This window comes from Streptomyces sp. NBC_00203, from assembly GCF_045206325.1.
Classification (GTDB): domain Bacteria; phylum Actinomycetota; class Actinomycetes; order Streptomycetales; family Streptomycetaceae; genus Streptomyces; species Streptomyces lutosisoli.
In genome coordinates, this window is record NZ_CP108126.1 from 6,805,119 (window position 1) to 7,035,804 (window position 230,686).

At 70.6% G+C, this 230,686-nt stretch carries 199 protein-coding genes and 1 pseudogene; 119 read left to right on the forward strand and 81 right to left on the reverse strand.

Features of this window, described 5'->3' with window-relative positions:
• Positions 1-173: 173 nt before the first annotated feature.
• From OG975_RS30575 to OG975_RS30630, 12 genes are all read left to right on the forward strand, one after another.
• Positions 174-1,058, forward strand: coding sequence for a hypothetical protein (locus tag OG975_RS30575; RefSeq protein WP_406332583.1), 885 nt, complete (start codon positions 174-176; stop codon positions 1,056-1,058).
• An 82-nt stretch (positions 1,059-1,140) separates the two neighbouring features.
• On the forward strand, positions 1,141-1,854 hold the full coding sequence (gene cpaB, locus OG975_RS30580; protein ID WP_406332584.1) for a Flp pilus assembly protein CpaB: 714 nt from the start codon (positions 1,141-1,143) through the stop codon (positions 1,852-1,854).
• Positions 1,855-1,932: 78 nt separating this feature from the next.
• Positions 1,933-3,549: a CpaE family protein gene (locus OG975_RS30585; protein WP_406336540.1), complete on the forward strand. Its 1,617-nt coding sequence runs from the start codon at positions 1,933-1,935 to the stop codon at positions 3,547-3,549.
• Complete coding sequence (locus OG975_RS30590; protein WP_406332585.1) at positions 3,546-3,944, forward strand: TadE/TadG family type IV pilus assembly protein; 399 nt, start codon at positions 3,546-3,548, stop codon at positions 3,942-3,944. The genes OG975_RS30585 and OG975_RS30590 overlap by 4 nt, the downstream gene beginning before the upstream one ends.
• Positions 3,945-3,962: 18 nt before the next feature.
• Complete coding sequence (locus OG975_RS30595; protein ID WP_406332586.1) at positions 3,963-5,303, forward strand: CpaF family protein; 1,341 nt, start codon at positions 3,963-3,965, stop codon at positions 5,301-5,303.
• 58 nt (positions 5,304-5,361) lie between these two features.
• A complete protein-coding gene (locus OG975_RS30600; RefSeq protein ID WP_330307003.1) occupies positions 5,362-6,303 on the forward strand; it encodes a type II secretion system F family protein in 942 nt (313 codons plus the stop codon).
• A gap of 13 nt (positions 6,304-6,316) precedes the next feature.
• Positions 6,317-7,207 carry a DUF5936 domain-containing protein gene (locus OG975_RS30605; RefSeq protein WP_406332587.1) on the forward strand — a complete coding sequence of 297 codons (891 nt, stop codon included), beginning with the start codon at positions 6,317-6,319 and terminating at the stop codon, positions 7,205-7,207.
• On the forward strand, positions 7,204-8,709 hold the full coding sequence (locus OG975_RS30610; RefSeq protein WP_406332588.1) for a sensor histidine kinase: 1,506 nt from the start codon (positions 7,204-7,206) through the stop codon (positions 8,707-8,709). Before OG975_RS30605 ends, OG975_RS30610 begins: the two co-directional genes overlap by 4 nt.
• Positions 8,702-9,433: a response regulator gene (locus OG975_RS30615; RefSeq protein WP_406332589.1), complete on the forward strand. Its 732-nt coding sequence runs from the start codon at positions 8,702-8,704 to the stop codon at positions 9,431-9,433. Before OG975_RS30610 ends, OG975_RS30615 begins: the two co-directional genes overlap by 8 nt.
• Positions 9,434-9,753: 320 nt before the next feature.
• Positions 9,754-10,347 carry a pilus assembly protein TadG-related protein gene (locus tag OG975_RS30620; protein ID WP_406336541.1) on the forward strand — a complete coding sequence of 198 codons (594 nt, stop codon included), beginning with the start codon at positions 9,754-9,756 and terminating at the stop codon, positions 10,345-10,347.
• A gap of 15 nt (positions 10,348-10,362) precedes the next feature.
• The gene (locus tag OG975_RS30625) at positions 10,363-10,956 is read left to right on the forward strand and encodes a hypothetical protein (RefSeq protein WP_406332590.1); all 594 of its coding nucleotides are present in this window, start codon (positions 10,363-10,365) and stop codon (positions 10,954-10,956) included.
• A gap of 3 nt (positions 10,957-10,959) precedes the next feature.
• Complete coding sequence (locus tag OG975_RS30630; protein WP_406332591.1) at positions 10,960-11,613, forward strand: OmpA family protein; 654 nt, start codon at positions 10,960-10,962, stop codon at positions 11,611-11,613.
• 12 nt (positions 11,614-11,625) lie between these two features.
• Here OG975_RS30630 and OG975_RS30635 read toward each other — a convergent pair whose 3' ends face one another.
• Entirely contained in the window at positions 11,626-16,476 is a 4,851-nt protein-coding gene (locus tag OG975_RS30635) for a hypothetical protein (RefSeq protein WP_406332592.1), read from the reverse strand.
• 237 nt (positions 16,477-16,713) lie between these two features.
• Here OG975_RS30635 and OG975_RS30640 point away from each other — a divergent pair, with 237 nt between their 5' ends.
• The 4 genes from OG975_RS30640 to OG975_RS30655 are packed head-to-tail and all read left to right on the forward strand — an operon-like array spanning position 16,714 to position 19,402.
• Positions 16,714-17,292, forward strand: a complete 579-nt coding sequence (locus OG975_RS30640) for a dihydrofolate reductase family protein (RefSeq protein ID WP_406332593.1) — start codon at positions 16,714-16,716, stop codon at positions 17,290-17,292.
• A gap of 57 nt (positions 17,293-17,349) precedes the next feature.
• Entirely contained in the window at positions 17,350-18,222 is an 873-nt protein-coding gene (locus tag OG975_RS30645) for an LLM class flavin-dependent oxidoreductase (protein ID WP_406332594.1), read from the forward strand.
• Positions 18,223-18,269: 47 nt separating this feature from the next.
• Positions 18,270-18,743 carry a GNAT family N-acetyltransferase gene (locus tag OG975_RS30650; protein ID WP_406332595.1) on the forward strand — a complete coding sequence of 158 codons (474 nt, stop codon included), beginning with the start codon at positions 18,270-18,272 and terminating at the stop codon, positions 18,741-18,743.
• Positions 18,740-19,402: a nucleoside deaminase gene (locus OG975_RS30655; RefSeq protein ID WP_406332596.1), complete on the forward strand. Its 663-nt coding sequence runs from the start codon at positions 18,740-18,742 to the stop codon at positions 19,400-19,402. Before OG975_RS30650 ends, OG975_RS30655 begins: the two co-directional genes overlap by 4 nt.
• Here OG975_RS30655 and OG975_RS30660 read toward each other — a convergent pair.
• Complete coding sequence (locus OG975_RS30660; RefSeq protein WP_406332597.1) at positions 19,387-19,899, reverse strand: DinB family protein; 513 nt, start codon at positions 19,897-19,899, stop codon at positions 19,387-19,389. The two genes, OG975_RS30655 and OG975_RS30660, sit on opposite strands and share 16 nt — an antisense overlap.
• An 86-nt stretch (positions 19,900-19,985) precedes the next feature.
• On the opposite strand from OG975_RS30660, the gene OG975_RS30665 reads away from it, so the two are divergent.
• The gene (locus OG975_RS30665) at positions 19,986-20,759 is read left to right on the forward strand and encodes a class I SAM-dependent methyltransferase (protein WP_406332598.1); all 774 of its coding nucleotides are present in this window, start codon (positions 19,986-19,988) and stop codon (positions 20,757-20,759) included.
• 238 nt (positions 20,760-20,997) lie between these two features.
• Here the strand turns inward: OG975_RS30665 and OG975_RS30670 are convergent, their stop codons facing one another.
• Both OG975_RS30670 and mgrA read right to left on the reverse strand, forming a co-directional pair.
• A complete protein-coding gene (locus OG975_RS30670) occupies positions 20,998-21,333 on the reverse strand; it encodes a DUF192 domain-containing protein (protein WP_406332599.1) in 336 nt (111 codons plus the stop codon).
• Between the two features lie 455 nt (positions 21,334-21,788).
• Positions 21,789-22,826, reverse strand: coding sequence for an L-glyceraldehyde 3-phosphate reductase (gene mgrA, locus OG975_RS30675; protein WP_406332600.1), 1,038 nt, complete (start codon positions 22,824-22,826; stop codon positions 21,789-21,791).
• Between the two features lie 145 nt (positions 22,827-22,971).
• Between mgrA and OG975_RS30680 the strand changes: the two genes are divergently transcribed.
• The 4 genes from OG975_RS30680 (at position 22,972) to OG975_RS30695 (ending at position 28,068) form a co-directional block, all read left to right on the forward strand.
• Positions 22,972-23,745 carry an isoprenyl transferase gene (locus tag OG975_RS30680; RefSeq protein ID WP_327431351.1) on the forward strand — a complete coding sequence of 258 codons (774 nt, stop codon included), beginning with the start codon at positions 22,972-22,974 and terminating at the stop codon, positions 23,743-23,745.
• A 298-nt stretch (positions 23,746-24,043) separates the two neighbouring features.
• Positions 24,044-25,369 (forward strand): PhoH family protein, encoded by a 1,326-nt coding sequence (locus OG975_RS30685; protein WP_406332601.1) that lies wholly within the window; start codon positions 24,044-24,046, stop codon positions 25,367-25,369.
• Between the two features lie 409 nt (positions 25,370-25,778).
• Complete coding sequence (locus tag OG975_RS30690) at positions 25,779-26,492, forward strand: transglycosylase SLT domain-containing protein (RefSeq protein WP_406332602.1); 714 nt, start codon at positions 25,779-25,781, stop codon at positions 26,490-26,492.
• Between the two features lie 136 nt (positions 26,493-26,628).
• Positions 26,629-28,068, forward strand: coding sequence for an AI-2E family transporter (locus tag OG975_RS30695; protein WP_406332603.1), 1,440 nt, complete (start codon positions 26,629-26,631; stop codon positions 28,066-28,068).
• Between the two features lie 287 nt (positions 28,069-28,355).
• Here OG975_RS30695 and OG975_RS30700 read toward each other — a convergent pair whose 3' ends face one another.
• The gene (locus OG975_RS30700) at positions 28,356-28,889 is read right to left on the reverse strand and encodes an alkyl hydroperoxide reductase (RefSeq protein ID WP_406332604.1); all 534 of its coding nucleotides are present in this window, start codon (positions 28,887-28,889) and stop codon (positions 28,356-28,358) included.
• Between the two features lie 6 nt (positions 28,890-28,895).
• Positions 28,896-29,450 carry a peroxiredoxin gene (locus OG975_RS30705; RefSeq protein ID WP_330307029.1) on the reverse strand — a complete coding sequence of 185 codons (555 nt, stop codon included), beginning with the start codon at positions 29,448-29,450 and terminating at the stop codon, positions 28,896-28,898.
• Positions 29,451-29,607: 157 nt separating this feature from the next.
• Between OG975_RS30705 and OG975_RS30710 the strand changes: the two genes are divergently transcribed.
• The 4 genes from OG975_RS30710 (at position 29,608) to OG975_RS30725 (ending at position 33,012) form a co-directional block, all read left to right on the forward strand.
• Positions 29,608-30,582, forward strand: a complete 975-nt coding sequence (locus OG975_RS30710) for a LysR substrate-binding domain-containing protein (protein WP_330307030.1) — start codon at positions 29,608-29,610, stop codon at positions 30,580-30,582.
• A gap of 186 nt (positions 30,583-30,768) precedes the next feature.
• Positions 30,769-32,115: a hypothetical protein gene (locus OG975_RS30715; protein ID WP_406332605.1), complete on the forward strand. Its 1,347-nt coding sequence runs from the start codon at positions 30,769-30,771 to the stop codon at positions 32,113-32,115.
• Positions 32,116-32,198: 83 nt separating this feature from the next.
• Complete coding sequence (locus tag OG975_RS30720; RefSeq protein WP_330307032.1) at positions 32,199-32,579, forward strand: roadblock/LC7 domain-containing protein; 381 nt, start codon at positions 32,199-32,201, stop codon at positions 32,577-32,579.
• A 4-nt stretch (positions 32,580-32,583) separates the two neighbouring features.
• A complete protein-coding gene (locus tag OG975_RS30725) occupies positions 32,584-33,012 on the forward strand; it encodes a hypothetical protein (protein WP_406332606.1) in 429 nt (142 codons plus the stop codon).
• Positions 33,013-33,087: 75 nt separating this feature from the next.
• On the opposite strand, the gene OG975_RS30730 is transcribed toward OG975_RS30725, so the two are convergent.
• The 3 genes from OG975_RS30730 to OG975_RS30740 are packed head-to-tail and all read right to left on the reverse strand — an operon-like array spanning position 33,088 to position 36,643.
• Positions 33,088-35,424: an ABC transporter permease gene (locus OG975_RS30730; protein ID WP_406332607.1), complete on the reverse strand. Its 2,337-nt coding sequence runs from the start codon at positions 35,422-35,424 to the stop codon at positions 33,088-33,090.
• Entirely contained in the window at positions 35,421-36,110 is a 690-nt protein-coding gene (locus OG975_RS30735) for an ABC transporter ATP-binding protein (RefSeq protein WP_406332608.1), read from the reverse strand. The genes OG975_RS30730 and OG975_RS30735 overlap by 4 nt, the downstream gene beginning before the upstream one ends.
• Before the next feature lie 5 nt (positions 36,111-36,115).
• Entirely contained in the window at positions 36,116-36,643 is a 528-nt protein-coding gene (locus tag OG975_RS30740) for a PadR family transcriptional regulator (RefSeq protein WP_406332609.1), read from the reverse strand.
• Between the two features lie 657 nt (positions 36,644-37,300).
• On the opposite strand from OG975_RS30740, the gene OG975_RS30745 reads away from it, so the two are divergent.
• The gene (locus tag OG975_RS30745; RefSeq protein WP_406332610.1) at positions 37,301-39,658 is read left to right on the forward strand and encodes a transglycosylase domain-containing protein; all 2,358 of its coding nucleotides are present in this window, start codon (positions 37,301-37,303) and stop codon (positions 39,656-39,658) included.
• A 133-nt stretch (positions 39,659-39,791) separates the two neighbouring features.
• Here the strand turns inward: OG975_RS30745 and OG975_RS30750 are convergent, their stop codons facing one another.
• From OG975_RS30750 to OG975_RS30775, 6 genes are all read right to left on the reverse strand, one after another.
• Entirely contained in the window at positions 39,792-41,948 is a 2,157-nt protein-coding gene (locus OG975_RS30750) for a SpoIIE family protein phosphatase (protein ID WP_406332611.1), read from the reverse strand.
• 380 nt (positions 41,949-42,328) lie between these two features.
• Complete coding sequence (locus OG975_RS30755; protein ID WP_406332612.1) at positions 42,329-43,021, reverse strand: DUF402 domain-containing protein; 693 nt, start codon at positions 43,019-43,021, stop codon at positions 42,329-42,331.
• A gap of 115 nt (positions 43,022-43,136) precedes the next feature.
• Entirely contained in the window at positions 43,137-44,540 is a 1,404-nt protein-coding gene (locus tag OG975_RS30760) for a class II fumarate hydratase (RefSeq protein WP_406332613.1), read from the reverse strand.
• A 104-nt stretch (positions 44,541-44,644) separates the two neighbouring features.
• Complete coding sequence (locus OG975_RS30765; RefSeq protein ID WP_406332614.1) at positions 44,645-45,475, reverse strand: DUF2690 domain-containing protein; 831 nt, start codon at positions 45,473-45,475, stop codon at positions 44,645-44,647.
• 248 nt (positions 45,476-45,723) lie between these two features.
• Positions 45,724-46,275, reverse strand: coding sequence for an SH3 domain-containing protein (locus tag OG975_RS30770; protein ID WP_406332615.1), 552 nt, complete (start codon positions 46,273-46,275; stop codon positions 45,724-45,726).
• Positions 46,276-46,685: 410 nt separating this feature from the next.
• Positions 46,686-48,353: a fumarate hydratase gene (locus OG975_RS30775; RefSeq protein ID WP_406332616.1), complete on the reverse strand. Its 1,668-nt coding sequence runs from the start codon at positions 48,351-48,353 to the stop codon at positions 46,686-46,688.
• Positions 48,354-48,542: 189 nt separating this feature from the next.
• On the opposite strand from OG975_RS30775, the gene OG975_RS30780 reads away from it, so the two are divergent.
• Positions 48,543-49,295 (forward strand): DUF1707 domain-containing protein, encoded by a 753-nt coding sequence (locus OG975_RS30780; protein WP_406332617.1) that lies wholly within the window; start codon positions 48,543-48,545, stop codon positions 49,293-49,295.
• Between the two features lie 199 nt (positions 49,296-49,494).
• Positions 49,495-49,866, forward strand: a complete 372-nt coding sequence (locus tag OG975_RS30785; RefSeq protein WP_330307044.1) for a WhiB family transcriptional regulator — start codon at positions 49,495-49,497, stop codon at positions 49,864-49,866.
• Between the two features lie 194 nt (positions 49,867-50,060).
• On the opposite strand, the gene glpX is transcribed toward OG975_RS30785, so the two are convergent.
• Entirely contained in the window at positions 50,061-51,095 is a 1,035-nt protein-coding gene (gene glpX, locus OG975_RS30790; RefSeq protein WP_406332618.1) for a class II fructose-bisphosphatase, read from the reverse strand.
• A 127-nt stretch (positions 51,096-51,222) separates the two neighbouring features.
• Between glpX and OG975_RS30795 the strand changes: the two genes are divergently transcribed.
• Positions 51,223-51,741, forward strand: coding sequence for a DUF4245 domain-containing protein (locus OG975_RS30795; RefSeq protein WP_406332619.1), 519 nt, complete (start codon positions 51,223-51,225; stop codon positions 51,739-51,741).
• 104 nt (positions 51,742-51,845) lie between these two features.
• On the opposite strand, the gene OG975_RS30800 is transcribed toward OG975_RS30795, so the two are convergent.
• From OG975_RS30800 to OG975_RS30815, 4 genes are all read right to left on the reverse strand, one after another.
• A complete protein-coding gene (locus tag OG975_RS30800; protein WP_369261731.1) occupies positions 51,846-52,436 on the reverse strand; it encodes a malonic semialdehyde reductase in 591 nt (196 codons plus the stop codon).
• Between the two features lie 179 nt (positions 52,437-52,615).
• Positions 52,616-52,855, reverse strand: a complete 240-nt coding sequence (locus OG975_RS30805; protein WP_330307048.1) for an exodeoxyribonuclease VII small subunit — start codon at positions 52,853-52,855, stop codon at positions 52,616-52,618.
• 9 nt (positions 52,856-52,864) lie between these two features.
• Positions 52,865-54,073 (reverse strand): exodeoxyribonuclease VII large subunit, encoded by a 1,209-nt coding sequence (gene xseA, locus OG975_RS30810; RefSeq protein ID WP_406332620.1) that lies wholly within the window; start codon positions 54,071-54,073, stop codon positions 52,865-52,867.
• Between the two features lie 50 nt (positions 54,074-54,123).
• Positions 54,124-54,591 (reverse strand): MarR family winged helix-turn-helix transcriptional regulator, encoded by a 468-nt coding sequence (locus OG975_RS30815; RefSeq protein ID WP_406332621.1) that lies wholly within the window; start codon positions 54,589-54,591, stop codon positions 54,124-54,126.
• 67 nt (positions 54,592-54,658) lie between these two features.
• Between OG975_RS30815 and OG975_RS30820 the strand changes: the two genes are divergently transcribed.
• Positions 54,659-55,081, forward strand: coding sequence for a hypothetical protein (locus tag OG975_RS30820; RefSeq protein ID WP_406332622.1), 423 nt, complete (start codon positions 54,659-54,661; stop codon positions 55,079-55,081).
• Here the strand turns inward: OG975_RS30820 and OG975_RS30825 are convergent.
• Positions 55,044-56,423, reverse strand: coding sequence for an APC family permease (locus tag OG975_RS30825; RefSeq protein ID WP_406332623.1), 1,380 nt, complete (start codon positions 56,421-56,423; stop codon positions 55,044-55,046). The two genes, OG975_RS30820 and OG975_RS30825, sit on opposite strands and share 38 nt — an antisense overlap.
• A 107-nt stretch (positions 56,424-56,530) precedes the next feature.
• Here OG975_RS30825 and OG975_RS30830 point away from each other — a divergent pair, with 107 nt between their 5' ends.
• Positions 56,531-57,535, forward strand: a complete 1,005-nt coding sequence (locus tag OG975_RS30830; RefSeq protein ID WP_406332624.1) for a 4-hydroxy-3-methylbut-2-enyl diphosphate reductase — start codon at positions 56,531-56,533, stop codon at positions 57,533-57,535.
• Between the two features lie 68 nt (positions 57,536-57,603).
• Positions 57,604-58,353, forward strand: coding sequence for a polyphosphate--glucose phosphotransferase (ppgK, locus tag OG975_RS30835; protein WP_406332625.1), 750 nt, complete (start codon positions 57,604-57,606; stop codon positions 58,351-58,353).
• Between the two features lie 119 nt (positions 58,354-58,472).
• On the opposite strand, the gene OG975_RS30840 is transcribed toward ppgK, so the two are convergent.
• Positions 58,473-58,919, reverse strand: coding sequence for a DUF6542 domain-containing protein (locus OG975_RS30840; protein WP_406332626.1), 447 nt, complete (start codon positions 58,917-58,919; stop codon positions 58,473-58,475).
• A 394-nt stretch (positions 58,920-59,313) separates the two neighbouring features.
• On the opposite strand from OG975_RS30840, the gene ychF reads away from it, so the two are divergent.
• Together ychF and OG975_RS30850 are read left to right on the forward strand one after the other, a co-directional pair.
• Entirely contained in the window at positions 59,314-60,402 is a 1,089-nt protein-coding gene (gene ychF / locus OG975_RS30845) for a redox-regulated ATPase YchF (protein WP_330307056.1), read from the forward strand.
• A 258-nt stretch (positions 60,403-60,660) separates the two neighbouring features.
• Entirely contained in the window at positions 60,661-62,367 is a 1,707-nt protein-coding gene (locus tag OG975_RS30850; protein ID WP_406332627.1) for a nitrate/nitrite transporter, read from the forward strand.
• A gap of 170 nt (positions 62,368-62,537) precedes the next feature.
• On the opposite strand, the gene OG975_RS30855 is transcribed toward OG975_RS30850, so the two are convergent.
• The 14 genes from OG975_RS30855 to OG975_RS30920 all read right to left on the reverse strand — a co-directional run bounded on the left by OG975_RS30855 (position 62,538) and on the right by OG975_RS30920 (position 81,147).
• Complete coding sequence (locus tag OG975_RS30855) at positions 62,538-64,238, reverse strand: cellulase family glycosylhydrolase (protein WP_406332628.1); 1,701 nt, start codon at positions 64,236-64,238, stop codon at positions 62,538-62,540.
• A gap of 277 nt (positions 64,239-64,515) precedes the next feature.
• A complete protein-coding gene (locus OG975_RS30860; RefSeq protein ID WP_406332629.1) occupies positions 64,516-65,748 on the reverse strand; it encodes an acetyl-CoA carboxylase biotin carboxylase subunit family protein in 1,233 nt (410 codons plus the stop codon).
• Positions 65,749-65,811: 63 nt separating this feature from the next.
• On the reverse strand, positions 65,812-66,312 hold the full coding sequence (locus tag OG975_RS30865) for a flavin reductase family protein (protein ID WP_406332630.1): 501 nt from the start codon (positions 66,310-66,312) through the stop codon (positions 65,812-65,814).
• Positions 66,309-67,670: an LLM class flavin-dependent oxidoreductase gene (locus tag OG975_RS30870; RefSeq protein ID WP_406332631.1), complete on the reverse strand. Its 1,362-nt coding sequence runs from the start codon at positions 67,668-67,670 to the stop codon at positions 66,309-66,311. Before OG975_RS30870 ends, OG975_RS30865 begins: the two co-directional genes overlap by 4 nt.
• Before the next feature lie 79 nt (positions 67,671-67,749).
• Positions 67,750-68,709, reverse strand: coding sequence for a D-2-hydroxyacid dehydrogenase family protein (locus tag OG975_RS30875; RefSeq protein WP_406332632.1), 960 nt, complete (start codon positions 68,707-68,709; stop codon positions 67,750-67,752).
• Between the two features lie 11 nt (positions 68,710-68,720).
• A complete protein-coding gene (locus OG975_RS30880) occupies positions 68,721-69,761 on the reverse strand; it encodes a mandelate racemase/muconate lactonizing enzyme family protein (protein WP_406332633.1) in 1,041 nt (346 codons plus the stop codon).
• Positions 69,758-71,179, reverse strand: a complete 1,422-nt coding sequence (locus tag OG975_RS30885; RefSeq protein ID WP_406332634.1) for a DUF6025 family protein — start codon at positions 71,177-71,179, stop codon at positions 69,758-69,760. The genes OG975_RS30880 and OG975_RS30885 overlap by 4 nt, the downstream gene beginning before the upstream one ends.
• On the reverse strand, positions 71,176-73,893 hold the full coding sequence (gene acnA / locus OG975_RS30890; protein WP_406332635.1) for an aconitate hydratase AcnA: 2,718 nt from the start codon (positions 73,891-73,893) through the stop codon (positions 71,176-71,178). The genes OG975_RS30885 and acnA overlap by 4 nt, the downstream gene beginning before the upstream one ends.
• A gap of 30 nt (positions 73,894-73,923) precedes the next feature.
• Positions 73,924-75,114: an ATP-grasp domain-containing protein gene (locus OG975_RS30895; protein WP_406332636.1), complete on the reverse strand. Its 1,191-nt coding sequence runs from the start codon at positions 75,112-75,114 to the stop codon at positions 73,924-73,926.
• Positions 75,111-76,541 carry a citrate/2-methylcitrate synthase gene (locus tag OG975_RS30900; RefSeq protein WP_406332637.1) on the reverse strand — a complete coding sequence of 477 codons (1,431 nt, stop codon included), beginning with the start codon at positions 76,539-76,541 and terminating at the stop codon, positions 75,111-75,113. Before OG975_RS30900 ends, OG975_RS30895 begins: the two co-directional genes overlap by 4 nt.
• Before the next feature lie 66 nt (positions 76,542-76,607).
• Positions 76,608-78,179, reverse strand: coding sequence for an amino acid adenylation domain-containing protein (locus tag OG975_RS30905; RefSeq protein ID WP_406332638.1), 1,572 nt, complete (start codon positions 78,177-78,179; stop codon positions 76,608-76,610).
• A 149-nt stretch (positions 78,180-78,328) separates the two neighbouring features.
• Positions 78,329-79,543, reverse strand: coding sequence for an MFS transporter (locus OG975_RS30910; RefSeq protein WP_406332639.1), 1,215 nt, complete (start codon positions 79,541-79,543; stop codon positions 78,329-78,331).
• A 267-nt stretch (positions 79,544-79,810) separates the two neighbouring features.
• On the reverse strand, positions 79,811-80,503 hold the full coding sequence (locus tag OG975_RS30915; protein WP_406332640.1) for a response regulator: 693 nt from the start codon (positions 80,501-80,503) through the stop codon (positions 79,811-79,813).
• Complete coding sequence (locus tag OG975_RS30920) at positions 80,500-81,147, reverse strand: sensor histidine kinase (protein WP_406332641.1); 648 nt, start codon at positions 81,145-81,147, stop codon at positions 80,500-80,502. Before OG975_RS30920 ends, OG975_RS30915 begins: the two co-directional genes overlap by 4 nt.
• A 190-nt stretch (positions 81,148-81,337) precedes the next feature.
• Between OG975_RS30920 and OG975_RS30925 the strand changes: the two genes are divergently transcribed.
• Complete coding sequence (locus tag OG975_RS30925; protein ID WP_406332642.1) at positions 81,338-83,686, forward strand: DEAD/DEAH box helicase; 2,349 nt, start codon at positions 81,338-81,340, stop codon at positions 83,684-83,686.
• A 7-nt stretch (positions 83,687-83,693) separates the two neighbouring features.
• Here the strand turns inward: OG975_RS30925 and OG975_RS30930 are convergent, their stop codons facing one another.
• Entirely contained in the window at positions 83,694-84,683 is a 990-nt protein-coding gene (locus tag OG975_RS30930) for an SMP-30/gluconolactonase/LRE family protein (protein ID WP_406332643.1), read from the reverse strand.
• 153 nt (positions 84,684-84,836) lie between these two features.
• On the opposite strand from OG975_RS30930, the gene OG975_RS30935 reads away from it, so the two are divergent.
• Positions 84,837-85,283, forward strand: a complete 447-nt coding sequence (locus tag OG975_RS30935; RefSeq protein WP_406332644.1) for a MarR family winged helix-turn-helix transcriptional regulator — start codon at positions 84,837-84,839, stop codon at positions 85,281-85,283.
• Here OG975_RS30935 and OG975_RS30940 read toward each other — a convergent pair.
• Both OG975_RS30940 and OG975_RS30945 read right to left on the reverse strand, forming a co-directional pair.
• Positions 85,284-86,364, reverse strand: a pseudogene (locus OG975_RS30940) (glycosyl hydrolase family 65 protein); the annotation flags it as partial.
• 101 nt (positions 86,365-86,465) lie between these two features.
• Positions 86,466-87,572 (reverse strand): threonine synthase, encoded by a 1,107-nt coding sequence (locus tag OG975_RS30945; RefSeq protein WP_406332645.1) that lies wholly within the window; start codon positions 87,570-87,572, stop codon positions 86,466-86,468.
• 232 nt (positions 87,573-87,804) lie between these two features.
• On the opposite strand from OG975_RS30945, the gene OG975_RS30950 reads away from it, so the two are divergent.
• The 6 genes from OG975_RS30950 (at position 87,805) to OG975_RS30975 (ending at position 94,609) form a co-directional block, all read left to right on the forward strand.
• A complete protein-coding gene (locus OG975_RS30950; protein ID WP_406332646.1) occupies positions 87,805-89,046 on the forward strand; it encodes a DUF4190 domain-containing protein in 1,242 nt (413 codons plus the stop codon).
• Positions 89,047-89,194: 148 nt separating this feature from the next.
• Positions 89,195-89,947: a GntR family transcriptional regulator gene (locus OG975_RS30955; protein WP_327431465.1), complete on the forward strand. Its 753-nt coding sequence runs from the start codon at positions 89,195-89,197 to the stop codon at positions 89,945-89,947.
• Between the two features lie 322 nt (positions 89,948-90,269).
• A complete protein-coding gene (locus OG975_RS30960; protein ID WP_406332647.1) occupies positions 90,270-90,479 on the forward strand; it encodes an SPOR domain-containing protein in 210 nt (69 codons plus the stop codon).
• 36 nt (positions 90,480-90,515) lie between these two features.
• Entirely contained in the window at positions 90,516-90,923 is a 408-nt protein-coding gene (locus tag OG975_RS30965) for a (deoxy)nucleoside triphosphate pyrophosphohydrolase (RefSeq protein WP_406332648.1), read from the forward strand.
• Positions 90,924-91,336: 413 nt separating this feature from the next.
• Positions 91,337-91,744: an ATP-binding protein gene (locus tag OG975_RS30970; protein WP_330307081.1), complete on the forward strand. Its 408-nt coding sequence runs from the start codon at positions 91,337-91,339 to the stop codon at positions 91,742-91,744.
• 243 nt (positions 91,745-91,987) lie between these two features.
• A complete protein-coding gene (locus tag OG975_RS30975) occupies positions 91,988-94,609 on the forward strand; it encodes a SpoIIE family protein phosphatase (RefSeq protein WP_406332649.1) in 2,622 nt (873 codons plus the stop codon).
• Between the two features lie 253 nt (positions 94,610-94,862).
• Here the strand turns inward: OG975_RS30975 and OG975_RS30980 are convergent, their stop codons facing one another.
• Positions 94,863-96,458, reverse strand: a complete 1,596-nt coding sequence (locus tag OG975_RS30980) for a hypothetical protein (RefSeq protein ID WP_406332650.1) — start codon at positions 96,456-96,458, stop codon at positions 94,863-94,865.
• A gap of 423 nt (positions 96,459-96,881) precedes the next feature.
• Between OG975_RS30980 and OG975_RS30985 the strand changes: the two genes are divergently transcribed.
• The 3 genes from OG975_RS30985 to OG975_RS30995 all read left to right on the forward strand — a co-directional run bounded on the left by OG975_RS30985 (position 96,882) and on the right by OG975_RS30995 (position 98,866).
• Entirely contained in the window at positions 96,882-98,090 is a 1,209-nt protein-coding gene (locus tag OG975_RS30985; protein WP_406336542.1) for a hypothetical protein, read from the forward strand.
• A gap of 129 nt (positions 98,091-98,219) precedes the next feature.
• Positions 98,220-98,531 carry a hypothetical protein gene (locus OG975_RS30990; protein ID WP_406332651.1) on the forward strand — a complete coding sequence of 104 codons (312 nt, stop codon included), beginning with the start codon at positions 98,220-98,222 and terminating at the stop codon, positions 98,529-98,531.
• On the forward strand, positions 98,528-98,866 hold the full coding sequence (locus OG975_RS30995; protein WP_406332652.1) for a hypothetical protein: 339 nt from the start codon (positions 98,528-98,530) through the stop codon (positions 98,864-98,866). The genes OG975_RS30990 and OG975_RS30995 overlap by 4 nt, the downstream gene beginning before the upstream one ends.
• Here OG975_RS30995 and OG975_RS31000 read toward each other — a convergent pair.
• Genes OG975_RS31000 through OG975_RS31015 form a run of 4 tightly spaced genes read right to left on the reverse strand, consistent with a single transcriptional unit; the run spans position 98,841 to position 102,711 of the window.
• A complete protein-coding gene (locus OG975_RS31000) occupies positions 98,841-99,617 on the reverse strand; it encodes a succinate dehydrogenase/fumarate reductase iron-sulfur subunit (RefSeq protein WP_406332653.1) in 777 nt (258 codons plus the stop codon). The two genes, OG975_RS30995 and OG975_RS31000, sit on opposite strands and share 26 nt — an antisense overlap.
• A complete protein-coding gene (locus OG975_RS31005) occupies positions 99,614-101,557 on the reverse strand; it encodes a fumarate reductase/succinate dehydrogenase flavoprotein subunit (RefSeq protein WP_406332654.1) in 1,944 nt (647 codons plus the stop codon). Before OG975_RS31005 ends, OG975_RS31000 begins: the two co-directional genes overlap by 4 nt.
• Positions 101,558-101,574: 17 nt before the next feature.
• Positions 101,575-102,396 (reverse strand): hypothetical protein, encoded by an 822-nt coding sequence (locus OG975_RS31010; protein WP_406332655.1) that lies wholly within the window; start codon positions 102,394-102,396, stop codon positions 101,575-101,577.
• Positions 102,397-102,420: 24 nt separating this feature from the next.
• Positions 102,421-102,711: a hypothetical protein gene (locus tag OG975_RS31015; protein ID WP_406332656.1), complete on the reverse strand. Its 291-nt coding sequence runs from the start codon at positions 102,709-102,711 to the stop codon at positions 102,421-102,423.
• A gap of 395 nt (positions 102,712-103,106) precedes the next feature.
• On the opposite strand from OG975_RS31015, the gene OG975_RS31020 reads away from it, so the two are divergent.
• The 10 genes from OG975_RS31020 (at position 103,107) to OG975_RS31065 (ending at position 118,834) form a co-directional block, all read left to right on the forward strand.
• Complete coding sequence (locus tag OG975_RS31020; RefSeq protein ID WP_406332657.1) at positions 103,107-105,350, forward strand: ABC transporter family substrate-binding protein; 2,244 nt, start codon at positions 103,107-103,109, stop codon at positions 105,348-105,350.
• Between the two features lie 208 nt (positions 105,351-105,558).
• Entirely contained in the window at positions 105,559-107,472 is a 1,914-nt protein-coding gene (gene typA, locus OG975_RS31025; protein ID WP_406332658.1) for a translational GTPase TypA, read from the forward strand.
• A gap of 575 nt (positions 107,473-108,047) precedes the next feature.
• Positions 108,048-109,076 carry an ABC transporter permease gene (locus OG975_RS31030; protein ID WP_369261795.1) on the forward strand — a complete coding sequence of 343 codons (1,029 nt, stop codon included), beginning with the start codon at positions 108,048-108,050 and terminating at the stop codon, positions 109,074-109,076.
• Between the two features lie 115 nt (positions 109,077-109,191).
• Positions 109,192-110,988, forward strand: a complete 1,797-nt coding sequence (locus OG975_RS31035) for an ABC transporter substrate-binding protein (RefSeq protein ID WP_406332659.1) — start codon at positions 109,192-109,194, stop codon at positions 110,986-110,988.
• Between the two features lie 81 nt (positions 110,989-111,069).
• Positions 111,070-112,047, forward strand: coding sequence for an ABC transporter permease (locus OG975_RS31040; RefSeq protein WP_406332660.1), 978 nt, complete (start codon positions 111,070-111,072; stop codon positions 112,045-112,047).
• A gap of 19 nt (positions 112,048-112,066) precedes the next feature.
• Positions 112,067-113,131, forward strand: a complete 1,065-nt coding sequence (locus tag OG975_RS31045) for an ABC transporter ATP-binding protein (protein ID WP_327431483.1) — start codon at positions 112,067-112,069, stop codon at positions 113,129-113,131.
• 56 nt (positions 113,132-113,187) lie between these two features.
• Positions 113,188-114,273: an ABC transporter ATP-binding protein gene (locus tag OG975_RS31050; protein WP_406336543.1), complete on the forward strand. Its 1,086-nt coding sequence runs from the start codon at positions 113,188-113,190 to the stop codon at positions 114,271-114,273.
• 339 nt (positions 114,274-114,612) lie between these two features.
• The gene (locus tag OG975_RS31055) at positions 114,613-116,073 is read left to right on the forward strand and encodes a hypothetical protein (RefSeq protein WP_406332661.1); all 1,461 of its coding nucleotides are present in this window, start codon (positions 114,613-114,615) and stop codon (positions 116,071-116,073) included.
• Between the two features lie 125 nt (positions 116,074-116,198).
• Entirely contained in the window at positions 116,199-117,488 is a 1,290-nt protein-coding gene (locus OG975_RS31060) for an AAA family ATPase (protein ID WP_406332662.1), read from the forward strand.
• A gap of 68 nt (positions 117,489-117,556) precedes the next feature.
• On the forward strand, positions 117,557-118,834 hold the full coding sequence (locus tag OG975_RS31065) for a DUF2201 family putative metallopeptidase (RefSeq protein ID WP_406336545.1): 1,278 nt from the start codon (positions 117,557-117,559) through the stop codon (positions 118,832-118,834).
• Here OG975_RS31065 and OG975_RS31070 read toward each other — a convergent pair.
• A complete protein-coding gene (locus OG975_RS31070) occupies positions 118,824-119,570 on the reverse strand; it encodes a class I SAM-dependent DNA methyltransferase (protein WP_406332663.1) in 747 nt (248 codons plus the stop codon). The genes OG975_RS31065 and OG975_RS31070 overlap by 11 nt on opposite strands.
• A 220-nt stretch (positions 119,571-119,790) precedes the next feature.
• Between OG975_RS31070 and OG975_RS31075 the strand changes: the two genes are divergently transcribed.
• Both OG975_RS31075 and OG975_RS31080 read left to right on the forward strand, forming a co-directional pair.
• Positions 119,791-120,447: an HAD family hydrolase gene (locus OG975_RS31075; protein WP_406332664.1), complete on the forward strand. Its 657-nt coding sequence runs from the start codon at positions 119,791-119,793 to the stop codon at positions 120,445-120,447.
• 580 nt (positions 120,448-121,027) lie between these two features.
• Positions 121,028-121,414, forward strand: a complete 387-nt coding sequence (locus tag OG975_RS31080; RefSeq protein WP_406332665.1) for a VOC family protein — start codon at positions 121,028-121,030, stop codon at positions 121,412-121,414.
• 21 nt (positions 121,415-121,435) lie between these two features.
• Here OG975_RS31080 and OG975_RS31085 read toward each other — a convergent pair whose 3' ends face one another.
• On the reverse strand, positions 121,436-122,473 hold the full coding sequence (locus tag OG975_RS31085; protein WP_406332666.1) for an amidohydrolase family protein: 1,038 nt from the start codon (positions 122,471-122,473) through the stop codon (positions 121,436-121,438).
• Positions 122,474-122,577: 104 nt separating this feature from the next.
• On the opposite strand from OG975_RS31085, the gene OG975_RS31090 reads away from it, so the two are divergent.
• Genes OG975_RS31090 through OG975_RS31100 form a run of 3 tightly spaced genes read left to right on the forward strand, consistent with a single transcriptional unit; the run spans position 122,578 to position 123,980 of the window.
• Entirely contained in the window at positions 122,578-123,081 is a 504-nt protein-coding gene (locus OG975_RS31090; protein WP_406332667.1) for a DinB family protein, read from the forward strand.
• A gap of 3 nt (positions 123,082-123,084) precedes the next feature.
• On the forward strand, positions 123,085-123,477 hold the full coding sequence (locus tag OG975_RS31095; RefSeq protein ID WP_406332668.1) for a VOC family protein: 393 nt from the start codon (positions 123,085-123,087) through the stop codon (positions 123,475-123,477).
• On the forward strand, positions 123,477-123,980 hold the full coding sequence (locus OG975_RS31100) for a GNAT family N-acetyltransferase (protein WP_406332669.1): 504 nt from the start codon (positions 123,477-123,479) through the stop codon (positions 123,978-123,980). The genes OG975_RS31095 and OG975_RS31100 overlap by 1 nt, the downstream gene beginning before the upstream one ends.
• On the opposite strand, the gene OG975_RS31105 is transcribed toward OG975_RS31100, so the two are convergent.
• The 6 genes from OG975_RS31105 to OG975_RS31130 form a co-directional block, all read right to left on the reverse strand.
• Complete coding sequence (locus OG975_RS31105) at positions 123,920-124,174, reverse strand: hypothetical protein (protein ID WP_406332670.1); 255 nt, start codon at positions 124,172-124,174, stop codon at positions 123,920-123,922. The genes OG975_RS31100 and OG975_RS31105 overlap by 61 nt on opposite strands.
• Before the next feature lie 118 nt (positions 124,175-124,292).
• Positions 124,293-125,327: a dipeptide ABC transporter ATP-binding protein gene (locus tag OG975_RS31110; RefSeq protein ID WP_330307106.1), complete on the reverse strand. Its 1,035-nt coding sequence runs from the start codon at positions 125,325-125,327 to the stop codon at positions 124,293-124,295.
• A 26-nt stretch (positions 125,328-125,353) separates the two neighbouring features.
• Positions 125,354-126,391, reverse strand: a complete 1,038-nt coding sequence (locus tag OG975_RS31115; RefSeq protein WP_330307107.1) for an ABC transporter ATP-binding protein — start codon at positions 126,389-126,391, stop codon at positions 125,354-125,356.
• A gap of 59 nt (positions 126,392-126,450) precedes the next feature.
• Positions 126,451-127,431 (reverse strand): ABC transporter permease, encoded by a 981-nt coding sequence (locus tag OG975_RS31120; RefSeq protein WP_327431499.1) that lies wholly within the window; start codon positions 127,429-127,431, stop codon positions 126,451-126,453.
• A 103-nt stretch (positions 127,432-127,534) separates the two neighbouring features.
• Positions 127,535-129,292, reverse strand: coding sequence for an ABC transporter substrate-binding protein (locus OG975_RS31125; protein ID WP_406332671.1), 1,758 nt, complete (start codon positions 129,290-129,292; stop codon positions 127,535-127,537).
• A gap of 81 nt (positions 129,293-129,373) precedes the next feature.
• A complete protein-coding gene (locus OG975_RS31130; protein WP_327431501.1) occupies positions 129,374-130,402 on the reverse strand; it encodes an ABC transporter permease in 1,029 nt (342 codons plus the stop codon).
• Between the two features lie 458 nt (positions 130,403-130,860).
• Between OG975_RS31130 and OG975_RS31135 the strand changes: the two genes are divergently transcribed.
• The 5 genes from OG975_RS31135 (at position 130,861) to OG975_RS31155 (ending at position 136,658) form a co-directional block, all read left to right on the forward strand.
• Positions 130,861-132,495, forward strand: a complete 1,635-nt coding sequence (locus tag OG975_RS31135; protein WP_406332672.1) for an ABC transporter substrate-binding protein — start codon at positions 130,861-130,863, stop codon at positions 132,493-132,495.
• 73 nt (positions 132,496-132,568) lie between these two features.
• Positions 132,569-133,492, forward strand: a complete 924-nt coding sequence (locus tag OG975_RS31140) for an ABC transporter permease (protein ID WP_330307110.1) — start codon at positions 132,569-132,571, stop codon at positions 133,490-133,492.
• A gap of 145 nt (positions 133,493-133,637) precedes the next feature.
• The gene (locus tag OG975_RS31145) at positions 133,638-134,558 is read left to right on the forward strand and encodes an ABC transporter permease (protein WP_406332673.1); all 921 of its coding nucleotides are present in this window, start codon (positions 133,638-133,640) and stop codon (positions 134,556-134,558) included.
• Positions 134,559-134,563: 5 nt separating this feature from the next.
• The gene (locus OG975_RS31150; RefSeq protein WP_406332674.1) at positions 134,564-135,604 is read left to right on the forward strand and encodes an ABC transporter ATP-binding protein; all 1,041 of its coding nucleotides are present in this window, start codon (positions 134,564-134,566) and stop codon (positions 135,602-135,604) included.
• Complete coding sequence (locus OG975_RS31155) at positions 135,597-136,658, forward strand: ABC transporter ATP-binding protein (protein ID WP_406332675.1); 1,062 nt, start codon at positions 135,597-135,599, stop codon at positions 136,656-136,658. The genes OG975_RS31150 and OG975_RS31155 overlap by 8 nt, the downstream gene beginning before the upstream one ends.
• Positions 136,659-136,811: 153 nt before the next feature.
• On the opposite strand, the gene OG975_RS31160 is transcribed toward OG975_RS31155, so the two are convergent.
• The gene (locus OG975_RS31160; protein ID WP_406332676.1) at positions 136,812-138,941 is read right to left on the reverse strand and encodes a prolyl oligopeptidase family serine peptidase; all 2,130 of its coding nucleotides are present in this window, start codon (positions 138,939-138,941) and stop codon (positions 136,812-136,814) included.
• A gap of 188 nt (positions 138,942-139,129) precedes the next feature.
• Between OG975_RS31160 and OG975_RS31165 the strand changes: the two genes are divergently transcribed.
• The 9 genes from OG975_RS31165 (at position 139,130) to OG975_RS31205 (ending at position 147,681) form a co-directional block, all read left to right on the forward strand.
• Entirely contained in the window at positions 139,130-139,324 is a 195-nt protein-coding gene (locus OG975_RS31165) for a hypothetical protein (protein WP_030038342.1), read from the forward strand.
• A 24-nt stretch (positions 139,325-139,348) separates the two neighbouring features.
• Positions 139,349-140,230 carry an N-acetyl-1-D-myo-inositol-2-amino-2-deoxy-alpha-D-glucopyranoside deacetylase gene (mshB, locus tag OG975_RS31170; RefSeq protein WP_406332677.1) on the forward strand — a complete coding sequence of 294 codons (882 nt, stop codon included), beginning with the start codon at positions 139,349-139,351 and terminating at the stop codon, positions 140,228-140,230.
• Complete coding sequence (locus OG975_RS31175; RefSeq protein WP_406332678.1) at positions 140,230-140,646, forward strand: DUF6113 family protein; 417 nt, start codon at positions 140,230-140,232, stop codon at positions 140,644-140,646. Before mshB ends, OG975_RS31175 begins: the two co-directional genes overlap by 1 nt.
• A gap of 160 nt (positions 140,647-140,806) precedes the next feature.
• Entirely contained in the window at positions 140,807-143,095 is a 2,289-nt protein-coding gene (locus OG975_RS31180) for a hypothetical protein (RefSeq protein WP_406332679.1), read from the forward strand.
• A 133-nt stretch (positions 143,096-143,228) separates the two neighbouring features.
• Positions 143,229-144,074, forward strand: coding sequence for an ABC transporter substrate-binding protein (locus OG975_RS31185; RefSeq protein ID WP_406336547.1), 846 nt, complete (start codon positions 143,229-143,231; stop codon positions 144,072-144,074).
• A 97-nt stretch (positions 144,075-144,171) separates the two neighbouring features.
• Positions 144,172-145,113 carry an ABC transporter ATP-binding protein gene (locus OG975_RS31190; protein ID WP_406332680.1) on the forward strand — a complete coding sequence of 314 codons (942 nt, stop codon included), beginning with the start codon at positions 144,172-144,174 and terminating at the stop codon, positions 145,111-145,113.
• Positions 145,110-145,850, forward strand: a complete 741-nt coding sequence (locus tag OG975_RS31195; protein WP_406332681.1) for an ABC transporter permease — start codon at positions 145,110-145,112, stop codon at positions 145,848-145,850. Before OG975_RS31190 ends, OG975_RS31195 begins: the two co-directional genes overlap by 4 nt.
• Positions 145,851-145,855: 5 nt before the next feature.
• Positions 145,856-147,070: a histidine kinase gene (locus OG975_RS31200; RefSeq protein ID WP_406336549.1), complete on the forward strand. Its 1,215-nt coding sequence runs from the start codon at positions 145,856-145,858 to the stop codon at positions 147,068-147,070.
• Complete coding sequence (locus OG975_RS31205) at positions 147,067-147,681, forward strand: response regulator transcription factor (protein WP_327431513.1); 615 nt, start codon at positions 147,067-147,069, stop codon at positions 147,679-147,681. The genes OG975_RS31200 and OG975_RS31205 overlap by 4 nt, the downstream gene beginning before the upstream one ends.
• 238 nt (positions 147,682-147,919) lie before the next feature.
• Here OG975_RS31205 and OG975_RS31210 read toward each other — a convergent pair whose 3' ends face one another.
• Positions 147,920-148,771, reverse strand: coding sequence for a tetratricopeptide repeat protein (locus tag OG975_RS31210; protein ID WP_406332682.1), 852 nt, complete (start codon positions 148,769-148,771; stop codon positions 147,920-147,922).
• A 17-nt stretch (positions 148,772-148,788) separates the two neighbouring features.
• Positions 148,789-149,847: a GNAT family N-acetyltransferase gene (locus OG975_RS31215; RefSeq protein WP_406332683.1), complete on the reverse strand. Its 1,059-nt coding sequence runs from the start codon at positions 149,845-149,847 to the stop codon at positions 148,789-148,791.
• 141 nt (positions 149,848-149,988) lie between these two features.
• On the opposite strand from OG975_RS31215, the gene fdxA reads away from it, so the two are divergent.
• Both fdxA and OG975_RS31225 read left to right on the forward strand, forming a co-directional pair.
• Positions 149,989-150,309, forward strand: coding sequence for a ferredoxin (gene fdxA / locus OG975_RS31220; protein ID WP_018089397.1), 321 nt, complete (start codon positions 149,989-149,991; stop codon positions 150,307-150,309).
• Positions 150,310-150,424: 115 nt separating this feature from the next.
• Positions 150,425-151,519 carry a bifunctional succinyldiaminopimelate transaminase/glutamate-prephenate aminotransferase gene (locus tag OG975_RS31225; protein WP_406332684.1) on the forward strand — a complete coding sequence of 365 codons (1,095 nt, stop codon included), beginning with the start codon at positions 150,425-150,427 and terminating at the stop codon, positions 151,517-151,519.
• A gap of 150 nt (positions 151,520-151,669) precedes the next feature.
• Here the strand turns inward: OG975_RS31225 and OG975_RS31230 are convergent, their stop codons facing one another.
• Both OG975_RS31230 and OG975_RS31235 read right to left on the reverse strand, forming a co-directional pair.
• The gene (locus OG975_RS31230; protein ID WP_406332685.1) at positions 151,670-152,140 is read right to left on the reverse strand and encodes an ATP-binding protein; all 471 of its coding nucleotides are present in this window, start codon (positions 152,138-152,140) and stop codon (positions 151,670-151,672) included.
• 339 nt (positions 152,141-152,479) lie between these two features.
• Positions 152,480-153,472: a heavy metal transporter gene (locus OG975_RS31235; RefSeq protein WP_406332686.1), complete on the reverse strand. Its 993-nt coding sequence runs from the start codon at positions 153,470-153,472 to the stop codon at positions 152,480-152,482.
• A gap of 120 nt (positions 153,473-153,592) precedes the next feature.
• Between OG975_RS31235 and dapE the strand changes: the two genes are divergently transcribed.
• Entirely contained in the window at positions 153,593-154,672 is a 1,080-nt protein-coding gene (dapE, locus tag OG975_RS31240) for a succinyl-diaminopimelate desuccinylase (protein WP_406332687.1), read from the forward strand.
• 103 nt (positions 154,673-154,775) lie between these two features.
• Positions 154,776-155,534 carry a TIGR00730 family Rossman fold protein gene (locus tag OG975_RS31245; RefSeq protein WP_381258809.1) on the forward strand — a complete coding sequence of 253 codons (759 nt, stop codon included), beginning with the start codon at positions 154,776-154,778 and terminating at the stop codon, positions 155,532-155,534.
• Positions 155,535-155,876: 342 nt separating this feature from the next.
• Here the strand turns inward: OG975_RS31245 and folP are convergent, their stop codons facing one another.
• The gene (gene folP, locus OG975_RS31250; RefSeq protein WP_406332688.1) at positions 155,877-156,737 is read right to left on the reverse strand and encodes a dihydropteroate synthase; all 861 of its coding nucleotides are present in this window, start codon (positions 156,735-156,737) and stop codon (positions 155,877-155,879) included.
• Positions 156,738-156,939: 202 nt separating this feature from the next.
• Between folP and OG975_RS31255 the strand changes: the two genes are divergently transcribed.
• Complete coding sequence (locus OG975_RS31255; RefSeq protein WP_406332689.1) at positions 156,940-157,293, forward strand: DivIVA domain-containing protein; 354 nt, start codon at positions 156,940-156,942, stop codon at positions 157,291-157,293.
• The gene (locus OG975_RS31260) at positions 157,290-157,868 is read left to right on the forward strand and encodes a DNA-3-methyladenine glycosylase I (protein ID WP_406332690.1); all 579 of its coding nucleotides are present in this window, start codon (positions 157,290-157,292) and stop codon (positions 157,866-157,868) included. Before OG975_RS31255 ends, OG975_RS31260 begins: the two co-directional genes overlap by 4 nt.
• An 81-nt stretch (positions 157,869-157,949) precedes the next feature.
• Here OG975_RS31260 and OG975_RS31265 read toward each other — a convergent pair whose 3' ends face one another.
• Complete coding sequence (locus tag OG975_RS31265) at positions 157,950-158,753, reverse strand: enoyl-CoA hydratase/isomerase family protein (RefSeq protein ID WP_406332691.1); 804 nt, start codon at positions 158,751-158,753, stop codon at positions 157,950-157,952.
• 361 nt (positions 158,754-159,114) lie between these two features.
• Between OG975_RS31265 and OG975_RS31270 the strand changes: the two genes are divergently transcribed.
• Positions 159,115-159,282, forward strand: coding sequence for a DUF3117 domain-containing protein (locus OG975_RS31270; RefSeq protein WP_003966491.1), 168 nt, complete (start codon positions 159,115-159,117; stop codon positions 159,280-159,282).
• 132 nt (positions 159,283-159,414) lie between these two features.
• Here OG975_RS31270 and OG975_RS31275 read toward each other — a convergent pair whose 3' ends face one another.
• A complete protein-coding gene (locus tag OG975_RS31275) occupies positions 159,415-160,113 on the reverse strand; it encodes an O-methyltransferase (protein ID WP_327435202.1) in 699 nt (232 codons plus the stop codon).
• Positions 160,114-160,351: 238 nt separating this feature from the next.
• Between OG975_RS31275 and sigE the strand changes: the two genes are divergently transcribed.
• The 5 genes from sigE (at position 160,352) to OG975_RS31300 (ending at position 165,558) form a co-directional block, all read left to right on the forward strand.
• Entirely contained in the window at positions 160,352-161,050 is a 699-nt protein-coding gene (gene sigE, locus OG975_RS31280; protein WP_327435203.1) for an RNA polymerase sigma factor SigE, read from the forward strand.
• Positions 161,047-162,045, forward strand: a complete 999-nt coding sequence (locus OG975_RS31285) for an anti-sigma factor family protein (RefSeq protein ID WP_406332692.1) — start codon at positions 161,047-161,049, stop codon at positions 162,043-162,045. Before sigE ends, OG975_RS31285 begins: the two co-directional genes overlap by 4 nt.
• Positions 162,046-162,183: 138 nt before the next feature.
• Positions 162,184-163,989 (forward strand): trypsin-like peptidase domain-containing protein, encoded by a 1,806-nt coding sequence (locus tag OG975_RS31290; RefSeq protein WP_406332693.1) that lies wholly within the window; start codon positions 162,184-162,186, stop codon positions 163,987-163,989.
• A gap of 192 nt (positions 163,990-164,181) precedes the next feature.
• A complete protein-coding gene (locus OG975_RS31295; RefSeq protein WP_406332694.1) occupies positions 164,182-164,640 on the forward strand; it encodes a sec-independent translocase in 459 nt (152 codons plus the stop codon).
• Between the two features lie 261 nt (positions 164,641-164,901).
• Positions 164,902-165,558: a hypothetical protein gene (locus tag OG975_RS31300; RefSeq protein WP_406332695.1), complete on the forward strand. Its 657-nt coding sequence runs from the start codon at positions 164,902-164,904 to the stop codon at positions 165,556-165,558.
• Between the two features lie 155 nt (positions 165,559-165,713).
• Here OG975_RS31300 and OG975_RS31305 read toward each other — a convergent pair whose 3' ends face one another.
• From OG975_RS31305 to OG975_RS31315, 3 genes are read right to left on the reverse strand one after another with little or no spacing between them, the layout of a single operon-like run.
• Entirely contained in the window at positions 165,714-166,847 is a 1,134-nt protein-coding gene (locus tag OG975_RS31305; protein ID WP_406332696.1) for an Mrp/NBP35 family ATP-binding protein, read from the reverse strand.
• A gap of 43 nt (positions 166,848-166,890) precedes the next feature.
• Entirely contained in the window at positions 166,891-167,532 is a 642-nt protein-coding gene (locus tag OG975_RS31310; RefSeq protein WP_406332697.1) for a DUF1003 domain-containing protein, read from the reverse strand.
• Positions 167,522-168,799, reverse strand: a complete 1,278-nt coding sequence (locus OG975_RS31315; RefSeq protein WP_406332698.1) for a magnesium transporter MgtE N-terminal domain-containing protein — start codon at positions 168,797-168,799, stop codon at positions 167,522-167,524. The genes OG975_RS31310 and OG975_RS31315 overlap by 11 nt, the downstream gene beginning before the upstream one ends.
• Positions 168,800-169,039: 240 nt before the next feature.
• Between OG975_RS31315 and OG975_RS31320 the strand changes: the two genes are divergently transcribed.
• Complete coding sequence (locus tag OG975_RS31320) at positions 169,040-169,750, forward strand: hypothetical protein (RefSeq protein WP_406332699.1); 711 nt, start codon at positions 169,040-169,042, stop codon at positions 169,748-169,750.
• Between the two features lie 15 nt (positions 169,751-169,765).
• Here OG975_RS31320 and OG975_RS31325 read toward each other — a convergent pair whose 3' ends face one another.
• Positions 169,766-170,311 carry a hypothetical protein gene (locus OG975_RS31325; protein ID WP_406332700.1) on the reverse strand — a complete coding sequence of 182 codons (546 nt, stop codon included), beginning with the start codon at positions 170,309-170,311 and terminating at the stop codon, positions 169,766-169,768.
• Between the two features lie 25 nt (positions 170,312-170,336).
• Positions 170,337-171,452 (reverse strand): magnesium and cobalt transport protein CorA, encoded by a 1,116-nt coding sequence (locus OG975_RS31330; RefSeq protein WP_327431533.1) that lies wholly within the window; start codon positions 171,450-171,452, stop codon positions 170,337-170,339.
• A gap of 563 nt (positions 171,453-172,015) precedes the next feature.
• Here OG975_RS31330 and OG975_RS31335 point away from each other — a divergent pair.
• Entirely contained in the window at positions 172,016-172,600 is a 585-nt protein-coding gene (locus OG975_RS31335; protein ID WP_406332701.1) for a suppressor of fused domain protein, read from the forward strand.
• 29 nt (positions 172,601-172,629) lie between these two features.
• Here the strand turns inward: OG975_RS31335 and OG975_RS31340 are convergent, their stop codons facing one another.
• On the reverse strand, positions 172,630-173,904 hold the full coding sequence (locus OG975_RS31340; protein ID WP_406332702.1) for an MFS transporter: 1,275 nt from the start codon (positions 173,902-173,904) through the stop codon (positions 172,630-172,632).
• A 162-nt stretch (positions 173,905-174,066) separates the two neighbouring features.
• Here OG975_RS31340 and OG975_RS31345 point away from each other — a divergent pair, with 162 nt between their 5' ends.
• The 3 genes from OG975_RS31345 (at position 174,067) to OG975_RS31355 (ending at position 176,557) form a co-directional block, all read left to right on the forward strand.
• Positions 174,067-174,708, forward strand: a complete 642-nt coding sequence (locus tag OG975_RS31345) for a DUF6758 family protein (RefSeq protein WP_406332703.1) — start codon at positions 174,067-174,069, stop codon at positions 174,706-174,708.
• A 167-nt stretch (positions 174,709-174,875) separates the two neighbouring features.
• On the forward strand, positions 174,876-175,742 hold the full coding sequence (locus OG975_RS31350) for a PHP domain-containing protein (protein ID WP_406332704.1): 867 nt from the start codon (positions 174,876-174,878) through the stop codon (positions 175,740-175,742).
• Positions 175,743-175,951: 209 nt separating this feature from the next.
• Complete coding sequence (locus OG975_RS31355) at positions 175,952-176,557, forward strand: MarC family protein (RefSeq protein ID WP_330307146.1); 606 nt, start codon at positions 175,952-175,954, stop codon at positions 176,555-176,557.
• A gap of 132 nt (positions 176,558-176,689) precedes the next feature.
• Here the strand turns inward: OG975_RS31355 and OG975_RS31360 are convergent, their stop codons facing one another.
• Positions 176,690-176,842 (reverse strand): hypothetical protein, encoded by a 153-nt coding sequence (locus tag OG975_RS31360; protein ID WP_105968294.1) that lies wholly within the window; start codon positions 176,840-176,842, stop codon positions 176,690-176,692.
• A 226-nt stretch (positions 176,843-177,068) separates the two neighbouring features.
• Between OG975_RS31360 and OG975_RS31365 the strand changes: the two genes are divergently transcribed.
• The gene (locus tag OG975_RS31365) at positions 177,069-177,965 is read left to right on the forward strand and encodes an NYN domain-containing protein (protein WP_406332705.1); all 897 of its coding nucleotides are present in this window, start codon (positions 177,069-177,071) and stop codon (positions 177,963-177,965) included.
• Here the strand turns inward: OG975_RS31365 and OG975_RS31370 are convergent.
• Both OG975_RS31370 and OG975_RS31375 read right to left on the reverse strand, forming a co-directional pair.
• A complete protein-coding gene (locus OG975_RS31370; RefSeq protein WP_406332706.1) occupies positions 177,962-178,864 on the reverse strand; it encodes an alpha/beta fold hydrolase in 903 nt (300 codons plus the stop codon). The two genes, OG975_RS31365 and OG975_RS31370, sit on opposite strands and share 4 nt — an antisense overlap.
• A 396-nt stretch (positions 178,865-179,260) precedes the next feature.
• Positions 179,261-181,564 (reverse strand): DEAD/DEAH box helicase, encoded by a 2,304-nt coding sequence (locus tag OG975_RS31375; protein WP_406332707.1) that lies wholly within the window; start codon positions 181,562-181,564, stop codon positions 179,261-179,263.
• A 465-nt stretch (positions 181,565-182,029) separates the two neighbouring features.
• On the opposite strand from OG975_RS31375, the gene OG975_RS31380 reads away from it, so the two are divergent.
• Positions 182,030-182,800: a ferritin-like fold-containing protein gene (locus tag OG975_RS31380; protein ID WP_327431543.1), complete on the forward strand. Its 771-nt coding sequence runs from the start codon at positions 182,030-182,032 to the stop codon at positions 182,798-182,800.
• Positions 182,801-182,973: 173 nt separating this feature from the next.
• On the opposite strand, the gene OG975_RS31385 is transcribed toward OG975_RS31380, so the two are convergent.
• The 4 genes from OG975_RS31385 to OG975_RS31400 form a co-directional block, all read right to left on the reverse strand.
• On the reverse strand, positions 182,974-183,243 hold the full coding sequence (locus OG975_RS31385) for a hypothetical protein (protein WP_327431544.1): 270 nt from the start codon (positions 183,241-183,243) through the stop codon (positions 182,974-182,976).
• Between the two features lie 233 nt (positions 183,244-183,476).
• Positions 183,477-183,704, reverse strand: a complete 228-nt coding sequence (locus tag OG975_RS31390) for a DUF3107 domain-containing protein (RefSeq protein ID WP_028801993.1) — start codon at positions 183,702-183,704, stop codon at positions 183,477-183,479.
• Between the two features lie 190 nt (positions 183,705-183,894).
• Positions 183,895-184,536: a TetR/AcrR family transcriptional regulator gene (locus OG975_RS31395; protein ID WP_327431545.1), complete on the reverse strand. Its 642-nt coding sequence runs from the start codon at positions 184,534-184,536 to the stop codon at positions 183,895-183,897.
• Between the two features lie 233 nt (positions 184,537-184,769).
• Positions 184,770-184,988 carry a hypothetical protein gene (locus OG975_RS31400; RefSeq protein WP_330307152.1) on the reverse strand — a complete coding sequence of 73 codons (219 nt, stop codon included), beginning with the start codon at positions 184,986-184,988 and terminating at the stop codon, positions 184,770-184,772.
• A gap of 158 nt (positions 184,989-185,146) precedes the next feature.
• Here OG975_RS31400 and OG975_RS31405 point away from each other — a divergent pair, with 158 nt between their 5' ends.
• The 12 genes from OG975_RS31405 to moeZ all read left to right on the forward strand — a co-directional run bounded on the left by OG975_RS31405 (position 185,147) and on the right by moeZ (position 200,523).
• The gene (locus OG975_RS31405; RefSeq protein WP_406332708.1) at positions 185,147-186,136 is read left to right on the forward strand and encodes an alpha/beta fold hydrolase; all 990 of its coding nucleotides are present in this window, start codon (positions 185,147-185,149) and stop codon (positions 186,134-186,136) included.
• Positions 186,137-186,144: 8 nt separating this feature from the next.
• A complete protein-coding gene (locus OG975_RS31410; RefSeq protein ID WP_406332709.1) occupies positions 186,145-187,863 on the forward strand; it encodes a DUF3152 domain-containing protein in 1,719 nt (572 codons plus the stop codon).
• Between the two features lie 56 nt (positions 187,864-187,919).
• Positions 187,920-188,012: an Ms4533A family Cys-rich leader peptide gene (locus tag OG975_RS31415; RefSeq protein WP_327431549.1), complete on the forward strand. Its 93-nt coding sequence runs from the start codon at positions 187,920-187,922 to the stop codon at positions 188,010-188,012.
• Positions 188,013-188,233: 221 nt separating this feature from the next.
• Complete coding sequence (locus OG975_RS31420; protein ID WP_406332710.1) at positions 188,234-189,952, forward strand: ABC transporter substrate-binding protein; 1,719 nt, start codon at positions 188,234-188,236, stop codon at positions 189,950-189,952.
• 4 nt (positions 189,953-189,956) lie between these two features.
• Positions 189,957-190,952 carry an ABC transporter permease gene (locus OG975_RS31425; RefSeq protein ID WP_406332711.1) on the forward strand — a complete coding sequence of 332 codons (996 nt, stop codon included), beginning with the start codon at positions 189,957-189,959 and terminating at the stop codon, positions 190,950-190,952.
• A gap of 98 nt (positions 190,953-191,050) precedes the next feature.
• Positions 191,051-192,055, forward strand: coding sequence for an ABC transporter permease (locus OG975_RS31430; RefSeq protein ID WP_406336551.1), 1,005 nt, complete (start codon positions 191,051-191,053; stop codon positions 192,053-192,055).
• A complete protein-coding gene (locus OG975_RS31435; RefSeq protein ID WP_406332712.1) occupies positions 192,052-193,671 on the forward strand; it encodes a dipeptide ABC transporter ATP-binding protein in 1,620 nt (539 codons plus the stop codon). Before OG975_RS31430 ends, OG975_RS31435 begins: the two co-directional genes overlap by 4 nt.
• A gap of 214 nt (positions 193,672-193,885) precedes the next feature.
• Positions 193,886-195,619, forward strand: a complete 1,734-nt coding sequence (locus OG975_RS31440) for a DUF3492 domain-containing protein (protein WP_406332713.1) — start codon at positions 193,886-193,888, stop codon at positions 195,617-195,619.
• Positions 195,619-197,142, forward strand: a complete 1,524-nt coding sequence (locus OG975_RS31445; RefSeq protein WP_406332714.1) for a hypothetical protein — start codon at positions 195,619-195,621, stop codon at positions 197,140-197,142. The genes OG975_RS31440 and OG975_RS31445 overlap by 1 nt, the downstream gene beginning before the upstream one ends.
• A 442-nt stretch (positions 197,143-197,584) precedes the next feature.
• Positions 197,585-198,544: an NAD-dependent epimerase/dehydratase family protein gene (locus OG975_RS31450; protein WP_330307160.1), complete on the forward strand. Its 960-nt coding sequence runs from the start codon at positions 197,585-197,587 to the stop codon at positions 198,542-198,544.
• Entirely contained in the window at positions 198,532-199,281 is a 750-nt protein-coding gene (locus tag OG975_RS31455) for a spherulation-specific family 4 protein (protein WP_406332715.1), read from the forward strand. The genes OG975_RS31450 and OG975_RS31455 overlap by 13 nt, the downstream gene beginning before the upstream one ends.
• A gap of 63 nt (positions 199,282-199,344) precedes the next feature.
• Positions 199,345-200,523, forward strand: a complete 1,179-nt coding sequence (gene moeZ / locus OG975_RS31460; RefSeq protein WP_327431558.1) for an adenylyltransferase/sulfurtransferase MoeZ — start codon at positions 199,345-199,347, stop codon at positions 200,521-200,523.
• Positions 200,524-200,633: 110 nt separating this feature from the next.
• On the opposite strand, the gene OG975_RS31465 is transcribed toward moeZ, so the two are convergent.
• The 3 genes from OG975_RS31465 to OG975_RS31475 form a co-directional block, all read right to left on the reverse strand.
• Entirely contained in the window at positions 200,634-202,190 is a 1,557-nt protein-coding gene (locus tag OG975_RS31465; RefSeq protein ID WP_406332716.1) for an alpha/beta hydrolase, read from the reverse strand.
• 114 nt (positions 202,191-202,304) lie between these two features.
• Entirely contained in the window at positions 202,305-203,849 is a 1,545-nt protein-coding gene (locus OG975_RS31470; RefSeq protein ID WP_406332717.1) for an alpha/beta hydrolase, read from the reverse strand.
• 132 nt (positions 203,850-203,981) lie between these two features.
• Positions 203,982-206,792: a lysylphosphatidylglycerol synthase domain-containing protein gene (locus tag OG975_RS31475; RefSeq protein WP_406332718.1), complete on the reverse strand. Its 2,811-nt coding sequence runs from the start codon at positions 206,790-206,792 to the stop codon at positions 203,982-203,984.
• 186 nt (positions 206,793-206,978) lie between these two features.
• On the opposite strand from OG975_RS31475, the gene OG975_RS31480 reads away from it, so the two are divergent.
• The 5 genes from OG975_RS31480 (at position 206,979) to nudC (ending at position 217,302) form a co-directional block, all read left to right on the forward strand.
• Positions 206,979-207,344 carry an MGMT family protein gene (locus tag OG975_RS31480; protein WP_406332719.1) on the forward strand — a complete coding sequence of 122 codons (366 nt, stop codon included), beginning with the start codon at positions 206,979-206,981 and terminating at the stop codon, positions 207,342-207,344.
• 302 nt (positions 207,345-207,646) lie between these two features.
• Positions 207,647-211,099, forward strand: a complete 3,453-nt coding sequence (locus tag OG975_RS31485) for an ATP-dependent helicase (protein ID WP_406332720.1) — start codon at positions 207,647-207,649, stop codon at positions 211,097-211,099.
• 155 nt (positions 211,100-211,254) lie between these two features.
• Positions 211,255-214,827, forward strand: coding sequence for a UvrD-helicase domain-containing protein (locus OG975_RS31490; protein ID WP_406332721.1), 3,573 nt, complete (start codon positions 211,255-211,257; stop codon positions 214,825-214,827).
• Positions 214,828-214,837: 10 nt separating this feature from the next.
• Complete coding sequence (locus OG975_RS31495) at positions 214,838-216,250, forward strand: dipeptidase (RefSeq protein WP_406332722.1); 1,413 nt, start codon at positions 214,838-214,840, stop codon at positions 216,248-216,250.
• 107 nt (positions 216,251-216,357) lie between these two features.
• Positions 216,358-217,302: an NAD(+) diphosphatase gene (gene nudC / locus OG975_RS31500; protein WP_369261913.1), complete on the forward strand. Its 945-nt coding sequence runs from the start codon at positions 216,358-216,360 to the stop codon at positions 217,300-217,302.
• 6 nt (positions 217,303-217,308) lie between these two features.
• On the opposite strand, the gene OG975_RS31505 is transcribed toward nudC, so the two are convergent.
• Positions 217,309-217,551 carry a mycoredoxin gene (locus OG975_RS31505; RefSeq protein ID WP_081219297.1) on the reverse strand — a complete coding sequence of 81 codons (243 nt, stop codon included), beginning with the start codon at positions 217,549-217,551 and terminating at the stop codon, positions 217,309-217,311.
• 110 nt (positions 217,552-217,661) lie between these two features.
• Between OG975_RS31505 and OG975_RS31510 the strand changes: the two genes are divergently transcribed.
• From OG975_RS31510 to OG975_RS31530, 5 genes are all read left to right on the forward strand, one after another.
• Positions 217,662-219,941: an ATP-dependent DNA helicase UvrD2 gene (locus tag OG975_RS31510; RefSeq protein ID WP_406332723.1), complete on the forward strand. Its 2,280-nt coding sequence runs from the start codon at positions 217,662-217,664 to the stop codon at positions 219,939-219,941.
• Between the two features lie 163 nt (positions 219,942-220,104).
• Positions 220,105-220,428 carry a hypothetical protein gene (locus tag OG975_RS31515; RefSeq protein ID WP_330307172.1) on the forward strand — a complete coding sequence of 108 codons (324 nt, stop codon included), beginning with the start codon at positions 220,105-220,107 and terminating at the stop codon, positions 220,426-220,428.
• Between the two features lie 175 nt (positions 220,429-220,603).
• A complete protein-coding gene (locus OG975_RS31520) occupies positions 220,604-220,972 on the forward strand; it encodes a WhiB family transcriptional regulator (protein ID WP_028802016.1) in 369 nt (122 codons plus the stop codon).
• Positions 220,969-221,292 carry a hypothetical protein gene (locus tag OG975_RS31525; RefSeq protein ID WP_327431569.1) on the forward strand — a complete coding sequence of 108 codons (324 nt, stop codon included), beginning with the start codon at positions 220,969-220,971 and terminating at the stop codon, positions 221,290-221,292. The genes OG975_RS31520 and OG975_RS31525 overlap by 4 nt, the downstream gene beginning before the upstream one ends.
• A 118-nt stretch (positions 221,293-221,410) precedes the next feature.
• Complete coding sequence (locus OG975_RS31530; protein ID WP_381259039.1) at positions 221,411-221,635, forward strand: hypothetical protein; 225 nt, start codon at positions 221,411-221,413, stop codon at positions 221,633-221,635.
• 6 nt (positions 221,636-221,641) lie between these two features.
• Here OG975_RS31530 and OG975_RS31535 read toward each other — a convergent pair whose 3' ends face one another.
• Positions 221,642-223,006 (reverse strand): AarF/ABC1/UbiB kinase family protein, encoded by a 1,365-nt coding sequence (locus OG975_RS31535; protein ID WP_327431571.1) that lies wholly within the window; start codon positions 223,004-223,006, stop codon positions 221,642-221,644.
• Entirely contained in the window at positions 222,999-224,216 is a 1,218-nt protein-coding gene (locus OG975_RS31540; protein WP_406332724.1) for a TOMM precursor leader peptide-binding protein, read from the reverse strand. The genes OG975_RS31535 and OG975_RS31540 overlap by 8 nt, the downstream gene beginning before the upstream one ends.
• Positions 224,217-224,433: 217 nt before the next feature.
• On the opposite strand from OG975_RS31540, the gene OG975_RS31545 reads away from it, so the two are divergent.
• The 4 genes from OG975_RS31545 (at position 224,434) to OG975_RS31560 (ending at position 228,398) form a co-directional block, all read left to right on the forward strand.
• Positions 224,434-225,030: a M48 family metallopeptidase gene (locus tag OG975_RS31545; protein ID WP_327431573.1), complete on the forward strand. Its 597-nt coding sequence runs from the start codon at positions 224,434-224,436 to the stop codon at positions 225,028-225,030.
• 125 nt (positions 225,031-225,155) lie between these two features.
• Positions 225,156-226,934, forward strand: a complete 1,779-nt coding sequence (locus OG975_RS31550; protein ID WP_406332725.1) for a TerD family protein — start codon at positions 225,156-225,158, stop codon at positions 226,932-226,934.
• An 11-nt stretch (positions 226,935-226,945) separates the two neighbouring features.
• Complete coding sequence (locus OG975_RS31555) at positions 226,946-227,626, forward strand: AIM24 family protein (RefSeq protein ID WP_406332726.1); 681 nt, start codon at positions 226,946-226,948, stop codon at positions 227,624-227,626.
• 16 nt (positions 227,627-227,642) lie between these two features.
• Positions 227,643-228,398: an AIM24 family protein gene (locus OG975_RS31560; RefSeq protein ID WP_406332727.1), complete on the forward strand. Its 756-nt coding sequence runs from the start codon at positions 227,643-227,645 to the stop codon at positions 228,396-228,398.
• 149 nt (positions 228,399-228,547) lie between these two features.
• On the opposite strand, the gene OG975_RS31565 is transcribed toward OG975_RS31560, so the two are convergent.
• Positions 228,548-229,069 carry an NUDIX hydrolase gene (locus OG975_RS31565; RefSeq protein WP_406332728.1) on the reverse strand — a complete coding sequence of 174 codons (522 nt, stop codon included), beginning with the start codon at positions 229,067-229,069 and terminating at the stop codon, positions 228,548-228,550.
• The gene (locus OG975_RS31570) at positions 229,066-230,502 is read right to left on the reverse strand and encodes a zinc-dependent metalloprotease (protein WP_327431578.1); all 1,437 of its coding nucleotides are present in this window, start codon (positions 230,500-230,502) and stop codon (positions 229,066-229,068) included. Before OG975_RS31570 ends, OG975_RS31565 begins: the two co-directional genes overlap by 4 nt.
• Between the last annotated feature and the right edge of the window lie 184 nt (positions 230,503-230,686).

The following is a 230,686-nucleotide window of genomic DNA, read 5'->3' on the forward strand; positions in this document are numbered from 1 at the left end:
CGTGAGTTGATCTCGGAGATTCGGTGTTGAGCGGGGCATGCCGTGGATATGGTGCTGATGCAAGAGGACGTCACAGTGACGATCTGTGGCCATCTGTGACGGTCCATGGCGAAACAGGGGCGATCTGAGGCGGTGGTTGACCACCCCGCCGCAGCGAACGGGGTGTGTGCAGCGTGCCGACCGCGATAGCCGTCACCAGTCCCGACCTGGTGCTCCCACCGCATGACCGGCAGACCCCGCCGGCGGTCGTCCAGCCGCTCGACACCCTCGAAAGCTCCCTCACCGGGATGCACGCGCTCATCGAGCAGCACGGGTACGTCATCTCGCTCTATCCGTCCTCCGTCTCCGGTGACGTGACGCGGCGGCTGCACACCGTCCGCTCCGTCCTGGAGAGCGACCGCATCGCCCTGCTCGGCATCGACCTTCCGCCGCTCGGACTCGCCCTGCTCGCCCAGCAGTTGCGGCAACTGTCCGTCTGCGACTTCAGCCCCGGGGTGCTCGCGTCCTCCGCCCGGCTGCTCGCCCACTACATCTACGCCGGCGCCCTGCTCGGCTCGGTCGCCAAGCTCGACCGGGTCCCGGTGTCCCTGAAGTCCCACGCCAAGTCCTGGGTGCCGGGCGCCCAGTTCGCCGTACTGGCCAATCCGCGACCTCAGCTCATCAAGGTCGGACAGGAGGAGCTGCCCGGGCCCGAGTTCGGCACCCGGCTGCTCGTCGCCGCGGGCCAGCCGCCCTCCGACTGGGTCACCGCCGAGCTCGCGCCCGCCTGGCGGGCCCAGGGAGTTGCGACCGTCCCGCTCCCGGAGGAGTCGGCCCGCTGGTGGGGCACGTCACGGATCGCCGAGTTCGCCGCGGGGCTGTACGACGTCTCGGTCCTCTACCAGCTCGTCTCGTCCGTCCGGCGGGAGGAGTGCCACTGGTGCGGCCTCGAACTCATCGGTGACCGCTGCGGGTTCTGTGCCGCGCCCCTTCCGCCACCACCGTCGTCGAACGAGCTTCCGGCCACCGCCACCCGGGCAGTCTCCTCAGTACGCGCCCTGCCCCGAGGCGCCACATAGGTCACCTACGCACAGCTGAACAACACCAGGCACGACCGCTCGACCCCGCCGTCCCCGCCCCACGAACGAGGTTGTCCGCGTCATGAACTCACGCCAGCGCCGCGGCGTCATCCTGCTGGTCCTCTCGGCCCTGTGCGCCCTGGGCGCCTTCGCCGGAGTGCTCTCGGTGATCCGTGACGTGAACTCCAAGGTCGGCCCGGAGGTGGCGGCGTACCGCCTGAAGGGCGACATCGCGCCCTACAAGGAGCTGTCGGCCGACCAGTTCGAGAAGATCTCGATGCCCAAGCGCTGGCTGTCGTCCACCGCCGTCACCAGCCTCTCCCAGATCCGCGGCAAGATCGCGGTCACCCAGCTGGAGAAGGGCTCCCTGCTGCAGACCGACATGATCGTGGACCGGCCCGAACTGGCCGCGGGGCAGCAGGAGATCGCGATCATGATCGACGCGGCGACGGGTGTCGCGGGCAAGATCAACCCCGGTTCGCGGGTCAACATCTACGCCACCTTCAAGGCCGAGAACAACAAGGGCACCGACCAGTCCAAGGTCATCGTCGAGAACGCCCGCGTCATCGACGTCGGCAAGCTCACCGCGCTCGACCCCGGCCAGTCCAGCTCCGACCGACGCAACAGCGCCAACCAGGCCGTCCCCATCACCTTCGCGCTCGACACCGCCGACGCCCAACGCGTGGCGTACGCCGAGTCGTTCGCCGAACACGTCCGGCTCGCCCTGGTCGCGGGCGGCTCCGACACGGCCGTCGCACCCGGCGACCGTACGTACACCCTCGACGAGGACAAGTAGGAGGCCGCGCATGAGGTCCACGCCTACGGGGCGGTGCCGATGGCCGCGTACGGGGCCGACGCGTACGGGGCTGTGCCGATGACCATCCGCATCCTCCCCGCCGTCGGCGACATCGACTCGGCCCGCGCGCTCACCACCCTGCTGAGCCAGCTCGCCGACGCCGAACCGGCCCCGCCCGTCCCCGACTCGACGGCACTGCTGGACACACTGGCGAGACTGGCCGCCGAGTCCCTGGACGAGCTGCCCGAGGTGGTCCTGGTCCATGAACGCATAGGCCCGGTACCGGCGTTGGACCTGATCCGCGACCTGGTGATGCGCTTCCCGGCGGTCGGTGTCGTCCTCATCACCGCCGACACCAGCACCGGCGTCCTCACCGGCGCCATGGACTCCGGCGCCCGCGGCATCATCGGCCTGCCCCTGGGCTACGACGCCCTCGCCGAACGCGTCCAGGCCGCCGCCGCGTGGTCCCTCGGCATGCGCCGCCACCTCGGCAGCGGCACGCCCGAGCTGTACGCGGGCCCCGGCGGCACCGTCGTCACGGTGACCGGCGCGAAGGGCGGCGTCGGCGCGACGGTGACCGCGGTCCAACTCGCCCTGGCGGCAGGGGCGTCCGGCCGCTCGGTGGCACTGGTGGACCTCGACCTCCAGTCCGGGGACGTCGCGTCGTACCTCGACGTGCAGTTCCGCAGGTCCATCGCCGACCTCGCGGGCATCAGCGACATCAACCCCCGGGTGCTCCAGGACGCCGTCTACACCCACGACAGCGGCATCGGCCTGCTGCTGGCCCCCGGCGAGGGCGAACGCGGCGAGGAGGTCACCGACCGGGTGGCCCGCCAGGTCCTGGCCGCCCTGCGCTCCCGCCACGACGTGGTGGTCGTCGACTGCGGCTCCCAGATGAACTCCGCTACCGCCGCCGCCGTGGAGATGGCCGACCAGGCGCTCCTCCTCGTCACCCCGGACGTCGTCGCCGTCCGCGCCGCCAAACGCATGGTCCGCATGTGGGACCGCCTCCAGATCCGCAAGGCGGAGGAGACGACGACCGTCGTGAACCGTTTCGCACGGGGTACGGAGATCCAGCCCTCCCTCGTCGAACGCGTCACCGGCACCAAGGTCGCCCGCTCCGCGGTCCCCGCCGCCTTCAAGGAACTCCAGTCCGTCGTGGACGCGGGCCGCCTCCAGGACCTCGACACCCGCTCGACGGTGAAACAGGCGCTGTGGGCGCTGGCGGGCGAGCTGGGACTCGTGGTCGCCCCGGAAGGCGGGGGCGGCGGCCGCCGTCGTAAGGCCTCGTCGGACCGGGGAGCCCTGGCGTTGCGCCGCCGGGGAGGCGACCGGGGAGCGGTGACCCTCGAATTCGCGGGCATGTTCCCGCTGCTCCTGGTCGTGATGTCGATCCTCTGGCAGTGCGTGCTGTACGGCTACACGTACTCGTTGGCCGGAAACGCGGCGGACGAGGCGGCCCGCGCGGCCACAGCGGCGTACGCCGTCGACGGCGACGTCGCGGGCGCGTGCGCGTCGGCGGGGGACAAGCACCTGCCCGGCGCCTGGAAGGGCGCCACGATCAACTGCGGTGCCGCGGGTTCCGTGATGAAGGCCAGCGTCGAGGTGGACGTACCGCTGTTCTTCCCGGGGTTCGACGCGGGGTGGCATGTGAGTGGGGAAGCGGGGGCGGCGTTGGAGGGGGACGGCGGATGATCCTGCCGACACTCCGCCGAAGGCGGTCCAGCCAGTCGCACCGGTCCAGCCGGTCCCGCCGGCTGGACGACCGGGGCGTCTCCATCCTGGAGTTCGCCGGGTTCCTGCCCATCCTGCTGGTCATCGGAATGGCCGCGATCCAGCTCGGCCTGGTGGGCTACGGCATCAATCAGGCGGGCTCCGGAGCGCGAGCCGCCGCACGGGTCGCCTCGCAGGGCGGCGACGGCGCGACGGCCGGACAGGCGGCGGTGAGCGGCTGGCTCGACCCGGCCGTGTCGGCTCCCGAAGGCGCGGACGTCACCACCGCGACGGTCACCGTCACAGTCCCCTCCGTCATCCCCCTCTTCGGCCCCTACACCGTGACCCGCCACGCCACCATGCCCACCGACGACTGACCGGGAGGAGCCGAAGCCATGAGCCTGCGTTCCCGCATAGCCACCCCCGACGAGTCGGGCCCCGCCCGTGAGGACGGCCATCTCGTCGCCGTCTACCGCGCGAAGCTTCTCGAAGAGATCGACCTCGCCGAGATGTCCAGCCTGGCGGCAGCCGAACGCCGCGTACGCCTGGAGCGCGTCCTCGGCCACATCATCAGCCGCGAGGGCCCGGTCCTCTCCTCCGCGGAACGCTCCCAGCTGATCCGCAGGGTCGTGGACGAAGCCCTCGGGCTCGGCGTCCTCGAACCCCTCCTCGCCGACGCGTCGATCACCGAGATCATGGTCAACGGGCCGGACTCGATCTTCGTGGAGCGAGCCGGCCGCGTGGAACAGCTCCCCCTGCGCTTCGCCTCCAACGAACAGCTCATGCAGACCATCGAACGCATCGTCTCGACGGTCAACCGCCGCGTCGACGAGTCGAACCCGATGGTCGACGCCCGCCTCCCCACCGGCGAGCGCGTCAATGTCATCATCCCGCCGCTCGCGCTCACCGGCCCGACCCTCACGATCCGCCGCTTCCCCAGGGCGTACACGCTCCCCGAGCTCATCGGCCTCGGCTCCCTCGACGAGCAGATGCTCATGCTCCTCGCGGCCTTCGTACGGGCCCGCTTCAACGTCATCGTCAGCGGCGGAACGGGCTCCGGTAAGACGACGCTCCTCAACGCCCTCTCCGGGCTCATCCCGTCCCACGAACGCATCATCACCATCGAGGACTCGGCCGAACTCCAGCTCCAGCAGGAGCACGTCATCCGCCTGGAATCCCGCCCCCCGAACGTGGAGGGCAAGGGCCAGATCACCATCCGCGACCTGGTCCGCAACTCCCTGCGCATGCGCCCCGACCGCATCATCGTCGGTGAGGTCCGCGGCGGCGAGACCCTCGACATGCTCCAGGCGATGTCGACCGGCCACGACGGCTCTCTGGCCACCGTCCACTCGAACTCCGCCGAGGACGCCCTGATGCGGCTCCAGACCCTCGGCTCGATGTCCGAGGTTCAGATCCCCTTCGAGGCCCTCAAGGACCAGATCAACTCCGCGGTCGACGTGGTCGTCCAGCTCTCCCGGCACGCCGACGGCTCCCGCAAGGTCACGGAGATCGCGCTGCTCGTCTCGCACGGCCGCGAACAGTTCCGCGTCACGCCCGTCACCCGCTTCGTGCCCCGCCCCGTCGGCCCGGACCGTGTCGTCCGCGGCCACTTCGAGCACCTTCCCGTCCCACGCCAGATCGCGGAGAAGCTGTACGTCGCCAACGAGCCGCTGCCGCCCGCCTTCGGCGTCGCGGAGGCCATCGACGTACTCGACACGAGGCAGGCCATCGGATGACGTACCCGGCTACTGAGCCTCTCACCTCCGATCCCCTCACCTCAGAAGGGAGGCAGCCATGAACAACCCGGCCCTCCTCGCCCTGGGCGCCACCGTCCTCGGCGGCACACTCGCCGTCGCGGGCGTCCACGCGTACGCCTCGGGGCGTGCCCAGCGCCAGGCCCTCGTCGACCGCCTCTCCGGCGGCGGACCCCTGCGCACGGCGGCCGGCCGCGTACGCCGCTTCGCGGGCATCGACCGCCGACTTCGGCGCACCCGCCTCGGCCGCACGATCCATCTGCGGCTGTCGGCGACGGGACTCGACGTGACGGCGGGGGAGTTCTTCACCTACGTCGCGGCGGTGGTCGTGGCGCTGTGGCTGATCGCGGCCGCGACGCTGGCCCCCTTCTTCGGCCCGATCGCCGGGATCCTGGGCGTCTGGAGCGCGGCCATCTTCCTCAACTGGCAGCGCCAGAAACGCATCGAGGCGTTCATCAGCCAACTCCCGGACGTGGCCCGCCTGCTGGCGAACGCGACGGCGGCGGGACTGGCCCTGCGGACGGCCCTCGCCATGGCGGCGGAGGAGCTGGAGGCCCCGGCGGGCGAGGAACTGGCCCATGTGGCCGACCAGTTGACCCTGGGCCGCACCGTGGACGACGCCCTCGCCGAACTCTCCGAACGCCTTCCGTCCCGCGAGCTGATCGTCCTCGTCACGACCCTCGTCCTGGCCAACAAGGCGGGCGGCTCGGTGGTGAGTTCGCTCCGCAATCTCACCCAGACGCTGGAAGACCGCAAGGAGACCCGCCGCGAGGTCCGCACGATGCTCTCCGAGGTGAACGCGACGGCCTTCACGGTCCCGTTCCTGGGCATCGGCTCCCTGGTGCTGATCAACTCCTCGAACGAGGGAGCCCTGGCCCGCGTCACCGGCTCCCCGCTCGGCCAGGGCCTGGTCCTGCTGGCCCTAGGCCTCTACACCGTCGGCTTCTTCGTCATCCGCCGGCTCGGCAAGATCGAAGTATGAGGGAGGGGTTACGTTGCTGCCGTTGCTGCTCGCCGTCCTGATGGGCGCGGCTGTCGCGGGCGTCCTCCTGGGCATCCGCATGATCCGCGCCGACGCCAAACTCCCCAGCGACCTCCAGCTCGCCCTGGAGGTCGGCGGATCCCGCGTCTCCAAGGCGGACTCGGCCGTCGACCGCCTGGGCATGCGCTTCGCTCCCACGGTCCTGCGCCTGATGGGCCCCCGCAACGTGGACGCCAAACGCCGCCGCATCGACATGGCGGGCAACCCCGGCGGGCTGACGCTGAACCGCTACGCCGCCCGCCGCGCGGTGTACGGCGTCTTCGGCGTCGTACTGGCCCTGATCTTCCTCTCCAACGGCCAACTCCTCTTCTCTGCCCTGGCGTTTGCCTTCGGCCTGCTCGCCGCCGACGCCGCCATCTGGCAGGCCGTCCGGGAACGCAAGGAGGTCATCGACCGTACGCTGCCGGACTTCCTGGACGTGCTGGCGGTCGTGGTCTCGGCGGGCCTCGGCTTCCGCCAGGCCCTGGACCGGGTCGCCGAGAAGTACGAGGGCCCCTGGGCGGACGAACTGCGCATCACCCTCCGCCAGATGGACATGGGCGTCAGCCGCCGCCAGGCCTTCGACGAGCTCCGCAAGCGCAACTCCTCCGAGCAGGTGGCCCAGTTCGTGTCGGCCCTGCAACAGGGCGAGGAACTTGGCTCCCCGATCGCCGAGACCCTCATCCAACTGGCCACGGACATGCGCCGAACGGACGCCCAGAACGCCCGCCGCCGCGCCGCCAAGACCATCCCCAAGGCGACCATGGTGACCCTCGTCTTCATGCTCCCGGCCACGATGATCCTGATCGCGACGGGAATGTTCCTGGGCTCGGGGACGAACTTCGGCTCGATCCTGGGCCGATGATGATGAGGGCGTGGCGGTCGACCCAGCTGCGGGCCATCATGCGGCTGAAGCCGTCCCAGCTGTGGGCGGTCGTGCCGCTGGGGCAGCGCCCGTCCCAAAGAGAGCGGCACCCGGCAAGCGCCGGTAAGCGCACCACCCCCGAGGGCAACCACCACGCCGGGCGCCGGGAAGCAGGCGCAGGCGCGGCTTGGCCCAAGGGCAGCGGCGGCTACCTGGAGGACGACGCCCCGGCCCCGGGCGGCGTCAGGCTCCAGCTGAACGCCCTCCAGGCCCTCTGCCGCCAAGCTTTCGCCGTCCGCCTCGCCGCCGTAGCGATAGGCGCCCCCTTCGCGATGTCGAACGCGACGGACGGCCCACCCCGCTACGCGGTCCTCGCCGCGGCCGTACTCGGCGTCATGGGCTCGTACGCCATGCTCAGGGACTGGGACCGCTTCGGCCCCCGCCTCCTCGCCCACCCGACCCTGATGGCGGTGGACCTGACCTTCGGCGGGATCCTGCTCCTGACGGCGTCCCCCGCATCCCCCCTCGCCTACGCGACGGTCTGCACCCCCCTCCTCGCGGGCCTGCTGTACGGCTGGCGAGGCTCCGGAGTCTTCACCGGCATACAGCTGATCGTCCTCCTGACGGTGTTCAGGGCGTGGGCCCACCGCCCAGGGGCAGGCGCGAACACCCTCCTCATCGCGGGCTTCTGCATCGGCGCCGGCATCATCGGCGTAACCCTCCGCAACCTGATGTTCCGCTTCGGCACGGCCAGCCAGGCCCTGTCCGAGGCGAACTCCCGGCTGGCCGTCGCGGAGGCCGTGGAGTCCGAACGGGCCCGCCTGGCCCGCGAGATGCACGACTCGGTGGCGAAGACGCTGCACGGCCTGGCCCTGGCGGCGGAGGCGCTGGCCGCGTCGGCGGACGCGTCGGACCCGCACACGCTCAAACGCCAGGCGACGGTGGTGGCGGGCGCGGCGCGCAGAGCGGCAACGGAGTCCCGCGCTCTCCTCTCGGACCTACGCCGCCACACGGACCTCACCACCCCCCACGGGGATGTGCTCTCCGAACTGGCGCTCCGTGCGGCGGAGTTCGAGTCCCGCACCCACCTCCCCACGACTCTGATCCACCAGGACGACTCGCCCACACCCGCCCTCCCCCGCACCACGGCCCACCACGTCCTGGCGATCGTGTCGGAGGCCCTGGAAAACGCGCACCGCCACGCAAGTGCGACACAGGTCACGGTGGAACTGAACGTCTCCGACACCGAGTTCACGGTGCGGGTCCAGGACGACGGCGTGGGCCTCCCACCCGCGGTGACCCCGACCGAGGCGACGAAAACCGGCCACTTCGGCCTGCTGGGCATGACGGAACGAGCCGCCTCCCTGGGCGGACACATCCACCTGAACGCGTCCCCCCAAGGCGGCGCCGAGGTAGCCGTCTCGGTCCCCCTGACCCACCCCCGCGCACCCTCGGCTCCCCCCACTCCCCACACCCCCCAAGAGGAGGCCGCACATGCCTGACCAGGCACTTACCGGCCCGCCCCTGCGTGTACTCGTGGCCGACGACAACCCGGTCGTCCGGGCCGGCCTGACCGCGCTGCTCGGCGGCCACCCGGACATCGAGGTAGTCGCGGCGGCGGCGGACGGCGAGGAAGCTCTGGCCTCGGCCACCCGCCTCACCCCGGACGTCGTCCTCTTGGACGTCCGCATGCCCGGCACCGACGGCCTGACCGCACTGCCCGAACTGGCCCGCCTGGCCCCCGTGATGATGCTGACGTACAGCCGCGAACCCGAGGTCGTGGCGGAGGCGTTGCGCCGAGGTGCGTCCGGCTACCTGGTCCACGGCGAGTTCACGGCCCCCGAACTGATCACGGCGGTGCGCGCCCTGCGCCACGGGCGGCCAACTGTCATGAATTCACTCGGAGTTTCGCACGAACCGAACGAAAGTGCTTCGCATCTGCAACCATTTATGGCACAGTCGTCAAAGGCTCGACCCGTACACGCGGCGGGACTCCACCGCCGCGCCCCCAATCAGCCCGACTTCGGCCTGAGTTCAAGGGAGGTGGAGGTGATGGACCTCATCGCGGCCGGCATGAACAACCGCCAAATCGCCGCCACCTGCTTCATCAGCGAGAAGACCGTCAAGAACCACATCAACCGCATCTTCGCAAAGCTGCACAGTTCCTCACGCAGCGAAGCGATCGCCCACTGGCTGGGCACGGCCCGCGAGGGGTGGAGCTGGTGACTCCGCCTACGGGAACGAGAAGTTGGGTCCCTGGGCCCACCCGGAGTGAGGGTGTTCTCACGTACGGTGCTCGGGTTGGTGGTGGCGTCGGGTGGGAGGGCTGTGACGATGAGCGGGTTCAGTGGGTGGAGGCGGACCGTTGTCTCTCGGATGCGGGGGCGTGGGCGGGACGCGGGGGCGGGGTTCGTGGAGTATGCGGGCCTGATGATCATCATTGCGGGGATCTTCACGTTGATCGACAGCCTCGGATTGGACGGCCTGATCTCCACAGCGATCCTCAACGCGGTCCAGGACGTGATCGGCGGCTGACCTTCGTAGGACTGCGGAGCGACCGAGGGCAGACCCTCCCGATCTACATCTGGCTGACGGGGATTCTGCTCTTCGCCGCGTTCGCCTTCTTCGCGTTCGCCCAAGCAGCGTCCGCCCGCAATGGAGCTCAATCCGCGGCGGACGCTGCGGCGTTGGCGGCGGCACAGGACGCCCGTGACGAGCTGGTGGACGGCCTGCAAGTCGCCATCGGCCAGGACAACAACTGGCTGGACTGGCTCGACGGCAAGCAGGACCCCGCGGGGGCGGGGACGGCTGCCGCGGCTCAGCAGCTGGCCGCTGAGAACGACTCGACCCTCCAGGGCGTACAGCCCGTCATGAGGAACGGCTATCCCGGGTATCAGGCCGACATCCAGACCAACTACACGGTCGGCGACTCGATCATTCCCGGCACGGAGGGCATGCAGGCGAAGGCCCATGCCATAGCCGTCATCCAGCCGCGCTGTGATTTCGATCTGAACGCGGATCCCAAGAAGCCCGTCGAACTCGATTGCGACGGCGAGATCGTGAACATCGACCCCGGAGACTTCAACCCGGACGACCTTCCGGATGCGTCCGTGCTGTTCTCCGTGCATCTGGCCGAGTGAGAGGAAGCCGTACTGATGGACTTTCGGCACACCATGAAGGGCCGTAGGGCGCTGAGCGCGGTGGCGATCACGACTGGGCTGCTCCTCACGGTGGCCGGCTGCGGTGGGGGAGACGACGGGAACTCCGACAAGGGAGCATCGACTCCGTCGGCTGCCACGCAGAGCAGTAGCGATGGCGGCAAGTCGGAGTCAAAGGCGCCGGAGTCCGACACGGTGCTCGCCGAGGTCAAGGGCGAGAACGGTCTGACGCTCACGGTCACGTCCGCCAAGCGCGACGAGGGAGGCTTCGTGACCGTCGAGGGAACGGTCACGAACAACACGGACAACACCTGGATCGCGGCGAATTGGCGGGGCGATGAGCGCGAGTTGTCCAAGAACGGCGCCTCCATCGCCGGCGCCAGCCTGATCGACCAGAAGGGCAAGAAGAGGTACTTCATCCTCCGGGACACCTCGGGCCGCTGCCTGTGCACGCAGTTCACCGGCGGCGTCCGCCAGGGCGCGACCGCTCAGTGGTTCGCCCAGTTCCCAGCGCCCCCCTCCGACACCACCAAGGTCGACTTCCAAGTCGGCTCCATGCCCCCCGCCTCCATCGAAATCTCCGAGGGCTGACCCATGGCCCTACCCCGCCGCACCACCACGACAACGCTCACAGCCGTAGTCGTACTGCTCACCCTCGGCTTCCCCGGCGCCCCGGCGTACGCGGACGACGACCCGAGCGCACCCCCGGGCAGCGTGACGACATCCCCGCCCCCGGAAGTCGACGCCACCAGCCCCGGCCTCAAACTCGCCGACGGCGCCACCCTCGCCCCCGCCAAGGTCCTGGACATCAAGTCGGTGGTGGAGGACCTGGGCGGTGAGGAGCGCCGCGAGGACACCAACTCGGACGTGACGTTCGCGCTGCAAGCAGAGGTGCTTTTCCCCAAGGACAGCTCGAAGCTGAACCCGGACGCCCGTTCCCGTATCCAGGCGATCGCGGACGAGATCAAGGCCCAGAACGCGACGACCGTCCGAGTCTTCGGCTTCACCGACAACCTCGGCTCGTACGCCCATGGCCTGACCCTCTCCAAGAAGCGCGCGGAGGCGGTCCACGACCAACTGGCCTCCGCCCTCGGCTCGACGGACATCACCTTCGAGGTACGCGGCTACAGCGAGGACTACCCCATCGCCGACAACACCTCGGAACAGGGCCGCAGGAAGAACCGCCGGGTGGAGGTGACGTTCCCGCGCGGAGCGTCGAGCGGGGAGTCGTCCGGGACCCAGAGCTGAGGCCGGGCTAGCTCAGTCGCCTCGCCGAAACTTGTTGAAGGCACGGCGGCGGGGGACATCGGGCGTCACGTTCGGTGTGCCCGCGTTGTCCAGTTGGGTGCGATGGCCGGAGGCCGCGAGGGCCATGTCGAGTTCGGCCGCTTCTTGGGCGGAGCGAAGCTGCCTGACCGAGAACATGAGCCTGGACGCCCAGCCGAAATGGCCCTCCGCGCACAAGGCGAGCAGGACCTCGCGGATGACCGGCAATGTTCGCGTCGCGGCCACGAAATGCGCGTGCCGGGAGACCCAGAGGCGTGGCAGGCCAGGCGCGCCCACCTCCTTGAAGGCGGCCACCAGCTTGCTGTCGGGACATCGCTCGAGGTACCGGGTCACGGTCAGATCCGCCTCGGCCGAGAGTCCCACCACGAACAGGTCACGCGCATACCCTGGCAACCGGCCGTGATTGCCGGGAGCTTCGGCGACAGCGTTCAGGATCTTGTCGTCATACGAGAACAGTCCGCGCCGGTGCAGTTCCAGGATTACGTGGGCCGGCGTCCGTCCGACCTTGACCTCGGCCGTGGCGATTCCGGCGATGACGTGACCGATGTCTTCGCGCGCCTGCGCCGTGTCCAGCTCCTGCATCAGGGCGGCCACCGCCTGCGGTGGGTACTGGAGCCCGATGTCGGTGAGGAGGCTCTGCGCCTGCCCGGCGAGTCCCGCGGCGAGGAGCTCGTCCACCAGGCGCACTACGTCACCGGGCTGCCGGTGCTCGGCGAGCAGCTCCAGCATGCCCGGCTTCAGGTGGTACGAATTCCGTACGGCCTCCGTCAGGGCCGACACCAGCTCCTCGACGGGGCAGCGCCGCATGGCCCAGACCTGCAGCCGCAACGGGCGGCCCACCGCGTCCAGGCGCTCAGTTGAGTCCATGGCCAGCGTCCCCAGGGGCAGGTACGGGGCGGCCTGGTCCAGCGCGTTCTGGAAGTCGACCAGGGAAGCATTGGCGCGCCACTCTTCCAGCACCTGGCCCAAACGGCCGGTCTGGGCGACCCCATCCAGCAGACGCCGCGCACCCGCCTCCCACTTGCCGGACTCCGACGCCTTGAGGACTCTCGTCAGTTCCTTCGCCGGCCGCTGGGCCGCGTGCGAGAGGACCACGGAGGCGGCTTCGTCCAGACGGGCGTCGTACAGGACGTGCTCCCACTCCATGGCCACGGTCAGGGATCGACGCGACAGCACCGATTCGAATGCCTTCCACGCGGAGGCGGTCAGCTCGGAGACGGGCCCGTGTGCGGAGGCGGACCCGTGTTCGGAGGCGGACCCGCGTGCGGAGGCGGGCTCGTATTCCGAGGCGGGCCCGTTTTCCGTCATACCGAGTCTGCGGAGCAGTGCGGGCAGACCGGTGGGCGGGCGGGCGTCGAAGGCCGTGAACAGGATCCTTCTGGCGTCCTCGGCACGACCTCGTGCGAGCAGTGTCTGCACGACCTTGGCCATGGTCGCGACCGGGCTGCGCTGTGCCACGCTGTCCAGGGCCCAGCCTCGTGGAGCGCTCTCGTCGTTCAGCCGACTCAGCAGGAGGATCAGATCGGCGGCGCCACGACTGCGGGTCGCGGTGAAGAGCAATCTGTGGGCGGCGTCCTGGAGGCCGAAGCCGAACAGGACGTACAGGAGGTCCGTCACGTCGGCGATCGGCCGGAACTCGGCCGCGACGTCCGCGGCGAGCAGAGCGTCGTCACGGAGACCGGCACCGTTCAGCTTCCCCATGAGCCTGCCCAGGGAGTCCGGATCGCAGGTCTCCGCGGCGACGATGACGGTCAGCCGTGCTTCGTCGGTGAGTCCCGCTTCGCGCAGCTCCTGCATCAGCTGGCGCACCGCTCCGGCCTTCCTGGACAGGACGGCGCCGCGCAGGAGCTCCGGCATATCGTCTCTCCGGCCCTCACGCAGCGCGCGTACCGCGTCGATGGTCTGGGCCGACGGGCGCCATCTTCCGAGAGCGGCGAGCGCGCGGTCGGCGACGATGTCGAGCCCCGCCGTGCGCAAGGACGTGACCAGGGCCGCGATGTCTTCCAGTGGACGCAGTTCGACCGCGTGCAGGGCGAGGTGTTCGGCGGTCTTCGGGGTTCCGGCGGCGTTCAGTTCGCCGACGAGGGAGACCACTACGTCGACCGGGCGCTGTTCGCTCACCAGGGGGAGCAGGGCGTCCACGTCCCGGGTCTGACCGTTCCGCACCAGGGACACGACGAGGGCACTCAGCTGCCCGGCCGGAAGACTGTGGGCGGCGGCATTCCGCAGGGTCTCCGCGGCCTCGGTCGCCTCGTTCTCGTGGAGCGTGCCGATCATGGAGTGAAGGTCAGCGGAGGGCCGGCTTCCGGCTGCGATGTGGAGCAATTCCCGCGACTCCGCGGCATCCCCGGTGGCCTCCAGGGTCAGGATCAGCTCGGCCAGCTCTTCGTGGGAGCGCTTCGTCGCCACGAAGCGTCGTAGCCATTCGAGCGGCCTGTCCACCTGGCCATCGGGCACCAGTTCGCGAATGAGGTCCGCCGGGCGAGGGCGCAGCGCCCGCAGCAGCAGCGGCAGGTCGGCCGCGGGACGCCGCAGTGCGGCCGACTCCGTCACCGCGGCGCAGTCCAGACCGGCGTCGAAGACGGCCAGGAGTACGGGCACCACGTCGAAGGCCGACCGGTACGGGTCCGAGACCACGGCTGACACCGAACTGTGGATCTCGGTCCCGGCCCCGGCTTCACACAGGGCCTGGAGCACCGCGGGCAGATCGTCGTCCGGCCGTTGGCCAAGGACCAGCGCGACCAGCCGCCTCGCCTGCGAGGGCAGCTCCGCGCGACGCAGGGCCGCGAACGCGGTGGCCACCGTCCGCGGTGAACGACGTGTGGCGACCGTGGCCAGCAGATGCCCCGCCTCGACGTCGTGGCCGCTCCTGGACAACGCCGTGACCAGCGGGGGCAGTTCGTCCGGCGGGCGGAGTCTGGTCCACAGGGCGAGCGCCGTCCTGGCCTCCCGGTCCAGCCACCGGGCGGCGAGTTCGCGGACCAGCCGGACGAAGTCCGTGAACCCGCGCCGCCGGACCGCGGCTTGTAGCAGGACGAGCGAGGCGGCGGCACCGTCGGACGCGTCCTGGTGCAACAGGCGTACGAGGTCGGTCAGCCGGGGCACGGAAAGGCATCCGGCCGCGGTGTCGAGGACGAGAGCCGCGTCCGAGTCGGCGCCGCTGTCGAGCAGGGCCTGAACCAGCCGGGCCACCTCGGCCGGGCCCCGGGCCGCCGCAAGGGCCAGTACCGCGCGGGCGTCCTCGTCGCGGTCGCCGGCCCGCAGGTCCGCCAGGCAGCGCAGGAGACCGGCCGTCGGCCGGGCGGCGATCGCGGTCAACAGGCGCCCGCGATCGGCCGTGCCGCTTCCCGCGGCCTCCAGCGCGGCCGCCAGGCCGGGCAGCAGCCGCGCCGGATGGTGCAGGCCGCAGTGCGTCAGCACCCGCTCCGCACCGCGCATCAGCCCGGCCGACCGCAACGCCGCCAGCAGGGGAGGCAATGCGTCGGTCGCTTCCCGTACGACCGCGTATAGAAGCTGCCCGGCCTCATGTCCGAGGCCACGGCCATGAAGGCTCTCCACCAGCTCCACGGTGGCGCGTGCGTCGTACGTCCTTGCGACGCGGGTCAGTACGTCGTGCACGTCGTCCGAGGCCATGCCGAGAAACAGCTCGTCCGGACGACGGCTCCGCAACCCGGTCTCAAGGACGCGCTGTTCGGTTTCGGGGCGCCCGGCACGACGCAGCGCCCGCCGCAGCTCGCACCACGCGGGCCCGGACCGGAGCAGCGCGCACGCGTCCCAGATCTGTTCCCGGACCGGCGCGGGCACCACGTCCGCCAGCTGTACGACGTCACGGGCCGGACCCGTGGCGGCGAAGTCGAGCAGCGGCTCCGTCTCGTGGTGGAGCTGGAACCGGTAGAGGGCCCGGGCGAGCCGGACACCCGGTTCCACCTCGGGCTCGGCGACGGCGGACATGGTGTCGGACACCACGGCCGCGGCAGCCACGGGCCCGGCGGAGGCACCCGGCGAGGGGTGCGGCACGGGCTCGGCCCCGGCGCCGGGCAGCGGGTCGACGATCGGGAACTCGCCCTGGTCCCCGGCCGCGTACACCACCACGCGCAACTGCTGCAGATGGCTCATCTTGCCGTAGCCGCGGTGCAGATCCTCGATGCGGTCCTGGACGTTCTCCTTGAAGCCGCCCAGGTCCAGCGCGCCCGGGTGGCGCAGCAGAACGTCCCGCACCGCACGCGAGAAGAGGCTGAAGGACTCGCCGGGCCGGGTGCCGCAGTCGACTCCGTCGCGGACCTGGTCGCCCGGAGTCACGAACCGGGCCAGCTGGCCGGGGGAGCAGGCGTACACGTATGCGACCTTGCGCCGCAGCTCACGGTCGACCTTGCGGCGTCCCCAGCTCGTGAGGCCCGTGAGGCCCTGGGAGTCCCGCTCGATTCCCTCCCGGCAGGCGTCGACCAGGATCACGATGTGTTCGGCGAGCGATCTCTCCAGGTCACGCTTCCAGTCGATGGCGACACAGCCCTGCTCGAAGGGTTCTAGCTCCAGATGCGCGTCCTCGGGAACGAAGTAGTCCTGTCCCTCGGCGTGCACGCCATGGCCGCTGAGACAGGCGAGCAGTGAGTCGCCGGCCCGGGCCCTCCTGAGGAAACGGCCCATCTCGACATTGACGAAGGTGGTGCCGACCTGCCGCTTGGGTCTCGGGACGCTCACTTCGAAGCCGCGCCGTTCGAGCGCCTCGCCGAGTGCGGCCATGTCGTCCGGGATGAAGGGCAGGGGCGCGATCCCGGGCGCGTCGTAGTCGCTCGCTCCGATCAGGAGCGCTCTCTTTCGTGCCATCGGGGGCCGGACCGCGGCTACTGCCGGGAGACCAGTGGGACGGCCCGTGTGTCCGTCACGGCTGTCCCGCCGCCGGGCTCGACGTCGTGCTCGCTCAACTTTCCCCCCACGCACGGAACTTCACACGAACAGCGCAGTGGTCCCCAGCGTATCCCTTCGGCCGGTCCGCCGGATCCTGGTTGACTGGGCACACCCTTGTGTGCCCCTGCCTACGAGACGACATCGGCGAGGTCCGTCATGCGAAAGATCATCCTGATGATGTCGGTGTCCCTCGACGGATACATCGAAGGCCCGAACCGCGAGATCGACTGGCATCAGGTCGACGCCGAACTGCACGGACACTTCAACAGGGAGATCCGGAAAATGGGCGCCCTGATGCAGGGCCGGGTGACGTACGAGCTGCTGGCCGGGTACTGGCCGACGGCCGACAAGGACCCGGAGAGCACGCCCGAGGTGGTCGAGTTCGCCGAGATCTGGCGGAACATCCCCAAGGTGGTGTTCTCGCGGACGCTGCACCACGCCGATGGGCACACCACCATCGTGCGGGAGGTCGTGCCCGAGGAGATCCGGGCCCTGAAGGAGCAGCCCGGCGGGGATCTGGGGCTCGGCGGGGCCGATCTCGCCGCCGAGTTCATGCGGCACGATCTCATCGACGAGTTCTGGGTGTACGTCCATCCCGTGCTGATCGGACGTGGCAAGCCGCTCTTCCCGGAGGCGGACGCCCTGAACCGGCTCCGGCTCGTCGAGGCCCGGGTCTTCGGCAACGGTGTCGCGCAGCTGCGGTACGCGCGTGCCGACAGCGGGGCTGAGGAGTGAACGCGGCTGAGGCGTAATGGAGTTGTCCCGCGGGCGGTAGGTCGATAGGAAGGCCGTATGACTGCTCTCGGCGTTGTGTTCCGGCCCCAACTGCCTCCCGAGCGACTGCGTGCCCTCGCGCGTGCGGCGGAGGACTCAGGCCTCGAAGAGCTGTGGCTGTGGGAGGACTGCTTCCTCGAAGGGGGGATCTCCGCCGCGGCGGCCGCGCTCGCCTGGACCGAACGGCTGAAGGTCGGGGTGGGACTCCTGCCCGTTCCGCTGCGCAACGTCGCCATCACCGCGATGGAGGCCGCCACGCTGCACCGGCTGTTCCCTGGGCGGGCCGTCGTGGGCGTGGGCCACGGCGTACAGGACTGGATGGGGCAGGTCGGGGCGCGGGCCGAGTCGCCCGTGACGTTGCTGCGCGAGCACCTCGACGCGTTGCGCGCGCTGCTGCGGGGCGAGCGGGTCACCGTCAGCGGGCGGTACGTGAAGCTCGACGGCGTCGCCCTCGACTGGCCGCCGGCCGGGGCTCCCGAGGTCCTCACCGGCGCCACCGGGCCCCGTACGCTCCGGCTCTCCGGCGAAGCCGCCGACGGCACCATCCTCACCGCCTCCACCGCGCCCGAGGGGGTACGGCGGGCCCGCCGACTCATCGACGAGGGGCGGAAGGCAGCGGGCAGGGCCGACCGGCATCGCGTGGTCGTCTACCTCCACACCGCCACCGGGCCCGGCGCCGCCGCCCGGCTGCGCGCCGAGATCGAGGCCAACGGGGAGGATCCGGTCCCGGAGCACGGGGTCGCCGGTGACGCGGGCGCCGTCGCCAAGGCCGTCCAGCGCCTCGTGGACGCCGGCGCCGACACCGTCGTCCTCCAGCCCACCGCCGACGAACCGGATCCCGAGCGGTTCGTACGGTTCGTGGCTGAAGAGGTGCGTCCACTGGTCCCCTGACGCTGGTGGACGGTGAGTGTCAGTGGGCGGTGCCAGACTCGGTGAGCATGGATGAGGACGTACGTCTGAGGGATGTGGCCGAAGCCGACCTGGAGCCGTTCTACCAGCAGCAGCTGGACGCGGAGGCGGTGCGGCGTTCGAGGTTCCCCTCCCGGGAACGCGAGGCCTTCATGACCCACTGGGTCACGCGGGTCCTCGGCAACAGCACCGGCTTCGTGCAGACGGTCACCGTCGACGGCGAACCGGCCGGGAACATCGTCGCCTGGTGGGAGGACGGGCAGCGCTTCCTCGGGTACTGGTTCGGCCGCCCCTACTGGGGCCGCGGCATCGCCACCCGGGCCCTCGCCCTCTATCTGCCCGCCGAGAAGAACCGGCCCCTGTACGCCGAGGTGTTCACCGGCAACACCGCCTCGATACGCCTCCTGGAACGGCACGGCTTCGAGCGCTCGGGGACGGTGCACCATGGGGACGACGAGCACGTCATGCTCGTACTCAACCCACTCAACCCACTCCACCCATGACCACGCCTGCCCTCCCCGCCCCCTGGCGCCTCCCCTTCGACCTCGCCTGGGAGGCCTTCCGCGCCGGCAGCCGCCCCATCGGTGCCGTACTCCTCGACGGGGACGGCGAGGTCGTCGCGACCGGACGCAACCGCAGCCAGGAATCCACCGCCCCGCCCGGCCAACTGGTCGGCACCGCGATCGCCCACGCCGAGATCAACGCCCTCGCACAGCTGCCCGCCGGCCGCCGCTACGAGAACCACCGGCTCTACACCACTCTCGAACCCTGCCTGTTGTGCAGCAGCGCCCTCATCCACACCCACGTCCGCCATGTCCTGTACGCCGCCCCGGACGCGTACTGGACGGGCATCGAGGACGTCCCGCGCGTCGGAGGGCAGATCGGCGCGCGCTGGGCCCGCCGTGAGGGCCCCGCCGACGCCCCGCTCGCCGCGTTCAGCGTGCTGCTGATGAACATCTGGGCCGCGCTCCACTCCCCGCCCGAGCTCGGCAACCAGGGCGGTGACGGCTCGGCCGCGCTGGCACGGCGGTGCCTGACGGTCGACGGTCTCCTCGACGCCCCCACGGCGGAGGCCGCGTACCGCCTGGTGTTCCCGTATCTGCCCCAGCGACCCGAGCACCGGCTGCCTGGACGACCCGGACCCGATCACCCGGGCCGGTGATCCCCCGTCCCTCCGTCGATCAGCTCCCGCACGATGTCCATGTGTCCCGCGTGCCGCGCCGTCTCCTCGACCATGTGGACCAGGACCCAGCGCAGGGAGACCGTCCTGCCGTTCCACGCCGTGCCCAGGTCGTCGAGCGACAGTTCGGAGATGGTGCGGTCGGCGGCGGTGCGGGCGCGGCCGTAGAACTCGACGATCCGGGCCGTCGTCTCGCCGGGCCCCGCGCTCATGTCCTCCCCGGTGAACGGGTCGAACCACAGCGGCTCGACCTCCCTGCCGAAGGTCGAGCAGAACCAGCTGTACTCGACGGACGCGAGATGCTTCACCAGGCCCAGCAGGTTCGTGCCCGACGGGGTCATCACCCGTCGTACCTGTTCGTCGTCGAGGCCGTCCAGCTTCCACAGCACCGCGTCCCGATGCCGGTCGAGGCTCGCGTGCAGAATCTCCTTCTCGCCCCCGGTGTACGGCACCCGGACACCCCCTGGATTCGTCGTCATGGGCGGAACGTAGCAGCGGGCACCGACAGCACCCGCCGGGGGAAAACGCCTCGCCTCCCCTCGGCGTGAGTTGAGAAGATCCGCCCATGGTCACCACCCGCACCTTCGAAGACCTCGTCGCCGAAGCCGAGGCCGTGTCCGTCGACGGCTGGGACTTCTCGTGGTTCGAGGGCCGGGCCACCGAGGAGCGGCCCTCGTGGGGGTACGCGCGGGCGATGGGGGAGCGGCTGGCCCGCGCGTCCGCCGCGCTCGACATCCAGACCGGCGGCGGTGAAGTCCTCGACTCCGCCCCGCGGTTGCCTGCGCTCACCGTCGCCACCGAGGGCTGGCCGCCGAACGTCGCGAAGGCCACCGCCCTGCTCCACCCGCGCGGCGCCGTGGTCGTCGCCTCCCCGGAGGACGCGCCGCTGCCGTTCGCGGACGAGGCCTTCGACCTGGTCACCAGTCGGCACCCCGTCCACACCTACTGGGACGAGGTCGCCCGCGTGCTGCGCCCCGGCGACCGCTACTTCTCCCAGCAGGTCGGCCCGGCCAGCGTCTTCGAGCTCGTGGAGTACTTCCTGGGCCCGCAGCCGGAGGAGGCCAGGAACGGCCGCCACCCCGACCGCGCCCGCGCCGCAGCCGAAGCCGCCGGGCTCGACGTCGTCGACCTCCGCTCGGCGCGGCTCCGCATCGAGTTCCACGACATCGGAGCCGTCGTCCACTTCCTGCGCAAGGTGATCTGGATGGTCCCCGGCTTCACCGTCGACGAGTACCGTCCCCAGCTCCGCGCCCTGCACGAGCGGATCGAGGCGAAGGGCCCGTTCGTCGCCCACAGCGCCCGCTTCCTGATCGAGGCGAGCAAGCCACGGAACGATTGACCGAAAACACCCCAATGGGGCGCCCTTTGCGTGAGATGACTGTCCGCATGACGGACGTGCGCCAGGCATCACGGCACACATCTCCACAGGGTTTCCACATCGTTATCGAGAGCCACTCGCCTGGGCTGTTCGCCTCGCGTAAGTTCAGACCAAGGTAATTCGCGTGAGCAAAGCTGCGCGTGTGGCACCGCGCAGTGGAGGGGGCTGCGCGGTGCTGCGTCCGTTTTCTGACGCGGCGTCACGCGTCGTGGACTGTCACCCGCACCCCGCGCCGCACACCCCAGCGCTCCATCGCCCCGGCCTCCGCCTCCAGGACCCGGCGGGCCCGCGGGCGCGGCAGTCCCACCCGGCCCGGACGCATCGTCCGCACCGCCAGGACCCGCGACTTCCGGTCCAGATAGGCGACGTCGATCGCGAACCGCATCCCCAGGGTGTGCACCGAGCTCGCCGGTTCCAGCAGCAGCGCCCCCTCGATTCCGTCGCGGCCCAGCAGCCCGAGCCGCCGGGCGCGCGCCGAGCCGGCGACTTCCAGCGGCACCGGATCGGGCGTTCCGGGAGTGGTGAACGTGGCCATGGCTGCGAAGTTAGCGGCGGCGTCAAGCGTGCGTTCGGCGCGCGCGTCACCCGCCTGGAGTACGTCCGGGCGAGTCGGCGAGGAAAACACAATCGGGCGCAAACCCATCAGATCTCCCCGGATCCTCCGCGATTCCCTTTGAATTAGCTGTGATTCAGCCATGATCAGGCCCTGAATCGGGGCTTCCGCGCCCGTCGGGGCGTTGTCGGGTGACTCCGGAGAGTAGTTGTGGCACGCCGATGCACGCAGCATCACTTACGAAGGGTTATGGTGGAAACCCCCCCTCGGGCCGGTCCGTCTCCCCCCCACGGACCGGCCCGTTTTTTCTGCCCGCACGTGGTGGCCCGACGGGCGCCCCCGTGCGCCCCCCAGCCCCACGGGCCCCGACCGGCACCGGCCCCGGTGACTCAGCGCCGACCGGCGGCCGGTGGTCATGGCCGTGTCACCGGCGGGTCTCAGCTCCGAGCGGCCCAGATGTTCGTGCCCGGCGTCGACACCGCGAACGTGTCGATCTCCTTCAGCTCCTCGTCCGTGAGCTTCGGCGCCGCCAGCGCCGCCACGTTCTCCTCCAGCTGCGACACGCTGGACGCGCCGATGAGCGCGGAGGTCATCCGCTCGTCCCGCAGCACCCAGGTGAGCGCGAGCTGCGCGAGGGACTGGCCGCGGCGGGCCGCGATGTCGTTCAGCCCGTTCAGCCGCCGTACGACCTCGTCGCTCAGCAGGTCCGGGTCCAGCGACTTGCCCTGTGTGGCGCGCGAACCCTGCGGGATGCCCTTGAGGTACTTGCCCGTCAGCAGGCCCTGCGCGAGCGGCACGAAGGAGATGCAGCCCATGCCGGCCGCCTCCAGCGTGTCGAGCAGGGCGTCGTCCTCGGTCCAGCGGTTGATCATCGAGTACGAGGGCTGGTGGATCAGCGGACGTACACCCATCTCGGTGAGGATCCGCGCAGCCTCGGCGGTCTGCTCGCTGCTGTACGACGACACGCCCACGTACAGCGCCTTGCCCTGCTGGACGGCGGACGCGAGCGCGCCCATCGTCTCCTCCAGCGGAGTGTGCGGGTCGAAGCGGTGCGAGTAGAAGATGTCGACGTAGTCGACGCCCATCCGCTTCAGCGAGGCGTCCAGGGACGACAGCAGGTACTTGCGGGAGCCCCATTCGCCGTACGGGCCGGGGTGCATGAGGTAGCCCGCCTTGGTCGAGATGAGCAGTTCATCCCGGTACGGCGCGAAGTCCTGCTTCAGCAGCTTGCCGAAGTTGAGCTCCGCGGAGCCGGGCGGCGGGCCGTAGTTGTTCGCCAGGTCGAAGTGCGTGACGCCCAGGTCGAAGGCGCGGCGCAGGATCGCGCGCTGGGAGTCCAGGGAGCGGTCGTCGCCGAAGTTGTGCCACAGGCCGAGCGAGACGGCGGGCAGTTTGAGACCGCTGCGGCCCGTCCGCCGGTATTCCATCGAGTCGTACCGCTCCGTTGTGGCGCGGTATACAGGCATGTCGTTCATGCACACGAAACTACGACAGGCCACTGACACCCCATAGCAACGCCCCAGTTTTCCGGGGGTAGGCTTCGCCCCGGGGGGACCGCCATACGGACAGGGACTGCCCTCTGCGGCGCCTGTCTGATCCGCACGGAGGGGCTGACAACACGTGACCTTGCGCGACAACCTGCGCCGTCTGCTGGTCAGGTTCTATGCACGCAGGGTGGAAGGCCACCTCGACCACGACCAGGTGCCCAAGCACATCGGGGTCATCATGGACGGCAACCGGCGCTGGGCGAAGGCCGCGGGCTCCACCACCGTCCAGGGACACCAGGCCGGCGGCGAGAAGATCGAGGAGTTCCTCGGCTGGTGCTCCGAGACCGATGTCGAGGTCGTCACCCTGTGGCTGTTGTCCACGGACAACTTCGACCGCCCGGCGGAAGAGCTCGTCCCGCTGCTCGGCATCATCGAGGGCGTCGTCCGCACGCTCGCCGCCGACGGCCGCTGGCGGGTGCACCACGTGGGCACGCCGGACATCCTGCCCGCGCAGATGCAGACGGTCCTCAAGGAGGCCGAGGAGTCCACCGCGCACGTGGACGGGATACTCGTCAACGTCGCCATCGGCTACGGCGGCCGCCAGGAGATCGCCGACGCCGTCCGCTCGATGCTCCTCGACGCCCATGAGAAGGGCACCTCGATCGAGGACCTCGCCGACACCGTCGACGTCGACCTCATCGGCAAGCACCTCTACACCGGCGACCAGCCCGATCCCGACCTCGTGATCCGTACCAGCGGCGAGCAGCGGCTGTCCGGATTCATGCTCTGGCAGACGGCCCACTCCGAGTACTACTTCTGCGAAGTCTTCTGGCCGGCGTTCCGGAAGGTCGACTTCCTGCGTGCCCTGCGCGACTACGCGGCGCGACACCGCCGTTACGGTGGCTGATCCCACCGGCACCCCGGGACCGTACGTCATCAGGAGTTAACGAACGCGCCGTCATATGCCGTGGCATGGCGTGGCCTGTTCGAGGGCATAAGCCTTCCAGGTCGATGCCCGAACCACGGGCGTCGGATCTCAGCGGACGGCACGGGGCCGTCCGCCCGGGAGGCCCTTTGCACCAGCCCGACCGTGCGGTCAGTACGGACGAGACGGAGGGCCGGTTCTCGGCCCGCGCATTGCGGCCAGGACCGGTCCAGCTCCTCTCCGTCGCTCCCCGACCTCATCCGAGGGGGTACGTCCTTCCGTGGTGACCAGCACAAAGCGCCGTATGCCAGACCGGCGCACCTATGTTCTCGACACCAGCGTCCTGCTGGCCGACCCCAACGCCCTGAACCGCTTCGACGAGCACGAAGTAGTGCTGCCGATCGTCGTGGTCACGGAGTTGGAGGCCAAGCGGCACCATCCCGAACTCGGCTACTTCGCCCGGCAGGCACTGCGCCTGCTCGACGAATTCCGGGTGCGGTTCGGCCGCCTCGATGCCCCCATCCCGATCGGGGACCTCGGCGGGACCGTACGCGTCGAGCTCAATCACTCGGACCCCAGCGTGCTGCCCAGCGGCTACCGCCTGGGGGACAACGACTCCCGCATCCTCGCGGTCGCCCGCAACCTGCAGGCCGAGGGGTACGACGTCACAGTCGTGTCGAAGGACCTGCCGCTCAGGATCAAGGCCTCGTCGGTCGGACTCCTCGCCGAGGAGTACCGCGCCGAACTCGCCATCACGGGCTCCTCCGGCTGGACCGGAATGTCCGAACTGACCCTCTCGGGCGAGCAGGTGGACGTCCTCTTCGACGTGGGCCACGCCTATGTCCCCGAGGCGTCCGACCTGCCGGTGCACACCGGCCTGACGATCCAGTCGGAACGCGGCAAGGCGCTCGGGCGTGTGACGTCCGAGGGCAACATCCGTCTCGTACGCGGTGACCGGGAGGCCTTCGGCATCAAGGGCCGCAGCGCGGAACAGCGCATCGCGCTGGATCTGCTGCTCGACCCCGACATCGGGATCGTGTCGATGGGCGGCCGGGCCGGCACCGGCAAGTCGGCGCTCGCGCTCTGCGCGGGCCTGGAGGCCGTGCTCGAACGGCGTCAGCACCAGAAGGTGATGGTCTTCCGGCCGCTGTACGCGGTGGGCGGCCAGGAACTCGGCTATCTGCCCGGCTCCGAGTCCGAGAAGATGAGCCCCTGGGCGCAGGCGGTCTTCGACACGCTCTCCGCGGTCACCAGCCGCGAGGTCATCGAAGAGGTCACCGCGCGCGGCATGCTGGAGGTCCTGCCGCTCACCCACATCCGCGGCCGCTCCCTCCACGACGCCTTCGTGATCGTGGACGAGGCACAGTCACTGGAAAGGAATGTGCTGCTGACCGTTCTGTCCCGAATCGGCGCCAATTCACGGGTTGTTCTCACCCATGACGTGGCACAAAGGGACAATCTGCGCGTCGGCCGATATGACGGAGTCGTCGCCGTGGTGGAGAAGTTGAAGGGCCACCCGCTCTTCGCGCACGTCACCCTCAATCGGTCCGAGAGGTCCCAGATTGCCGCCCTTGTGACCGAAATGCTGGAGGACGGTCAGATCTGACCCCACTCACCCCACCTGTTCAAAGGGTGGCGGATACACGCTAGTTGGCGCCGTCCGGCAAAAGGCGAAGAGCCTAGCCGGGCGGCGTCTCGCTGCACGCTCGTTTCCGGAAAACAGCTGAGGCAAACGAGGTGTGAGCTTTCACACGTACATGAGAATTGCCTTGCGGCGCCGGGTTACGGCAGAGTCTCACTCCTGTCAGGCCCCGCATACGACACACCTGTACCCCCAGCGGTATGGCACCACAGGAACCTCAGAACTCCATAAAGCCGTCGTATGCCGCCCGAGCACCACGCGGCGCTCCCCTCGCGGGAGTTGCCCACCGGGCCCGCGCCTCCCGTGACCCCGCAGTTGGGAGGCCAGCGCCAAGGGGCACGATTGCGTCCGCGAGGGTCACCTACAGCGGGCGATGCTGGAAGGAAACCGTGTGAGCCGGATTTCGGTCCGGGGATTCGCAGTGGCCTCGGCCACCGCGGTCACCGCCGTCGGAAGTGTCGTCGGAGTTGCCTCGGGCAGCACTGCCCAGCCGAACGACGCTGAGGCGACGGCAAGTGACTCAACCCTCCTCGCGGACATACCTGCGGGCCAGCAGGCCCAGGTGCAGACCGCGTCCCTGACGCAGCAGGCCGACGCACAGGCCATCGCCGCGGACGCGAGCGCCAAGAAGGACGCGGAGGAGGCTGCCCGCAAGCAGGCGGCCGACGACGCTGTCGCGAAGCAGAAGGCCGCGGAGAAGGCCGAGAAGGAAGCCAAGGCGCGCAAGGCGGCCGAGGAAGCGGCCAGCCGCTCCGCGACGCGTGACGCCTCCAGCTTCTCCGTGCAGTCCTCGTACAGCGTCGCGCAGATCCAGGCGATGGCTCGCCAGATGGTGCCGAGCGGCCAGTTCGCCTGCTTCAGCAACATCGTGAACCACGAGTCGAGCTGGAACTACAAGGCGGTCAACGCCTCCTCCGGCGCCTATGGTCTCTTCCAGGCCCTGCCCGGCTCCAAGATGTCGTCCGTCGGCTCCGACTGGCAGACGAACCCGGCCACCCAGATCAAGTGGGGCCTCAACTACATGAACAGCCGGTACGGCAGCCCTTGTCAGGCCTGGTCGTTCTGGCAGGCCAACAGCTGGTACTGAGCCCCACGCCGTACGCCGGCCGCTCAACCTTCTGAAGCCCCTCCCCGTCCTAGGGTGAGGGGCTTCGGCCATGTACGGTCGGACCCGACGACTCCAGGGGGGAGTGGTGGGGAGCAACGGGGGAAAAGGACGGATCATGTCGCGAGTGCCAGGGTGGCTCGGCCGGCTGGGCGCCGGACTGACCGAGCTGGGGGAGCGGTTGGACGAGCGCCGCGCCGAGGTGGAGATGGAGTCGCAGGGGCCTCTCGACTCCGAGGGGACATCGATGCCGTCCGCGTCGGCGTCCGTGTCTGCCTCCGCGTCCGCGTCTGCGGTTGACGGTCATTCCGACAGTCGCCCCGACCGTCGTTCCGAAAGCCTTTCCGACCTTCGTCCCGAGAGCCGTTCCGGGAGTCTTCCCGAGGACGCGCCCACCCCTTCCGTCGCGCACGACCCCGTCCGGACGGCCGAGCGTCCCGATCCCGCCCTCGCCGTACCGTGGGGTGTGCGGGTCGCGGCCGAGGCCGGCTGGCGGCTGCTCGTACTCGCAGGCACCGTCTGGGTGTTGATGCGGGTCATCAGCGCCGTACAACTGGTGGTGCTGGCCTTCGTGGCCGCGCTGCTCATCACCGCGCTGCTGCAGCCGACGGTGGCCCGTCTGACGCGTTACGGGGTGCCGCGCGGGCTCGCCACCGCGCTCACCGCGATCCTCGGCTTCGTCATCATGGGGCTGGTCGGCTGGTTCGTGGTCTGGCAGGTCCAGGAGAATATCGACAACCTCTCCAACCAAATCCAGGACGGCATCGACGAGTTGCGCAAGTGGCTCCTCAACAGCCCGTTCCATGTGACGGACAAGCAGATCAACGAGATCGCCAAGAATCTGCGCGCCGCGATCGGCGCGAACACGGATCAGATCACGTCGGCCGGCCTGGAGGGCGTGACGGTCATCGTGGAAGCCCTGACCGGCATCCTCCTCACGATGTTCTCGACCCTCTTCCTTCTCTACGACGGCAAGCGGATCTGGGAGTGGACGCTCAAGCTCGTTCCGGCCGCTGCCCGGCAGGGGGTCGCGGGGGCGGGGCCGCGGGCGTGGCGGACGCTGACGGCGTATGTGCGGGGCACGGTGATAGTCGCTCTGATCGACGCGATCTTCATCGGCCTGGGCATCTACTTCCTCGAAGTCCCCATGGCCGTTCCGCTGGCCGTCTTCATCTTCCTCGGCGCGTTCATTCCGCTGGTGGGTGCGGTGATTTCCGGTGCGCTGGCGGTGGTGGTCGCGCTCGTCACGCAGGGCGTGTTCACGGCGGTGATGACGCTGGTCGTGGTCCTCGCGGTGCAGCAGATCGAGGGGCACATCCTGCAGCCGTTCATCCTTGGGCGTGCGGTGCGAGTGCATCCCTTGGCTGTGGTTCTGTCCGTCGCCGCGGGCGGGATGATCGCCGGGATCGGCGGTGCGGTGGTGGCGGTTCCGCTGGTCGCCGTCACCAACACGGTGGTCGTCTATCTGCGTTCCTACGCCCGCGAGGCCGGCCTCCGCCAGGCACCGGAGCCCCGCGGCGCCACGGCCCTGGACGCGTCCCCGACCCACCGTCCGTAGCCCGGGTTTCCTCGCCCCCGCCGCCCCTACCCGTCCCATCCCTGGGGGCTGCGCCCCCAGACCCCGCTAAAAGATTGCGCAGTTCCCCGCGCCCCTGAAGGCGCGGGGCTTCGCCCCGCGATCCCCCCGGCCCGCCCCGGGTGCTTTTGTCTTTTAGGGGCGCGGGGAACTGCGCAATCGTTTAGCCCAGCCCCCCACCCACCCGCACTCGACACACAACCCACGGGGTCTGGGGCGGAGCCCCAGGAACGGGATGGGACGGGTAGGGGCGGCGGGGGCGAAAACCGCTACTCGGCGAGGATCGCCTCGGCGTCCAGCGTCGTCCCGACCGCCTGGATCACCGACGCGATCTTGAACGCCTCCTGGATGGTCTCCCGGTCGACACCCGCCTTGCGCAGCACCTGCTCATGGGAGTCAAGACACTGCCCACACCCGTTCACCGCGGAAACGGCCAGCGACCACAGCTCGAAGTCGACCTTCTCCACACCCGGGTTGCCGATGACGTTCATCCGCAGACCAGCCCGCAGCGTCCCGTACTCCGGATCGGACAGCAGATGCCGCGTCCGGTAGAAGACGTTGTTCAACGCCATGATCGCGGCGGCCGACTTGGCGGCCGTGTACGCCTCGGGCGACAACTGAGCCTTCGCCTCCGGCTCCAGCTCGCGCAGCACCCGCGGAGAGCGCGAAGCGATCGCGCAGGCGAGCACCGTCCCCCACAGCTGCTGCGGCGGAAGGTCGGAGTTGCCGATGACCGAGCCCAGGTTGAGGCGCAGGTCCTTCGCGTAGTCCGGTACGGCGGACTTCAGTTCGTCGAGGGACATGGAGGGTTACTCACCCGCCAGCAGCGCGACCGGGTCGAGGGTGGTCTCGCCCTTGGTCCAGTTGCACGGGCACAGCTCGTCCGTCTGCAGGGCGTCCAGGACCCGCAGGACCTCCTTGGGGTTACGGCCGACGGAGCCGGCGGTCACCATGGAGAACTGGATCTCGTTGTTCTGGTCGACGATGAACACGGCACGCTTGGCGAAGCCGTCCTCGCCCTCGATGCCGAGGTCCCGCATGAGCTCGTGCTTCGAGTCGGCCAGCATCGGGAAGGGCAGGTCACGCAGGTCGTCGTGGTCCTTGCGCCAGGCGTGGTGCACGAACTCGGAGTCGCCGGAGAAGCCGAGCACCTGGGCGTCACGGTCGGCGAACTCGTCGTTCAGCTTGCCGAACGCCGCGATCTCGGTCGGGCACACGAAGGTGAAGTCCTTGGGCCACGCAAAGACGATCTTCCACTTGCCCTCGTAGGTCTTGTGGTTGATCTGCTCGAACTCCTTGCCCTTCTCCAGCGAGACACAGGCAGTCAGATCGAACGGGGGGAACTGGTCACCAACAGTGAGCACACGCTCTCCTTGTAGCGAGGGATCACCCTTTTTGGGGGCGTTTCCCATGGGTTGGACGCCGCTGATGTTGGCACAGGCTGCATTGATTAGGGAAATAGCTACACTCGGTCTTGTTGATCGGACTCGATTATCAGTGACTATGAGTAGAGGTGCGGCCATGGCCAGCCCCATCGGCAAGGCGAGCTCCAAGGGGAACGGCCGGCGTCAGCCCAGCCTCGCCCAGCTGCGCGCCTTCGCGGCCGTGGCCGAGCATCTGCACTTCCGTGACGCTGCCGCCGCGATCGGCATGAGCCAGCCCGCGCTGTCCGGCGCGGTCTCGACGCTGGAGGAGACCCTCGGCGTGACCCTGCTGGAGCGTACGACCCGCAAGGTGCTGCTCTCACCCGCCGGTGAGCGTCTCGCCGTACGGGCGAAGGCCGTGCTGACGGCGGTCGGCGCGCTCATGGAGGAAGCCGAAGCCGTCCGCGCGCCGTTCACCGGCGCCCTCCGCCTCGGTGTCATCCCCACCGTCGCGCCCTACCTCCTGCCCACCGTCCTCAAGCTCGTCCACGACCGCTACCCGGACCTCGACCTCCAGGTCCACGAGGAGCAGACGGCCACTCTGCTGGAGGGCCTGTCCGTCGGCCGCCTCGACCTGCTCCTCCTCGCCGTGCCGCTCGGTATGCCCGGCGTCGTCGAACTCCCGCTGTTCGACGAGGACTTCGTGCTGGTCACGCCGCTGGACCACTGGCTCGGGGGCCGGGAGGGGATTCCCCGGGAAGCCCTGCGCGAGCTCAACCTCCTCCTGCTCGACGAGGGGCACTGCCTGCGGGACCAGGCCCTGGACATCTGCCGGGAGGCCGGACGCGCGGACGCGCCCGTCACCACCACCGCCGCCGGTCTCTCCACCCTCGTCCAACTCGTCGCCGGCGGCCTCGGCGTGACCCTCCTCCCGCGTACCGCCGTCAAGGTCGAGACGACCCGCAGCAACCAGCTCCTCACCGGATACTTCGCGGATCCGGCGCCCACGCGGCGCATTGCGCTGGCGATGCGCTCCGGCGCGGCGCGCGGGGCGGAGTATGAGGAGTTGGCCGCGGCGTTGCGCGAGGCCCTGCGTCCGCTGCCCGTACGGGTGTGGGGACCCGAGGCCTGAACCGCCTCAACTGGCTTGCACAGTCGGTCATTTGGGCGACCGATGAAGCCCCTGGAATGGCGGGAGAATTCAACTTCCGTCAGGTAGTGCGACTCTCGCTGAAATATGCGCCCGGACTGATACACATACCCCCTCAGTGTGACGCATCAGGCGTCTGTACGAGGCTCCAGAGGCTCAAGGGGAGTGATGTCGACCAGTCGGGATTCCCTTGGCCGGGTCGGATACGACCTGCTGTCACGCGCGCTGGACGAGTGCCATCGCGAGAAGGTGACCGGGGGGCTGCGGATTTCCGGGAAGCCCGGGGGAGTCTTCCACTTCCGTGACGGACTGGTTGTCGCCGTCGAGAGCCCCGGTGCCCCGGGACCCGAGGCACGGATGCTGCGCACCGGCCGGATCGGCGGTGAGCAGTGGGCGGAACTGCTCCGGGAGGGCGAGGGCAAGCGCTGGCCGGAGACCGAACTGGTCGCGCACGGCTACGCGGGGGCCGCCCAGCTCAGGGTCGTCTGCATGATGGCGCTCCAGGACGCCGCCTTCGCCGTCGTCGCGGGTCGGGTGGACGACTGCGAACGGCTCGCCGTGTCCCAGCCGTTCGCGCCGATCGCCGTGGGGGAGGCGCCGGGGCGGCTGCTGCAGGAAGCGGCCCGCAAGCTGGCCGCCGTCGCCGCACTGCCGTACCCCGTACGCCCCGACCGTGAACGGCCCGCGCCCATACCCGGGTCGGACCTCCGGTGCCTCCGACTCTCCGCCGCGCAACGGGAGTTACTGGCGCACGCCGACGGCCGGCGCACCGCCCGCGACATCGCCTTCGCGACCGGCCGAGCGGTCTACACCGTGACGGTCGGCATGGCCCGCATGATCGGCGAGGGCCTCCTGGAACCGACGGACGAGACCGGTCCGAGCGCCCCGATCACTGTCCACCTCCCGCCCACGGGCGCCTTGCAGCGCCGGCCACCGTCCGCGCCCCGTCCGGCGGATCGCGGCACGGGACCGGCAGGGGAGCCGCCCGAGGCGGACGGCGCCGAGGGGCGGTCCCTCTCCAAGAGGGAGGCCGGGGAACGCGAGGAGATCGCGGAGATCGAGTTACTCGTGGAGCCCGAGGAGCCCGAGGAGCCCGGGGAGCCCGAGGAGCGCAGGGAACCCGCGGAGCCCAAGGAGGAGCCAGAGGATTCTGTCCTCCGGCCCGCAGGACGGACCCCCCGCCTGGCTCCCGAGGTGATCTCGGCGCTGGCCTCCGCGGTCGGCGCGGGGGGCGACGCCACCACGGCTGCGGCCGGCGCCGCCAAGGGCGCGGACGCGACTCTCACCCGTCGGTCCGAGGCCGAGGCCCCCACCACCGCCCGGTCCGAGGCCCCCGCCATCGCCCGGTCCGACGCCCCCACCACGCCACCACCCCCCACTCCCTCCGAGCTGCCCCGGCGTAAACCCGGGGCGAGCGGGATCACCGAAACTCTCGCCCCGGAAAGAGCCGGGGCGAGTTGGAAAGGGTTCTTCCGTCTGCGTCACCGGATCTGGACCCCGGATTCCGGTACCTGACGTTTCCGGGGAACCGCGAAGTGGATCAGCGCTCTTCTGCGCGAGAACGAACAAGTGCGATCAGGCATCAGGGAGTTCAGCACATGGATCACGAGGCACTGGCGATGGAAATGAGAGGCCTGCGGGAGCAGGTGACCGGAATTACCGACACGGCGGTGGCGGCAGCCGACGGACTGCTCATCGCGGCGGACACCGCGGACACCATCGACCCGGAGGGACTCGCCGCGATCGCCGCCGCGGGCATGGGCATCGCCCGGCGCGCGGCCGAGGCCACGGGCCGCGGCACGTTCCGGCAGACGGTGACATACGGGAGCCAGGGCTGCGCCGCCTTCTACGCGGTCGGCGACACCGCGTTGATGGTGGTCCTGGGCGACGAGGGCATCGACCTCGACCGGCTGCACGAGGAGACCCGGCCCGCGCTGGGACGCATCGGAACGATCCTCACCGCGTCCGAAGGGGCCTGACGGAATGGCGACGAAGCGGATGACACCGGGGTTCTCGGATCAGGTCCTGAGCCTGGTCAAGGCGCTGCGCACTGACGCACCGGACTGTGTGGCCTCGGGCGCGGTCGACATGGCGACCGGAATGCTGCTGGCCTACGAGACCGTGGACAACCACCCGCCCGAGGTCCTGGACCTGCTCGCGGGCGCGACCCTCGACCTGTTCCAGGGGCGTACGGTCGCGATGATCGAGGACGTCTTCAAGGAGCGCCGCGGCGTCAGCAGCGATCAGCACTTCTTCCAGGAGATCCTGGTGAACAGCGACAACCTGACCCACCTGTTCGTGCGCATGAACGACCACCAGGATGTCGTCGCGGTGGTCGTCTGTCGCAAGTCGGTGAACGTGGGCATGCTGTTCGCCCAGGTCAGGCGGGTGGCGCGGGAGTACACGGTCTGAGCGAGGCCGGGCGTGACGTGGCGGCTCCCTCCCCGCCCGGGGAAGGAGCCGCCCCACGTGTCCGGCCGGCTCCGGCTACTCGGTACGCAGTCCGTCCGGCCGCATCAGGCGGATCAGCGGCGGCAGGCTGAGCAGCGTCACCAGCACCACGACCCCCGCGCCGATGCCCGTCATCGACAGCGCGCTCGTCCAGTCCACGCTCACCGAGGTGCTGGTCATCTTCAGCAGGACCGTGCCCAGGGTCAGGCCGACGATCGACGCCAGCAGCAGGCCCAGCGCGATCGGGATCGCGGTCTGCCAGAGCACGGACAGGCTCAGCGTGCGGCGCCGGGTGCCGAAGGCGACCAGCGACGAGAGCAGCTTCTTGCGCTCGCGCAGCTGCTCCAGCTGGGAGACCAGGAGGCTCGCGCCGATGAGGATCAGGACGCAGGCCGCGCCGACGGACAGGCCGGTGCGGATGGAGGTGAAGCGCGCGGACTGCGTGGTCGCGGTCCAGGTGCTGGGGTCCGCGAGCGGGTCGACCTTCGCCGCGCTGTTGCGTACGTACTCACGCACGTCCGGCACCGACTCGTCGAGCTGGAGGAAGACGGTCCCGGTCAGGGTCGACTCGGCCTTCTCGGGCAGCGCGCCGGGTGTGAAGAGGAAGCCCCCGCGCTCGTCGCCCGACGGGTCCTCGCGCGAGTCCGCCGTCCTGATGCTCTTCGGCACCGTCCAGGCGAGTTCCTTGCCCTTGACGGAGGTGCCGTACGACGGGTCGATGTAGAGCTTGGTGCCGGGCTCGTCCATGTTCGACGTGTTCGAGTCCCACCTGGCGTTCTCCACGGCGAAGATGTCGCCGTCCTTGCAGGAGGGCAGCTTGGCCGCCTCGCGCAGGGCCGCGCAGTCGCCGACGGTCATGGTCGCCTGGCGCTCGGGCTCATTGCGCCCGTCGCCCATCTCGCCCCTGAACAGCGCCGTCGTGTGCGTGACGCCCTTCGTCCCGGACATCTGCTGGACGACCCCGCTCATCGGGACCCCGTCCGGGACCGTGACCGACATCTGCGCACGCGACAGGTCGTTCTTGCTCACCTTGGTGTAGTCGTCGTCGACCCCGGCGAACAGCATCTGCAGGGCGATCGCGCCGGCCACCGCCACCGCGATGCCGTTGACCATGCGGGCCGCGGAGCCACTGCTCAACTGGAGCCTGCGGATGGCCAGTTGCCAGGCCACTCCGCCGGAGTGCAGCCGGTTGACGACCGCCTCGACGACCCAGGGCAGCAGCGCGGTGATGCCGACGAGGAGCAGCATGACGCCGCCGATGACCAGGTACTGGTTGAAGTCCCCGTTGGTGCGCCCCTGCCCGATCATCGGGTAGAGCATCGCGAGGCCGCCCAGCGGCAGCAGCAGCCGCCACCACAGCCTGCGGCGCGAGGGCCGGGCCGTGCGGACCACCCCGAGCGGCTCGATGACGACACCGCGGAGCGCGAAGAGCGTCACGGCGACGGCGGCGGCCGGTACGGCCACGGCGACCAGGGCCGCCAGCGCGGGCGCCGGATTGAGGTCGCTGGGGAACACGCTCATCCTGAACAAGGTGATCATTCCGGCGACTTGCCGCCCGATCAGGAAGAACGCGGCGCCGAACACCAGCCCGACCACCGCTCCGGCCAGCGCCTCACCGGCCGCGATCCGCCGGGTCATCCGCCCGTCCGCGCCGACCAGCCGGAGCGCCGCCAGCCTGCGGTCGCGCCGCTCGCCGCCGAAGCGCACGGCCGCGGCGATGAAGACACCGACCGGCATCAGCAGCACCACGAAGACGATCAGCACGAGCAGGAGCAGGACGGGGTCCATCGCCTCCCCGGACTGGTTCCTGGACCCGAACGAGTCGATGCGCTCGATCCGGCCGGTCGTCTGCGTGGTCGCCTTCAGATCCTTGATGCCCGCGTAGAAGGCGAGTTCGTGCGGGTCGGTGAGGCCGGCGTCGGCGATCGTCCCGGTGACGCGGTAGGGCAGCCGCTCGCGCAGCAGCTTGCCGCCGGAGGAGTTCAGCAGCCGGTCGAGGGCGGGCGAGACCACCATCTCGCCGACCGCGGGGAACTTCTTCACCCCGGGCGGCAGGGGCGCCTGCGCGCCTTCGGGCTCCAACACCCGCCCGCGCACGTCCTGTTCGCGGTAGGTGGTGTCCGCGGTGCCGACGAGCAGCGTACGGTCCGACTTCTTGTGGACCACCGAGGTGTACGTCATGTCGTTGCGGGAGCGTTCGCGGTCGCTCCGGTTCGTCAAGGCGTTGGGTATCGCCGTGGTGAGCAGCAGCAGCGCCACCCCGAGGCCGACCCCGACGGCCGTGAGCAGGACGCGAACCCAGGCCTCACGGCCGCCGGTCACCGCGAACTTGGCACCCATGCCGAGGTCACGGGTCCACTGCCGTGCACTCATACGATCCGCTCCATGTCGCGCGACTTGCCGTCCCGTACGACGATCTCGCGGTCCGAGTACGCGGCGACCCGCGCCTCGTGCGTGACGAGCACGACGGCGGCGTTGGTCGAACGGGCCGCGTCGGTCAGCAGCTGCATCACCCGCTCGCCGTTGAGCGAGTCGAGCGCGCCGGTCGGCTCGTCCGCGAACAGCACGCGCGGGCTGGTGACCAGCGAACGGGCCACGGCCACGCGCTGCCCCTGGCCGCCGGAGACCTCACCGGGCCGCTTGCCCTTGAGATCGTCGACCTCCAGCTGCTGCATCCACGACAGGGCGGTGCGCTCGGCCTCCTTGCGCCCCTTCCCGTTCAGCCGCAGCGGCAGTGCGACATTCTCGACGCAGGTCAACTCGGGAACGAGCTGCCCGAACTGGAAGACGAACCCGAACTCGGAGCGCCGCAACGCACTGCGCTGCGCGTCGTTCATGGTCGCCATCTCACGGCCGTTGTACGTGATCGAGCCCGAGTCGGGCGTCACGATTCCGGCGAGGCAGTGCAGCAGCGTCGACTTGCCCGAGCCGGAGGGGCCCATCACGGCGACGACCTCACCGGGGTGGATGGAGAACTCGGCGCCGTCCAGGGCGCTCGTCGGCCCGTACGTCTTGCGCAGCTCACTGGCGGCGAGCAGGGAACCGGGGGGAGGAGCCATCGACGTCATCGGGCCGTCACCGCCTCGGCGAGCTTGTCGAGACGCGCGGCGGTGAGCTCCAGCCAGCGCAGGTCGGCCTCCAGGTGGAACAGGGCGTGGTCGCAGATCAGCTGGTCGGCGAGGTCGCCCTTGCGCTTGCGGTCGGTCAGGATGCGCATCATGCGGAGGTGCTCCGAGCGTTGCGTGTCGACGATCTCGCTCGCGTTGCGGTGCGTGAGCAGTGCGAGGACGACCTTCGTGTAGAGGGTCGACTGCAGATACGGTTCGGGCTTCTCCGGCGTCGCGAGCCAGCGCTGTACGTCGGTGATCCCGGCCTCGGTGATCGCGTACCGCTTGCGCTCGGGCCCGCCGCCCGCCTCTATCCCGTCGACCTCGACGAGCCCGTTCTTGAGCAGCCGCGACATCGTCGAGTAGACCTGGCCGTAGTGCAGCGGCCGATCATGACCGAACTTTTCGTCGAAGGCCCGCTTCAGGTCGTAACCGTGACGGGGCCCGGACTCCAGGAGCCCTAGGAGCGTGTGACCGATGGACATGCGGAGCACTCTACACACGGCGTATACATGGCGTGTATACCCGCTGCGCATAGGTCGGCCAGCGAGGCCGCCCTTCCGCAGGTCAACCCCGATTGTCACGGTTCTGTCACCGGGTCTTTCGCCCCCGCCGCCCCTACCCGTCCCATCCCTGGGGGCTGCGCCCCCAGACCCCCCTAAAAGATTGCGCAGTTCCCCGCGCCCCTTAAGAGAGTTCGTCTGCGGGTCGGTGGGGGTTGCTCGCGCAGTTCCCCGCGCCCCTGAAGGCGCGGGGCTTCGCCCCGCGATCCCCCGCCCGCCCCGGGTGCTTTTGTCTTTTAGGGGCGCGGGGAACTGCGCAATCTTTTGGACCAGCCCCCACCCACCCGCACCCGACACACAACCCATCCCGGGGTCGAAGGGCAGAGCCCCTGGGGATGGGACGGGTAGGGGCGGCGGGGGCGAGGAAACCCAAGCGCGATCACTTTCCGCATCCCGGCAACCTTCCACCCCTCTCGCTCGTCGGTTTCGTTGGGGCAGGTGCGCAGTGCGTGCTGATTGTCACGTCCGGAAAAGACCGGATCGGCGGCCCTTTGTCATAGCGCGCGGTGTTAGCTTTCTGAGCTGACCTGAGCGACGAACCTGTGTGCCACACGAGAGTGAAGCGGAGCGGATCGACCCATGGGACGAGCGGAAGAGAGACGAGCGCGGCAGGCGCAGGGCCGCCGCGCGGCGCCCAAGCGCTCGTCCGGAGCGGCGACTGGAGCGGCGTCCGGAGTGGCCTCCGGACCGGCGGCCGGAGCGACTGCCGGGGGCAAGAAGGCCGGCCGCCGCAGCGGTATACGCAGGTTCGTCAACTGGAAGACGATCCTCGGGACGTTCCTCGGCTGCTGCCTGCTCGGCATGGGCGCCTTCATCGTGCTCTACATGGTCGTCGACATACCCAAGGGCAACGCGGCCGCCCGGCAGCAGAGCAACATCTACCAGTACAGCGACGGCAAACTGCTCGCCCGCACCGGCACCGTCAACCGCGAGATCGTGGACCTGGACAAGGTGCCCAAGGACGTCCAGAAGACCTTCGTCGCCGCCGAGAACAAGTCGTTCTACAAGGACGCGGGCGTCGACCTCAAGGGCACGGCCCGCGGTCTGATCAACACCCTCTCCGGCAAGGGCAAGCAGGGTGGTTCGACGATCACCCAGCAGTACGTCAAGAACTACTACCTCAACCAGGACCAGACCGTCACGCGCAAGCTGAAGGAACTGGTCATCTCGTTGAAGGTGGACCGCCAGACGTCCAAGGACGACATCCTCGCGGGCTACATCAACACCAGCTACTACGGCGAGGGCGCGTACGGCATCCAGGCCGCGGCCCAGGCGTACTACCGCGTGGACGCGAGCGAACTCAGTGTCGAGCAGGGCGCGTACCTCGCCTCGCTGCTCCAGGCCCCGAGCCAGTACGACTGGGCGGTCGCCACGGACACCGGCAAGCGACTGGTCAAGGCCCGCTGGGCCTACACCCTCGACAACATGGTCGAGGAGGGCTGGCTGGACTCCGCCAAGCGCGCGGCCATGAAGTTCCCGGAGCCGAAGGCCCCCAAGGGCGCGCCCGGTATGGAGGGCCAGACCGGCTACCTGGTGAAGGCGGCCGACAGCGCACTGGCGAAGCAGCTCGTCGACCAGGGCACCGCCACCAGCCTGGACGACGCCCAGAACATGGTCGACGCGGGCGGCTGGACCATCACGCTCAACATCGACAAGAAGAAGCAGGCGCTGCTGGAGAAGACCGTCAAGGCGCAGCTGACCAGCAAGCTGGACCCGAAGAAGCGCAAGGTCGACGGCGACATCCAGGCCGGTGCCGTCTCCGTCGACCCCAAGACGGGCAAGGTCCTGGCGATGTACGGCGGTAAGAGCTACCTCGACCACTACAGGAACAACGCGACCCGCGTCGACTACCAGGTCGCGTCGACCTTCAAGCCCCTGATCTTCGCGGCGGCCCTCGACGAGCAGGCCAAGAAGCAGAGCGGCAAGACGATCACGGCGAACACGGTCTACGACGGTACGAACCGTCGTCCAGTCGTGGGCAGTGACATCGCCTTCGCGCCGCCGAACGAGGACGAGCGCAGCTACGGCAACGTCACCGTCCAGACCGCGGTGAACAAGTCCATCAACTCCGTCTTCGCGCAGATGGGCGTCGACGTCGGCATGGACGAGGTCCTCAAGGTCGCGGGCAAGCTCGGCATGGACACCGAGAAGCTGGAGTCGGTGCCCGCGCAGACCCTCGGTTCCATGGGCGCGAGCCCGCTGCAGATGGCCGGCGTGTACGCGACGCTCGACAACCATGGCAAGAAGGTCACCCCTGCCATCCTGGCGAAGGTCGAGCACAAGGACCGTAACGTCAAGATCCCGGACGCGATCGGCGACCAGGTCATCAGCGAAGAGGCGGCCGACACGGTCACCTCGGTGCTGACCGGCGTGGTCGACGACGGTACGGCCCGGGTCTCCGTGCGGGACAACCCGGCCCGCGACGGCCAGCAGGTCGCCGGTAAGACGGGTACGTCCGACAACAACAAGTCGGCCTGGTTCACCGGCTACACGCCGAACCTGGTCACGTCGGTCGGTCTGTTCGGCGAGGGTGCGGTCGGGACCAGCAAGGCGGGCCAGCAGGTGTCGATGAAGGGCGCCACGGGCCTCGTGGCGGAGAGCGGCCGTGTCAACGGTGGTGGCTTCCCGGCCCAGATCTGGGCGGAGTACACCTTCGGCGCGATGGGCAAGGTCACCAAGTTCGACCTGAACACCACGTCGGGCGCGGCGGTGCAGCCCACCACCCTGACGCCCACGCCCACGCGGACGCGGAGCAGCACCCCGACGTCGTCCCCGACCACCGAGGAACCGACCACCGAGCCGCCGACGACCTCCAGCCCGCCGACCCCGACGGACGAGCCGACGACGACCGAGCCGACCACCACGAAGCCGACGACCGCGACGGCGACGCCGACCGACGGGATCCCGGACAACCCACTGGATCCGAACAGTCAGTAGTACATGGGCAGTAGTACATGGTCAGTAGTGCACGCCAAGGGCGCCCGGTGATCCACCGGGCGCCCTTGGCGTCTGCGTCTCTGTCTTACCCATCCTCATCCATCGAGCGCGCACGGCTCGCACGGCGCCGCGCTCAGCCCCGGTTCAGCTCGAACCAGACCACCTTGCCCGTGCTCAGCCGCGTCGCGCCCCACCGTCTGGCCAGTTTGTTCACCAGATAGAGCCCGCGTCCGCCCTCGTCCGTGGCGCGCGCCTGCCGCAGCCGCGGCAGTTGCGGTACGTCGTCGCCGACCTCGCAGCGCAGGACGTCCGTGCGCAGCAGCCGCAGTGTGACCGGGCGGGACGCATAGCGGACGGCGTTCGTCACGACCTCGCTGACCAGCAGTTCCACGGAGTCGGTCATGTCCTCCAGGCCCCAGCGGGACAACGCGCGCCGGGCCAGCCGACGGGCCCGCCCGGGGGCGGCGTCCTCCGGCTCGAGGAACCAGTACGCGACATCGCTCGGCGCGATCCCGTCGAAGCGCGCGGCGAGCAGCGCGATGTCGTCGTCCCGGTCGCCCGGGCCGAGCATGTCGAGCACCTCGTCGCACAGCGCTTCGAGCGGCGGCGGATGGTCGGGTCCGGTCAGCGCGGCGGTCGCGGCGAGCTTCTCCCGCAGCTGCTCTATCCCGGTCCACACGTCGCGCAGGCGGGACTCGACGAGCCCGTCGGTGTAGAGGAGCAGGGTGGCTCCGGCGGGTGCGTCCAGTTCTACGGCCTCGAAGTCGACGCCGCCGACGCCGATGGGGGCACCCGGCGGCACCCGCAGCACCTCGGCCCGCCCGCCCAGGTGCAGCAGGACCGGCGGCGGATGCCCCGCGTTGGCGATGGTGATGCGGTGCGAGACCGGGTCGTAGACGGCGTACAGGCACGTCGCCATGCGGTCGGTGCCGAGCCGCTGCGCCTGCTCGTCGAGGTGGTGCAGCACCTCCTGCGGCGGCAGATCGAGCCCGGCGAGGGTCTGCGCGGTCGTCCGCAGCTGGCCCATGATGGCCGCCGACGTCATGGAGTGGCCCATCACGTCACCGACGACGAGGGCGACGCGGCTGCCCGGCAGCGGGATCGCGTCGTACCAGTCGCCGCCGACGCGCGCGGTCTCGGCGGCCGGAAGGTAACGGCTGGCGAGCCGCACACCCGTCGGCCGCGGCAGCGTCTCGGGCAGCATCGTGCGCTGCAACTCGTCGGCGATGTACGCCTCACGCCCGTACAGCACCGCCTTGTCGATGCCGAGCGCGCTGTGCGTGGCGAGCTGGGCGGCGACCAGCAGATCGTCGGCCTCGAAGGCGAGGCGCTCCGGGCGGCGCAGGAACAGCGCCGCGCCGATCACCCGGCGGCGGCCGCGCAGCGGCGCCAGGATCGCGCGCTGCCCGCCCGGCACGACCAGGTCGTCGCCGAGCAGCTCGGGCAGCGCGGCCCGGGCGGCGGGCGCGTCCGCGAACACCGGCCGCACACCGCGCAGCACCTCGGCGAGGGCGCCACCGGGGCGCACCTCGCACAACTCGGCCGTCATCGCCTGCAGTTCGCTGGGCTCGGGCCGCAGCGCGGGCATGAAGCCGCCGTCGGTGTCCCGGTCCTCGGGGATCCGGTCGGTGCGTCGCAGCCGCAGCACGAGGGGCCCGGTGGGCCGCTCGTCGCCGACCGGCAGCGGGTCGCGCAGATAGACGAGGATCGCGTCCGAGAAGGTGGGCACGGTGGCCCGGCACAGGCCCATCACGATCTCGTCGAGGTCGATGCCCCGGGCGATCCGCCGGGTCGCGGCGCCCACGAAGCGCAGCCGGTCGCCGTCGCGCCGCATCGGCATCGGACCGCCCTGCGGCAGCTGCCCCTGCCCGGTGCGCCGCTCCTTGCCGCCGCTCCGCGCAGGCCGGTCCTGCTCGGCGGCCGGCTGGGCCGGGATGGCCTCGGACGTGGGGCGCGGGCGGTGCGGATCGGGCTCGGCGGCCGAAGGCTGGGAGTGCTCGGGGCCGGGGGAGGCGGGCGGCGGTGTGGGCGCGCCGGTGCCGGAGGGCGAGGGCGAGCCCGCACCTGTGTCGGCGGAGCCCTTGGCGCAGGGCACGGCCGTACCCGGCCCGGCCGGGGCGTCGCCGTTGCGTGCCTGAACGGGTAACGCGGCGGTTCCCGGCGTGAGGGACGGCTGCTCCGGGGTACGCAGGAGCGCCCCGCGAGGGTCCGCGGGGGCGGGCGTCCGGCCGGCGCCGGGCTGCCGGCGCTCGTGCGAGGTGGGGTGCTCCGTCACGCGTGTCGAATCCATCCGTCCGGGGCTGCGCGCCGTGCGCACAGTTCGTCCCGCAGCCCCGATACCCGGAATGTGTGCCCCGGGAACGGAATCTGCGCGTCGTCAGGGCCGGGTACGGCTCGCGCCGACCGGAACGCCGTCGCCGTGGCGAGCCCGCGCGGCCTGCCCGGCCGTCTGCGGGCCGTACCGCCGTGGCTCTCGTACCCCTCGCTCACGTCCTGCCGCCCCTCGGTGACGTATGGTCAAGCCCGGCTCATACTGCGGGAGTTGTTGCTGCCGCGCGCCCTCCCGTCACCCGACCGCCACCCCTCAACGACGGTGCTGCGCACCGGCCTTGATTGAATTTGACGCGGAAGACGATCCTACGGTTGTACCACGGGGGCGCATCAAGGGTCTCATGAGGACACGTGCGCGGGCGTACGGTCCCAGTCATCCGGCAGAGCGGGAACCGGCCACGAAGGATCCGGGCGCCAGTGCTGCCAGCCGTCCGAGAACGGCGCGCCCCAGGCACGGACCGCGTCCACCGCCGACCATCCCGCTTCCCTTACCCGTGCGGCCAGTTGAGCATCCATCAGACCGGCCCGCTGCGCCATGGCGAACTCGTCCTCGTCGAGCCAGTGCCAAGTCCGGTCCGGGTGCACGGAGATGTCCAGGAAGTGATCCTCGGAGTCCACCCCGCCCTCCCAACGGGCCAGCGGCGCCTCAAGGTTCACGTACCAGTTCTTGAAACGCCAGCCCGGCTCCCAGAACAGCCACACCGACCAGGGATCGCCGGGCCGCGCCAACTTCAGTACACCGGTGCCGAACCAGCGGCCGTGCTGCACCGTGCGCGGCTTGGTGTAGCGCGACTCCAGCGGCTCCCCGTGCACGGGCGTACCGTCGGCGAGGACCGGCTTCACACACTCCGTGCCCGGGGCCAGCCACACCGCGAGCAGCTCGTCGTCGTCCCGTACGACGGTCACGGGGCGGCAGATGTGGACGTGCTCGCCGGCGTTCTCCCGGTACCGCCACAGGATCTGACTCCCTGGGGCCCAGCGCGCCGTCGACCCGTCCGCTTCCACTCGTCTCACCGCTCCACCGTCTGCCATGACCAGATATTAGGTGCCCCGGGCATACGACGCTGCGGCGCGCGTCACGGTTCTCGCCACCCGGCACAGGACGTTACGGGGGCGTCATCAGGCGTTTCTCGGGAGAGGGAGGGTGTTACGGATGCGTCATCCGCAGGACATCCAGCGCCTCGTCCAGCTGCTCAAGGGTCAGATCGCCCCGCTCCACGTACCCCGACTCCAGGACGACTTGGCGAATCGTCTTCCGCTCCGCCAGCGCCTTCTTGGCGACCTTGGCGGCCTCCTCGTACCCGATGTACTTGTTGAGCGGCGTCACCACGGACGGCGACGACTCGGCGTACTCGCGGGCCCGTTCGCGGTGCGCGACGATCCCGTCGACGGTGCGGTCGGCGAGCAGCCGCGAGACATTGGCGAGCAGCCGGACGGACTCCAGGACGTTCTTCGCGATGACGGGCAGCATGACGTTGAGTTCGAAGTTGCCGGCCGCTCCGGCCGTGGCGACGGTGGCGTCGTTCCCGATCACCTGGGCGGCGACCATGAGCACGGCCTCGGGGATGACCGGATTCACCTTCCCCGGCATGATCGAGGACCCCGGCTGAAGATCCGGGAGGCTGATCTCGGCCAGTCCGGTGCGCGGCCCGGAAGCCATCCACCGCAGGTCGTTCGCGATCTTCGTCAGTCCGACGGCGATGGTCCTGAGCTGCCCGCTGGTCTCGACGATGCCGTCGCGCGCTCCCTGCGCCTCGAAGTGGTCGCGGGCTTCGGTGAGCGGCAGTCCGGTGTCCCGGGCCACTTCCGCGATGACGGCGGCGGAGAACCCGGGCGGAGTGTTGATCCCGGTCCCCACGGCCGTCCCCCCGAGGGGCAGTTCGGCGAGCCGGGGCAGCGAGGCGTTCAGCCGCTCGACCCCGTACCGCACCTGGGCCGCGTACCCCCCGAACTCCTGTCCCAGCGTCACCGGCGTCGCGTCCATGAGATGCGTACGCCCGGACTTCACGACATCGGCGAACTCCTCGGACTTGCGCGCGAGCGAGGCCGCGAGGTGCTCCAGCGCGGGGACGAGATCACGGGTGACGGCGGCGGTGGCGGCGATGTGGATCGAGGAGGGGAAGACGTCGTTCGACGACTGCGACGCGTTCACATGGTCATTGGGATGTACGTCCCTGCCGAGCCGCTCGGTCGCGAGCGTGGCGATGACCTCGTTGGTGTTCATATTGGAGGACGTGCCGGATCCCGTCTGGAAGACGTCGACCGGGAAGTGCGTGTCCCAGCGCCCCTCGGCGACCTCACCGGCCGCCTCCTGGATCGCCTCCGCGACATCCTTGCCGATCACACCCAGCTCGCCGTTCACCTTCGCGGCGGCCGCCTTGATGCGGGCGAGGGCCTCGATGTGGGCGCGCTCCAGGTGCTGTCCGGAGATCGGGAAGTTCTCCACCGCCCGTTGCGTCTGGGCCCGCCACTTCGCGTCCGCGGGCACCCTGACCTCACCCATGGAGTCGTGCTCGATGCGGAACGGGACTTCAGCCTGGCCATCTGCCATGGACGACACCTCCACTGGTGACAGCATCGCCGACGGGTCCCGTGTTCCCGCGGCAGACGACGGAAACGGAGTGTCCCCGTGCGTCGGCCCGCAAGGCCCGGCGGTCAGCGCCGCGGAACGCCGAACAGGCCGGTGCACGCGGGCTTCCCGCCGACCTTGGCGCACGCCTGTGCTCCGCTCGGGTTCGACGCGGCCAGCATCGGGCTGCTGTAGCCGTCCGACTTGTCGCCCGGGTAGGTGGCGGACAGCTCGTCCTGACCCGACCTGATCGAGATCTCCCGCGCGCCGCCGGCCCGGGTGCGCACCTCGGACCAGACCGTGGCGCAGGACGGGGAGAAGCGCAGCAGCACCACTTGGGCGGCCTTGGTGACGGTGCTCTCCGTACGCGCGTCACGGCCGCAGGTCTCGGAGGTCGGGAACTCCCCCTGGCAGCTGCTGCCGTGGCAGGACGCCGCCGCCCGGGGGGCCGCCGCCTCGTCGGGGTCGATGATGTCCGCCGCGCCGGCGGTGACCGCCACCGTGGCGGCCACCGCGGCGAGGGCGACAACGGCCCGGTTCGGCTGCCGGACACGGCGCAGCCGCCGGGCGCGGACGGGTGCGGGTGCCGGGGCCGGCAGTACGGGTGCGACCGTGCTCGGCGGCTGCTGCCGCGGCGCGGTCGCCGCCCTGGCCTGGGCCCGGACCGCGGCGTCCCACAGGGAGAGCAGCGGGCCGGGGTCGGTGTCCGCGAGTCGGCCGAGCGCCTCGACCGCCTGGCGCGGCGGGAACTGGTCGCCGTTCAGATAGCGGTGCCAGGTCGACTTGCTGAACGGGGTGGCGGTGGCCAGCGCGGCCAGACTCAGCCCCGTCCGCTGCTTGAGGGTGCGCAGCCGCTCCACCAGGAGCTGCCCTGCGTCGTCCGACGAGTCGGGCAGCGGCTGCCTCTTGACCGTCACGTGGCTCTCCATCTTGCTCCCTCGCCGTGCCGGGGTGACCGCCCTGATGTGTTCCCGCGTGCGACGCCGGGCCACACCACGATCGCCGGAATATGAAGGGGAGTTGACCTGCTGTTTCGCCGCGGGGAGGCGGTGTGATCGGCTGATCGACGGGTCGTACGTCCAGTGGCGCGCCCGGTGGTGCCTCCTGACGGGGGCTGCCCCGCCCCGTCAGGAGGCACCGGGTGTCATGAGCGGCGGAGCGCTCCTCAGCACCAGCGAACGGCGCTGCGGTTCCTCACATAGCGGGCGGAGACGTAACCCTTGTGGTGGGCGAGCTTGAACCAGCGCTGGTTGCCCAGGACGCTGGAACCCTGCCTCTTGCAGGAGATGGCCACGACGCGGCCGATGGGCTGCGAGCCGATGACCCGGTAACCGGTACCCGGACCGGACCGGACGTTCAGCCGCAGGTGGTGGGTCGCCACACGACCCCAGGTGTGCGTCATCACGCGGTGCCGGGCGTGCGTGGTCACGTGGTGCCGGGCGTGGTGGCGCAGGTGGCTTGCCGAGTGGTGCCGGGTGTGGGCCTTCGCGTGGTGCCGGACGTGGGTCTTCGGCTTGCTGTGCTGCGCACCGGGCCGGCCGGGAACGGCGGACTGCGGGGCGGTCGGGTACCAGCTCGGCGTCGAGGTCTGCGGGGGCGTGGTGCTCCAGCCGGGAGCGTGCGGAGCCGGTCCGGCGGAGGCGACGGCCGCCGCCGGGAAGATGGCGACAGCCGCGATCGCGGCCACCAGGCCGTTGCGCAGTGTGCGTCGAATCATGGGACTTCCCTCCGAGTTGACCTTCGGATCACAGGCTGTGATCCAGTCAGCACGGAGCTTTTCCGGCAAAGCGCACAAAGATGCTGTCCCGCTCGTTCCTGGGACGAAGTGGGACAGCGCGGAGCCGTCCCGGGATGCGACGCCATCACCAGGTTGTTTGCCGGCTGCGGGCCGGTGGGGGCCGTTCGCGCAGTTCCCCGCGCCCCTTAAGAGCACCTGGGGCGGGCCGGCGGTTTTTTAGGGGCGCGGGGAACTGCGCGACCAGCCCCCACCGGCCCGCAGCCGACTGTTGAGGGGCGCGGGGAACTGCGCAGTCTTTTAGCGGGGGTCTGGGGGCGCAGCCCCCAGGAAGGGATGGGACGGGTAGGGGCGGCGGGGGCGAGAAACCATCCCCGGGCGCCCCGAAGGGACTACGCCAGCCCGGGCCCACGCACCGGAATCGACGTGAACGTCGGCGCCGGCGCCGGGTCCTGGAAGAAGTCGTTGCCCTTGTCGTCGACGACGACGAACGCCGGGAAGTCCTCGACCTCGATCTTCCAGACGGCCTCCATGCCGAGCTCCTCGTACTCGACGACCTCGACCTTCTTGATGCAGTCCTGGGCGAGCCGCGCGGCGGGCCCGCCGATGGAGCCGAGATAGAAGCCCCCGTGCGCGTCACACGCGTTGGTGACCTGCGCCGACCGGTTCCCCTTCGCCAGCATCACCTTGGAACCCCCCGCCGCCTGGAACTGCTCGACGTAGGAGTCCATACGGCCGGCGGTCGTCGGCCCGAAGGAACCGGACGCGTACCCCTCGGGCGTCTTCGCCGGACCGGCGTAGTACACCGGGTGGTCCTTCAGGTACTGCGGCATCTCCTCGCCCGCGTCCAGCCGCTCCTTGATCTTGGCGTGCGCGATGTCACGGGCCACGACAAGCGGGCCGGAGAGCGAGAGCCGGGTCTTGACCGGGTACTTGGTCAGCTCGGCGAGGATGTCGTCCATCGGCTGGTTGAGGTCGATGCGCACGACGTCCCCCGCCTCGTCGAGGTGCTCGTCCGTGGTGTCGGGGAGGAAGCGCGCGGGGTCGGTCTCCAGCTGCTCCAGGAACACACCCTCGGCGGTGATCTTCGCGACGGCCTGCCGGTCGGCGGAGCAGGACACGGCGATCGCGACGGGGCAGGAGGCGCCGTGCCGCGGCAGCCGGACGACCCGTACGTCGTGGCAGAAGTACTTGCCGCCGAACTGCGCGCCGATCCCGATCTTCTGGGTGAGCTCGAAGACCTTCTCCTCCAGCTCCTTGTCCCGGAAGCCGTGGCCCAGCTCGGAGCCCTCGGCCGGGATCTCGTCCAGGTAGTGCGCGGAGGCGTACTTCGCGGTCTTCAGGGCGTACTCGGCGGACGTACCGCCGACGACGATCGCCAGGTGGTACGGCGGGCAGGCGGCCGTACCGAGCGAGCGGATCTTCTCCTCCAGGAACTTCATCATGGAGGCCTCGTTCAGAACGGCCTTCGTCTCCTGGTACAGGAAGCTCTTGTTCGCGGACCCGCCGCCCTTGGCCATGAAGAGGAACTTGTAGGCGCCGCCGTCGGTCGCGTACAGCTCGATCTGCGCCGGCAGGTTCGAGCCGGTGTTCTTCTCCTCCCACATGGTGAGGGGAGCCATCTGCGAGTAGCGCAGGTTGAGGTTCTTGTAGGCGTCGTAGATGCCACGGCTCAGGGCCGACTCGTCGCCGCCCTCCGTGAGCACGTTCTGCCCGCGCTTGCCCATGACGATGGCCGTGCCGGTGTCCTGGCACATGGGGAGGACGCCCGCGGCCGCGATGTTCGCGTTCTTCAGGAGGTCCAGCGCCACGAACTTGTCGTTGCTCGACGCCTCGGGGTCGTCGATGATGCGCCGCAGCTGGGCCAGGTGGGCGGGCCGCAGATAGTGCTGGATGTCATGGATGGCCTCCGCGGCGAGCTTGCGCAGCGCCTCCGGCTCGACCTTGAGGAACGTGCGCCCGTCGGCCTCGAAGGTGGAGACACCCTCGGAGGTCACCAGCCGGTAGGGGGTGGTGTCCTCTCCCTGGGGGAGCAGATCGGTGTACGCGAACTCAGGCATCTAGCCCATTCCTCACTCGGCAGACGACGGCGTGCCTCCATTGGCAGCGTCCACCAGCGTAGAACCTGGCACGGACACCGAGCCTGTGAGGTAAGGCTCAGTTCGAACATCGGACGCACGTACGACGTGTTTTCCACAGGTCGCGAGAAGGGGTAGTCGCGATCTATCGCGTTTGGGTACGCTGCTTTCGTGGACCTTCAGAAGCGCCCCGACCCGACCGCGCCCACGTCGGCGCAGCCGACCGCCACCCTGGCGGCGGAGCCGACCGAGCTGCGCGCCTCGGACGCCGACCGTGACCGGATCGCCGACATCCTGCGCGAGGCGCTCGCCGAGGGGCGCCTCACCGCCGAGGAACACTCCGAGCGGGTGGAGGGGGTGCTGGCCACGAAGACGGTGGGCGAACTCGACCAGTTCATACGCGACCTGCCCGCCGCCCACCCGGGCCGCGCGACCTCCGCCTACACCTCCGCGCCCAACCGTCCCACCGCGGGCTCGATCCCGGTGGAGGCCGACGAGAACGTGGTGGCGGTCTTCAGCTCGGCCGCCCGCAAGGGCCGCTGGCGCGCCGGGCGCCGTATTCACGCGTACTCGGTCTTCGGCAATATCGAGATAGACCTCAGTGAGGCGATCTTCGAGTACCAGCACGTCGTGATCAAGGCGATCTCGGTCTTCGGCAACGTGGAGATCCGGGTCCCGGAGAACGTCTCGCTGCGCGGCAACGGCGGAGCGGTGCTGGGCAACTTCGAAGTGGCCACGCTGGATTCGGCCGATCCCCACGCACCGGTCGTCTACGTCGACGGACTCGCTGTACTCGGAAATGTCGAGGCGGCGCCCAAGCGCGGCAAGCTGATCGCGGACATTCTCGACCGGATGACGGGCCGCGTGACCGAGCGTGTGGCCGACCGGGTGGACCGGGGTTTGCGCAAACACCTGGACCGTTGACGCTTGTGAATTCGGCGGCGCCGCCAGCGAATTGGTCCAGTTGTACGAGCCTTGCCGCGTACGAGAATGACCGGGCTTCGGAACTCAGTGCATAGGCTCGCGCACAGCGGGTAGGCCTTGCTGCATCGTCTCTTGGAGGGCGCTGTGGAACTTTCCGCGGTGCCCGGCACGCTCGCGAAGCCGTCGTCAGGAGTAGACCGTGCTGCAACCGCCGCATCAGTCCCTGCAGGTAGCTGCCGTTCCGGCCCCGCGGGCGCCAGTGCGGGACAGGGATCAGGAAGCGCCATGGCACACGGAGGCCGTGTGCCGGCGAGACGAAGCCGGCCTGTTCTTCGCCCCTTCCAAGGAACCCACCGCGGCCCGACTCTCCCGTGAGGAGGCGGCGAAGCGCGTTTGCGCCCGCTGCCCGGTGATGGTCGAGTGCCGCGAACACGCGCTGCTGCAACCCGAGCCGTACGGAGTCTGGGGCGGCCTCACAGCCGCCGAACGCCGAGTGGTCCTCGCCAGGCGCCGCCGCCGCGACCTCGAACTCCAGAAGGCCACCCGGGGGACGATAGCGGCAGCCGGCTAACCACCCAGCACGCAAAGAGGGGCGCCCCCTCCGCACAGGGGGCGCCCCTCTTTCCGTAGCCACTCTTCAGGCAAGAGCTCCTTCAGACATGCGTCCCTTCAGGCGCCCCTTTAGGGGCGCGAGGAACTGCGCGACCAGCCACGAACTACCCGCAGCTACCCACGGCCTGCAGGCGCCCAGCGCAGCCGACGGAGTTACTTGGCCCGGTCGAAGTCAATCGCGCTATAGGCCCGCAGCTTGCTCAGCCGGTGCTCCGACGTGATCTGCCGCACCGTCCCGGACTTCGACCGCATGACGATCGACTCAGTCGTGGCGGTCTCCGCCCGATACCGCACCCCACGCAACAACTCACCATCGGTGATCCCGGTGGCGACGAAGAACACGTTGTCGCCGGAGACCAGGTCGTTCGTGGTCAGCACGCGGTCCAGATCGTGACCGGCGTCGATGGCCCGCTGCCGCTCCTCGTCGTCCTTGGGCCACAGCTTGCCCTGGATGGTGCCGCCGAGGCACTTGACCGCACAGGCCGAGATGATGCCCTCGGGCGTGCCGCCGATGCCGAGCAGCAGGTCGATGCCGGTGCCCTCGCGCAGGGCCAGGATCGAACCGGCGACATCGCCGTCGGTGATCAGCTTGATGCGCGCGCCGGTCTCCCGGATCTCCTTGATGATCCCGTCGTGACGCGGCCGGTCGAGGATGACGACCGTGACGTCCTCGGGCGTGGAGCGCTTGGCCTTGGCGACCCGCCGGATGTTCACGGAGACGGGCGCGTTGATGTCGACGAAGTCGGCGGCCTCCGGGCCGGTGACCAGCTTGTCCATGTAGAAGACCGCGGACGGGTCGAACATGGTGCCGCGGTCGGCGGCGGCGAGCACGGCGATCGCGTTGCTCATGCCCTTGGCGGTGAGCGTGGTGCCGTCGATCGGGTCGACGGCGATGTCGCACTCCGGACCGGTCCCGTCGCCCACGCGCTCACCGTTGAAGAGCATCGGGGCCTCGTCCTTCTCGCCCTCACCGATGACGACGACGCCGTTCATCGAGACGGTGGAGACGAGGGTCCGCATGGCCCGGACGGCGGCGCCGTCGGCGCCGTTCTTGTCGCCGCGGCCGACCCAGCGGCCCGCGGCCATCGCGGCGGCCTCGGTGACGCGGACCAGTTCCAGGGCCAGATTTCGGTCGGGGGCTTCCGACGGGACTTCGAGTTCGGACGGCAACTGATGATTCTCGGTCATCGAGACGCACCTTTCTGATACGACGACGGCCGGATGAGGGTGATAGTCCCGACTCTATCGTTAGGCCGACAAAATGAGCAGGGGACCCTACGGATGAGCAGGCCGGGGCACCTGCGACGATAGGTCCGTGGCAGGTACGAAAGGCAAGCAGTCGGTCCGGGACATGATCCTCTCCTTGGCCCTCATCGGGCTCATGGCGGGCATCATCTACATCTTCATCCCGCACGACGACTCGGAGCCTCCCCTCAAGCGCGTCGACTACCGGGTCGAGCTGCTCACGGCGCGCCGCGCGGCGAGTTATCCCGTGGCGGCGCCCGAGGGCCTGCCCGAGACCTGGAAGGCGACGTCGGTGCGGTACGACGGCTCGGCGTTCGACACCTGGCACCTGGGCTTCCATGCCCCGGACGGCCAGTATGTGGCGATCGAGCAGTCCACGCAGAAGCCGGCCGTGTTCATCGACACGGCCAGCCAGGGCGCCGAGGAGACGAAGGTCACCCAGCGCATCGGCGACCAGACGTGGCAGCGGTATACGGGGGGTCGCTACGACGCTCTCGTGCTCAAGAGCAAGGGCTCCACGACGGTGGTGACCGGAACGGCGTCGTTCGGCCAGCTGGCGAAGATGGCCGAGGCCTTGAAGACGTCCTGAGCTTGCAGCGGGCGTACGCCTTGGTGCGTACGTACGAGAAGGGCCCCCGGCGTCATTGCCGGGGGCCCTTCTCGTATGCGTTCGTGCTGGTCGCTCGCGCGGGATCAGACGGTGGTGACGACCTCGTCGAACGCCAGGCGCGGGGAGCGCGGGAACCAGGCGTCCTCGCCCGGCTTGCCGATGTTGACGACCATCAGCGGGGTGTGGTCGCCGTCCAGGAACTCCTTCTGGACGCCCGCGAAGTCGAGGCCGGTCATCGGGCCGGCGGCGAGGCCGGCGGCGCGGACGCCGATGATGAAGTAGGCGGCCTGGAGGGCGGCGTTCAGGGAGGCGGCACCCTCACGGGCCGGACGCTCGGAGAAGAAGAGGTCCTTGGCGGCCGGGAAGTGCGGGAAGAGGGTCGGGAGCTCCTCGTGGAACTCGTTGTCCGCGGAGAGGATCGCGACCAGCGGGGCGGTGGCGGTCTTCGGCTGGTTGCCCTCGGCCATGTGCTTCACCAGGCGCTCGCGGGCCTCGGCGGAGCGGACCAGGGTGATGCGCAGCGGCGACTGGTTGAAGGCGGTCGGGCCGTACTTGACCAGGTCGTAGATCGCCTGCACCTGCTCGTCGGTCACCGGCTCGTCGGTGAACGTGTTCGCGGTGCGGGCCTCGCGGAACAGCAGGTCCTGGGCGGTGGGGTCAAGGACGAGAGACATGAAGAACCTTCTCGGGACGAGCGGGGATCCGGGGGGATCGGCTTGAGGTCTCGACAGTACGACAGGAAGGTTTAAGCTTCAACCAAAAGTCGCGCAACGTGATCCACTTCACACGTGCTTCAACTTTCAAGAACCGGCTTGCTCGTGTCCGGCCCCGCCCGGAGCCGGCCGGCCTTGCTCTACTCGGAGCCGGCCGAGCCGCCCCCGGTCTCTTCTTCCTCTTCCGCGAGCGCCGCGTCCAGCCGCTTGCGCGCGCCCTCCAGCCACCGCCGGCACACCTTCGCCAGCTCCTCGCCCCGCTCCCAGAGTGCGAGGGACTCCTCCAGGCTCGTACCGCCCGCCTCCAGACGGCGTACGACCTCGATGAGCTCGTCCCGCGCCTGCTCGTACCCGAGCGACTCGTCCACCTTGCTGGTCATGCGCCCACCCTATGCATCGACTCGTACCGTGAATTCACCCTCGGCGACCCGCGCCCGCAACTCCTCGCCGGCCGCCACCTCGTCCGGCCCCCGGACCACGTGACCGTCGCTCTTCTGCAGCACCGCGTACCCCCGCTGGAGGGTCGCCGCGGGGGAGAGGGCCACCACGCGCGCGTGGGTGTGCGTCAGCTCCGAGTCGGCGCGGTCGAGCAGGTGCCCGAGGGTGCGCCGGCCGCGGTCCAGCAGGGCGGCGACCTGGTCCGCACGCTCGTCGACCATGCGGTGCGGATCCTCTATCGAGGGGCGGGCCAGCGCATGCGCGAGGCCGCGCTCCTCCCGCTCGATGAAGGACTGGACGCTGCGCCGCGCCCGGTCCCGCAGGAACCGCACCCGTTCGTACTCCTCGCCGACGTCCGGCACGACCTTCTTGGCGGCGTCGGTCGGTGTGGACGCGCGCAGGTCGGCCACGTGGTCGAGCAGCGGGTTGTCGGGCTCGTGCCCGATGGCCGACACGACGGGCGTACGGCACGCGGCCACGGCTCGTACGAGCTGCTCGTCGGAGAACGGCAGCAGGTCCTCCACGCTGCCGCCGCCCCGCGCCACGATGATCACGTCGACATCGTCCCGCGCGTCCAGCTCTTTCACGGCCTGCACGACCTGCGGCACCGCGTGCACGCCCTGCACGGCGACATTGCGGACCTCGAAGCGGACGGCCGGCCAGCGGTGCCGCGCGTTCTCCAGCACGTCCCGCTCGGCCGCGGACGCCCGGCCGCACACCAGCCCGATCAGCTGGGGCAGGAAGGGCAGCGGCTTCTTGCGATCGGCGGCGAACAGCCCCTCGCCGGCCAGTGACTTCTTCAACTGCTCAAGACGGGCGAGGAGTTCCCCGACCCCCACCGGCTTGATCTCGGTGGCCCGCAGCGACAGCTGACCCCGCGGTGCGTACCACTCGGGCTTGGCGTGGACGACCACGCGCGCGCCCTCGGTCACCACGTCGGCCACCGCGTCGAACACCTGCCGGTAGCAGGTCACGCTCACGGAGATGTTGTACGACGGGTCGCGCAGCGTCAGAAAGACGACGCCCGCGCCCGGGCGCCGCGACAGCTCGGTGATCTGCCCCTCGACCCACACCGCGCCGAGCCGGTCGATCCATCCCCCGATGAGCCGCGACACCTCGCCGACGGGCAGCGGAGCGTCCGCGGACGTGTTGAGAGCCATGCGCCCGAGCGTAACGGCCGCCACCGACAGCGCCCGCACTCCCGCACGGGTTACGGGAGCCCGGCGTCGCGGGCCAGTACACCCATCGCGCGGGCGAGTGCGCCGCGTTCCGCCGCGCTCAGTCCCGCCGTGAGCTCCGCGTCGAGGGCACGCGCGCGTGCCGTGCACTCGGCCAGCAGCGCGTGTCCCTCCTCGGTCAGTCCGAGCCGGTGACGGCGCCGGTCGTCCGGATCGCGTACGCGCTCGATGGCGCCCAGGCCTTCGAGCTGGTCGGCGAGTGTCACCACCAGGCTGGGCACGACGCCCATCGTCCGGGCGGCGTCCTGCTGCGACGCGGGCGCTCCGGAGCTGAGCACGGAGAGCAGCCCCACGTGCTTGGGCTTCACTCCGAGGTCCTCGACGGCTGCCGTGAAACGGGCGCCGACCAGGGCGCCGACGGTGCCGAGCCGGAAGGTGAGGGTGCCGGTCAGTGCCTCGGGGTCGGGTTCCTGGGAGGGAGAGCCCTTGACATCGTTCACGTCGAAAATGCTAACTTCTCCATATCGTTCAGAGCTCGAATGATTCGAGGAGTGCATGGAAATGCCGATGAACACGTCCCGCTCGCAGAAGTGGGTTCTCGCCGCCAACGCCGCCCTGGTCGCCACCTCGGCCATCGCCTCCCTGGTGGGCGTCGTCGATCCGACCTTGGTCCTGCCGGACGGCAGCACGGCGCAGGACGGCCTGCGGCTCTACGCCGAGGGCATCGCCGTACGTCAACTCCCGCTCACCGCCGCGGTGTTCGTCTCCCTGGGCGGCAGGCACCGACGCCACCTGGTCCCGCTGCTCGCGGTCAGCGCCGCCGCTCAGGCCGGCGACATGGTGATGGGTCTGACCTCGGGCGTGCCCGGCATGGCCATCGGGGGCGGCGTGAGCGCCGTGGTGCACCTCGCCTCCGCGGTCTGGCTGGGCCGCAGGCAGGCGTCCGCCTCGCTCACGACTGCGGCATGTCCCGCTCCCGCTGCGCGATGAGCACCGCCAGCCCCACCGCCAGCCAGATCGCGCCCACCAGCTGGGCCGTGCCCGACGCCTCGACGATCACCGCGACAGTGATCGCGGCGCCGACGACGGGGATCAGCACATGCCGCCACCACACCACCGGCCCGCCCAGCCGCCGTACCGCGAACCAGCCCACCACGCTCGCGTGCAGCAACGTGAACGCGGTCAGCGCACCGATGTCGACGACCGACACCAGCTTGTCGAGGCCGTCGTCGCGCCGCGCGGCCCACACCGCGGCGACCAGCGTGATGACAGCCGCGCACAGCAGTGCGGCCCGCGGCACCCCGGAGTCGGTCCGCGCCAGCGCCCGCGGCAGCCGCCGGTCGCGGGCCATCGCGAAGACGAGACGCCCCGCCGCGGCCTGCCCGGCGAGCGCCGCGAACGCCGCACCGATCGCCTTGCTCACCGCCACCAGGTTGTGCAGCCACGAACCGACCGAGGAGTCCACGGCGTCGTAGAAAGCCGACCCCTGCTTTCCGGGATCGGCGGCGAGTTGCGCGGACGACAGCGGCTCCAGCAGCGCCACCAGATACGTCTGGGCGACGAACAGCACACCCGCCAGCGCCAGACAGAACAGGACCGCCCGGGCCACCTTCTCCGAGCCCCCCGTGACCTCCTCCGCGAACGTGGCGATCGCGTCGAAGCCCAGATACGACAGCACGGCGACCGAGACGCCGCCGATCACCGCCGACAGCGCGAACGCGCCCTGCGTGCCGTCGCCGGACAGCGGGGACAGCCAGTCGCGGTGGGCCCCGTCGCGCGCGAGCATGACGGTCGCCGACACGATGAAGACAAGAAGGACCACGATTTCCATGGCGAGCACCAGGAAGCCGACCCGGGCGGCTGCCCGTACGCCCCAGAGGTTCAGGAGTGTCGTGATGACGACCGCGAGCGCCGTCCACACCCACCGGGAGACGTCCGGCACCAGGGAGTTCATGGCGATCCCCGAGAAGAGGTACGCCACCGCCGGGATGAGCAGATAGTCCAGCATCGCCATCCACCCGGCGACGAATCCGGCCCCTCGTCCAAGACCCACGCGCGCGTAGGCGAACACCGAACCCGCCTGAGGGACCACGCGAACCATCTGGGCGTAGCTGAAAGCGGTGAAAGCCATGGCGACCGTGGCGACGACGTAGACCAGCGCCACCGCCCCGTGCGACTTGGCGTCGAGGGTCCCGAAGACACCGACCGGCGCCATGGGGGCGATGAACAGCAGCCCGTAGACGACCAGATCCCGGAAGCCGAGGCTGCGCCGCAGTCCGTGTTCCGGGTCGGCTGTGCGGGCTGTGTCCACTGCGGGCTCCGTGCCGGACATCGTGCCTCCCGAGGGTCGCGCCTGGCCCCACCCCTCCCAGCTCCCCGCCCGGCTCCTCACAGTGTCCCCAAGGAGGCGATCTTTGACCCGCCGGGCGCGGCCTTACGATGGGGTGCATGACTGCTTCGCCTGGCCGCCGTGTCCTGCTCGCCGCCCCCCGGGGCTACTGCGCGGGCGTGGACCGTGCCGTGATCGCCGTCGAGAAGGCCCTTGAGCAGTACGGGGCCCCGATCTATGTCCGGCACGAGATCGTTCACAACAAGTACGTCGTGCAGACCCTGGAGAAGAAGGGCGCGATCTTCGTCGAGCGCACGGCGGAGGTCCCCGAGGGGTCCATCGTCATGTTCTCGGCGCACGGCGTCGCCCCGGTCGTCCACGACGAGGCCGCCGAGGGCAAGCTCGCCACCATCGACGCGACCTGCCCGCTGGTCACCAAGGTGCACAAGGAAGCGGTCCGGTTCGCGAACGAGGACTTCGACATCCTCCTGATCGGGCACGAGGGCCACGAGGAGGTCATCGGCACCTCCGGCGAGGCGCCCGACCACATCACCCTCGTGGACGGCCCCGGGGACGTCGCCAAGGTCGAGGTCCGCGACCCCTCCAGGGTCGTCTGGCTCTCCCAGACCACGCTGTCGGTCGACGAGACCATGGAGACGGTCGACGCGCTGAAGGAGAAGTTCCCGCAGCTCATCTCCCCGCCGAGCGACGACATCTGCTACGCCACGCAGAACCGTCAGCTGGCCGTGAAGCAGATGGGCGAGGAAGCGGACCTCGTCATCGTGGTCGGCTCGAAGAACTCCTCCAACTCCGTACGCCTCGTCGAGGTCGCCAAGCTCGCGGGCGCGCGCGCCGCGTTCCTCGTGGACTTCGCCGACGAGATCGAGGAGGCGTGGCTGGACGGCGTGACGACGGTCGGCGTCACCTCGGGTGCGTCCGTCCCGGAGATCCTGGTCGAGCAGGTCCTGGAGTGGCTGTCGCAGCGCGGTTTCGAGGACGTCGAGATCGTCAAGGCGGCCGAGGAGTCCATCACCTTCTCGCTGCCGAAGGAGCTGCGCCGCGATCTGCGCGCGGAGGCTGCGGCACTGGTCGCGGAGCGCACCGGCGAGAAGTGAGGTCCCGGGGGCCGTGCGGCACCCGAGCCCGAGAAGTGACTGTCAGTCGTACGACGTAACGTAGGGCCATGCAGATCTTCGGTGTGGACATCGGCGGTTCAGGGATCAAGGGCGCTCCCGTGGACCTGGACCGCGGCGACTTGGCAGAGGAGCGCTACAAAGTGCTCACCCCGCAGCCGGCGACGCCCGACGCGGTGGCCGACGGCGTGAAGGAGGTCGTCGGTCACTTCGGCTGGACGGGCCCGATCGGGATCACCTTCCCCGGTGTGGTCACCGGCGGCGCCACCATCCGTACGGCTGCCAATGTCGACAAGGCCTGGATCGACACCGACGCGCGCGCCCTGCTCGGCGAGCGGCTGGGAGGCCTCCCGGTGACCGTGCTGAACGACGCGGACGCGGCGGGCGTCGCCGAGATGCAGTTCGGTGCCGGACGCGACCGTCAGGGCACGGTCATCCTCCTCACCTTCGGCACGGGCATCGGCAGCGCCCTCTTCCACGACGGCGTCCTCGTCCCGAACACGGAACTGGGCCATCTGGAGCTGTCCGGCCACGAGGCCGAGAAGCGCGCCTCCACCAAGGCCAAGGAGGACCACGAGCTCACCTGGGAGCGCTGGGCGCACCGCGTGCAGAAGTACCTCGCCCACGTCGAGATGCTCTTCTCCCCGGAGCTCTTCATCATCGGCGGCGGAGTCAGCCGCAAGTCCGACCGATTCCTGCACCTCATCGAGGACATCAAGGCGGAGATCGTCCCGGCGCAGCTGCAGAACAACGCGGGGATCGTGGGAGCGGCGATGAGAGCGGCGAAGTCGGCGACGTAGGGCCGCGCTTCGGGAGTGGAGTGCGGGGAAGTCGCCGTCCGCCGGGTGCCCCGGCTCGCCGACCGCCGTCCCGGCTCGTCGGCTGTCGTCCCGGAGTCGGGCTGTCCGCCGGACTCGGGCTATCCGGCCGACCGGGACGCACGGCCGGGCGGGAGATCCCGCCGCGCGGCGGCGGCCTGGGCGCGTCGCTGGGCGGCCCGGCGGCTCATCAGCCGCACCTTGCGGACGGTCACGATCAGACCCGCGACCAGCGTCCCCCCGTACAACCACCCCGCCTGCAGGGCGAGCGCGGTGACCAGCCCCATCGCGCGGCCGCCGACCCCGCCCCCGCTGTCGTCGGCGACCGGCAGCAGCCCGAAGGCGAAAGCGATCGGTACGACGACGGGCGCGGTCACCAGGTCCCCCCGCCGCACCCACACCGCGGTCAGCGCGCACACCGGCAGGAACAGCACCCCGTACACCGTCGGCGAAGCCCCGAACAGCAACTGGTCGAGACAGCCGAGCGCGAACATCGACGCACCGCAGAACAGCCCGCTGCCCAGCCCGGTGAGCCGGGGGTTGGGCATCCTCCGCACCGCCTGGACCAGCGGCGGCGCGGGCCGCCGAGCCGCAGGGGCGCCCCGCCGCACATCGCCGTCCGAGCCCCGCCCGGCTTGTTCCGGAACGGGCATGCCGCGTCGCGGTCGGTACTGAGAGGGACGCGTCCTGTGTTGCTCCACTGGACCAACTTAGGTCGTTTTATGTGTCGAATAGCCCTTCAGACACGCCGAGACACGCCGATAGGCAGACCTTGGCCATGCGTTCGATACGTCGCCGGTGCGGGCCCGGGCACGCCGTAGACTGGTGGATCGGCCCGCGCATCAGCCATGCCGGTCACCGGTCATGGCAGCCATGAAGGACCCGGGCCGCGCAGCCCCAGTCCTCACATCCTCAACATCCTCACGTACGGGAAGTCGCAACGTGTCGCTCACGATCGGAATCGTCGGTCTGCCCAATGTCGGCAAGTCGACCATGTTCAACGCCCTGACCAAGAACGACGTGCTCGCGGCCAACTACCCGTTCGCCACGATCGAGCCGAACGTGGGCGTGGTCGGCGTCCCCGACGCGCGGCTGACGAAGCTGGCCGAGATCTTCGGCTCGCAGAAGATCCTCCCCGCCACCGTCGACTTCGTCGACATCGCGGGCATCGTGAAGGGCGCGTCCGAGGGCGAGGGCCTGGGCAACAAGTTCCTCGCGAACATCCGCGAGTCCGACGCCATCTGCCAGGTCATCCGTGCCTTCAAGGACGAGAACGTCGTGCACGTCGACGGCAAGGTCTCGCCCAAGGACGACATCGAGACGATCAACACCGAGCTGATCCTCGCGGACCTCCAGACGATCGAGAAGGTCCTGCCGCGCCTCCAGCGGGAATCGCGCATCAAGAAGGACATCGGCCCGAAGGTCGCGGCGGTCGAGGCGGCGCAGGCGATCCTGGAGAGGGGCGACACGCTCTTCTCCGCGGGCATCGTCCAGGGCTCCGGCAACGAGGAACTCCTGCACGACCTGCACCTGCTCACCACCAAGCCGTTCCTGTACGTCTTCAACGTGGACGAGGACGAGCTGGTCGACGACGCCTTCAAGGCCGAGCAGAGCGCCCTGGTCGCCCCCGCAGAGGCGATCTTCCTCAATGCCAAGCTGGAGGCGGACCTCGCCGAGCTCGACGAGGAGGAAGCCATGGAGCTCCTGGAGTCGGTCGGCGTCGAGGAGCCCGGCATGACGACCCTGGCCCGCGTCGGCTTCAACACCCTCGGCCTCCAGACGTACCTGACGGCCGGCCCCAAGGAATCCCGCGCCTGGACCATCAAGAAGGGCGCGACCGCCCCCGAGGCCGCCGGTGTCATCCACACCGACTTCCAGAAGGGCTTCATCAAGGCCGAGGTCATCTCCTTCGCGGACCTCGTCGAGACGGGCTCCGTCGCCGAGGCCCGCGCCAAGGGCAAGGCCCGCATGGAGGGCAAGGACTACGTCATGCAGGACGGGGACGTGGTGGAGTTCCGCTTCAACGTGTGACCGGTTCATTGCTTTGAGCTAGGTCGTTCGTCGAGTTCGTAGGTGTCAAGGGGTCGACTCTTTCGGGAGTCGGCCCCTTGCTGCTTCCCGCGCTGGGGTGGTGCCCGTCGAACGTGACCAGAAGGACCTCGTGCAGACCCCTAGGCATACCGACTAGTCGGTACTAGCCTCTGGCCACGCTCTCGGAGCCGGGCGCACTTTGTCCCCCGTCGAACCGACGCAAACACCCGGTTTCCGCGTATCCCCAGGAGGAGCCGTATGTCCGCCACTCCGACGGCGTTCGACGCCGACAGACCCGCGCCCGATGCGCCCGCCGTGGACGCCCGCACCCCGCTGACCTGGCTGTACCGCCGAGATCTGGCGGACTACCCGCCCACCGGTCGCCGTATGACGTATCTCGCGATCGTGGTCATCACCACCGTCGTCCTCTACTACATGCTGTACATCCAGTACGCGGTGGCGACGTCGATCATCACGCACTTCGACATGACGTACCGCTACTTCGTCTGGGTCTCGGTGATCGGCAACGCCATCGGGGCCTTCGCCTCGCTCGTGGCCGGTCTGGCGGATCGCTGGGGCCGGGCGAATCTGGTGGTCTACGGGTTGCTGATCGCCGCGCTGCTGGTCTTCTTCGGGCTGCCGAACGCGGCGAACAAGACCGCCTATCTGGTGCTCTTCGCGCTCGTCAGCTTCATCGAGGGCATCGTGCTGGTCGCCACCCCCGCGCTGATCAGGGACTTCTCCCCGCAGCTCGGCCGTGCCACCGCGATGGGGTACTGGACGATGGGCCCGGTCATCGGCTCTCTGGTGGTCACCACCGTCACCAGCAACACCCTCGACAGCGCCACCTGGCAGGACGAGCTGCGTTATTCGGCGATCGCCGGGTTCGTCGTCTTCGTCGTCGCGATCTTCGCGCTGCGCGAGCTGTCCCCGGCGTTGCGCGACCAGACCATGGTGTCGCTGCGGGACCGGGCGCTGGTCGAGGCGCGCGCCAAGGGGCTGGACACCGAGGCGGTGCGCCGCGGCGAGTGGCGGCAGATGATGCGCCTGGACGTGCTGGGCTCGGCCTTCGCCATCGCCGTGTTCCTGCTGCTGTACTACGCGGCGGTCGGCAACTTCGTCGTCTACTTCGCGACCACCTTCGGCTACAGCGAGCAGCGCACCAACGCGCTGGCCAACTGGTACTGGGGGGCGAACGCCATTGCCCTGGTCCTGGTCGGCCTGCTCTCGGACCGGCTGAAGGTGCGCAAACCCTTCATGATCGTCGGCGCGGTCGGCTCCGTCGTGGTGACCGCGATCTTCGCCACCCGCGCCACTCACCTGACGACCGACTACTACACCTTCGCCTGGCTGTTCATCGGCATCGGCGTCTTCAGCGGCATCGCCTACGCACCCTGGATGGCGAGCTTCACCGAGACCGTGGAGAAGCACAACCCGGCGGCGACCGCGGCGGGCCTGGCGGTGTGGGGCTGGACGGTGCGCATCGTGGTCGCCGTCTCCGCGGCCTTCATCCCGGTGCTGGTCACGTCAGTGACCCCGCTCGTGGAGCACGGCGCCGAGGTCAAGGCCGCCTCGGTGCAGGCGGCGCCCGCGCTGGCCATTGTCAACGCGCACCCTCAGCTCTTCGCCGAGCTGAACAAGTACACGCCGACCACGGTGCCGCCCGCGCTGGGCGCCCGCGCCGTCAAGGAGGTCGGCGCGGAGAACCTGGGCGTCGTGCAGAAGGCGGCGCCGCAGCTGAAGCTGCTGCAGGAGTACGGCGCCAAGGTCCAGAAGGCGTCGAAGGACGGACCCGGCGAGTGGCGCAACTGGTGGTGGATCTGCGTCGGCGGCCAGGTGCTCTTCCTGCCCTTCGTCTTCGTGATGGCGGGTCGCTGGAGCCCGAAGAGGGCGCGTGAGGACGCCGAGGCGCACCAGATCGCGGTCGACCGCGAACTGGCAGCCCTCGCCGCCGCCAAGGAGTGACCGGACGCGGAGCCGGCCGACCCGTCCACGGCCGGCCGGGCCGGCCGGCTCCGCGGTCGTGTGTGTCGATCAGCCCGAGTCGGCCGAGAACCCGCCGGAAGCGACCACCGGCGGGGCACTCGCCTCCGCCAGCCAGCCAGCCAGCCAGCCAGCCAGCCGGGTCGGCCGGATCAGGCGGTGGCGCAGGTGGCACCGCTGAGGGTGAAGGTGGTCGGGGCGGTGTTGGTGGAGCCTTTGCCGGCGATGAAGCCCACGGTGACCGAGCCGCCGGCGGGAATGGTGGAGGTGTAGGAGGCGGGGGTGACGCTGACGGTGCCGCCGCTCTGTGTGGGCGTACCTCCCCACATGTTCGTGACGGTCTGGCCGTCGGCGAAGGTGAAGGCGAGCTTCCAGCCGATGATGGCGGTGGTGCCGGTGTTGCCGATGCTGATCTCGCCTTGGAAGCCGCCCGGCCACTCGCCCACGATGCGGTAGCCGACCGAGCAGCTCCCGCTGGGAGTGCTGCCGGTGGTGACGTTCACCGTGGCCGAGCGGGCCGAGCGGTTTCCGGCGGCGTCGTGGGCGTAGACGGCGAACGTGTACGTGGTGTCGGCGGTGAGGCCGGGCACGGTGACGGTGTTGGTGGTGGAGGTGGAGGTGGCGATCTTGGTCTCGGAGCTGCCGCTGACGCGGACGATGTCGTAGCCGGTGACGCCGACGTCGTCGGTGGCGGCGGTCCAGGTGAGGGTGGCGGAGGTGGCCGTCACGGAGGAGGCGGTCGGGGTGCCGGGGGTGGTCGGGGCCTGGGTGTCGCCCGAGCTGCCGCCGGAGTAGACGGTGGCTTCCTTGGCGGTCTGGGCGATGCCGTTGGCGCCGTTGAAGACACGCTGGCCCCAGGAACTGAGCTGCGTGGGATCGAAGTTGATCGCCAGGTCGAGGATCGGGTCGGTGTTGCCGCTCCAGGACCAGGCCAGATAGCCGAGCTTGAGCTGCTGGGCCGTGGCCATCATGGTGTCCTCGTCCGGGTCGCCGTACTGGTCGGCAGGGCCTCCGAACTCGCCGATGAGGATGGGCAGTTTGGCGTTGACGAAGGCGTTCAGGTAGTCGGTGATCTCCTGGGCCGTGTCGAAGACGCTGTACATGTGGATCGAGAAGATCAGGTTGCCGGTGGGGTCGGCGTCGTACACGGACTGGGCGTTGGCGCGCATGACGCCCTGCCAGTCCTGGCCCCAGTTGGGCGCGTCCACCATGATCGTGTGCGCGAGCCCGGCGTCGCGCAGCTTCTTGACCGCGGCGATGGTGGGGGCGGTCCAGCCTTCAGGATTCGTGTTGCCCCAGGGCTCGTTGCCGATGTTGATCACGATGTAGTTCTCTTGCCCGGCCAGCACGTCCTTCAGGCCGATCCAGTAGTCGGCCGCCTCGTCGAGCGTGCCGGCCGCGGTGTCCTCGCCGTAGCCGGTGGTGTCATGCACCTCCAGCACGCAGATGAGCCGGTTGGCCTTGCACTGTGAGATGACGTTGGCCACGTCCGCCGCGCTGTTCGCGCTCCAGCGGTGGCCGTCGGCGAGGACGACGCGGACCGTGTTGGCGCCCAGCGCCTTGATGTCGGCCAGCGACTGCGTCGTCTTGCCCTGGTACCAGGTGTGGGCGTGATTGACGCCACGCATGATGAATTCGTTGCCGTTGCCTTCGAGCAGGCGGCCGTCGCTGATGTGGAGGCCGGCGGCGAGGGCGCCGGGTGACGGGGACTGCTGCGCTGACTGTGACTGTGACTGCGCCTGGGCCGGGGTCGGGCCGACGGTGCCGAGGACGATGAGTCCCAGGAGGGTGATCAGCCCGGTCAGCAGAGCGGTGACGGGGCTCGTTCGTGTCGTGCTTCTTGCTGTTCTCACTGCGCCTCCAAAGAGTGAGCGCCATGAGCGCCAAGAGACCTGAGCGTCAGAAGAAACATGGGAGCGCTCCCATGAACCCACCTTGCCAGGGGCACGTCAAGGGATCGCGCGCGCAACGGGGTCGTCGAAGGGTGCGGCGTATGTGGCGTGACGGCGACGAAGATGTTGTCGCCGACCAGCCGAGCTCCCAGTCCGGGCCGGTGCCGGAGATCCCGTATGTGTGACCGGCGTCCACCCGCCAGAACTGGGAGCATTCGTCAGCGTTCCGCTGCGACGTCTAGTCCCAGTTCGTGTGCAGGTGCCACCACTCCGTCAGGAGGGCGAGGCGCTTGCGGACCTCCTGGGGGGTGTCGGCGGTGACGAGGGCGTCGGCCGCCGAGTGGGTCGCGTACTCCAGGCCCGTGCACTCGGTGCCGGGTTCCAGGCGCACGGTGAGGTCCACGCCGGGCACCGGGCACGGTTCGGCGGGCGGGGCGAACCTGCCGTGGCCGGGCGGGAAGAGAACCCAGCCGGTGAGGGATTCGGGCCCGGCGGGCTGGTCGGTGAGGGTGAGCGCGCTGCCGCACTGGGCGCGCAGCCCCTCCTTGGCCAGGTGGACGCCGAAGGACCGCTCGTAGGCCTCGGCGATCAGAGCGCCGCCCGCCCGGCTGGCGATCTCGCACACGACGGGGCTGCCGTCGGCGCCGAGCCATGCCTCCAGGTGGAAGGCGAGCGGCTGCGCGGCGGGCGGCAACGCGGCGACGACCTCGTGGGCCAGCCCGCGCAGCAGGGGGGTACGGTCGTCGTCCGCGCCGAGCAGCACGCTGCTGAGCTGGGTCTGGCCCTGGAGGTGCTCGGCGACTCCGCTGTTGTACTGGGACGGCCAGCAGTGCAGCACCCGGCCGTCCCGCATGATGCCGTCCACGTGGAAGAAGTCGCCGTGGACGAAGCCCTCGGCCATCCACTGGCCCGGCAGGAAGGGCACCTCGGAGGTGCTCTGCCTGGCCAGGAACGCGTCCAGGTCCGCCGGGCCGCGCAGGATGCTCACGCCCTCGGCGCCGGCCCCGGTCCGCGGTTTCACGACCACGGGGCCGTCCTCGGCGTCGAGGAAGTCGAGCAGGTCCAGCGGGCCGTCGACCGCGGCGAACGACGGCACGCGCAGTCCGGCGTCCCGCAGCAGCCGCTTCATGACCACCTTGTCCCGGTAGGCGGTGGCGCCGGCGGTGTCCTGTCCCGGAACGCCCAGGCGATCACGCAGCCGGGCCGCCCGCAGTACGTCGTCCTCGCTGGTGCTCGCCACCAGCCCGACACCGTACGTCCGGGCCGCCTCCTCGGCGACGAGCTCGGTGGACCACGCGTAGTAGTCGTCCACCAGCCGGTGCTCGGGGAAGTGCTCGGCGAGCACGTCCTCCGAACCGGCCACCGCCTTGTGCGTGGTGACCAGGACGACGGTGTCGGCGGCGTTGTCCAGCCAGTGCTGAAGGGGGCGCTTGGTCAACGGCTGGCGGGAGTACAGAAGGACCTTGGGCATGTCGGGGGCATCCTTGGACGGGAGTTCCGGCCCGTGGGGCCGGCGGAGCGGTCGGGGTTTTCCTCAGGGAACGAGGGACGCGCGGGGCGCGGCCACGGGGCGTACGGCACCGCGCAGGTGCACCAGGGCGTCGCCCGGCGCCCCGGCCAGGGCGTGCTCGACGGCGGCGACCACCATGTGGTGGTCGCCGAGCCGGAGCCGTTCGCGGCGGGAGCAGACCAGCCAGGCCAGACAGTCGTCGAGCAGCGGAACGCCCTGCGGACCGGTGTGCCAGCGGGTGGGCGCCGCGAACCGGTCGGTGCCGGAGGCGGCGAACCGCTCGGCGACGTCCGCCTGTTCGGCGCTCAGCACCTGGATCCCGAACCACTCGCAGTCCTGGATCCTGGCCCAGGTGGACGAGGTCTCGGCCAGGCAGAAGGAGACGAGGGCCGGATCGGCGCTGACCGAGGTGAAGGACGTGATGGTCACTCCGGCCGGCCCCGCGGTGCCGGCGGCGGTCAGCACCGCCACCCCGGAGGCGTGCGCGCGCAGCGCCGAGCGCAGGGCCGCTCCCTCGACGGTCACGCCCGCACCTCTGCCGCACGGCGGGCGGAGGCGAAGGCGGGCCGGGGCAGGCCCAGGTTGGCGCGCAGGCTGGTGCCCTCGTACTCGGTACGGAACAGTCCGCGCCGCTGGAGCTCCGGCACCAGCAGATCGACGATGGCGTCGAGGCCGTCCGGCAGATAGTCGGGCATGATGTTGAAGCCGTCGGCGGCCTCGTTGACGAACCAGTCCTCCAGCTCGTCCGCGATGGACTCGGGAGTCCCGAGCAGGAACCGGTGGCCGCGCCCGGCCGCCACCGACAGACACAGCTCGCGGATGGTCAGCCCCTCCCGCCTGGCCTGCTCGTAGATCAGCTGCTGCTTACTGGTGGAGCCCTCCGTGGGCGGCAGTTCGGGCAGCGGGCCGTCCAGCGGGTATCCGGAGATGTCGACGTCGCCCAGCTGACCGGTCAGCAGCCCGAGCCCGACCACCGGGTCGACCAGGTCCTGCAAGACGGCGTACTTGTCCTCGGCCTCCGCCCGGGTGCGGCCGACCACGATGAACGCGCCGGGCAGGATCTTCACGTCGTCCGGGTTCCGGCCGTGCTCGGCGACCTGCTTCTTCATGCCCCGGTAGAACGTCTGCGCCTGGTCCAGCGTCTGCTGCGCCGTGAACACCACCTCGGCCCAGCGGCCGGCGAAGTCCTGGCCGTCGGCGGAGGAACCGGCCTGCACGATCACCGGGTAACCCTGCGGCGGGCGGGCGACGTTGAGCGGGCCGCGCACCGAGAAGTGCTCGCCCTTGTGGTGCAGGATGTGCAGCTTGGCCGGGTCGAAGAAGCGGCCCGACTCCTTGTCGTACGAGAACGCGTCGTCCTCCCAGCTGTCCCACAGCCCGGTGACCACGTCCATGAACTCACGGGCCCGCCGGTAGCGGGCGGCGTGGTCCGGCTGCTTGTCCAGGTTGAAGTTCTGGGCCTCGGCGTCGGTGACCGAGGTGACCACGTTCCAGCCCGAGCGGCCGGAGCTCAGGAAGTCCAGCGAGGCGAACTTCCGCGCGATGTTGAAGGGTTCGTTGTACGTCGTGGAGGCGGTGGCCGTGAGCCCTATGTGCGTGGTGTGCACGGCGAGGGCGGACAGCAGGGTCAGCGGCTCGAAGTGGACCATGCGGCCCTGCCGGCTCAGCTCCTCGGCGTCCCGGTAGGTGGTGCGTACCCCGGCGCCGTCCGAGAGGAAGACCATGTCGAACTTGCCTCGTTCGGCGGTCTGCACCAACGAGCGGTAGTAGTCGAAGTCCAGGCCTCCGTCGGGGCGTGCGTTGGGGTGCCGCCAGGCGGCGACATGGTGGCCGGGCGCGGGGAGGAAGGCGCCGAGTTTCATGAGACGGCGGTGCGCGCTCACGGTGGTGGTCTCCGATCGGACGTAGGACGGTGGGACGCGGTGGGACGGTGAGTAGCCGGGTGGGATCCGCGGCGGATCGTCAGCCGAGGATCCGTACGGGCTCGCCGGCGAGGTAGGCCTGGATGTCCTCGACGGCCTGGCCGTAGTAGCGCTCGTAGTTGGCCCGGGACACATAGCCGAGGTGCGGGGTGGCGAGCAGGCGCGGGGCGGTGCGCATCGGGTGCCCGGCGGGCAGGGGCTCTACGTCGAAGACGTCGATGCCGGCGCCGGCGATCCGGCCCTCGTGCAGTGCGGCGAGCAGCGCGTCCTGGTCGACGATCGCGGCCCGTGAGGTGTTGACGAGGTAGGCGGTCGGCTTGAAGAGGTCCAGCTCGGCGGCGCCGATCAGGCCGCGGGTCCGGTCGCCGAGCTTCAGGTGCACGGAGACGAAGTCGCTGTCCGCGAGCAACTCCTCCTTGGAAGCGGCCAGCTGGACCCCGACCTCGTCCGCGCGCTCCTTGGTGAGGTTCTGGCTCCAGGCGGTGACCTCCATGCCGAAGGCGAGCCCGACCCGAGCCACCAGGCCGCCGATACGGCCCAGGCCGAGCAGGCCGAGCCGGCGGCCGTGCAGATCGGCGCCGACGGTGGACTGCCAGGGGCCGCCGTCGCGCAGGGCCCCGCTCTCCTGGACGAGGCCGCGGGCGAGACCGAGGAGCAGGGCCCAGGTCAGCTCGACCGGCGGGGTCGAGGAGCTCTGGGTGCCGCACACGGTGACGCCGTTCGCCCGCGCCGCCGCGTAGTCGATCACGGAGTTGCGCATGCCCGCGGCGATCAGCAGCTTCAGCCGGGGCAGGCGGTTCAGCAGCGAGGCCGGGAAGGGCACCCGCTCCCGCAGCGTGACCACGAAGTCGAAGTCGGTGATGGCCTCGGCGAGTTCGTCCTCGGTCGCGAAGTGCTCCGTGAAGGTGACGACCTCGACCCGGTCGCTCACCGGTGACCAGTCGGCGAAGGCGGTGGCGACGTTCTGGAAGTCGTCGAGTACGGCGCAGCGGAATTGCATGTCGGTTCTCCTTACGGAATGTCGTCGGCGTGGACGGCCTGGGCGCCAAGGCCGGGGGCGTCCGGCAGCACGATTCTGCCCCGGTCGATCACCACGCCGGAGAACGGGTCGTCGAGCAGGTCGAGATGGCCGTCGAGGTCCAGATGGTCGGCGAGCGGCGCCAGTTGGGCCATCGCCGTCACCCCGAGGGCGCTCTCGGTCTTGCAGCCCAGCATCACGCCCAGGCCGGCCTGCCGGGCCAGCGTGATCATGTCGTGCGCGGCGCGCAGTCCGCCGCACTTGGTGAGCTTGATGTTCACGGCCGATGCCCGGCCGCGCAGCGGCAGTACGTCCTCGGGCAGCACGCAGTCCTCGTCGGCGACCACCGGTATCGGCGAGGCGCGGTGCACATGGCCCAGGCCGGCCGGATTCCCCCGGGCGACGGGCTGTTCGAGCAGCTCGACTCCGTGCCGGGCCAGCTCGTGGGCCACCTGCACGGCCCGCTCCGGGCTCCAGGAGCCGTTGCCGTCGACCCAGATGCGGCCGCCGTAGACCGAGCGGAGCACTCCGGCGCGGCTGCCGTCGTCGTCCGGTGTCAGCTTGAGTTTCAGGATCGGCCAGGCACCGAACTCCACTCCCTTGCGCCGGAGTTCATCGTCGCTTCCGGCGCCGATGGACAGTGCGCTCGGGGCGAGCGGCAGTCCGGCGAGCCCCAGCATCCGGTGCAGGGGCTGGCCGGCGGCCTTGCCGAGCAGGTCGTGCAGCGCGAGATCGACCGCCGCGGCGACGGCCGGCCGCACCCCGGCGGTGCGCAGCGCGTCGAGGACCCGGCGCAGGTCGTACGGTGTCGCGTCGGCGAGCAGCGGTGCGCAGGCGTCCAGTTCGGCGGGATCGGCGGCGAGCGCCGCCCCGTATCCGGTCAGCCCCGACCAGTCCAGGCGCAGCACGCTCTGGCGTACGTGCGTGGTCACGCCGGTGTTGCTGGCGAAGGGCTCGCTCAGGGTGATCTCGATCCGGCGGTGCCCGGCTCGCATCGCTGTCCCGGCTCCGTTCCGCGGCTTCGTGTCCGTCATGCCAGTGCCTCCTCGAAGGCCGCGACCAGTGCGGAGGCCTGACGCAGGGTCAGTTCGCGGAAGCCGTCCGGCTCGACCGGAACGGCCGGTTCGCGGCTCGCTCCGTCGTGCGGCACTCCGCTGCCGTCCCGGAACCGGTCGAGCAGATACGCGGACAGGCCGTCCCGGTGCCCGGCCAGCCAGCCCAGCGCCGTCTCGTAGGCCTGGTCGCCGGGCGCGGACAGGGTGGTCTTGAACAGGCCCGCCAGCACCTCCGCGTCCCCGGCCGAGGTGCCGGGCGGGCAGAGCATGAAGACGGGGGCGGGCAGCAGGACGAAGCACAGCGGGTGCGCCTCGGCGAAGTCCCGCACCAGCGGGCCCGTGATGCCGCGCATCGCACGGGCGGTGGACTTGCGGCCGAAGTAGCCGCCGCGGCGCGGCGGACAGCCGGCCATCGCCCGGGCCCCCCAGTGCAGATGGACCCGGAAACCGCCGTCCGTGAGACCGGGCGCCCGCGAAACCGCCGTCACCGGCTCCGGTACGTCCGCAGGCTGCCGTACGTCGGGATAGTCCACGCCGAACAGCGCCGACAGCACGGTCGTCAACAGGTGCGACATCACCGGAAGCACCGGCGGGAGCGCGCTCAACGTGTCGAAGAACCAGCGGGGTTCGGTCAGCGCCCGCAGGGGCAGGAGGGCGGCCTCGGCGAGCTCGCGGGCGGAGCCGAACCGGTGGCCGTCGAGCAGGTAGCCCGTGCCGTCGGGGCGCAGTTCGCAGCGCCCCACCCGGCCGTCGAGCCGGGCCGCGTGGCTGATCAGCTCGGCGAACGCCCGGCGCGGGTTCTCCTTGTGGCCCGCCTCCGCGAGCAGGACGCAGAGCATGTCGGCCACCAGCGGAGCGTGTGCCAGCAGCCGGGTCGCCTCCAGCTCGAAGCGGTATCCGGTGAGCGCGCGCATCCGCCGCCAGTGCACCTCGACCAGCGGAGTCAGCTCGCCGTCCACGTCGGCCCGCACCAGGGGGCAGAACAGCGGGCGGGAGCGGTCCCGGCGGACGAAGGCCCGCCCGTCCCAGGTGTGCAGCGGCAGCGGCCGGCGCCGGCCCCCTTCGACCAGCGAACCGGGCAGATAGACGTCGTCGCCGCCCGCCTCCTCGGCCTCGGTCTGGGTGAAGCCGTAGATGAGCGGGAAGCCGTGGCCGCCGCCACAGACTGCGGTGTTGAAGTCCATCGGGCCGGACCGGCCCAGCGCGATGTCCTCCCAGTTGCCCAGGTGGCCGCTGCGCGGCGGCAGCAGACCCGGTTCGGCGTGCACCGCGTCGAGCAGCGTACCCACGCGCACATCACGGGTGCCGAGGTGGACCGGAGCGAACACACCGCCGCGCTCGGTGAGTGCCTCGGCCGCCGGCGACAGGCCCAGTTCGTGCAGCAGACGGACGCTCACCGGGCCTGCTCCGGTGCGGCGTCCGGCCCGGCCGCCGGGGCGAGGCGGCCCAGCAGATAGGGCATGGTGCCGCCGGCCAGCAGGACGTCCCACTCGCCCGCGGAGTGCACATCGGCGCGGGCGGTGAACGTGACGCCCTTCGCGCGAACGTCGACCAGGCCGCTCTGCCGGGCCCGGTCCAGGGAGAGGTCGAACTCCTCCCGGCCGGTCAGCCCGAGCGAGGGCCAGGACGCGCCCTCGGGCAGCAGCAGGGGCAGGATGCCCATGGCGCAGAGATTGGCGCGGTGGATGCGTTCGAAGCTCTCCGCGAGCACCGCGCGCACTCCGAGCAGCCACGGTCCCTTCGCCGCCCAGTCGCGCGACGAGCCCATGCCGTAACTGCGGCCGGCGAGCACGATCAAGGAGGTGCCGTCGGCGGCGTACCGCTCGGCCGCGTCGTAGACCGGCAGCCGCTCGCCGCTCGGCAGATGCAGGGTCTGCCCGCCGCCGTCCCCGTCACCGAGCAGCCGGTTGACGAGGCGTGGGTTGGCGAAGGTGCCGCGCGCCATCACCTCGTGGTTGCCGCGGCGTGACCCGTACGAGTTGAAGTCCCGCACCCCGTGCTCGCGCAGATGCCGTCCGGCCGGAGAGTCGGCGCGGATGGCGCCCACGGGGGAGATGTGGTCGGTGCTGACGTCGTCGCCGAGGGCGAGCAGCACCCGGGCGCCGGTGAGCGGGCCGGAACGAGGGCGCGCGCCGACGTAGGCGGGCGGGCGGATGTAGGTGGACGCCCGGTCCCAGGGGAAGACGTCCGAGCCGGACGCGGGGAGCGCGCTCCAGTGGTCACCGGCTGGTGCTCCGGCGGGCGCGGCCGTCGTGTCGCCGGTGCTCGCGGTCTCGGCCGCGAACACCTCCGGGGTGACGTACTCCGCCTCCAGCGCCGCGAGTTCGGCGGCGTCCGGCCACAGGTCGCGCAGGTGTACGGGCTTGCCGTCGCGGTCCGTGCCCAGGGGCTCCGTCTCCAGGTCGGCGCGGACGTGGCCCGTCAGGGCCAGGGCGACCACTAGCGCGGGGGAGGCCAGATAGCCGGCCCGCGCCTGGGCATGCACCCGGGCCTCGAAGTTGCGGTTGCCGCTGAGGACCGCGCACACCGTCAGATCCGCGTGCTCCACCGTCTCGCCGACTCCGTCGGCCAGTGGTCCGCTGCCGCCGTTGCAGGTCATGCAGCCGTAGCCGGCGACATGGAAGCCCAGCTTCTCCAGGTCGGCGAGCAGGCCGGCGGCGCGAAGGTAGTGGGTGACGGTACGCGAGCCGGGGGACAGGCTGGTGCGGACGTGGGCGGGCACGGTGAGACCGCGCTCCACGGCCCGGCGGGCCAGCAGACCGGCCGCCAGCATGGCCTTCGGGTTGGAGGTGCTGGTGCAGGAGGTGATCGACGCGATGACGATGTCGCCGTCGCTCAGCCCGTTCGCGGTCCGGGACGGACGGGAGGTCAGGTCCGCGAAGGAGCCGGGGAGTTCGGCCAGGGAGATGTGCTGGTCCGGACGGCTCGGGCCGGCGAGACCGGTGCCTACCGAGCCGAGGTCGAAGTCGATGACCCGCCCGAAGCGCGGTCCCGGGCCGGCCTTGTCCGTACCGTCGGCGTCTGTGCCGACAGCGTCTGCGTCGTCCGCGAACAGCCCCTGCGCGCGGCAGTACTCGGCGACGAGCCGGACGTCGTCCTCGGAGCGCCCGGTCTGCCGCAGATAGCGCAGGGTTTCGCCGTCCACCGGGAAGAAGGCGCTCATGGCTCCGTACTCGGGTGCCATGTTGGCGATGGTGCAGCGGTCGGCGGCGGTGAGCGCGGCCACGCCGGGACCGGTGAACTCCAGCAGCAGTCCCCGCACGTTCTCCTCGCGCAGCCGGCGGGTGAGGGCGAGGACGACGTCGGTGGGGGAGGTCCCCGGCAGCGGGGAGCCGGTGAGCCGGACGCCGACGAGGGGCGGGACGCGCATCGGCTGCGCCAGGCCGAGCATCAGGGTCTCCGCCTCCAGGCCGCCCACACCCCAGCCCAGCACACCGAGGCCGTTGACCATGGTGGTGTGGCTGTCGGTGCCGATCACGGTGTCGGGGCGGAGCAGGCCGTCGGGGCCCTGTGCCACCACCGTCGCCAGCCGCTCCAGATTCACCTGGTGGACGATGCCGCGGCCCGGCGGGATCACGCGCAGTCCGTCGAACGCCGACTCGGCCCACTTCAGGAACGTGTACCGCTCGCGGTTGCGGTCCCACTCCAGCGCCTCGTTGAGGGCCAGGGCGTCCGGCCGGCCCGCCCAGTCCGTCTGGACCGAGTGGTCGACCACCACGTCGACGGGCAGCGCCGGGTTGACCCGTCCGGGCCGGGACACCTGGTCGCGCAGCGCCGCCAGGTCCACGAGCAGGGGGATGCCGGTGTAGTCCTGCATCAGGATCCGGGCCGGGCGGAACACCATCTCCACGTCCGGTGTCCGACCGGCGGCCAGCCGCTTGCCCAGCACCGCGGCCGTCTCGGGCTCGCCGTCGCGCAGCAGCGACTCCAGCAGCACCCGGCCGCTGTACGGCACGTCGGCCAGGGCGAATCCGGCGCCCGCGGCGAAGGCGGGCAGGTCGTACCACGTGGCCTCGCGGCCCGCGAGCCGCCCACTGCTGATCATGAACAGTCTTTCTCTCTCGTCGCGGTGTTCGTCGCCGTGTTCGTCGCCGTGCTCTTCGTCGTGCACCAGCTCACCGCTTCCGTTCCGTTGTCCCGGTCATCCGGCGCACACCACCACGAACCGCAGCCGTGCCGCCGCCGCCAGGCTTCGGGCCACCGCCTGCTGTCCGCTGTCGCCGGTGGTGACGACACAGGCGCCGCTGCTGTCGGCGGTGTGCCCGGCGGTGAGGAGCGAGCCGGGCTCCCGCAGCCAGTGGACGGCCTCCACACCGTCGAGGGCGGTGGCCTCCTCCGCGCCGTAGCAGCGCTCCAGCAGTCCGGGGGCGCGCGGTGTGACGAAGCGGACGGCGGCCGTGCGGATCGCCCGTGGCCGTACCTCGTCCAGCACCCGTTCGCCGCACACCTGGCGCACCCAGAGCTCGTCGAGGTCCAGCCCGAGGGCCAGCCCGGCCAGTTCGACGATCCGGTCGCCGCCGGGCCGCAGGTGCGTCCCGACCACGCGGGGACCGGCGGGCGTCGCGACGATCTTCGTGTGGGTGGGGCCGTCCTCGACGCCCAGCGCGTCCAGCACCAGGGGCACGTACTCCTCGAACGCCGCGCGCAGTCCGTCGTCGATCGAGGCCGGCAGACAGTGCCCGGTCCGCACCCCCGTCACCGGGTCGACGAAGGCCTGCGCGACGGACACGATCCGGTGCAGACCCCGCTCGGAGAACGCCTGGACGCCGAACTCCGCGCCGTCCAGGTACTCCTCGGCCATCATCCGGCTCCCGGGCGGCAGCGCGTCCGGGAGACCGGCCGCCGAACGGACGACACGGACGCCGGTGCCGCCCGTGCCCTCGACCGGTTTGAGCACGAGCGGGAACCCGTGCACCGCGGCGAACGCCGCCACGTCCGCGGTGTCCCGCACCTCGCTCGCCGCGGTGCCGTCCAGGCCCGCCTCCCGCAACCGGTCACGCATCAGCGGCCGGTGCCGGCTCCGCCGTACGACGTCGGCCGGGTGGAAGCGCAGCCCGAGCCCGTCCGCGACGGCCGCCGCGTGCTCCTGGGCCTCTTCGGCGAAACCGCCGACGGCGTCCACCGGGTCGTGCGCGTGCACCGTGCGTGCCGCCGCCGTCCACTCCTCGACACGGGCGGTACCGGGTACGGCGACGATCCGCTCGTAGCGCGACAGGTCGCCGAGCCGCCGTACGTCGGACACGTCCGCGAGCAGGGTCAGCCGTGCCCCCAGCCGGTGTGCCGTGGCGTGCTGCGGCTCCGCGCCCCCGACGAGCAGCAGATGACCGCTCACCCGGCCGCTCCCGGGTACACCAGGCCGCGCGGCCCCACATAGTCGAGCAGCGGCCTGATCAGTACGTTGTTGGCGTGCTGTTCGAGCGACTGGGCGACCCAGCCCGCGGTCCGGCCGATCACGAACAGGGGCACCGCCAGGTCGTCGGGCAGCCCGAGCAGCCGGTAGGCGAGCCCCGCGTACAGGTCGACGTTGGGTGCCACGCCGTGCCGGCCGTAGGGGCGCATCGCGGCGGCGACCGCGTCCAGGATGTCCAGTCCGCGCCGGTCCCCGCGCTCGTCGCTCAACTCCACGACGGTGGCCCGCAGATGGCGGACCCGGGGATCCTCCGTGCGGTAGACCCGGTGGCCGAAGCCCATCACCGGGCGGCCCCGGCCCTGGAGTTCGGCGACATAGCGCTCCGCGTTGCCGGGCTCGCCCACCTCGTCGATCAGGCGCACCGCCCGCTCCGCGGCCCCGCCGTGCACCGAGCCCGCGAACGCGGCGACGGCCGCGGTGAGCGCGGCCGTCATCCCGGACCGGCAGCCGACGGCGATGCGCGCGGTGAACGCCGAGGCGTTGGCGCTGTGGTCGGCGTGGACGATGAACCCCTTGTCGACGAACCGCACGGCCGCGGGGGAGGGCCGCTCGCCGAGCAGCGCGGTCAGGAAGGCTTCGGCGTACGAGGTCTCGTCGGCCGGCACCGTGAACTCCCGCCCGCTGCGGAAGGCGTGGTGGGCGGCGACCAGCATCGGCACTCGGGCGATCAGGGCTGTTCCGGCCGCGAGTGCCTCGCCGTACGTCTCGTCGGCCGTCGTGTCGCGCGCCGGGCCGAACGAGCCGAGTGCGGAGACCAGGGTGCGCAACGCCTCCATCGGATGGGCGTGCGCGAGCGAGCGGGCCAACTCGACCACGGGCGTGGGCAGTTCACGCTGGGCCCGGAGCTCCTTGGCGAACGCCTCCCGGGCCGGCTCGTCCGGGAGGTCGCCGCGTACGAGGAGATGGGCGACCTCCTCGAAGGAGGCCCGGCCGGCCAGGTCGTGGATGCTGTAGCCGCGGTATTCGAGGGCGCCCTCCGCGCCGTCGATCCGGGTGACGGAGGTGCGGTCGAAGACCACGCCCTCCAGGCCCCGGTGGACGGTGACCGTGGTGTGTTCCCCGGCGGGAGCGGCGGACGCGGCGGGAGCGACAGAAGTGCCGGGCCGGGCCGCCGCGTCGGTCGCTGCGTGGCCGTCGGCCTCCGCGAACGCGCGGATGGCGGCCACGGTTCGCAGCTCCAGCGTGAGTTCGTCGTCGACGGGCACGCCGTAGGCCTTCTCCAGGGCGACCATCAGCGAGACGTGGCCGAGGGAGTCCCACTCCTTGATCGACTGGTATTCCAGGCCGGGGGTGACCCGTTCCGGCGCGATCCCCAGCGTGCGGGCGATCAGCTGGTCGACGCTGCTCATGTTTCCTCTCCGGCGGTGCTCGGTAGTGGTGGGCGCCCGGCAACGGGCGCGGGGTGACGGCGGGGGTCAGGCGACGGCGGCGGTCCGGGAGTCGAGCCATTGGCGCAGCGCGCCGCGGTCGACCTTGCCGTTGGCGTTGACCGGCAGCTCGTCGACCGTGTGCACGGACTTCGGCACCATGTAGACCGGCAGCGCGGCAGCCGCCGCGTCGGACAGGGCCGACAGGTCGTCGGCACCGGTGACGACCGCGGTGATCGTGGCCTCGTCCGGCCACATCAGACAGACGGCGTCCGTGCAGCCGTGCCGGCGCAGCACGGCCTCGATCTCGCCCAGTTCGACACGGTGTCCGCCGACCTTCACCTGCTGGTCGTTGCGGCCGAGGCAGACCAGCCCGTCTCCCTGGCGGCGCACCAGGTCGCCGGTCCGGTAGTAGGTGCGGCCGGCGTGCTCGAAGAACCGTTCGGCGGTCAGATGCGGGGCCTGCCAGTACCCGGGTGTGGTCTGGGGACCGGCGACGCACAGCTCCCCGGTCTCCCCGGGGGCGACCGGCGCCAGCTCCTGGTCCACGATCAGGCCGTGCAGGCCCGGGTAGAGCTGTCCGATCGGCACGTTGTCGTGGACGCACTCCGCCGGACTGGTCGCCGGCTCCCAGCGGTGCACGGAGCAGGCGATGGTGAGTTCCGTCGGACCGTACAGGTTCTCGACGACCGAGCCGGGGGCCGCGGCCTGCCAGGCCTCCGCGGAGGCGCGGGGCAGTGCCTCCCCGCAGAAGAGGCTCCAGCGCAGGGACGGCATCGTGCCCGGGGCGAGGACACCGCGCCGGCGCATCACGGCCGCCACCGACGGCACCGAGAACCACACCGTGATCCCGTTGCGCTCCAGGTACTTGAAGGGCGCGAGGAGCTCGATCGGCTCCATGGCGCACACCCGCGCCCCGTGCTCCCACGCCATGAACAGGTCGAACACGGACAGGTCGAAGGTCTGGTCGAAGGTCTGGGAGAACCGGTCGTCCGGGGTGATGCCGTACCGGTCCTGGTTGGTGTCCAGGAACGCCCGGACGTTCGCGTGGGTGATGGGCACGCCCTTGGGGGTGCCGGTGCTGCCCGAGGTGAACAGCAGGTAGGCCAGGTCGTCGGGGGCTGCCTCGGGCGGTTCGCGCAGCTCGGGCGCCGCGGCGAGGTCGGCGGCGCGCAGGACCGGGCCGCCCGCCGGGCCGTCCCAGGTCCCGTCGCCCGGCAGCAGCAGCGCGGGCCGCCGCTCCAGCCCGGAGAGCAGTTCGGGGAGTTGGGCGGCGGACGCGTCGTCGACGATCAGGGCGTCCAGGTCGGCACGCTCCAGCATGGCGCGGGTGCGGGCGATCGGGAACTTCCGGTTCAGCGGTACGAACGCGGCGCCCGCGCACAGTGCCGCGAGTGTGCCGAAGTACCCGGCCTCGCTGCGGTACGCGAAGACGCCGACGCGTCGGGGCCGTCCGCCGCACGCCTCGACGAGCCGTGCCGCCCAGCGCCGGGCGACGGACGCGGCCTCGCCATACGTGTACGCGCGGCGGCCCAGGGTCAGTGCGATGTCGTCGGGACGGGCCGCCGCATGCTGCAGGAAGCCTGTACCGAGAGGTCGGTTCGAGGCGGTGGTGGTCATGAGTTCCTGTTCCGTGGTGTGTGCGGGGGCAGGGGTGAGCTCCCGGCCTGCCGCCGGGTCGGTGGAGGGCGGCTGCCGGGTCACGGACGGGGGCGGTGTTCCCGGTCGGTCCGGTCGGTTCGCTCGCGTGTCCGGCGCTTCGCCCGCCGTCAGGCCTCGGCTGGTGCCTGGGCCGGGGCTTCCACGCGTGCGCCCGCGGTCAGCGCGACCCGCTCGGCGGTGACGCCGGCTGCCACGAAGACCACGGCCGCGGCGATCCAGCCGGCGGTACCGGAGCCGAGCAGCAGACCGGTGACGACGAGGGGCCCGAGGACCCGCTGGCCGTTCACGCTCAGGTTGAAGACCGACAGATAGCGTCCGCGTACCTCGGGCGGGGCGAGAGCGATCGACAGGTCCCACACCGCCGAGTTGGCGATGACCTCGCCGAGGGACAGCGCGACCACCGCCGCGGCCAGCCAGGCCACCGAGGTCCAGCCGGGCGAGGCGCCGGACGCGGCGAAGCACAGACTGCCGACCGCCAGCACCGCGCCGGTCCAGGTCAGCATGCGGCTGGTGCGGCGCAGACCGTCGGCGAACCGGCTGACCGGGATCTGCAGCACCACCACGAGCACGGTGTTCGCGGCGAAGAGCACCGACACCGTGGCCCGGGGCGCGTCCGTGTGGTCCAGCACCCACACGGGCATGGCGACCAGCAGCAGCGCGTCGAAGAACGACAGCAGGAAGTTGAGCCCGGTCAGTGCCAGATAGCGGGAGTCTGGGACCACCGGTCGCCCGCGTGTCTTCTCCGCCCGGGCCGTCGGCGCCTTCTCCGGTACCCGCAGCACCAGGACCGCTCCGCCGAAGAACGCGCAGGCGATCACGCCCAGGGTGATCCGGTAGGCGGTTGCCGTGTCGAAGGTCAGAGCGGCGCCGGCCGCCATCGCGCCGACGCCGAGCCCGCAGTTGCGGACGACGTTGACGACGGCGAGCAGCCTGGTGCGCTCCTGCTGTTCGGGCAGAGCGCTCGCGACCAGGGCCTGGAGCACCGGCGGCCCGGCCCGGTCGCAGGCCACGGCGCACAGGGTCACCGCCATGAACTGCCAGAAGGAGGTGACGAAGGCGTACGACCCGCAGCAGACCCCGCGGCCCACGTAGACGCCGGCGAGCACCCGCCGTGCCCCGTAGCGGTCGGCGAGCACACCGCCGTACAACGACACCGCCAGGGCGATTCCGCCCGCGGTGGCGAGCCCCGCGGCCACCTGGTTGGGAGTGAGTCCGACCTGCCGCGTGTAGAACGCCATGGAGCTCGCCATGAAGAGCCCGATGCCGAGTGACTGCACGAGCGCGGCCGTGGCCAGCCTGCGACCGCTCGCGGTCAGTTTCATCCCACTCCGTCCCGAGCTCGAATGCCGAGCGAACCCTGCTGATGGAAAGGTGAGCGGAATAGGGAATGGGAAGTTCGTTAACAACGGGGATTCCGTTGCATGTTGAAGTATTCCTGCCCCCGTCCGCTCACGATGTGCGGCTCGGGAAAGACCGTAGACCAGCCGGCCGGGGGCGTCGCGTTTTCGCGCACACTGCGATTTCCGTGCGGAAATCCCATTCTGCTTGTTTTGCGAATGCCGGGACGCCGCACGGCCGGGACCGCCCGGTCAGCGTGCGGTCGGGACGCTCACGCGCAGTCCGTAGTGGTGTTCGGGGCGGCCCGCGGCCCCGTATTTGAGGGTGAGCAGGACGCTGCCCCGCTTCTCCATGTGCTTGAGGTAGCGCTGCGCGGTGGACCGGCTCACCCCGGCCTGCTCGGCCACCTCCTGCGCCGAGAGCGGCTCCTGTGCCTCGCGCAGAATCTGGCGGATCAGCTCGGAGGTCGGCCCGGAGAACCCCGTGGACGCGGAGACGGGCACGGCCGACGCGGTCTGCGCGCCGAAGACGCTGTCCATGCCCTCCTGCTCCAGTTCGTCCGCCGCCTCGAACATGCCGTGCAGGGTGGCGTAGCCCTCCAGTTTGCGGCGCAGGGCGGGAAAGCCGAACGGCTTCACCAGGTACTGCAGGACTCCCGAACGCTGCGCCGCGCGCACGGACGCGGCGTCCCGGGCCGCCGACACCATGATCACGTCAATCGGCCGGTCCTGCTGCCGCAGCCGCTGCACCAGGCGCAGTCCCGTCTCGTCGGGCAGGTACTGGTCGAGGAGTAACAGGTCGACGCCGCCCCGCTCGATCGCGGCCAGCGCCTCGCCGGCCGAGTGGGCGCGCCCGGCCACCCGGAAGCCCGGGACCCGGGAGACATACGCGGCGTTGATCTCGGCCACGTGGAAGTCGTCGTCCACGATGAGTACGTTGATCACCGCACGGTCCTCTCCCCGGGGCCGAGCGCCCGGGGCAGTCGTACGGTGAACACGGCGCCGCTGCCCGCGCGTTCGGTCACGTTCGTGGTGCCCTCGTACCGGTCGGATATCCGTCGCACCTGGGCGAGTCCCGCGCCCCGGCCGCCGCGGGGCTCCTTCGTGGACCAGCCCTCCAGGAACATCAGCTCGCGCGCCCCGGCCGGAACGCCGGGCCCGTTGTCGCCGACCCGCAGCACCGCGCTGTCGCCCTCCGCCCACACGTCGACGTCGACGCGCGGCTCAGGGGTGGGGTGGGCGGCGACCGCGTCCAGCGCGTTGTCGATCAGATTGCCCAGCACCATCATCAGGTCGTGCGGCACGAGCGCGCGGTGCGGCAGATGGCAGTTCGGGCCGATCCGCAGGGCCACGCCCCGCTCCGCGGCGACCGCGCTCTTGCCGACCAGGAGCGCGCTGAGCAGCGGTTCGCGCAGCCGCTGGGCCTGCAATGTGATGCGGGTGGTCCGGGCCCGCGTCACTTCCGCGATGAACTCGCTCGCCCTTTCGTACATTCCCATTTCCAGCAGACCCGCGATGGTGTGCAGGCAGTTGGCGAACTCATGATGTTGAGCGCGCGCTGTTTCGCTGGGAACTCGGATGGTTTCCAACCCTATCCCCCGTGTACGTCGTATACCCCGTAGATCAAGATCCTTTTCTGTCTATCATGAGCAAAATGAGCAGAACAATCTACTCCTGGTAAAGCTTTGACTGCGTGACTTCCGGCATCAAAGATCACTCCGCCGTCGACTGTCAGTGCCGCGTGGAAGGATGCGCGCATCGGTGCGGTGCGGACGGCGCATGAGGGGTGTCATGGCGGGTGTGGCGGGGGCGGGAGGGCAACCGCAGGCCGGACAGGCCCCGGTCGGGCGAAAGGCGAGGCAGCTGCTCACGGAAGGCGCGCGGCTGCACGAGGCCGCACGCACCGTGCTCGCCGATCACACCCGCGCCCTCGAAGCGGTGCGTACGGCACTGGCGCCGCTCCAGGCCGAACTCGTCGCCCAGGAGCTGGAGTCCATCCCCGTCGCGCGGCTGAAGGACGTCACCGAGGGGCGGCTGCGCCTCGGGGCCGTCGAGGCGGCCGGGCTCGGCTCGGTGCGCGCGGTGTACGAGGCGAGCCGCTACGAACTGCGGCAGATCCCGGGGGTCGGTGCCCAGACCGCCGACCAGGCGCTCGCCGCCGCGCGCCAGATCGCCCGCGCGGTCGAGGAGACCGTCTCCGTGCGCCTGGATGTGGACCGGCCCGAACCCCGTACCACCGCCCTGGTCGTCGCGCTGCGCAGACTTGTCGAAGCCGGGCCCGAACTGCGGCGGGCGGTGGACGCCGCCCAGCGGCTCGACGAGCGGCTCGGCGCGCTGCTGCCCGAGGCCCGTCCCACCGCCGGATGGCTGCGGATGGCGTTCACCCGGCGGCACCGGCGGCAGAGCGCGTTCACGGCGGTCGTCGGCATCCGCGAGCTGACGGCCGACGCGGCCACCCGTGACGTACGCCTGCTGCTCGCGCAGGCTTCCACGGACCTGCTGCGCGAACCGGCCTCCGACATCGAGGCCTGGGTCGACTTCGAGCTGCGCTCCACGGAGTACTACAGCCAGCTCGCCGAGATCTCCGAGCACCGGGCGGACGTCGAGGCCGCCGAGGGCTTCCTTCCGTCGGAGGTCGCCGAACGGGTCCATGGGCAGTCCCTCGACGACACCCACCGCCGGGTCTCGCTGCGCGGCTACCAGTCCTTCGGCGCCCGATTCGCCCTGGCCCAGCGCCGGGTCGTCCTCGGTGACGAGATGGGGCTCGGCAAGACGGTGCAGGCCATCGCCGTGCTCGCCCACCTCGCGGCGGAGGGGCACAGCCACTTCCTGGTGGTGTGCCCGGCCAGCGTGCTGATCAACTGGACCCGCGAGATCCGCTCGCGCAGCACCCTGCGCGCCCTGCCGGTGCACGGCGCCGACCGGCAGGACGCGTACGCCGAGTGGCGCGAGTGCGGCGGCGTCGCGATCACCACGTACGACGTACTGCACACCCTGCCCACGCCGAACGGAAACGGCCTGTCCGAGGCGATCGGGAACGGCCTGTCCACGCCGAACGGAAACGGTCTGTTCAAGGCGAACGGGAACGGCCTGTCCAAGGCGAACGGCACCGAGCCCGGGATCTCCGGCGACCCGGCACCCGGAATGCTGGTCGTCGACGAGGCCCACTACGTGAAGAACCCGGACACCCGTCGCTCCAGGGCCGTCGCCGCCTGGACCGACCGCTGTGACCGGGTCCTCTTCCTCACGGGTACGCCCATGGAGAACCGCGTCGAGGAGTTCCGCACCCTCGTCCGCTACCTCCAGCCCGCCCTCGTGCCCACGATCCACCATGGCACCGCGGTCGCCGGCCCGCACGCCTTCCGCGCCTCCGTCGCCCCCGCCTATCTGCGCCGCAACCAGCGGGAGGTCCTCACCGAACTCCCCGCGCTGCTCCAGGTCGACGAGTGGGAGGAGTTCAGCGCGGCCGACCAGGCGGCCTACCGGAAGGCGGTCGAGGCCGGGAACTTCATGGCGATGCGCAGGGCCGCGTACGCCGACGCGGAGCGGTCCGCGAAGCTCCAGCGGCTGCGCGAGCTGGTGTCCGAGGCGGCCGAGAACGGACTGAAGGTGGTGGTGTTCTCGTACTTCCGCGATGTGCTCGCCACCGTTCAGGAAGCCCTGGGCACCCCTGCCCGCAAGGACCGGGCGAGGCGCGTGTTCGGGCCGATATCAGGCGCCGTGCCCGCCGCCCAACGGCAGCGTCTCGTCGACGAGTTCGCGGCGGCCGACGGGCACGCGGTGCTGCTCTGCCAGATCGAGGCCGGCGGCGTCGGCCTCAATCTGCAGGCGGCGTCCGTGGTCGTCCTGTGCGAGCCACAGGTCAAGCCGACCCTGGAGCATCAGGCCGTGGCCCGCGCCCATCGCATGGGCCAGGTCCGCCCGGTCCAGGTGCACCGCCTCCTCGCCCCGGACAGCGTGGACGACCGGCTGCTGCGCATCCTGCGGAACAAGGACCGGCTCTTCGACACCTACGCCCGCCGCAGCGACATGGCGGAGGCGACCCCGGACGCGGTCGACGTCTCGGACGGCTCGCTCGCCCGCCGCATCGTGGAGGAGGAACAGCGGCGGCTGGCCGCCCAGGGCTGAGCGCGCCTCAGATCCCGTGCACCCACGCCACGGTGAACGGCGTCTCGGGAGTCCCCGGCCCCATCGGCCCGCCCTTGTCGAACTGGGAACGGACGACGAGGGTACGGCCGTTGCGGCGGACGAGCGTCGTCGGGATCTGGAGCGCGGTGTCGGTGAAGCTCCGCTCCAGCCGGGCCGAGGTGCCGTCCGCCGACAGCCGCCAACGGGTGATCGTATTGGTCCTGTTGAGAGCGGCCCACAGCGTGCCGCCGACGAGCTCCAGGCCGTCACCGTTCACCAAGTCGCCGCCGGACAAGGTGACTTGGCGTACGTCAGCGGTGGCGAGGTCGATCCGGTAGAGGCCGCCCCCGGTCATGTCGACGGTGAGCAGGAAGCGGTCCGCGGCGACGATGCCGTTCAGGGTGAAGGCGCCGGACGGATGCGGGGCCACGACACCGCTCAGGTCGTAGGCCGTGCTGAGTACGGCGCGGCCCCCGCGTGCGGTCGCCCGCGTCAGCTCGGCCGGTGTCACCCGGTAGACGACTCCCCGCAGGCTGTCCGTCAGATATGCGCTGCCGTCCGCGGTGATCGCGAGGTCGTTGACGAGGTGCGGCGCGTCACCGGGTACGTCGAAACGGGCCAGCAGGGCGCGGGTGCGCACGTCGTACACGTCGACCCCGGACGTCGAGTCGATCACCCAGAGGCGGCCGGCCCGGTCGGCCTTCAGACCGTTGGCGGTGGTCCGGCCGTCCGCGCCCGCGGGCAGGAAGACCTCGGCCGTACGGCGGCCGGGCACGGCCCGGTAGACGGCGCCGGTGGCGTACGAGCCCACGTACAGGTCGCCGGTACGCGGGTCCGCCGCGATGCCCTCGGGGTAGACGCGGTCGCCCGGGAGCTCGAAGGCGGTGGAGACGGAGGTGCGGGGTGTGGCGGTCGCGGGCGGAGCACCCACGACGGCCGCCGTGACGGTCACGGCGGCGGCGGTCAGGAAGGAGCGGCGCTGGATCGAACGGGACACGACGGTGCCTCTCGGTCGGCTTCTCGCACATCAAGGACGAGTACGAACTTAAGTTAGAGCTCTAATCATCGTCAATGTATTTACGAGCGAGTGGGGGCTCATCGTCGTACAGCCCATACAGTGCGCCGCGCAGACCGCCGCTACCATGCGGAAATGACGTCCATGCCCGTGTCCGAGCGCCTCGGCTCCCACCTCAAGCGGGCCGAGCAGGCTCTCAACGCGACCAAGGCCGCGGTCCTGAAACCGGCGGGCGTGACCGTCCCCCAGTACTCGGCGCTGCTCCACCTCAGCGCGAACCCCGGTATCTCGGCCGCCGCCCTGGCCCGCCTCTGCGTGGTCACGCCCCCGACCATGAACACGGTCCTGAAGAACCTCCAGGACCGTGGCCTCATCGAGCGCACCCCGCACGAATGGCACCGGAACGTCCTCGAAACCCGCCTCACCGACGCGGGCCGCACCGTCATGGCCGACGCGGACGCCCGCGCCGTACGGGTCGAACGCGCCCTCGCCGCCGAGTTCACGGACGAGGAGCGCGACGCGCTGGTCGGCCTGCTGGGCCGGTGCGTCGCGCTCCTCGAAAAGGAACGGCCCCAGGCCTGATCAGCGCCGCACGTCGAGCTCGGCGAGCGCGGCCGGCCCCCGCACGGTGACGCACACGAACCGCACCGCCGTGCCGTCCGGAGCGTGCCAGCCCCGCCCGTCCGCCGAGACCTCCACCGTGTACGACGCCGGTTGCTTCGTCCACGTCGGCTCGACCGAGCCGACCTGCGCGCCGCGACCCAAGTCGACGGTCAGGGAGGCGCGTTCGGCCGACGGCGACCAGGTCGTGGCCGGGCTGCCGTCCACGGCTGCCTCCGGGTAGAGGCCCGGCTCCGACGAGGTGGCGGTCGCCGGCCGGCAGCGGGCGAGGTCGGTGGTCGGGGTGAGGTCGGGACGGCGGGTCCTGAGGGTGGCGGTGCCGGTGAGCCGCACGGGCCCCGTGGGAGTCTCCAGGGTGAAGGGTGCGCCGGATCGCAGGCGGACCGTCGTGGTCGTACGGCCGATGTGGATGTCGTACGTCCGTCCGCGCCACCGCAGCCCCGACAGCCGCACGCCGCCGTCCGCCAGTTGGGGCGGGAGCACCGGATCGAGGTGCAGGGCGTTCTCGCGCAGGCGCAGACCGGTCAGGCCGTGCGTGAAGATCTGCAGGAAGCCGCCCTTGCCGGTGAGGAAGTCCTGGGCGGGGGAGCCCGCGAGGGCGTCACCCGCGCCCGCCTTGCCGCCGCGGGCCTCCGAGAAGAGGGCGAACGGGCCCCGGGAGAAGGGACGGTAGGCGCGCTGCAGGAAGGTGTACGCGGCGCAGCCCGGCTCGCCGATCGCGGCCGCGTCGATGGCGTGGACGGAGTCGGTCATGGCCGGGCCGTCCGGGTCGGTGCGCCCGGTGTAGTAGTCGAGGGTCGCGGACGCGGCGCCGGCGGGCATCGGCCACTCCAGCGGGTAGATCAGCAGGACCGCGTCCGCCTGCTTGATCTGGGAGCCGTCGTAGCCCGCGTACTGGAGGAAGACCTTGCGCTCCGGGTCGTACGGCATGCGCAACCCGCCCGCGACGGCAGCCCAGTTGGGCGGGGGCGGGCACGGCGAGGAGCGCCGCCGCACGGGTCGCGGCGCGCAGGGCGGTGGCCGCGACGGCGTTCGTTTGGACCAGCCCCCACCCACCCGCAGCCAAAGAACCGCCCTACGGGGTCTGGGGGCGCAGCCCCCAGGAACGGGATGGGACGGGTAGGGGCGGCGGGGGCGAAAACCCTACGCCCGCGCCAACCCCGTCTTGACCCCCGCTCCGCACAACGGCACCACCCCCGACCGCCCCCCAAGCACCCCCTCCCGAACAGCCGCCCAACAAGCCACCCCCGTCGACTCCACGTACAACCCCCGAGACGCCAAATCCGCCTGCGCATGGCGAATCTGGTCCTCCGTCACCGTCAGAAACGTGCCCCCGGACTCCCGTACCGCCCGCAAAATCTGCCGAGCCCGCGCCGGCCGCGCAATCGCGATGCCCTCGGCGAAGGTGGGCGCCATGGGCGTGACGCCCACGAGGTCGTCCGCGCCCTCGGCCCAGGCGCGGGCCAGCGGAGCGACCGCCGCGGACTGGACGGCGTAGAGGGCTGGCCGCCGGTCGATGAAGCCGGCCGAGTGCAGTTCGGCCACGGCGAGCGCGGCGCCGAGAAGCAGCGTGCCGTTGCCGACGGGGACGACGATGACGTCGGGGAGGCGTCCGCCGAGGTCCTCCCAGAGTTCGTGGACGTAGGTCTTCGTCCCGTGCAGGAAGTACGGGTTGAAGACGTGCGAGGCGTAGAAGACGCCCTCCTCGTCGGCCGCCGACCGCGCGGCCGCAGCCGTCGCCTCACGGTCACCCCCGATCACATGCAACCGCGCCCCGTGCGCCTCGATCTGCTCCAGCTTCTTCGGCGAGGTGCCCTCGGGGACGTACACCGTGCACGGCAGCGCGGCCCGCGCACAGTACGCGGCGATCGCCGTGCCCGCGTTGCCGCTGCTGTCGGCGAGCACCTGGCGGGGCTTCAGCCGCAGGGCGAGTTCGGCCAGCAGCACCGCCCCGCGGTCCTTGAACGACAGCGTCGGCATGAGGAAGTCGAGCTTCGCGGAGATGCCGTCCCGGAGGGGGACCAGCGGGGTGCGGCCTTCGCCCAGGCTGACGGAGGGCGACGCCAGCGGCAGGCACTCCGCGTACCGCCAGAGTGAATTCACCCGCCCGGAAAGGGACTTGAGGGACGCGGGCGTCGGCGCGAAGTCCAGGTCGAGCGGGCCGCGACAGACCGGACAGCACCAGGCGAGCGAGCCGGCCGGGACGCGGGTGCCGTCCGTGGGGCAGAAACAATCCGGCAGCGGTGTCATGTGCGCAGGTTAGATGCGGTTCTTACTGCTTTGTGGCGGGCTCCTCGATCACGTCCTCGTGGAACAGCGGCGACACGGCCGGCCGGCCGTTGACCGCCCGAACGGTTGTCTCCGTGACCCCCATGACGCCCCCGCCCGTGTCGCGTTTACGATGCGCGCAGTCGTACGGAATCCGTACGGAAGTCGTACGTCAGTTCTGCACAGCCCAGCTGGGACTAGGAGCAAGGTACTCGTGGCCATACCCCCGCCGCCCGGGCCGCAGCAGCCCGAGGGTCAGTACCCCCCTCCAGGGACGCCGCCGACCGCTCCGGGGGTGCCGCCGGGCGCGTATCCGTACCCGCAGCAGACGCCCTATCCGGCGCCCTATCCGGCGCCGTACCAGCCCTGGGGCCAGGGCTACTCCCCGTACAACAGCCCGGCGCCCGTCAACGGCCTCGCGATCGCCGCGCTCGTGCTCGGCATCCTTTGCTTCCTGCCCGCCGTCGGGCTGGTGCTCGGGATCGTCGCGCTCGCGCAGATCAAGAAGCGGGGCGAGCGCGGCAAGGGGATGGCGGTGGGCGGCATGGTCATGTCGTCGATCGGTGTCGTGCTGGTCGCGGTCATGTTCGCCACCGGCGGCGCCCGCGACTTCTGGGACGGCTTCCGGGACGCGGCGAACGACTCGGGGAGCTCGGACTCCGCCTTCTCGCTCAGGAAGGGCGAGTGCTTCGACGCGCCGGGCGGCTCGCTGGAGGGCGTGGCGTACGACGTCGACAAGGTGCCGTGCGCGGGCAAGCATGACGCCGAGGTGTTCGCCGACTTCAAGATGAGCGGCGGCGGTTACCCGGGCGACAGCGCGGTCACCGACGAAGCCGACAAGAAGTGCTACGCGCTGGCGGACACGTACGCGATGGACGCCTGGGCCGTCCCGGAGAACGTCGACGTGTACTACTTCACGCCGACCTCGCAGAGCTGGCGCCTCGGTGACCGCGAGGTCACCTGTCTGTTCGGGAACACGGACGCGAAGGGCAGCCTGAGCGGCTCGTTGCGCAACGACGGCACGACCCTCGACGTGGACCAACTCGCGTATCTGGAAGCCGCGCACGGCATCAACGCCGCGATGGACGCGGCGCCCGACGAGGAGTACGTCGAGGACGATCTGCCGGGGCACAAGAAGTGGGCGACCAAGATGTCGGACACGCTCACGGAACAGGCGGGCGCGCTGCGCCGCCACACGTTCGCTCCCGCCGCCAGGAAGCAGGTCGCGGCCCTGGTCAAGGACATGGAGCTGTCCCAGAAAGAGTGGGCGCAGGCGGCGAAGGCGAAGGACGCGGACACCTTCTACGCCCACTACGAGAAGGGCATGAAACTCATCGACCCCAAGAAGACGGTCACCACACGCAAGGCTCTGGGGCTCGCCACGACGCCGCCCGCGTACGACGAGAACGGCGGCGGCGAGAGCGGCGGCGAAGGCGGCACCGGCGTGGAGGTGTGACGGCGGCCATAGCGGGGAGAAAGTGCCTGCGTAAAGCCCCCGGGGGTCACATGTCATCACATCGAGTGATTCTCTGGCCTTCGCTTGCATGGCACAACCCACGGTTGCCACGCTGTTGCTGTCTGTACAACCTGATGGGAGCGGCTAAGTGACATTCGGTGAGCAGCCGGCGTACCTGCGCGTCGCGGGCGATCTCCGCAAGAAGATCGTCGACGGTTCGCTGCCACCGCACACCCGCCTTCCGTCCCAGGCCAGGATCCGCGAGGAGTACGGCGTCTCGGACACGGTCGCCCTGGAGGCGCGCAAGGTGCTGATGGCCGAGGGGCTGGTCGAGGGCCGCTCCGGGTCGGGCACCTATGTGCGGGAGCGCCCGGTGCCGCGCCGGGTGGCCCGCTCCGGGTACCGGCCGGACAGTGGTGCGACGCCGTTCCGTCAGGAGCAGGCGGACATCTCCGCGCGCGGCACCTGGGAGTCGCGCAGCAGGCAGGTCGAGGCGAGCGGCGCGATCGCCGAGCGCCTGTCCCTCCAGCCCGGCGACCGCGTGATGTGCACGAACTACGTCTACCGGGACGGGGGCGAGGCCATGATGCTCTCCACGTCCTGGGAGCCCCTCGCCGTCACCGGCCGTACGCCGGTGATGCTCCCCGAGGAGGGTCCGCTCGGCGGCATGGGCGTCGTCGAGCGCATGGCGGCCATCGACGTGATCGTGGACAACGTCACGGAGGAAGTGGGAGCGCGCCCAGGCCTCGCCGAGGAACTCCTCGCACTGGGCGGCGTACCCGGGCATGTCGTCGTCGTCATCCAACGGACCTTCTACGCGTCGGGACGCCCGGTCGAGACGGCCGACGTCGTCGTACCGGCGGACCGGTACCGGATCGCCTATCACCTGCCGGTGAAGTAACCCCCGGTGAAGTAACCGCCGGTAGCCGGGGCGGCGGCACCGTTGGTGCCCAAGTGGACCGCGCGTGAACCCGGTTGGAATCTGGCCTTTCTCAAGTGCCCGGCCCGCGCCGGACTTCGCGCTGCTCGAGGGGCGCACGGAGAGCGGTCGACAGCGCGTTCGATGGCGTACGAAGCCTCCGCTCCTGGCTGGTTGCGTACCTCTTTGTGAAAAGTCGTATTCGCTGCGTAAAGGTTAGGCGTAGGCTCGGGCATATGCGGATTGCGGTTTCCTTAGAGGGCGGGGTAGGGCGGGGGCCCGGGGCGGGAAGTGGAGGGGCGCGATGAACGACGGCACGATCACTCTTCCCTGGCTCGTCATACGACAGGACGACAACGGCAATCGCTATCGCGTGGGCAGGTATGCGACCCGCGCCGAGGCCCAGAAGATCGCGGACAGCCTCGACCATCGCGGGCACAAGCAGCTGTACTGGGTCGAACGGATCGGGCAGAACGGCCAGGGCGGCCAGAACCTGCAGAACGGAAGCAAGTGATCCACGGGGCCGCGGGGCTCCCGTAGGCTCCGGCGCATGACCGAACGGATCGTGGTGGTCGGAGCCGCCCTGCTGAGCGGCGGACGCCTGCTCGCCGCCCGCCGCAGCGCGCCTCCCGAGCTGGCCGGACGCTGGGAGCTGCCGGGCGGCAAGGTCGAGCCGGGGGAGACCCCCGAGCATGCCCTCGTGCGGGAGCTGCGCGAGGAACTCGGCGTCGAGGCGGAGCCCCTGGAGCGGGTCCCCGGCGAGTGGCCCCTGAAGCCGGGGTACGTCCTGCGGGTGTGGACCGCGCGGCTGCGCTCTGGCTCCGCCGAACCGAGGCCGCTGGAGGACCACGACGAACTGCGGTGGCTCACCCCCGACGAGATCTGGGACGTGGACTGGCTGGACCAGGACGTACCGGCGGTGAAAGGTGCGCTGCTGAGGCTGGACGCGGGGGAGTAGCCGCTCGGTGCGGGAGCCCTGCGGGCGGCTTGGCGAGGCTGGCGGGTAGGGGTTGTTCGTTTGTCTGCGGGTGGGCGGGGGCTGGTCGCGCCCCGCGGCGGAGCCGCAGATGTCACAGCCCCGCGCCCCTGAAGAGCGGGGCTGCGCCCCGCAATCCCACGCCCGCCCCGGGTTTTATAGGGGCGCGGGGAACTGCGCGACCAGCCCCCACCCACCCGCAGCCAAAACACAGCCCAGGGGGTCAGGGGCGTCAGGGGCGCACGGAGGTCTGGCGGGGCGTAGGGGCGGGCCGGGTTGAAGGTTGCGTACGCCGTTCGTGCCACAGTGCGCCTTCGTGTGCGGTAAGGCATCCCGGATATCGGGTATGTGCCCATTAACCCCACGAAACCGGACATGGGTTCCTGGCCTGGGAAGTGATCGGCGTGATCGACACCGAAGGCGACTGCGCCGAGTGGACCTTTCCCGCGGAGCCAGGTGCCGTCCGCACCGCTCGTGCCGTCGTCAGGGGCCAGCTGCGCACCTGGGAGCTGGATTCCCTCGGTGACATCGCCGCGCTGCTGGTCAGCGAGCTGGTGACGAACTCCCTTCGGCATGCCACGGGCCCCATCGGCGTACGACTGGTGCTTCCCGCCGGGGTGCCGGACGCCCTGCTGGTGGAGGTCTCCGACCCGTTGCCGGATCCGCCGCGCGAACGGACCGCCGCCGCCGACGACGAGAGCGGCCGCGGACTCCAGCTCGTGGCCAGCTCGTCCCGGCGCTGGGGCACCCGTCCTGGAGGCGGCGGAAAGACAGTCTGGTTCGAGCTGGCGGTGCCTGGTTGACGGCTCGTCGGCCGGGGGGCGCGCGACCGACTGGTTCAGGCCACTGGTGCCGACGGGACTCTTTGATTCGACGGGGCGCCACCTGGTTAGAAGACTGGGAGTATGTCGCGGCCGGTCCAAAAACCATCGGGACCGTGCTGTGATCGTGAACACCGTGTTGTGCGGCGCCGTAGTGCTGGATACTGCGGGCAGCCGCCCCCGGTGACCGGTGCCGGACGCGGTGAGCTGGAGGGGACGGTTCGCGTGAGCGAGATACCAGCGAAGGCCACGGAGTCCGAGGACCCGTCGGACCGCGCGAGGGCTGAGGCGGCGGGCGATTCCGCGCGCACGGTGCCCGGCGAGGGAACAGGTGGGGCGGCCACGGGCGACGTGATGTGGCAGAGCAGTCCGCCCGGTTCGATCTACGACTACATCAAGGTCGCCTCGTTCTCCATCGGCGCCGACGGGCTCGTCGACCAGTGGAGTCTGCGAGCCGAGCAGCTCTTCGGCATCTCCCCCGAGCGCGCTGTCGGCATGGACCCCATCGAGGCGTTCGTCGCCCCCGACCGGCGTGAGTTCGGGCAGCGCAAGATGGCGGAGATCCTGGACGGGCGCGAGTGGACCGGTGTGGTCCCCTTCCGGATGCCGGCCCCCGAGGGCGGTGGCGAGGGCGCCGAGGGGCTCGCCGAGGTCTATGTGATGCCCACCACTACGGAGGACGGTGAGCGGGCCGCCGTATGCATCGTCGTGGATGTCCGCACCCTGCGCCGGATCGAGACGGACCTCGCCGCCTCGCAGTCGATTTTCGGTCAATCTCCGTTCGGCTTCCTGCTGATCGACACGGATCTGCGGGTCCGGCGCGCCAACCAGCGGTTCGCCTCGATTTTCGGCGGCGGCGTCGACGACCACCGTGGCAAGGGAGTTCACGACTATCTGCCGCGCTCGGAGGCCGAGCGTGTCTCCGCCACCCTGCGCCGCGTCCTGGAGACCGGCGACTCCATCACGGACATGCACGTCACCGGGTATCTGCCCGGCTCCGACGAACGCCGCCACTGGTCCGTCAACCTCTACCGTGTGCACAGCGGCAGCGGCCGCCCCATCGGTATCGCCTGGCTCGGAACCGACATCACCTCCCGCCGCGCCGCAGCCCGTGAGGCGGCCGCGGCCCGGCGCAATCTCGCCCTTCTGAACGAGGCGGGCGCCCGCATAGGCAACTCCCTCGACCTGGAGACCACCGCACGCGAACTGCTCGACGTGGTGGTCCCCGGCTTCTGCGACCTGGCCACGGTGGACCTCTACCAGGGCCTGCTGGCCGGCGACGAGACCCCGCCGGGCCTGGCCGACGGCAGCGCCGAACTCCGCCGGGTCGCCTTCGCGAGCGCTGTCTCCGACGCGCCCTTCGTCGGCGGACCGGCACCGGTGGCCGTGGGCGCGGTCCACCACTACCCGTTCAACTCGCCCTGCGCGGACGCCCTGCGCACCGCACGGCCCCAGCACATCCCCGCCGAAGAGGGCGGCCTCATCCAGTCCACCCTCGCGGTCCCGATGGTCGCCCACGACACCGTCGTCGGGCTCGCCCAGTTCTCCCGTACGAAGGGCAGCGAGCCGTTCGGCGAACGCGACCGCGCGCTCGCGGTGGAACTGGCCGCACGAGCCGCCGTCTGTATCGACAACGCGCGCCTCTACCGCCGCGAGCACGAGCGCGCGCTGATCCTGCAACGCTCCCTCCTCCCACCGGGCGACCCGGAGGCCTCCGGCCTGGACATCGCCTGCCGCTACCTGCCGGGCAACGCGGCGACGGAGGTGGGCGGCGACTGGTTCGACGTCATCGAACTGCCCGGCCACCGCACGGCGTTGGTGGTGGGCGACGTGATGGGCCGCGGCCTGCGCGCCGCGGTGGCGATGGGTGAACTCCGTACGGCCGTACGGACGCTGGCCCTGCTCGACCTCGAACCCGCCGAAGTCCTCTCCGCGCTGGACGAGATCGCGCGCGGTCTCGGCACCCCCGGCGGGGTCCAGCAGGCCACCCGCGCGGCCCGGCAGCCGCGCGACGCGGATCTGTCGGAGGTGTACCTCGCGACCTGTGTGTACGCGGTCTACGACGCGGTGACCAGACGCTGCACCTTCGCCAACGCGGGCCATCTGCCGCCGGTGCTGGTGGAGCCCGGCGAGAGCGCGCTGATGCTCGACGTGCCGCCGGGGATGCCGCTCGGGGTGGGCGGCGAGCCCTTCGAGGAGGTGGAGGTCGAACTACCCGAAGGTTCACTGTTGGCGCTCTACACGGATGGACTGGTCGAATCCCGCGACCATCCCCTCGACGAAGGCCTGCAAGCCTTCGTGGGTGCCCTCACCGATCCCTCCAGCCCCCTGGAGGACGTCTGCGACCACGTCCTCAACACCCTCGACACCCACCATGGCGAGGACGACATCGCCCTGCTGATGGCACGTGTCCAGGGGCTGCCCGCCGATTCCGTCGGCGACTGGACCCTGCCGCGCGAGCCGCGCAGCGTTGGGCGCGCCCGCGAATACGCCCGTACGCAGCTGGTGTCCTGGGGCCTGGAGCCCCTCGTCGACACGGCGGAGCTCCTGGTCAGCGAGCTGGTGACCAACGCGTTGCGCTACGGCGAGGGCGAGATCAGGCTTCGGCTCCTTCTCGACCGGATGCTCGTCTGCGAGGTCTGGGACGCGGGGCTTGTTCAGCCGCGGCGACGGAGGGCGCGTGACACCGACGAGGGTGGGCGGGGGTTGCAGCTCGTGGGCCTGCTGTCCGCGGCGTGGGGCTCCCGACGGACCCCGCGGGGCAAGACGGTGTGGTTCGAACTCCCGCTGCCGGACGGGGAGACGGGGCTGCCGGATCCGGCGGAGGCGTTGCTGAGCCTGTTCTGAGCCGAACGGTTCCTCGCCCCCGCCGCCCCTACCCGTCCCATCCCTGGGGGCTGCGCCCCCAGACCCCCGCTAAAAGATTGCGCAGTTCCCCGCGCCCCTTAAGGGGCGCGGGGCTGTGACATTTGCGGCTCCGCCGCGGGGCGCGACAAGCCCCCACCCACCCGCAGCCAAAGAACCGGCCTACGGGGTCTGGGGCGGAGCCCCAGAAGGATGGGACGGGTAGGGGCGGCGGGGGCGAAAACTCGTCGTCGGGTCAGGTGGGGGGCGTTGCCCGGCGTGGTCGTGTTCGAGGGCCACCGAAGCTCGCGGGGCCGCCTCCGGCACCGAGGAGGATCCCGCCCAGCACGGCACCCCCCACTCCGGCCCCCTCATACCCCCCGTACGGATTGCCGAAGGCCCGCACATCCCGCTCGGCAAGCTCCCGCGCCTGACGGGCGAGAACATCGGCCCGCTGGACTTCGAGGAGGAGAGGCGCCAGGGCGACATGACGTTCCGCCTCCGCCAACCGCGTACGCGCCTCGCACCCCACCGCCCCCCGATGCGTCGTGATGAATCCCCCCGCGACGGCGACCGCACCGCGGGCGGGCAGGAGAGCGTGGTCGAGGAGGCCGCCGGCGCCCTCGGACGAAGGGGCGCCGGCGGACGTCGAGGCGAGCACCGTGCCCGCCTCGGCAACGAGCCGCAGGACGTCCAGGGGGTCGTACGGCCCGGCCGCCGTCAACCGGCGTACGTCGGCGAGGAGCGCCTCGGCGTGTGCGACATGCCCGGGCAGCGCACCGACACCGACGGTCACCAGCCGGCGGCGGGCCTCCGCGAGACCGGCCTCCACTCCGGTGAGCGCGGCGGGCAACTGCCCGGCGGCCGAGGCCAGTTCGCCTGCCAGCCGGTCGACACCGTTCACGAGGACGCCCGCCTGGTCGACGGCACCCTCCGCCGCGCGCAGATACGCGGTGGCCTTGCCGACGTCGCCCCGGTCGAGGGACTGCCGCGCCTGGTTGAGATGGATCGTGGCGAACACGAGCCGGTCCTTGGCCTGTTCGGCGTGGCCCATGACCGGGAGGGACGCGGAGGGGGTGTACCGCTTGTGGAGGTCGCCGAGCGTCGTCTCCGTGGCCGGGGTGCGTGCGGCGAGCTCACGGAAGCGGGTCTCCGCGTACTCCAGCGCGGTCGCCGCGTTCCGCTCCAGGGCGCGCAGCTGGTCGAACCCGGCCGCCTCCGAGTCCAGCCGCCGCCCCGCCTCCGTGCAGCGAAGGACGATCTCCTCCAGCATGCCCCGGCTGTCCGCAGGGGGCGCGTCGTCGAGCCGCTGCCGCAGCCGGAAGGCCTCCGCCAGCTCGGACCTCGCGTACGCCAGGGCCTGCGCGTACGGCTTGACGGCTTCGTCTCCGAACTGGGCGGTGGCACAGCCGAGTTCCTCGGCGCTGGTCCGGACGCAGTCGTCGGTGGCGACCAGTAACTTCCGGGCGTTCCCGTCGAGTTCATGGACCGGTATCGGCGCGGCGTGGCGGAAGCTGCCGCCCGGTGTCGTACGCGTCCTCGCCCGCCGCTTGCGCCGCCCGTACCCGTACGCCGCCAGTGCCGCCGCGGCGCCCACCGCGACGAGGGGCAGTACGAGATCTCCGGTGGCCGTCCCGTCCTGGCCCGGGCCGCCCGCGGCCTCCTGCGCCCCCGCCTCCTCGGTGACCCGCACGTTCCGCGCGAGGGTCGCCGGACCCCCGCTCCCCGCCTTAGCCAGGGGCAGCACCAGCCACCCCACCGCCACCAGCCCCCCGAGCACGGCATGCGCCACCCGCACGGCTATGTGGGACGTGGCTCGGCGCGACCGGTTCCGGGTCTGGGGCGACGTCACATTTGGGAGCGTATGACCGCTTGCACGCCGACGCGACCGGGGTACGCCGAGGTGGGGACGCCTAAGGTACGGGGGATACGGGGGCGTACGGGAGGGGTGCGGGGGATGGATACGGGACGGACGGAATCCGAGGCGGAGGACCGCGCGGGAAGCCCGGGATCGGGATCGGGATCGGAGTCCCACGCGGCCCAGGCCGAAGCGGCGGCCGACGCGGGAACAGCGCGGGCGGAGAGCGCGGGCGAGCACGGCACGGCCGGAGAGCACCGGCCCGACCCGGAGGCCGCCGACCCTGAGGCCGCAGGCACGGCCGGAGGGGACCGGACGGGCGCCCCCGCACCGTCGGCGGGTGCCCCCGAAGTGTCGACAAGCGATGGCGCGCAGTCGGCCGGTCGCCCCGAAGCGCCGACCGGCAACCCTGCGGAGCTGCCAGGCCGCCCCGAAGCGCCGACCGGCAACCCTGCGGAGCTGCCAGGTCGCCCCGAAGCGCCGACCGGCAACCCCGCGGAGCTCTCAGGCAGCCCCGAAGCGCAGGCAGACGCCCCCGCACCGCCCCCGAACGCCCCCGAGAACCCCCCGCGCCCCGCCACCCCCGCCCGCGTCGGGCGCCTCGCCCGGACCTGGCGTCACCGCTACCTCCGTTGGCCCAAACGCGTCGCCCTCACGCTCCTCCTCGTCCTTCTCCTCCCGACCCTCGCCGCCGGGATCGCCCTCCGGGTGAACTACGCCGGAGACCTGGCGCCCGGTACGCAGACCAGGAACCGTGACGCGATCTGGCTGGGGCATGCCTGGGTGGACGGGCGGAAGGGGGACGCGGACTTCAAGGCGCTGGCGGCGCGGCTGCGGAGTACCGGGATCCGGGATCTGTACGTGCACGCGGGCCCGCTGGAGCACGACGGGACGTTGCCCGCGACGGCGTACCCGTCGGCGGGCTGGCTGATCGCGGCCGTGCACCGTCAGCTGGACGGCGTGCGGGTCCAGGCCTGGCTCGGTGACGAGCTGGCGAGCGAGGGGCCGGTCGGGCTACGGCTGGAGCGGGACGCGACCCGGGCCGCCGTCGTGCGCTCCACCCGCCAGATCCTCGCGGCCGGCTTCGACGGCGTCCACTTCGACCTGGAACCCCTCCACTCGGGCAACCGCGACTACCTCTCCCTCCTCGACGACCTGCACCGGGTCACCAAGGCCCGCGGCGTCCCCCTCTCCGTCGCCGCCCACCAGATCGACCCGCTCCCGGTGGCCAACTCCGTCCGCGGCGCCCTCACCGGACACCCCAAGTGGTGGTCCCAGTCCTACTTCGGCCAGGTCGCCCGCCGCGTCGACCAGATCGCGGTCATGTCGTACGACACGGCCATGCCACTGGAGAGCCTGTACGGCGGCTATGTCGCCCAGCAGACCTCCCTCGCCCTCGAAGTCACCCCGAAATCAACCGACTTGCTGATGGGGCTGCCCTTCTTCCACGAGGACGACATGAGCCACCACGGGTCCGCCGAGACGGTCGCGGCGGCCGTACGCGGCACCCGTCTCGGCCTCTCCCGCACGGACCGCCGCCGCGAACACTTCGGCGTCGCCCTGTACGTCGACTTCGCCGCGAAGGAGTCAGACTGGACGGCGTACCGCGAAGGATGGGTCCGATGAGGCTGCGCTTCCGGGACCACTACGAGTACAACCTTCAACAGACGGTCATGTGTCTGGAGAACCCGAGTTCGCGCGTGCCATGATCTGGACGCGCACCGTGCTCGGCGCGCACCGGAGGTTGGGGGACAGATGCACTGGTATCTGGTGGGGTTCGCCGTGCTGGCCGTGACGGCCCTCGCGGGGTTCGGGATCGCCGCGATCGCGACCGGCTGGTTGCCGCCGTGGGCCCGCCGCCGCGTGCTGCGGGCCAAGGTGTGGGGCTACGGCTCGGTGCTGTCGGCCGTCGGCATGTCCCTGTTCATGTTCCTCGGGCCGTTCCGCGGGCCCGACGCCGACATGACGCCCTACGCGATGACCGGGCTGGCCCTTTTCCTCGTGGGCACGGTGCTTCAGGTGGCCGGGCAGCGCCCCGGCCGTCCCGTAGGTCCCGCAAGCCGATGAACCCGGACTGGCACCTGGCGCTGGGCCTCGCCGCGGGCGTGCTCCTGGGGCTGGGCGCCGCCGCCGGGATCGCCGCCGTACGCACCGGCTGGCTGCCGAGGCGGGCGCGCGGCCGGGTCGTCAGAGCGCGGCTGTGGGGCCGGGCGACGCTGGTGGTGACGGCGTCCCTCGGGCTGCAGCCGCTGGCCCTGGCCCTGTTCGGTCCCGGCCCCGTCCAGTTCGCCGCCTCGCTCGCGTGCGGTGCCGGGATCATCACCAGCGTCGTCATGCGGCAGCGCGCGATGCGCGACCGCCGCCGCTCCGGCCCCGCTACGACTCCCGGTCCCGCCGCCTGATCTTCGACCCCAGCCACACCAGCGGGTCGTACTTGCGGTCGACCGCCCTTTCCTTCAAGGGAATCAGGGCGTTGTCCGTGATCTTGATGCCTTCGGGGCAGACCTCCGTGCAGCACTTGGTGATGTTGCAGTAGCCGAGGCCGTGTTCGTCCTGCGCGGTGCGCTTGCGGTCCAGGCCCGACTCCGCCGCCGCGTCCAGCGGATGCATGTCCAGCTCGGCGACCCGCATGAGGAAGCGCGGCCCGGCGAACGCCGGTTTGTTCTCCTCGTGGTCGCGGACGACATGGCAGGTGTCCTGGCACAGGAAGCACTCGATGCACTTGCGGAACTCCTGCGACCGGTCCACGTCCTCCTGCCGCATTCGGTACTCGCCGGGACCCAGGTCGGCAGGGGGGACGAAGGCGGGTACCTCCCTCGCCTTGGCGTAGTTGAAGCCCACGTCCGTGACGAGATCGCGTACGACGGGGAAGGCGCGCAGCGGTGTGACGGTGATCGTCTCCTCCCGCGTGAACACCGACATCCGTGTCATGCACATCAGCCGCGGCCGCCCGTTGATCTCCGCCGAACACGAACCGCACTTGCCCGCCTTGCAGTTCCAGCGCACGGCCAGGTCGGGGGCCTGGGTCGCCTGGAGCCGGTGGATGATGTCCAGCACCACCTCACCGTCGTTCACCTCCACCGCGAAGTCCTTCAGGCCGCCGCCCTTGATGTCCCCGCGCCACACCTTGAAGCGGGCCTCATAGCTGCTCACTCGTACAGCTCCTCTTCGGCGAGGTACTTGACCAGCTCCTCCTTCTCGAAGAGGGCGAGCAGGTCGGGGCGAATGGGTTCGGTGGTCTCGCGTACGAGGTCGATCTGGCCCGCCACGGGGTCGGTGGCCGCCAACCCGCCCGTCGGGTCGGTCAGTTGGCACAGCAGGTTGATCCGGCGCCAGGACCGCTCCATCGCCGGGTGGTCCTCGCGGGTGTGGCCGCCACGGGACTCCGTACGCTCCAGGGCCGCCCGCGCCACGCACTCGCTGACCAGCAGCATGTTCCGCAGGTCGAGGGCGAGATGCCAGCCGGGGTTGAACTGCCGGTGGCCCTCCACGCCCGCCCGGCGCGCCCGGAGCCGCAGGTCCGCGAGCTTCTCCAGCGCCTGCTCCATCTCCGCCTCGCGGCGGATGATGCCGACCAGGTCGTTCATCGCCTGCTGGAGTTCCTGGTGGAGGGTGTACGGGTTCTCGGGCGGGCGCCCGTTCTCCTGGCCCGGTTCGGGTCCCTCGGCCGAGAAGGGCCGCAGCGCCTCCGCGGCGGCCGTGTCGACCTGGATGTCGTCCACGGCGGGGCGGGCCCCGCCGAGCCCGGCCGCGTACTCCGCCGCGTGCAGCCCCGCCCGCCGCCCGAAGACCAGCAGGTCGGAGAGGGAGTTGCCGCCGAGCCGGTTGGAGCCGTGCATGCCGCCTGCGACCTCGCCGGCCGCGAAGAGCCCGGGGACGCCGCGTGCCGCCGCCGTGTCCGACTCGACCGCGATACCGCCCATGACGTAGTGGCAGGTGGGGCCGACCTCCATGGCCTCCGCCGTGATGTCGACGTCCGCCAGCTCCTTGAACTGGTGGTACATGGACGGCAGCCGGCGCCGGATCACCTCGGCCGGCATACGGGTGGAGACGTCCAGGAAGACGCCGCCGTGCGGGGAGCCGCGGCCCGCCTTCACCTCGGAGTTGATGGCCCTGGCCACCTCGTCGCGGGGCAGCAGTTCAGGGGGGCGGCGGTTGTGGTCCGGGTCTTCGTACCAGCGGTCGCCCTCCTCCTCGGACTGCGCGTACTTCTCCTTGAAGACGTCCGGGATGTAATCGAACATGAACCGCTTGCCGTCGGAGTTCCTGAGCACTCCGCCGTCGCCGCGCACCGACTCGGTGACGAGGATGCCCTTCACCGACGGCGGCCAGACCATGCCCGTCGGGTGGAACTGCACGAACTCCATGTTCAGCAGCGGAGCTCCGGCCAGCAGCGCGAGGGCGTGCCCGTCGCCCGTGTACTCCCACGAGTTCGACGTCACCTTGAAGGACTTGCCGATACCGCCCGTGGAGATCACGACGGAGGGTGCTTCGAGGGTGAAGAAACGGCCGGACTCGCGCTCGTAGCAGAACACCCCGGAGACGCGACTGCCGTCCTTCAGGACCCGGGTGACGGTGCACTCCTGGAACACCTTGAGCCGGCTCTCGTAGTCACCGGTCTCCTTCATGTCCTCCTGCTGGAGCGACACGATCTTCTGCTGGAGGGTCCGGATCAGTTCTAGCCCGGTCCGGTCGCCGACGTGCGCGAGCCGCGGATACTCGTGTCCGCCGAAGTTGCGCTGTGAGATCCGCCCGTCCTTCGTACGGTCGAAGAGGGCACCCCAGGTCTCCAGCTCCCATACGCGGTCGGGGGCTTCCTGGGCGTGCAGCTCGGCCATCCGCCACTGGTTGAGGAACTTCCCGCCGCGCATGGTGTCGCGGAAGTGGACCTGCCAGTTGTCGTGGGAGTTGACGTTGGCCATCGCCGCGGCGATGCCGCCCTCGGCCATCACCGTGTGCGCCTTGCCGAACAGCGACTTGCAGATCACGGCCGTACGGGCGCCCCGTTCGCGCGCCTCGATGGCGGCGCGCAGTCCGGCGCCCCCGGCACCGACCACGACGACGTCCCACTCCTGCCGGTCGACCACGGACATCAAAAGGCCCCACTCATCTAGAAGAAGCGCGGATCGTCGAAGGCGCCGGACGCGACCAGATACACGTAGAAGTCGGCGAGTGCCACACTCACCAACGACGCCCAGGCGAGCAGCATGTGATGGGCATTCAGCTTCCCGACCCACTGCCACATCCGGTAGCGCACCGGATGCTTGGAGAAGTGCTTCAGTTTCCCGCCGACGATGTGCCGGCAGGAGTGGCAGGAGAGGGTGTACGCCCAGATCAGCGTGATGTTGACCAGGAACACCAGGGTGCCCAGGCCCATGTGGCCCCAGCGGTAGTGCTCGTCGCGGAAGGAGAGCACCGTGTCGTACGTGAGGATCCCCGCGACGACGATGGCCGCGTAGAAGAAGTACCGGTGGATGTTCTGCAGGATCAGCGGGAAGCGGGTCTCGCCGGAGTACTTCTTGTGCGGCTCAGGCACCGCGCAGGCCGGGGGTGACATCCAGAAGCCGCGGTAGTAGGCCTTGCGGTAGTAGTAGCAGGTCAGGCGGAAGCCGAGCGGGAAGATCAGGATGATGACCGCCGGGGAGATGGCCCACCAGCTGCCGAAGAGATCGGCGTTGGGGCCGGCGTGCATCGTCCCGCACCGCTCCGCCAGACAGGGCGAGTAGAACGGCGAGACATACGGTGCGGCGTAGTAGTGCGCGTCGGCGAACGCCCGCCACGTCGAGTAGATGACGAACGCCAGCAGACCGGCGGCGGTGGCGGCGGGGGCCAGCCACCACCGGTCGGTCCGCAGATGCGGGGAGGCGATCGCGGCGCGCGTACCGGTGTGTACACCGCCGCTGTTCAGATGGGGTTCCGTACCAGTGGCCAAGGGAGAGCTCCGGTCGGGGTCGGGTCAGGGGGCGTGCCGGTCGCGGGCGCCGAGACCCTCGTCGTCCGAGTCCGTCCACAAGGCGTCGTCGTACGGGGTGTCGGGGATGCGCACGAGGTCGGGGCGCTGTGGCGAGGTGGCACCGGGGGCCGTCTCACGCAGCAGCGCGACGCTCTCGCGCAGATGGTCGGCGTCGGTACGGACGCGGCGCATCTCGAGCCCGCCGCTGCCGATCTCCTGTTCCAGGCGGCCCACTGACCGGTTCAGGTCGTCGAGGCAGCGCTGCACTGACATCAGGTCGTCTTGCACGGACATGACGTGACCTCACTTCCGCGGGCCGTCGGGCCCCTGGGTGGCAACGTTCATGCGCCTGCGAGTGTTGCGCGTCACACCTGCCGGTGTGAAGGGACGTGCACCAATTGGCGGGCGTGCGCTGGGGGCGCCGGCCCCTGGGGATTGCGCCCCCGGACCCCGGATTCGGCCTCAACGGCCGTGTCCTCAGACGTCGGACGGGCCGAAGCGAGCCGGCCGGCGTTGCGCCGCACGGGTGGGCTTGCCCTCACTCCTCGCGTGTCGCCACTGACAGGCGAACCCTTTCCTCTTCAGTGGGTCCGTAGATCTGATCAGCTCCATATATCCGCAAATATACCGCCAAATGTGATCAGAACCCCTGTTCACCCACGGAGCGGCTCGTCCCGGAGGTTGCAGTGATGTCCCACGACGGCGTCGGACTGCGCGCGGTGATGCGCTCGGTCGCGTTCCTCACCGCTGGCGCGCTCGCGGTACCCGCCCTCAGCGCGTGCAGCTCGGAGGACGCGGCGGGCCAGCCCGTCGCCGGGCAGGACATCGCGCCCGCCTCCCGCGACCTGGTCGCCGACGGCGGCACCCTGCACTGGGCCGTGGACGCCGTGCCGGAGACCCTGAACACGTTCCAGGCCGACGCCGACTCCGCGACCTCGCGGGTCGTCGGCGCCGTACTGCCGGCGATGTACCGGCTCGACCGGAACGGGCGACCGCAGATCAACCCCGACTACCTGGAGTCCGCGAAGGTCGTCGAGACCGAGCCCAGGCAGGTCGTGCTGTACAAGCTCAACCAGCAGGCGGTCTGGAGCGACGGACGCGAGATCGGCGCCGCCGACTTCGCCGCCCAGTGGCGCGCCCTGTCCGGCAAGGACAGCGCCTACTGGACGGCCCGCAACGCCGGCTACGACCGCATCGAGAAGATCGAGCGCGGGAAGAACAACCTGGAGGTCCGCGTCACCTTCAGCCGGCCCTACGCCGACTGGAAGTCGCTGTTCTCGCCGCTGTACCCGAAGGACGTCATGGGCACCCCGGACACCTTCAACGACGGGGCGCGAAGGAAACTGAAGGTCACCGCGGGACCCTTCGCGCTGAAGAAGGTGAACCGCAAGGACGGCGAGGTCCGCCTCACCCGCAACCCGCGCTGGTGGGGCCGCCCCACCAAGCTCGCCGAGATCGACCTGGTCGCCGTCCCCCGCGCCGAGCGGACCACCGCGCTCGCCGCCGGCAGACTGGACCTGGCCGACATCGCCCCCTCCGAGGCCGAGCGGATCACGCTCGCCGGCCAGGACAAGGGCAGCACCCCCCTCCAGGGCCCCGGCGCGACGATCACACCCGCAAAGGCGCTGCGCTCCTGGGCCCGCGCGTACGGCTCCGACGAGAACGCCTCCGACGAGGAGACCCAGGCCCGCAAGAAGCGGCGCAAGGCCATCGCGAAGTACGCGGGCCAGCAGTCGGCCCTGAGCGGTTTCGTGGTCCGCAAGTCCCTCGAACCCGTCTACACCCAGCTCGCCCTCAACGGCTCCGAGGGCCCGCTCGCCGACGAACGCGTCCGCCGCGCCGTGGCCCGCGCCCTCGACCGCCAGGAGCTCGCCCAGGTGGTCCTCAAGCCGCTGGGCCTGCCCGCCGTGCCGGTCGGCAGCCACCTCGCCCTCTCCGGCCAGCAGGCGTACGCCGACAACAGCGGCGCCCTCGGCGGCCAGGACACCGCCGAGGCCCAGGCGCTGCTCACCGACGCCGGATGGGTGCCCGGCGGGCCGGTCACGGAGCAGAAGCCGGACAAGGCGGCCGGGTCCCGGGGCAAGGCGGCCGGCTCCCCGGGCAGCAAGGCGGACTCCGGGGACGGCACCGGCAAGGACGGGCAGTACATCGTCGGCGAGGACAACAAGCCCGGCGAGGCCGACCGGGAGAAGAAGAAGGACCCCAAGGACCACACCGGGCAGCACAGGAAGAAGCACTCCGGGCAGCACGCGGACGAGCAGGCCGGCAAGCACCTCGACGGGAAGCAGTACTCCCGCCAGGGCGGGGCACCGGGGGCGTACGCGCCCAAGGGCACGGCCGCTCCGGCGGGCGCCGCGGCCAATGCGCTCGCCAAGGACGGCAAGCCCCTGACGCTCCGCTTCGTCCTGCCCTCCGGCACCGGCGCGGAGCCGCTGCGCGCCGTCGCCGACCGCATCGCGCAGATGCTCCAGCGCATCGGCATCCGTACAGAACTGAACAAGGTTTCGGACGACAGCTACTTCAAGGACCACATCGCCTCGGGCCAGTACGACCTGGCGCTGTACTCGTGGCCCGCCTCCGCCTTCCCGGCCACCGACGCCCGCCCGATCTTCGCCAAGCCGGTGCCGGCCGCCGACGGCTCCCTGAGCGTCGAGCAGAACTACACCCGCGTCGGCACCGACCAGGTCGACCAGCTCTTCGACCAGGCTATTTCCACGCTCGACGAGGACGAGGAGCGCGCCCTCGTCCGCAAGGCCGACGCCCGGATCTGGGCCGCCGCCGGCTCGATCCCCCTCTACCAGCGCCCCCAGCTCACCGCCGCCCGCACCAACCTCGCCAACACCGGCGCCTTCGGCTTCCAGACCCCGATCTACGAGGACATGGGCTTCCTGAAGAAGGACGCGAACCCGTCGGCGGCCCCGAGCGCCCCCTGAAGGGGCCGCGCCCCTTCAGGGGCGCGGGGAACTGCGCGCTCAGCCCCCACTGCCCGCACTGTGAGAACCGCCCCGGTCCGCCCCCATTCCGCCCCGTCGAGCCACAGCGGCAGCGGCCACGTACCATGGGGTAAGGCCGTGGCGTGTTCAGCCCGGCAGGCCCCGCGCTGCGGAGGCCGTCCACTCACTCCGGGAGAAGCGCCTCAATATGGCCACGCGCCACGACATCCGCAACGTCGCCATCGTCGCCCACGTCGACCATGGCAAGACCACCCTGGTCGATGCCATGCTCAAGCAGGCCGGTGCCTTCGCCGCGCACGCCGCCGAGTCGCTCGACGACCGCATGATGGACAGCAACGACCTGGAGCGTGAGAAGGGCATCACGATCCTGGCCAAGAACACGGCCGTGAAGTACCACCCCAAGGCTGGCGGCGACGTCGTCACCATCAACATCATCGACACCCCCGGCCACGCCGACTTCGGCGGCGAGGTCGAGCGCGGTCTGTCGATGGTGGACGCGGTCGTCCTCCTCGTCGACGCCTCCGAGGGCCCGCTGCCCCAGACCCGCTTCGTGCTGCGCAAGGCGCTGCAGGCCCGCCTGCCCGTCATCCTGTGCATCAACAAGACGGACCGCCCGGACTCGCGCATCGACGAGGTCGTGAACGAGGCGTACGACCTCTTCCTCGACCTCGACGCCGACGAGGAGCAGATCGAGTTCCCGATCGTCTACGCGTGTGCGCGTGACGGCGTGGCCTCGCTGACCAAGCCGGAGGACGGCACCGTCCCGGCCGACAGCGACAGCCTGGAGCCGTTCTTCACCACGATCCTGGAGTCCGTCCCGGCCCCGTCGTACGACGAGTCCGTGCCGCTCCAGGCCCACGTGACGAACCTGGACGCCGACAACTTCCTCGGCCGTATCGCGCTGCTCCGCGTCGAGCAGGGCGAGCTGCGCAAGGGCCAGACCGTCACGTGGATCAAGCGCGACGGCACGATGTCCAACGTGCGCATCACCGAGCTGCTGATGACCGAGGCGCTCACCCGCAAGCCCGCCGAGGTGGCCGGCCCCGGTGACATCTGCGCCGTCGCCGGTATCCCGGACATCATGATCGGCGAGACTCTGGCCGACCCCGAGAACCCGATCGCGCTGCCGCTGATCACGGTCGACGAGCCGGCGATCTCGATGACGATCGGTACGAACACCTCGCCGCTGGTCGGCCGTGGTGGCACGGGCAAGGGCGCGGACGCCAAGGCCGCGGTCAAGGACAAGGACCGCAAGGTCACCGCCCGCCAGGTCAAGGACCGCCTCGACCGCGAGCTGGTCGGTAACGTCTCCCTGCGTGTGCTCGACACCGAGCGCCCGGACGCCTGGGAGGTCCAGGGCCGTGGTGAGCTCGCGCTCGCCATCCTGGTCGAGCAGATGCGCCGCGAGGGCTTCGAGCTGACGATCGGCAAGCCGCAGGTCGTCACGCAGCAGATCGACGGCAAGACCCATGAGCCGGTCGAGCGCATGACGATCGACGTGCCCGAGGAGCACATGGGCGCGGTCACGCAGCTCATGGGCGTCCGCAAGGGCCGCATGGACAACATGTCCAACCACGGCTCGGGCTGGGTCCGCCTGGAGTTCGTCGTTCCCTCCCGCGGCCTCATCGGCTTCCGGACCGAGTTCCTGACCGGTACGCGCGGAACGGGCATCGCCCACTCCATCCACGAGGGCCACGAGCCGTGGTTCGGCACGCTGACGACCCGTAACAACGGTTCGCTGGTCGCCGACCGCGCGGGCGCCGTCACCGCGTTCGCGATGACGAACCTCCAGGAGCGCGGCGTGCTGTTCACCGACCCCGGCACCGAGGTGTACGAGGGCATGATCGTCGGCGAGAACTCCCGCGCCGACGACATGGACGTGAACATCACCAAGGAGAAGAAGCTCACCAACATGCGGTCCGCCGCCGCCGACTCGTTCGAGGCGATCGTCCCGCCGCGCAAGCTCTCCCTGGAGCAGTCGCTCGAGTTCTGCCGCGACGACGAGTGCGTCGAGGTGACCCCGGAGGCCGTTCGCATCCGCAAGGTCGTCCTCGACCAGAAGGAGCGCGGTCGCACCGCCAGCCGCGCCAAGCACGGCTGATCGACTGTGCAGTAACGGCTGAGCAATCGGCCGGCTGAGCCCGGGTGCCCCCATTGATGGGGGCACCCGGGCTTTTTTCAACCCGTTTTCTCCGCACCTCGTGTCCGAAATGCGGAACCTCCCGCCCGATACGCATGTAACACGTCCGTTTCGCGGGCTTCTCCCTCAGATCATTTTGTCCAGATTTTGGAAGATGTACGCGTGAGCTGTGATGGAACCGAGACCTAAAGGCAGTGGTCGGTATCTGGCTCATGTCAGATAGTTAGCCGCGTAACGCTCGGGTCAATGGGTCATGCGCTGTGGGGACAGCGCCGACTCACGAGCACAGTGGGGTGTTTGACCCTCCGTCAGGGGTGTCGGAGGTCAATCAGAGGCCCCTCCTGTCCGTGCACCGGTTGAGTCATGAGGAGGCACCAGATGCCAACTACGCGTGTTCACCTGCGAGTTGTCGCACGCCGCGCCCTGGCGCACAGCGACCGCTAGGCATACGTCTCTCCTGATCCGCATGGTCCGAACGTGGCCGCCCACACCCTGTGGCGGCCGCGGAATCGGCGTACCCATGAAATGGACGAACCATGACGAGTCCGATCGAGATCGAGGGCGCGGAAGCCTCCACCGAGGTCGACGAGCAGACGAAGCAGAAGCGTTCCGCCGAGCCGGAGCTGCTGGAGGGCCGATCGCCCGGCCAGCTGATGTGGCGCCGGTTCAAGCGCGACCGCAGCGGTGTCGTCTCCGCGTACATCGTGATCTTCTTCTTCCTGATCGCCGCCCTCGCTCCGCTGATCTCGAAGCTGTACGGCAAGAACCCGTACACGCTCTACGGGCAGGACAACCCGCTGCTCCTGAACGACTTCAACATGCCGTCGGGTCCCAACGGCGGCATCACCTCGGAGTACTGGTTCGGGATCGAACCCACCCTGGGGCGCGATGTGTTCATGCAGCTCCTGTACGGCATGCGCACCTCGCTGTACACGGCGCTCGCGGCGACGATCGCGATGGTCTTCATGGGGGTGCTGATCGGGCTGGTCGGCGGCTACTTCGGCGGCAAGGTCGACTACTGGCTCGGCCGGCTCACGGACTTCCTGCTCGCCTTCCCGCAGCAGCTGTTCATGATCGCGGCGATGCCGGTGATCACCGTGGCGTTCGTCGCTCCTGACGAGGAGACGCCCACCTACATCCACGCGCTCGCGATCATCGGAGTCCTGTGGTTCCTCGGCTGGATGGGCCTCGCCCGGCTCATCCGGGCGGTCACGCTCTCGCTGCGCGAGCGGGAGTTCGTGGAGGCCGCGAAGGTCGCGGGCGCCTCGCCGTGGCGGATCATCCGCAAGGAACTGCTGCCCAACCTCGTCACACCGATCCTGGTGCAGGGCACGTACATGCTGCCCAGCACCATTCTGTCGGTCGCGTTTCTCTCCTTCGTCGGTGTCGGCTACACCGAACCGACCCCCGACTGGGGCCGGATGTTCGCCATCGGGTCGGACATCTACGAACAGGACCCGGTCTACATGTTCTTCCCGGGTGTCGCCATGGTCGTCTTCGTCGTGGCGTTCAACCTCCTCGGTGACTCGGTCCGGGACGCCTTCGATCCCAAGACGGGCCGCTGACTCCGAGTACGGGGGGTGTCGCTGCCACCCGGGAGCCGGCGACGACCGGCCGTGCACTGCCAAGCAGCACCAGTGGATCACTGATCACAACTCACAGGCAGGTGGACTCGACTCCATGAGCATCCTCAGTTCCCGCAGAGCGCGGACCGCCGTCGTCGCGGTCGCGGCCGGCGCCCTCGCGCTGGCAGGCTGCAGCAGCAGTGACAACGGCAACTCCACGAACAAGAGCAAGGACAAGAAGGAGGCCGCGGCCCAGTCCGCCGCGGTCAAGATCGGCACCGCGGCGGACTCGACGGGGCCTGCCGAAGAGGTCACGGGCGCCAAGCCCGGCGGCACGGTACAGGTGTACGAGGAGGACGACTTCTCGCACCTCGACCCGGGCCAGATCTACGTCAGCGACGCCGGCCTGCTCTCCAAGCTCATCTTCCGCGGCCTGACCACGTACAAGGAGGACGCCAAGGGCGGCCTCACCGTGATCGGTGACCTCGCGACCGACGCCGGCAAGATGTCGGACGGCGGCAAGACGTGGACGTACACGCTGAAGGACGGCGTGAAGGACGAGACCGGTCATGTGATCGACGCGAACGACATCCGGCACACCTTCGAGCGGCTCTACGACCCGTTCATCACCGACGGTCCGTCCTACATCCAGCAGTGGCTGTCCGGTGCCGGCACCACGTACCGCAAGGCCTACACGGGTCCGTTCAAGGGCAAGCACCTGCCGGACACCGTCCTCGCGACCCCGGACGACAAGACGGTCGTCTTCCACTTCTCGGCCGCGCAGCCCGACCTGCCGCAGGCGCTGGCCATGGCCGGCTACTCCGTCGTCCCCGAGAAGACGGACACCAAGGCCAAGTACGACACCAAGCCCGTCGCCATCGGCCCGTACAAGGTCTCGGAGTTCAAGGCCGGCAAGAGCGTCAAGCTGGTCAAGAACACCAACTGGGACGCGAAGACGGACGCCATGCGTCACCAGTACGTCGACGGCTTCAACATCGACATCAACCACGACGACGAGGACCAGACCAAGACGATCCTCGCCGACCGCGGCGACGCCAAGAACGCCATCATGATGACCGGTCAGGTCGCCACCACCCAGGTGCAGAAGGTGGTCTCCGACCCGGCGGCGATGAAGCGCACGATCCAGGGCTACGCCCCGTACGTGTGGCAGATGAACTTCAACATGGACCGCCTCAAGGACAAGAAGATCCGCGACGCGATCACCTACGCCATGCCGTCCACCGCGGTGTACAAGGCGGACGGTGGCGCGTATGGCGGTGAGGTCGCCAACAGCCTGATGTCGCCCACCACTCCGGGCTACCAGAAGGACTACGACCCGTTCGGCCGGGCCAAGCACCCCAACGGTGACATCGCCAAGGCCAAGAAGCTGATCGAGGAAGCCGGCGCCAAGGGCAAGAAGATCGTCTACGCCTACGCCAACATCCCGGTCCGCCAGCAGCAGGCCGTGCTCGTCGAGAACGCCCTCGGCAAGATCGGTCTCGACGTCCAGAAGAAGGAAGTCGACGCCGCCACCTGGTACGAGCAGATCGGCAAGGTCGACAACGGCTTCGACATCTACATGACCGGCTGGGGCCAGGACTGGTCCTCCGCCTCCACCGTCTTCCCGCCGCTGTACGACGGCACGCAGATCCAGGACGGCGCGTCGAACTACTCGCACATCAACGACGACCACGTGAACTCGGAGATCGTCCGCATCCAGAAGATCACGGACACCGCCGAGGCCACCAAGGCCTGGACCGCGCTCAACCAGTACATCAGCGAGAAGGTCAACCCGGCGTCGCCGATCTACTACACCAAGGTGTTCCAGATCGCCGGCACCAACGTGGGCGGCCTGCGCTACTCCACGGTGACGAGCTACACCGACCCGACCCGGGTCTTCCTCAAGAGCTGACCACCCTCCCGGGGCGCACTCCAGCGAGTGCGCCCCGGGCGCTCCTGTCCCTGGCCGCCGTCCTGAGAGCAGCGTTCCGCCATGCTTCGATTCATCCTTCGCCGGACGTTCGGCGCGATGCTCATCCTCCTGCTGATCAGCGCCTTCACGTTCTTCATGTACTACGCGATCCCCCAGGACCCGGCCACCCTCGCGTGCGGCAAGAACTGCACACCGGACGCGCTGGCGATCATCCACAAGAACCTGGGGCTCGACGAGTCGATCCCGGTGCAGTACTGGAAGTTCCTCTCCGGCATCTTCGTCGGACGGGACTTCGCCGTGGGCCACTGCCCGGCCCCCTGCTTCGGTGTCTCCTTCCGTGACCAGCAGATGGTCTGGGACACGATCATGGACCGCTTCCCGCTGACGCTGTCCCTCACCATCGGCGGCCTGATCGTCTTCCTCATCGTCGGCCTCGGCACCGGCATGATCGCCGCCCGCTACCGGGGAACCTGGCTCGACAAGGTCTTCAGCTCCATCTCGCTGGTGCTGAGCTCGTTCCAGATCTACTTCCTCGGCCCGATCATGCTCGGCATCTTCGTCTACAGCACCGGCTGGCTGGACAAGCCCAAGTACGTGCCGTTCACGGAGAATCCGGCGCAGTGGTTCATGGGACTGCTGATCCCCTGGGTCGTCATGTCCGTGATCTTCACCGCCAACTACACGCGCATGGCGCGCTCGACGATGATCGAGCAGCTCCAGGAGGAACATGTGCGCGCGGCCCGCGCGAAGGGCATGACCGGCAGATACGTCTTCTTCCGGTACGCCTGGCGCGGCTCGCTGATCCCGATCCTCACCATCCTCGGCATGGACCTCTCCGCGCTGCTCGGCGGCGCCGTCGTCACCGAGTTCACCTTCGGCCTCGCGGGCATCGGCCGGCTCGCCGTGGACTCGGTCGTCGGCAAGGACCTGCCGAAACTCATGGGCGTGATGCTCTTCAGCGCCGCGTTCATCCTGCTGCTCAACGTGATCGTGGATGCCCTGTACGCCGTGATCGACCCGCGTGTGCGGCTGTCCTAGTGCTTGAGGAGACCTCTCAGTGACCACACTCACCAAGCCCGAGGACGGCGCGGCGCCGGCCGGCTCCGACGCGTTCCTCTCGGTCCGCGACCTTCAGGTGCGGTTCTCCACGGAGGACGGCGTCGTCAAGGCGGTCGACGGGCTCTCCTTCGACCTGGAACGCGGTACGACACTCGGCATCGTCGGCGAGTCCGGGTCCGGGAAGTCCGTCACCAACCTGACCATCCTGGGCCTGCACTCCCCGCTGAACACCACGATCGAGGGCGAGATCGTCCTCGACGGCAAGGAACTCATCACCGCCACCGAGACCGAGCTGGAGCGGCTGCGCGGCAACAAGATGGCGATGATCTTCCAGGACGCGCTGACCGCGCTGTCGCCGTACCACACCGTGGGCCGGCAGATCGGCGAGCCGTTCCGCAAGCACACCGGGGCGTCCAAGAAGGAGGCGCGGGACCGGGCCATCGAGATGCTGGGGAAGGTCGGCATCCCGCACCCCCAACAGCGCGTGGACGACTATCCCCACCAGTTCTCCGGCGGTATGCGTCAGCGCGCGATGATCGCGATGTCCCTGGTCTGCAACCCGGACCTGCTGATCGCCGACGAGCCGACGACGGCCCTCGACGTCACCGTCCAGGCGCAGATCCTGGACCTGCTGAAGGACCTCCAGCAGGAGTTCGGCTCCGCGATCATCATGATCACCCATGACCTCGGTGTGGTCGCCAACATGGCGGACGACCTGCTCGTGATGTACGCGGGCCGGGCGGTGGAGCGCGGCACGGTCCGCGAGGTGCTCAAGAGTCCGCAACACCCGTACACCTGGGGCCTGCTGGCCTCCATGCCGCGCCTGTCGGCGGACGTGGACGAGCCGCTGACCCCCATTCCGGGCACACCCCCGTCGCTGCTGAACCCTCCCTCGGGATGCCCGTTCCATCCGCGGTGCGCCTTCCGGAGCGAGGTCGAGGGCTCCGACCGGTGTGTGGACATCCGGCCCGAACTGCCGGTGGGGCGCGGCGCCGCCTGCCATCTCACGCCGGACCAGAAGAGCCGCATCTTCACCGAAACGATTCGGCCCAGGCTGGGCTGAGGGGACTGACTGTGAGCGACGCTGTGAGCGACGAGAAGACCGCGGTCGCGGCCGACGTGATCCCCGGGCAGCGGGACGCGGACCCGGCCGAACCGCTGATGCGGGTGCGCGACCTGAAGAAGTACTTCCCGGTGAAGGGAGGCTTCCCGATCCGCCGCACAATCGGTGACGTGCAGGCCGTGGACGGCGTCTCCTTCGACGTCTTCCCCGGTGAAAGCCTGGGCCTGGTCGGCGAGTCGGGCTGCGGCAAGTCCACGACGGGACGGCTGCTGACCCGTCTCCTGGAGCCCACGCAGGGCACGATCTCGTACCAGGGCAAGGACATCAGCCGCTCCACCCGGCGCCAGCTGGCCCCGATCCGCTCCGAGATCCAGATGATCTTCCAGGACCCGTACGCCTCGCTGAACCCCCGCCAGACGGTCGGCACCATCATCTCCTCCCCGATGGAGATCAACGGCGTCAATCCGCCCGGCGGCCGCGAGGCCCGCGTACGCGAACTCCTGGAGACGGTCGGCCTCAACCCCGAGCACTACAACCGCTTCCCGCACGAGTTCTCCGGCGGTCAGCGTCAACGCATCGGTGTGGCACGGGCATTGGCGCTCTCGCCGAAGCTGATCGTGGCGGACGAACCGGTCTCCGCGCTCGACGTCTCCATCCAGGCGCAGGTGGTCAACCTGCTCCAGGAGGTCCAGCGGGAGATGGGCATCGCGTTCGTCTTCATCGCCCACGACCTCGCCATCGTCCGCCACTTCTCGCAGCGCGTGGCGGTCATGTACCTCGGCAAGATCGTGGAGATCGCCGACCGTACGTCGCTGTACACCGGACCGCGCCACCCCTACACCCACGCGCTGATGTCGGCCGTTCCCGACGCGGACATCGACGCCGAGAAGAAGGAACGCATCCGCCTCCAGGGCGACGTGCCGTCCCCGATCTCGCCGCCCTCCGGCTGCCGCTTCCGTACGCGCTGCTGGAAGGCGCAGGACAAGTGCGCGCAGGAGGAACCGCCACTGATCCGGCTGTCGGGCAACGCCGAGGGGCATTTGACGGCCTGTCACTTCCCCGAGGACCCGACGATCGAGGCGCGGGCCGAGGACATCGTGCTGGACCCGGCGCTGGCGGCGCTGGAGGGCAACGACGACTAAGCGCTCCGCTGGAAATCCGGTGCGTCGTCCGCGGGCCCGTCGTGGCTGGTCGCTCCCCCACTCTCGGCTTCGCTCGAGCGGGGGGACCCCCATCGCGGCGGAGCCGCATGTCGACACAGCCCCGCGCCCCTTCAGGGCGCTGCCGTACCGCACCGGACTTCGTCGGACCCGTTTAGGGCACCACCTGGACCCGGCATCAGCGTCCCGCCGAAGCCGGGTCCTGGGTGGCACTGCCACCGAACGCACCTGACAGATCGCGGTCAGGGAGGCTATGCTCCCCGCGATGATGACTCCCTCTGTTCAGAGATTGGGGGCCCCGTCCACGCAAGGTGAGTGCTGATGCTCACTCAGACCGCGTACGGGGACTCCTCCCTTTCCTACTGGCGCCTTTCCTTCTGGCCGCGCGTGCGAGAGTTCGCCGTGCCGCCGTCCATGATCGAGACTGCGACCGCCCGCCGCTCTGCCGGTGACTGGGCGGGGGCGTGTGCCGCCGCAGGCATCGACGTCGATTTCAACCTGCGTTCCGTGGCGCGCACTCATGGCCACGACCTCACGGCCCAAGTCCGGGCCGATCTGCGCCACTTGGCTCCCGACCTGCTGCGCTGGCACATGCCGAGGATCGCTCCTGACGGGCTGCTGCGGCCCGGGCTGACCATCGCTCTGGCTCGGTACGACTACGAGTACGACGCCGCGGGGCGCGAGGGTGCGTGCCCGGTGCACCTCGTGGTCCGGACTCCGCCGGCCTGGGCGGACGGCGGGCAGCGGATCAGCCTCGCGCTGTGGGACGGCTCCCTCGACGGATCCGCCTTCGGGGCAGGCATCGACCGGCATCCGCATCCGCATCCCCATCCCAGCCCGAGGTTCCGCCTCGACCTGCACCGCCACTTGTGGGACGCGCGCAGGGCCGATGAGCTGCGGGTCCGCTCCGGGGCCGACCGACCGCCCGCCGACGGCCGTTCCGCGGACCCGAACCCGCTCGGGTTGGTGCCGCGGGGGCGCAGCTGTGCCGTCGACCGATGGGCGGCCGAGGCGGGGATCCTGCTCCGCGCCGAGGGGCGGACGGCCGGTGCCGTCGCCGTGCGGTTCGGGGGCCGGCACCGGCTGCTCCTGGACCTGGCCGCGGACGGGGACGGCCTCGGGCCGCCCGCCCTGCGGATCGCGGCGGCGCCCACGGACGGCACCTTCTCCGCGCTGCCGGTGCTGCCCGACGCCGCGACCTGGGTGCTGCCCGACCTGGAACTGATCCGCACCGGCGCGATCGAGGCCGGTCAGCTGCACCCGCTGGTCGCCTCGGCGCTCGTACCGGATCGTTCGCCGGCCGGTTCCTCCTGGACTGCGGACCGGGCGGACCGGGCGGGACAACCGCGCATTGTGGAGTGCCGGGGAGCCCAGCACCGGATCGCCCTGGTCGACGGGGTACTGGCGCCACTGGACCACGACCCGGACGAGATCCGCCGCGAGGAACTGCTGGTCGCACTGACCGGTACGCCGCTTCCGTGCCTGCGGGCCATCGACGAGGCGCACCGCCGTCCGGACTGCCTCACCGGTGTCCGCGAACGCCTGCACCACGGCGACACTGCCGGTGCGCTGGCCGTCGTCGAAGGCCTGCTGGGCCCCGACGCGGTGCTGCGCGGCGGCGCTCTGCGGGACGAACTGGAGGCCGCCGCGCTGCGGCGGATCACCTACGGACTGTTCAGGGCGGGCCTGGTCGGACCCGGCCCGCGATCCGGCCGTCTCACCCCGGGGACGAGCCGTCCTCCCGGCCACCGCACGCACCCGCGCCACATGTCCCCTCGCTGACCCGGCTCTCGCTGATCCGGCTCTCGCCGACCGCGCTCTCGCCGACCGGGGGACGTTTGTCCCCGCGCCCACTTGGCCGTCCCCTGGGCCGACTTGGCCCACTACGAAACCAAAGGTGATGAAACATGACCACTTGCACCCCGTACGTCGCTGCCGACACCCCCTCCGACGCCGCCTTCGACCAGGTCCACACCCCCCAACTCGACGTCGCCGCCGAGCTGTTGACCCTGCTGCGTGACGCCACCACAGAACCGCGCCCCGACATCCAGCTGGAGGCCCTGACTCTGGCCGTGGCCGCCGACCTGCCCGTGCTTCTGTGGGGTGAGCCGGGGATCGGCAAGACCGCGGCCCTGACACAGCTCGCCGAGGCGCTGGACCTTCCGCTGACCACGGTGATCGCCAGTGTGCACGAGCCGTCCGACTTCTCCGGGCTGCCCATCGTCGGCGACGACCCCGCGGAACAGGGCGTCCCGATGGCCCCGCCGGACTGGGCCGTACGACTGGTGCGGGCCGGCCGGGGGCTGCTGTTCCTGGACGAGCTGTCCACCGCGCCACCGGCGGTTCAAGCCGCCCTGCTCCGCCTCGTGCTGGAGCGGCGGATCGGTGCCCTGCGACTGCCGCCGGGCGTCCGGATCGTGGCCGCCGCAAATCCGCGGTCCTCGGCGGCCGACGGCTGGGAGCTGAGCCCGCCGCTGGCCAACCGGTTCGTCCATCTCCAGTGGACCCACGACCACGAAGTCGTCGTACGCGGCCTCGGCGGGACCTGGCCCCGGGCCACACTGCCGCGACTTGACCCGGCGAGGCTGCCGGAGGCCGTGGACTTCGCTCGTCGTGCCGTGTGCGGGCTCCTCACCGGCCGCCCCAAACTGGTGCACCAACTGCCCAGCAGTGAGACGCGCCGGGGTGGCCCCTGGCCGTCACCCCGGAGCTGGGAGATGACCCTGAGTCTGATCGCCTTCGCGACCGCGGCCGGCTCCTCCCGCGAAGTGCTTTCCCTGCTGGTCAGGGGCACTGTGGGGGACGGCCCGGGGCTGGAACTGCTGGCAAGCCTGGACCGGATGGACCTCCCGGACCCCGAGACACTGCTCGCCGACCCGGCCGGTGCCGCCCTGCCCGAGCGGGGGGATCTGCGCCAAGCCGTGCTCGACGGGGTGGTGGCGGCCGTCCGGAGGCGCCCGGAGAAGTCCCGCTGGGACGCGGCGTGGGCGCTCCTGGTCCGGGCGGTGGAGACCGGAGCCCCGGACCTGGTGGTCGTCCCCGCGACCACACTCGCCTCGCTGCGACTGGAGGACTGGGACGTTCCGGCATCGATCGAGCGGCTCGCCGGAGCGGTGTCCGTGTCCCGGCGGGCGGACCACGCGGCAGACCGAGTGGCGGCCCGCGCCGCCGCCGTCGCCGCGAAGGCCGGCCGATGATCGGGGACCTACCGATGACCGCGGATGTGCCGATGGCCGAGGACGCACCGATGACTGCGGATGTGCCGATGACTCCGCACGCACCAATGACTCCGCGCGCACCGATGCCTCCGGGTGCACCGGGGACCCTGGACCTCGACAAACTCTTCGCCGCCCGGCTTCAAGCCGCCCGCGCCCGGCCCTACTTGGCGACGGCCCTGTTCGCCCTGCACACCGTGGAGTCGCGGCGGGTGCCGACGATGGCGGTCGACCGGCACTGGCGCTGCTATGTGTCGCCGGTGTTCGTGGACCGGACGCCGGTGGAGGAACTGGCCGGCGTATGGGTGCACGAGGTGTCGCACCTGCTGCGCGACCACCACGGGCGCAGCGACCGGTTCGCGCGGCAGCACGGGCTGACCGGTCCGGCGGAGCGGCTGCGGATGAACATCGCCGCGGACTGCGAGATCAACGACGACGTGTTCGGCGACGGGCTGGTCCGGCCCGAAGGCGCGGTCCAGCCGGGGTCTTTGGGGCTGTCCGCGGGGGAGCTCATGGAGGACTATCTGCGCCAGTTCCGGCTCGGGCCGCATACGCAGAGCCTCGCCTGGCTGGACTGCGGCAGTGGCGCGGATGGACTGGAACGGGAGTGGGACCTCGGAGCGGACGGCGCGCACGGCCTCAGCGCGCAGGAGCGGGACGCCGTGCGGTTCCGGGTGGCGCAGGGCATCACCGCCCGTCCGGGGAAGACCCCGAAGGCGTGGCAGCGGTGGGCGGAGGACGCGTTCCACCCGCCGCAGCCGTGGCGGGAGTTGCTGGGGGCGGCGGTCCGCTCGGCGGCCTCCGGACCCGGCGCGGGCGAGGACTACATCTACGGCCGGCCGTCGCGGCGCTCGGCCGGCGTACCCGGCGTCGTCCTGCCGAGCCTCCGCCGCAGGCCGCCCCGGGTCTCCGTCGTCATCGACACTTCCGGGTCGGTCAGTGACGCCGAACTGGGCAGCGCGCTCCTGGAGGTCTCCGCGATCTCCCGTGCCGTGGGCGGCCGCCGTGACCTGATCACCGTGGTGCCGTGCGACGCGGCGGCCCGCATCGCGCACCCGCTGTGCCGTGCCGAGGGCATCCCCCTGCTGGGCGGCGGGGGTACGGATCTCCGCACGGGCTTCGCCAAAGCCCTCCGGGCGCGGCCCCGCCCCGACGTCATCGTGGTCCTGACCGACGGCCAGACACCCTGGCCGGAGACGCGACCACCGTGCCGGACGGTGGTGGGTCTGTTCCCTCGGCGGCGGGACGACCCGTCGGACGGCGAGGACGACCCCGACTACGAACCGGACACGCCGCCCGCGTGGGCACGCGTGGTGGTCATCGGGTGAGCTGCCGCTGGGCCACGGTGACGATTTCGGGGGCGGAGGGGGTGAGCGGCCCCCGCCCCCAGTCCCCGAACTGCTCCCGCACGACGAGCCCGGCCTCGCCGAGGAACCCGGACAAGGCATCGGGGCCCAGGAACCGCAGGGTGCTGCGACTGACCCGCGGTCGCTGCCACGCCGGGTGGTCGAAGGTCTCGGTGAACGTCACGCGGTCTCCGAGCACGGGCGACTCGACGTCGTGCCAGACCCGTACGACTTCGCCGTGCGCGTCGGTCACTTCGCGCACGCGCTCCGGGGTCCAGGACTCCCAGGCGTGGGCGGCGGGGTTCCGCGTCTCGAAGACGAACCGCCCTTCGTCGCTGAGGGCGTCCCGCACGGAGCCGAGAGACATGCGCAACTCCTCGTTCCCGACGAGCACTTGAAAAGCGTGCCCGGTCATGACGACGAGGTCGAACTCCCGCTGCCAACGGGCGCAGGCGAGATCCCCGAGCACCCACTCGACGGCGCCTTCCCGGCGCCGCGCCCGCACCAGCATGGCCGCGGCGGGATCCAGCCCGCACAGCCGCCCCTGGTGCCCGGCCTCCCGGGCCCGCCCCAACAGCCGCCCCGTCCCGCACCCGACATCGAGCACGGAACGCGCGGACATCACCAGGTCCAGGTAGAAGTCGTCGCTCGGACCCCATGGATTGAGGGCGTCGTACAGGGCGGCGAGCGGGACTTCACTGAACGAACGATCAGCCATCGCAGCAGTCTCTCAGCCCGCGGGCCCGCTCGAACCCATGATCGGGAAGGAATTCGGGAAGGAATTCAGGAAGGAGTTCGGGAAGAAGGCACGTCGGGTCGCGCCGCCGCGGCCCACGGCGATCGGACGGGCCGAGAGACCGCGCAACCGTTCAACACGGCGCGAGCGTCGGAATCGTACAGTCGGTAAGAACTGACAACTACGGGGAAAGGAGGGGCAGTTGAGGAGCGACCATCTCGATGTCGGGTCGGTGACGCCGGTGCTCTTCGACGTGGACGGCGTACTGATCGACACCGCGGACGCGCACGGCCGGGTCTGGCGGGCCTGGGCGCGGCTGCACGGCCTGGACCCCGAGGCCGTCTGGCGGGCCACGCAGGGCAGGCGCCGGACGGACACACTGCGCACGGTCGCCCCGGATCTCGACCCCGTCGAGGAACACCGGGTGCTGGACCGGCTGATGGCCGCCGAGGAGCCCGGCTTCCGGGCCTTCGACGGCGCCGCCCCTCTGCTGCACGCCCTGCCACCGCACTTGTGGGCCGTCGTCACCTCCAGCCGCGCGACCCCCACGGCGGCCCGCCTCGCCCGTACGGGACTGCCGGTGCCTCAGGTGCGGGTCTGCGCCGAGGACGTCTCCGAGGGCAAGCCCTCGCCGGAGGGGTATCTCACCGCTGCCGCGCGGCTCGCCGTCGACCCGGCCCGGTGCGTGGTGGTCGAGGACTCGCCCGCGGGCATCGAGGCGGGCCTCGCGGCCGGCTGCACCGTGTACGCCGTGGCCTCCACGCACAGCCCCGCCGAACTCGCCCGCGCCCACGCCTGTTTCCCCTCGCTGAGCGAGGCGGCCCGTGAACTGACCTCCGTGCACCCGTCGGAGGAGTGATCCCGCACATGCCCGAGCCCGAGCAGGCCCGAGCTGCTGCGCGCGGACGACACCACCGCCGGCTTCTACACCCATCACGACGCCAGGGCCTGGGTCGAGACGGCGATCGGCGAAGCCGCAAGGCACAGGGCGGAGCCCGGTTCATCGAGAACCCCGACCGCTCCTTCCCCGGTGTCCTCGCCGGCGCCCGCGTCATCGACGAGGAGCGGCTGGCGGACTCGGTGACGGTCTACCGCCGCGACGGCACCGCCTTGGCCGAGCCGAACCAGCCCCGCCGGCGGGCCTGGTCGCCGACGCCGTCGAGGCCGCCCACCCCCAGCCGATACCGCGGCGCACCCGCAGTCGGCGACGCAAGGAAGGGGCCGTGTCGGTACGTCCAGCCCGTCGCTTACGTGGTTATGGGCAAGTTCATGCTGTGGAAGCAGGCAGTAATGCCCACCGGCGACGCGCTGGACGTACCGGCACGGCCCCGACCCACCCCCCGGGCATGCCCACGGCGAGGCCGCCCGAGAACCCGAAGGGTCCGCGACCGGGCCGAGGCCTCTGACACCCTGACGGTACGAAGCCGAGGGGAGCGCCGATGCTGCACCACATCGAGCTGTGGGTGCCGGACCTGGGACGGGCGGTGGAGGGGTGGGGCTGGCTGCTGGAGGGGCTCGGGTGCGTCCCGTACCAGGACTGGCCGGACGGCCGCAGCTGGCGTCTGGGGAAAACCTACCTCGTGGTCGAGCAGTCGCCCGCGCTGACCGGTGACCGGCACGACCGTCTGCGCCCCGGCCTCAACCACCTCGCCTTCCATGTCGCGAGCCGCGCCCGGCTCGACGCGCTGGTCGAGGAGGCGCCGGCGTACGGCTGGACGCTGCTGTTCCCGGACCGGCATCCGTACGCGGGCGGGACCGAGCACTGCGCCGCGTATCTGGAGAACGCGGACGGGTTCGAGGTGGAGCTGGTGGCGAGGGACGAGTGACGCGGTACGAGTGACGCGGTGTCAACGGACGATCCGGCCGCGCAGCACGATGCGCCGGGGGTGGCGCAGGGTGCCGGGCTCCAGGCGGGGGTCGGCGTCGTAGACCGTGATGTCGGCGTGGGCGCCCTCCGTCAGGGTGGGCAGGCCCAGGAAGGTGCGAGCGGTCCAGCTGGCGGCGCCGACCGCGGTCTCGGGCGGGAGTCCGGCCGCGATGAGGTGTTCGACCTCGGTGGCGACGTTGCCGAACGGCGCGGAGTCCGTGCCGGCGAGGACGGTGACACCGGCGTCGTACGCCTCGCGGACACGGCGGATCATCGTGCGGTGGCCCTCGTGCCAGAGCCGGCCCCGGGCGTTGTCCTTGATGCGGGGTGCGCTGCGGGCGAAGGCGGTGAGGGTGGGGACGTACGAGGTCCCGTGCGCGGCCATCAGCCCCACGCACTCCTCGGGCATGCCCATCCCGTGCTCGATCGAGTCGACACCGGCGCGCGCCGCGCCCAGCACACCCTCCGCCGACTGGCAGTGCACGGCGACCCGACCGCCCGCCGCGTGCACGCCGTCGACGACCGCGCGCAGCAGCTCGCAGGGCACCGGCGCCGCCTCGAAGTCCCAGTCGCCCATGAGCTTGCACCACCCGTCGTGGGCCTTCGCCTCCGCCACCGCCATGGCGACGAGGTCATCGGTCACCGTGTGGAACCCGGCGCTCTTCGAGAGCCCCGCCCAGGCCAGCCAGCGCCCCGCCGTGATCATGCGCGGCGAGTCCGGCGCGTCCCGCAGCGCCGTGGGCACCTCGCCCAGCAGCCCGGGGAAGCGCAGGGCCGTGATCCCCGCGTCGCGGTGGGCGGCGATCTGCTCGGCGAGGACGTCCGGGTCGAAGACGAGGGAGTCGTCGGCGGCCCCCGGGTGCGTGTGTACGTCGACCAGGCCCGGGAGCAGGAAACCGCCGTCGGCGACGGTGTCGGCGGGGGCGGCGGGGCGCTGGAAGGTGATCCGGTCGCCGAGTGTCCAGAGGTCGCGTACGGCGCCGTCGGGCAGGACGGTTCCGCGCAGGTGGAGGGCCATGGCGCGACAGTCTGGTCCGCATGCGCGGGCGCCGACAACCCCGTACCGCGGGCGGGTTCTTATTCGCTCGACATCGAACGGACGGCCGGGGATGCTTCACCCCGATGACTCGAACCGACACGCCTTCCGCCTGGGACGAACGCACCCAGCTGACCACCTTCCTCGACTACGCCCGTGCCACGGCGCGCGCCAAGTGCGAGGGCGTCTCCCCGGAGAACGCCCGCAAGGCCCCGCTGCCGGGCTCCCCGCTGATGACCCTCTGCGGGCTGATCAGCCACCTTCGCTGGGTCGAGTACTCCTGGTTCCAGGTGGTGTTCCTCGGCGAGGAGGACGAGGGGCCCTGGACGGACGAGGACCCCGACCGCGAGATGCGTATCGCTGTCGACATCCCGCTGGCCGACCTCCTGTCCGACTACGAGGAACAGGCCGCCCGCTACCGCGAGTTGGTCGCCGGGCACTCCCTGGACGACAAGGCCGAGCGCCCCATCCGCGACGGCCGCAATGTCGACCTGCGCTGGATCCTCCTCCACCTCATCGAGGAGACGGCCCGCCACAACGGTCACCTCGACATCCTGCGCGAACTGGCCGACGGCCGGACCGGATCCTAGAACATGGGAGAACAAGGACCGTTGAACCCCACTATCCGCACCCTCACCTTCGACTGCACCGGCGACCCGTACGATCTCGGGCTGTTCTGGAGCGAGTTGCTCGGCCGGCCGCTCGCCGACGACGACAAGCCCGGTGACCCGGAGGCGGTGATCGTGGACCCGTCCGGCGGGCCGACCCTCCTCTTCGTGCACGTCCCGGAGGAGAAGGCGGCCAAGAACCGCGTCCACCTCGACCTCCAGCCGCACGGACGCACCCGCGCGGCCGAGGTCGAGCGGGCGCTCGGGCTCGGTGCCCGGCAGATCGCGGATCACACGCGTCCGGACGGTGGCGGGTGGGTCGTCCTGGCGGACCCGGAAGGCAATGAATTCTGCGTGGAGCGCGGGGAGTTGGGTTAGTGGTGGCCGGTCTGCGCCTGGAGAGGGTGACGCCGGACAACGTCGACGCGGCGATCGCGCTGAAGGTGCGGCCGGAGCAGGAACCGTTCGTGTCCCCGGTGGTGAAGTCACTGGCCGAGGCCTATGTGCACCCCGAGACCGCCTGGCCCCGCCTGATCTTCGACGGCGAGGAACTCGTCGGGTTCGTGATGGCCTTCTTCGACATCCGCTTCGACCCCCACAACCCCGACGACCGCCCCCGCTCGGGTCTCTGGCGCCTGAACATCGCCGACGGCCGGCAGGGCCGCGGCTACGGCCGGTTCGCCGTCGAGTCCGTCTGCGAGGAGATCCGCAGCCGCGGCAACCAGTCCCGGGTCACCGTGACCTGGGGTGAGGGCGAGGGTGGACCCGAGGAGTTCTATCTGCGGCTCGGGTTCCGGCGTACGGGGGAGACGAGCGGGGATCAGGTGGTGGGGGAGCTGGAGCTGGATGGGGAGACGATCTCGACGACAGCCAGCACCTGAGTCGCATCGACGGCGAAGCCCTCTTCGTCGAGCACGTCCTCGGGGATGACGACCGCGTCCCGGCGCCGCATGCGGCCGATCGGCGGGTGCTCGATCTCGGGGCCGTTCTCGCAGACGTAGCCGGGGTGGGGTAGCGAGAGCGATGCCCTGTGCCCCGGCCAAGGCGAAGGCCCGTGCTCCCCTCCAGGGTGCACGGGCCTTCGTTCCCCGGGAACCGGACGTTCGTGGGCTCGGGTCAATGGGCCGTCGAAGGTCGGTCCCGTGCGGCGGCGCCCCGACGAATTGGGGTGTGTCAGGGCGTCGCCGGGGGTCCTACAGAGACTTGCGGGCCGCCGGCAGCGCCAGGTCCGCCGTAGTCTCCGGGTAGTGGCAGGCCGTCAGATGGCCGTCCTTGTTGCCCTCGACCTGGACCAGCGGCGGAGCCTCCGTCGCGCACTTCTCCGTCGCCTTCCAGCAGCGGGTGCGGAAGCGGCAGCCCGACGGCGGGTTGAGCGGGGAGGGCACGTCGCCGGTGAGCAGGATGCGCTCGCGGGCCGGGACGTCGTCCGCCGTGGCCTCGGGGACGGCGGACAGCAGCGCGCGCGTGTAGGGGTGGCGCGGGTTCTCGTACAGGTCCTCGCGGTTGGCGATCTCCACGATCTTGCCGAGGTACATGACCGCCACGCGCTGAGAGAAGTGGCGGACGATGGCGAGGTCGTGGGCGATGAAGACGAACGCGATGCCCAGGTCCCGCTGGAGGTCCTGGAGGAGGTTCACGACCTGCGCCTGGATGGAGACGTCCAGCGCGGAGACCGGCTCGTCCGCCACGATCAGCTTCGGCGAGAGCGCCAACGCCCGTGCCACGCCGATGCGCTGGCGCTGACCGCCGGAGAACTCGTGCGGGAAGCGGTTGTAGTGCTCGGGGTTGAGGCCGACCGTCTCCAGGAGTTCGCGTACGCGGTTCTCCTGGCCGCCGGGCGGGTTGATCCCGTTGATCTCCATCGGGCCCGAGATGATCTTGCCGACCGTCTGGCGCGGGTTCAGCGACGCGTACGGGTCCTGGAAGATCATCTGGATCTCGGAGCGGATCGGCGCCAGCTGCTTGCGGCCCGCGTGCGTGATGTCCTGGCCGCGGTAGCTGATCTTGCCGCCGGTCGGCTCCAGGAGGCGCGTGATCAGCCGGCCCGTCGTCGACTTGCCGCAGCCGGACTCGCCGACCAGGCCCAGGCTCTCGCCCTCGGCGACCTGGAAGTCGAGGCCGTCCACGGCCTGGACCGCGCCGATCTTCCGCTTGAAGGGGAAGCCTCCCATCACCGGGAAGTGCTTGGTCAGTCCGGTGACGTCCAGGAGGGGGTTCGTGTTGCTCATGATCGTGAAATCCCGTCTCAGTTACGTCAGTGCGACCGGGTCGCGGCGTAGTCGGCGAAGAACTCGTGGCGCTGGTCCGCCGTGAGGTGACAGGCGGCACCGCGCCCGTCCGTGATCGTCAGCAGCGGCTGCTCGGTGGAGCAGAGACCGCCCTCGATCTTCTCCGTGAAGGTGCACCGCGGGTGGAAGCGGCAGCCGGTCGGCGGGTTCAGCAGCGACGGAGGCGATCCGGGGATCGGGTTCAGCGGTACGTCCACCGGACCGTCCAGGGTCGGCATCGAGCCCAGCAGACCCCAGGTGTACGGGTGCTGCGGCTCGCGCAGCACCTCCTTCTTGGTGCCGCGCTCCACGCACCGGCCGCCGTACATCACCAGCACGTCGTCCGCGATGTCGGCGATGACACCCAGGTCGTGGGTGATGAAGATGATCGCCGTGCCGAACTCCTGCTGGAGGTCCTTCAGCAGGTCCATGATCTGGGCCTGCACCGTCACGTCGAGCGCCGTCGTCGGCTCGTCCGCGATCAGCAGCTCCGGGTCGCAGACCAGCGCCATCGCGATCATCGCGCGCTGGCGCATACCGCCGGAGAACTGGTGCGGGTAGTCGTCCACACGGACGTCCGGCTGCGGGATGCCGACGCGCTTGAGCATCTCGATCGCCCGCTCCCGGGCCTCCTTCTTGGAGGCGCCGGTGTGCTTGCGGTACGTCTCACCGATCTGCTTGCCGATGGTGTGGTACGGCGACAGCGAGGCCAGCGCGTCCTGGAAGATCATCGACATCTTGTTGCCGCGCAGCTGCTCCATCTCCCGCTCGGAGGCGGTCAGCAGCTCCTTGCCGTCGAGCAGGATCTCGCCGTCGATGGCGGTGCGGTCGCGGTCGTGCAGGCCGAGGATCGTCAGGTTCGTGACGGACTTGCCCGAGCCCGACTCGCCCACGATGCCGAGCGTCTTGCCCTTGGCCAGGTCGAAGGTGAGACCGTCGACGGCCTTGACGACGCCGTCTTCGGTGGAGAAGTGGACCTTCAGATCCCTGACGGACAGGAAGGGCTGCTGATCGGTGCTCGTCACGGGGACGCTCCTGAGGGGGGTGATGCCGGGGGTAGCTGTCGGGGGCGGGGTGCCCGGGGTCAGGCGAGCCGGATCCGCGGGTCGATGAGGGCGTAGACGGCGTCCACGGCGATGTTGGCGAGCACGATCGCGCCGGCCGACAGGACGGTGACGCCGAGCAGCATGGGCAGGTCGCTCTTGACCACGGAGTCCACCGCGAGGCGGCCGACGCCCTGCATGCTGAAGGTCGACTCGGTGATGATCGCGCCGCCGACCAGGGTGCCCAGGTCGATGCCGAAGACCGTGACGATCGGGCCCATCGCACCGCGCCAGGCGAACCGGAAGAAGACGTTCGCACGGGACAGGCCCTTGGCGCGGGCGGTGCGGACGTAGTCCTCGCTGAGCTGCTCGACCAGCTGGGAGCGGGTCATACGGGTGTAGTTGGCGGTGAAGATGATCGCCAGGGTCAGCCAGGGCAGCAGCAGTCCGGAGAACCAGGCGACCGGGTCCTCGGTGAGCGGCGTGTACGACGGCTGCGCGAACAGGCCCAGCTTCGAGACGAAGAAGAACATCGCGATGTAGCCGACGAAGTAGATCTGCAGCGAGGAGCCGAAGAGCGAGGCCGAGCTGGCGAACTTGTCCAGGAACTTGCCCTGCTTGAGGGCGGCGAGCATGCCCGCGCCGACGCCGAAGATCAGGAAGACGACGGCCGCGCCGAGGGCGAGCGAGAGGGTCGTCGGCAGGCGGTCCAGGATCGTGCCGAGGACGGGCTCGCGGTTGGCGAAGGAGTAGCCGAGGCAGGGGGCGTTGCAGTTCCCGAAGCTCCCGTAGTCGCGTCCGACGAAGACACCCTTGAGCCAGTCCCAGTACTGCACCGGGATCGGGTGGTCGATGCCCAGGTTGTGCCGGATCTGCGCGAGCATGTCGGGCGTGCAGTTCTTGCCGCAGGACATCATCGCCGGGTCACGCGGGATGGCGTAGAAGAGCCAGAAGGTGATGGCGCTGATGATCAGCAGGATGACCAGTGCGCCGAGGACTCGGCGAATGAGGAAGCGGGACATGGGGGGCGTGACTTTCCGGACGGGGCGCCGTCGCCGGGGGCGTGAAAGGAGGAGGAGCCGGAGGGGGCGGCCGGGCGAACGGCCGCCCCCAGGGTCGTACGGCTTAGCTCATCGCGTAGAGCTTGCAGAGCGCGACGCAGGTGTTGCCGCTGTCGTAGATGACGTTTCCGACCTTGGAACCGTGCATCCAGTTGCGGATGGAGTGGTAGTCCGGGATCACGGCGGCCGTCTCCATGATCTGGCGGTCGATGTTGCCCCAGGCCTTGTTGGCCGCGGCGACGTCCGTGATCTTGGCGGCCGCGTCGATCGCCTTGTTGATCGTCGGGTCGTTCAGCTGGGCGTAGTTGCTGCGGCCGTCGCCGATGTTCTTGCCGCTCCAGCACGGGAAGAAGACCGAGTAACCGTTCGGCCAGTCCGGGCTCCAGCCGGCGGCGAACAGGTCGTAGTCGTTGTCGATCTTGCCGATCTGGGTGTAGAAGGTCGACTTGTCGACCTGCTTGTTGACGACCGTGAAGCCGGCCGCCTCCAGAGCGTTCTTGATCGCGACGGCCTGCTTCTGCGCGTTGTCCGAGGCCTGGTAGGCGATGACCAGCTTCTGGCCCTCCTTGCCGGCTTCCTTCAGCAGGGCCTTGGCCTTGGCAGCGTCGCCGCCCGGCTTCGTGGTCACGCCGTACAGGTCGAACTTCTGGTAGCCCGGGGTCACCGGCGAGAGGATGGTGGAGGCCAGCTCGCTGGTGGAGGCGCCGCCGCGGATCGTCTGCAGCTGCTGGTGCGGCCAGGCCCAGTTGATGGCCTGACGGACCTTGACGTCCGTGATGCGGGTCGTGTTGATCGGCCAGTAGTAGGTGACCGTGTCGACCTCGGTGAGGACGCGCTTCTTGAGCTTGGCGTTGGTCAGGACCGAGGCGATGCGCTCCGGGGCGACCTCGTTGAAGATCGACATCGCGTACTGGTCGTTGCCCGAGTCCGCGACGTAGCGGTCGGTCGAGGCCAGCGGCTCGAAGCCGAACTGGAAGACGTACTTGTCCGGGTAGTTGTTGCGGATCGAGTCGGTCTTCGGGTCCCAGTGCTCGTTGCGCACGTAGGTGAGCGACTTGCCGATGCTGCGGGCGCCGATCTTGTACGGGCCGCAGGAGAAGGGCTTCTTGTCGTACTTCTCCTTGGTGTCGTGCTTCTTGTTCACCAGGGAGTAAGCACGCATGGCCAGCGTGAAGTTGAAGTCGGTGCGCGCCTCGGTGAGGCTGAACGTGATGGTCTTGCCGTCGACCGCGATGGAGTCCAGGGACTTGCCGCCGTAGGGGCCCTTGTACTTGTCGCCGCCGACCAGCCACTGCTGGACGTAGCGGGGACCCTCGGTGACGAATGTGGCGAAGAGGCGCTCGAAGGTGTGGCGCAGGTCGGCCTCGGAGATGTCCGTGCCGTCCTCCCACTTCAGACCGTCCTTCAGGGTGAAGGTCCAGGTCTTGCCGCCGTCCTTCATCGTGCCCGCGTCCGTGGCCGCGTCGCCGACCAGGGTGGCGCCGCCCTTGTCGTCGATCTTGTAGCCGGTGAGGCCACGCAGGATCGGGACGGTGATGGCGCCCTCGGTGGAGACGTAGATCTGCGCCGGGTCCAGGTGGTCCATGTCGAACTGGTCGAGCGAGTAGATCGTCCCGCCCTTGACCGCTCCCGTGACCTCCGGCGCAGGGCCGGTCGAGTCGGCCTTGGTGCCGACCGGGATCTCCTGGGTCTTGGAACCGCTGACCTTGGGGACCTTGCGGGTCGACTTGTTGTCGCTGCCGCCGCCACAGGCGGTCAGGAGCGACGACGAGGCCGCGACCACGCCGGTCGCGATCAGGAAGTTTCTACGGGAGAAAGACATGGATAAGCCTGCCTTATATGGACGATCGGGACGGATGAAGCCGGCCGGACGACACTGAACGGGCCGGGTGGAACGTGGTGGCTACCGCTTGGACTTCGGGTCGAGCGCGTCGCGCACCGAGTCGCCGAGCAGGTTGAAGGCGAGGACGAAGATCACCATCGAGAGGCCCGGGAAGAGCATGAAGGTGAGGTCCTCGGTGTAGAACTGGGCGCCGCGCTGGATCATGACGCCCCAGTCCGGAGTGGGGTCGATGATGCCGACGCCGAGGAAGGACAGACCCGCTTCCGCGGTCACGTAGGCCGGCAGCATGAGCGTGGACTGGATGATGATCGGCGTCCACAGGTTGGGCAGCAGTTCCTTGAACACGATCCGCCGCGGGGAGGCGCCGGTGACCTTGGCCGCCTCGATGTACTCCCGCTCACGCAGACCGAGTACCTGGCCGCGCAGCAGTCGGGCGATGGAGGCCCAGCCGAAGGCGGAGAGGACGAGGATCAGGGAGACGGCCCGCAGGGAGGTGGGGATGTTGTCGTCAGGGGCGACGAACAGCCCGTACACCACCGGCATGAAGGCGATGAAGAACAGCGTGGACGGGAACGACAGCACGATGTCGATGATCCGGCCGACGAAGTAGTCGGTCTTGCCGCCCAGGTAGCCCGCGGTGATGCCGATGATCACGCCGACGACGGTGGTCAGCAGGGTGGCGGCCACGGCGAGGCCCAGTGAGGTCCGGATGCCGTACAGCAGGTACGTGAAGACGTCCCGGCCCAGCTGCGGCTCGATGCCGAACCAGAACTCCGAGCTCATCCCGCCGTTCGGACCCGAGGGGTAGGAGAAGGCGTCGAGGAGTTCCGGCCGCTGGCTCGCGTACGTGGTGTACGGGTCCTTGCCGTACAGCTTCGATATCAGCGGGGCGCAGATCGCGATCGCGAAGAAGAAGATCACGATGTAGGCCGATATGACGCCCGTGCGGTCGCGTTTGAACCGCTTCCAGGCGAGTCGTCCAGGGGAGCGACTCTCCGAGCCCTTGGGGGTGGAAGACGGAGCCGAGGTTTTCTCGGTCTCGTCGGTCACCTCAAGCGGGGCGGCCGCGGAAGGAGTAGGGGGGGTCATGGTGCTCCAGGCCCGAAGGACGTCAAGGGCTCCGCAGGGCGCTCCCTACGGGCTACGCCGGACTTTTTCAACGCAATTCATTCAAGGTCAATAAATTCTCGACCCCCTTGGGTTTCTCTTTACCTTCTTTGCCTGGACTTGACCTTAGCGTAACTACGCGTGTAGCGCACTGTGGCCGTTCCGTGTCCAGAATCGGGCCAACTGCGCGAAACGGGCAAGGAGTTCGATAAGCGGACGCCGGAGTCTCGGAATGCGTACATCTGGTGCACGAAATCCAACGGTTCCGCATCGAAGGACGAAGATCCATTGCATTGATCATCCGGAGTGCCCGCTTCCGGATGCGGCCGGATGCATCCGGGTGGTACCGCCACCCGGAAGGGTGGGGTGAATGTGCGATGTGCCCTGTATGCGCCGATATTGGGCGCTAAAGGCATAGCGCACTCTTGAGGAGGCACTCCATGCGTGGAGCCACGCACGCCAGATGGGCCGCATGCGCGGCGGCGGTAGCCCTCGCGGCAACCGCCTGCGGAGGCGGAGGGGGCGGCGGCGGTGGTGGCAACGGCTCCGGGGTACTCACTTCCTCCTGGGGCGACCCGCAGAACCCGCTGGAGCCGGCCAACACCAATGAGGTGCAGGGCGGCAAGGTCCTCGACATGATCTTCCGCGGTCTGAAGCGGTACGACGCCAAGACCGGCGCGGCCGAGGACATGCTGGCCGACAAGATCGACACCTCGGACTCGCAGAACTTCACCATCACCGTCAAGGACGGCTGGAAGTTCAGCAACGGCGAGGCCGTCACCGCGAAGTCCTTCGTCGACGCGTGGAACTACGGGGCCAGTCTCAAGAACAACCAGAAGAACGCGTACTTCTTCGGGTACATCGAGGGCTACGACAAGGTCCACCCGGAGGACGGCAGCCAGCAGACCGCCGACACCCTCTCCGGGCTCGCGGTGACCGGCACGAACACCTTCACCGTCAAGCTCAACCAGAAGTTCTCGACGTTCCCCGACACCCTCGGCTATGTGGCCTACGCGCCGCTGCCCACCGCGTTCTTCGACGACCACGCGGCCTGGGTCAAGAAGCCCGTCGGCAACGGCCCGTACACCATCGACTCGTACACCAAGGGCTCGGAGATGGCCCTCAAGAAGTGGGACGGCTACCCCGGCGACGACAAGGCGCAGAACGGCGGCGTGACCCTCAAGGTCTACACCGACAACAACACCGCCTACACCGACCTGCTGGCCGGCAACCTCGACCTCGTCGACGACGTGCCCGCCTCTCAGCTGAAGAACGTGAAGAGCGACCTGGGCGATCGCTACATCAATACACCGGCCGGCATCATCCAGACGCTGGCTTTCCCGTTCTATGACAAGAAGTGGGACACCAGCGGGGCGGTGAAGGTCCGCCAGGGTCTGTCCATGGCGATCAACCGCGCGCAGATCACCGACACGATCTTCCAGAAGACCCGCACCCCGGCCACCGACTGGACCTCACCGGTGCTCGGTACGGACGGCGGCTTCCAGGACGGGCTGTGCGGCGACTCCTGCAAGTACAACCCGACCGAGGCCAAGAAGCTGGTCGAGGAGGGCGGCGGTCTGCCCGGCGGACAGATCAAGCTCTCGTACAACGCGGACACCGGCTCACACAAGGAGTGGGTCGACGCCGTCTGCAACTCCATCAACAACGCGCTCGGCAACGACAAGGCCTGCGTCGGCAACCCGATCGGCACCTTCGCCGACTTCCGCAACCAGATCGGCCAGCACAAGATGCCCGGCCCGTTCCGGGCCGGCTGGCAGATGGACTACCCGCTGATCCAGAACTTCCTGCAGCCGCTCTACTACACGAACGCCTCCTCCAACGACGGCAAGTGGTCCAACGCGGACTTCGACAACCTCGTCGACCAGGCGAACGCGGAGACCGACACGGCCAAGGCCATCAAGCTCTTCCAGCAGGCCGAAGGGGTCGTCCGGGACAACATGGCCGCCATCCCGCTCTGGTACCAGAACGGCAGCGCCGGCTACTCGGAGAACATCTCCAACGTGGCGCTCAACCAGTTCAGCGTTCCCGTCTACAACGAGATCAAGGTCAGCTGAAACGTCCACGGGGCGAGCGCGCTTCTTCTGAGAAGAACCCCGGCGCTCGCCCCGTACTACCTCCGGAGCCCTCATGGGACGGTACGTAATCCGGCGTCTGCTGCAGATGATCCCGGTCTTCATCGGCGCCACACTGCTGATCTTCCTGATGGTGAACGTGATGGGCGACCCCATCGCGGGCCTGTGCGGCGACAAGCAGTGCGACCCCGCGACGGCCGCCCAGCTGCGCAAGGAGTTCGGCCTCGACAAGCCCGTGTGGCAGCAGTACCTCACCTACCTGGGCCACATCTTCACCGGCGACTTCGGCACCGCCTTCAACGGGCAGCCGGTCACCGAGCTGATGGCCTCCGCCTTCCCGATCACCATCCGGCTGACGATCGTCGCGATCCTCTTCGAGATCGTCATCGGGATCACGCTGGGCGTCATCACCGGGCTGCGCCGCGGCCGGCCGGTCGACACGGGCGTGCTGCTGCTCACCCTGGTCGTCATCTCGGTGCCGATCTTCGTCACCGGTCTGCTGCTCCAGCTGGTGCTCGGCGTCAAATGGCACTGGATCGAACCCTCGGTCTCCGGGGATGCCACCTTCGGCGAACTGATCGTGCCGGGCCTGGTGCTGGCCTCGGTCTCCCTCGCCTACGTGACCCGGCTGACCCGGACCTCCATCGCGGAGAACAGACGGTCCGACTACGTCCGTACCGCCATCGCCAAGGGCCTGCCCCGGCGCCGGGTGACCACCAAGCATCTGCTGCGCAACTCGCTGATCCCCGTCGTCACCTTCATCGGCACCGACATCGGCGCGCTGATGGGCGGCGCGATCGTCACCGAGCGGATCTTCAACATCCACGGCGTCGGCTTCCAGCTCTACCAGGGGATCCTCCGGCAGAACACCCAGACCGTGGTCGGCTTCGTGACCATCCTCGTCCTCGTCTTCCTGGTCGCCAACCTGCTCGTCGACCTCCTCTACGCCGTACTCGACCCGAGGATCCGCTATGCCTGAGCAGCCGCCGTACGACCCGTACGAGCCGGACGGGCCTGGGGGGCCTGGGGGGCCTGGGGGATCCAGTGGTCCTGGGGTGCCTGAGAGGCCGGTGGGGCCTCCCCCGGACGACCTCGCCATCGCACCGACCGGCTTTGGGGGCACCATGGACCTCGGGACCAGCGAGGCGGAGACCCTGGAGAAGACCCCCGGCGGACCGGAAGGCACGGGTCCGCACGAGAAGCCGCGATCGCTCTGGTCCGACGCCTGGCGCGACCTGCGGCGCAACCCCGTCTTCATCCTCTCCGGGCTCGTCATCCTCTTCCTGGTCGTCATCTCCCTCTGGCCCTCCCTGATCGCCTCCGGGAACCCGCTCAAGTGCGACCTCGCCAAGGCCCAGGAGGGCTCGCAGCCCGGACACCCCTTCGGCTTCGACGGCCAGGGCTGCGACGTCTACACGCGGACGGTGTACGGGACCCGCGTCTCGATCAGCGTCGGCGTCTGCGCCACCCTCGGTGTCGCGATCCTCGGCTCGGTGCTCGGCATGCTCGCCGGGTTCTTCGGCGGGCTGGGGGACTCGTTCCTGTCCCGCATCACCGACATCTTCTTCGCGATCCCCGTGGTCCTCGGCGGTCTGGTCCTCCTCTCCGTGGTGACCAGCAATACGATCTGGCCGGTCATCGGGTTCATGGTGCTGCTCGGCTGGCCGCAGATCTCCCGCATCGCCCGCGGCTCCGTCATCACCACCAAGCACAACGACTACGTCCAGGCCGCCCGCGCCCTCGGCGCCTCCAACTCCCGGCTGATGCTGCGGCACATCACGCCCAACGCCGTCGCGCCGGTCATCGTCGTCGCCACCATCGCGCTCGGCACGTACATCTCGCTGGAGGCGACGCTGTCCTACCTCGGCGTCGGTCTGAAGCCGCCGACGGTCAGCTGGGGCATCGACATCTCCTCGGCGTCCGCCTACATCCGGCAGGCCCCGCACATGCTGCTGTGGCCCGCCGGCGCCCTCGCGATCACCGTCCTGGCGTTCATCATGCTCGGCGACGCGGTGCGCGACGCCCTCGACCCGAAGCTGAGGTGACCGCGGTGCTGCTCGAAGTGCGCGATCTGCACGTGGAGTTCCGAACCAGGGACGGGGTCGCCAAGGCCGTCAACGGCGTCAACTACAGCGTGGACGAGGGCGAGACGCTCGCTGTGCTCGGCGAGTCCGGCTCCGGCAAGTCGGTGACCGCGCAGGCCGTGATGGGCATCCTCGACATGCCGCCAGGCAAGATCACCGGCGGCGAGATCCTCTTCCAGGGCAAGGACCTGCTGAAGCTCAAGGAGGAGGAGCGGCGCAAGGTGCGCGGCGCCGAGATGGCAATGATCTTCCAGGACGCTCTCTCCTCCCTGAACCCCGTGCTCAGCGTCGGCGACCAGCTCGGCGAGATGTTCACCGTGCACCGCGGGATGTCGAGGAAGGACGCCCGGGCCAAGGCGATCGAGCTGATGGACCGGGTACGGATCCCGGCCGCCGCCGACCGGGTGCGCGACTATCCGCACCAGTTCTCCGGCGGCATGCGCCAGCGCATCATGATCGCCATGGCGCTGGCACTCGAACCCGCGCTGATCATCGCCGACGAACCGACCACCGCGCTCGACGTCACCGTCCAGGCCCAGGTCATGGACCTCCTCGCCGAGTTGCAGCGCGAGCTCCACATGGGGCTCATCCTCATCACCCACGACCTCGGCGTGGTCGCGGACGTCGCCGACCACATCGCGGTGATGTACGCGGGCCGGATCGTCGAGTCGGCGCCGGTCCACGACATCTACAAAGCCCCGGCGCACCCCTATACGAAGGGGCTCCTGGAGTCGATCCCGCGGCTCGACCAGAAGGGCAAGGAGCTCTACGCGATCAAGGGCCTGCCGCCGAACCTGATGCGCATCCCGCCGGGCTGCGCCTTCAACCCGCGCTGCCCGATGGCCCAGGACATCTGCCGGAGCGAGGTGCCGCCGCTCGCGGAGGTGGACGGTCCGGAAGGGGTCCGCAGGAGCGCCTGCTTCTTCTGGAGGGAGACGCTCGATGCCGCGAGCGACCGGGGCGCCGGCGACGGGGGCGCGAACGCGGGGGGAGAGTCCGATGTCTGAGACGATTCTCGAGGTCAGCGGCCTGGTCAAGCACTACCCCCTCACCCAGGGCATCCTCTTCAAGAAGCAGATCGGCGCGGTCAAGGCCGTCGACGGCGTCGACTTCCATCTCGACCGCGGTGAGACCCTCGGCATCGTCGGCGAGTCCGGCTGCGGCAAGTCCACGGTCGCCAAGATGCTGGTCAACCTGGAGAAGCCGACCGCCGGGACGATCAAGTACAAGGGCGAGGACATCACCCGGCTGTCCGCCAAGGCCCTCAAGGCCGTGCGCCGCAACATCCAGATGGTCTTCCAGGATCCGTACACCTCGCTCAACCCGCGCATGACCGTCGGCGACATCATCGGGGAGCCGTACGAGATCCATCCCGAGGTCGCGCCCAAGGGCGCCCGCCGGCAGAAGGTCCAGGACCTGCTCGACGTGGTCGGGCTCAACCCGGAGTACATCAACCGCTACCCGCACCAGTTCTCCGGCGGCCAGCGCCAGCGCATCGGCATCGCGCGCGGGCTGGCGCTGCGCCCCGAGATCATCGTCGCCGACGAGCCGGTCTCCGCGCTTGACGTCTCCGTGCAGGCCCAGGTGATCAACCTGCTGGACCGGCTCCAGGACGAGTTCCACCTGAGTTTCGTCTTCATCGCGCACGACCTGTCGATCGTGCGGCACATCTCCGACCGGGTCGGCGTGATGTACCTCGGGCGGATCGTGGAGACCGGCAAGGACGCCGAGATCTACGACCACCCGACGCACCCCTACACCCAGGCGCTGCTCTCCGCCGTGCCCGTGCCCGACCCGGAGGCCAGGGAGCACCGGGAGCGGATCATCCTCACCGGCGATGTGCCCTCTCCGGCGAACATCCCCTCCGGATGCCGCTTCCGCACCCGCTGCTGGAAGGCGCAGGAGCGGTGCACGCTGGAGGTGCCGCTGCTCGCGGTGCCCGCGGAGTTCCGGCTCACCGAGGGCCCGGCCGCGCACGACTCGGCCTGTCACTTCGCGGAGGAGAAGCAGGTGGTACCGCCGGAGGAGCCGCCAGACGATCATGCTGACGGGGTGAAATAGCCGTACAAATGTGCACCAACTGCGTTAACACGCAGGCAACTTAGCCGACCCGATCTCGATATACGGACGCGTCAATCTGAACAACGTACGGCCGTGCGGGTGCCGTAAACGGACCGGGGCGCGCCATGTCGCCCCGGTCCGTTGCTGTTCCGGCTAGGCCAGGCCCAGTGACCGCTTCAGGAAGTCCACCTGGAGCAGCAGCAGATTCTCGGCGACCTGCTCCTGTGGGGTCATGTGCGTGACGCCGGACAGCGGCAGCACCTCGTGCGGGCGGCCGGCGGCCAGCAGCGCCGAGGAGAGCCGCAGGGCGTGCGCCACGACCACGTTGTCGTCGGCGAGGCCGTGCACGATCATCAGCGGCCGGTGCGGCTCGGCGGGCGCGGAGAGCCCGTCGTCGGTGATCAGTGAACTCTTCGCGTACGTCGCCGGGGCCGCCGCCGGGTCACCGAGGTACCGCTCCGTGTAGTGGGTGTCGTACAGCCGCCAGTCCGCGACCGGGGCGCCCGCGATGCCCGCGTGGAAGACGTCGGGGCGGCGCAGCACGGCGAGCCCCGCGAGCCAGCCTCCGTAGGACCAGCCGCGGATCGCCACCCGGGAGAGGTCCAGCGGGAAGGTCCCGGCGAGGCCGTGCAGCGCGTCGACCTGGTCGTCGAGGGAGAGCGTGAAGTCGTCGCGGACCGCCTTCTCCCAGGCGGGGGAGCGGCCGGGGGTGCCCCGTCCGTCGGCGACGATCACCGCGAAGCCCTGGTCGGCGAACCACTGCGAGGTGAGGTGCGCGTTGTGCGCGGCCAGCACCCGGGGGCCGTGCGGACCGCCGTAGGGGTCCATGAGGACCGGTAGGGGATTGTCGCCGTCGTAGTCAGTAGGCATAAGCACGGCGCATGGGATTTTCCGTGCGCCCCCCTGCGTGAGCGTCACGCGCGGGGACAAACCGGGATTTTCGGCGTACGACGGTACGGTCGCCGTCTGCTTCCCCTCCCGCAGCACCTGCACCTGGGCGCCCGGCCGGTCGAGCACCGACGAGACGAGCACGGTCACGCCCCCGGCGCGCACCGCCGAGTGCACGCCGGGCTCGTGAGAGACGCGCTCGATGCCGAGCTCGTTGACGCGGTACACATGCACCTCGCCGGTCTCCGGGGCCGCCGCGGCCTCGCCGGCCGACGCCGCGATCAGCACATCGTCGTCCGAGACGTCGAGCACCGCGCGCACATGCAACTGCGGTCCCGTCAGCGGGCGTTCACCGAAGGCGAGGACCCGGGCGCCGCCCTCGTCGGCGATCCGCACCAGCTGCCCGCCGGGGCTCCAGCACGGCACGCCGGCGAAAAGATCCAGCCATTGTGGATCTTCGTCCGCGTGTACCATCCGGGTCGCCCCGGTGTCCGGGTTCACCGCCAGGAACAGCTGGCTGCGCTGGTCCCGGGCCTGCACCAGAATCAGCGGCGCACCCGCCGCTGACCAGTGCACATGCGCCAGATACGGGTAGCGCGCGCGGTCCCACACAACCTCCGTGCGCACCCCGTCGAGGGCGATGACGAAGAGCCGTACGTCCGCGTTGGCGCTGCCTGCCACCGGGTACGCGACCCGCTGCGGATCGCTCTCCGGACGCGCAGGGTCGGAGATCCACCAACGCTGCACGGGCGTGTCGTCGACCCGCGCGACGAGCAGCCGGTCGCTCTCCGGCGACCACCAGAAGCCGCGCGAACGCCCCATCTCCTCGGCCGCGATGAACTCAGCCAATCCATAGGAAACCGACGCCGGATCCGCGGCGGGCTCCGGCTCCGCGAGCGCCCGGTCGTCCCCACCCTCGGCGCCGACGACCCGCAGGGCGCCCCCGGCGACGTATGCGACGAGCCGTCCGTCGGGCGAGGGGCGCGGGTCGATCACCGGTCCGGGGACGCGGAGTTCACGTGCCGTGCCGGCCCGCAGCTCCGCCGTGAAAAGCCGCCCTGACAAGGCGAAAGAGGCCAACTCGACCGCCGTGTCGGTGGCGTAGCCGACGATCCCGGCACCGCCCTCCCGGCTGCGCTCGCGGCGCGCCCGCTCCTCCGGCGGCAGATGCTCGGTGGCGCCGCCGAGCAGCGCCGCCGGGTCGGCCGCGACGCGCTCCGCGCCCTCGGCCACATCGAGAACCCACAGCTGATGGGCGCGGTCCGTACCGGAGCCGGACCGCAGGAACACGACTCGGGAACCGTCGGGAGACACGGTGAACGCACGCGGCGCGCCGGAGGTGAACCGCTGCGTGCGGGCGTACCGGCGCGGGAAGGAGAGGGGCTCGGTCGTCATGCCCCGACCATATTGGCCATGCGCCCCCTTGTGCGGCCGTGCGCCGATCGATGCGCGCGTACGGATAGTTATGATCACTAGCGCTGTGTGGGTATCAACCTGCTGGCTGTTGTATGGATTTACCGACCCGTGACCGACCCCCCCCATACCGGACCCCAAGTCCCTGGGACCATTGGAGGTGAGCCGCCGTGGCACTCTCGATTTCGGCGGTGGTGCTGCTGGCGATCATCGTCTTTCTCCTGATCAAGAAGTCAGGACTGAAGGGCGGGCACGCGGTCGTGTGTGTCCTGTTGGGCTTCTATCTCGCCTCCTCGACGGTCGCCCCCACCATCAGCGAGCTGACCACCAACATCGCGGGGATGATCGGCAGCATCAAGTTCTGAGCGGCGGCCTCGTAGGGTGGTTCCATGACGGAACTGCCCGACCGGCGTCTGCTCCTGGTGCACGCGCACCCGGACGACGAGTCGATCAACAATGGCGCGACCATGGCCAAGTACGCGGCCGAGGGCGCCCATGTGACGCTGGTGACCTGCACCCTCGGCGAGGAGGGCGAGGTCATCCCGCCCGAGCTCGCGCATCTGGAGCCCCACCGCGAGGGCGGGCTCGGCCCGTACCGGACAGGTGAGCTGAGCGCCGCCATGAAGGAGCTGGGCGTCACCGACCACCGGTTCCTCGGCGGCCCCGGGCGCTACCGCGACTCCGGGATGATGGGCCTGGAGCAGAACCACCGCGCGGGCGCCTTCTGGGCCGCCGACGTCGACGCGGCCGCCGCGGACCTCATGGCGGTGATCCGCGAGGTGCGCCCCCAGGTCCTCGTCACCTACGACCCCGACGGCGGCTACGGCCACCCCGACCACATCCAGGCCCACCGCGTCGCCATGCGCGCCGCCGAGCTGGCCGCCGACGCGGGGCAGCCGATCGCCAAGATCTACTGGAACCGGGTGCCGCGCACGGTCGCCGAGGAAGCGTTCGCGCGCCTGCGCGAGGCCCTCCCCGAGCTGCCCTTCGGCGAAGCCGCCGCCATCGACGACGTACCCGGCGTGGTCGACGAGTCGGTCATCACCACCGAGATCGACGGCACCGCGTACGCCGCCGCCAAGACCGCCGCGATGCGCGCGCACGCCACGCAGATCGAGGTGGCCGAGCCGTACTTCGCGCTCTCCAACGAGCTCGCGCAGCCGATCTTCACCACCGAGTACTACGAGTTGGTACGCGCAGACCGGGGCGAGAGCGGCGCGCGCGGCGGGGCGGCGCCCGAGACGGACCTGTTCGAAGGGGTGTCCCTGTGATGAGCACGAACGGCGGCGGGAACATGCTCGCCCAGCCCCTGACCCGGCCCTCGGGCGGGCGGATCGCCGCCTACCTGGGGCTCTTCGTACTCGGCGTGGTGGTCGGGGCCGCCGGGGCGCTGGTGCAATCCGGCTGGTTCCCGGGCGGGTTGCTGCTCGCGATCGCGGGCGCGGCCGGGCTCTTCCTGGGCGGTGCGCGGGCGACCGGCACGCGGGCCGGGGCCGTCGCGCCCGCGGCCGGCTGGATGGTCGCCGTCGTGCTGCTCACCGCCAGCCGCCCGGAGGGAGACTTCCTCTTCGGCGCGGGAGTCGTTTCCTACCTCTTCCTGCTCGGCGGGATGGCAGTTGCTGTGATGTGCGCCACCCTTGGACAAGGGCGGCAACCGGACCGCTCCGACGTCCGACTTGGCAAGTGACGTACCACTTCGCCGTATCCAACAGGTGCGGGTCCCGTGGGGGTTTCCTTGGCGGGCGAGGTTTGCGCGCCGGACACGGCCAGTATGGTGGTGCGCGCCGCCGAGCTGCCCGAGATGAGGTCGAGTAAACGGGCGGCGGAGCCAACCGGGAGAACCTGCCTTGAGTCGTGAAACTGACAGTTCGTCCTCCGGGCCCAACGGGCGCGGTGGAGCCGCGTACCCGTCGGGGACGCCGCCGTACGGGACCCCCATGGCTTCCGAAAGCGGCGCCGACGCGGGCCGTTCGGCCACCGGCAACCCGCCGGAGGAGCGCAAGACCGAGACCACGCTGACGACCCGGATCCGGATCAACATCCCCGGGTCGCGGCCCATCCCGCCCGTCGTCGTCCGCACGCCGGTCGCAGACGCGGACGGGTCCGCCGTGTCCGCCGAGGGTGCCGACAGCCTGGGCAACGGCGCGGAGGCGTCGCCGGGCGTGAGTTCGCCCATAGGCGCGGCCACCGCGACGGCCACCTCACCCTCCACGGCCCCGTCCGCGGACGGCCCCGCCGGGGCGCCCGCCACGGCCGAGGACAAGACGAGCGACTGGTTCGCGCCGCGCAAGTCCGGTGCGCCCAAGGGCGGGCCGGGAGGCGGCTCCACCAACGGTGCGGGCCTGCCGGGCGGTTCGGGCCCCGCGGGCGCGGCCGGCTCCCCAGGGACACAGGGCGGACGTCCTGGTGCCCCGGGCGGTGCGCGCCCGAGCTCCGCGAACGGTGCCGGTCCGCTGGGTGCCCCCGGTGGTGCCCGGCCCGGTGGCGCGAACGGGCCCCGCCCCGGCGGCGGCGGTACGAACGGTGCCGGGCTGCCCGGTGCCACCGGCGCCGGACCCGTGGCCCCGGGCCATGGCGGCGGCACCGGCTCCTTCGACGTCTCCGCGGCGCTGAGCAGCACGGGCTCCTTCCCCGCCGTGGGATCCTCCGCCGGGTCGCCCGCCGGCTCCGGCAACGGCGGCGAACGGCGCCGTGACGACCTGCCGTACTTCTCCGAGGGCGGGCCCGCGGGCCCGACGGGTGGTCCGGTCACCGGGGACGGCCCGCTGGTGCCGCCGACCGGTCCGGGCGTGGCACCCGGCAGCCTGGCCGCGGGCCCGGGTGCCGGATATCCCGGCGGCGGTCCCGGTGGTCCGGGCGGCATGAGCGGTCCGGGCAGCATGAGCGGTCCTGGCGGTCCGGGCACCCATGTCACCCCGCGGGGCGGTCTCAGCGGCGGTCTCAGTGACGACACCGCGATCCTCACGCCGCAGAAGCCCGCACCCGAGCCGGGCGCAGGCGGCTACGGCGGCCCCGGGGACAATGTCTCCGGCCACACCCTGACCAGCGGTATCCCCGTCGTACCGCCCGCCCAGAACTCCCCGTTCGGGCCGGGCGCGCACACCGACGGCCCGCTGCCGCACACCCCGCCGAAGCTGCCCGAGCCGGTCCAGCAGCCCGCGGCCTCGTCGAAGCCGGCCAAGAAGAAGAAGGGCCGCAGCAAGCTGACGCTGCTGGTCGCCGGCGTGGTCGTCATCGGCGGCGGTGCCTACGGCGCCGGGCTCCTGATGAACCACTCGGACGTGCCCAAGGGCACCACCGTGCTCGGCGTCGACATCGGCGGCGGCACCCGCGACGAGGCCGTCAAGAAGCTCGACGACGCCTTCAGCAGCAGTACGAACAAGGCGCTCAAGCTGTCGGTCGACGGCGACACCGTCTCGCTCAAGCCGGACCAGGCCGGGCTCCAGTTCGACACCCAGGCCACCGTCCGCGCCGCCGCGGGCAGCGACTACAACCCCGTGTCGGTGATCGGCTCGCTGTTCGGCCAGGAACGCGTCGTCGAGCCCGAGATGCCGGTCGACGAGGAGAAGCTCCAGGCGGCCCTTGGGGGCGTCGCGGGCGGCTCCGGATCGGCGAGCGACGGCACGATCAAGTTCGTGGCGGGCAAGGCCGTCGCCGTGTACGGCAAGGCGGGCAAGGGCATCGACGTCAACGCCTCGACGCAGGCCGTCGTGGACGCGTACCGCGCCCAGGTGGAGACCGGTACGACCGCGCCAGTGAAGGTCGCCACCACGACCCGGCAGCCGACGATCTCGAAGACCGAGGTCGACCGGATGATGAAGGCCTTCGCCAAGCCGGCGATGTCCGCGAACGTCACGGTCCGCACGGACGCCGTGCACACGATCTCCTTCAGCCCGCAGAACTCCATCTGGCAGTTCCTGAGCGTGCAGGCGGTCGACGGCAAGCTCGTCCAGCACTACGACCTCGTCACCCTCAAGAAGCTGTACGGCGGCGCCTTCACGGGCGTCACGATCACCAAGGGCGACGGCAGTAAGAAGGCCGTGAGCCCGCAGGACGTGGCCTCGGCCCTCGGCCAGGCACTGCTCGGCAAGACGGCCGCCGACCGCATCGTGACCATCTCCACCAACCCCAGCTAGCGAACGCGCTTTCGGGAGGGCGCCCGGCCATGGATTCCATGGCCGGGCGCCCTCTTGTCGTACGCCAAGATCCGATGGAGCGTGGCATCGAGCGGGCCAGGGCGAGCGGGTGTCGAAGGGGCGGGTGAGCCGCATGGGGTGGGAGTTCACGGACGATCGCGGAGTCACCGTACGGACCGACGGGCGACCCGAGCGGGTCGCCGCCTACGTACGGGCGGGAGCCGGGCTCTGGGACCTCGGGGTGCGGCCCGCCGGGGTGTACGGATCCGGCCACGACGGGGACCAGCCCGACCCGGCCAAGTCGGGGGCGCTGGCCGACGTGCCCTACCTGGGCGCGGGCAAGGCACTCGACGAGATGGCGCTGCGGTCGGTACGGCCCGACCTGATCGTCGACGTCACGTACGACCGCGAGCATCCGTACGCCGTCGCCGCCGATGTCGCCGCGGCGGTGGGCGTTCCCGTGCTGGCCCTCGCGGTGGGCGGCGACACCGGCCTCCCGCGTATCCTCGCCCGCTTCGCCGAACTGGCCCAGGCGCTGGACGGCGAACCGGCACGGCAGCCGGGCGAGTTGGCAGCCGCGGAAGAAGCCGTACGAGCCGCCGCGAGCCCGCAGCGGGTGCTCGCGCTGTCGGCCGCCGGGCCCGCACAGGTGCATCTGGCGCGGCCCCGGACCTGGCCGGAACTGCGCCATCTGGCGGACCTGGGCGTGGAGTTGACCGACCCGGGCGCGGGCGGCGTGAACTGGTCCACGACCACATGGGAGGCGGCCGCCGCGTTCGCGCCCGATCTCGTCCTGGCCGACAACCGCGGGAACGCCGTGACCGGGCGGGAGTTGGAGGCCCTGCCGGGCTGGCGCGCGCTCACCGCCACGGCGGTGGTGGAGCCGTGGAACCCGGAACTCCCGTGCAGCGGCACCGCGGCCGCGGCCTTCCTGCGGTCGGTGGCGGACGCGCTGGAGCTGCTGCGGGCGAAGGGGTAGCCGCGCGTGGGGGGCGTCGGCGTATGACATCTGTCATCCGGGAGTCAGGACACGCCGCACTGCCGGGCGCACCCCCTCCGCCGCCACGATGGAGCACATGACAACGACTACACGGACCACGGGCACCACGGGGGCCGCCACCTCGGTGGTCGGGTTCGCCTCGGTGACCAAGAGCTACGGGAGCGTCCGGGCCGTGGACGGGCTGACGCTCGACCTGCACCCGGGCGAGACGGTCGCCCTGCTGGGTCCCAACGGCGCGGGCAAGTCGACCACGCTGGACCTGCTCCTCGGCCTCAAGCACGCCGACAGCGGCACGGTCAGCGTCTTCGGCACCAGCCCGCGCGAGGCGATCGTCCGCGGCCGGGTGGGCGCCATGCTGCAGAGCGGCGGCCTGATGGACGAGGTCACGGTCGCCGAGCTGGTGAAGCTCGCCTGCGACCTGCACCCCAAGCCGTACCGCGCCATCGACGTGCTGGCCCGCGCCGGTATCACCCAGATCGCCGACCGCAAGGTCAACAAGCTCTCCGGCGGCCAGGAACAGCGCGTCCGCTTCGCCCTCGCCACGGCCGGCGACAGCGATCTGATCGTCCTCGACGAGCCCACCACGGGGATGGACGTCTCCGCCCGCCAGGCCTTCTGGGCCACCATGCGCGAGCAGGCCGACCAGGGCCGCACGGTCCTGTTCGCCACGCACTACCTGGAGGAGGCCGACGCGATCGCGGACCGCGTGCTGGTCCTGCACCGGGGACGCCTGCTGGCCGACGGCACCGCCGCCGAGATCAAGGCGAAGGCCGGCGCCCGCCGCATCGCTTTCGACCTGGAGGGCCCGATCGACGAGGCCGCGCTGCGCGCACTGCCCTTCCTGACGTCCGTCGACGTATCCGGTCAGACGGTCCGCATCCAGTCCTCCGACGCCGACGCGACCGTCCACGCGGTGTACGGGCTCGGCGTCTACCCCCGCAATCTCGAAGTGGCCGGACTCGGCCTGGAGCAGGCCTTCGTCGCCATCACGGAGGCCGAGGAGGCCAAGCAGTCATGAACAGCCTGATCAAGCTGGAACTCACCCGCGCCCTGCGCAACCGCAAGTTCCTGTTCTTCTCGGTGATCTACCCCTCGGCCCTGTTCCTGCTGATCGCGGGCAACGCCGACAGCACCACCAAGGTCGACGGCACCGGCCTCACCGTACCGACGTACACGATGGTCTCGATGGCCTCCTTCGGCGCCCTGACCGCCGTCCTGATGGGCAACAGCGAGCGCATCGCCAAGGAGCGCGAGAGCGGCTGGGTGCGGCAGCTCAGGCTGACCACCCTGCCCGGGCGCGGCTACGTCCTCGCCAAGACCGCGAGCGCCGCCGTCGTCAGCCTGCCGTCCATCGTCATCGTCTTCCTGGTCGCCGCGACCGTGAAGGACGTCCACCTGGACGCCTGGCAGTGGCTCGCGCTCACCGGCGCCATCTGGGCGGGTTCCCTCATCTTTGCCGCGCTCGGCGTGGCCATCGGCTACCTCGCCACCGGTGACGCGGTCCGTCCGATCACGATGATCACGTACTTCGGTCTGTCGATGCTCGGCGGCCTGTGGATGCCCAGCACGACCTTCCCCGACTGGTTGCAGAACATCGCGAAGTGGCTGCCCACGCACGCGTACGCTGCCCTCGGGCAGGCCATCGAACTGGGCGACGCCCCGCACGCGAAGGACCTCGCCATCCTCGCCGTCTACTTCGCTCTCTTCGCGGGCGGCGCGGCCTGGCTGTACCGGAAGGACACGCTGAAGGCGTGAACGCCATGACGGAAGCCCCGCTGCCCGACGAGACCCGGCCGGTGCCGCTGATGCGGATGGGGGAGTCCCCCCGCAACATCCGCGAGGCACTGCGCAAGGCGATCTGGATCGTCATCTGGCTGGTGTTCCTCAGCTCGCCGGTCCACGACCTGGTGTCCGGTCACCACACGACCGCCGCCACGGTGGCCGGCTGGCTGGGCCTGACGGTCTTCGTCGGGATCTATCTGACGCTGGTCTTCCGGAACATGGGCAGGGCGTTCACCGCCACCGCGGTCGTCGCCGGCCTGGTCATCGCCCTCGGCGCCCTCGCCGTCGTGCTGAGCCTCACCCTCGGCCCGTCCTGGCTGGGCCTGTTCGTGTACGTCTCCGTCGCCTGCGGCACGACGTTCTCGCTCCGCGTGGCGTACTGGACGATCCCGCTGACCGCCGCCGTGATGCTGCTCGTCGGCCTGCACGGCGGCGAGGGGGACGCGCGCAACCTCGTCCTCCTTGTCGTCCTCATCGGTTACGCGATGACGGGCGTACGGCAACTGGTGCGTACGACGGTGGAGTTGCGCAAGGCGCGGGCGACCGTCGCCCAACTCGCCGCGAACGAGGAGCGCTTGCGCCTGGCCAGGGACCTGCACGACCTCCTCGGCCACTCCCTCTCGCTGATCACGCTGAAGAGCGAACTGGCCGGCCGGATGCTCCCCGACCACCCCGACAAGGCGGCCCAGCAGGTCGCCGACATCGAACAGGTCAGCCGCCAGGCCCTCGTCGACGTCCGCGAGGCGGTCACCGGCTACCGGCGGCCCCGGCTGGCCGGCGAACTCGCGGGCGCCCAGGTCGCGTTGACCGCGGCGGGCGTCACCGCCGACCTGCCGGCCGAACCGGACCTCGACGGCGTCCCCGAGGAGAGCGAGTCCGCGCTGGCCTGGGCGCTGCGCGAGGCGATCACCAATGTCGTACGGCACAGCGGGGCCCGGCGCTGCGCGGTGGAGCTCGTCCGACGCCAGACGCTCGACGGGCTCGTGCTCGAACTGTCCGTGGAGGACGACGGTTCCGGTTCGGGCGGCTCCGGCACCCCGGGGAACGGCCTGAACGGGCTGACCGAACGGCTGGAGAAGGCGGGCGGATCGCTGGAGGCGGGGAAGGTGCGGCACGGGTTCCGCTTGACCGCCCGAGTACCGACGGGAGCCCCGGCCAAGCCGTCCGGCCACCCCGTAGGATCCGGGGCATGAGCCGCACGATCAAGGTCCTGCTCGCCGAGGACCAGTCGATGGTCCGCGAGGCGCTGGCCGCGCTGCTGGGCCTCGAACCGGACATCGAGGTGGTCGCCCAGGTGGCGCGCGGGGACGAGGTGCTGGCCGCGGCGCGCGAGCACGACGTCGACGTGGCGCTCCTCGACATCGAGATGCCGGGGCAGACGGGTATCGAGGCGGCGGCCGAACTCCACAAGGAGTTCCCCGGCCTCAAGCTGGTCATCCTCACGACCTTCGGCCGTCCCGGTTATCTGCGCAGCGCGATGGAGGCCGGCGCCGCCGCCTTCCTCGTCAAGGACGCGCCGGCCGCCCAACTCGCCGAAGCCGTACGGAAGGTACTGGCCGGCGAACGGGTCATCGACCCCACCCTCGCGGCCGCCGCCCTCGCCGAGGGAGCCAACCCCCTCACCGACCGCGAACGCGAGGTCCTCCGCGCGGCGGCCGACGGCTCCACCAACGCCGAACTGGCCACCGCCCTCCACCTCTCCCAGGGCACCGTCCGCAACTACCTCTCCACCGCCATCCAAAAACTGGCCGTCCGCAACCGAGCGGAAGCGGTCCGCACAGCGCGGGAGAAGGGCTGGCTGTAGCCGCCCCGACGTTCCTCGCCCCCGCCGCCCCTACCCGTCCCATCCCCAGGGGCTCCGCCCCTTCAACCCCGTTCGGATGTGTGTCGGCTGCGGGTGGGTGGTGGCTGGTCCAAAAGATTGCGCAGTTCCCCGCGCCCCTAAAAGGGGCGCGGGGAACTGCGCAATCTTTTAGCGGGGGTCTGGGGGCGCAGCCCCCAGGGATGGGACGGGTAGGGGCGGCGGGGGCGAGGAAAGGTTGTCAGTTGAGCATGGCTCGGGCGGCGTGGGCCTGTTGGCGTACTCGGGTGGCGGCCGGTTCGTCGACGGCGGCCACTATGTCGGCGTACGCGTCGAGTTCGGCGGCACCCGAGAGGAAGTCACCGCGCTGGACGAGCAGTTGGGCGCGTTCGTAGCGCAGCCGCGCCGGGTGCGACGGCAGCAGCAGGGACAACTCGACGGCCCACAGCGCCACATCCGACCGCTCGGGACGGGTGGCGGCCCAGGCACGGATGTTGTTCAGGATGCGCAGCACGACATCGAGCGGATCGGCGGGAGACAGCATCGACGGGTCGAGCGGAGCACCGGTCGCCCCCGCGACGAGCAGCTCCGCGTCGGAGCCGGTCAGCACGCGCCCCCCGTCGAAGGGATCGGCGAGCACCTGCTGCTCGGTGGGCCCGAAGCCGACGACGAAATGCCCGGGCAGAGCGACCCCGTACACCGGCGCACCGGCCCGCCGAGCGACCTCCATCCACACCACGGAGAGCAGGATGGGCAGCCCACGCCGCCGCCGCAGCACCTCGTGCAGGAGAGAGGACTCCAGCCGCTGGTAGTCGCCGGGCGTCCCCCGGAAACCGCAGCGCCCGCCGAGCAGTTCGGCGAGCGCGACCGCCCAGGACCGCGGCCCGCCCGGGCGGAACGGCAACTGCCCGGCCAGCCGGTCCAGCTCGATCTGCGCCGCGTCCATCCCGGCCTCGTCCAGCGTGCCGTCCGCCGCGGCCCCGACCAGCAGACACAGCACCGCCAGATCGGGCCGCTCGGCCCGCGCCTCGTCGGAGAACCGCCGCCGCACCTCGGCGGCGCCGTCCGGTTCCGGTGGCTGAGGGACACGCATAGCTGGCTCGTGCCCCTTCACGCCGATCGATACGGGTCGCCGGCCCCGAAACCGCCATCCGCCGTCCCGGAGGCGGCGCCGGCGTCCGGGACCCACCGGTAGTGGTGGTACGCGTGATGAGCCCCGAAGCCCATCCCCGCGTACAGCGCCCGCGCCCCCGTGTTGTCATCCTCCACCTGGAGCCAGGCCGCCGAGGCGCCCTCGCCCAGGGCCCGGCGGGCCAGGGCGGCCATGACGGTGGTGGCGAGGCCCTGGCGGCGGTGGGCGGGGCCGACCTCGACGGCGGCGAAACCGGCCCAGCGGCCGTCCACCACACAGCGTCCGATCGCGGCCGGAGGCTCCCCCTCCGTACCGGGCACCGTCGCGAACCACACCGAGGGCCCGCTGCCCAGCACCTTCAGGGCCACGTCGCTCAGCCCCTTCCGCTGGTACCGGCCCAGCCACGCGTCGTCCGCCTCGCGGGAGAGCACGACCCCCGGCGCCTCCCGGTCCCCGACCGGCGCGAGCGAGCCGATCCACAGCTCGGCCGTCACCTCACGTACCCAGCCGCGCGCCTCCAGCTCCGCGCACAGCAGCTCCTGCGTGCCCTCCGCCCCGGTCGCGGTCTGGATGTACGCGGGCAGGTCACGGGCGGCGTACCAGTCCCGTACGCGGGTCAGCGCCTCGTCCAGCGGCACGCCGGGGTCGCCGATCGGCAGGACGGAGTTGGCGCGCCGGGTGAACCCGGAGGCCGCCCTCAGCTCCCACTCGCCGAGCCGCTCGCTCTCCACCGGCCGCCAGGCCCGCGCCGAGACCCGCGCCAGCTCCTCGTACGAGGCCGCCGGGCCCCGCCGACGCGCCGGAGCGGACGGTACGACCTTGCCCGCGACCAGCAAGGATTCCGCGATCTGGACACGCTCACCGGTCCGCCGTGTGATCTGCAACACACCGTTGTCCCATGATGTGAGAACACCGACCGTGTCGGTGAACTTCTCACCCTCGGCGACATCTTCGATCATCCGCCGAACAGAGACACGTTTGCCCACGTCAGCAGCGGTGATACGGACCTCAAGGCGGCCGCCGGCAGAGATTTCCACAGGTCAGTTCACCCCTCCTGTTCGGATCATGCCCAAGAACGGAGATACTAGGGGCGGGCATCGACGACGCCGCGCTCCCGCGCGCCAGGCGGCGGGAGCCTACGAAGGCCCGCCAGCGCCCTATCGAGGAGGAACGACAGCGTGACCTACGTCATCGCGCAGCCTTGTGTCGACGTCAAGGACAAGGCGTGCATCGAGGAGTGCCCGGTCGACTGCATCTACGAGGGCTCCCGGTCCTTGTACATCCACCCGGACGAATGCGTCGACTGTGGAGCCTGTGAGCCGGTGTGCCCGGTCGAGGCGATCTTCTACGAAGACGACACTCCGGAAGAGTGGAAGGACTACTACAAGGCGAACGTCGAGTTCTTCGACGAGCTCGGCTCGCCCGGCGGCGCCAGCAAGCTCGGCCTGATCGAGCGCGACCACCCCTTCATCGCAGCGCTGCCGCCGCAGAACCAGTAAGCGGCCCGCACACATACGCGCCGCCTCGGTCCCGTACGGCCTGATCGCTCCGATCGGCTTACGGGACCGAGGCGTTTGCCGTACCGGCGAGTACAGAGAAAGTGAGCCAGATCCCGTGTCCGCAGTCTCCGACCGGCTTCCCACCTTCCCCTGGGACAAGCTGGAGCCCTACAAGGCGACGGCCGCCGCTCACCCGGGTGGCATCGTCGACCTGTCCGTCGGCACCCCGGTCGACCCGGTGCCCGAGCTGATCCAGAAAGCTCTGGTCGCGGCCGCGGACTCGCCGGGCTATCCCACGGTGTGGGGCACGCCCGAGCTGCGGGACGCGATCACGGGCTGGGTGGAGCGACGGCTCGGCGCGCGGGACATCACCCACCGCCACATACTCCCGATCGTCGGCTCCAAGGAACTCGTCGCCTGGCTGCCCACCCAGCTGGGCCTCGGCCCCGGCGACAAGGTCGCCTACCCGCGTCTGGCGTACCCGACGTACGAGGTCGGCGCACGCCTGGCCCGCGCGGACTACGTCGTCTACGACGACCCGACGGAGCTGGACCCGACGGACGTGAAGCTCCTGTGGCTGAACTCCCCGTCCAACCCGACGGGCCGGGTCCTCTCGAAGGACGAGCTCACCCGGACCGTGGCGTGGGCCCGCGAGCACGGCATCCTGCTCTTCTCCGACGAGTGCTACATCGAGCTGGGCTGGGAGGCCGACCCGGTCTCGGTCATGCACCCGGACGTGAACGGCGGCTCGTACGAGGGGATCGTCTCGGTCCACTCGCTCTCGAAGCGCTCGAACCTGGCCGGCTACCGCGCCGCGTTCCTCGCGGGCGACCCCGCCGTCCTCGGCGACCTCCTCCAGATCCGCAAGCACGGCGGCATGATGACGTCCGCACCGACCCAGGCCGCCGCGGTCGCCGCCCTCTCGGACGACACCCACGTCCGCGAACAGCGCGAGCGCTACGCCGCCCGCCGCACCGCCCTCCGCGACGCCCTCCTGAAGCACGGCTTCCGCATCGAGCACAGCGAGGCCAGCCTCTACCTGTGGGCCACCCGCGACGAGTCCTGCTGGGCCACGGTGTCCCACCTCGCGAACCTCGGCATCCTCGTCGCCCCGGGCGACTTCTACGGCGAGGCGGGCGAGAACTTCGTCCGCGTGGCCCTGACGGCAACGGACGAGCGCGTGGCGGCGGCGGTAGAGCGCCTGGCGTAGAGAGCGCCACGTCGGGGGCGCGGGGCTGTGACATTGTGCGGCTCCGCCGCGTGGGCGCGACCAGCCCAGGACGACCCGCACCTGACAAACCGGCATACGCGAGGGGTCCAGGGAACTCCCTGGACCCCTCGCCCACACAGAACCCGGCGGCTAGCCGAGCGGCAGCCCCTTCAGCGGCAGCTGCTTCGTCGGGAGACCACCCTTGGTCACCTGGTCCGTGGGGAGGCCCCCCTTGGTCACCGTGTCCGTCGGAAGACCACCGGTCGTCTTCGCGGTGTTACCGAGCAGACCCCCGGCCTGCCCAGCCGTATCCCCGGCCACCTTCTGCGCGGTCGGCGTCGCCGTCTTGGCGACCTTGCCACCGGTCTTGCCCGCGGCCGGCACCGCCTTCTTGACCGCGTCGCCACCGGCTGTGCCCGCGAGCCCGGTGACGTTCTGAGTCGCACCGTCGACCGTGTTGCCGACCTGCGCACCGTCCAGGGCGGTCAGTCCGCCGAGGTTGGGGGTGGCCGGCAGTTCGGCCGCCGCGCTGGCGGAGCCGGCCGCACCGACCCCGGCAGCCGCTCCCGCTGCGACGAGCAGCGCGGCACGGGCGATCCGGCGGGTCAGGGGGAGGGACATGATGCTCCTTAGACGGGAGAGAACGGTGAAGTGTCCGACCGCGCTCAGGAGTGGACCGACTGGCTGCCGACCGTCCCCCGGTTGATCGTTCCGGGCTCGGACGCAGTGACTACCGCTCGAAGCCCACGAAGGTTGCGGTGGCCCGATGTAAAGAGTTGGCAATGCGTCGCATTATCAGCTGCGGATAAAAACGGGCAAAAGGGATCCAGTCGGAACTGTCGAATCCTTATGGCCCTTTGTTTTCAAGGGATTCGGCGGATGCGGGAGTGAGTGCGCGAAAACCTGCGCACATCGTCGACTCCGCGTGACGCGGCTCCCCCCAAAGGGTGAGGGCCCGTACTACTGCCCAGTGACGATTCGGACCTCGGCGGCGGACTTCCCCGCGGCCGAGCTTCCCTTCGTGTCGGACGTGCGCCACGCGCTGTCGGTGTTCCCGGCGGTCCACTCCCGCCCCGCGTACAACACCCGTTCGATGTGCAGCGCGGACGAGTTGGCCACGGCCCAGTGCGCCAGCTCCCAGCCGCGCTGCCGCACGCCGCGCTTGGCGTTGGCCTCCTTGCGCACGGGGACGGTCACCGTGCGGCTCCCGCCGGTGGAGGAGCCCGAGGAGGCCGAGGTAGCGGTGGCGGACGGCGAGGCGGAGGTGCCCTCGGCGCTCACCACGGCCCCGGCGTCCTGGAGCACGTCACGCCCGAAGTCCCGTACGAGCGCCGCGCGCACCGAGTCCGCTCCGCCGGCCGGGGTCGCGTCCGGGCGCCCCTCACAGGTCAGCGTGGCCGCCGCGCGGCCGGTCAGAGCGGCGGCGAGCAGCGTGGCGTCCGGCTCGTGCTTCGCGTACGCCTCCGGATAGCCGCTGCGCTGCACGCGCTGCGCGGCGACGGTCAGTGGCAGCTTCGTATAGCCGGACACCTTGGCCAAGTGCTCGTAGAAGATGCCCGCCGCGTACGTCGGGTCCATGATCTGCTTCTTCGTGCCCCAGCCCTGCGACGGCCGCTGCTGGAAGAGGCCGAGCGAGTCACGGTCGCCGTGCTGGATGTTGCGCAGCCCCGACTCCTGGAGTGCGGTCGCGAGGGCGATGGTGACGGCGCGCTCGGGCAGGTCGCGGGAGGTGCCGACCGCCGAGATCGTCGCCGCGTTCACCGCCTGCTCCGGCGTGAACTCGTACGAGGCCCCGTCGCCCTTGCCGGAGACGACCTCGCATCTCGGTGCGCCCGTGCCTCCCGTGAGGTACTGCACGGTGAGATAGCCCGCGACCGCGAGCAGGACTACGACGGCCGCTCCGAAACGCAGGAGGCGGCCACGCCGGACGGGAGTGGGGGACGGCTCTGACACGTCGTACAAGGTACTGGAGGCCTCTGTCGGCGGACTGTGGGGCTGTGGACAACGGGAGGGCGGCCCTGGGCGTCAGGCCACGGACGAGACGGGATGGCCCGGGGCGCTAGGGTCGACAGCATGGCCGACACCCCGCTTGACCTCGCCCTCGACGCTGCCGAGCTGACCGCGCGGCTCGTCGACTTCCCCTCCGCGAGCGGCAACGAGAAGCCGCTCGCGGACGCCATCGAGACCGCCCTGCGGGCCCTGCCGCACCTGACGGTCGACCGGTACGGCAACAACGTCGTGGCGCGTACGAACCTGGGCCGCGCCGAGCGCGTCATCCTCGCCGGCCACATCGACACGGTCCCGATCGCCGACAACGTTCCCTCCCGCCTCGACGAGGACGGCGTGCTGTGGGGATGCGGCACCTGCGACATGAAGTCCGGCGTCGCCGTGCAGCTGCGCATCGCGGCCACGGTCCCCGAACCCAACCGCGACCTCACCTTCGTCTTCTACGACAACGAAGAGGTGGCGGCCCATCTGAACGGCCTGAAGCATGTGGCCGAGGCCCACCCCGACTGGCTGGAGGGCGACTTCGCGATCCTCCTGGAGCCGACGGACGGCCAGGTCGAGGGCGGCTGCCAGGGCACGCTCCGGGTGTTCCTGAAGACCAAGGGGGAGCGCGCGCACTCCGCGCGCGCGTGGATGGGCTCCAACGCGATCCACGCGGCCGCTCCGATCCTGGCCAGGCTCGCCGCCTACGAGCCGCGCACGCCGGTCGTCGACGGCCTCCAGTTCCACGAGGGCCTCAACGCCGTCCGCATCGAGGGCGGCGTGGCCACCAACGTCATCCCCGACGCCTGCACGGTCGTCGTCAACTTCCGTTACGCGCCGGACCGTAGCGAGGAGGAGGCGGAGGCCTTCGTCCGCGACTACTTCGCGGACTGCGGTGTGGACGAGTTCATCGTCGACGACCACTCCGGCGGGGCCCGCCCCGGCCTGACCCACCCCGCCGCCGCGGCCTTCCTGGCCGCCGTCGGCGGCGAGGCCCGCCCCAAGTTCGGCTGGACGGACGTCGCCCGCTTCAGCGCGCTCGGAGTGCCCGCGGTGAACTACAGCCCGGGCAACCCGATTCTGGCCCACAAGGTGGACGAGCGGGTCAAGGCGTCGCTGATCCCGGAGGCCGAGGAGCGGCTGCGCGGTTGGCTGACCGACTGAGCCGTATCTCCGGGCGGTTCATGGCGGACATCCTTACGTCCCCCCTCCGTAACCCGCGTAGATCTACGCTGGGGTGGAACGACCGCAAGCGGAGGGAGCGCACATGGCTACTGGCAACCCCGAGGGCAAGAAGCGGCCACCGGAGGAGCAGCGACTGGGGCCCGTGCTGCGCAGGCGGGACCAGGTGCAGTCGAGCACCACGGATCAGCGGTTGCTGGACGCGGGCGGGCCTTCCGACTGGGTGCACACCGACCCCTGGCGGGTCCTGCGCATCCAGTCGGAGTTCATCGAGGGCTTCGGCACGCTGGCCGAACTCCCGCCCGCGATCAGCGTGTTCGGCTCGGCGCGTACGCCGGTGGACTCGCCCGAGTACGAGGCCGGAGTCGCCCTCGGCCGAGGCCTGGTCGAAGCCGGCTTCGCCGTCATCACCGGCGGTGGCCCCGGCGCCATGGAGGCCGCCAACAAGGGTGCCTGCGAGGCGAAGGGCATCTCCGTCGGCCTCGGCATCGAGCTGCCCTTCGAGCAAGGCCTCAACCCGTACGTCGACATCGGCCTCAACTTCCGCTACTTCTTCGTCCGGAAGATGATGTTCGTGAAGTACGCGCAGGGTTTCGTGGTTCTGCCCGGCGGCCTCGGAACCCTCGACGAACTCTTCGAGGCCCTCACCCTCGTCCAGACCCAGAAGGTCACCCGCTTCCCGATCGTCCTCTTCGGCACGGCGTACTGGGGCGGCCTCGTCGAGTGGCTCAAGAACACCCTCATCGCCCAGGGCAAGGCCTCCGAGAAGGACCTGCTCCTGTTCCACCTCACCGATGAGGTGGAGGAGGCGGTGGCCCTGGTCTCGAAGGAGGCGGGCCGCTAACCGACAGGCCTTTCCTCGCCCCCGCCGCCCCTACCCGTCCCATCCTTCTGGGGCTCCGCCCCAGACCCCCTAGGCCGGTTCTTTGGCTGCGGGTGCGTGGGGGCTGGTCGCGCAGTTCCCCGCGCCCCTGAAGGCGCGGGGCTGCGCCCCGCGATCCCACGCCCGCCCCGGGTCTTTCAGGGGCGCGGGGAACTGCGCGAGCAACCCCCACCCACCCGTAGCCGACGAACCACCCCGTCTTCAAGGGGCGCGGGGAACTGCGCAATCTTTTAGCGGGGGTCTGGGGGCGCAGCCCCCAGGAACGGGATGGGACGGGTAGGGGCGGCGGGGGCGAGAGACTCGCTACGCCAGGCCCCGGCGGGCTACTGCAGGTGGGCGGTGGCCCGCGATGGACGTCACCATGTCGAGGACCTGACGGGTCTCCGCGACCTCGTGGACGCGGTAGACCTGGGCCCCGAGCCACATGGAGACGGCGGTCGTCGCCAGGGTCCCCACCACCCGCTCCTTCACCGGCTTGTCGAGCGTCTCGCCGACAAAGTCCTTGTTGGAGAGGGAGACCAGCACAGGCCACCCCGTAGCCACCATCTCCCCCAGCCGCCGCGTCGCCTCCAGACTGTGCCGGGTGTTCTTCCCGAAGTCGTGCCCGGGGTCGATCAACACGGACTCCCGGGGCACGCCCAACGACACCGCCCGCTCGGCCAGCCCGAGCGTCACCCGCAAGATGTCGGCCATGACATCGTCGTACGCGACCCGATGCGGACGCGTCCGCGGCTCGGACTCACCGGCGTGGGTGCACACCAGCCCCACCCCGTACCGCGCGGCCACTTCCGCGAGCCGCGGATCGACCCCGCCCCACGCGTCGTTGAGCAGATCCGCTCCGGCCTCGCAGACCGCCTCACCGACCTCGTGCCGCCAGGTGTCGACGCTGATGATCACGTCGGGGAAGCGCCGCCGCACCTCGGCGACGAAACCGACCGTCCGCCGTGCCTCCTCCTCGGCGGACACCTCTTCCCCCGGCCCGGCCTTGACCCCACCGATGTCGATGATGGCGGCACCCTCCGACACCGCCTGCTCCACACGGGCGAGGGCGGGCTCGTCGCGGAAGGTGGCCCCCTGGTCGTAGAAGGAGTCCGGGGTCCGGTTCACGATCGCCATGATCACCGGCTCGCGCGGGTCGAATTCGTGCCTGCCCAGCCTGAGCATCCCCTGTGACCTCTCCCAGTAAATCCCGCTGATAAGCCGCCTGCGACCTTAACTGTCAGACTCGCATGGCACGATCGGACCCTGGCGGTTTCAGAGCCGGACAGCTTCAGTACCCGTCAGACAGCTTCAGTTGCTTCACTAGCTTCAGTACTTTCGCGCCGGCGTGAAAACGCGTCGGCACCAGAGCGTGGGGACCTCAGCGATGTTCATGTTCTTGTTCCTGGTCGTCGCGCTCGCCGTCGTGGTCGCCGCGGTGACACTGTCCGTGGTGGGCGGCGGCGAGAGCGCCCCCCTTCCCGAGGCCGTGCCCGAGCGGCTGGCGGACCCCCTGCCCTACGACCGGCCGGTGAACCGGGGCGACGTGGAGGCGCTGCGCTTCCCCCTCGCCCTGCGGGGCTACCGCATGGCGGACGTCGACGACGCGCTCGGCCGTCTCGGCGCCGAGATCGCCGAGCGCGACGCCCGGATCGTCGACCTGGAGACCGCGCTCGCCGGCGCCAGGGCGGCCACGGCCACCACCTCGCTGCGGAAGCACGCCGAGGAGGACCACCAGTGAGCGACGCGCTCGCCGGCCCGGACGGCGCGCTGCGCTGCCCCTGGGCGCTGTCGACCGAGGACTACGTGGCGTACCACGACGAGGAGTGGGGCCGCCCCGTCCACGGCGACGACGCGCTGTACGAGCGGCTCTGCCTGGAGGCCTTCCAGTCGGGCCTGTCCTGGATCACCATCCTGCGCCGCCGTTCGGGCTTCCGCACCGCCTTCGCCGGCTTCGAGATCGCCAAGGTCGCGACCTTCACGGACGCCGACAAGGAGCGCCTGCTCACCGACCCGGGCATCATCCGCAACCGGGCCAAGATCGAGGCGACCGTCGCCAACGCACGCGTGCTGGCCGACTGGACCCCGGGCGAGCTCGACGAACTGATCTGGTCCTTCGCTCCCGACCCCGCCGCCCGCCCCGCCCCGAAGAGGCTTTCCGACGTCCCGGCCGTCACCGACGAGTCGACCGCCCTCTCCAAGACGCTGAAGAAACGCGGCATCCGCTTCGTGGGCCCGACAACGGCCTACGCCTTGATGCAGGCCTGCGGCTTGGTCAACGACCACTTGGAAGACTGCGCTGCGCGCAGTCTTTAGGAGCGCGGGGCTGTGACACTATGCGGCTCCGCCGCGTGGGCGCGACCAGCCGCATACGAACCCGCAGTTCCCCACCAGCCGTCACCTCCCCAGATACTTGGGCTTCTCCTTGTTGACGAACGCCTGCACAGCGATCGTGTGGTCCTCGGACGCCCCGGCCCGCGCCTGCAACTCGTCCTCCTTCTCCAGCGTCTCGTCCAGAGAATGAGTGATCCCGTACGCCAAGGACTCCTTCAGCGCGGCATACGAGACCGTCGGCCCCGAGGCCAGCGCGCGCGCCACCTTCTCCGCCTCCCCGCGCAGCTCGGCCGAGGGAACAAGCCGGTTCGCGATGCCGAGGTCGTACGCCTCCTGCGCGGTGATGCTGCGCGGAAACAGCAGCAGATCGGCGGCCCGGCTCGGGCCGATGACCCGCGGCAGCGTCCACGAGATGCCCGAGTCGGCGGTCAGCGCCACCCCGGCGAACGACGTGTTGAAGGCAGCCGTGTCCGCCACGATCCGGTAGTCGGCGGCGAGCGCGAAGCCGAAGCCCGCTCCGGCCGCGACGCCGTTCACCGCGGCGACCACGGGCTTCGCGGCCCCGGTCAGGGCCCGCACGATGGGGTTGTAGTGCTCGCGCACGGTGCTCATCGTGTGGCCCGACCCCGACTGCTTGTCGGCGGCCAGCAGCCCGATGTGCTCCTTGAGGTCCTGTCCGACACAGAACGCCCGGTCACCGGCGGCGGTCAGCAGGATCGCCCGTACATCCCCGTCGGCGGCGGCCGCCTGTGCCGCGTCCCGGAAGGCGACCTTGGTCGCGATGTTCATCGCGTTCATCGCCTCGGGGCGGTTCAGCGTGATCGTCGCGAGTCCGTCGCTCACCTCGTAGAGCACGGTGTCGGCCATGATGGGTCCCCTCCGGTGTGCGGCTCCGTCGTACCGGCCGGTACGTCTGTGTCCGATGACAGCATGGCGGAGATCACCGGCGGTGGCGCGGGCCCCACATGTGACCTGCGTCAAAGAATTCCGTGCCGGGGAGGTCGATGCGGCGGCGCAGTATCGCAGTCACATCGCCGAATTGAGTGGTTTTGCTCAAGCGCGTTGCGCAAGCGATGCCGACTGATGTTGGTCATCGGGTCCTGAGATGCGGGATAATGGCCTGGAAGCAATGTGTTCGATGCCGGTGACGTGTGTCCTATGAGGGGACGTGCGTGCCCTTCAAGGGGCCGTCGGCGACGATGAGCTGGTTTCAGGAAGGGGAACGAGCATGGCGGCCATGAAGCCGCGGACGGGCGATGGCCCGCTCGAGGTGACCAAGGAGGGGCGGGGCATCGTCATGCGCGTTCCGCTCGAAGGCGGCGGTCGGCTCGTCGTCGAGCTGACCCCTGACGAGGCTGACGCGCTCGGCGACGCCCTCAAGAAGGTCGTCGGCTGACGCGGAACGCGACCATACCTTTCAGCTGCCCCGGCATCGTATTCGGTGCCGGGGCAGTGGTGTGTCAGGGGTACGTCATCGACGTACCCCGCATCATCGGTACAGGTCAGACCCCATGTAAGGCGGCCTGGGTCAGCGCTTGACCGCGCACAGCAGACCGTCGCCCACCGGCAGCAGCGAGGGCACCAGCTCCTGGCTCTCGCGCACCGCGCGCAGCAGTTCGCGCAGCCGGCCGACCTCCGCGGGCTGCGGGCCCGAGTCCACCGTGCGGCCGTCCGCGAAGACGCCCTCGAAGACCACGAGCCCGCCCGGTCGCAGCAGGCGCAACGATTCAGCGAGATAGTCCAGGCACTCCAGACGGTCGCCGTCGCAGAAGACGAGGTCGTAGCCCGCGTCCGCGAGCCGGGGCAGGACGTCCAGCGCGCGACCGGGGATGAAACGGGCGCGGTTGCTGGCGAAACCGGCCGCGCGGAAGGCCTGGCGGGCGAACTGCTGGCGCTCCGGCTCCGGATCCACGGTGGTCAGTACCCCGTCCGGCCGCATGCCGTGCAGCAGATGAATCCCGGAGACGCCGGTCCCGGTCCCGATCTCCGCGACCGATTTCGCGTCCACGGTGGCGGCGAGCAACCGCAGCGCGGCGCCCGTGCCGGGCGACACCGAGCGCAGCCCTGCCTCCCGGGCCCGGTCCCGGGCCCAGCGCAGTGCTTCGTCCTCGGCGACAAAGGCGTCGGCGAACGCCCAGCTCGTCTGCCGGTTGCCGGTAATGACCCTCTCCTGTCCCCGCGGTTGCCTGGGCGTGACTGTATCCGTTGGTGCCGGGAACCCGCAGATGGGACCAGGCGTTTAGAGGGGTGGGGAAACAGAGCGGGGGAAGAGGATGGATCAGTACGTGGGGCAGGGCGCGGTGCGGGGCGGTGAGCAAGTGCTGACGCGACCATATGAGCGTGTATCAAATTCTCGTAAAACCGCTTATCCGGAGCTAACGGGCGAGGTGGCTATGGTAGGGGCTCCACTGGACACCACCAGAGCCGACAGGGGAGGTGCGGCTGCGCCTGTGGATCGAGGCGGGGTGCTGCGGCGCCTGCTCAGATCGGCGGGTGAGCCGAAATCCGTGACCGAGATCGCTGACAAGTTCCATGCTGCTGCCCCAGCGCAGACCGCGACGTTCACCACCGACGCGGAGTCGCAGGCGTGGACTCCGCCCACCTGGGAGGAGATCGTCAGCACGCACAGCGGCAGGGTCTACCGTCTCGCCTACCGCCTGACGGGCAACCAGCACGACGCCGAGGACCTCACCCAGGAAGTCTTCGTCCGCGTCTTCCGCTCGCTGTCCACGTACACGCCCGGCACCTTCGAGGGCTGGCTGCACCGCATCACCACGAACCTCTTCCTGGACATGGTGCGCCGCAAGCAGCGCATCCGCTTCGACGCCCTCGGTGACGACGCGGCCGAGCGCCTGCCCAGCCGTGAGCCGTCCCCGCAGCAGGTCTTCAACGACGCGCACTTCGACGCGGACGTCCAGCAGGCGCTGGACACCCTCGCGCCCGAGTTCCGCGCCGCCGTCGTCCTGTGCGACATCGAAGGACTGTCGTACGAGGAGATCGCCGCGACCCTGGGCGTCAAGCTCGGCACGGTCCGCAGCCGGATCCACCGCGGCCGCTCCCAGCTGCGCAAGGCCCTGGCCCACCGGTCTCCCGAGGCCCGCGCCGAGCGCCGCTCGTTCGCGGTCCGTGTACCCGTGCTGGGGGGAGGGGGCGCGACCGCGTGAGTGGATCCCGGCCCAACTCTGCCGAGCGGCCCATCACTGAGCAGCACCTCGGCGACCGACTCTCCGCCCTCGTGGACGGAGAGCTCGGTCATGAGTCGCGTGACCGCGTCCTGGCCCACCTCGTCACCTGTGCGAAGTGCAAGGCCGAGGCGGACGCCCAGCGCCGACTGAAGAACGTGTTCGCGGAAATGGCCCCTCCGCCGCCCTCGGAGAGCTTCCTGGCCCGACTCCAGGGGCTTCCCGGGGGAGGCGACTCCGACGGCGGTGGTTCGCCGCTGGGCGGGGGAGGATTCGGCGGCACCCTCCCCGGCGGCTCGGCCGGCCCCGGCGTCACCGGAATCTTCGGGGTGAGAGGCGAACCCTTCGGGTACGTCCCCGCCGGACCGCACGCCAACGTACTGCCGCCCTCCCCGGGGAGCGGCTTCCGCATCCATGACGTCAGCCGTCACGAGGCCGAGCGATCGGCCTCGCGCGGGCTGCGGTTCGCCTTCGCCGCCGCCGGTGCGGTGTCGCTGGCCGCGGTCGCGCTCGGCGGGGTGTCGACCGGAGTGCCGGGCGACACCGCGGACGCGCGCGGCGGTGCCGGCACCGGAAGCAATGTGACGCCGATGCGTTCGCAGGGCACGGGGGCCTCCACATCCCCCGAGTCGCAGCGTCGCCGGTCCGTCGGGCCGCTGCTCGCCCAGGGCGAGCGGGCGCTCGGCGACGGTCCCGTGGCGCCGACCGAGGTGTCCGCGCCGCTGCTGCCCGGAGTCCCCGCTCCGGCGGGTGGCGTCCAGGACGCCATGCACACACTGACGACACCGGTGGTCGCCGGTGCCGCCGCGATGTCCCCGCTCATACGTCCGCTCACCGATGCCCAGCCGCTCGCGCTGACCTCGTGGTCCGAGGCCCCGGATGTCACGACTCCGGGCCTGCTGGCCGCCCCCGCCGCCACCCCGTCCCCCTCTTCCTCCCCGTCCCCCACCTCCCCCTCCTCCCGTACCGTCCGCTGACCCCGCCCTCTGCGCGGCGGCCCGTGAACCTGGTTGAATCCAGGGTGGGCCGCGTCCGCGGGAGGAATCCCGGACGCGGAGTCGACAATCTGCAACAACCGTCGGCGAGTTGTGCCGCGGGCCAGGTGTGGGGAGAGCATGAACGAGGGGAAGCCCACGAAGGCGAAGTGGTGGAGCCGGCCCCGTGCGCAGGGCACGGGGCCCGACACCACCACGGATCACCTCAGGGAACCGGGCCCTTCGGGCACCCCGGGCATGGGCGCACCCGAGGGTGCGTCCGCGGGCGACTTCGAGCTGGCGCGCCCCGCGACGGGCCCGGCTTCGGGCGAGGCCAACGGAGACTTCGAGCTGGAGCGCCCTGCGACGGTTCAGTTGGGGAGTGCGCCTTCGGCGCCGACGCAGGTCGCGGAAGACGCGAGCGCGTACGCCGACGCCCCCGCCGACCGCACCGAGCGCTCCGACCGCCCCAAGCCCCTGCACGACCCCGACCCCTACGGCACCCCGCCGTACGGTCAGCCCGGCCCCTGGGCGCCCGCCCCGCCGGTCCAGCACCCGGCGGCCACGCCCGCGCACGGGACACACGTCCCGGCAGGCACACCGGCCCAGGCCCCGCTCTTCGATGCCCCGGCCCAGGCCGGTGCGGCGCAGCAGACCACCGGACTCGGCACCCATGTGCCTCCGGCCCCGGCCCCGGCCCCGTACGCAGCCACCCCCCACGAAACCCCCGTACACAGCCCCCAGCCCCGCAACCCCTGGCAGAACTACGACCCCTGGGCCACCCCGGGCCCCCTCCAGCAGAACGGCGCGGTCGTGGCGAGCGTGGCGCAGCGGCGTACGCGGGCGCGGAAGGGGCTGGTGCTCGGGGCCGTGGTGCTGGCGCTGGTGTCCGGGGGCGTGGGGGGCGCCGTAGGGGCGTATCTGGAGCGGAACGGGGGGATGGGCGACGTCGAGCTGCCGCAGGCCGCCAAGGAGGCGCCGGGGCGGGCTCGGGACAGCGTGGCGGGGATCGCCGCGCACGCGCTGCCCAGCGTCGTCACCCTGCATGTGCGCGGGTCCCAGGAGGAAGGCACCGGCACCGGCTTCGTGCTCGACAGCCAGGGGCACATCCTCACCAACAACCACGTGATCGAACCGGCCGGAAGCGGCGGCGAGATATCCGTGACGTTCAGCGGCGGCGAGACCGCCAAGGCCTCGGTCGTCGGGCACGACAGCGGGTACGACCTCGCCGTCGTGAAGGTGTCGGGTGTCAGCGGGCTCGAACCCATGCCGCTCGGCAACTCCGACAACGTCCAGGTGGGCGACCCCGTCGTCGCCATCGGCGCCCCCTTCGACCTGGCCAACACGGTCACCTCCGGCATCATCAGCGCCAAGGAGCGGCCCATCACGGCGGGCGGGGAGAAAGGCGACGGGAGTGACGTCTCGTACGTCGACGCCCTGCAGACCGACGCGCCTATCAACCCCGGCAACTCCGGCGGGCCCCTCCTGGACTCCAAGGCCCGGGTCATCGGCATCAACAGCGCCATCCGCTCCGCCGACAGCGGGTCGGATCTGGAGAGCGGGCAGGCCGGCTCCATCGGGCTCGGCTTCGCCATCCCCATCAACCAGGGCAAGCGCGTCGCCGAGGAGCTCATCAACACCGGCAAGGCCACCCACCCCGTGATCGGGGTCACACTCGACATGGACTACACGGGCGACGGCGCCCGGGTCGGCGCCAAGGGCAACGGCGGCGGTCCGCCGGTCACCGCCGGCGGTCCCGGCGCCGAGGCGGGCATCAAGGCGGGCGACATCATCACCGAGGTCGACGGCGAGCGCGTCCACTCGGGCGAGGAACTCATCGTGAAGACCCGCGCCCACCGCCCCGGCGACCGGCTCCAGCTGACCCTCCGGCGGGGCGGCACGGAAAAGAAGGTCACCCTGGTCCTCGGCTCCGCCGACGGCGACTGACACGAACTTCACAGCTGGGCGCAATCTCCCAGCTCCGGACGGCAAACATCACGGAAAACCACCCACGTACAGGAACTCGGAAGCCCCTGGACAGTTCCGGACGGACAGGATCGACGGGTACCGTTGGACCCGGCCCGGACCACGGAAGACTCCCGAGGGCCGCGGACCGAGGACATCGCAAGGAGCTACCAGGTGTTCAATGACATAGGACCACTCGAGCTGGTGACGCTCGTTGTCCTCGCCGTGCTCGTCTTCGGCCCGGAGAAGCTCCCGAAGATGATCCAGGACGTCACGCGCACCATCCGCAAGATCCGCGAGTTCTCGGAGAGCGCCAAGGCGGACATCCGCGACGAACTCGGCCCGGGGTTCAAGGACTTCGAGTTCGAGGACCTCAACCCCAAGACGTTCATCCGCAAGCAGCTGGACAACGACGAGCTGGGGCTCAAGGAGATCCGCAACGGCTTCGACCTGAAGAAGGAGATGGCCGAGGTCACGGACGCGGTCCACGGCCGCGAGTCCGACACCTCGTCGTCGCCCTCTTCTTCGTCCTCCTCCACCACGGGTTCGACCGGCGGCTCCGTCGACATGACGAAGAAGCGCGAGAAGCTCGACCCGGACGAGCGCCCGCCCTACGACGCCGACGCCACCTGAGCCGTACGGCGCCCTCTCCCCGTCGTACGGCGCCTCCGAAGCCGTACGACGTCATCTGAGCCGTACCCCGCGGTGCGGGATCCGTGCCTCTCGCTGCCCCGCGCGGCCTGAATTCCGGCGCGTTCGCGTCCCACGCGCCGGGCGGTTTCGCTGCTGCTCGGAGCGGTGTGGCTATGCTGCCCAGTTGTTGTGCGGACCGATAAGGACGCCCGAGGGGGGCGGGCCGCCCGGTCCGACGAGAGCGAGGAGGCGTCCGGGCAGATGGAGACGACAAGTCGGGTAGGCGCGCAGGCGCCGGCCGCGGAGGGCGGACAACAGGTCCCCTCCGCCCGGCGCACGGTCGACGGCTACCTGCTGGCGCCCTTCCCTTGGTACGGCCTCGACGAGGCCTTCACGGGGCCGCGCTGGCTGATGCAGGTAGGTACCTCGGCGGACGGTGCCGTCGAGCACGGTTCGATCGGGCACGGCGACGAGCCCTCGGTGCGCGGTGAGTCGACCGAGGACAAGGAACGCTTCGCGGTGGTCGTCACCGTCGCGGCCAACCCCGTACGCCGCAGCGCGGACGGTACGGGTCTGCTGGAGGCCACCTCGGTGTCCTCCGCGGCCTGGCTGGCCGGTGTGGGGCTGCTGGCCTTCACCTGGCCCGGCCAGATGGACCACACCCTGCGGGACGACTGGCTGGACCAGCAGACCGAGACCGCGTGGGTCCTGGCGGACGACCTGGACGGCGCGGACTGGTCCTCGCTGTCCCTTCCCGTGGACGGTGTCCCCACGCCCTTCCACTACCGCGAGTCCGAGTTCGGGTGGGTTCTCGCGGGGTCCACGCAGGAGGGCGTCCATGTGGGCGCTTATGGGCGGGGGATGAGTGCGTACGGGTTGGGGTTCGCCATGATCAAGGACATCGGCGCGTACGCCTAGGCGGCGGGCAACGGGGGAGGGGGCGCCGTCTTGGTGGATGGCGCCCCCTTCGTTGTGCGAGGCCGTTGAGCTGCGGGTTGTTCGTCGGCTGCGGGCCGGTGGGGGCTGGGCGCGCAGTTCCCCGCGCCCCTTACGGGGCGCCGCTCACCCGGCGTCTAGAACTTGTTCCTCGGGGTGATGCCCAGCGACATGCCCGACAGGCCCCGGGCGCGGCCGCCCAGTTTGCCGGCGATGGCGCGGAGGGCGGAGCCGGCCGGGGAGTCCGGGTCCGTCAGGACGATCGGCTTGCCCTCGTCGCCGCCCTCGCGGAGGCGGACGTCGATGGGGATGGAGCCGAGGACCGGGACGGTGGCGCCGGTGGTGCGGGTGAGGCCGTCGGCGACGGTCTGGCCGCCGCCCGTGCCGAAGACGTCGACCATCTCGTCGCAGTGCGGGCAGGGCAGGCCGGACATGTTCTCGACCACGCCGACGATCTTCTGGTGGGTCTGGACGGCGATGGAGCCCGCGCGCTCGGCGACCTCCGCGGCGGCCTGCTGGGGGGTCGTGACGACGAGGATCTCGGCGTTCGGGACCAGCTGGGCCACCGAGATCGCGATGTCGCCCGTGCCCGGCGGAAGGTCGAGCAGGAGCACGTCCAGGTCGCCCCAGTACACGTCCGCCAGGAACTGCTGGAGGGCGCGGTGGAGCATCGGGCCGCGCCAGACCACCGGGGCGTTGCCCGGGGTGAACATGCCGATGGAGATGACCTTCACGCCGTGCGCGGACGGCGGCATGATCATGTTCTCGACCTGGGTCGGATGGCCGTCCGCGCCGAGCATGCGGGGCACCGAGTGGCCGTAGATGTCGGCGTCGACGACACCGACCTTGAGGCCGTCAGCCGCCATCGCCGCCGCCAGGTTCACGGTCACCGAGGACTTGCCGACGCCGCCCTTGCCGGAGGCGACCGCGTACACGCGCGTGAGGGAGCCCGGCTTGGCGAAGGGCACCTCGCGCTCGGCCTGGCCGCCGCGCAGCGCGGTCGCCAGTTCCTTGCGCTGCTCGTCGCTCATCACGTCCAGGGTCACGTCGACGCGCGTGACGCCCTCTACCTTCGAGACCGCCTCCGTCACGTTCTTCGTGATGGTCTCGCGCATCGGGCAGCCGGTGACGGTCAGATACACGGTGACCGCGACCGCACCATCCGCACCGATCTCCACCGATTTGACCATCCCCAGCTCGGTGATGGGTCGCGAGATCTCGGGGTCGTTCACCGTCGCCAGTGCTTCGCGCACCGCGTCTTCCGTAGCCATAGGACGATGGTACGGCGCCCGGCGGGGGGCCCGGAAAGCCCCGTCAGCGGTCTTCTACGTCACGTCCCCGTGGGCGTTCTGTCGGAACTGTCGGGAATACGACCTGACCGTCGCGGCGGTGCTCCTCCATCTCCTTGACCAGATCCTGCAACTCGGAGCGGATCCAGTCGCGGGTGGCGACCTCGCCGAGGCCGACGCGCAGCGAGGCGATCTCGCGGGTGAGGTACTCGGTGTCCGCGATGGACCGCTCGTTCTGCTTGCGGTCCTGTTCGAGATTGACCCGGTCACGGTCGTCCTGGCGGTTCTGCGCGAGCAGGATCAGCGGGGCGGCGTAGGAGGCCTGGAGCGACAGCATCAGCGTCAGGAAGATGAACGGGTAGTTGTCGAAGCGCAGGTCGCCCGGCGCGAAGATGTTCCACACCACCCACAGGATGATGACGACCGTCATCCAGACGATGAACCGTCCGGTGCCCAGGAAGCGGGCGATCCGCTCCGACAGCCGCCCGAAGGCCTCCGGGTCCCACTCGGGCACCAGCCTGCGCCGGGGCGGCATCGGCTGGTCGAGCCGGGTGCGCGGCCGGGTGGTCGCGGTGGCCCCGGTGGCGGCCCGTTCGCGGGCGTCGGCGCGCCCGCCCACCCGCTCGCGGCCGTCCCGCCCCTCCCGCCCGTCGCGCTCAGGCGCCATGGGGAGCCTCCTCCTCGAGGTGGAACTCCGTCTCGCGCCAGTCCTCGGGCAGCATGTGGTCCAGTACGTCGTCCACGGTCACCGCGCCGAGCAGCGAGCCGCTCTCGTCGACGACGGGCGCCGCGACCATGTCGTACGTCGCGAAGAAGCCGGCCACGACGGGCAGCGCGGCCTCCGGGTCCAGCGGCTGGAGGTCGTCGTCGACGAGCGAGCCGACCAGCGTGAACGGCGGGTCGCGCAGGAGCCGCTGGAAGTGGACGGTGCCCAGGTACTTGCCGGTCGGTGTCTCGTCCGGCGGGCGGCACACGTACACCTGGGCGGCGAGCGCGGGGGAGAGGTCGGGGTTGCGGACCCGGGCGAGCGCGTCGGCGACCGTCGCGTCGGGCCGCAGCACGATCGGCTCGGTGGTCATGAGGCCACCGGCGGTCTTCTCCTCGTACGCCATCAGCCGGCGTACGTCGGCCGCCTCGTCGGGCTGCATCAGCGTCAGCAGCCGCTCCACGTCCTCGGCGGGCAGCTCGGCGAGCAGGTCGGCCGCGTCGTCCGGGTCCATCGCCTCCAGGACGTCGGCCGCGCGCTCCTCCTTGAGCTTGCCGAGGATCTCGATCTGATCGTCCTCGGGGAGTTCTTCGAGGACGTCGGCGAGGCGGTCGTCGTCGAGCGCGGCGGCGACCTCTCCGCGCCGTTTCGGGGAGAGGTGGTGCAGTACGTTCGCGAGGTCGGCCGGGCGCAGCTGCTCGAAGGTGGCGAGCAGGCTTTCGGCGCCCTGTCCGTGCTCCTCCAGCGAGAACCCGGTGACGGCGGACCAGCTGACGGTCAGGGTCTCGCCCTTGGCGCGCCGGAAGGTCCCGGCGCGCCCCTTGCGCACGAAGACCTTGCCGATCTCCCAGTCCCTGCGGGCCGGCAGCTGCTGGACCGACACGTCGAGCACGGTCACCTCCTCGTCCGTCTCGACGAGGTGGACGCGCCGGTCGAGCAGTTCGCCGAAGACGAGCCGTTCGGTGGGCCGCTGCTCGAACCTGCGCACGTTCAATACGCCGGTGGTGATGACCTGGCCGGACGCGATGCCGGTCACCCGGGTCATGGGCAGGAAGATCCGGCGGCGCGTGGACAGCTCGACGACGAGGCCGAGCAGCCGGGGCGGCTGCCGCCGGACGCGCAGCATGGCGACGAGGTCCCGCACGCGGCCCACCTGGTCGCCGTTCGGGTCGAAGACGGCGACACCGGCGAGGTGCGAGACGAAGATCCGGGGGGCGCCTGCGGCCATGCCCGCGCCTCCGTTCCGTTCTGTCCTGCCGTGTCCTGGCCTGTCCGCTCGGGTGGGCTTCAGGCTAGCCCGTCCCGGTCGGATACGCCCTGGTGAGCGGTCCGGACGGACTGCCTCCGCCGGGCGCGGGCAGCACCGGTACGCTGCCGTACGCCGCCAAGGACCCCCGCACGAAAGGCAGCCCCACCTGTGACTGCAATTCCCCAGGGCCGAACCCGCAGGGCCGCACTGGTGAGCGCGATGTGCGCACTGGTCGTGACGGGGACGGGGCTGACGGGGTGCAGTAGTAGCGAGGATCCGGACGCGGGCACCAACGGGGTGGGGAAGCTGCCCGCCGCCACCATCCAGGCGAAGACGAAGAAGGCGGCCGAGGCCGCGGACACGGTACGGCTCTCCGGAACCGTCGTGACCAACGGGACCACGTACACCCTCGACATGCGCCTCAAATCCGACGGCGGCTCCGGCTCGGTGACCTCGAAGGGGGCGACCTTCCGGCTGCTGCGGGTCGGCGAGCACCTTTTCCTGAAGGCCAACGCCGAGTTCTGGACCCACCAGGACGGCAAGAGTGACAGCAGCTCGGCGGACACCGCCGCCGCCAAGAAGCTGGAGGGCATGTATGTGAAGGTCCCGACCGGGGACCCCGCCTACAAGCGCTTCAGCGGCTTCACCGACAAGGACGTCCTCCTGGACGGCCTGCTGACCCTGCACGGCAGCCTCGCCATGGACGGCCATCACGAGCAGTCCGGCGTCCGCACCATCCGCATCACCGCCGGCAAGGGCTCCGGCGGCTCCCTCGACGTCTCCCTGAAGGGAACCCCGTACCCCCTCCTGCTGGTCCGCGCGGGCAACGCCGGAACCCTCCGGCTCACCGACTGGGGCAAGGACTTCGCCCTGGAGGAGCCCGGCAAGAAGGAGACGGTGGACTATGGCAAGCAGCTGCCCGCGTCCTAGACGGCCGTAGCCGCCTCAGTGGCGCTTGCGCTTCTTCTTGAAGAGGAGACGGGGCAGGGCCGCCGGGATCGGCTGCCGGGTCGTCGCCGGGGTCGGCAGCGGCGGCTCGGCGAGCGAACCGTCGGGCAGTTCGGCGATGGCGCCCGACGGCTCCAGGCGCAGCACCCGGCACTCACGGGCCCAGCGCTCGGGCATGGCCTCGCCGTCGGGGGCGTTCAGACGCTTGCCCTTGAGCTCGGCGACGGCGGCCTCCCACTCCGGAGAGGCGGGGGTCAGCTCCACGACCTTCGCGGACCAGGAGACAAGACGTCCGCCCTTGTCCTTGCTGCGTACGGTGACGACCGCGCCGCCCCCGTCGACCAGACCGGGCAGCGGCTGCTCGCCGGGCCCGTCCCCGACCAGACAGGCCGCGCCGTCGTGCCACACGTGCCACAGGGCGCGCGAGGGCAGCTCCCGCCCCTGGGTGCCGGCCGTCGGTTCCCCGGCGCCCCGTACCCAGATCAGCCCGGACTTCTTCGTGGCCTCCTCGACGAGGGCCTGGTCGAGCAGCTGTTCCGTCATACGGCCAAGACTATCCAGCCCGCGTTCACAGCCAGCCGTTGCGCTTCAGGATGCGGTGGATCGAGAGACAGAGGCCGACCGTGATGCCCATGACGACCGGGTAGCCGTAGCGCGCGTGCAGCTCCGGCATGTACTTGAAGTTCATGCCGTAGACGCCACAGACCATCGTCGGTACGGCGATGATCGCGGCCCAGGACGTGATCTTGCGCATGTCCTCGTTCTGCGCGACGGAGGCCTGGGCGAGGTTGGCCTGGAGGATGGAGTTGAGCAGCTCGTCGAAGCCGAGGACCTGCTCCTGCACCCGGGCGAGGTGGTCGGCGACATCCCGGAAGTACTTCTGGATGTCGGGGTCGATCAGCCGCATCGGCCGCTCGCTCAGCAGCTGCATGGGGCGCAGCAGCGGCGACACCGCCCGCTTGAACTCCAGTACCTCACGCTTGAGTTGGTAGATCTGTCCGGCGTCGGTGCCGCGCGGCGTGCCCTTGCGGCCCGGCGAGAACACCTCGGTCTCGACCTCGTCGATGTCGTCCTGCACGGCGTCCGCGACCGCGATGTACCCGTCGACGACGTGGTCGGCGATCGCGTGCAGCACGGCGGAGGGGCCCTTGGCGAGCAGCTCCGGGTCGTCCTGGAGCCGGTGGCGCAGCGCCCGCAGCGAGCCCTGCCCGCCGTGCCGGACGGTGATGAAGAAGTCCCGTCCGGTGAAGCACATGACCTCGCCGGTCTCCACCACCTCGCTGGTGGCCGTCAGTTGGTCGTGCTCCACATAGTGGATGGTCTTGAAGACGGTGAACAGGGAGTCGTCGTAGCGCTCCAGCTTGGGCCGCTGGTGGGCCTGGACGGCGTCCTCGACGGCCAGCGGGTGCAGCCCGAACTCCCGGGCGATACCGGCGAATTCGGCCTCGGTCGGCTCATGCAGACCGATCCACACGAAGCCGCCGTCGCGGTGCACCTGACGCATCGCCTCGTGCGGCGTCAGCGGCTCGCGGGTCTCGACGCGGGCGCCGTCCCGGTAGACGGCGCAGTCGACCACGGCCGACGGGGTCCCGGGGTCACGGGTGGTGTCGTACGAGCCGCTGTCCTTGCTGCGCAGCGAGGGGCGGGGGCGGACCGCGGCACGCAGGTCACGGATCATCGACATGGCAGGCTCCTTCTCGCAACGGAGGCGGCCGGCGACGGTTGAAACTACCCGGAATGGGGACGTCCTGACTGCGGATGTTTGGTACGTCCACAAAGCGGGGAGCACCGCACCGTCGCGGTGGCAGCTTCGCTACTGATTCAGATCAGACAGATCAGGCGGAAACGAAGCGCTCTTCCGTGGTGCACCGGGACAACGCTGACACGTATGCACACGTTTGCGGGAGGCAGTAGCCAGCAAGACCCAAGAAGCGGAACCAGCTACAGAACTCAGCGACCGGAAGAGCGGGTGGTACTGCACGGTCGACTTCGGTCCATTGCAGCCCCACCTCCTCCGGTCGGTCCCCCTTGAGGGACGAGCCATCCCCCGAAGGGGAGTCCGTCTCCCTCCAAAGGGGAGCCAGATCAGTCTCAGTGCGTCGGAGCTTGAGAGCGACGCTTCTGCGTGCTGCCCCGACCAGCGGCCAAGACTATCAGCGCACTGAAGCGTCAAGCCGCCGCTTTGCCCGTTGTTGACCGCGGGGTGCGGTGCGCTCCTTGGGAATTGACGCAGCCTATGCTCGGCGCATGGCAGATGTTCTTCCTCTGGTCGAGGCCCGTTTGCGCTCCGCGCTGGGCGAACCCGACGCGCGGGCCGCGGTCACCTTTCTCGGCACCGACCGCATCGAAGTGTTGCGCTTCACAGAGGGCGACATCGTCCGCTACGCGACGCTCGGCATGTCCGCCCAGCCGATGGCGGACCCCACGGTGGTCCTCGCCGACCCGGTGAAGGGTCCGCGCGCCGAGCTGATCCTCTCGGTGCGCGCGGGCGTCGTCGACACCGACAAGGTGCTCAGGCCGCTCGCCGTGCTGGGCGCGTCCCCGCAGGTCGAGGGCCTGGTGGTGGCTTCGGGCGCCTCGCTGGACGTGGGCGAACCCCTGTGGCCCGGCGCGCCGTTCACCTCCGTCCTGGTCGCGGAGTCCGGCGGCCTGGTGGAGGACCTGGAGCTGGACGCCCCCGCCGATCCCGTACGTTTCCTGCCGCTGCTCCCGATGACACCCAACGAGGCGGCGTGGAAGCGTGTGCACGGTGCGAGCGCCCTCCGGGAGCGCTGGCTGAACGGCGGAACGGACCTGCGCGATCCCTTGCGCAAGTCCGTTCCCCTGGACTGAGCGGGGCTCAGAACCCCGGCCGGAACGGGTCAGTTGGCGAACACGGCGACACTGTCCTCGGTGGCGTGCCGGGGCTGAAGCTCCTCGGCGTCGTGCGTGAGCGCGTTCCGTCGTACGAAGACCACCACCGCACCGAGGACGGCCGTGACCGCCGCGACCACGAACGGGATGTGGATGTTGCTCCACTCCTCGATCTTCGGCGCGAAGTAGGGCGCCGCCGCGGCCGCGAACCAGCGCACGAAGTTGTACCCGGCGCTCGCCACCGGACGCGGTGCGTCCGACACGCCCAGCGCCAGCTCGGTGTAGACCGTGTTGTTCACGCCGATGAACGCACCGGACAGGATCGTGCAGACGACGGCGGTGGTGTGGCTGCCGTACCCGAGCACGAGGACGTCGGCGGCGAGCAGCACCAGCGAACCGCCGAGCACCTTGAGCGAGCCGAACCGCGCTTGCAGACGCGGGGCCACGAGCACCGAGAAGACCGCCAGCAGCACACCCCACGCGAAGAACACGGCACCCGACTTGTACGGGGTCATGTTCAGCACGAACGGGGTGAAGGCCAGCACGGTGAAGAACGTGTAGTTGTAGAAGAACGACGAGACGGCCGCCGAGGCGAGTCCGCCGTGGCCGAGCGCCTTGAGCGGGTCGAGCAGGGACGTCTTCTTCGCGGGCCTCGGCTGCTCCTTCAGGAACACCGTGATGCACAGGAAGCCGACCGCCATCAGGAAGGCGGTGCCGAAGAACGGGTAGCGCCAGCTGGCGTCACCGAGCAGTGCGCCCAGCAGCGGCCCGCACGCCATGCCGAGGCCGAGCGCCGACTCGTACAGCAGGATCGCCGCGGCGCTGCCGCCGGCCGCCGCGCCGACGATGACCGCGAGGGCGGTCGAGACGAAGAGGGCGTTGCCGAGGCCCCAGCCGGCCCGGAAGCCGACGAGTTCGCCGACCGAGCCTGAGGTGCCCGCGAGCCCCGCGAAGACCACGACGAGCGCGAGGCCGAGCAGCAGGGTCTTCTTGCCGCCGATGCGGCTGGAGACGAAGCCGGTCACCAGCATCGCGACGGCGGTGATCAGGAAGTACGAGGTGAAGAGCAGCGAGACCTGGCTCGATGTGGCGTCCAGGCCCTTGGCGATGGACGGCAGGATCGGGTCGACCAGCCCGATGCCCATGAAGGCGACGACGGACGCCCCGGCGGTCGCCCAGACGGCCTTCGGCTGACGCAGGATGCTGCCGGCTCCGGCGGCTCCGTCCTCGAACGGGTCGGCTTCGGTCGGCCCTCCTGTACTGACTCCTGTAGTGGTGCGCATGCGTGGTCCTCGCAGTCCTCGACGAGATCGTTGCCGTATGCACATAATAAGTTAGCTGACCTAATTAATGCAAGTGCCATCTAGTTTTGCGACGTGACAGGCACACGCCGGACGGGTGATCGTCCTTGACGCGGCGCAGGACGGGGAGGACCGTTGGGCCCTATGAGGGGCGAACCCAGTTGCCCGAAGTGTGGTGGCCGGGTCAGGGCTCCCGGCCTCTTTGCCGACTCCTGGCAGTGCGATGTGCACGGGAACGTGCATCCGCTGCAGCCCGTGATCCCGCCCAGCGTCGAGGCCCTCGGTGTGGTCGTGCATCACGCCCGGGTACCGGTGTGGATGCCGTGGCCGCTGCCGGTCGGCTGGCTGTTCACCGGTGCGACGTTCGCCGGTGACGACCGCAGCGGCGGGCGCGCGACCGCCGTCGCCTGCTCGGGTCCCGGCCCGCTCGGCGGCATAGGGGAGCTGATCCTCGTTGCCGAGGAGCTCGGCGTCGGCCTCGGCGCGCGGTACGCGGGCCTCGACGGGCCCGACCCCGGCCCGTACATGAGTGTCGAGAAACCGCCCCAGGCGAAGGTCCTCGCGGCCGGCCGTCCGACCCCGCTCTGGCATGTCGCCGGCACCCCCGACGACCGCGCCGTCTTCGCGGGCGAGGCGCTCGGGCTGTGGCTGTGGGCGGTCGTGTGGCCCGAGCAGTCCGGGCTGCTGATGTACGACGAGCTGGTGCTGACGGATCTGCGGGACGCGGGGGCGGAGGTGGATCTGCTCCCGTGCGGGGCGTTGTCGCCGCGGATTCTTGAGCCGTAGCGCTCCGCTGGGTTGGGCGGTGTGGGCGCCCCTTACTGGGTGCTCACGGGGCGCCCACAGAGATCTCGTAGGGGGCACTCAGCGGTTGAGGGTGTGACAGGGGAGCTTCGGATTCCCGTTATCCTTGAACGGTCCCTTCCGTTCCGTCACCGCCTGGAGTCCGCGTAGTGCGCATCGATCTGCACGCCCACTCCACCGCTTCCGACGGTACGGACACCCCGGCCGAGCTGGTGCGGAACGCTGCCGCCGCCGGTCTGGACGTCGTCGCGCTGACCGACCACGACACCACCCGCGGATACGCCGAGGCGATCGACGCGCTGCCCGAGGGGCTCACCCTCGTCACCGGCGCCGAGCTCTCCTGCCGTATCGACGGCATCAGCATGCACATGCTGGCCTACCTGTTCGACCCCGACGAGCCCACGCTGCTCGCCGAGCGCGAGCTGGTGCGGGACGACCGCGTGCCGCGCGCCCGGGGCATGATCGCCAAGCTCCAGGAACTCGGCGTGCCGATCACCTGGGAGCAGGTGGCGCGCATCGCGGGTGACGGATCCGTGGGGCGGCCGCATGTCGCGTCCGCGCTGGTCGACCTGGGCGTCGTGGACAGCGTCTCCGACGCGTTCACCGAGGAGTGGCTGGCCGACGGCGGCCGCGCCTATGTCCCCAAGCACGAGACCGACCCGTTCGAGGCCGTCCGGCTGATCAAGGGCGCGGGCGGCGTCGCCGTCTTCGCGCACCCGGCCGCCGCCAAGCGGGGGCAGACCGTGCCCGAGTCCGCGATAGCGGAGCTGTCCGCCGCCGGGCTCGACGGCATCGAGGTCGACCACATGGACCACGAGCCGGCCACCCGGGCGCGGCTGCGCGGACTCGCGGCCGACCTGGGGCTGCTCACCACGGGATCCTCCGACTACCACGGCAGCCGCAAGACGTGCGTGCTCGGGGAGTACACGACCGACCCCGAGGTGTACGGGGAGATCACCCGGCGGGCCACCGGGGCGTTCCCGGTTCCGGGCGCCGGCGGAGCCCCGCGCGCCTAGTAGCGGTACCCAGTACCGCTACCGCCTATTTACTTCTGCCGCGCACGTCCCGGATCCGGGACGTGCCCTTCGTTCCGCCGCGTTCCGCCATGCTCCGCCATGGTCCGCGGCTTCTCCCGCGTTCTGCCGCGCCTGTCCCGCCGCGCGCGCCGATCGCCTGCCCACAGCGGTAACCCCCGCTTTCACCATCCTCCGCAAGGCCATTCACCGTGTTCGACGTCGCCGTCTTCGGCTCCCTGTTCCTCACCCTTTTCGTCATCATGGATCCCCCCGGGATCACCCCGATCTTCCTCGCCCTCACCGCCGGACGCCCCGCCAAGGTGCAGAAGCGGATGGCCTTCCAGGCCGTCTGTGTGGCGGGTGGCGTGATCGTCGTCTTCGGACTGCTCGGGCACCAGATCCTGAACTACCTGCATGTCTCCGTGCCCGCGCTGATGATCGCGGGCGGGCTGCTGCTCCTGCTGATCGCCCTCGACCTGCTGACCGGCAAGACGGACGAGCCGAAGCAGACCAAGGACGTCAACGTCGCCCTCGTACCGCTGGGCATGCCGCTGCTCGCGGGCCCGGGCGCGATCGTGTCCGTGATCCTGGCGGTGCAGAAGGCCGACACGGTCGCCACCCAGGTGTCGGTGTGGACCGCGATCCTCGCCATCCACGTCGTGCTGTGGGTGGTCATGCGCTACTCGCTGCTGATCATCCGCGTCATCAAGGACGGCGGTGTGGTGCTGGTGACCCGCCTCGCGGGCATGATGCTCTCCGCGATCGCCGTGCAGCAGATCATCAACGGGGTCACGCAGGTGATCCAGAGCAGCTGACCGCCCCCCATGGACACACGCAGAGCCCCGCACGGCATCCGTAGCCGTGCGGGGCTCTGAAGTATGAATCCGGAGTCCGACTCTGCAAGTCAGAGCCAGATCAGTCCGAAGTCTGCGTATAAGTCCGCGCTGTTATGAGGCGGACGAGTCGGCCGGGCGGATCCACAGTCGCTGCCCGATGGCGGCGGCCTGCTGAACGATCCGGTTGACGGAGGCGGCGTCTACAACGGTGCTGTCCACGGGCGTGCCGTCGACATCGTCGAGTCGCATGATTTCGAAGCGCATGGGCTTCTCCCTTCGTCTGGTCATCCTCCTGAGGAGAACTACTGGTGGTGGCTGCGCGAGGCGTCGGTGCCTCCGCTTCCATAGGTAGTCAACGGGGTGCGTGTTACAAACATTCCCTACGCTAAGGAAATTTTTCGAGAACCTAATTACCCAGTGGTAAGTGATGTGGCGGAGACTGAACGGGGCCAGTTGTGTTCGCAGCGTGACCGCCGGGACAATGGAAGTGATGAACGACGACCTCGCGGCGCTCGGCGCCCGCATCGACCGCACGAACGAGCTGCTGCATCGCATGCTCGCCGAGGTGGCGAAGACGCCCTCGACCCATGCGATCTTCGTCGACGCCGGATATCTGTACGCGGCGGCGGGGCGGCTGGTCGCCGGGACGGAGGACCGCCGCTCCTTCGACCTGGACACCGAAGGCCTCATCGAGGCGCTCATCGACCGGGCCCGCACGATCTTCGCGGACAGCCGGCTGCTGCGCGTCTACTGGTACGACGGCGCACGGCGCCGCATCCACACCGCGGAACAGCAGGCGATCGCCGAACTCCCCGACGTGAAGGTCCGGTTGGGCAACCTCAACGCCAACAACCAGCAAAAAGGCGTCGATTCGCTCATCCGCTCCGACCTGGAGTCCCTCGCCCGGCACCGCGCCATCAGCGACGCCGCGCTGCTCGGCGGCGACGAGGACCTGGTGTCGGCGGTCGAGGCGGCGCAGGGGTACGGCGCGCGGGTCCACCTGTGGGGCATCGAGGCGCCCGAGGGCCGCAATCAGGCCGAGCCGCTGCTCTGGGAGGTCGACAGCCAGCGGACCTTCGACCTCGACTTCTTCAAGCCGTACGTGTCACGGCGGACCGGCCTCTCCTACGACGCGACGGCCGCGGCCCGGCCCACACGGGAGGACGTGCGCTTCGTGGGCGCGCAGATCGCCGCGAAGTGGCTGGCCGCACGGGGGCGCGAATCGCTCGTGGAACTGCTGCCCGGGCACCCCTACCTCCCCGGCTCGGTCGACCAGGATCTGCTGGTCGAGGCCGAGGGGCTGCTCCAGTACTCCCTGCGGGGACAGGCGGATCTGCGCCGGGCGCTCCGGGACGGCTTCTGGGAGCACTTGCAGGCGCAGTACTAGTCGCCTGAGCTGCCTGGTCGCCCGGTCCCCCAGCCGGCCACGCCGTCCCAGAAGTCGGCGAAGGCGCGGGCCGTCTCCAGCGGCTGATCCGTGTTGGGAGAGTGCTCTGCTTGCGCTATGAGCGTGCGCCGGGCCTCCAGCCGTACGGCCATCTCGTCCAGCAGGGCCACCGGCCAGGTGTCGTCGTACTCGCCGGAGAGTACATGCTTCGGCAGCGGGACGGCGGCCAGTTCGGCGACGCGGTCGGGTTCGGTGCACAACTGGCGGCCGGTGGCGATGAGCTGGGCGGGGCTGTTGCCCAGCCAGCGGCGCCGCAGGTCGGCGCGGTCGTCGAGCCCCGAGTCGAGCCCGCCGGTCTCGGTCTCCTCCGGCGTCTCCATCGCCTGGATCGCGTCCCACACCTCGGACATGCTCATCACGGCGAGCGCGTCCCGCAGCAGCTTGACGCGCTGCTGCTGGGTGCTGGAGATCTGGGCGGGGCCCGAGGCCATCAGAGTGAGTGAGAGGAAGGGCGACGGGTCGATCAGCACGGCGGCGCGGGAGATCAGGCCGCCGAGGGAGTGCCCCACGAGGTGCACGGGCGTACCGACGGCGGCGGCCTGTGCCAGCACGTCCCGCGCCAACTCGTCCTGCGCGTACGCCGCTTCGTCGTCCTTCGGCCCCTCGGTCTCGAACTGGCCGCGTCCGTCCACGGCCACCGTCCGATACCCCGCCGCCGCCAACGGCTCGTGCAGCGCGATGAAGTCCTCCTTGCTCCCGGTGAACCCCGGCAGCAACAACGCGGTGCCCTTCGGCGGTCCCTTCGGCTCCGCGTCCAGCACGGCGAACTCGCCACGGGCGGTCGACAGCCGACGGGCACGGACTCCGGCGGGCGGGACGAAGGTGGGGGGCCTACTCATGTCCCAGAGGCTATAGGGCGGAGCGTTTCCTCGCCCCCGCCGCCCCTACCCGTCCCATCCCGTTCATGGGGGCTCCGCCCCCAGACCCCCAAAAGATTGCGCAGTTCCCCGCGCCCCTGAACGACGGGGGTAGTTCGCCGGCTGCCGGCCGGTGGGGGTTGCTCGCGCAGTTCCCCGCGCCCCTAACGGCTCGCCCCCGGTCTTTTGTCTTTGTGTCTTTAGGGGCGCGGGGAACTGCGCGACCAGCCCCCACCGGCCCGCAGCCAACGAACCCACCCCCCGGGGTCGAAGGGGCGGAGCCCCTGGGGGATGGGACGGGTAGGGGCGGCGGGGGCGAAAACCGATGGCCCGGCCCCACCGGAAAGTGGGACCGGGCCATCAGGGTCAGGCAGGGAATCAGCTCTCCGCAGGCTCCACGGCAGCCACCGCAGCCTTGCGGGTCCGACGACGCACCGGCTTGGCCTCGGCCTCCTCGGCCACGGCCTGCGCCGGAATCTCCAGCTCGGCGGCGGCGACGGCCTTGCGGGTCCGGCGCCGCACAGGCTTGGCTTCCGCGACCTCAGCCTCGGCAGCCTCGGCGGTGTCCACAGCGACGGCGGCCTTGGCCCGAGTACGTCGCGGCTTCACCGGAGCCTCAGCGACCTCCTCAGCCACGTCGGCAACAGCCACCGCAGCCTTACGAGTACGCCGCGCCTTGACCGGAGCCTCAGCGACACCCTCGGCCGTGTCGACGACAGCCTCGGCGGCCTTGCGGGTGCGACGACGCACCGGCTTGGCCTCGGCCGCGGCCTCCTCGGCGACGGCCTGCGCCGGAATCTCGGGCTCGGCGGCGACGGCGGCCTTGCGGGTCCGGCGTCGCACAGGCTTGGCTTCCGCGGCCTCGGCCTCGACGGCCTCGGCGGTGTCCACAGCGGCAACGGCGGCGGTCGTGGCCTTGGCCCGCGTACGACGCGGCTTGGCCTCCACCTCGGCCTCGACAACCGCCTCAGCAGCCTCAACCGTCTCGACGACGGCCTCCGCTGCCTTACGGGTACGGCGACGCGGCTTGGCCGGAGCCTCAACCACGGTCTCGGCGGTCTCCACGGGGGCGGCAGCCACCGTCTCGACCGTCTCGACGACGGCCTCGGCAACCTTGCGCGTCCGCCGACGACGCGGCTTGGCCGACTCGTCGGTGACACTCTCGGCCGTCGCCACGGAGGCTTCCGTGGCCTCGGCCACCGGAGTCACCGTCGGCTCGACGACCGCCGCGCTCGCGACCGCGTCCGCCGCCCCGTTGCGCGCACGGCGACGACGCCGCGGCGTACGGGCCTCGACGGTCTCGTTGCCCTCGGCGGAGGCGGACTCGGTCGTCGCCTCCGGAGCCGGAGACCCGGACGTCTCGTCCATCGGCGCTCCGTTGCGCGTACGACGGCGGCGACGGGGCGTACGCTCCGGGCGCTCACGCTCGGCGGGCGGTGCGGACGGTGCCGACGAACGGCCACCGCGACCGCGCGGACCGCCACGGCCACCGGTCTCGCCGAGGTCCTCGACCTTCTCGGCCGCGAGCCCGGCGCGGGTGCGCTCGGAACGCGGGAGGACGCCCTTCGTGCCGACGGGAATGCTCAGCTCTTCGAAGAGGTGCGGGGACGTGGAGTACGTCTCCGGCGGGTCGTTGAAGTTGAGCTCCAGCGCCTTGTTGATGAGCTGCCAGCGCGGGATGTCGTCCCAGTCGACGAGGGTGATCGCGATGCCCTTGGCGCCCGCGCGACCCGTACGGCCGATGCGGTGCAGGTACGTCTTCTCGTCCTCGGGGGACTGGTAGTTGATGACGTGGGTGACACCCTCGACGTCGATGCCGCGGGCGGCGACGTCGGTGCAGACGAGGACGTCGACCTTGCCGTTGCGGAACGCGCGCAGCGCCTGCTCGCGGGCGCCCTGGCCGAGGTCGCCGTGGACCGCGCCGGAGGCGAAGCCGCGCTGCTGGAGCTGGTCGGCGAGGTCGGCGGCCGTGCGCTTGGTGCGGCAGAAGACCATGGCCAGGCCACGGCCGTCGGCCTGCAGTATCCGCGCGACCAGCTCGGGCTTGTCCATGTTGTGCGCGCGGTAGATGAACTGCGCGGTGTTGCGCACGGTCGCGCCCTCGTCGTCCGGCGACGTGGCGCGGATGTGCGTGGGCTGCGACATGTAACGGCGCGCAAGACCGATGACCGCGCCCGGCATGGTCGCCGAGAACAGCATCGTCTGACGGCGGGCCGGCAGCATGTTCATGATCTTCTCGACGTCGGGCAGGAAGCCCAGGTCGAGCATCTCGTCGGCCTCGTCGAGGACAAGTGCCTTGATGTGCTTGAGGTTGAGCTTCTTCTGGCCCGCGAGGTCCAGCAGTCGGCCCGGGGTGCCGACGATGACGTCGACGCCCTTCTTGAGGGCCTCGACCTGAGGCTCGTACGCCCGGCCGCCGTAAATGGCGAGAACGCGTACGTTGCGGACCTTGCCCGCGGTCAGCAGGTCGTTCGTCACCTGGGTGCACAGCTCGCGCGTCGGGACGACGACGAGGGCCTGCGGGGCGTCGGTGAGCTGCTCGGGCTGGGCCCGGCCCGCCTCGACGTCCGCGGGAACGGTGACGCGCTCAAGGAGCGGGAGGCCGAAGCCCAGCGTCTTGCCGGTGCCGGTCTTGGCCTGGCCGATGACGTCGGTGCCCGACAGGGCAACGGGGAGCGTCATCTCCTGGATGGGGAAGGGACTGATGATGCCGACGGCCTCAAGGGCCTCGGCCGTCTCGGGAAGGATGCCGAGATCGCGGAAAGTCGTAGTCAGGGTGCTGCCTCTTCTGTGTACGCGGTGCGAGGCGAGCGCGGGGGTCGTGTCGGGACCGTGCCGGGGGGACGTCGGCCGCTCTTGACCAGCGGGCCGGGTGGCATGGGACCACTGCCGACGCTCGAGCGCTCGTACCGCTGAGGGTCCCTCCGTATCGTCTGTACGCAATGTGCCGTACGGACGAGGAGGGCTGTCGGGTCGGAGCCGATCGGGCCACCGACCGGGCATCCTCATTCGTGCGGCCCGTCGAATACTCGCCGGGCGCATTACCACCATACCCCGGAATCGCGCATATGCGATGGCCGATTTGGTCACGTAGTGGTCGTCACACTGATTGACCAGGGACTTCCCTGTTGCGGTGAGCGGGCTATTGTGCGCTTCATGACGACGCCTGACAACGCCGCTGACACCCCCGCCGAGGCCCCCGACGACACCGCTCCCGCGGCCACCGGAGTCGCCGCCCAGGACTGGGACACGGCCTCCGCCGACCCCCAGTACCGCGCCGCGGTCGTGGACCTGCTCGGAGCGCTCGCGTACGGCGAGCTCGCGGCGTTCGAGCGGCTCGCGGAGGACGCCAAGCTGGCGCCCACGCTCAGCGACAAGGCGGAGCTGGCGAAGATGGCGTCGGCCGAGTTCCACCACTTCGAGCGGCTGCGGGACCGGCTCGCGGCGGTCGGCGCGGAGCCGACGCAGGCGATGGAGCCGTTCGTCGCCGCGCTCGACGGCTTCCACAAGCAGACGGCCCCCTCGGACTGGCTGGAAGGGCTCGTCAAGGCGTACGTAGGCGACTCCATCGCCAGTGACTTCTACCGCGAGGTCGCCGCGCGGCTCGACTCGGACACCCGCGGGCTCGTCCTCGCGGTTCTCGACGACACCGGGCACGCCGGCTTCGCCATCGAGAAGGTGCGTGCCGCGATCGACGCGGACCCGCGTGTGGGCGGCCGGCTCGCCCTGTGGGCGCGCCGTCTGATGGGCGAGGCCCTGTCCCAGTCGCAGCGCGTGGTCGCCGACCGCGATGCCCTGTCGACGATGCTCGTGGGCGGCGTCGCGGACGGCTTCGACCTCGCGGAGGTCGGCCGGATGTTCTCGCGGATCACCGAGGCGCACACCAAGCGGATGGCTGCGCTGGGCTTGGCGGCCTGAGCTCCCGCGGGGAGTTCGTACGTGCGGGTCGTGGTGGGCTGATCGCGCCCACGCGGCGGAGCCGCTCAATGCCACAGCCCCGCGCCCCTTATGGGGCGCCTCAGGCACGGGGCGCCTCAGGCACGGGACGCCTCAGTCACGGGGCGCCTCAGTCACGGGGCTTGCGGAACGGGCTACGCCGTCGCCGAGCGGCGGCGAAATCGCTCCGCCGGGCGGAGCAGCAGAGACAGCAGCGCCGCGGCGACCGCCGCCGCGCCGAGCATGATCACCAGGAAGTGGCCGGATCCCAGCGCGGTGTGGGTCAGGAAGGCGCCGAACAGGCCTCCGGCCACACCGGTCGACAGGACCAGGTTGCGGGCCGGAAGCCGGTGGGGGAGGCGGTACGCCGCCGCCCACGCCAGCGCGAGACCGAGCATCGCGGAGCCGAGAGCTTCCAAGAACATGGTGGGGGTCCCTCCCGCACGGCCGGTGCAAATCGGTCGTAGCCGGTCTTACCCGTGACGTGCGGAATGCAATCCTCCTCTGTGCCCGATCTGTACTCCATCTGTGTACGAGCGCGGCATCCGGCCAGGCATCCGGCAGGCGTCCGACCCGCCGACTGGCCGGACGGACGGCAGGCATGCGAAGGGGCCCGGTGACATGGTCACCGGGCCCCTTCGAGCTTCCGCTCGCCGAACTACAGCGCGCTGAATCCCACCTTGCGCTGAGTGGGCTCGCCGAGCTCCACGTACGCCAGGCGGTCGGCCGGAACCAGGACCTTGCGGCCGTGGTCGTCCACGAGGCTCAGCAGCTGCGACTTGCCTGCCAGCGCCTCGGACACCGCGCGCTCGACCTCTTCCGGGGTCTGACCGCTCTCCAGAACGATCTCGCGGGGCGCGTGCTGCACGCCGATCTTGACCTCCACGGCTTTGTCCCTCCGACGGTCAGTCATGTGCGCGTTCGTACGCGCCGTACGCAGCACACATTAGCCCGGTGAGGGGACGTACACGCTCCGCCCGAGAACGCCAGGAGCGAACAGTGGGTGGGAACAAAGTGGCGGTCAGCGATGTGCCGGTGACCTGTCCCTCGTACGTCCGCGGTGATCCGCGCCGTCGTCAGTGGTTGTCCGTGCCGTGCAGCGGGAAGCCCGCGATGCCCCGCCAGGCCAGCGAGGTCAGCAGCTGGACCGCCTGGTCGCGCGGGACGCTGCGGTCGCTGTGCAGCCAGGAGCGGGCCACCACCTGGGCCAGGCCGCCGAGGCCGGAGGCCAGGAGCATCGACTCGGCGCGCGAGAGGCCGGTGTCCTCCGCGATGACCTCGCAGATCGCCTCGGCGCACTGGTGCGTCACCTTGTCGACGCGCTCGCGGACCGCGGGCTCGTTGGTCAGGTCCGACTCGAAGACCAGCCGGAAGGCGCCGCCGTCGTCCTCGACGTACGCGAAGTAGGCGTCCATCGTCGCGCGGACGCGCAGCTTGTTGTCGGAGGTCGAGGCGAGCGCCGTGCGCACCGCCTGGAGCAGGGACTCGCAGTGCTGGTCGAGCAGGGCGAGGTACAGGTCGAGCTTGCCCGGGAAGTGCTGGTAGAGAACCGGCTTGCTGACGCCCGCGCGCTCGGCGATGTCGTCCATGGCGGCCGAGTGATACCCCTGCGCAACGAATACTTCCTGGGCGGCGCCGAGGAGCTGGTTGCGTCGGGCACGGCGCGGCAGGCGAGTGCCCCGCGGGCGTGCTGCCTCTGTCTGCTCGATGGCTGTCACGCCGCCTCCCAAAATTGTCCACATGCGGTGTGCGCCGCGCGGCCATCGTACTTTTCGGTAACCCTGGTGTGCGCGGTGCGAGCGCAGAATTTCACGGACCGGACGCGGGCGATAGGGGTGCAAACCATTCCGAACGGTGCGAGGTGGGCGCTGCGCCGCCCCGACTGCCCTGGTCAGCGGTGTCCCGGCACCGGCAGTCGCCCTCGTTTGTCACTGGTGTGCGTTCCCGTTGATCACCGGTAGTCGTCCTCGTTGATGCGTACGACCCTGGCCTGCTCGGCGATGTCCGCCTCGTTGGCGTTGAAGGGGTCGCCGACGGGCTGCGGATCGTCCTCGTCGGCCGGGTCCAGCTCGGTGACCTGCTCGGCGGCGTCGGCTTCGGGAGCCTCCGTGGCGAGGATGTCCCGGAACTGGTCGTTGAAGGTCTCGGGGTCTGTCGGATCGAGTGTCATGGTTCCTCTTCCCGAGCGGTGCGAGTGCGCTCCTGATGTACGACGAGTGCCCTCGTCTGAAGCCTAGGAGACACGCGATCCAGGCGCTATGCGATCCGGTCACCACTTGTGACGGCGAACACATGAACCACTGCGTGATCGTCTCGTAACATAACCACATGTCTTCGACCGAGCTGCCGCCCGCGCTGGCCACCACCGTCACGCCGAAGGCCAGTGCCGTCAGGGTCGCGGCGGGGGAGCGGCTGCGATCGGTGGGGCTGCCGGGGATCTCACTGACGGTGCGGTCGAGACCGCCGGCGCGTGCCGGACTGCCGCCCGCGTTGTACGTGCACGGCCTGGGCGGTTCCTCGCAGAACTGGTCCGCGCTGATGACGCAGCTCGACGGGCTCGTGGACAGCGAGGCCCTCGACCTGCCCGGCTTCGGCGACTCGCCGCCGCCGGACGACGGGAACTATTCGGTCACGGGGCACGCGCGCGCGGTCATCCGTTATCTCGACGCGGCCTCGCGCGGACCCGTGCACCTCTTCGGGAATTCGCTGGGCGGTGCCGTCGCGACACGCGTCGCGGCCGTACGCCCCGATCTCGTCCGTACGCTCACGCTGGTCTCGCCCGCGCTGCCGGAGATCCGGGCGCAGCGCACCGCGTGGCCGACCGCGCTGCTCTCGGTGCCCGGCGTGGCGCGGCTGTTCACCAGGCTCACCAAGGAGTGGAGCGCCGAGCAGCGCGTCCGCGGGGTGATGGCGCTCTGTTACGGCAACCCCAACAGGGTGACGCCCGAGGCGTTCCGCGACGCGGTCGAGGAGCTGGAGCGGCGGCTCGCCCTCCCCTACTTCTGGGACGCCATGACGCGCTCGTCGCGCGGCCTCGTGGACGCGTACACGCTGGGCGGCCAGCACGGACTGTGGCGCCAGGCCGAGCGGGTGCTCGCGCCGACGCTCCTCGTCTACGGCGGCCGCGACCAGCTCGTCGGCTACCGCATGGCGCAGCGCGCGGCCCGCTCCTTCCGTGACTCCCGGCTGCTGTCGCTGCCGGAGGCGGGGCACGTCGCGATGATGGAGTACCCGGACGTGGTGGCCGCGGCGTTCCGTGAACTCCTCGCGGACACCGACGAGTTGACCTCGTCGGCCGCCGTCGGCGCGGGGAGCTGAGGCGGGGCGTGGGACGTCACAGTCGTCGGGGGCGGGCCGGCAAGACCGACACCTCGGAGATACCCAGGGTTCCCGCACCGGGCGCGGCTCCGGCGCCGGAACCCACTCGCTCGCGTCGCGCGGCTGCTCCGCCCGCGGGCGCCCAGGGTCCGCAGAGCCCCCAGGGTCCGCAGAGCCCCCAGGGTCCGCAGAGCCCCCAGGGTCCGCAGAGCCCGCAGGGTCCGCAGGGCGCCCTGGGGCCGTATCCGCCGGTGGGCGGGGCTCCGTCTCGGGGGGTGCCGCGTTTCCCGGACGGGACTCCGGCGCATGGTGTGCCGCGTTTCCCGGACGGGACTCCCGCGCATGGTGTGCCGCGTTTCGCCGACGGGACACCGGCGCACGGCATCCCGCGTATGGCCGATGGCACTCCCGCGCGCGGTGTGCCGCGTTTCGCGGACGGGACTCCGGCGCATGGGGTCCCGCGTTTCCCGGACGGGACTCCGGCCCACGGGGTGCCCCGTTTCGCTGACGGGACTCCCGCCCATGGTGTGCCCCGTCTTCCCGACGGGACTCCCGCCCATGGCGTCCCTCGTGTGCGTGGTGGTCATCCCGAGCAGCGTGAACCGGGCGGTGGCTGGGGCGAGTTCAGGGCCGGTGGTGTGCCTCGGGGGGCGCCCCCGGGTGCCCCTCCCGGGCCCCGGATCCCCCGTCAGCGCCAGGAGACCGTGCCGGGTCCCCGGCAGTCCTACGTCGACGCCTTCGAGCTCGACGAGGACGACGACGTCTTCGCGCGCCGCGACACGGCACTCCGTGACTCGGCGTTCCGCGACACCGCACCGGATCGCGCCGACCTCTACGGTCCCGTCACCGACTGGGACACGGAGGCCGGCGAGAAGCCGCTGCCGGAGGTCGAGGAGCCGGCGAAGGGCAAGGGCGGCAAGGGGCGGGCGTTCACCGGGATCGCGGCGGCCGCCGTCACCACCGTGCTGGCCGTCGTCGTGGCCGGACAGGTCGCCACCGGGCGGGAGGACGCCGCTGTGCGTGCGCAGTCCGCAGGCGGCAGTGACCGGGAGACCGGCGACTCCGCCTCGCGCGGGGACGACCGGCCGACCCAGTCGGGGACACCGAGTGCGACGGCCGCGACGACACTGACGTACGACCAGAAGATGGGCAAGAAGTACGCGCTCGGCGCGAAGCTCAAGGGGTCGGGGAAGTTCGACGCGGTCCCCGGCTTCGACAAGGCGCCGGGCAAGGGCCGCAAGTACACCTATCGCGTCGACGTGGAGCAGGGCCTCGGTCTCGACGGCGCCCTCTTCGCGCAGGCCGTGCAGAAGACCCTGAACGACGACCGGAGTTGGGCCCACAACGGTGGTCGCACCTTCGAGCGGATCTCTTCCGGCAAGCCCGACTTCGTGATCACGCTCGCGAGCCCGGGCACCACCGCCACCTGGTGCGCCAAGTCGGGGCTCGACACGACGGAGGACAACGTGTCGTGCGACTCGGCGTCGACCGAGCGCGTCATGATCAACGCGTACCGCTGGGCACAGGGCTCCAAGACCTACGGTGACAAGATTCACGCGTACCGGCAGATGCTGATCAACCACGAGGTCGGCCACCGTCTCGGATACGGGCACGTCACCTGCGACAAGGACGGCGAACTCGCCCCCGTCATGCAGCAGCAGACCAAGTTCCTCGACCACGACGGGATCCACTGCCTGGCCAACCCCTGGCCGTATCCCGGGAGTTGACAGACGCCCCACAGGTCACGTTGACATGCGCCGAAAGTTCGTTCATATTTTTCCGCATGTCGCCTCGTCACGTCTCCGCCCGCGCCGCCATTGAGCTGGCGCTGCTCGGCGTGACCGCGCTCTGCGTGGCCGATATTCACTGTTGCTGACGCCCGCCCCTGGCGAGTGCGTCGCTGTCTTCGATTTCTTCCGTGTTGTCCGTTCGCCGTGTGCCGGCGTGCGGATCTCTCGTGGATTCCACCGGTCTCTGTCGCCGATCACGTCGGTCTCTCTCCGGTCGGATGTCGACGCCTGACGCCTTGGGCGAGCTCTGCTCTCATCCGTCTCACTCTGCGTCAATCCGTCTCACCATTCGAGAGGTCGTCTTCCGATGCGTCAACCGTCCCTCATAGCGCGCCGCGTGGCCGCGGTGTCCGTCAGCCTGGTCGTGGCAGCGGGTGCCGCCGCCTGCGGGCCGAAGGACAACGATGCCAAGGGCGCCGGTGGCGACTCCAAGCCGCGGAAGGGAGGCACGCTGACGGTCCTCAACGCCAACCCGCAGGAGGACTTCGACCCGGCGCGCCTCTACACCTCCGGCGGCGGCAACGTCCCCTCCCTCGTCTTCCGTACGCTCACCACGCGCAACCGCGAGAGCGGGGCCGCCGGCGCCGAGGTCGTCCCCGACCTCGCCACGGACACCGGCCGCCCGAGCAAGAACGCGACCGTGTGGACGTACACCCTGAAGAAGGGCCTCAAGTACGAGGACGGCAGCGCGATCACCTCCGCCGACATCAAGTACGGCATCGAGCGCTCCTTCGCCGCCGAACTCTCCGGCGGCGCACCCTACTTGAGGGACTGGCTGATCGGCGGCGCCGACTACCAGGGCCCGTACAAGGACAAGAAGGGCCTCGACTCGATCGAGACGCCGGACGACCTGACCATCGTCTTCCATCTCAACAAGCCCGAGGGCGAGTTCCCCTACCTCGCCACGCAGACGCAGTTCGCGCCGGTCCCGAAGGCCAAGGACAACGGCACGAAGTACGAGGAGCACCCGGTCTCCTCGGGCCCCTACAAGGTCGTCAAGAACGAGAACGACGGTGAGCGGCTCACCCTGGAGCGCAACACGTACTGGTCCGCGTCGACCGACGCGGAGCGCAAGGCCTACCCGGACAAGATCGACGTGCGGTCGGGTCTGGACTCGTCCGTGATCAACCAGCGGCTGTCCGCGTCTCAGGGAGCGGACGCCACGGCCGTGACGACGGACACCAACCTGGGGCCTGCCGAGCTCGCCAAGGTCTCCGGTGACAAGGAACTCGCCTCACGCGTCGGCACCGGACACTTCGGCTACACCAACTACATCGCCTTCAACCCGAAGGTGAAGCCGTTCAACAATCCGAAGGTGCGGCAGGCGATCTCGTACGCCATCGACCGTACGTCGGTGATCAACGCGGCCGGCGGGTCCTCGCTGGCCGAGGCCGCGACCACCTATCTGCCGAACCAGAAGTCCTTCGGCTACACGCCGTACGACCTCTTCCCGGCGGGCAAGTCCGGCAACTCGGAGAAGGCGAAGGAGCTGCTGAAGGAGGCCGGTTACCAGAACGGGCTCACCATCACGCTCACGCATTCCAACGACAAGGACTTCGAGACCAGCCCGGAGATCGCGACCGCGATCCAGGACGCGCTCAAGAAGGCCGGGATCACCGTCAAGCTCCAGGGCCTGGAGATCAACGACTACAAGGACAAGATCCACAGCGTCAAGACCGAGCCGGGCTTCTTCCTCGCCCACTGGGGTGCCGACTGGCCCTCGGGCGGCCCCTTCCTGGCCCCGATCTTCGACGGACGGCAGATCGTCAAGGACGGCGCCAACTTCAACACCGGCTTCCTCAATGACAAGGCGGTCAATGCCGAGATTGACGCGATCAACAAGTTGACCGATCTTGACGAGGCCGCCAAGCGCTGGGGTGCACTGGACAAGAAGATCGGCGAGCAGGCCCTGACCGTGCCCCTGTTCCACCCGGTCTACAAGCGCCTGTACGGCAGCGCCGTCAAGAACATCGTGATCAGCGACTGGACCGGCGTGCTGGACATCTCCCAGGCCGCGGTGAAGTAGCACCGTGAGCGAGGCAATCGTCGCCTCTCAGGCCCCCGGCACGGACACCGCGTCCGCGCCGGGGGCCTCGGGGGCTCGTCAGTTCTGGCGGCGGCTGCGTGCGCAGCGCGCCGCTCTCGTCGCGGCGGGCGTCGTCGCGCTGCTCGTCCTGGTCGCGCTCGCCGCACCGCTGTTCACGGCGATCGAGGGCCAGGATCCGACCACCTACCATCCGGGGCTCGTCGACTCCGCGCGCGGCGGCGTGCCGGTCGGCTCGCTCGGCGGCATCAGCGGGGACCACTGGCTCGGCGTCGAACCGCAGACGGGCCGCGACCTCTTCGCCCGGCTCCTGTACGGCGCCCGGGTCTCCCTGGGAGTCGCGTTCGCGGCCACGCTGGTGCAGGTCTTCATCGGGATCGTGGTCGGTGTCGCGGCCGGCCTGGGCAATCGATGGGTTGATCAACTGTTGAGCCGTGTCACGGACATCATCATCGCCATGCCGTTGATGATCATGTCGCTGGCGCTGCTCGCGATCGTCCCCAGCAGCTTTCCGCGGCCCGTCCTGGTCGCGCTCATCATCGGCCTGGTGGCCTGGGGCTCGACCGCGAAGATCGTGCGCGCCCACACGTTGACGCTCAAGGAGCTCGACTACGTGGCTGCCGCCCGGCTCAGCGGCTGGGGTTCCTGGCGGGTCGCCCGCCGCGAACTGCTGCCCGCGCTGGCCGCACCCGTCATCACGTACGCGGCCCTGCTCGTCCCCACGAACATCACCGTCGAGGCGGCGCTCAGCTTCCTCGGCGTCGGCGTGAAGCCGCCCACCCCGTCCTGGGGACAGATGCTCACCGCGGCCGACGTCTGGTACCAGGCGGCGCCGCAGTACCTGCTGCTGCCGGCGGGTGCGCTGTTCCTCACCGTGCTGGCACTGACCGTCCTCGGGGACGGCGTGCGCACGGCCCTCGACCCGCGCGCGGCCTCACGGCTGCGCGTCGGCACGGGACGCAAGCGGGAGGCCAAGGCATGAGCGGCTTCAAGGGGTTGAGCGGCTCCAAGGCGTGGAGCGGCTTCAAGGGGGTGAGCAGCTCCAAGGCGTGGAGCGGGTTCAAGGGGTTGACCGGTTCCCTGGGCGGCAGCGGGTTCCTGGGCTTCGCCGTACGGCGCCTGGTCGGTGCCGTCGTCACCCTGCTCGCGATCTCCGTGATCATCTACCTCGTCTTCTACGTCGCCCCCGGCAACGTCGCGCAGATCACCTGCGGCCCGCGCTGCTCGCCCGCCCAAGTGCACCAGGTCACCGAGCAGCTGAAACTCGACGACCCGCTGTACCTGCGCTACTGGCACTTCCTGGAGGGCATCTTCGCCGGCCAGGACTACTCGACGGGTACGTCGGTGCAGCACTGCGGCGCACCCTGCCTCGGCCTCTCGTACCAGAGCGACCAGCAGGTCACCCAGCTGATCTGGGCGAAGCTGCCCGTCACCCTGTCACTGGTGTTCGGCGCGATGGTGCTGTGGCTCGTCATCGGCGTCGGCACCGGTGTGCTGTCCGCGTGGCGGCGCGGCCGGATCAGCGAGCGGGTGCTGACCGGCATCACGCTCGCCGGCACGGCCACGCCCGTCTTCGTCATCGGCCTGGTGCTGATGATCATTGTGTGTGGGCAGCTGCAATGGCTGCCGTTCCCGCAGTACGTGCCCTTCACCGAGGACCCCGAGCAGTGGGCGTGGAACCTGCTGCTGCCCTGGCTGTCCCTCGCGTTGATCGAGGCCGCCAAGTACGCCCGCCTGACGAGGGCCTCGATGCTGGAGACGCTCGCCGAGGACCATGTGCGCACCTTCCGCGCGTACGGCGTGGGGGAGCGCGCGATCATCGGGCGGCACGCCCTGCGGGGCGCCGTCGCGCCGGTCATCGCGCTGAACGCCAACGACTTCGGGTCGGCGATCGGCGGTGCCGTCCTCACGGAGACGATGTTCGGGCTGCCCGGTCTCGGGCGCGAACTCGTGCACGCGGTGAGCGTCGTCGACCTGCCGGTGGTCGTCGGCATGGTCCTGGTCACCGGCTTCTTCGTGGTCCTGGCCAACGCCGTCGCGGACGTGCTGTACGCGGTGGCCGACCGACGGGTGGTACTGACATGAGCGACTCCCCTTCGGCGCCGTTGGTCGAAGTGACGGACCTCTCGGTCGAGTTCGGTGATCTGCGCGCCGTCGACGGGCTCTCCTTCACCCTGGAGAAGGGCGCCGCACTCGGGCTGGTCGGTGAGTCCGGCTCGGGCAAGTCGACGGTGGCGTCCGCCCTGCTGGGCCTGCACCGGGGTACGGGGGCGCGCGTGGGTGGTGCGGTGCGCGTGGCCGGCGTGGACGTGCGGGCGGCCTCCGACGACGCGCTGCGGGGGCTGCGCGGCGGGAAGGCCGCCATGGTCTTCCAGGACCCGCTGTCGTCCCTCGACCCGTACTACGCGGTCGGCGACCAGATCGCCGAGGTGTACCGGGTGCACGTGAAGGCGTCCCGGCGAGCCGCACGCGTGCGTGCGGTCGAGGTGCTCGACCGTGTCGGCATCCCGGACGCCGCGCGCAGGTCACGCTCCCGCCCGCACGAGTTCAGCGGCGGCATGCGCCAACGCGCCCTCATCGCCATGGCCCTGGCCTGCGAGCCGGAGCTGCTGATCGCCGACGAGCCGACCACCGCCCTCGACGTGACCGTCCAGGCCCAGATCCTCGACCTCCTGCAAACCCTGCGCGAGGAGACCGGGATGGGCCTGCTGCTGGTCACACATGACGTCGGGGTCGCCGCCGAGAGCGTGGACGAGATCCTCGTCATGCGCCACGGGCGCGCGGTCGAACACGGGCCGGTCGCGGCCGTCCTGGGCGCGCCGCGGGAGACGTACACACAGGAGCTGCTGGGTGCGGTCCCGCGCGTGGACGCGCCGCGCCGCTCGGAAGGCGACGCACCCGTGTCGGACGAGGTCGTTCTCGAAGCGGTGGATCTACGGCGTGAATTCGGGCGCAGCAAGCGGCGGTTCACGGCCGTGGACGACGTGTCGCTGGCCATTCACCGGGGCGAGACCCTCGGCATCGTGGGGGAGAGCGGCAGCGGGAAGACGACGCTGGGCCGGATGCTCGTGGGGCTCCTGGAGCCCACGACCGGCGCGGTCCGGTACGAGGGGCGCGCGCAGTCCGGTGTGAGCCCCTCCGTGCAGATGGTCTTCCAGGACCCGGTCTCCTCCCTCAACCCCCGTCGCAGCATCGGCGAGTCCATCGCCGACCCGTTGCGGGCGTGCGGGGAGCTTGGCGAGGGGCGGATCAGGGGGCGCGTGCGGGAGTTGCTGGAGCGCGTGGGGCTCGACGCGGCGCACTACGGCCGTTACCCGCACGAGTTCAGCGGAGGGCAGCGCCAGCGCGTCGGCATCGCGCGCGCACTCGCCGCCGAACCGCGCGTCATCGTGTGCGACGAGCCGGTCTCCGCGCTCGACGTCACGACTCAGGCCCAGGTGGTCGCCCTGCTCGGCGAGTTGCAGCGGGAACTCGGGCTCGCGCTGGTGTTCGTGGCGCACGATCTCGCGGTCGTACGCCAGGTCAGCGACAGGGTGGCCGTGATGCGGCGCGGGCGGATCGTCGAGTACGGGCCTGCCGACGAGGTCTACGAGTCCCCGCGGGACCCGTACACGAGGCAGCTGCTGGCCGCCGTACCGGCACTCGACCCGGAGGTCGCGGCACGGCGCCGCACCGCCCGCAGGGAGCTGGCCCCGGCGTGAGGTGGAGGGTCGGCCTCGGTCTAACGAAACGTAACTGCTTGATCCCTTAGCGCGACGGAACGCGGTCCGTACGGGAAAGTTACGACCGTTCACCCCTTTTGGTGGCGCGATGGACAACCGTCCGTCGCGCCACCGTCATGTCCGCATACGTTCGTCCCGCTGCGAGCCGCCGGGTCAACGGCGGCTCCCCAGACGGGAGATCGGGGGTGGACTCGTGCGCATCGGACTGCTGACGGAGGGTGGCTATCCGTATGTGAGCGGTGACGCCAGGCTCTGGTGCGACCGGCTCGTGCGCGGGCTCGGGCAGCATGAGTTCGACATCTACGCGCTCAGCCGCAGCGAGCGGCAGGAGGACGAGGGCTGGATCCAGCTGCCGCCGCAGGTCAGCCGGGTGCGGACGGCACCGCTGTGGACGGCCGAGGACGACGGCGTGGTCTACGGGCGGCGGGCGCGCCGACGGTTCGCGGACGCTTACGGGGAACTGGCCGCGGCGGTGTGCGGGGGGCCGGCGGCGACCGTGGGCTCGGGAACGGCCGGCGGCTCGGCGGCTTCCGACGGTGTTGAGGCGGACCGTTTCGGCAACGCGCTGTACGGGCTCGCCGAACTCGCCCGGGACGAGGGCGGCCTGGTCGGCGCCCTGCGCTCCGAGGGCGCCGTGCGCGCCCTGGAGCGCGCCTGTCGCGCGCCCGGCGCACTCCGCACCGCGCGCACGGCGCGCGTGCCCGACCTGCTCGCCGTCGCCGCCCACATCGAACGAGCCCTGCGCCCCCTCTCACTCGACTGGTACGAGGACGACGGGCTCGACTCGGTCGATCTGTGCCACGCCGCGGCCGGCGGCGCGGCGGCGCTGCCCGGCCTCCTCGCCCGGCACTTCTCCGGAGTGCCGCTGCTGGTCACGGAGTACGGGGTCCAGCTACGGGCGCACTACCTGGCCTCCGCTTCCGTCGGGGAGCCCCCCGCCGTACGGGCGCTGCTCGCCGCGTTCCACGGCAGGCTCGCCGCCGAGGTCTACCGCGCTGCCGCCCTCATCACGCCAGGCAACACACACGCCCGCCGCTGGCAGGAGCGCTGCGGTGCCGACCGCGCCAAACTGCGCACCGTCTATCCCGGCATGGAGGCGTCCCGCTTCGCCGAGGTGGGGGAGAGCGCGGAGGGCAGCGGGTGCGCGGACCCGGACACGCTCGTGTGGGTCGGCCGCATCGAACCGGCCAAGGACCTGATCTCGTTGCTGCACTCCTTCGCGGAGATCCGCAAGGAGGAACCGAAGACCCGGTTGCGGATCGTCGGCGCGCCCGCCGACGGGCCGGATGGCGCGACCTACCTCTCCCACTGCAGGGCGTTGGCCGCGCAGCTCTTCCCCGACGAGGCGGACGGCGTGCACGCGGTCGGCGACAACCCGGTGTCCTTCGAGGAGATCGGCGGCCCGGAGGTCCCGAGCCTCGCGGAGGCATACGCCTCCGGAGCGGTGATCGTCCTGTCCAGCGTCATCGAGGGCTTCCCCATCAGCCTCGTCGAGGCCATGTTCTGCGGCCGCGCCACGGTCTCCACGGACGTGGGCGCGGTCGTCGAAGTCATCGGCGGTACGGGCCTCGTCGTGCCGCCGCGCAATCCGCGGGCGCTCGCCGAGGCGTGCGTATCGCTGCTGCGCGACCCCGAGCGCCGTGAGCGCCTGGGCGCGGCCGGCCGCGCACGCGCCCTCGAACTCTTCACTGTCGAGCAGAACGTCGCGGCATTTCACGGCATTTACCTGGAGATCGTCTCGCACTCTCCCGTGCGGCGGGTGGTCGTGGACGACGAGGGCGAGCCGTTGCCCTTCGGAGTCCCTGCCGAGGCCCACGTGCCCGGCCGCTGGGCCGAGACCCGCCTCATGGCCTCGGGCCGTCCGCGCTGGGCGGCCGGTGCGCCGGTACGGGCGACGGTTCCCGTGCCCGCAGGGGAGGGCGCGTGATGAGTGAACCGGGCGGCCTGAACGGGCTGGACGACCTGGGCCAACTGGACCGACCCGGAACACCGGCGAGCCCCGGGGCCTGGGACCAGCAGTCGGAGGAGTGGCTTGTCTCGGGGGTGAGGGAGATGGACGTACGGGCGGGGAGTGCGCGGGAAGGGCGGGAAGGGGCAGCCGGCGCCGACGAGACCGCGGGCGGCTCCGGCAGCTTCGGTGAGACAGCTGGAGACTCTGCCGGCCCTCGTGCGGGGCTCTTCGCATCCCGTGGGGCGCGCGAGAGCGCGGCGCGCGCCGGCACGAGTGGTGACGATGACCTGGGCGCGGGGGACGGCGTGCGCGGCCTGGGTGCGGGGAGCGGCGCGCGCGGCTTGGGCGCCGGGGACCGCCTGGGCGTCGGGAGTGGCGTGGGCGCGGGTGGTGGCACGGGAGGTGCTGACGGCGCGCGCAAGGCCACGGCCACCGGGCGGCGCGGTGTCGTGGACCCCGTGAAAGCTCTGATGCACCGGCACCGTGAGCTCTGCGAACGGGCCGTGGACCCGCTGGAGATCGCGGCGGGCCTGGAGGCACACGGGGTGACCGACCGGACCGCCACGCGGTTCCGGCACCGGGACGTGTTCTCGCTCGCCGAGGAGATGTACGCGCGCGTGCCCCGCGACGGGGAGCCCGCGCCCCGCGCGGTGACCTCGGCGCGCCCCGGCGCGCGCGCCGACTGGGCGGCGCTCGCTCTGCTGCCGGGCGCCCTCTGCGCGATGGCCGTGGCCGGGCTGCGGTTCACCGACGGACAGCCGCGCCTCGCGGTCGCCGCGGTCGGTGCCCTCGCCGTGGCGCTCGGCCTGCGTGTCGCCCTCCGCCGCGGCCCTCTGAGCACCGGCCACCGCACCACGAGCGCCACGCGCGCGTGGACGTGCTGGCTCATCGCGTACGCCCTCCTCGGCGACGGACTGCTGAGCGCCGGCCTCGACGGCGGTCCCGACGGCCCCTGGCCGTTGGCCACCGCACCCCTGCTGGCCCTCGCCCTGGCCTGCGCCCCGGCAGCCTGGTGCGCCCACCTCTTCGCGGTACGCGCGAGCCGCAGGCTGACCGCGAGCCGTGGCCTGGAGGAGTTCGCCTCCTCCGTACAGCCCCTGCTCCTCGGGGCGTTCGGCCTGTTCCTGTGTGCCCTCGGCGCGCTGCTCGCGCTGTGCGGAGCGGCACTGGGCGAGCCCACCGCGTACGCCGGAGCCGGCGCTCTCGGCGCGCTGCTCCTGCTCGCCCGGCTGCTGACAGCGCGCGGCTTCACCCACGCCCCGGCCGTCGTGCTCGCCGTCGCGGGCGCTGCCGAGGCGACCGCCCTCGCCACGGTCTTCGCGGGCCGCCTCCCCGGCTGCTCGTTCCTGGCCACCCCCGTCGACACCGTCGTCGACGCCTGGGGACCGGGCGCCGTACCGGCCCTGGTGTGCGGCGCGGGCACCCTCGTCCTCCTCGTCCACTCGACGCGCACTCTGACCCGGGCCTCGGCCCACGCCCTGCCCTGCGGGGCGACATGAGCCGCGCACCGAACCCCAGCCCACGGACCGATCGGAGCGCCGGCTCCCCGACCGATCCGGGCCTCGGCGCGCCCATCGGCCGGAGCCGTGGTCCACACGCCCGGCCGGTCCAGGTCGCACGGCCTCAAGCCTGGGTCGCACGCCATCGAGCCGAGGCCGCACGGCCTCAGGTCCAGGGCAAGCCGCTTCAACTCCAGGGCGAGCAGCCCGACGTTCCGGACCCATGGCCTCAGGTGCCGTGGACGGCGACCCGAAACCCGACCCACGGCGTCCCCCGCCACCGTGAGCCGCGCCCGGCGCCCGGGGCAGCACCCCGGGCACGGGCCCCTTACTCCCGCGGGGCCGACACCGCGGGCCCTCTCCCCGACCTACGGCATCACCTCGAAGGAGAACGCCAGATGATCACCTCCCGAACCGGAGAGTCCGCCCCGGGAGCCGCCCGATGAGGGTCCTGCTGATCGGAGCCAACGGATACCTCGGCCGTTTCGTCGCCGACCGCCTGCTCGCCGACCCGGCCGTGCAGCTCACCGCGCTCGGCCGGGGCGACGACGCCGACGTACGGTTCGACCTCGCCTCGGGCAGCCCCGGCGCGCTCACCCGCTTCCTGGACGCGGTACACCCCGGAGTCGTCATCAACTGCGCGGGCGCCACCCGCGGCGGCGCCCGCGAACTGACCCGGCACAACACCGTCGCCGTCGCCACAGTCTGCGAGGCCCTGCGCCGCAGCGGCTGTGGGGCACGGCTCGTCCAGATCGGCTGCGGCGCCGAGTACGGGCCCAGCCAGCCCGGCTCCTCCACAGCCGAGGACGCCGTGCCGCGCCCGGGCGGCCCGTACGGTGTGAGCAAGCTCGCCGCCACCGAACTGGTCCTCGGCTCCGGCCTGGACGCCGTCGTGCTCCGCGTCTTCTCACCCGCCGGTCCCGGCACCCCCGCCGGATCCCCGCTCGGCCGTCTCGCCGAGGCCCTGCGCCGTGCCATGCAGTCCGGCGACGGCGAACTCAAACTCGGCGGACTCGGCGTCCAACGCGACTTCATCGACGTCCGCGATGTCGCCCGAGCCGTCCACGCCGCCTCGCTCTCCGCCGCGCAAGGCGTGATCAACATCGGCTCGGGCCGCGCCGTGCGCCTCCGCGACGCCGCCGCCGTCCTCGCCCGCGTGGCCGGTTACGGCGGCGCCCTGCACGAACTCGACGGCCCGCCCGGACCCATGAGGTCAGCCATCGGCCACCCCCGCAGCGAACCGGACCACGCCGCCCCGGTCGCCTACCCCTACCCGGACGGCTGCGGCAGCTGGCAGCAGGCCGATGTGCGCACCGCGCGCGACCGGCTCGGCTGGCGGCCCCGGATCAACCTCGAGGAATCCCTCGCCGACATCTGGATGGAGGCGGCATGCCGTATCTGACCAGCACCGCAGCAGGCACTGCCAGCACTGACTTAGGCCTCGGGTTCGGCATCCCCGGTTATGCGCACCCCCTTGTCGCTCCCGTGGAGTGGGGCGAGCTGACCCGCCCCGGCACCCCCTTGCACTGGGTCGTCCTGAACGTGGCCAAGGGCCCCGGCACGCGCCCCGACCCGCACTGCCTGGAGGCCGCGGGACGGCTGCGCAACGCGGGGGTCCGGATCCTCGGGCATCTGGACACCACCTATGGCGCGCGCAGCTTCGGCGAGCTGATCTCCGACGCCCACCGCTATCTCGACTGGTACCGGGTCGACGGATTCCTCCTCGACCGCTGCCCCACCGAGCGCGCCGCGCTCCCCGAGGTCCGCCGCACGGTCACCACGCTCCGCGGGCTCCTCGACGACGCGCACATCGTGCTGGGTCACGGCGGCCACCCCTACCCCGGGTATGCCGAGAGCGCCGACCAGTTGGTGACGTTCTCCGGCTCCTGGAGCGACTACCGCTGGTCGCAGGTCGCCGAGTGGACCGCCGACTATCCGCCCGAGCGCTTCTGCCACTTCGTACACAGTGTGCCGCGCGGTCATCTGGACGAGGCGCTGCGCATCGCCCGCTGGCAGGGCGCCTCGACGATCTACTTCACCGACCGCACGGACCAGGGCGGCCGGGCCGACCCCTGGGCGACGATGCCCGGCTACTGGGACGAATTCGTCTCGCGGATCGGAACGGGTGTCTCGGAATGAAGAAGGGCGTGGCAGTGTTACGGGGAGAACAACTGTAGTGATTGACCGACCAACGGAGTCCCCGTGTCGCTGCCACCCCTGGTCGAGCCAGCTTCTGAGCTCACCGTAGACGAGGTCCGCAGGTACTCCCGCCACCTGATCATCCCCGATGTGGGCATGGACGGGCAGAAGCGGCTGAAGAACGCCAAGGTGCTGTGTGTGGGCGCCGGCGGCCTCGGATCGCCGGCGCTGATGTACCTGGCCGCCGCGGGCGTGGGCACGCTCGGCATTGTGGAGTTCGACGAGGTCGACGAGTCGAACCTGCAGCGCCAGATCATCCACAGCCAGGCGGACATCGGCCGCTCCAAGGCCGCGTCGGCGCGCGACTCCGTGCTGGGCATCAACCCGTACGTGAACGTTGTCCTGCACGAAGAGCGGCTCGAGGCCGAGAACGTGATGGACATCTTCAGCCAGTACGACCTGATCGTCGACGGCACGGACAACTTCGCGACCCGATACCTGGTCAACGACGCGGCCGTGCTGCTGAACAAGCCGTACGTCTGGGGCTCGATCTACCGCTTCGACGGCCAGGCCTCGGTCTTCTGGTCCGAGCACGGCCCCTGCTACCGCTGCCTCTACCCGGAGCCCCCGCCGCCGGGCATGGTCCCCTCCTGCGCCGAGGGCGGCGTCCTGGGTGTGCTCTGCGCCTCCATCGGCTCCATCCAGGTCAACGAGGCGATCAAGCTCCTCGCGGGCATCGGTGAGCCGCTCGTCGGCCGCCTGATGATCTACGACGCCCTGGAGATGCAGTACCGCCAGGTCAAGGTCCGCAAGGACCCGAACTGCGCGGTCTGCGGCGAGAACCCCACCGTCACCGAGCTCATCGACTACGAGGCCTTCTGCGGCGTCGTGTCGGAGGAGGCCCAGGAGGCGGCCGCCGGTTCGACGATCACTCCCAAGCAGCTCAAGGAGTGGATCGACGACGGCGAGAACATCGAGATCATCGACGTCCGCGAGATCAACGAGTACGAGATCGTCTCGATCCCCGGCGCCAAGCTGATCCCGAAGAACGAGTTCCTCATGGGCACCGCCCTGGAGACTCTTCCGCAGGACAAGAAGATCGTCCTGCACTGCAAGACGGGTGTCCGCAGTGCGGAGGTCCTCGCCGTCCTGAAGTCCGCGGGCTTCTCGGACGCCGTGCACGTCGGCGGCGGCGTGATCGGCTGGGTCCACCAGATCGAGCCGGACAAGCCGGTGTACTAGGCGTACGCCTTCTTCGGTGAAGGGGCTCGGCACTCGGTGTGCCGGGCCCCTTTCCGCTGTCCGCGGCGCGACCCGCGAGGGCCGGGGCGGGTGCCGCCGGCCCGCAGGGGCTACGACGCGCAGACCTTGCCGTCCTTCGGCACCGTCCCGTCCAGCAGATAGCTGTTCACGGTCGAGTCGACGCAGTCGCTCCCACTCCCGTACGCCCCATGGCCCTCGCCCTTCCAGGTGAGCTCCACGCCGACGCCCTTGCCCAGCTCGTCGGCCATCTTGCGGGCGCCCTCGTACGGCGTCGCAGGGTCCCCGGTGTTGCCGACGACCAGGACGGGTTCGGCTCCCGGGGCGCTGACCTCCGGGTTGTCGTACTGACCGGCCACCGGCCAGTCGTGGCACCAGCCCGCCGTGTCCCAGCCCATGAAGTCCCCGAACACGGGCGAGATCTTCTCGAACTCGGGCAGCAGCTTCTTCGTCTCCGCGGGCGTCGGCCGCTGCTTGTCGTCCAAGCACGATATGACCCGTTGTGAATGCGTCGTCGTGCCGTAGTGCCCCGAGGAGTCACGGTCGTTGTAGCCGTCGGCGAGATCCAGCAGCTCCGAACCGTCTCCGTCCTCGGCCGCCTTGAGGGCGCTGGTCAGGCGCGGCCAGCCCTCCTCGCTGTACAGCGGCAGGACGATGCCGGTGAGCGCGAGCGTCTGAGTGAGCTTGCGCCCGCCGGCCGTCGGCAGCGGCTTCGTGTCGATCCGGTTAAGCAGGTCCACGATCTTCTGGGAGCCCTGCTTCGGGTCCTGGCCCGTGGACTTGAGGTAGTCGTCCAGGGCGCGCTGGAAGCCCAGGGTCTGGTTCTTGGCGTGGCCGACCGTGTCGGCGCTCGGGTCGACGACGGCGTCCAGCACCAGGCGTCCCACGTTCTTGGGGAACAAGTGGGCGTACACCCCGCCGAGTTCGGTGCCGTACGAGATGCCGAAGTAGTGCATCTTCCGGTCGCCGAGGACTTGGCGCATCAGGTCCATGTCGCGGGCCGTGTCCGTCGTCGAGACGTGTGACAGCAGCTTCCCGGCGGCCTTCTCGCAGCCCTTGCCGAAGTCGGCGGCGTCCTTGAAGTAGGCCGCTTCCTCAGCCGCGTCGTCGGGTGTGGCGTCCACCGACTCGGCGGCCTGGATCGCCTTGTCGCTGCGGCAGCGCACGCCCTCGCTGGCGGCCACGCCGCGCGGGTCCCAGCTCACCAGGTCGTACCGCTCGTGCAGCTGGCCGACGACACTCTCGTACGCGGGCATCGTGGAGACGCCCGAGCCACCGGGGCCGCCGAAGTTGAACAGAAGGGAGCCGATGCGCTTGCTCTGGCCGCCGGTCGCCTTCGAGCGGATCAGGGTGAGGCCGATCGTCCCGCCTTCCGGCTTCGCGTAGTCCAGCGGCACCTTGAGCGTCGCGCACTGCCAGCCGCTGCCTGGCGCGGGGGAGTCCGAAGTGCCTTTGCAGCGGCCCCAGTCGAGCTTCTGCGAGGTGAGTGAGGCGGGCAGTCCCGAGGCCGTGCCGGAAGACGGCGCGGCGGCCGACGGCGTATCGCTGTTCTTTCCCTCGTCCTTGCCGTCCCCCGACGAGCCGCTGCCGCAGCCCGCCACCAGCAACGCGGCGGCGGCCGCGGCTGTCCACCGTGCGAAACGTGTCATGAGCTCCCCCTCGCCCGTGATCCGCCCGAAGTCGCGGATCACCTGCAAGCCATATTAGGCGTCAGCGCTCAGCGACCGCCGAGCCCTGTGGATAACTCTTTGACCTGCGGTTTTCTAAGAGCAGACGGTTCCGGCCGACGGTACGGTCCCCTCCAGCAGATAGCCGTTCACGGCGCCTTGCACGCACTTGTTCTTGCTGTCGTACGCCCCGTGCCCCTGGCCCTTGTACGTCAGCTCGACGCCGACTCCCTTGCCCAGCGCGTCCACCATCTTCTTCGCACCCTCGTACGGCGTGGCCGGGTCGCCGGTGTTCCCGACGACGAGGATCGGGGCCGCACCAGCGGCGCCGACGTCCGGGTGGTCGGCGGCGCCCGCCACGGCCCAGTCGGTGCAGCTGACCATGCCCCAGGCCAGATAGTCACCGAACAGCGGCGAGGCGGCCCGGAACTCCGGAAGCTTCGACTCCACGTAGTCGGAGGTGTAACGCGGCTTGTCGTCCGCGCAGTTGATGGAGACGTTCGCCGCGGTGATGTTGCTGTACTGGCCGTTCTCGCTGCGCCCGTTCATCGAGTCCGAGAGCAGCATCAGCACCCTGCCGTCACCGTCGTACGCCTGTTGCAGGCCCTCCGTCAGGTACTCCCAGAAGTCCTTGGAGTACAGGGCCTGCGCGATGCCGTTGGTCGCAGCGGTCTGGGTGAGCTCGCGGGGGAAGACGCCGGGGATCGGCTTGCTGTCGAGGTCCTTCAGGAGGGTGGCGATGCGGTCCTTGACGTCCTGCGGGGTGTCGCCGATCGGGCAGGGGTCCCTTTTCGAGGTGCAGTCGTCGGCGAAGTTGTCGAGCGCGAGCTGGAAGCCCTTGGCCTGCCCGAGTGAGCTCTGCTCGGGGTTCTGTGTCGGGTCGACGACCGCGTCGAAGACCGCGCGTCCCACGTTCTTGGGGAACAAGTGGGCGTAGACGCCGCCGAGTTCGGTGCCGTACGAGATGCCGAAGTAGTGCAGTTTGTCGTCGCCGAGTACCTGCCGCATCAGATCCATGTCGCGGGCCGCGTCGGTGGTGCGTACGTGGGGGAGCGTCTTGCCGGAGTGCTTTTCGCAGGCCGCGTTGAACGTCTTGGTGTTCGTCAGGAGCGTCTGCTGCTCGGCGGTGTCGTCCGGGGTGGCGTCCTGCTGGAAGTACTCGTCGAGCTGACTGTCGTCCTCGCACTTCACGCCGGTGCTGCGGCCGACCCCGCGCGGGTCGAAGCTCACCAGGTCGTAGCGGGTGCGCAGGGCGGCGTAGTCCTCGCCGAAGGCGGGCAGTGTGGTGACGCCCGAGCCGCCCGGGCCGCCGAAGTTGAAGAGGAGCGAGCCGATGCGCTTGCTCTGGTCACCGCTCGTCTTCGCCCGGATCAGCGCGAGCCCGATCGTGCGGCCCTTGGGATCGGCCCAGTCGAGGGGCGCCTTCAAGGTGGCGCACTGCCACTCCGCACCGCCCGGCAGGGGTGAGGGGGCGTTGCCGCCGCCCTCGGACTCGGACGGCGCCGGGCACTCCTTCCAGTTCAGCTTCTGGGCCGTCAGATCCTCGTCCTTGGAGCCGTCGCTGCAACCCGTCATCAAGGAGGACAGCAGGACGGCGGTGACGGTCAGGGCAGCGGCGCGCAGCTGGGGAGGGTTCGGCATGACCCCATCCTGCGGGCGTGTGAGGCGAGGCGCTCGGGGCGCGAGCCGTGCGGGTGAGGGCCCGCCGTGGGGCGTACAGGACCGTCCGCGCGGGACATGCCGAGGGGCGTACGAGCAGGCCCGTACGCCGGCCTAGAGCGCGCCCTTGCGCGTCAGGTGGTTGAAGAACAGCCATCCCGGCAGCACCGGAATCCACAGGGTCAGCAGCCGGTACAGCAGCACCGCGGGCGCGGCGACCTCCTTGGGGAGACCGACGGCGATCAGACCGACGGTCAGGGTCGCCTCGACCGCACCGACGCCTCCGGGGGTGGGCGCCGCCGAGCCCAGCGCGTTACCGGCGAGGAAGACGACGGCGACGCTGGCGAGGCTGAGCGTGGTGGTCTCCTCGTGGCCGAACGCGCGGATCGACGCGTCCAGACACATCACGAAGCAGGCGGTCAGCAGCAGCATGCCGCCGATGCCGGTGACCAGCTTCTGCGGCCGCTGCAAAACGTCGAGCATGCGCGGCACCACACCGGCGAACAGCGACCTCACGCGCGTGACGACGAATTTGCGCAGGAACGGCACCGACGTCACCACGAGCACCAGTACCGCGACCGTCAGCAGACCCGCGATGACCGTGCGGGACGGCGACAGGGACGGCGTCTTCTCGGTGCCGGTCAGATAGCCGAAGGACAGCAGCATCAGGATGTGGCAGCCGAGCCCGAACAGCTGTGACGCGCCGACGCTCGCCACCGCGAGCCCCGGTCGCACGCCGCCGCGCTGCAGGAAGCGCGTGTTGAGGGCGACACCGCCGACCGCGGCGGGTGCCACGATCTTCACGAACGAGCCGGCGACCTGCGCCGCCACGGTCCGCATGAACGGCACCCGCTCGGGCACGAAGCCGAGCAGGCTCATCGCCGCCGCGAAGTAGCTCAGTGCCGAGAACAGCACGGCCGCGGCGACCCAGCCCCACTCGGCGTTGTCGAAGAGGGTCCCGAACTCGATGTGGGTGAGCTGCGTCAGCAGGAAGTACGCGCCGATCGCGCCGGCGATGAAACTGATCAGCGTGCGCGGCCGGACACGCTCCAGGCGGGCGGGTTCGACCGGTGCCTGCGGCCTGATCAGCAGCACCTGGTGACGGATCTGGGTGAGCAGATCCTCCTCGCGCGCCTCGTCCAGAGCCTCGTCGATCGCCCGCTTCTCGGCCCGCTGTTCGGCGCGCACCGCCTTCTTGCCGGGCTTTTCCAGTACGGGAGCGGTGGCTTCCTTGGCTTCCTCGGCGCGGGCGAGCTTGTCCTGCCGGGAGGCCTCCAGGACCGCCTCGCGCTCGCGGTGCGCGCGCTCCCTGGCCAATTTCCGCAGCGTCGCGCGCGTGGCGCGCGTCAGCGCGATCGGCTGCAGCAGCGGCAGACAGTCGGCGACGGCATCCGGGCCGAGCACGCCGACCGCCGAGGCCACCGCGCGCTGCGCGCCCACACGAAGCCCGAGCGTGGTGACCAGCTGGGCGATGTCCATGCGTAGCAGCAGATCGCCGGCCGCGATCTCGCCGCCCCGCAGATCGGTGAGGATCACCGTGCCGGAACGATCCACCAAAATCGCGTCACCAGAGAGTCTGCGGTGTGCGATGCGCCGCGACTGGAGTGCCTGCACCTGGTGCCAGGTGTCGCGCAGCAGATCGTCGGTGATGAGCTCGTCGGGCAGCGAGTCGAGGGTGTGGCCACCGGTGTGCTCGTAGACGAGCATCACGGCGTCCGGGCCGAGTTCCGAGGTCGCGATCAGTTTGGGAGCGTTGGCCCCGGCCGCGATGGCCGCGTACGCGAGGAGCGCCTCCTGCTCAAGGGCCTGGCGCAGCGACTGGAGGCTGCGGCGCGTGGTGATGCCGCGCAGCGTCAGCCGGCGCCACACGCGGTAGAAGAAGCCCTGTGCCTGCTGCTCGCGGTCGACCACCGTGACGTCGAGCGGCGGGCCGTCCTCCAGGGTGACGAAGTAGCGCCGGCCGCGGTCGCCGTTCTCCGTGGCCTCCGGTGCCTCCTCGCGGGCCGCGCTCACCGGGTGGAAGCCGACATGCCGCAGGCCCGCCATCAGCGTCCGCCCGGTGGGCCGTACGTTCGGCGAGCCGACCGCGTACAGCGTCCCGTACGCGACGGTCCAGCCGATCAGCACCGTCAGGATGATCGAGAACGGTGTCGTATAGCCGGTGACCAGCATGGAGAAGGCGTCGAGGAGCAGCACCACCCAGAGCACCGCGCGCCAGCGTGGTCTGCGGGACATGCCGACGGCCGTCATGTACGCGATGACCGGTGCGAGATAGCCGTGCACGGGATCGGTGAGGGCGTGGATGTCACCCGGCGAGGGCTGGGTGAGGGCCTCCTGGATGGAGTCCGGGGCGGCCTTCGCGACCCAGAGGTCCGTGGCGAGTGTCACCCCGTGCGCCAGGACCGCGGCGAGGACGCCGTCGGCGATGCGCAGCCCGTCCCGCTTGATCAGCCGCTCGATAGCGAAGGCAACGGGCACCAGAAGGATCGCGATGCTGGACGCCAGCCCCGCGATCTTGATCAGCAGATCGGGTGCCTGGCCCGTGCCCTTGTTGATGTCCTGTTCGAGCCCGGAGGTGGTGCCGTGCGCGAACGCGGCGATGGCGAGGAGCAGGACGATCGCGAGGAAGCCGACCAGGAGCCGCATCAGGTCGGACGGACGGTGCACGCGCGCGGGAAGCAGCGGTTCGTCGCCCTCGACCTCGTCGGTGTGGGCTTCGTCGGCGCAGTCGGTGCCCTGCTTGACCTGCTGCTTCTCTTTTTCGTACGTCTGAGGAGCGGTCTCTTCGGCCGTCTTGGACGCGGATTCGTTCGCCTTCTCGGCTGTGTCCTTCTCGTCTCTCTCGTCGACGCCGCCGGTGTCCGGGCGTGACGAGGCCTCGGAGGTGCTCTCCGCGTCTTCGGGGTGCACGCCCTGCTGCCTCATCGTCTCTTCTTGGTCTCGTATCACCAGTCACCGCCCGCACGATGGTGGCATGCCCCACCGACACACGGGGGCATCAGGGTGCAAACGCGGGGGCGCACAGTCTGCCCCAAGCGTCGCCGCGGGGCGAGGGATACGCACAGTCGTCACCGAGTCACATTGTCGGTGGGGTGGGGCAGGATGGGTCGGATGAGCGAGGAGAGCCTTTCGGCGGATGCCCTGCCGGAGTACGCGGAGCGGGTCCTTGAGGTCGCCGAGCTGATCCCGCCCGGGCGCGTGATGACGTACGGCGACGTCGCCGAATGGCTGGAGGAGGGCGGACCGCGCCAGGTGGGCCGTGTGATGGCCCTCTACGGAGGAGCGGTTCCGTGGTGGCGTGTCATACGCGCGGACGGCGTGCTGCTCCCCGGCCACGAACTGCGGGCGCTGGCTCACTACCGCGACGAGGGCACGCCTCTGAAGGAGGCGAGCAGAGCCTCCGAGGGGCATCTGCCGCGCGTCGACATGAGACGGGCGCGATGGGACGGCGGCGAGCGCGCGGAAGGTCACACCTGACAGCTTCCGGCATCGGACGGGCGGAAGGGGAACATGTGGCCCGTACGAGGGAAACGAGGCACATCCGTGACATGCCGTACGTTCGTGGAGCGAGGGACGCACGTGGTGTGAGGGAAGAAGGGGAAGCCCTCCATCCACGAAGCTCACCGGCGTAGCGTCGTCGGCGCGCAGCCCCCTCACCTCGCGGCCACCGCCCTCCAGGCGCGATGGTCCACCCACCCGTCACCCGACCACCATGCCTCCACGTCGGCGCTCAGCGCCGGCAGTGACAGATTGCACAACCACCAGGACCGGCGAACCACGTGAGCTCCTCCTCTTCCACCAGGCGCCTGACGCACCCCCAGGTGCGCCAGGGGACCCGCGGCGCGTACCGACTGGTGCGTACGCCGCCGGCCCGGGTGGATCCCCCTCGTCTGGACGCAGGGCAGCGCGCGGTGGTTGACCACGGGAGCGGCCCGCTGCTCGTTCTCGCAGGTCCGGGCACCGGCAAGACGACCACGCTCGTCGAGTCCGTGGCCGCCCGGATCGCACGGGACGGCGACCCGGAGCGGGTCCTGGTGCTCACGTTCAGCAGAAGGGCGGCCGTCGAACTGCGCGACCGTATGGCGCTGCGCATAGGGGCCGCCCGCGCGCCCCAGGCCACCACCTTCCACTCCTTCTGCTACGCCCTGGTCCGCGCCCACCAGGACAGCGACCTGTTCGTGGAGCCGATGAGGCTGCTGTCCGGTCCCGAGCAGGACGTGGCGGTGCGCGAGCTGCTCGCGGGCCAGCCCGACCTGGAGCGACTCGGCCTCGCTCATGTGCGCTGGCCCGACGAACTGCGCGCCTGCCTGACCACCCGCGGTTTCGCCGACGAGGTCCGCGCCGTCCTCGCCCGCAGCCGTGAACTGGGCCTGAGCCCCGACGCCCTGGATGCCTTCGCCCGGCGCATCGGCCGCCCCGACTGGGGTGCGGCGGCGGCCTTCCTCGCCGAGTACCTCGACGTCCTCGACATGCAAGGAGTGCTCGACTACGCGGAACTCGTCCACCGCGCGGTGCTCCTCGCCCGGCGCCCGGGCGTCGCCGAGCGCCTCGCCGCCCAGTACGACGCCGTCTACGTGGACGAGTACCAGGACACCGACCCCGCGCAGGTGCGGCTGCTGCGCGCCCTCGCGGGCGGCGGGCGCACGCTGGTCGCCTTCGGCGACCCCGACCAGTCGATCTACGCCTTCCGGGGCGCAGATGTGAACGGCATCCTGGAATTCCCCGACGCCTTCCCGCGCGCGGACGGCCGTCGGGCGCCGGTCGAGGTACTCAGGACGTCCCGCCGCTCGGGAGCCGCCCTGCTGGCCGCCACCCGCCTGCTCACCCAGCGGATGCCGCTGACCCGCCTCCCGGCGGAGAAGGTGCGCGCCCACCGCGAGCTGTCCCCGGTACGAGACGGGGGCGGCGCCGAGGTCTACACGTACCCGACGTCCGGCACAGAGCTCGACAACATCGCGGACATCCTGCGCCGCGCCCACCTGGAGGACGGCGTCCCCTGGGGCGACATGGCCGTCCTGGTGCGCGCGGGCTCCCGCACGATCCCGACGATCCGACGGGCGCTCACCGCGGCTGGCGTGCCGCTCGACATCGACGGCGACGATCTGCCGCTGCGCCACGAGCCGGCGGTCACGCCACTGTTGACGGCGTTGCGGGCGGTGGCGCGGGCAGAGTCCGGTGCGGACGTGACCTACGGTGCCGACAGCGACGTAGCTGTCGATGTCCCTGAAGACACCGATGTACGTGACGACGCAGACGCATCCGAAGACATCGACGTACGTGAAGACGCAGATGTAGGCGACGTACGCGAAGACGCCGATGTACCTGAAGACGCTGACTCGCAGGGCGCGCCCTGGCTCGACACCGAAACCGCGCTCACGCTCCTCGCCTCGCCCCTCGCGAGCATGGACGCCGCCGACCTGCGGCGCCTGGGCCGCGCGCTGCGCGAGGAGGAGCGCGCCGCCGGCAACCTCGTACCGCCGCCGTCCGACGCCCTGCTCGCCCGCGCGCTGGCCGAGCCGGAGCGGCTCGTCGCGCACGACCCGGCGTACGCCCGGGGAGCCCAGCGCCTCGGCGCGCTGCTGCGCAAGGCGCGGGAGCGCCTCGCGGGCGGCGGGACGGCCGAGGAGGCGCTCTGGGACCTGTGGGAGGGCACACCCTGGCCGCAGCGCCTGGAGCGGGCCGCACGGCGCGGTGGTGCGGCCGGGCGCAACGCCGACCGGGACCTCGACGCCGTGTGCGCGCTGTTCGCGACCGCGGCGCGCGCCGAGGAGCGCACCGGGGGCCGTGGCGCCCTCAACTTCCTGGAGGAGATCGAGGCGGAGGACATCGCCGCCGACACCCTCACCCGCAGGGCCGTACGCCCCGACGCCGTACGCCTGATGACCGCGCACCGTTCCAAGGGCCTGGAGTGGCGCCTTGTCGTCGTCGCGGGCGTCCAGGAGGGCCTGTGGCCGGATCTGCGCCGCCGCGGCTCCCTGCTGGAAGCGGACCGCATCGGGCGCGACGGGCTCGCCGAACCACTCACGCCCGGAGCGCTCCTCTCCGAAGAGCGCCGTTTGTTCTACGTGGCCGCCACGCGCGCGCGTGAACGCCTCGTCGTCACCGCCGTGAAGGCCCCCGCCGACGACGGCGACCAGCCCTCCCGCTTCCTCACCGAACTCGGTGTCGAACCCAAGGACGTGACCGGCCGTCCCCGCCGCCCCCTGTCCGTCGCCGCGCTGGTCGCCGAGCTGCGCGCCACGACCGTCGACCCGCGCGTCTCGGACCCCCTTCGACAGGCCGCGGCCCGCCGCCTCGCCCGCCTGGCCGCACTCGCCGACGAGGACGGTCGCCCTCTGGTCCCCTCCGCGCACCCGTACCGCTGGTGGGGCATGTACGAGCCGACCGAGAGCAAGGTCCCGCTGCGCAACCGCGACCAGCCCGTCGTGCTCTCCGGAAGCGCCCTCGACCAGCTCGCCAACACCTGCGCCCTGCAGTGGTTCCTGGGCCGCGAGGTGAAGGCCGACGCGCCCGCGACGGTCGCCCAGGGCTTCGGCAACGTGGTGCACGTCCTCGCCGACGAGGTCGCGTCCGGACACACCCCCGCCGACCTCGCCGTCCTCATGGAGCGCCTCGACTCCGTGTGGAACGCCCTCGCCTTCGACGCGCCCTGGAAGTCGGCTCAGGAGAAGGAGCACGCGCGCGTGGCGCTCGAACGCTTCCTGAAGTGGCATGTCGACTCCAGTGGAGCCCGCACCGGGCGTACGCCGGTGGCCAGCGAGCACGACTTCGACGTGACCCTTGAAGCGGGCTCCTACGAGGTACGCATCCGCGGCTCCATGGACCGCGTCGAGGCGGACACCGAAGGCCGCGCCTACGTGGTCGACTTCAAGACCGGCAAACAGGCGCCGAGCGCCGCCGAGGTGACACACCACCCGCAGCTCGCCGTCTACCAGCTCGCCGTCCGCGAAGGCGCCGTCGACGACGCCTTCGAGGGCGTACGCCCCGAGCCGGGCGGCGCCGAACTCGTCCAGCTGCGCCAGGGCGCCGCGAAGAAGAACGGCGGCGAGACCCTGCCCAAGGTGCAGGCCCAGGCGCCGCTGGAGGGCGAGTGGGTCGGCGACCTCCTGGCCACCGCAGCCGGCAAGGTCCTCGACGAACGGTTCTCCCCGACCGCGGGACAACACTGCACACACTGCGCGTTCCGCGCGTCGTGCAGCGCTCGGCCTGAGGGGCGGCACGTGGTCGAGTGACGGGTCCCGAAGGGCGCCGGCCGCCGAGTGAGGTTTCCCCAGAGGACGCCACGGAGGCGAGTGACGTACGGCACCACGTGTGCTGACCAGCGGTTCTTTTGCCCCGGCGGCCGATGTGGCCCCCGCTGTCAGTGGGCGCGGCTAGCCTCTCTGACGTGCCCGCCCGTATCACCGATCCCGAGCAGCTCAAGGAGCTCCTCGGCATCCCGTTCACCCCGGAGCAGACGGCCTGCATCACCGCACCGCCCGCCCCGCAGGTGATCGTGGCCGGAGCCGGTTCGGGCAAGACCACGGTGATGGCCGCGCGCGTGGTGTGGCTGGTCGGCACCGGACAGGTCGCCCCCGAGCAGGTCCTCGGCCTGACGTTCACCAACAAGGCGGCCGGCGAACTCGCCGAGCGCGTCCGCAAGGCGCTCATCAAGGCGGGCGTCACGGATCCGGATGTCATCGACCCGGACAACCCGCCGGGCGAGCCCGTCATCTCCACGTACCACGCCTTCGCGGGCCGGCTGCTGACCGACCACGGGCTGCGCATCGGACTCGAACCGACGTCCCGCCTGCTCGCCGACGCCACCCGCTACCAGCTCGCCGCACGCGTGCTGCGCGAAGCCCCGGGACCGTACCCGGCGCTGACCCGCTCCTTTCCCGACCTGGTCGGCGACCTCCTCACGCTCGACTCCGAGCTCGCCGAACACCTCGTACGCCCCGAGGACCTGCGCGCGTACGACGCGGAGCTGCTGCGCTCCCTGGAGGGCGCCAGACTGACCAACGCCGATCTGCGCAAGGTCCCCGAGGCCGCCGCGGCCCGGCGCGAGCTCGCCGAGCTGGTGGGCCGCTACCGGGCGGCCAAGCGTGAGCGCGACCTCCTCGATTTCGGCGACCAGATCGCCCTCTCGGCCACCCTGGCCCGCACCCGCCCCGAAGTCGGAGAGATCCTGCGCGACGAGTTCCGCGTGGTGCTGCTGGACGAGTACCAGGACACTTCGGTCGCCCAACGCGTCCTGCTCGCCGGACTCTTCGGCGGCGGCACCGGCCATCCCGTGACCGCGGTCGGCGACCCCTGCCAGGCCATCTACGGCTGGCGCGGCGCTTCCGTCGCCAACCTCGACGACTTCCCCGAGCACTTCGCGCACCCCGACGGCCGCCTCGCGAGCCGCCAGGCGCTCAGCGAGAACCGTCGCAGTGGCGGCCGCCTCCTCGACCTCGCCAACGGCCTCGCGGAGCCCCTGCGCGCCATGCACGCGGGCGTGGAGGCCCTTCGCCCGGCCCCCGGGGCCGAGCGCGACGGACTGGTCCGCTGCGCGCTGCTGCGCACCCATGCCGAGGAGATCGACTGGCTCGCCGACTCCATCGCCCATCTCGTACGCACCGGAAAGGCGCCCGGCGAGATCGCGGTCCTGTGCCGTACGGCCACCGACTTCGCCGAGATCCAGGGCGCGCTCGTCGCCCGCGACATCCCCGTCGAGGTGGTGGGCCTCTCCGGGCTGCTGCACCTCCCCGAGGTCGCCGACCTCGTCGCCGTCTGCGAGGTCCTCCAGGACCCCGGCGCCAACGCCTCCCTCGTCCGCCTGCTCACCGGCCCGCGCTGGCGGATCGGCCCGCGCGACCTCGCCCTCCTGGGGCGGCGTGCCCGCCTTCTCGTGTCCCACGCGCGCGTGGGGGCCGACGACGACCCGGACCGCCGGCTCGCTGCAGCCGTCGAGGGGGTCGACCCGGCCGAGGTGATATCGCTCGCGGACGCCCTCGACACGTTCCTGGAGCTGCCCATCGAGGCCGAAGGGGACGACGACGGGCTGCCCTTCTCGCCGGACGCACGGGTGCGGTTCGCGCGGCTCGCCGCCGAGCTGCGCGACCTGCGCCGCTCGCTCGCCGACCCCCTGATGGACGTCCTGCACCGGGTGCTCGCCGTCACGGGCCTGGAGGTCGAGCTGTCCGCGTCCCCGCACGCCCTGGCCGCCCGCCGACGCGAGACCCTGTCGAACTTCCTGGACATCGCCGCGTCCTTCGCCGCGGGGGACGGCGAGGCGACCCTGCTCGCCTTCCTCGGCTTCCTGCGCACCGCCGCGCAGTACGAGAAGGGCCTCGACAACGCCCTGCCCGGCGGCGAGAACACCGTCAAGGTCCTGACGGCGCACAAGTCCAAGGGCCTGGAGTGGGACGTCGTAGCGGCCCCCGGCCTCGTCAACGGCACCTTCCCCAGCAGCCAGGGCCGCGAGAAATGGACCGCCCAGGGCAAAGTCCTGCCGCACGAGCTGCGCGGCGACGCCGACACACTTCCCGACATCGACGCCTGGGACGCCAAGGGGATCAAGGCCTTCCACGAGGCCATGAAGGACCACCAGCACACCGAGGAACTCCGTCTCGGCTATGTCACCTTCACCCGCCCCCGCTCGCTGCTGCTCGGCTCCGGCCACTGGTGGGGCCCCTCCCAGAAGCGGCCGCGCGGCCCCTCGGACTTCCTGCACGCCCTGTACGAGCACTGCGCGGCGGGACACGGCGAGATCGAGGTCTGGGCGGACGAACCCGCGGAGGACGAGGAGAACCCCGCCCTGCACGAGGCAGCCGCCGACCACGCGTGGCCGCTCCCGCTCGACGACGCGGCACTCGCCCGCCGCCGCGCGGCCGCGGAGACCGTACTCGCCCACCTGGAGCGGGTGGCGTCGCACGAGGAGGCCCACCCCGGGGCCGAGGGGGGCCGAACCGGGGCCGCCCACGACCCGGCCTCCTTCGACGACCCGGAATGGCCACCTCCTCCGGAGGACGACGAACCGCCCTACGACGAGGACGGCTTCCCGGACCACGTCGAGTCGTCGGACTTCCCCGACGACGACTCCTCCGACTGGGACGCGTGGACCACGGCCCGGCCGACGCGCCCCGTATCGGTGCACCACGCGCGCGTGCCGCTCGCGGGAAAGCCGGACGGCGACCTGCCGGGGCCGACGATCCCGCACGCACGCCGGCACCCCGCCGAAGCGGACCTCACCCCGGAAGAAGCCCGCACCCTCGCCTCCTGGGACCGCGATCTGGACGCCCTGACCGGAGAGCTCCTGCGCGCCCGCGCGAGCGTCACGGACGTACCCCTGCCGTCGTCGCTCACCGCGTCGCAGCTGCTGCGCCTGGCCGCCGACCCGGACGGCTTCGCGCAGGAGCTGGCACGCCCCATGCCGCGCCCCCCGCAGCCCGCCGCGCGCCAGGGCACCCGCTTCCACGCCTGGGTGGAGTCCCGCTTCGAAGAGCTGCGGCTGCCCATGCTGGAGCCGGAGGAGCTGCCCGGCAGCGAGGCCGAGATCGCCGACGAGCGCGACCTGGAGGTCCTCAAGGACGCCTTCGAACGCACTGCGTACGCGCACCGAACTCCCCATCGCGTCGAGACGCCCTTCCAGCTCGCCATCGCCGGTCGCGTCGTACGCGGCCGTATCGACGCCGTCTACAGGGAAGGCGAGGGCGACGGGACGACGTACGAGATCGTCGACTGGAAGACCAGCCGCGGGCGCACCGCCGACCCCCTCCAGCTCGCGCTCTACCGCCTCGCCTGGGCCGAGCAGCAAGGTGTGCCCCTGGAGTCCGTCAAGGCGGCGTTCCTGTACGTCCGCAGCGGCGAGGTCGTGCGACCGGACGGCCTCCCGGACCGTGCCGCACTGGAGAGGCTGCTCATCGAAGACCCAGCGGGCCCACAGGAACAGGCTCCGGAGGAACCGCCGGACGAACACGCCTCTGTGGGCGGATAGGCTCATAAGCATGAGCAAGCCCGTTGACAACGCCGTCAGCACCGTCCGCACGTACATCCAGAACCACCGCACGGCCTTCCTCGACGACCTCGCGGAGTGGCTGCGCATCCCCTCGGTGTCGGCCCAGCCCGACCACGCCGCGGACGTGGCGCGCAGCGCCGACTGGCTTGCCGCCAAGCTCCGGGAGACCGGTTTCCCGACCACGGAGGTCTGGGCGACCGCGGGCGCGCCGGCCGTCTTCGCCGAGTGGCCCTCCAACGACCCGGAAGCCCCGACGGTCCTCGTCTACGGGCACCACGACGTGCAGCCCGCCGCCCTCGAGGACGGCTGGGACACCGAGCCCTTCGAGCCGGTGATCCGCGGAAACCGGCTCCACGCGCGCGGGGCCGCCGACGACAAGGGCCAGGTGTTCTTTCACACACTCGGGGTCCGCGCCCACCTCGCCGCCACCGGGCGCACCGCCCCGGCCGTACACCTCAAGCTGCTGATCGAGGGCGAGGAGGAGTCCGGCTCGCCGCACTTCCGTGACCTCGTCGAAGAGCGGGCGCAGCGGCTCGCCGCCGACGCCGTGATCGTCTCCGACACCGGCATGTGGTCCGAGGACACCCCCACGGTGTGCACCGGCATGCGTGGCCTCGCCGAGTGCGAGATCGAGCTGCACGGCCCCGAGCAGGACATCCACTCCGGCTCCTTCGGCGGCGCCGTGCCCAACCCGGCGACCGCCGCCGCCCGCCTGGTCGCCGCGCTGCACGACGAACACGCGCGCGTGGCCGTACCCGGCTTCTACGAAGGCATCACCGAACTCACCGACCCGGAGCGCGAGCTCTTCGCCGAGCTGCCCTTCGACGAGGAGCGGTGGCTGCGCACGGCCAAGTCGACGGCCACCCACGGAGAGGCCGGACACACCACCCTGGAGCGCATCTGGGCCCGTCCGACCGCCGAGGTCAACGGCATCGGCGGCGGCTACCAGGGCCCCGGCAGCAAGACGATCATCCCGTCCTCGGCCATGGTGAAGCTCTCCTTCCGGCTGGTCGCCGGCCAGGATCCGGACCACATCGAGAAGGCCGTACGCGCCTGGGCCGCCGAGCAGCTGCCCGCGGGCATCCGGCACGAGATCACGTTCGGAGCGGCCACGCGCCCGTGTCTCACCCCCCTGGACCACCCGGCCCTGCAGTCCGTTGCACGCGCCATGAGCCGCGCCTTCGAGCAGCCGATCCGCTTCACCCGCGAGGGCGGCTCGGGACCCGCCGCCGACCTCCAGGAAGTCCTCGGCGCCCCGGTGCTCTTCCTGGGCATCTCCGTCCCCTCCGACGGCTGGCACGCCCCCAACGAGAAGGTCGAACTCGATCTCCTCATGAAGGGCGTCGAAACCACCGCCTACCTGTGGGGCGATCTGGCCGAGAACTGGCGCGAGGCACACTGAAGAAGCCGTTTCACGCCCTGAAGAGCGCCCCGCGCACCCGCCCTGCCGTACGTCCTGCTGAACCGCCCGCCGAAATAACCGTTCCACCGGGGGAGTTGGAAGCACCCGTGACCACCTGGACCGACCGCACCGCCGAACGTCCCATCTCGCTCACCGCCCCGAGCGGCATCGACCGGGCCGCCCACCACCGGCTCGACGAGGCCTGGCTCGCGGCGGCCTGGAGCCACCCCACGACCCGTGTCTTCGTGGTCTCCGGCGGTCAGGTGCTCATCGACGAGACGGCGGACGGCACCACCGAACTCGTGATGACCCCCTCCTTCGAGGCCCCGCTCACCGAGGCGCACCGCTACTTCCTGGGCACGGACGACGACGGTGTGAGCTATTTCGCACTCCAGAAGGACGCGCTTCCCGGCCGCATCGACCAGTCCGCACGCCCGGCGGGTCTGCGCGAGGCCGGACTGCTGCTGTCTCCCCGTGACGCGGGCCTGATGGTGCACGCGGTCGCCCTGGAGAACTGGCAGCGACTGCACCGCTTCTGCTCGCGCTGCGGCGAGCGCACGGTCATCGCGGCCGCCGGGCACATCCGCCGCTGCCCCGCCTGCGGCGCCGAGCACTACCCGCGCACCGACCCGGCCGTGATCATGGCGGTCACGGACGACGAGGACCGCATCCTGCTCGGCCGCCAGGTGCACTGGCCCGAAGGCCGCTTCTCCACGCTCGCCGGCTTTGTCGAGCCCGGCGAGTCCATCGAGCAGTCCGTGCGCCGCGAGGTCTTCGAGGAGGCGGGCGTCACGGTCGGCGAGGTCGAGTACGTGGCCAGCCAGCCGTGGCCCTTCCCCTCCAGCCTCATGCTGGGCTTCATGGCCCGAGCGACCTCGTCCGAGATCAACGTCGACGGCGAGGAAATCCACGAGGCCCGCTGGTTCTCCCGAGAAGACCTGCGGGCCGCCTTCGAGTCCGGGGAGGTGCTGCCTCCCTACGGAATCTCGATCGCGGCCCGCCTCATCGAGCTCTGGTACGGCAAGCCCCTGCCGACGCGGGCAGTGGCCTGACGTCCGTCAGACGCCGATCTTCTGCTTCACCTGAGCCAGCGAAGGGTTCGTGAGCGTCGAACCGTCCGGGAAGAGAACGGTGGGAACCGTCTGGTTTCCGCCGTTCGCCTTCTCCACGAACGCCGCGGACTGCGGGTCCTGCTCGATGTTGATCTCGTTGTACGTGATGCCCTCGCGGTCCATCTGGCTCTTCAGCCGACGGCAGTAGCCGCACCACGTGGTGCTGTACATCGTCACAGTGCCCTGCATGTCGTTTGCGCTCCTTCACGGCTTCGGGGTGCGTGGTCGCTGCCAGTGGAACGTATGTGACCTGGCCCCCATTCCCGTAGGGGGTATCCGGAGGTGTCCCGCAGGACGTGATGCCTGCCGCATTAGTACGACTGCGAGGGCCTCCCTGTGGACAACCGGCTCATCCGTCTCCGGCGACCTGGCAGCATGGCGGGGTGACAGCAGCAACGCACTCCACCCTCTTCCCGCAGGTTCCGGACACGGCCGACGCGGTGCTCGACGGGCTCGACCCCGAGCAGCGCGAGGTCGCCACCGCCCTGCACGGTCCGGTGTGCGTGCTGGCCGGCGCCGGTACGGGCAAGACGCGGGCGATCACGCACCGCATCGCCTACGGGGTGCGCGCCGGGATCCTGCAGCCCTCCAGTGTGCTGGCCGTCACCTTCACCAACCGCGCCGCGGGCGAGATGCGAGGCCGCCTCCGCCAGCTCGGCGCCGGCGGCGTCCAGGCCCGCACCTTCCACTCCGCCGCGCTGCGCCAGCTCCAGTACTTCTGGCCGAAAGCAGTCGGTGGAAGCCTGCCCCGGCTCGTCGACCGCAAGATCCAGCTCGTCGCCGACGCGGCGGCCGCCTGCCGCATCCGCCTCGACCGGGGGGAACTGCGGGACGTCACGGCGGAGATCGAGTGGTCCAAGGTCACCCAGACCATCCCCGCCGACTACGCGGCCGCCGCCGCCAAGGCCGGCCGCGAAGTCCCCCGCGCCCCGGCCGAGATCGCCCAGCTGTATGGGACGTACGAGGACCTCAAGCGCGACCGCGCGGTCATCGACTTCGAGGACGTCCTGCTGCTGACGGTCGCGATCCTCCAGGACCGTCACGACATCGCGGAGCAGGTCCGCTCCCAGTACCAGCACTTCGTGGTCGACGAGTACCAGGACGTCAGCCCGCTCCAGCAGCGCCTACTGGAACTGTGGCTCGGCGAGCGCGACAGCCTCTGCGTCGTCGGCGACGCCAGCCAGACGATCTATTCGTTCACCGGTGCAACTCCCGACCACCTTCTCGACTTCCGCATCCGCCACCCCGGAGCCACAGTCGTCAAGCTCGTCCGCGACTACCGCTCCTCGCCCCAGGTCGTCCACCTCGCCAACGGCCTGCTCGCCCAGGCCCGCGGACGCGCCGCCGAGCACCGCCTGGAGCTGATCTCCCAGCGCGCCCCGGGCCCCGAGCCCGTCTACGCCGAGTACACGGACGAGCCCGCCGAGGCCGAAGGCGCCGCCCGCCGCATCCGTGACTTCATCGCCTCCGGCGTCCCCGCGGGCGAGATCGCGATCCTCTTCCGTACGAACTCCCAGTCCGAGATCTACGAACAGGCCCTCGCCGACGCGGGAGTGCCCTACCAGCTGCGCGGCGCCGAGCGGTTCTTCGACCGCCCGGAGGTGCGCAAGGCGGGCGCCGCCCTGCGCGCCGCCGCACGCTTCGGGGGCAACGACTCGCTGCTCGACGACGCCGTCGACCTGCCCTCACAGGTCCGTGCCGTGCTGTCCGGCGAAGGGTGGACCAGCCAGCCCCCCGCAGGCTCCGGCGCGGTCCGAGAGCGCTGGGAGTCGCTGGCCGCCCTCGTGTCCCTCGCGCAGGACTTCGCCGCCGCCAAGGCGGGCGCCACCCTCAGCGACCTGGTCGCGGAGCTCGACGAGCGGGCCAGTGCCCAGCATGCTCCGACCGTGCAGGGCGTCACCCTCGCCTCCCTCCACTCCGCCAAGGGACTGGAGTGGGACGTCGTGTTCCTGGTCGGTGTCGCCGAGGGCATGATGCCGATCACCTACGCAAAGACCGACGAACAGATCGAGGAGGAGCGCCGCCTCCTGTACGTCGGTGTCACCCGGGCCAGAGAGCACCTCTTCGTCTCCTGGGCGCTGTCCCGCTCACCCGGTGGCAGAGCCAACCGCCGGCCCAGCCGCTTCCTCGACGGGCTGCGCCCGGGCTCCGTCGCCACCGCGGGACGGAGCAGCGGTGGCGGTACGGGAGGCGTCGAGCGCGGTGTCGGAAGCAGCGGTGGCACGGCGGTACGGCGCACGAGTCGGACCCCGGCCCGCTGCCGGGTCTGCGGTCGTACCCTCACCGACGCCGGCGAGATGAAACTGATGCGCTGTGAGGACTGCCCCTCCGACATGGACGAGGGTCTCTACGAGCGGTTGCGTGAGTGGCGGGCGGTGCAGGCGCAGCGCAGCGGGCAGCCCGCGTTCTGCGTCTTCACCGACAAGACACTGATGGCGATCGCCGAGACCGTGCCCGACGACGAGGGTGAGCTCGCGCGGATCCCCGGGGTCGGCGTGCGCAAGCTCAACCGCTTCGGAGCTGACGTTCTGGCCATCTGTGCAGGTCAAGAGCTTGGAGGAGACGACGAAGGTGACTGATACAAACTCGTCGAAAAAATAGTTTGCGCATGCCCCAGCAATCCCCATAGGTTCTTAACACGGAAGCGGCGGCCTTCTCCAAGGCCCTGGTTCCGTGCTGTACTTAATAACCGTCGGACTGGTTCACCCCGGTCCCCATAGACGCCGAGAGGAGGCGATTCCAGTGATCAGCATCAACACCAGCTCCATCAGCACCGTCAAAATGACCGATCGCTCTGTCGTCTCCACGTGCCTGCTCGGCGTCTCGAACCTGGGCACCGGTCTGTCCGGCATTCCTGCCGTCCGGCCGGCGTCCTCCGTGTCTCTCTCGGGTCTTCCCATCCGTGAGCGCAATGAGCGACCGACCCAGGCACTGGAAGCGGCAGTAGGGGCAGAGGCGCACGCCTATGCCTTTGCGGCAGCCGGTGCCGGATCCCTGAAGCAGACGAAGCAGCACCACACGATGTGGGCCTTCCGTGGGCCTGAACCCTGGAGTGATCCAGCCTGATTCTCGATCAGGCCGGCGCCTTCAGGGCCGCGGAACCCCACCCGGGATCCGCGGCCCTTCTGTTTGTCCCCGACCGGGGACGGCAGAGCGAAGGGGCCTCGGGACAAGAAAAGAACCCGGTACCAGCCGCCAACCGGCCAACCCGGCCGGCACGACCAGACGAGGAAGACGAACCGTGCAACTCGAAGCGCACGCCCCGTCCGTACCGCCTTCCGAAACGATCCCCCCGCCCGGCCTCACGGAGGACTCCACCTTGATCCCGCTCACTGCGCTCACCGCGCTCGACGACGCCATCGAGAACCTCGGCGTACCCGTCCCCTGCCGTTCCTACGACCCGGAGGTCTTCTTCGCCGAGTCGCCGGCCGATGTCGAGTACGCCAAGTCCCTCTGCCGCACCTGCCCGCTGATGGAGGCCTGCCTCGCCGGCGCCAAGGAGCGGCGTGAGCCCTGGGGCGTCTGGGGCGGCGAGCTCTTCGTCCAGGGAGTTGTCGTGGCCCGCAAGCGGCCGCGTGGCCGCCCGCGCAAGAACCCGGTTGCGGCATGAACGCCCGAGGAACGATCGACCGCCCCCTGACGAACGACCCCAAGAAGCAGGCCCCGATGAAGCCGTCCGCCGGCGAGCCCGCAGGCTCCGCGATCCCAGACTTCACCACCACCGGCGCGAACGACTCGCGTCAGAACAGGACCCGAGAGATGCAACTCATCCCAGAAGCCCTGGCTCGTGCGCATATGCACGAGCGACTGCACCAGGCTGAGCAGGAACGTCGGGCCGTGCGCCTGGCGACCGCCCGCCGCATGCAGCGCCGGGCCGAGCGCGCCTCGATGCGAGCCCGGCGCGCGTTGGCCATGGCGGTCATGCAGTAGCCGACGGCAGTCGCAGCCCTAGCAGGCAGTGATTCCCCGCGGGGGCCGGTCCGAACGGACCGGCCCCCGCGGTGCGTTGTGCCGGGCGAACCGCCGATCACGGCGATATCGTCGCCGAGTGACGAGTCTTCCCGGGGACAGTGACAGCACCGGCTCCGCACCGCGGCCCGAGGCGGGCGAGGCCCAGCACATCGTGTGCGCCCGCTGCGGCACCCCGGCTGACGGTCCCCAGCTGACCTGGACCTGTTCCGTCGAGAACGGCACCCGCAACTACTTCTGCGACAACTGCGCCCGCACCAACCTCAGAGCGATCGAGGGCCGCCTGGACTCGGCGTGGTGGTAGGCCCGCTCACGCCTCCGCCGCCGCATCCTCCTCATCCAGCAGCTCCTCGTCGGGCACGAACCCCGGCAACCACTCCTCCAGTTCGTCGCGCAGGCGGACCGTCGCGCCGAGTTGGCACAGGACGCCAATGGTGCTCAGGGTCACGCGGTGTATCAGGAGGTAGGCCGGGGGCAGGTTGAGCCGTTTGCCCAGTTGGTGGGCGGGGGAGCGGGGGTCGGCCACTCGGGCGGCCTGGCTGCGCATCCAGCCGCGGGTGAAGGTGAACTCGTCGGCCTGGGCCGGTTCGATGATCGGCAGGAGGTAGTCCAGGACCGCGTCCGGTTCGAGGTCTATGGACTCCTTGACGAAGCCCTCCTCGCAGAGCAGCTCGTAGACCGCCTCCGCCTCGCCGTCGAGGGTCATGCGGAGGGAGTCGCCGATCGGCAGGGGCAGACCGCCGGGCAGGCGGTCGACCGTGCCGAAGTCCAGGACGCCCAGACGCCAGCCGTTCTTCTCGTCCGGCAGGAGACGGAAGTTGCCCGGGTGCGGATCGGCGTGCAGCAGGCCGGTGCGGGCGGGGCCCGAGAAGAGGAAGCGGGCCAGCAGCTGGCCGGCGCGGTCCCGCTGCTCCTGGGTTCCGTCGGCGATCACTTCCGACAGCGGTATCCCGTCGATCCATTCGGTCACCAGGACCTGGTCGCACTGGTGGACCACCGCCGGTACAAGGACATCCGGGTCGCCCGCGAACTCCTCCGCATGCGCCTTCTGGGCCTGCGCCTCCAGTCCGTAGTCGAGCTCCTCGGACACCCGGTCGCGCAGTTCCGCGATGAGCGGCTTGATGTCCATACCGGGGATCAGAGGGCCGAGAAGTCTGGCGAATCGGCTGAGCTGGGTCAGATCGGACAGCAGGGCCTCGCCCGCCCCGGGGTACTGCACCTTGACGGCGACCTCGCGCCCGTCATGCCACACCGCCCGGTGGACCTGGCCGATCGAGGCCGCCGCGGACGGCTTGTCCTCGAACTCCACGAACAGCTCGGACCAGTCCTCGCCGAGCCGCTCCTCCAGCACCGAGTGGACGGTGCGTGTCGGCATGGGAGGCGCGGCTTCCTGGAGCTTCGTCAGGGCCGCGCGATACGGCCCCGCGACCTCCTCGGGCAGCGCCGACTCGAAGACGGACATCGCCTGCCCGAACTTCATGGCGCCGCCCTTGAGCTCGCCCAGCACCTTGAACAGCTGCTCCGCCGTGCGCTGCTGGAGCTCGCGGCCCACGATCTCCGCCGACTTCCCGCCGATCCGTTTGCCGAGCCCCCAGGTCGCCCGCCCGGCGAAGCCGAGCGGTAGCGCGGCGAGTTTGGCGGTACGGGTGACCGCCTTCCGGGGAAGATCAGACATGAGCCCTCCAAGTCCCAGACAGCCGTGCCGCGTACGGCTGTTGCCCCGCCATTGTCGCGTGCGGCCCGCCGTCCTCCGAGGCCCGCTCCCCCTTACCTTTCTCCGCCGTGCCGCACGGGCATGCCGGATGCGCCCAGACGGGTCTGGCGTGCCAGTCGAAGCCCGGGACCGACGCCTCCCAGCGTGCCCCCGCGCTGGAGGGCAATTCGCCGTCCAGGAAGGCAAGTGCGTGACCCGCGGCCACTCCGGCTACGGCGGCCGCCAGAGTGAGGTCGCACGCGGGTACCCGGCGCTGCTGCCCTGAGCGCCACTGTGCGACCAGACGAGGCCATGTCGGATCCCGGTCGGCGCGTCCCTCGTCCAGACAGCCCGCGCAGCCGGTGTCGCCGGGCAGGACCAAGGGGCCGACCACGCCGGTGCCTTCGACGACACCCGCGTAGAGATGTGGCGTCCCCGAGGCGATCAGGGCTTCGGCGGCGGCTGGATCGGGCGCGTGGACCGCGAGACCGTCCCGGGGAGTGAGGATCACCAGCGACAGCCCCCGCACCGCCCCGTTCTCCGCCCCCTTCTCTTCCTCGTTCTCCTTCTTCTCCTTCGAGGATGTCCGGGGCGGACGGTCGGGTGCGGCTCGGCGCACCGCCCGGCGGGCGGCCTCCTCCCTGCGCTCACCGATGGAGTCGGCGGGCAGCCCGCCCGGTGCCACATCCCACGGCTCGACGCAGCCGATGTCGCGCACATCGATCTCGCCCACGCCCGCGCCCGCGAGCAGTGAGGCAAGGATCACTCCCACCCGACCCGCGCCCCTCACCTGTACGCGCAGTGAGCGGCGGGCGGCCAGGCGTTTGATGGCGTCGCCCGGTTCGGGTGCGACGAGGGAGAGGGAGGCGAGGTCGGGGAGCAGCCGGTCCAGGACCTCCTTCTTCCTGCGCAAGGCGTCCGCGGCCGGGCCACCTCCGGTCGAGTCGTCCAGCAGGCCGGACCGGGCCAGCCGTTCCACCAGCCCGTCGACATGGCCGTCGGGCAGCCCCATCTTGCGTCCCTCTTCGCGTAGGTGCGGCAGTCCGCGTGTGCCGTCGAGCAGGTCGAGGAAACTGCCCGTCGCCGTGTCCATCGGGCCCAGCACCATGGCGTGCGCGGGTGCCATCCCGAACTGCACGGTGTTGAGATCCCGCCAGCCGCGCCGCAGCGCGGGCTTCACCATCGGATGCATGACCTACCCCCGTAGCCCGTAGAACGTCCCCATGTGTCGGCGGGGTGCGTCCTGCTCCGCCGACCGAATGCCAGCATGCCCGTCCGGGCCGATCGGTGCCGAAAGTTGTCCACAGGTGGCACCGTTCGTCGTACAAATCAAGCGCACGGAGTGCGGATCGGCATCGAACCGTCCCGGGGGCGGGACTTCCCCCGTGTGCAGCGGGTAACGTCGGGGCGTGCCCGCCGACCCACTGCACCGCGCCGGAAAACCACAGCGCAGCACGACGAGCCCGCCGCCAAGCGGCTCGGGGGCGAGCGCGATCGAGGTCCGCAGGAGCGCGCGACGGCGCAGAACGGTCTCCGCGTACCGCGAGGGCGATCGCACCGTCGTGCTCATCCCCGCCCGGATGTCCGAGGCGGAGGAGCAGCGCTGGGTGACCGTCATGCTCGACAAACTGGCCGCCCAGGAGAACAAAAGGGTGCTCGGCGACGCCGAGCTGGCCGAACGGGCGGAGCGTTTGTCGGGCCAGTACTTCGACGGCCGGGCCCGGCCCACTTCGGTGCGCTGGGTCACCAACCAGAACACGCGCTGGGGCTCGTGCACCCCGTCCGAGGGCAGCATCCGTCTGTCGCACCGGTTGCAGGGCATGCCCGAGTACGTCGTCGACTACGTCCTCGTCCACGAACTGGCCCACCTGTTGGTGCCCGGACACGGGCCGCGCTTCTGGCGGCTGCTCGAGGCGTATCCGCGTACCGAGCGTGCTCGCGGCTACCTCGAAGGGGTGGTCGCCGCCGATCGGCTGCCCCATCTGCCCGCCGCCCGCGACGAGTAGCGAGGGTCGGCCCCTCGACGAGAGGGCGATTGTGTACCGGGTCTGTACCGGCTTCGTCCACTCCCAGGGTTTGCCGTTAGCCTGACGCGACGCACTCGCATCGGGATGGGGGACGGTCGTTACGCATGGCCAGGGAATTCCAACGCGGCCACAAGGCCAAGATCAGTGACCTCACCGCGGGCACCGATCTGTACGTAGGTGTGCAGATCACCGGCCCCGGACTGACCTTCGACATCAGTTGCTTCGGTCTTGACGCCGACGAACGGCTGTCGGACGACCAGTACTTCGTCTTCTTCAACCAGCCGAAGACCCCGGAGGAGTCGATCCAGCTCCTCGGCGCCCAGTCGGGCGACACGGAGTCCTTCCGCGTCACGCTCGACCGGATCCCGGCGCAGATCCACAAACTGTCGTTCACGGCGACCATCGACGGCGCCGGACAGATGTCGCAGATCGCTCCCGGATACCTCCGTGTCGTCGCGGGCGGCGAGGAGGTGGCCCGGTACTCGTTCAGCGGCGCGGAGTTCTCCACGGAACGTGCCGTGATGCTGGGCGACTTCTACCTGAAGGACGTCTGGCGGTTCGCCGCCGTGGGACAGGGCTTCGACGGCGGCCTCGAGGCGCTGCTCAAGAACTTCGGCGGCGAGGTCGCCGAGGAGCAGCCCACCGCGCAGCAGCCGCAGGCCGGTGCCGCGCCGTCCTTCGCCCCGCCGGCCCAGGCCACCGCGCCGCCCGCGTTCGGCGGCCCGGCCGCTCCGGCCCCGGCACCCGTGCCCGCCCCGGCTCCGGCCCCCGCGCCGCAGCCCGCCGCGCAGGGCTTCGCGCCGCCCCCGGGAGCCACGCCCCCCGTCGCGCCGGCGCCCGCGCCCTCGGTGCACGCCGCGCCGACCATCATCGCGCCCCTGCACACTCCGCCGGGCGGCACCGTGCATCCGCCGGGCCCCGCGCCGTACGCGCAGCCGCCCGGTCCACCCGGGCCGCCGCCGGGCTACGGCCAGCAGCCTCCCGGCCAGACGGCTCCGATGCCTCCCGGTTACGGCCAGCAGGCACCGACCGCGCCTCCCGGTTACGGTCAGCAGGCGCCTCCCGCGCCTCCTGGTTATGGCCAGCAGGCGCCTCCCGCGCCCCCCGGTTACGGCCAGCAGCCGCAGTACGGCCAGGTCCCGGGTCAGGCGCCCGGACAGTTCCGGGGCCAGCCCGGTGCGCCCTCCCCGTACGGTGCTCCCCAGGGCGCCCCGCAGGGCGGTGCCGGTGTGGCCGCCGCGCTGGGGGCCTTCAAGGAGACGCCCACCGGCCAGCGGTGGACCCAGCAGAACAAGAAGCTCATCAGGGTCGACCTCGGCATCGGTGGTCAGCCCGTGCTGGCCCGCCAGGGCAGCATGGTGCTCTACCAGGGCAAGGTCGACTTCAGCTACAAGGGCGCCGGATTCGCCGGCCGGATCGTGGGCAACTCGACCGGCCAGGAGATGCAGCTGATGCGCTGTACCGGCCAGGGCCAGGTGTTCCTCGCCGAGAACTCCACCCATGTGCACCCCATCGAGCTCCAGGGCGACGCGATCTGTGTCTCCGCGGAGAACGTGCTCGCCTTCGACGAGTCGCTCCAGTACGAGGTGCGCCGTATCGAGGGACACGGCATTCCCGGAGGCGCCCTGTTCACGATGCAGTTCCAGGGGACCGGCACCATCGTCGTGAAGACCCACGGTGCCCCCGTCGTGCTGCCCGTGACGCCCACGACCTTCGCCGACTGCAACGCGGTCGTCGCCTGGTCCGCGGCCGCACAGGTGATCGTCTCCAGCCAGGTGCGGATGCGCCGGAACGCCTATCCCGGCGACACCGGCGAGAGCGTGAACCTCCAGTTCCGCGCCGCGCCCGGCAGTTTTGTCGTCGTCCAGCCGTACGAGGTCTGAGGGAGCCCGTCATGAACCAGCCACTCTCGGGCTTCGCCCCGGCACCCGTCACCACCCGCATGGAGAACCACGGCAATCACATGCTGAAGGTCGCCATGCAGACCGGAAGCGACCTCCTCGCGCGCGTGGGGTCGATGGTCGCCTACGAAGGGTTCGTCCAGTACGAGCCCAACCCGCCCGCCGTACGCCAGATCGCGCGCGACTGGGTCACCGGCGAGGGCGCGCCCCTGATGAAGTGCTCCGGTGACGGCCTGCTCTACCTCGCCGACTACGGGGCGAACGTCGTCGTCATCAACCTCAATGGGGACGCGATTTCCGTCAACGCGACGAACCTGCTCGCCTTCGACGCGCACCTCACGTGGGGCGTCGAGCGGGTGAAAGGGCTCGCCAAGTTCGCCGGACAGGGGCTCTGGAACACCAAGATCTCCGGCCAGGGCTGGGTCGCGCTGACCTCCCGGGGCAAGCCGATCGTCGTCGACTGCGGCGGTGGTGAGGACGAGACGTACGTCGACCCGGACGCGCTCGTCGCCTGGTCCCCGAACCTCAAGGTGAAGGGCAAGCGCAGCTTCAAGGCGCAGTCGCTGATCGGACGCGGCAGCGGTGAGGCGTACCAGATGGCGTTCTCCGGGCAGGGCATCGTCGTCGTCCAGCCCAGCGAGGACAGCACCGACCGCCTCCGGATCCGGGGCTGAGGGGGAGCAGGACACCATGCAAAGCCCGCTTTTCGGCTACAACGAGCAGCAGACCCAGGAGCGCTACAGCCTGCAGAACTCGCAGATGCTGCGCGTCGTCCTGGAGGGCCACGACGACATCCTCGCCCGCAAGGGCACGATGGTCGCGTACCAGGGTCTCGTCGAGTTCGACGCCGAGTTCCAGAACAACAGCCAGCAGCGCACGCGTGCGTACACCGGTGAGGGCCTCGACCTGATGCGCTGTCACGGGCAGGGGACGGTCTACCTCGCCAACCTCGGCCAGCACGTGCACGTCGTGGAGGTGGACCAGGACGGTCTCACCGTCGACAGCAGTTACGTCCTGGCGATGGACTCCGGGCTGCACTACGAGGCCATCGCCGTCGACAGTCAGTACGGCATCTCCGGCTCCGGCAAGTACCAGCTCAACATCACCGGTCGTGGCAAGGTCGCGCTGATGACCTCCGGGATGCCGCTGCTGATGCAGGTCACGCCGGACCGGTACGTCAACTGCGATGCCGACGCGATCGTCGCGTGGTCCACCAGCCTGCGAGTGCAGATGCAGGCCCAGACGCACTCCTCCGGGGTGTGGCGGCGCCGTGGCAACACCGGTGAGGGCTGGGAGCTGAGCTTCATGGGCAACGGGTTCGCGCTCATCCAGCCCAGTGAGCTGCTGCCGCCGCAGAACGCCGTGATCGGCCAGGGGCTGCGTGCGCAGTACGGCATGGGCCAGCAGGGTGCGCACGCGCAGAACCAGGGCAACGTCTGGAGCTGACCGCTCCGCGGGAAGCGCCGCCGTACAAGACTGCCGTCGTACAAGACTGCGGGTCGGCTGTGGCTGGTCGCGCAGTTCCCCGCGCCCCTTTCGGGGCGCGGCAGCACAGGTAAGGGGTGACCGCAATTGCGGTCACCCCTTACACACGTTCAGAGCCTGGCGCGGGTGGCCTCCAACAGCCTTACGACCGAGGCGTCCGCCACCTCCGCGACCTCGCCGTAGCCGAACCAGCGCAGGTCGAGGGACTCGTCGCTGATGGCCTCCACGGCGTCGGCCGGGGCCAGCGCGGCGTACTGGACGTCCAGATGCCAGTTGCACGGCGCCGGGATGGCGTGCCGGTCCAGACGTACAGGACCGCCCGGCAGCAGCGTCAGGCCCGGGATCCCGGACTCCTCGGTCGCCTCGCGCAGGGCCGCCGCGGCCAGCGTCGCGTCGTCCGGCTCGCAGTGGCCGCCCATCTGCAGCCACATCCGGAGCTTGCGGTGCAGCGTCAGCAGGACGCGGCCGCGCTCCGGGTCGATCACCAGCGCGCTCGCCGTGACATGCCCGGACGTGCAGGACTTCCAGGTGCCGTCGGAGTGCTCCGAGAGGTGCTCCAGGTAGACCTGGCGCAGCTCTTCCTGGTCCTCGTAGCTCTTCAGTACGAGGACCGCGTCGTCGTGGAGGCTCACTCGGTGTCGTCGCCCTTGTCGTCGTCCTTGGGGGAGTCGTCCTTCGTGAGGTTCGGCTTCTCGGCGGAACCGGAGCCGCTCGCCGCCTCGCCGAGCATCTTGTCGATCTCGGAGAAGTCCAGCTGCTCGCGGTGCACGAAGCCGTCCGGGTCGTCCAGGTCGGACGCGGTCGGCAGCATGTCCGGGTGAGCCCACAGGCCGTCACGGCCGTCGACACCGCGCGCGTCGGTGAGCGAGGCCCACAGGCGCGAGGCGTCCCGCAGCCGGCGCGGGCGCAGCTCCAGGCCGATCAGCGTGGCGAAGGTCTGCTCTGCGGGACCGCCCGTGGCGCGGCGGCGGCGCAGCGTCTCGCGCAGCGCGTCCGCGGACGACAGGCGCGGCTTGGCGGCCGCGTGGACCACCGCGTCCACCCAGCCCTCGACGAGCGCGAGAGCCGTCTCCAGGCGGGCCAGGGCGGCCTTCTGCTCCGGCGTGTCCTCCGGCTGGAACATGCCCTGCTGGAGTGCCTGCTGCAGCTCCTCCGGGTTCTGCGGGTCGAACTGGCCGACCACGTCCTCCAGCTTCGCGGTGTCGACCTTGATCCCGCGCGCGTAGCCCTCGACCGCGCCGAACAGATGCGAGCGCAGCCACGGCACGTGGGCGAAGAGGCGCTGGTGGGCGGCCTCGCGCAGGGCGAGGTAGAGCCGCACCTCCTCCTGGGGGACGCCCAGGTCTTTGCCGAACGACTCGATGTTCAGCGGCAGCAGCGCGGCCTTGCCGGCCGGGCCGAGCGGCAGGCCGATGTCGGTCGAGCCGACGACCTCGCCCGCGAGCACGCCCACGGCCTGCCCGATCTGCGTACCGAACATGGCGCCGCCCATGGAGCGCATCATGCCGATGAGCGGGCCCGCCATGGCCTGCATCTCCTCCGGCAGGACGTCGCCCATGGCCGCGCCGACGCGCTCGGCGACCGGGTCGACGAGCTCCTTCCACACGGGAAGGGTCGCCTCGACCCACTCCGCGCGGCTCCACGCCACGGCGGAGCCGGCGCCGGACGGCAGAGACGTCGCGTCGTCCAGCCACAGGTCGGCCAGACGCACGGCCTGCTCGACCGCGGTGCGCTCGGCGGGACCGACGCTCGCGTCCTTGGTGCCGTCAGGGGTGCCCTGGGAGACCGTCTGGCGGGCGATCTGCTTGGCCATGTCCCAGTTCACCGGACCGCCCTCGTACGAGAGCATCTGGCCCAGCTGCTGGAACGCGGCGCCCAGGTCATTGGGGTTCATGGAACCGAACATGGCTGCGAGCGGATTGTCGGCTCCGGGACCACCGGCTCCGGGCAGCCCGAAACCGAACGGTCCCTGACCACCACCGCTCTGCTGGTCCTTCTCCTTGCCCTCGTCGCCGTTCTCCGGCTCCTCCGGCGGAAGGCCGAATCCGAATGGGGTGTCACTCACGGGATTCCTCGGCTGGTAAGGCCGCCGGTTCGTTCCGACGGCGACTGCCCGACAACACCACCCAGCGTAGACACCACAGCCCGATTGGGCCTCGGTGCTTCGCCGACTCTTGGCCTGCGGCAGGATGGATGCCACCTGGTACGTACGCGTCACGCGCGTCCGTTACTGAAGACAACCGCTGGAG

Bases quoted from the DNA above. Each gene is read 5' to 3' on its own strand.
- mshB (WP_406332677.1), top strand. From the start codon at position 139,349: ATGACGGAACTGCCCGACCGGCGTCTGCTCCTGGTGCACGCGCACCCG.
- OG975_RS31550 (WP_406332725.1), top strand. From the start codon at position 225,156: ATGGCCAGGGAATTCCAACGCGGCCACAAGGCCAAGATCAGTGACCTC.
- OG975_RS31030 (WP_369261795.1), top strand. From the start codon at position 108,048: ATGACGAGTCCGATCGAGATCGAGGGCGCGGAAGCCTCCACCGAGGTC.
- OG975_RS31435 (WP_406332712.1), top strand. From the start codon at position 192,052: ATGAGCGACTCCCCTTCGGCGCCGTTGGTCGAAGTGACGGACCTCTCG.
- OG975_RS31365 (WP_406332705.1), top strand. From the start codon at position 177,069: ATGAACGACGACCTCGCGGCGCTCGGCGCCCGCATCGACCGCACGAAC.
- OG975_RS31015 (WP_406332656.1), bottom strand. From the start codon at position 102,711: ATGTCCGTGCAAGACGACCTGATGTCAGTGCAGCGCTGCCTCGACGAC.
- OG975_RS31070 (WP_406332663.1), bottom strand. From the start codon at position 119,570: ATGGCTGATCGTTCGTTCAGTGAAGTCCCGCTCGCCGCCCTGTACGAC.
- OG975_RS30695 (WP_406332603.1), top strand. From the start codon at position 26,629: ATGTCGCGAGTGCCAGGGTGGCTCGGCCGGCTGGGCGCCGGACTGACC.
- OG975_RS30650 (WP_406332595.1), top strand. From the start codon at position 18,270: ATGGATGAGGACGTACGTCTGAGGGATGTGGCCGAAGCCGACCTGGAG.
- OG975_RS30860 (WP_406332629.1), bottom strand. From the start codon at position 65,748: ATGCCCAAGGTCCTTCTGTACTCCCGCCAGCCGTTGACCAAGCGCCCC.
- OG975_RS30670 (WP_406332599.1), bottom strand. From the start codon at position 21,333: ATGGCCACGTTCACCACTCCCGGAACGCCCGATCCGGTGCCGCTGGAA.
- OG975_RS31125 (WP_406332671.1), bottom strand. From the start codon at position 129,292: ATGTCTTTCTCCCGTAGAAACTTCCTGATCGCGACCGGCGTGGTCGCG.
- OG975_RS31185 (WP_406336547.1), top strand. From the start codon at position 143,229: ATGGGGTGGGAGTTCACGGACGATCGCGGAGTCACCGTACGGACCGAC.
- OG975_RS31370 (WP_406332706.1), bottom strand. From the start codon at position 178,864: ATGAGTAGGCCCCCCACCTTCGTCCCGCCCGCCGGAGTCCGTGCCCGT.
- OG975_RS30630 (WP_406332591.1), top strand. From the start codon at position 10,960: ATGGCCCTACCCCGCCGCACCACCACGACAACGCTCACAGCCGTAGTC.
- OG975_RS30635 (WP_406332592.1), bottom strand. From the start codon at position 16,476: ATGGCACGAAAGAGAGCGCTCCTGATCGGAGCGAGCGACTACGACGCG.
- OG975_RS31005 (WP_406332654.1), bottom strand. From the start codon at position 101,557: ATGTCCGTGGTCGACCGGCAGGAGTGGGACGTCGTCGTGGTCGGTGCC.
- OG975_RS31525 (WP_327431569.1), top strand. From the start codon at position 220,969: ATGAACGCCCGAGGAACGATCGACCGCCCCCTGACGAACGACCCCAAG.
- OG975_RS31400 (WP_330307152.1), bottom strand. From the start codon at position 184,988: ATGACACTCGATCCGACAGACCCCGAGACCTTCAACGACCAGTTCCGG.
- OG975_RS30910 (WP_406332639.1), bottom strand. From the start codon at position 79,543: ATGAAACTGACCGCGAGCGGTCGCAGGCTGGCCACGGCCGCGCTCGTG.
- OG975_RS31300 (WP_406332695.1), top strand. From the start codon at position 164,902: ATGGAGACGACAAGTCGGGTAGGCGCGCAGGCGCCGGCCGCGGAGGGC.
- OG975_RS31265 (WP_406332691.1), bottom strand. From the start codon at position 158,753: ATGGCCGACACCGTGCTCTACGAGGTGAGCGACGGACTCGCGACGATC.
- OG975_RS30615 (WP_406332589.1), top strand. From the start codon at position 8,702: ATGCCTGACCAGGCACTTACCGGCCCGCCCCTGCGTGTACTCGTGGCC.
- OG975_RS31020 (WP_406332657.1), top strand. From the start codon at position 103,107: ATGTCCCACGACGGCGTCGGACTGCGCGCGGTGATGCGCTCGGTCGCG.
- OG975_RS30850 (WP_406332627.1), top strand. From the start codon at position 60,661: ATGTCCGCCACTCCGACGGCGTTCGACGCCGACAGACCCGCGCCCGAT.
- OG975_RS30990 (WP_406332651.1), top strand. From the start codon at position 98,220: ATGCACTGGTATCTGGTGGGGTTCGCCGTGCTGGCCGTGACGGCCCTC.
- OG975_RS31310 (WP_406332697.1), bottom strand. From the start codon at position 167,532: ATGGCGCCTGAGCGCGACGGGCGGGAGGGGCGGGACGGCCGCGAGCGG.
- mgrA (WP_406332600.1), bottom strand. From the start codon at position 22,826: ATGAACGACATGCCTGTATACCGCGCCACAACGGAGCGGTACGACTCG.
- OG975_RS30640 (WP_406332593.1), top strand. From the start codon at position 16,714: ATGCGAAAGATCATCCTGATGATGTCGGTGTCCCTCGACGGATACATC.
- OG975_RS31290 (WP_406332693.1), top strand. From the start codon at position 162,184: ATGAACGAGGGGAAGCCCACGAAGGCGAAGTGGTGGAGCCGGCCCCGT.
- OG975_RS30715 (WP_406332605.1), top strand. From the start codon at position 30,769: ATGTCGACCAGTCGGGATTCCCTTGGCCGGGTCGGATACGACCTGCTG.
- OG975_RS31560 (WP_406332727.1), top strand. From the start codon at position 227,643: ATGCAAAGCCCGCTTTTCGGCTACAACGAGCAGCAGACCCAGGAGCGC.
- OG975_RS31420 (WP_406332710.1), top strand. From the start codon at position 188,234: ATGCGTCAACCGTCCCTCATAGCGCGCCGCGTGGCCGCGGTGTCCGTC.
- OG975_RS31540 (WP_406332724.1), bottom strand. From the start codon at position 224,216: ATGCATCCGATGGTGAAGCCCGCGCTGCGGCGCGGCTGGCGGGATCTC.
- OG975_RS30825 (WP_406332623.1), bottom strand. From the start codon at position 56,423: ATGTCCGGCACGGAGCCCGCAGTGGACACAGCCCGCACAGCCGACCCG.
- OG975_RS30770 (WP_406332615.1), bottom strand. From the start codon at position 46,275: ATGATTCGACGCACACTGCGCAACGGCCTGGTGGCCGCGATCGCGGCT.
- OG975_RS31085 (WP_406332666.1), bottom strand. From the start codon at position 122,473: ATGGCCCTCCACCTGCGCGGAACCGTCCTGCCCGACGGCGCCGTACGC.
- OG975_RS31465 (WP_406332716.1), bottom strand. From the start codon at position 202,190: ATGACACGTTTCGCACGGTGGACAGCCGCGGCCGCCGCCGCGTTGCTG.
- OG975_RS31405 (WP_406332708.1), top strand. From the start codon at position 185,147: ATGTCTTCGACCGAGCTGCCGCCCGCGCTGGCCACCACCGTCACGCCG.
- OG975_RS30595 (WP_406332586.1), top strand. From the start codon at position 3,963: ATGAGCCTGCGTTCCCGCATAGCCACCCCCGACGAGTCGGGCCCCGCC.
- OG975_RS31340 (WP_406332702.1), bottom strand. From the start codon at position 173,904: ATGCGCACCACTACAGGAGTCAGTACAGGAGGGCCGACCGAAGCCGAC.
- OG975_RS31345 (WP_406332703.1), top strand. From the start codon at position 174,067: ATGAGGGGCGAACCCAGTTGCCCGAAGTGTGGTGGCCGGGTCAGGGCT.
- OG975_RS30905 (WP_406332638.1), bottom strand. From the start codon at position 78,179: ATGACCACCACCGCCTCGAACCGACCTCTCGGTACAGGCTTCCTGCAG.
- OG975_RS30725 (WP_406332606.1), top strand. From the start codon at position 32,584: ATGGCGACGAAGCGGATGACACCGGGGTTCTCGGATCAGGTCCTGAGC.
- OG975_RS31415 (WP_327431549.1), top strand. From the start codon at position 187,920: ATGTCGCCTCGTCACGTCTCCGCCCGCGCCGCCATTGAGCTGGCGCTG.
- OG975_RS31135 (WP_406332672.1), top strand. From the start codon at position 130,861: ATGCGTGGAGCCACGCACGCCAGATGGGCCGCATGCGCGGCGGCGGTA.
- OG975_RS31060 (WP_406332662.1), top strand. From the start codon at position 116,199: ATGACCACTTGCACCCCGTACGTCGCTGCCGACACCCCCTCCGACGCC.
- OG975_RS31130 (WP_327431501.1), bottom strand. From the start codon at position 130,402: ATGACCCCCCCTACTCCTTCCGCGGCCGCCCCGCTTGAGGTGACCGAC.
- OG975_RS30945 (WP_406332645.1), bottom strand. From the start codon at position 87,572: ATGACACCGCTGCCGGATTGTTTCTGCCCCACGGACGGCACCCGCGTC.
- OG975_RS31375 (WP_406332707.1), bottom strand. From the start codon at position 181,564: ATGACGCTCCCCGTTGCCCTGTCGGGCACCGACGTCATCGGCCAGGCC.
- OG975_RS31335 (WP_406332701.1), top strand. From the start codon at position 172,016: ATGGCAGATGTTCTTCCTCTGGTCGAGGCCCGTTTGCGCTCCGCGCTG.
- OG975_RS30600 (WP_330307003.1), top strand. From the start codon at position 5,362: ATGAACAACCCGGCCCTCCTCGCCCTGGGCGCCACCGTCCTCGGCGGC.
- OG975_RS31055 (WP_406332661.1), top strand. From the start codon at position 114,613: ATGCTCACTCAGACCGCGTACGGGGACTCCTCCCTTTCCTACTGGCGC.
- OG975_RS30660 (WP_406332597.1), bottom strand. From the start codon at position 19,899: ATGACGACGAATCCAGGGGGTGTCCGGGTGCCGTACACCGGGGGCGAG.
- OG975_RS30820 (WP_406332622.1), top strand. From the start codon at position 54,659: ATGAACACGTCCCGCTCGCAGAAGTGGGTTCTCGCCGCCAACGCCGCC.
- dapE (WP_406332687.1), top strand. From the start codon at position 153,593: ATGGCCGACACCCCGCTTGACCTCGCCCTCGACGCTGCCGAGCTGACC.
- OG975_RS31065 (WP_406336545.1), top strand. From the start codon at position 117,557: ATGACTCCGCACGCACCAATGACTCCGCGCGCACCGATGCCTCCGGGT.
- OG975_RS31040 (WP_406332660.1), top strand. From the start codon at position 111,070: ATGCTTCGATTCATCCTTCGCCGGACGTTCGGCGCGATGCTCATCCTC.
- OG975_RS31175 (WP_406332678.1), top strand. From the start codon at position 140,230: ATGAGCACGAACGGCGGCGGGAACATGCTCGCCCAGCCCCTGACCCGG.
- ppgK (WP_406332625.1), top strand. From the start codon at position 57,604: ATGCAGATCTTCGGTGTGGACATCGGCGGTTCAGGGATCAAGGGCGCT.
- OG975_RS31475 (WP_406332718.1), bottom strand. From the start codon at position 206,792: ATGAGGCAGCAGGGCGTGCACCCCGAAGACGCGGAGAGCACCTCCGAG.
- OG975_RS31495 (WP_406332722.1), top strand. From the start codon at position 214,838: ATGAGCAAGCCCGTTGACAACGCCGTCAGCACCGTCCGCACGTACATC.
- OG975_RS30745 (WP_406332610.1), top strand. From the start codon at position 37,301: ATGGGACGAGCGGAAGAGAGACGAGCGCGGCAGGCGCAGGGCCGCCGC.
- OG975_RS31245 (WP_381258809.1), top strand. From the start codon at position 154,776: ATGGCTACTGGCAACCCCGAGGGCAAGAAGCGGCCACCGGAGGAGCAG.
- OG975_RS31320 (WP_406332699.1), top strand. From the start codon at position 169,040: ATGTGCGCACTGGTCGTGACGGGGACGGGGCTGACGGGGTGCAGTAGT.
- OG975_RS30800 (WP_369261731.1), bottom strand. From the start codon at position 52,436: ATGTCTCTCGTCCTTGACCCCACCGCCCAGGACCTGCTGTTCCGCGAG.
- OG975_RS30935 (WP_406332644.1), top strand. From the start codon at position 84,837: ATGACGTCCATGCCCGTGTCCGAGCGCCTCGGCTCCCACCTCAAGCGG.
- OG975_RS30750 (WP_406332611.1), bottom strand. From the start codon at position 41,948: ATGGATTCGACACGCGTGACGGAGCACCCCACCTCGCACGAGCGCCGG.
- OG975_RS30665 (WP_406332598.1), top strand. From the start codon at position 19,986: ATGGTCACCACCCGCACCTTCGAAGACCTCGTCGCCGAAGCCGAGGCC.
- OG975_RS31510 (WP_406332723.1), top strand. From the start codon at position 217,662: ATGCCTGCCGCATTAGTACGACTGCGAGGGCCTCCCTGTGGACAACCG.
- OG975_RS31160 (WP_406332676.1), bottom strand. From the start codon at position 138,941: ATGACGACCGAGCCCCTCTCCTTCCCGCGCCGGTACGCCCGCACGCAG.
- OG975_RS31450 (WP_330307160.1), top strand. From the start codon at position 197,585: ATGAGGGTCCTGCTGATCGGAGCCAACGGATACCTCGGCCGTTTCGTC.
- OG975_RS30775 (WP_406332616.1), bottom strand. From the start codon at position 48,353: ATGCCTGAGTTCGCGTACACCGATCTGCTCCCCCAGGGAGAGGACACC.
- OG975_RS31035 (WP_406332659.1), top strand. From the start codon at position 109,192: ATGAGCATCCTCAGTTCCCGCAGAGCGCGGACCGCCGTCGTCGCGGTC.
- OG975_RS30655 (WP_406332596.1), top strand. From the start codon at position 18,740: ATGACCACGCCTGCCCTCCCCGCCCCCTGGCGCCTCCCCTTCGACCTC.
- cpaB (WP_406332584.1), top strand. From the start codon at position 1,141: ATGAACTCACGCCAGCGCCGCGGCGTCATCCTGCTGGTCCTCTCGGCC.
- OG975_RS30710 (WP_330307030.1), top strand. From the start codon at position 29,608: ATGGCCAGCCCCATCGGCAAGGCGAGCTCCAAGGGGAACGGCCGGCGT.
- OG975_RS31210 (WP_406332682.1), bottom strand. From the start codon at position 148,771: ATGCGTGTCCCTCAGCCACCGGAACCGGACGGCGCCGCCGAGGTGCGG.
- OG975_RS31480 (WP_406332719.1), top strand. From the start codon at position 206,979: ATGAGCGAGGAGAGCCTTTCGGCGGATGCCCTGCCGGAGTACGCGGAG.
- OG975_RS31155 (WP_406332675.1), top strand. From the start codon at position 135,597: ATGTCTGAGACGATTCTCGAGGTCAGCGGCCTGGTCAAGCACTACCCC.
- OG975_RS31315 (WP_406332698.1), bottom strand. From the start codon at position 168,799: ATGGCCGCAGGCGCCCCCCGGATCTTCGTCTCGCACCTCGCCGGTGTC.
- xseA (WP_406332620.1), bottom strand. From the start codon at position 54,073: ATGGCTCTCAACACGTCCGCGGACGCTCCGCTGCCCGTCGGCGAGGTG.
- OG975_RS30610 (WP_406332588.1), top strand. From the start codon at position 7,204: ATGATGATGAGGGCGTGGCGGTCGACCCAGCTGCGGGCCATCATGCGG.
- OG975_RS31535 (WP_327431571.1), bottom strand. From the start codon at position 223,006: ATGTCTGATCTTCCCCGGAAGGCGGTCACCCGTACCGCCAAACTCGCC.
- OG975_RS30900 (WP_406332637.1), bottom strand. From the start codon at position 76,541: ATGAGCAGCGTCGACCAGCTGATCGCCCGCACGCTGGGGATCGCGCCG.
- OG975_RS30875 (WP_406332632.1), bottom strand. From the start codon at position 68,709: ATGCAATTCCGCTGCGCCGTACTCGACGACTTCCAGAACGTCGCCACC.
- OG975_RS31200 (WP_406336549.1), top strand. From the start codon at position 145,856: ATGACGGAAGCCCCGCTGCCCGACGAGACCCGGCCGGTGCCGCTGATG.
- OG975_RS31120 (WP_327431499.1), bottom strand. From the start codon at position 127,431: ATGTCCCGCTTCCTCATTCGCCGAGTCCTCGGCGCACTGGTCATCCTG.
- OG975_RS30735 (WP_406332608.1), bottom strand. From the start codon at position 36,110: ATGGCTCCTCCCCCCGGTTCCCTGCTCGCCGCCAGTGAGCTGCGCAAG.
- OG975_RS31110 (WP_330307106.1), bottom strand. From the start codon at position 125,327: ATGAGCAACACGAACCCCCTCCTGGACGTCACCGGACTGACCAAGCAC.
- OG975_RS30690 (WP_406332602.1), top strand. From the start codon at position 25,779: ATGCTGGAAGGAAACCGTGTGAGCCGGATTTCGGTCCGGGGATTCGCA.
- folP (WP_406332688.1), bottom strand. From the start codon at position 156,737: ATGCTCAGGCTGGGCAGGCACGAATTCGACCCGCGCGAGCCGGTGATC.
- OG975_RS30830 (WP_406332624.1), top strand. From the start codon at position 56,531: ATGGGGTGCATGACTGCTTCGCCTGGCCGCCGTGTCCTGCTCGCCGCC.
- OG975_RS31470 (WP_406332717.1), bottom strand. From the start codon at position 203,849: ATGCCGAACCCTCCCCAGCTGCGCGCCGCTGCCCTGACCGTCACCGCC.
- OG975_RS30805 (WP_330307048.1), bottom strand. From the start codon at position 52,855: ATGACCAGCAAGGTGGACGAGTCGCTCGGGTACGAGCAGGCGCGGGAC.
- OG975_RS31385 (WP_327431544.1), bottom strand. From the start codon at position 183,243: ATGTTCTTGGAAGCTCTCGGCTCCGCGATGCTCGGTCTCGCGCTGGCG.
- OG975_RS30590 (WP_406332585.1), top strand. From the start codon at position 3,546: ATGATCCTGCCGACACTCCGCCGAAGGCGGTCCAGCCAGTCGCACCGG.
- glpX (WP_406332618.1), bottom strand. From the start codon at position 51,095: ATGACCGAGAATCATCAGTTGCCGTCCGAACTCGAAGTCCCGTCGGAA.
- OG975_RS30840 (WP_406332626.1), bottom strand. From the start codon at position 58,919: ATGCCCAACCCCCGGCTCACCGGGCTGGGCAGCGGGCTGTTCTGCGGT.
- OG975_RS30925 (WP_406332642.1), top strand. From the start codon at position 81,338: ATGAGGGGTGTCATGGCGGGTGTGGCGGGGGCGGGAGGGCAACCGCAG.
- OG975_RS31080 (WP_406332665.1), top strand. From the start codon at position 121,028: ATGCTGCACCACATCGAGCTGTGGGTGCCGGACCTGGGACGGGCGGTG.
- OG975_RS30585 (WP_406336540.1), top strand. From the start codon at position 1,933: ATGACCATCCGCATCCTCCCCGCCGTCGGCGACATCGACTCGGCCCGC.
- OG975_RS31360 (WP_105968294.1), bottom strand. From the start codon at position 176,842: ATGCGCTTCGAAATCATGCGACTCGACGATGTCGACGGCACGCCCGTG.
- OG975_RS31145 (WP_406332673.1), top strand. From the start codon at position 133,638: ATGGACCTCGGGACCAGCGAGGCGGAGACCCTGGAGAAGACCCCCGGC.
- OG975_RS31455 (WP_406332715.1), top strand. From the start codon at position 198,532: ATGCCGTATCTGACCAGCACCGCAGCAGGCACTGCCAGCACTGACTTA.
- OG975_RS31095 (WP_406332668.1), top strand. From the start codon at position 123,085: ATGGGAGAACAAGGACCGTTGAACCCCACTATCCGCACCCTCACCTTC.
- OG975_RS31230 (WP_406332685.1), bottom strand. From the start codon at position 152,140: ATGTCCCTCCCCCTGACCCGCCGGATCGCCCGTGCCGCGCTGCTCGTC.
- OG975_RS30965 (WP_406332648.1), top strand. From the start codon at position 90,516: ATGACCGAACGGATCGTGGTGGTCGGAGCCGCCCTGCTGAGCGGCGGA.
- OG975_RS30740 (WP_406332609.1), bottom strand. From the start codon at position 36,643: ATGTCCATCGGTCACACGCTCCTAGGGCTCCTGGAGTCCGGGCCCCGT.
- OG975_RS31090 (WP_406332667.1), top strand. From the start codon at position 122,578: ATGACTCGAACCGACACGCCTTCCGCCTGGGACGAACGCACCCAGCTG.
- OG975_RS31190 (WP_406332680.1), top strand. From the start codon at position 144,172: ATGACAACGACTACACGGACCACGGGCACCACGGGGGCCGCCACCTCG.
- OG975_RS30960 (WP_406332647.1), top strand. From the start codon at position 90,270: ATGAACGACGGCACGATCACTCTTCCCTGGCTCGTCATACGACAGGAC.
- OG975_RS30730 (WP_406332607.1), bottom strand. From the start codon at position 35,424: ATGAGTGCACGGCAGTGGACCCGTGACCTCGGCATGGGTGCCAAGTTC.
- OG975_RS31205 (WP_327431513.1), top strand. From the start codon at position 147,067: ATGAGCCGCACGATCAAGGTCCTGCTCGCCGAGGACCAGTCGATGGTC.
- OG975_RS31325 (WP_406332700.1), bottom strand. From the start codon at position 170,311: ATGACGGAACAGCTGCTCGACCAGGCCCTCGTCGAGGAGGCCACGAAG.
- OG975_RS30625 (WP_406332590.1), top strand. From the start codon at position 10,363: ATGGACTTTCGGCACACCATGAAGGGCCGTAGGGCGCTGAGCGCGGTG.
- OG975_RS30645 (WP_406332594.1), top strand. From the start codon at position 17,350: ATGACTGCTCTCGGCGTTGTGTTCCGGCCCCAACTGCCTCCCGAGCGA.
- OG975_RS31555 (WP_406332726.1), top strand. From the start codon at position 226,946: ATGAACCAGCCACTCTCGGGCTTCGCCCCGGCACCCGTCACCACCCGC.
- OG975_RS30700 (WP_406332604.1), bottom strand. From the start codon at position 28,889: ATGTCCCTCGACGAACTGAAGTCCGCCGTACCGGACTACGCGAAGGAC.
- OG975_RS30720 (WP_330307032.1), top strand. From the start codon at position 32,199: ATGGATCACGAGGCACTGGCGATGGAAATGAGAGGCCTGCGGGAGCAG.
- OG975_RS30880 (WP_406332633.1), bottom strand. From the start codon at position 69,761: ATGACGGACACGAAGCCGCGGAACGGAGCCGGGACAGCGATGCGAGCC.
- OG975_RS31140 (WP_330307110.1), top strand. From the start codon at position 132,569: ATGGGACGGTACGTAATCCGGCGTCTGCTGCAGATGATCCCGGTCTTC.
- OG975_RS31305 (WP_406332696.1), bottom strand. From the start codon at position 166,847: ATGGCTACGGAAGACGCGGTGCGCGAAGCACTGGCGACGGTGAACGAC.
- OG975_RS31255 (WP_406332689.1), top strand. From the start codon at position 156,940: ATGTTCATGTTCTTGTTCCTGGTCGTCGCGCTCGCCGTCGTGGTCGCC.
- OG975_RS30755 (WP_406332612.1), bottom strand. From the start codon at position 43,021: ATGGCAGACGGTGGAGCGGTGAGACGAGTGGAAGCGGACGGGTCGACG.
- OG975_RS30760 (WP_406332613.1), bottom strand. From the start codon at position 44,540: ATGGCAGATGGCCAGGCTGAAGTCCCGTTCCGCATCGAGCACGACTCC.
- OG975_RS31195 (WP_406332681.1), top strand. From the start codon at position 145,110: ATGAACAGCCTGATCAAGCTGGAACTCACCCGCGCCCTGCGCAACCGC.
- typA (WP_406332658.1), top strand. From the start codon at position 105,559: ATGGCCACGCGCCACGACATCCGCAACGTCGCCATCGTCGCCCACGTC.
- OG975_RS30995 (WP_406332652.1), top strand. From the start codon at position 98,528: ATGAACCCGGACTGGCACCTGGCGCTGGGCCTCGCCGCGGGCGTGCTC.
- OG975_RS31445 (WP_406332714.1), top strand. From the start codon at position 195,619: ATGAGTGAACCGGGCGGCCTGAACGGGCTGGACGACCTGGGCCAACTG.
- OG975_RS31270 (WP_003966491.1), top strand. From the start codon at position 159,115: ATGGCGGCCATGAAGCCGCGGACGGGCGATGGCCCGCTCGAGGTGACC.
- OG975_RS31330 (WP_327431533.1), bottom strand. From the start codon at position 171,452: ATGTCGATGATCCGTGACCTGCGTGCCGCGGTCCGCCCCCGCCCCTCG.
- OG975_RS31505 (WP_081219297.1), bottom strand. From the start codon at position 217,551: ATGCAGGGCACTGTGACGATGTACAGCACCACGTGGTGCGGCTACTGC.